200 protein-coding genes, 2 tRNA genes, 3 rRNA genes, 1 other RNA gene and 2 pseudogenes (2 of these 208 cut by a window edge) are annotated in these 227,892 nt (G+C 62.2%); 83 read left to right on the top strand and 125 right to left on the bottom strand.

All coding sequences use genetic code 11. The features are described 5' to 3' along the window. Window positions 1-179 carry the final stretch of a LysR family transcriptional regulator gene (locus tag AA098_RS05525; RefSeq protein ID WP_054888628.1) on the top strand. 730 nt of this gene lie to the left of the window's left edge, so the window shows 179 of its 909 coding nt (coding positions 731-909); the start codon falls outside the window, past its left edge; the stop codon is at window positions 177-179. Window positions 180-411: 232 nt separating this feature from the next. On the opposite strand, the gene AA098_RS05520 is transcribed toward AA098_RS05525, so the two are convergent. Next, window positions 412-1,281 carry an oxaloacetate decarboxylase gene (locus AA098_RS05520; protein WP_003251963.1) on the bottom strand — a complete coding sequence of 290 codons (870 nt, stop codon included), beginning with the start codon at window positions 1,279-1,281 and terminating at the stop codon, window positions 412-414. A gap of 382 nt (window positions 1,282-1,663) precedes the next feature. Here AA098_RS05520 and AA098_RS05515 point away from each other — a divergent pair, with 382 nt between their 5' ends. Beyond that, a complete protein-coding gene (locus tag AA098_RS05515) occupies window positions 1,664-3,115 on the top strand; it encodes an MDR family MFS transporter (RefSeq protein WP_003251960.1) in 1,452 nt (483 codons plus the stop codon). A 111-nt stretch (window positions 3,116-3,226) separates the two neighbouring features. Here AA098_RS05515 and ttgR read toward each other — a convergent pair whose 3' ends face one another. Next, window positions 3,227-3,859, bottom strand: coding sequence for an efflux transport transcriptional regulator TtgR (gene ttgR, locus AA098_RS05510; RefSeq protein WP_004575141.1), 633 nt, complete (start codon window positions 3,857-3,859; stop codon window positions 3,227-3,229). A gap of 257 nt (window positions 3,860-4,116) precedes the next feature. Between ttgR and ttgA the strand changes: the two are divergent. The 5 genes and pseudogenes from ttgA (at window position 4,117) to AA098_RS05485 (ending at window position 12,246) form a co-directional block, all read left to right on the top strand. Beyond that, window positions 4,117-5,212: pseudogene (gene ttgA, locus AA098_RS05505) on the top strand (toluene efflux RND transporter periplasmic adaptor subunit TtgA). Between the two features lie 3 nt (window positions 5,213-5,215). After that, window positions 5,216-8,368, top strand: a complete 3,153-nt coding sequence (ttgB, locus tag AA098_RS05500) for a multidrug efflux RND transporter permease subunit TtgB (RefSeq protein ID WP_014754360.1) — start codon at window positions 5,216-5,218, stop codon at window positions 8,366-8,368. Then, complete coding sequence (locus tag AA098_RS05495; protein WP_003251955.1) at window positions 8,365-9,819, top strand: AdeC/AdeK/OprM family multidrug efflux complex outer membrane factor; 1,455 nt, start codon at window positions 8,365-8,367, stop codon at window positions 9,817-9,819. Before ttgB ends, AA098_RS05495 begins: the two co-directional genes overlap by 4 nt. Before the next feature lie 402 nt (window positions 9,820-10,221). After that, window positions 10,222-11,478: an OprD family porin gene (locus AA098_RS05490; RefSeq protein WP_064613917.1), complete on the top strand. Its 1,257-nt coding sequence runs from the start codon at window positions 10,222-10,224 to the stop codon at window positions 11,476-11,478. A gap of 243 nt (window positions 11,479-11,721) precedes the next feature. Continuing rightward, window positions 11,722-12,246 (top strand): DUF962 domain-containing protein, encoded by a 525-nt coding sequence (locus AA098_RS05485; protein WP_003251951.1) that lies wholly within the window; start codon window positions 11,722-11,724, stop codon window positions 12,244-12,246. Between the two features lie 53 nt (window positions 12,247-12,299). Here AA098_RS05485 and pcaC read toward each other — a convergent pair whose 3' ends face one another. The 7 genes from pcaC to pcaR form a co-directional block, all read right to left on the bottom strand. Continuing rightward, the gene (gene pcaC, locus AA098_RS05480; RefSeq protein ID WP_003251949.1) at window positions 12,300-12,692 is read right to left on the bottom strand and encodes a 4-carboxymuconolactone decarboxylase; all 393 of its coding nucleotides are present in this window, start codon (window positions 12,690-12,692) and stop codon (window positions 12,300-12,302) included. 10 nt (window positions 12,693-12,702) lie between these two features. Next, on the bottom strand, window positions 12,703-13,494 hold the full coding sequence (gene pcaD / locus AA098_RS05475; RefSeq protein ID WP_014754363.1) for a 3-oxoadipate enol-lactonase: 792 nt from the start codon (window positions 13,492-13,494) through the stop codon (window positions 12,703-12,705). An 11-nt stretch (window positions 13,495-13,505) separates the two neighbouring features. Next, a complete protein-coding gene (locus AA098_RS05470) occupies window positions 13,506-14,858 on the bottom strand; it encodes a 3-carboxy-cis,cis-muconate cycloisomerase (RefSeq protein ID WP_003251947.1) in 1,353 nt (450 codons plus the stop codon). Between the two features lie 9 nt (window positions 14,859-14,867). Beyond that, window positions 14,868-16,157, bottom strand: coding sequence for an MFS family transporter (locus tag AA098_RS05465; RefSeq protein WP_003251946.1), 1,290 nt, complete (start codon window positions 16,155-16,157; stop codon window positions 14,868-14,870). 187 nt (window positions 16,158-16,344) lie between these two features. Then, complete coding sequence (gene pcaF, locus AA098_RS05460; protein ID WP_172830960.1) at window positions 16,345-17,550, bottom strand: 3-oxoadipyl-CoA thiolase; 1,206 nt, start codon at window positions 17,548-17,550, stop codon at window positions 16,345-16,347. 323 nt (window positions 17,551-17,873) lie between these two features. Further along, on the bottom strand, window positions 17,874-19,220 hold the full coding sequence (locus AA098_RS05455) for an MFS transporter (protein WP_003251942.1): 1,347 nt from the start codon (window positions 19,218-19,220) through the stop codon (window positions 17,874-17,876). Between the two features lie 320 nt (window positions 19,221-19,540). After that, the gene (pcaR, locus tag AA098_RS05450; RefSeq protein ID WP_003251938.1) at window positions 19,541-20,416 is read right to left on the bottom strand and encodes a pca regulon transcriptional regulator PcaR; all 876 of its coding nucleotides are present in this window, start codon (window positions 20,414-20,416) and stop codon (window positions 19,541-19,543) included. Between the two features lie 478 nt (window positions 20,417-20,894). Between pcaR and AA098_RS05445 the strand changes: the two genes are divergently transcribed. Continuing rightward, complete coding sequence (locus AA098_RS05445) at window positions 20,895-21,095, top strand: hypothetical protein (RefSeq protein ID WP_003251937.1); 201 nt, start codon at window positions 20,895-20,897, stop codon at window positions 21,093-21,095. A 315-nt stretch (window positions 21,096-21,410) separates the two neighbouring features. Continuing rightward, entirely contained in the window at window positions 21,411-22,883 is a 1,473-nt protein-coding gene (locus AA098_RS05440; RefSeq protein WP_003251935.1) for an inorganic phosphate transporter, read from the top strand. Window positions 22,884-22,988: 105 nt separating this feature from the next. Here the strand turns inward: AA098_RS05440 and AA098_RS05435 are convergent, their stop codons facing one another. Continuing rightward, window positions 22,989-24,464 (bottom strand): helicase HerA-like domain-containing protein, encoded by a 1,476-nt coding sequence (locus AA098_RS05435; RefSeq protein ID WP_060538706.1) that lies wholly within the window; start codon window positions 24,462-24,464, stop codon window positions 22,989-22,991. A 169-nt stretch (window positions 24,465-24,633) separates the two neighbouring features. On the opposite strand from AA098_RS05435, the pseudogene AA098_RS30115 reads away from it, so the two are divergent. The 5 genes and pseudogenes from AA098_RS30115 to AA098_RS05415 all read left to right on the top strand — a co-directional run. Then, a pseudogene (locus AA098_RS30115) lies at window positions 24,634-25,650 on the top strand (cache domain-containing protein); the annotation flags it as partial. A 93-nt stretch (window positions 25,651-25,743) separates the two neighbouring features. After that, window positions 25,744-26,508, top strand: a complete 765-nt coding sequence (locus AA098_RS30110; RefSeq protein ID WP_370588296.1) for a methyl-accepting chemotaxis protein — start codon at window positions 25,744-25,746, stop codon at window positions 26,506-26,508. A 165-nt stretch (window positions 26,509-26,673) separates the two neighbouring features. After that, the gene (locus tag AA098_RS05425) at window positions 26,674-27,795 is read left to right on the top strand and encodes a glycosyltransferase family 1 protein (RefSeq protein WP_003251928.1); all 1,122 of its coding nucleotides are present in this window, start codon (window positions 26,674-26,676) and stop codon (window positions 27,793-27,795) included. Next, window positions 27,788-28,552, top strand: coding sequence for a DUF2334 domain-containing protein (locus tag AA098_RS05420; RefSeq protein WP_004575135.1), 765 nt, complete (start codon window positions 27,788-27,790; stop codon window positions 28,550-28,552). Before AA098_RS05425 ends, AA098_RS05420 begins: the two co-directional genes overlap by 8 nt. Beyond that, the gene (locus AA098_RS05415) at window positions 28,549-29,541 is read left to right on the top strand and encodes a lysylphosphatidylglycerol synthase transmembrane domain-containing protein (protein ID WP_064613916.1); all 993 of its coding nucleotides are present in this window, start codon (window positions 28,549-28,551) and stop codon (window positions 29,539-29,541) included. Before AA098_RS05420 ends, AA098_RS05415 begins: the two co-directional genes overlap by 4 nt. 231 nt (window positions 29,542-29,772) lie before the next feature. Here AA098_RS05415 and purU read toward each other — a convergent pair whose 3' ends face one another. Continuing rightward, window positions 29,773-30,624: a formyltetrahydrofolate deformylase gene (gene purU / locus AA098_RS05410; RefSeq protein WP_003251921.1), complete on the bottom strand. Its 852-nt coding sequence runs from the start codon at window positions 30,622-30,624 to the stop codon at window positions 29,773-29,775. A 284-nt stretch (window positions 30,625-30,908) separates the two neighbouring features. Between purU and mvaT the strand changes: the two genes are divergently transcribed. Beyond that, window positions 30,909-31,286, top strand: a complete 378-nt coding sequence (gene mvaT / locus AA098_RS05405) for a histone-like nucleoid-structuring protein MvaT (RefSeq protein WP_003251920.1) — start codon at window positions 30,909-30,911, stop codon at window positions 31,284-31,286. 72 nt (window positions 31,287-31,358) lie between these two features. Here the strand turns inward: mvaT and sbcB are convergent, their stop codons facing one another. The 3 genes from sbcB to AA098_RS05390 form a co-directional block, all read right to left on the bottom strand. Next, window positions 31,359-32,792: an exodeoxyribonuclease I gene (gene sbcB, locus AA098_RS05400; protein WP_003251919.1), complete on the bottom strand. Its 1,434-nt coding sequence runs from the start codon at window positions 32,790-32,792 to the stop codon at window positions 31,359-31,361. Between the two features lie 57 nt (window positions 32,793-32,849). Continuing rightward, entirely contained in the window at window positions 32,850-33,209 is a 360-nt protein-coding gene (locus tag AA098_RS05395) for a PilZ domain-containing protein (RefSeq protein ID WP_003251916.1), read from the bottom strand. A 123-nt stretch (window positions 33,210-33,332) separates the two neighbouring features. After that, window positions 33,333-33,719 (bottom strand): hypothetical protein, encoded by a 387-nt coding sequence (locus AA098_RS05390; protein WP_003251914.1) that lies wholly within the window; start codon window positions 33,717-33,719, stop codon window positions 33,333-33,335. Between the two features lie 180 nt (window positions 33,720-33,899). Between AA098_RS05390 and pyk the strand changes: the two genes are divergently transcribed. Next, complete coding sequence (pyk, locus tag AA098_RS05385; RefSeq protein ID WP_003251912.1) at window positions 33,900-35,354, top strand: pyruvate kinase; 1,455 nt, start codon at window positions 33,900-33,902, stop codon at window positions 35,352-35,354. 126 nt (window positions 35,355-35,480) lie between these two features. Here the strand turns inward: pyk and groL are convergent, their stop codons facing one another. The 5 genes from groL to AA098_RS05360 all read right to left on the bottom strand — a co-directional run bounded on the left by groL (window position 35,481) and on the right by AA098_RS05360 (window position 40,060). After that, entirely contained in the window at window positions 35,481-37,121 is a 1,641-nt protein-coding gene (gene groL / locus AA098_RS05380) for a chaperonin GroEL (RefSeq protein ID WP_003251907.1), read from the bottom strand. A 50-nt stretch (window positions 37,122-37,171) separates the two neighbouring features. After that, window positions 37,172-37,465 carry a co-chaperone GroES gene (locus AA098_RS05375; protein ID WP_003251905.1) on the bottom strand — a complete coding sequence of 98 codons (294 nt, stop codon included), beginning with the start codon at window positions 37,463-37,465 and terminating at the stop codon, window positions 37,172-37,174. A gap of 243 nt (window positions 37,466-37,708) precedes the next feature. After that, entirely contained in the window at window positions 37,709-38,170 is a 462-nt protein-coding gene (locus AA098_RS05370) for an FxsA family protein (protein ID WP_003251903.1), read from the bottom strand. 65 nt (window positions 38,171-38,235) lie between these two features. Further along, complete coding sequence (locus AA098_RS05365; RefSeq protein WP_003251901.1) at window positions 38,236-38,967, bottom strand: HugZ family protein; 732 nt, start codon at window positions 38,965-38,967, stop codon at window positions 38,236-38,238. Between the two features lie 82 nt (window positions 38,968-39,049). Next, a complete protein-coding gene (locus AA098_RS05360) occupies window positions 39,050-40,060 on the bottom strand; it encodes a DUF481 domain-containing protein (protein ID WP_012053643.1) in 1,011 nt (336 codons plus the stop codon). A gap of 164 nt (window positions 40,061-40,224) precedes the next feature. Here AA098_RS05360 and AA098_RS05355 point away from each other — a divergent pair, with 164 nt between their 5' ends. Beyond that, window positions 40,225-40,578 carry an MGMT family protein gene (locus tag AA098_RS05355; protein ID WP_003251897.1) on the top strand — a complete coding sequence of 118 codons (354 nt, stop codon included), beginning with the start codon at window positions 40,225-40,227 and terminating at the stop codon, window positions 40,576-40,578. Between the two features lie 43 nt (window positions 40,579-40,621). After that, window positions 40,622-42,169, top strand: a complete 1,548-nt coding sequence (locus AA098_RS05350; RefSeq protein ID WP_003251896.1) for an AmpG family muropeptide MFS transporter — start codon at window positions 40,622-40,624, stop codon at window positions 42,167-42,169. Between the two features lie 116 nt (window positions 42,170-42,285). Here AA098_RS05350 and AA098_RS05345 read toward each other — a convergent pair whose 3' ends face one another. The 3 genes from AA098_RS05345 to AA098_RS05335 all read right to left on the bottom strand — a co-directional run bounded on the left by AA098_RS05345 (window position 42,286) and on the right by AA098_RS05335 (window position 45,182). Further along, on the bottom strand, window positions 42,286-43,527 hold the full coding sequence (locus AA098_RS05345; RefSeq protein WP_064613915.1) for an MFS transporter: 1,242 nt from the start codon (window positions 43,525-43,527) through the stop codon (window positions 42,286-42,288). Between the two features lie 210 nt (window positions 43,528-43,737). After that, window positions 43,738-44,580, bottom strand: coding sequence for a mechanosensitive ion channel family protein (locus tag AA098_RS05340; RefSeq protein WP_003251892.1), 843 nt, complete (start codon window positions 44,578-44,580; stop codon window positions 43,738-43,740). A gap of 116 nt (window positions 44,581-44,696) precedes the next feature. Then, the gene (locus tag AA098_RS05335) at window positions 44,697-45,182 is read right to left on the bottom strand and encodes a YajQ family cyclic di-GMP-binding protein (protein WP_003251890.1); all 486 of its coding nucleotides are present in this window, start codon (window positions 45,180-45,182) and stop codon (window positions 44,697-44,699) included. Window positions 45,183-45,282: 100 nt separating this feature from the next. On the opposite strand from AA098_RS05335, the gene AA098_RS05330 reads away from it, so the two are divergent. The 3 genes from AA098_RS05330 to AA098_RS05320 are packed head-to-tail and all read left to right on the top strand — an operon-like array spanning window position 45,283 to window position 48,836. Further along, window positions 45,283-46,200 carry a putative 2-dehydropantoate 2-reductase gene (locus AA098_RS05330; protein WP_064613914.1) on the top strand — a complete coding sequence of 306 codons (918 nt, stop codon included), beginning with the start codon at window positions 45,283-45,285 and terminating at the stop codon, window positions 46,198-46,200. A gap of 37 nt (window positions 46,201-46,237) precedes the next feature. Continuing rightward, window positions 46,238-48,268 carry an ATP-binding protein gene (locus tag AA098_RS05325; RefSeq protein ID WP_004575126.1) on the top strand — a complete coding sequence of 677 codons (2,031 nt, stop codon included), beginning with the start codon at window positions 46,238-46,240 and terminating at the stop codon, window positions 48,266-48,268. A 1-nt stretch (window position 48,269) separates the two neighbouring features. Further along, the gene (locus tag AA098_RS05320) at window positions 48,270-48,836 is read left to right on the top strand and encodes a cob(I)yrinic acid a,c-diamide adenosyltransferase (protein ID WP_004575125.1); all 567 of its coding nucleotides are present in this window, start codon (window positions 48,270-48,272) and stop codon (window positions 48,834-48,836) included. A gap of 75 nt (window positions 48,837-48,911) precedes the next feature. Here the strand turns inward: AA098_RS05320 and AA098_RS05315 are convergent, their stop codons facing one another. The 4 genes from AA098_RS05315 to secA all read right to left on the bottom strand — a co-directional run bounded on the left by AA098_RS05315 (window position 48,912) and on the right by secA (window position 54,765). After that, on the bottom strand, window positions 48,912-49,856 hold the full coding sequence (locus AA098_RS05315) for a Nudix family hydrolase (protein WP_054888619.1): 945 nt from the start codon (window positions 49,854-49,856) through the stop codon (window positions 48,912-48,914). Continuing rightward, window positions 49,853-50,485 carry a glutathione S-transferase family protein gene (locus AA098_RS05310; RefSeq protein ID WP_054888618.1) on the bottom strand — a complete coding sequence of 211 codons (633 nt, stop codon included), beginning with the start codon at window positions 50,483-50,485 and terminating at the stop codon, window positions 49,853-49,855. Before AA098_RS05310 ends, AA098_RS05315 begins: the two co-directional genes overlap by 4 nt. A gap of 144 nt (window positions 50,486-50,629) precedes the next feature. Further along, on the bottom strand, window positions 50,630-51,847 hold the full coding sequence (gene argJ, locus AA098_RS05305) for a bifunctional glutamate N-acetyltransferase/amino-acid acetyltransferase ArgJ (RefSeq protein WP_003251879.1): 1,218 nt from the start codon (window positions 51,845-51,847) through the stop codon (window positions 50,630-50,632). Between the two features lie 182 nt (window positions 51,848-52,029). Further along, entirely contained in the window at window positions 52,030-54,765 is a 2,736-nt protein-coding gene (secA, locus tag AA098_RS05300) for a preprotein translocase subunit SecA (RefSeq protein ID WP_064613913.1), read from the bottom strand. A 372-nt stretch (window positions 54,766-55,137) separates the two neighbouring features. Between secA and AA098_RS05295 the strand changes: the two genes are divergently transcribed. After that, window positions 55,138-55,593 carry a DUF721 domain-containing protein gene (locus tag AA098_RS05295; protein WP_003251875.1) on the top strand — a complete coding sequence of 152 codons (456 nt, stop codon included), beginning with the start codon at window positions 55,138-55,140 and terminating at the stop codon, window positions 55,591-55,593. 47 nt (window positions 55,594-55,640) lie between these two features. Here the strand turns inward: AA098_RS05295 and lpxC are convergent, their stop codons facing one another. The 18 genes from lpxC to rsmI form a co-directional block, all read right to left on the bottom strand. Next, window positions 55,641-56,552, bottom strand: coding sequence for a UDP-3-O-acyl-N-acetylglucosamine deacetylase (lpxC, locus tag AA098_RS05290; protein ID WP_003251873.1), 912 nt, complete (start codon window positions 56,550-56,552; stop codon window positions 55,641-55,643). Window positions 56,553-56,664: 112 nt separating this feature from the next. Beyond that, a complete protein-coding gene (ftsZ, locus tag AA098_RS05285; protein WP_003251871.1) occupies window positions 56,665-57,861 on the bottom strand; it encodes a cell division protein FtsZ in 1,197 nt (398 codons plus the stop codon). Window positions 57,862-57,916: 55 nt separating this feature from the next. After that, the gene (gene ftsA, locus AA098_RS05280; protein ID WP_003251867.1) at window positions 57,917-59,179 is read right to left on the bottom strand and encodes a cell division protein FtsA; all 1,263 of its coding nucleotides are present in this window, start codon (window positions 59,177-59,179) and stop codon (window positions 57,917-57,919) included. A 14-nt stretch (window positions 59,180-59,193) separates the two neighbouring features. Then, window positions 59,194-60,063: a cell division protein FtsQ/DivIB gene (locus tag AA098_RS05275; RefSeq protein WP_003251865.1), complete on the bottom strand. Its 870-nt coding sequence runs from the start codon at window positions 60,061-60,063 to the stop codon at window positions 59,194-59,196. Between the two features lie 5 nt (window positions 60,064-60,068). Further along, the gene (locus tag AA098_RS05270) at window positions 60,069-61,025 is read right to left on the bottom strand and encodes a D-alanine--D-alanine ligase (protein ID WP_003251863.1); all 957 of its coding nucleotides are present in this window, start codon (window positions 61,023-61,025) and stop codon (window positions 60,069-60,071) included. Further along, window positions 61,022-62,470, bottom strand: a complete 1,449-nt coding sequence (murC, locus tag AA098_RS05265; RefSeq protein ID WP_003251860.1) for a UDP-N-acetylmuramate--L-alanine ligase — start codon at window positions 62,468-62,470, stop codon at window positions 61,022-61,024. Before murC ends, AA098_RS05270 begins: the two co-directional genes overlap by 4 nt. Beyond that, entirely contained in the window at window positions 62,463-63,542 is a 1,080-nt protein-coding gene (gene murG, locus AA098_RS05260) for an undecaprenyldiphospho-muramoylpentapeptide beta-N-acetylglucosaminyltransferase (protein ID WP_003251858.1), read from the bottom strand. Before murG ends, murC begins: the two co-directional genes overlap by 8 nt. Then, window positions 63,532-64,746, bottom strand: coding sequence for a putative lipid II flippase FtsW (ftsW, locus tag AA098_RS05255; RefSeq protein WP_003251856.1), 1,215 nt, complete (start codon window positions 64,744-64,746; stop codon window positions 63,532-63,534). The genes murG and ftsW overlap by 11 nt, the downstream gene beginning before the upstream one ends. Continuing rightward, a complete protein-coding gene (murD, locus tag AA098_RS05250) occupies window positions 64,743-66,089 on the bottom strand; it encodes a UDP-N-acetylmuramoyl-L-alanine--D-glutamate ligase (RefSeq protein WP_003251854.1) in 1,347 nt (448 codons plus the stop codon). The genes ftsW and murD overlap by 4 nt, the downstream gene beginning before the upstream one ends. A 6-nt stretch (window positions 66,090-66,095) precedes the next feature. Further along, window positions 66,096-67,178 (bottom strand): phospho-N-acetylmuramoyl-pentapeptide-transferase, encoded by a 1,083-nt coding sequence (gene mraY, locus AA098_RS05245; RefSeq protein ID WP_003251852.1) that lies wholly within the window; start codon window positions 67,176-67,178, stop codon window positions 66,096-66,098. Beyond that, entirely contained in the window at window positions 67,178-68,545 is a 1,368-nt protein-coding gene (gene murF / locus AA098_RS05240; RefSeq protein ID WP_054888615.1) for a UDP-N-acetylmuramoyl-tripeptide--D-alanyl-D-alanine ligase, read from the bottom strand. The genes mraY and murF overlap by 1 nt, the downstream gene beginning before the upstream one ends. Beyond that, a complete protein-coding gene (locus tag AA098_RS05235) occupies window positions 68,538-70,025 on the bottom strand; it encodes a UDP-N-acetylmuramoyl-L-alanyl-D-glutamate--2,6-diaminopimelate ligase (protein ID WP_064615168.1) in 1,488 nt (495 codons plus the stop codon). Before AA098_RS05235 ends, murF begins: the two co-directional genes overlap by 8 nt. Further along, a complete protein-coding gene (locus AA098_RS05230; protein ID WP_167398619.1) occupies window positions 70,025-71,770 on the bottom strand; it encodes a penicillin-binding protein 2 in 1,746 nt (581 codons plus the stop codon). Before AA098_RS05230 ends, AA098_RS05235 begins: the two co-directional genes overlap by 1 nt. Continuing rightward, a complete protein-coding gene (gene ftsL / locus AA098_RS05225; RefSeq protein ID WP_003251845.1) occupies window positions 71,770-72,063 on the bottom strand; it encodes a cell division protein FtsL in 294 nt (97 codons plus the stop codon). Before ftsL ends, AA098_RS05230 begins: the two co-directional genes overlap by 1 nt. Beyond that, on the bottom strand, window positions 72,060-73,007 hold the full coding sequence (gene rsmH / locus AA098_RS05220) for a 16S rRNA (cytosine(1402)-N(4))-methyltransferase RsmH (RefSeq protein ID WP_003251843.1): 948 nt from the start codon (window positions 73,005-73,007) through the stop codon (window positions 72,060-72,062). The genes ftsL and rsmH overlap by 4 nt, the downstream gene beginning before the upstream one ends. Then, complete coding sequence (gene mraZ, locus AA098_RS05215; protein WP_064613912.1) at window positions 73,004-73,459, bottom strand: division/cell wall cluster transcriptional repressor MraZ; 456 nt, start codon at window positions 73,457-73,459, stop codon at window positions 73,004-73,006. The genes rsmH and mraZ overlap by 4 nt, the downstream gene beginning before the upstream one ends. A 307-nt stretch (window positions 73,460-73,766) precedes the next feature. Next, window positions 73,767-74,142: RNase P RNA component class A (rnpB, locus tag AA098_RS05210), an RNA gene on the bottom strand. Between the two features lie 67 nt (window positions 74,143-74,209). Then, window positions 74,210-75,085 carry a 16S rRNA (cytidine(1402)-2'-O)-methyltransferase gene (gene rsmI, locus AA098_RS05205; protein WP_003251840.1) on the bottom strand — a complete coding sequence of 292 codons (876 nt, stop codon included), beginning with the start codon at window positions 75,083-75,085 and terminating at the stop codon, window positions 74,210-74,212. Window positions 75,086-75,271: 186 nt separating this feature from the next. Here rsmI and AA098_RS05200 point away from each other — a divergent pair, with 186 nt between their 5' ends. From AA098_RS05200 to AA098_RS05185, 4 genes are all read left to right on the top strand, one after another. After that, complete coding sequence (locus AA098_RS05200; RefSeq protein WP_012053655.1) at window positions 75,272-77,089, top strand: penicillin-binding protein activator; 1,818 nt, start codon at window positions 75,272-75,274, stop codon at window positions 77,087-77,089. Beyond that, window positions 77,089-77,460, top strand: a complete 372-nt coding sequence (locus tag AA098_RS05195; protein ID WP_003251836.1) for a YraN family protein — start codon at window positions 77,089-77,091, stop codon at window positions 77,458-77,460. The genes AA098_RS05200 and AA098_RS05195 overlap by 1 nt, the downstream gene beginning before the upstream one ends. An 86-nt stretch (window positions 77,461-77,546) precedes the next feature. Then, on the top strand, window positions 77,547-78,140 hold the full coding sequence (locus AA098_RS05190) for a phosphoheptose isomerase (RefSeq protein ID WP_012053657.1): 594 nt from the start codon (window positions 77,547-77,549) through the stop codon (window positions 78,138-78,140). After that, window positions 78,137-78,715 (top strand): BON domain-containing protein, encoded by a 579-nt coding sequence (locus AA098_RS05185; RefSeq protein ID WP_003251832.1) that lies wholly within the window; start codon window positions 78,137-78,139, stop codon window positions 78,713-78,715. Before AA098_RS05190 ends, AA098_RS05185 begins: the two co-directional genes overlap by 4 nt. 61 nt (window positions 78,716-78,776) lie before the next feature. Here AA098_RS05185 and AA098_RS05180 read toward each other — a convergent pair whose 3' ends face one another. The 7 genes from AA098_RS05180 to rplM form a co-directional block, all read right to left on the bottom strand. After that, window positions 78,777-79,208, bottom strand: coding sequence for a ClpXP protease specificity-enhancing factor (locus tag AA098_RS05180; protein WP_003251830.1), 432 nt, complete (start codon window positions 79,206-79,208; stop codon window positions 78,777-78,779). Window positions 79,209-79,218: 10 nt separating this feature from the next. Next, window positions 79,219-79,842, bottom strand: a complete 624-nt coding sequence (locus AA098_RS05175) for a glutathione S-transferase N-terminal domain-containing protein (RefSeq protein ID WP_003251828.1) — start codon at window positions 79,840-79,842, stop codon at window positions 79,219-79,221. A 116-nt stretch (window positions 79,843-79,958) separates the two neighbouring features. After that, window positions 79,959-80,738: a cytochrome c1 gene (locus AA098_RS05170; RefSeq protein ID WP_003251826.1), complete on the bottom strand. Its 780-nt coding sequence runs from the start codon at window positions 80,736-80,738 to the stop codon at window positions 79,959-79,961. Beyond that, complete coding sequence (locus AA098_RS05165; RefSeq protein WP_003251825.1) at window positions 80,738-81,949, bottom strand: cytochrome bc complex cytochrome b subunit; 1,212 nt, start codon at window positions 81,947-81,949, stop codon at window positions 80,738-80,740. Before AA098_RS05165 ends, AA098_RS05170 begins: the two co-directional genes overlap by 1 nt. Continuing rightward, a complete protein-coding gene (petA, locus tag AA098_RS05160) occupies window positions 81,949-82,542 on the bottom strand; it encodes a ubiquinol-cytochrome c reductase iron-sulfur subunit (RefSeq protein ID WP_003251823.1) in 594 nt (197 codons plus the stop codon). Before petA ends, AA098_RS05165 begins: the two co-directional genes overlap by 1 nt. 262 nt (window positions 82,543-82,804) lie before the next feature. After that, complete coding sequence (gene rpsI, locus AA098_RS05155; RefSeq protein ID WP_003251821.1) at window positions 82,805-83,197, bottom strand: 30S ribosomal protein S9; 393 nt, start codon at window positions 83,195-83,197, stop codon at window positions 82,805-82,807. 14 nt (window positions 83,198-83,211) lie between these two features. After that, window positions 83,212-83,640: a 50S ribosomal protein L13 gene (gene rplM / locus AA098_RS05150; RefSeq protein WP_003251819.1), complete on the bottom strand. Its 429-nt coding sequence runs from the start codon at window positions 83,638-83,640 to the stop codon at window positions 83,212-83,214. A 258-nt stretch (window positions 83,641-83,898) separates the two neighbouring features. Between rplM and AA098_RS05145 the strand changes: the two genes are divergently transcribed. Together AA098_RS05145 and AA098_RS05140 are read left to right on the top strand one after the other, a co-directional pair. Continuing rightward, window positions 83,899-84,939 carry an NADP(H)-dependent aldo-keto reductase gene (locus AA098_RS05145; protein ID WP_003251817.1) on the top strand — a complete coding sequence of 347 codons (1,041 nt, stop codon included), beginning with the start codon at window positions 83,899-83,901 and terminating at the stop codon, window positions 84,937-84,939. Window positions 84,940-85,129: 190 nt separating this feature from the next. Continuing rightward, window positions 85,130-86,050, top strand: coding sequence for a GlxA family transcriptional regulator (locus AA098_RS05140; protein ID WP_173881439.1), 921 nt, complete (start codon window positions 85,130-85,132; stop codon window positions 86,048-86,050). A 106-nt stretch (window positions 86,051-86,156) separates the two neighbouring features. Here AA098_RS05140 and zapE read toward each other — a convergent pair whose 3' ends face one another. The 3 genes from zapE to AA098_RS05125 form a co-directional block, all read right to left on the bottom strand. Then, on the bottom strand, window positions 86,157-87,251 hold the full coding sequence (gene zapE, locus AA098_RS05135; RefSeq protein ID WP_003251813.1) for a cell division protein ZapE: 1,095 nt from the start codon (window positions 87,249-87,251) through the stop codon (window positions 86,157-86,159). Between the two features lie 149 nt (window positions 87,252-87,400). Next, on the bottom strand, window positions 87,401-88,744 hold the full coding sequence (locus AA098_RS05130; RefSeq protein WP_060545305.1) for a tryptophan--tRNA ligase: 1,344 nt from the start codon (window positions 88,742-88,744) through the stop codon (window positions 87,401-87,403). Between the two features lie 25 nt (window positions 88,745-88,769). Beyond that, a complete protein-coding gene (locus AA098_RS05125; RefSeq protein WP_003251809.1) occupies window positions 88,770-89,405 on the bottom strand; it encodes an alpha/beta hydrolase in 636 nt (211 codons plus the stop codon). 135 nt (window positions 89,406-89,540) lie between these two features. On the opposite strand from AA098_RS05125, the gene AA098_RS05120 reads away from it, so the two are divergent. Beyond that, window positions 89,541-89,978 (top strand): YhcB family protein, encoded by a 438-nt coding sequence (locus tag AA098_RS05120; protein WP_003251807.1) that lies wholly within the window; start codon window positions 89,541-89,543, stop codon window positions 89,976-89,978. 160 nt (window positions 89,979-90,138) lie between these two features. On the opposite strand, the gene AA098_RS05115 is transcribed toward AA098_RS05120, so the two are convergent. Beyond that, window positions 90,139-91,335: a methionine gamma-lyase gene (locus AA098_RS05115; RefSeq protein WP_060545303.1), complete on the bottom strand. Its 1,197-nt coding sequence runs from the start codon at window positions 91,333-91,335 to the stop codon at window positions 90,139-90,141. 127 nt (window positions 91,336-91,462) lie between these two features. On the opposite strand from AA098_RS05115, the gene AA098_RS05110 reads away from it, so the two are divergent. Then, window positions 91,463-91,942, top strand: coding sequence for an Lrp/AsnC family transcriptional regulator (locus tag AA098_RS05110; RefSeq protein ID WP_003251803.1), 480 nt, complete (start codon window positions 91,463-91,465; stop codon window positions 91,940-91,942). A gap of 85 nt (window positions 91,943-92,027) precedes the next feature. Here the strand turns inward: AA098_RS05110 and cysN are convergent, their stop codons facing one another. The 3 genes from cysN to AA098_RS05095 all read right to left on the bottom strand — a co-directional run bounded on the left by cysN (window position 92,028) and on the right by AA098_RS05095 (window position 95,845). Next, complete coding sequence (gene cysN, locus AA098_RS05105) at window positions 92,028-93,929, bottom strand: sulfate adenylyltransferase subunit CysN (RefSeq protein ID WP_003251801.1); 1,902 nt, start codon at window positions 93,927-93,929, stop codon at window positions 92,028-92,030. Window positions 93,930-93,945: 16 nt separating this feature from the next. Next, window positions 93,946-94,863, bottom strand: coding sequence for a sulfate adenylyltransferase subunit CysD (gene cysD, locus AA098_RS05100; protein ID WP_003251799.1), 918 nt, complete (start codon window positions 94,861-94,863; stop codon window positions 93,946-93,948). Window positions 94,864-95,086: 223 nt separating this feature from the next. Beyond that, window positions 95,087-95,845, bottom strand: a complete 759-nt coding sequence (locus AA098_RS05095) for a Nif3-like dinuclear metal center hexameric protein (protein WP_003251795.1) — start codon at window positions 95,843-95,845, stop codon at window positions 95,087-95,089. 168 nt (window positions 95,846-96,013) lie between these two features. On the opposite strand from AA098_RS05095, the gene algW reads away from it, so the two are divergent. Beyond that, entirely contained in the window at window positions 96,014-97,174 is a 1,161-nt protein-coding gene (gene algW, locus AA098_RS05090; RefSeq protein WP_003251794.1) for a Do family serine endopeptidase AlgW, read from the top strand. A gap of 171 nt (window positions 97,175-97,345) precedes the next feature. On the opposite strand, the gene AA098_RS05085 is transcribed toward algW, so the two are convergent. From AA098_RS05085 to AA098_RS05070, 4 genes are all read right to left on the bottom strand, one after another. Further along, window positions 97,346-98,110 (bottom strand): amino acid ABC transporter ATP-binding protein, encoded by a 765-nt coding sequence (locus AA098_RS05085; protein WP_003251792.1) that lies wholly within the window; start codon window positions 98,108-98,110, stop codon window positions 97,346-97,348. Window positions 98,111-98,120: 10 nt separating this feature from the next. Next, on the bottom strand, window positions 98,121-99,218 hold the full coding sequence (locus tag AA098_RS05080; RefSeq protein WP_003251789.1) for an amino acid ABC transporter permease: 1,098 nt from the start codon (window positions 99,216-99,218) through the stop codon (window positions 98,121-98,123). Between the two features lie 10 nt (window positions 99,219-99,228). After that, window positions 99,229-100,407: an amino acid ABC transporter permease gene (locus tag AA098_RS05075; RefSeq protein WP_003251788.1), complete on the bottom strand. Its 1,179-nt coding sequence runs from the start codon at window positions 100,405-100,407 to the stop codon at window positions 99,229-99,231. 67 nt (window positions 100,408-100,474) lie between these two features. Further along, window positions 100,475-101,503: an amino acid ABC transporter substrate-binding protein gene (locus AA098_RS05070; protein ID WP_003251785.1), complete on the bottom strand. Its 1,029-nt coding sequence runs from the start codon at window positions 101,501-101,503 to the stop codon at window positions 100,475-100,477. Between the two features lie 332 nt (window positions 101,504-101,835). Here AA098_RS05070 and AA098_RS05065 point away from each other — a divergent pair, with 332 nt between their 5' ends. Both AA098_RS05065 and rhlB read left to right on the top strand, forming a co-directional pair. Continuing rightward, entirely contained in the window at window positions 101,836-102,492 is a 657-nt protein-coding gene (locus tag AA098_RS05065) for an alpha/beta hydrolase (protein ID WP_003251782.1), read from the top strand. A 100-nt stretch (window positions 102,493-102,592) separates the two neighbouring features. Continuing rightward, complete coding sequence (gene rhlB, locus AA098_RS05060) at window positions 102,593-104,035, top strand: ATP-dependent RNA helicase RhlB (protein WP_003251780.1); 1,443 nt, start codon at window positions 102,593-102,595, stop codon at window positions 104,033-104,035. A 479-nt stretch (window positions 104,036-104,514) separates the two neighbouring features. On the opposite strand, the gene moaE is transcribed toward rhlB, so the two are convergent. From moaE to AA098_RS05035, 5 genes are all read right to left on the bottom strand, one after another. Next, window positions 104,515-104,961 (bottom strand): molybdopterin synthase catalytic subunit MoaE, encoded by a 447-nt coding sequence (gene moaE, locus AA098_RS05055; protein ID WP_014860718.1) that lies wholly within the window; start codon window positions 104,959-104,961, stop codon window positions 104,515-104,517. 2 nt (window positions 104,962-104,963) lie between these two features. Next, window positions 104,964-105,209: a molybdopterin converting factor subunit 1 gene (gene moaD, locus AA098_RS05050; protein WP_003251777.1), complete on the bottom strand. Its 246-nt coding sequence runs from the start codon at window positions 105,207-105,209 to the stop codon at window positions 104,964-104,966. Continuing rightward, a complete protein-coding gene (gene moaC / locus AA098_RS05045) occupies window positions 105,209-105,679 on the bottom strand; it encodes a cyclic pyranopterin monophosphate synthase MoaC (protein WP_003251775.1) in 471 nt (156 codons plus the stop codon). The genes moaD and moaC overlap by 1 nt, the downstream gene beginning before the upstream one ends. A gap of 195 nt (window positions 105,680-105,874) precedes the next feature. Next, window positions 105,875-107,269 (bottom strand): PhoH family protein, encoded by a 1,395-nt coding sequence (locus AA098_RS05040; protein ID WP_003251772.1) that lies wholly within the window; start codon window positions 107,267-107,269, stop codon window positions 105,875-105,877. A 281-nt stretch (window positions 107,270-107,550) separates the two neighbouring features. After that, a complete protein-coding gene (locus tag AA098_RS05035; protein ID WP_003251770.1) occupies window positions 107,551-108,678 on the bottom strand; it encodes a polysaccharide deacetylase family protein in 1,128 nt (375 codons plus the stop codon). Window positions 108,679-108,815: 137 nt separating this feature from the next. Between AA098_RS05035 and yaaA the strand changes: the two genes are divergently transcribed. The 13 genes from yaaA (at window position 108,816) to AA098_RS04970 (ending at window position 126,561) form a co-directional block, all read left to right on the top strand. Next, window positions 108,816-109,595, top strand: a complete 780-nt coding sequence (yaaA, locus tag AA098_RS05030) for a peroxide stress protein YaaA (RefSeq protein ID WP_014860716.1) — start codon at window positions 108,816-108,818, stop codon at window positions 109,593-109,595. 844 nt (window positions 109,596-110,439) lie between these two features. Continuing rightward, window positions 110,440-111,756, top strand: a complete 1,317-nt coding sequence (locus tag AA098_RS05025) for a nucleotide sugar dehydrogenase (RefSeq protein ID WP_003251764.1) — start codon at window positions 110,440-110,442, stop codon at window positions 111,754-111,756. 86 nt (window positions 111,757-111,842) lie between these two features. Then, window positions 111,843-113,324: a glycosyltransferase family 2 protein gene (locus tag AA098_RS05020; RefSeq protein WP_003251762.1), complete on the top strand. Its 1,482-nt coding sequence runs from the start codon at window positions 111,843-111,845 to the stop codon at window positions 113,322-113,324. A gap of 37 nt (window positions 113,325-113,361) precedes the next feature. After that, complete coding sequence (locus AA098_RS05015) at window positions 113,362-114,528, top strand: PilZ domain-containing protein (protein WP_047604392.1); 1,167 nt, start codon at window positions 113,362-113,364, stop codon at window positions 114,526-114,528. A 10-nt stretch (window positions 114,529-114,538) separates the two neighbouring features. Continuing rightward, complete coding sequence (gene algK, locus AA098_RS05010; RefSeq protein ID WP_003251758.1) at window positions 114,539-115,972, top strand: alginate biosynthesis TPR repeat lipoprotein AlgK; 1,434 nt, start codon at window positions 114,539-114,541, stop codon at window positions 115,970-115,972. After that, window positions 115,969-117,447, top strand: a complete 1,479-nt coding sequence (locus AA098_RS05005) for an alginate export family protein (RefSeq protein ID WP_003251756.1) — start codon at window positions 115,969-115,971, stop codon at window positions 117,445-117,447. The genes algK and AA098_RS05005 overlap by 4 nt, the downstream gene beginning before the upstream one ends. 22 nt (window positions 117,448-117,469) lie before the next feature. Next, window positions 117,470-119,029, top strand: a complete 1,560-nt coding sequence (gene algG / locus AA098_RS05000) for a mannuronan 5-epimerase AlgG (protein ID WP_003251754.1) — start codon at window positions 117,470-117,472, stop codon at window positions 119,027-119,029. A gap of 13 nt (window positions 119,030-119,042) precedes the next feature. Continuing rightward, the gene (locus AA098_RS04995; protein WP_014860709.1) at window positions 119,043-120,482 is read left to right on the top strand and encodes an alginate O-acetyltransferase; all 1,440 of its coding nucleotides are present in this window, start codon (window positions 119,043-119,045) and stop codon (window positions 120,480-120,482) included. An 8-nt stretch (window positions 120,483-120,490) separates the two neighbouring features. Next, window positions 120,491-121,594 carry a mannuronate-specific alginate lyase gene (locus tag AA098_RS04990; RefSeq protein ID WP_064613911.1) on the top strand — a complete coding sequence of 368 codons (1,104 nt, stop codon included), beginning with the start codon at window positions 120,491-120,493 and terminating at the stop codon, window positions 121,592-121,594. 182 nt (window positions 121,595-121,776) lie between these two features. Further along, complete coding sequence (locus tag AA098_RS04985; protein ID WP_014592311.1) at window positions 121,777-123,234, top strand: MBOAT family protein; 1,458 nt, start codon at window positions 121,777-121,779, stop codon at window positions 123,232-123,234. A gap of 11 nt (window positions 123,235-123,245) precedes the next feature. Beyond that, a complete protein-coding gene (locus AA098_RS04980) occupies window positions 123,246-124,403 on the top strand; it encodes an alginate O-acetyltransferase (protein ID WP_003251747.1) in 1,158 nt (385 codons plus the stop codon). Between the two features lie 20 nt (window positions 124,404-124,423). Next, window positions 124,424-125,071: an alginate O-acetyltransferase AlgF gene (locus AA098_RS04975; protein ID WP_003251744.1), complete on the top strand. Its 648-nt coding sequence runs from the start codon at window positions 124,424-124,426 to the stop codon at window positions 125,069-125,071. Window positions 125,072-125,106: 35 nt separating this feature from the next. Continuing rightward, window positions 125,107-126,561, top strand: coding sequence for a mannose-1-phosphate guanylyltransferase/mannose-6-phosphate isomerase (locus AA098_RS04970; RefSeq protein WP_003251742.1), 1,455 nt, complete (start codon window positions 125,107-125,109; stop codon window positions 126,559-126,561). A 38-nt stretch (window positions 126,562-126,599) separates the two neighbouring features. On the opposite strand, the gene AA098_RS04965 is transcribed toward AA098_RS04970, so the two are convergent. Then, complete coding sequence (locus AA098_RS04965) at window positions 126,600-127,052, bottom strand: hypothetical protein (protein WP_060538234.1); 453 nt, start codon at window positions 127,050-127,052, stop codon at window positions 126,600-126,602. Between the two features lie 169 nt (window positions 127,053-127,221). On the opposite strand from AA098_RS04965, the gene AA098_RS04960 reads away from it, so the two are divergent. Next, entirely contained in the window at window positions 127,222-127,686 is a 465-nt protein-coding gene (locus AA098_RS04960) for a hypothetical protein (RefSeq protein ID WP_003251738.1), read from the top strand. A gap of 121 nt (window positions 127,687-127,807) precedes the next feature. After that, entirely contained in the window at window positions 127,808-128,620 is an 813-nt protein-coding gene (locus AA098_RS04955; RefSeq protein WP_003251736.1) for an SDR family oxidoreductase, read from the top strand. A 398-nt stretch (window positions 128,621-129,018) separates the two neighbouring features. Here the strand turns inward: AA098_RS04955 and AA098_RS04950 are convergent, their stop codons facing one another. From AA098_RS04950 to AA098_RS04935, 4 genes are all read right to left on the bottom strand, one after another. Continuing rightward, a complete protein-coding gene (locus AA098_RS04950) occupies window positions 129,019-130,473 on the bottom strand; it encodes an efflux transporter outer membrane subunit (protein ID WP_060538235.1) in 1,455 nt (484 codons plus the stop codon). Next, the gene (locus tag AA098_RS04945; protein WP_003251732.1) at window positions 130,470-131,531 is read right to left on the bottom strand and encodes an HlyD family secretion protein; all 1,062 of its coding nucleotides are present in this window, start codon (window positions 131,529-131,531) and stop codon (window positions 130,470-130,472) included. Before AA098_RS04945 ends, AA098_RS04950 begins: the two co-directional genes overlap by 4 nt. Window positions 131,532-131,559: 28 nt before the next feature. Further along, a complete protein-coding gene (locus AA098_RS04940) occupies window positions 131,560-133,101 on the bottom strand; it encodes an MFS transporter (RefSeq protein WP_064613910.1) in 1,542 nt (513 codons plus the stop codon). A gap of 135 nt (window positions 133,102-133,236) precedes the next feature. Continuing rightward, on the bottom strand, window positions 133,237-134,142 hold the full coding sequence (locus AA098_RS04935) for a LysR family transcriptional regulator (RefSeq protein ID WP_003251728.1): 906 nt from the start codon (window positions 134,140-134,142) through the stop codon (window positions 133,237-133,239). A 217-nt stretch (window positions 134,143-134,359) separates the two neighbouring features. Between AA098_RS04935 and AA098_RS04930 the strand changes: the two genes are divergently transcribed. After that, on the top strand, window positions 134,360-134,812 hold the full coding sequence (locus AA098_RS04930) for a universal stress protein (RefSeq protein ID WP_054889256.1): 453 nt from the start codon (window positions 134,360-134,362) through the stop codon (window positions 134,810-134,812). 71 nt (window positions 134,813-134,883) lie between these two features. Here AA098_RS04930 and AA098_RS04925 read toward each other — a convergent pair whose 3' ends face one another. From AA098_RS04925 to AA098_RS04910, 4 genes are read right to left on the bottom strand one after another with little or no spacing between them, the layout of a single operon-like run. Next, window positions 134,884-135,744 carry an HlyD family secretion protein gene (locus AA098_RS04925; protein ID WP_012053682.1) on the bottom strand — a complete coding sequence of 287 codons (861 nt, stop codon included), beginning with the start codon at window positions 135,742-135,744 and terminating at the stop codon, window positions 134,884-134,886. A gap of 10 nt (window positions 135,745-135,754) precedes the next feature. Beyond that, a complete protein-coding gene (locus AA098_RS04920; protein WP_003251718.1) occupies window positions 135,755-135,955 on the bottom strand; it encodes a DUF1656 domain-containing protein in 201 nt (66 codons plus the stop codon). Then, window positions 135,945-138,122 carry an FUSC family protein gene (locus AA098_RS04915; protein ID WP_064613909.1) on the bottom strand — a complete coding sequence of 726 codons (2,178 nt, stop codon included), beginning with the start codon at window positions 138,120-138,122 and terminating at the stop codon, window positions 135,945-135,947. The genes AA098_RS04920 and AA098_RS04915 overlap by 11 nt, the downstream gene beginning before the upstream one ends. Further along, window positions 138,119-139,648 (bottom strand): efflux transporter outer membrane subunit, encoded by a 1,530-nt coding sequence (locus tag AA098_RS04910; protein ID WP_054889257.1) that lies wholly within the window; start codon window positions 139,646-139,648, stop codon window positions 138,119-138,121. Before AA098_RS04910 ends, AA098_RS04915 begins: the two co-directional genes overlap by 4 nt. 191 nt (window positions 139,649-139,839) lie before the next feature. Between AA098_RS04910 and AA098_RS04905 the strand changes: the two genes are divergently transcribed. Both AA098_RS04905 and AA098_RS04900 read left to right on the top strand, forming a co-directional pair. After that, window positions 139,840-140,787: a LysR family transcriptional regulator gene (locus AA098_RS04905; protein ID WP_003251712.1), complete on the top strand. Its 948-nt coding sequence runs from the start codon at window positions 139,840-139,842 to the stop codon at window positions 140,785-140,787. Between the two features lie 175 nt (window positions 140,788-140,962). Further along, window positions 140,963-141,937, top strand: a complete 975-nt coding sequence (locus AA098_RS04900) for a D-glycerate dehydrogenase (RefSeq protein WP_004575357.1) — start codon at window positions 140,963-140,965, stop codon at window positions 141,935-141,937. Window positions 141,938-142,294: 357 nt separating this feature from the next. Here the strand turns inward: AA098_RS04900 and AA098_RS04895 are convergent, their stop codons facing one another. Beyond that, complete coding sequence (locus tag AA098_RS04895; RefSeq protein WP_004575358.1) at window positions 142,295-143,197, bottom strand: DMT family transporter; 903 nt, start codon at window positions 143,195-143,197, stop codon at window positions 142,295-142,297. Between the two features lie 185 nt (window positions 143,198-143,382). Between AA098_RS04895 and AA098_RS04890 the strand changes: the two genes are divergently transcribed. After that, window positions 143,383-144,258 carry a helix-turn-helix domain-containing protein gene (locus AA098_RS04890; RefSeq protein ID WP_064613908.1) on the top strand — a complete coding sequence of 292 codons (876 nt, stop codon included), beginning with the start codon at window positions 143,383-143,385 and terminating at the stop codon, window positions 144,256-144,258. 29 nt (window positions 144,259-144,287) lie between these two features. Here the strand turns inward: AA098_RS04890 and AA098_RS04885 are convergent, their stop codons facing one another. From AA098_RS04885 to AA098_RS04860, 6 genes are all read right to left on the bottom strand, one after another. After that, entirely contained in the window at window positions 144,288-146,675 is a 2,388-nt protein-coding gene (locus AA098_RS04885; RefSeq protein WP_064613907.1) for a TonB-dependent siderophore receptor, read from the bottom strand. A 175-nt stretch (window positions 146,676-146,850) separates the two neighbouring features. Continuing rightward, the gene (locus AA098_RS04880) at window positions 146,851-147,831 is read right to left on the bottom strand and encodes a FecR domain-containing protein (RefSeq protein ID WP_064613906.1); all 981 of its coding nucleotides are present in this window, start codon (window positions 147,829-147,831) and stop codon (window positions 146,851-146,853) included. Further along, window positions 147,828-148,403, bottom strand: coding sequence for an RNA polymerase sigma factor (locus AA098_RS04875; protein WP_014859905.1), 576 nt, complete (start codon window positions 148,401-148,403; stop codon window positions 147,828-147,830). The genes AA098_RS04880 and AA098_RS04875 overlap by 4 nt, the downstream gene beginning before the upstream one ends. Before the next feature lie 5 nt (window positions 148,404-148,408). Continuing rightward, window positions 148,409-148,735, bottom strand: a complete 327-nt coding sequence (locus AA098_RS04870; protein WP_004575362.1) for a DUF3325 domain-containing protein — start codon at window positions 148,733-148,735, stop codon at window positions 148,409-148,411. Next, window positions 148,735-150,312 (bottom strand): PepSY domain-containing protein, encoded by a 1,578-nt coding sequence (locus AA098_RS04865; protein WP_064613905.1) that lies wholly within the window; start codon window positions 150,310-150,312, stop codon window positions 148,735-148,737. Before AA098_RS04865 ends, AA098_RS04870 begins: the two co-directional genes overlap by 1 nt. Beyond that, the gene (locus AA098_RS04860; RefSeq protein ID WP_003251691.1) at window positions 150,309-150,614 is read right to left on the bottom strand and encodes a DUF3649 domain-containing protein; all 306 of its coding nucleotides are present in this window, start codon (window positions 150,612-150,614) and stop codon (window positions 150,309-150,311) included. Before AA098_RS04860 ends, AA098_RS04865 begins: the two co-directional genes overlap by 4 nt. Before the next feature lie 256 nt (window positions 150,615-150,870). Between AA098_RS04860 and AA098_RS04855 the strand changes: the two genes are divergently transcribed. Together AA098_RS04855 and AA098_RS04850 are read left to right on the top strand one after the other, a co-directional pair. Further along, complete coding sequence (locus tag AA098_RS04855; protein WP_014592331.1) at window positions 150,871-151,218, top strand: HPF/RaiA family ribosome-associated protein; 348 nt, start codon at window positions 150,871-150,873, stop codon at window positions 151,216-151,218. A 120-nt stretch (window positions 151,219-151,338) separates the two neighbouring features. After that, a complete protein-coding gene (locus AA098_RS04850) occupies window positions 151,339-151,629 on the top strand; it encodes a DUF3509 domain-containing protein (protein ID WP_003251688.1) in 291 nt (96 codons plus the stop codon). A gap of 3 nt (window positions 151,630-151,632) precedes the next feature. Here the strand turns inward: AA098_RS04850 and AA098_RS04845 are convergent, their stop codons facing one another. Continuing rightward, complete coding sequence (locus tag AA098_RS04845) at window positions 151,633-152,103, bottom strand: phosphate-starvation-inducible protein PsiE (RefSeq protein ID WP_003251685.1); 471 nt, start codon at window positions 152,101-152,103, stop codon at window positions 151,633-151,635. Between the two features lie 459 nt (window positions 152,104-152,562). Between AA098_RS04845 and AA098_RS29705 the strand changes: the two genes are divergently transcribed. The 3 genes from AA098_RS29705 (at window position 152,563) to AA098_RS04830 (ending at window position 153,768) form a co-directional block, all read left to right on the top strand. After that, window positions 152,563-152,793, top strand: a complete 231-nt coding sequence (locus AA098_RS29705) for a hypothetical protein (RefSeq protein ID WP_064613904.1) — start codon at window positions 152,563-152,565, stop codon at window positions 152,791-152,793. Between the two features lie 92 nt (window positions 152,794-152,885). After that, complete coding sequence (locus AA098_RS04835) at window positions 152,886-153,149, top strand: DUF3077 domain-containing protein (protein WP_003251681.1); 264 nt, start codon at window positions 152,886-152,888, stop codon at window positions 153,147-153,149. Between the two features lie 355 nt (window positions 153,150-153,504). Continuing rightward, complete coding sequence (locus AA098_RS04830) at window positions 153,505-153,768, top strand: YebG family protein (protein ID WP_003251679.1); 264 nt, start codon at window positions 153,505-153,507, stop codon at window positions 153,766-153,768. A 58-nt stretch (window positions 153,769-153,826) separates the two neighbouring features. Here the strand turns inward: AA098_RS04830 and AA098_RS04825 are convergent, their stop codons facing one another. Next, complete coding sequence (locus tag AA098_RS04825) at window positions 153,827-154,846, bottom strand: Glu/Leu/Phe/Val dehydrogenase dimerization domain-containing protein (RefSeq protein WP_003251677.1); 1,020 nt, start codon at window positions 154,844-154,846, stop codon at window positions 153,827-153,829. A gap of 124 nt (window positions 154,847-154,970) precedes the next feature. On the opposite strand from AA098_RS04825, the gene AA098_RS04820 reads away from it, so the two are divergent. Next, window positions 154,971-155,777 (top strand): SirB1 family protein, encoded by an 807-nt coding sequence (locus tag AA098_RS04820; RefSeq protein WP_064613903.1) that lies wholly within the window; start codon window positions 154,971-154,973, stop codon window positions 155,775-155,777. On the opposite strand, the gene maiA is transcribed toward AA098_RS04820, so the two are convergent. Genes maiA through hmgA form a run of 3 tightly spaced genes read right to left on the bottom strand, consistent with a single transcriptional unit; the run spans window position 155,771 to window position 159,013 of the window. After that, window positions 155,771-156,403: a maleylacetoacetate isomerase gene (maiA, locus tag AA098_RS04815; protein ID WP_003251674.1), complete on the bottom strand. Its 633-nt coding sequence runs from the start codon at window positions 156,401-156,403 to the stop codon at window positions 155,771-155,773. The genes AA098_RS04820 and maiA overlap by 7 nt on opposite strands. 12 nt (window positions 156,404-156,415) lie before the next feature. Continuing rightward, complete coding sequence (fahA, locus tag AA098_RS04810; RefSeq protein WP_003251672.1) at window positions 156,416-157,708, bottom strand: fumarylacetoacetase; 1,293 nt, start codon at window positions 157,706-157,708, stop codon at window positions 156,416-156,418. A gap of 3 nt (window positions 157,709-157,711) precedes the next feature. Then, a complete protein-coding gene (hmgA, locus tag AA098_RS04805; protein ID WP_003251670.1) occupies window positions 157,712-159,013 on the bottom strand; it encodes a homogentisate 1,2-dioxygenase in 1,302 nt (433 codons plus the stop codon). A gap of 112 nt (window positions 159,014-159,125) precedes the next feature. Between hmgA and AA098_RS04800 the strand changes: the two genes are divergently transcribed. After that, complete coding sequence (locus AA098_RS04800; RefSeq protein WP_003251668.1) at window positions 159,126-159,959, top strand: IclR family transcriptional regulator; 834 nt, start codon at window positions 159,126-159,128, stop codon at window positions 159,957-159,959. Here the strand turns inward: AA098_RS04800 and AA098_RS04795 are convergent. The 4 genes from AA098_RS04795 to AA098_RS04780 all read right to left on the bottom strand — a co-directional run bounded on the left by AA098_RS04795 (window position 159,890) and on the right by AA098_RS04780 (window position 165,651). Then, complete coding sequence (locus tag AA098_RS04795) at window positions 159,890-163,114, bottom strand: DUF6543 domain-containing protein (RefSeq protein ID WP_064613902.1); 3,225 nt, start codon at window positions 163,112-163,114, stop codon at window positions 159,890-159,892. The genes AA098_RS04800 and AA098_RS04795 overlap by 70 nt on opposite strands. Before the next feature lie 392 nt (window positions 163,115-163,506). Further along, entirely contained in the window at window positions 163,507-164,412 is a 906-nt protein-coding gene (locus AA098_RS04790) for an alpha/beta fold hydrolase (RefSeq protein WP_003251664.1), read from the bottom strand. A gap of 176 nt (window positions 164,413-164,588) precedes the next feature. Next, window positions 164,589-165,275 (bottom strand): LrgB family protein, encoded by a 687-nt coding sequence (locus tag AA098_RS04785; RefSeq protein WP_003251661.1) that lies wholly within the window; start codon window positions 165,273-165,275, stop codon window positions 164,589-164,591. Further along, window positions 165,265-165,651: a CidA/LrgA family protein gene (locus AA098_RS04780; RefSeq protein ID WP_064613901.1), complete on the bottom strand. Its 387-nt coding sequence runs from the start codon at window positions 165,649-165,651 to the stop codon at window positions 165,265-165,267. Before AA098_RS04780 ends, AA098_RS04785 begins: the two co-directional genes overlap by 11 nt. Window positions 165,652-165,748: 97 nt before the next feature. Between AA098_RS04780 and AA098_RS04775 the strand changes: the two genes are divergently transcribed. Next, on the top strand, window positions 165,749-166,630 hold the full coding sequence (locus AA098_RS04775) for a LysR family transcriptional regulator (RefSeq protein ID WP_003251658.1): 882 nt from the start codon (window positions 165,749-165,751) through the stop codon (window positions 166,628-166,630). Between the two features lie 21 nt (window positions 166,631-166,651). Here AA098_RS04775 and AA098_RS04770 read toward each other — a convergent pair whose 3' ends face one another. After that, entirely contained in the window at window positions 166,652-167,107 is a 456-nt protein-coding gene (locus AA098_RS04770; protein WP_003251656.1) for a flavodoxin, read from the bottom strand. A 115-nt stretch (window positions 167,108-167,222) separates the two neighbouring features. On the opposite strand from AA098_RS04770, the gene AA098_RS04765 reads away from it, so the two are divergent. Together AA098_RS04765 and AA098_RS04760 are read left to right on the top strand one after the other, a co-directional pair. Next, the gene (locus AA098_RS04765; protein ID WP_003251655.1) at window positions 167,223-167,651 is read left to right on the top strand and encodes a PAS sensor domain-containing protein; all 429 of its coding nucleotides are present in this window, start codon (window positions 167,223-167,225) and stop codon (window positions 167,649-167,651) included. A gap of 59 nt (window positions 167,652-167,710) precedes the next feature. After that, window positions 167,711-168,328 (top strand): hypothetical protein, encoded by a 618-nt coding sequence (locus AA098_RS04760; RefSeq protein ID WP_019752533.1) that lies wholly within the window; start codon window positions 167,711-167,713, stop codon window positions 168,326-168,328. On the opposite strand, the gene AA098_RS04755 is transcribed toward AA098_RS04760, so the two are convergent. Continuing rightward, the gene (locus tag AA098_RS04755) at window positions 168,313-169,248 is read right to left on the bottom strand and encodes a MerR family transcriptional regulator (RefSeq protein WP_003251652.1); all 936 of its coding nucleotides are present in this window, start codon (window positions 169,246-169,248) and stop codon (window positions 168,313-168,315) included. The genes AA098_RS04760 and AA098_RS04755 overlap by 16 nt on opposite strands. A 220-nt stretch (window positions 169,249-169,468) precedes the next feature. Here AA098_RS04755 and AA098_RS04750 point away from each other — a divergent pair, with 220 nt between their 5' ends. From AA098_RS04750 to AA098_RS04735, 4 genes are read left to right on the top strand one after another with little or no spacing between them, the layout of a single operon-like run. Continuing rightward, the gene (locus tag AA098_RS04750; RefSeq protein WP_003251651.1) at window positions 169,469-170,029 is read left to right on the top strand and encodes a hypothetical protein; all 561 of its coding nucleotides are present in this window, start codon (window positions 169,469-169,471) and stop codon (window positions 170,027-170,029) included. A gap of 33 nt (window positions 170,030-170,062) precedes the next feature. Then, entirely contained in the window at window positions 170,063-170,800 is a 738-nt protein-coding gene (gene folM / locus AA098_RS04745) for a dihydromonapterin reductase (protein ID WP_003251650.1), read from the top strand. 9 nt (window positions 170,801-170,809) lie between these two features. Next, the gene (locus tag AA098_RS04740) at window positions 170,810-171,103 is read left to right on the top strand and encodes a DUF1244 domain-containing protein (RefSeq protein ID WP_003251648.1); all 294 of its coding nucleotides are present in this window, start codon (window positions 170,810-170,812) and stop codon (window positions 171,101-171,103) included. After that, window positions 171,100-171,441 (top strand): HopJ type III effector protein, encoded by a 342-nt coding sequence (locus AA098_RS04735; RefSeq protein ID WP_019752535.1) that lies wholly within the window; start codon window positions 171,100-171,102, stop codon window positions 171,439-171,441. The genes AA098_RS04740 and AA098_RS04735 overlap by 4 nt, the downstream gene beginning before the upstream one ends. A 44-nt stretch (window positions 171,442-171,485) precedes the next feature. Here the strand turns inward: AA098_RS04735 and AA098_RS04730 are convergent, their stop codons facing one another. Both AA098_RS04730 and fabV read right to left on the bottom strand, forming a co-directional pair. Next, window positions 171,486-172,394 carry an alpha/beta fold hydrolase gene (locus tag AA098_RS04730; protein WP_003251644.1) on the bottom strand — a complete coding sequence of 303 codons (909 nt, stop codon included), beginning with the start codon at window positions 172,392-172,394 and terminating at the stop codon, window positions 171,486-171,488. 143 nt (window positions 172,395-172,537) lie between these two features. Then, the gene (fabV, locus tag AA098_RS04725) at window positions 172,538-173,749 is read right to left on the bottom strand and encodes an enoyl-ACP reductase FabV (RefSeq protein WP_064613900.1); all 1,212 of its coding nucleotides are present in this window, start codon (window positions 173,747-173,749) and stop codon (window positions 172,538-172,540) included. A 301-nt stretch (window positions 173,750-174,050) separates the two neighbouring features. On the opposite strand from fabV, the gene AA098_RS04720 reads away from it, so the two are divergent. Further along, window positions 174,051-175,229: an acetyl-CoA C-acetyltransferase gene (locus AA098_RS04720; protein ID WP_003251640.1), complete on the top strand. Its 1,179-nt coding sequence runs from the start codon at window positions 174,051-174,053 to the stop codon at window positions 175,227-175,229. A 437-nt stretch (window positions 175,230-175,666) separates the two neighbouring features. Here AA098_RS04720 and AA098_RS04715 read toward each other — a convergent pair whose 3' ends face one another. Further along, window positions 175,667-176,491: a 5-methyltetrahydropteroyltriglutamate--homocysteine methyltransferase gene (locus AA098_RS04715; RefSeq protein ID WP_064615167.1), complete on the bottom strand. Its 825-nt coding sequence runs from the start codon at window positions 176,489-176,491 to the stop codon at window positions 175,667-175,669. 229 nt (window positions 176,492-176,720) lie between these two features. Between AA098_RS04715 and AA098_RS04710 the strand changes: the two genes are divergently transcribed. Continuing rightward, entirely contained in the window at window positions 176,721-178,208 is a 1,488-nt protein-coding gene (locus AA098_RS04710) for a methylenetetrahydrofolate reductase C-terminal domain-containing protein (protein ID WP_064613899.1), read from the top strand. Here AA098_RS04710 and yjiA read toward each other — a convergent pair. The 3 genes from yjiA to AA098_RS04695 form a co-directional block, all read right to left on the bottom strand. Then, window positions 178,168-179,145: a GTPase gene (yjiA, locus tag AA098_RS04705; protein ID WP_064613898.1), complete on the bottom strand. Its 978-nt coding sequence runs from the start codon at window positions 179,143-179,145 to the stop codon at window positions 178,168-178,170. The two genes, AA098_RS04710 and yjiA, sit on opposite strands and share 41 nt — an antisense overlap. 77 nt (window positions 179,146-179,222) lie before the next feature. Further along, on the bottom strand, window positions 179,223-179,420 hold the full coding sequence (locus AA098_RS04700; protein WP_003251633.1) for a YbdD/YjiX family protein: 198 nt from the start codon (window positions 179,418-179,420) through the stop codon (window positions 179,223-179,225). A 17-nt stretch (window positions 179,421-179,437) separates the two neighbouring features. Next, entirely contained in the window at window positions 179,438-181,504 is a 2,067-nt protein-coding gene (locus tag AA098_RS04695) for a carbon starvation CstA family protein (protein ID WP_004577217.1), read from the bottom strand. A 177-nt stretch (window positions 181,505-181,681) separates the two neighbouring features. On the opposite strand from AA098_RS04695, the gene AA098_RS04690 reads away from it, so the two are divergent. Further along, window positions 181,682-182,044 carry a PilZ domain-containing protein gene (locus AA098_RS04690; protein WP_003251630.1) on the top strand — a complete coding sequence of 121 codons (363 nt, stop codon included), beginning with the start codon at window positions 181,682-181,684 and terminating at the stop codon, window positions 182,042-182,044. Window positions 182,045-182,307: 263 nt separating this feature from the next. After that, window positions 182,308-183,825, top strand: coding sequence for a nucleobase:cation symporter-2 family protein (locus AA098_RS04685; protein WP_012053706.1), 1,518 nt, complete (start codon window positions 182,308-182,310; stop codon window positions 183,823-183,825). Window positions 183,826-183,860: 35 nt separating this feature from the next. On the opposite strand, the gene radA is transcribed toward AA098_RS04685, so the two are convergent. Then, window positions 183,861-185,231, bottom strand: a complete 1,371-nt coding sequence (radA, locus tag AA098_RS04680; protein WP_003251626.1) for a DNA repair protein RadA — start codon at window positions 185,229-185,231, stop codon at window positions 183,861-183,863. Between the two features lie 176 nt (window positions 185,232-185,407). Between radA and mscL the strand changes: the two genes are divergently transcribed. After that, window positions 185,408-185,827 carry a large-conductance mechanosensitive channel protein MscL gene (gene mscL, locus AA098_RS04675; RefSeq protein WP_003251622.1) on the top strand — a complete coding sequence of 140 codons (420 nt, stop codon included), beginning with the start codon at window positions 185,408-185,410 and terminating at the stop codon, window positions 185,825-185,827. 577 nt (window positions 185,828-186,404) lie between these two features. Here mscL and AA098_RS04670 read toward each other — a convergent pair. Beyond that, window positions 186,405-187,181, bottom strand: a complete 777-nt coding sequence (locus AA098_RS04670; protein WP_003251619.1) for a ferredoxin--NADP reductase — start codon at window positions 187,179-187,181, stop codon at window positions 186,405-186,407. Window positions 187,182-187,396: 215 nt separating this feature from the next. Here AA098_RS04670 and AA098_RS04665 point away from each other — a divergent pair, with 215 nt between their 5' ends. Next, on the top strand, window positions 187,397-188,104 hold the full coding sequence (locus AA098_RS04665) for an autoinducer binding domain-containing protein (protein WP_003251617.1): 708 nt from the start codon (window positions 187,397-187,399) through the stop codon (window positions 188,102-188,104). A gap of 96 nt (window positions 188,105-188,200) precedes the next feature. After that, window positions 188,201-189,325, top strand: coding sequence for a methyltransferase (locus AA098_RS04660; protein WP_064613897.1), 1,125 nt, complete (start codon window positions 188,201-188,203; stop codon window positions 189,323-189,325). 105 nt (window positions 189,326-189,430) lie between these two features. On the opposite strand, the gene AA098_RS04655 is transcribed toward AA098_RS04660, so the two are convergent. Genes AA098_RS04655 through AA098_RS04645 form a run of 3 tightly spaced genes read right to left on the bottom strand, consistent with a single transcriptional unit; the run spans window position 189,431 to window position 192,043 of the window. Further along, a complete protein-coding gene (locus tag AA098_RS04655) occupies window positions 189,431-189,586 on the bottom strand; it encodes a DUF2474 domain-containing protein (protein WP_003251614.1) in 156 nt (51 codons plus the stop codon). Window positions 189,587-189,595: 9 nt separating this feature from the next. Next, window positions 189,596-190,603, bottom strand: a complete 1,008-nt coding sequence (cydB, locus tag AA098_RS04650; RefSeq protein ID WP_003251612.1) for a cytochrome d ubiquinol oxidase subunit II — start codon at window positions 190,601-190,603, stop codon at window positions 189,596-189,598. A gap of 3 nt (window positions 190,604-190,606) precedes the next feature. Then, on the bottom strand, window positions 190,607-192,043 hold the full coding sequence (locus tag AA098_RS04645; RefSeq protein ID WP_003251610.1) for a cytochrome ubiquinol oxidase subunit I: 1,437 nt from the start codon (window positions 192,041-192,043) through the stop codon (window positions 190,607-190,609). Window positions 192,044-192,386: 343 nt separating this feature from the next. On the opposite strand from AA098_RS04645, the gene AA098_RS04640 reads away from it, so the two are divergent. The 3 genes from AA098_RS04640 (at window position 192,387) to trmA (ending at window position 196,214) form a co-directional block, all read left to right on the top strand. Then, on the top strand, window positions 192,387-193,607 hold the full coding sequence (locus tag AA098_RS04640; protein WP_010955310.1) for an MFS transporter: 1,221 nt from the start codon (window positions 192,387-192,389) through the stop codon (window positions 193,605-193,607). A 229-nt stretch (window positions 193,608-193,836) separates the two neighbouring features. Further along, a complete protein-coding gene (locus AA098_RS04635; RefSeq protein ID WP_003251606.1) occupies window positions 193,837-195,132 on the top strand; it encodes an NCS2 family permease in 1,296 nt (431 codons plus the stop codon). Beyond that, complete coding sequence (gene trmA, locus AA098_RS04630) at window positions 195,129-196,214, top strand: tRNA (uridine(54)-C5)-methyltransferase TrmA (RefSeq protein ID WP_054889683.1); 1,086 nt, start codon at window positions 195,129-195,131, stop codon at window positions 196,212-196,214. Before AA098_RS04635 ends, trmA begins: the two co-directional genes overlap by 4 nt. A 187-nt stretch (window positions 196,215-196,401) precedes the next feature. On the opposite strand, the gene pcaG is transcribed toward trmA, so the two are convergent. Both pcaG and pcaH read right to left on the bottom strand, forming a co-directional pair. Next, on the bottom strand, window positions 196,402-197,007 hold the full coding sequence (gene pcaG, locus AA098_RS04625) for a protocatechuate 3,4-dioxygenase subunit alpha (RefSeq protein ID WP_003251601.1): 606 nt from the start codon (window positions 197,005-197,007) through the stop codon (window positions 196,402-196,404). Between the two features lie 10 nt (window positions 197,008-197,017). Further along, window positions 197,018-197,737: a protocatechuate 3,4-dioxygenase subunit beta gene (pcaH, locus tag AA098_RS04620; RefSeq protein WP_003251597.1), complete on the bottom strand. Its 720-nt coding sequence runs from the start codon at window positions 197,735-197,737 to the stop codon at window positions 197,018-197,020. A gap of 199 nt (window positions 197,738-197,936) precedes the next feature. Between pcaH and AA098_RS04615 the strand changes: the two genes are divergently transcribed. Together AA098_RS04615 and AA098_RS04610 are read left to right on the top strand one after the other, a co-directional pair. Next, complete coding sequence (locus AA098_RS04615) at window positions 197,937-198,827, top strand: neutral zinc metallopeptidase (RefSeq protein WP_003251596.1); 891 nt, start codon at window positions 197,937-197,939, stop codon at window positions 198,825-198,827. 123 nt (window positions 198,828-198,950) lie between these two features. Then, on the top strand, window positions 198,951-200,918 hold the full coding sequence (locus AA098_RS04610; protein ID WP_371914703.1) for a methyl-accepting chemotaxis protein: 1,968 nt from the start codon (window positions 198,951-198,953) through the stop codon (window positions 200,916-200,918). Between the two features lie 121 nt (window positions 200,919-201,039). Here AA098_RS04610 and ggt read toward each other — a convergent pair whose 3' ends face one another. From ggt to AA098_RS04595, 3 genes are all read right to left on the bottom strand, one after another. Continuing rightward, a complete protein-coding gene (gene ggt / locus AA098_RS04605) occupies window positions 201,040-202,707 on the bottom strand; it encodes a gamma-glutamyltransferase (RefSeq protein ID WP_003251594.1) in 1,668 nt (555 codons plus the stop codon). 117 nt (window positions 202,708-202,824) lie between these two features. Then, the gene (locus tag AA098_RS04600; protein WP_064615166.1) at window positions 202,825-203,721 is read right to left on the bottom strand and encodes a LysR family transcriptional regulator; all 897 of its coding nucleotides are present in this window, start codon (window positions 203,719-203,721) and stop codon (window positions 202,825-202,827) included. A 30-nt stretch (window positions 203,722-203,751) separates the two neighbouring features. Next, window positions 203,752-204,342: an NAD(P)H-dependent oxidoreductase gene (locus tag AA098_RS04595; RefSeq protein WP_003251592.1), complete on the bottom strand. Its 591-nt coding sequence runs from the start codon at window positions 204,340-204,342 to the stop codon at window positions 203,752-203,754. 163 nt (window positions 204,343-204,505) lie between these two features. Between AA098_RS04595 and AA098_RS04590 the strand changes: the two genes are divergently transcribed. Next, the gene (locus AA098_RS04590; protein WP_003251589.1) at window positions 204,506-204,820 is read left to right on the top strand and encodes a putative quinol monooxygenase; all 315 of its coding nucleotides are present in this window, start codon (window positions 204,506-204,508) and stop codon (window positions 204,818-204,820) included. Here the strand turns inward: AA098_RS04590 and AA098_RS04585 are convergent. Further along, window positions 204,810-205,574, bottom strand: coding sequence for a sulfite exporter TauE/SafE family protein (locus AA098_RS04585; RefSeq protein ID WP_064613896.1), 765 nt, complete (start codon window positions 205,572-205,574; stop codon window positions 204,810-204,812). The genes AA098_RS04590 and AA098_RS04585 overlap by 11 nt on opposite strands. Window positions 205,575-205,651: 77 nt before the next feature. On the opposite strand from AA098_RS04585, the gene AA098_RS04580 reads away from it, so the two are divergent. Continuing rightward, the gene (locus AA098_RS04580) at window positions 205,652-206,533 is read left to right on the top strand and encodes a LysR substrate-binding domain-containing protein (protein WP_064613895.1); all 882 of its coding nucleotides are present in this window, start codon (window positions 205,652-205,654) and stop codon (window positions 206,531-206,533) included. A 106-nt stretch (window positions 206,534-206,639) separates the two neighbouring features. Here AA098_RS04580 and AA098_RS04575 read toward each other — a convergent pair whose 3' ends face one another. Then, complete coding sequence (locus AA098_RS04575; protein ID WP_003251584.1) at window positions 206,640-206,915, bottom strand: metal/formaldehyde-sensitive transcriptional repressor; 276 nt, start codon at window positions 206,913-206,915, stop codon at window positions 206,640-206,642. 70 nt (window positions 206,916-206,985) lie between these two features. On the opposite strand from AA098_RS04575, the gene dmeF reads away from it, so the two are divergent. After that, window positions 206,986-207,927, top strand: coding sequence for a CDF family Co(II)/Ni(II) efflux transporter DmeF (dmeF, locus tag AA098_RS04570; RefSeq protein ID WP_064613894.1), 942 nt, complete (start codon window positions 206,986-206,988; stop codon window positions 207,925-207,927). Between the two features lie 96 nt (window positions 207,928-208,023). Then, window positions 208,024-208,368 (top strand): cupin domain-containing protein, encoded by a 345-nt coding sequence (locus AA098_RS04565; protein ID WP_003251579.1) that lies wholly within the window; start codon window positions 208,024-208,026, stop codon window positions 208,366-208,368. A 191-nt stretch (window positions 208,369-208,559) separates the two neighbouring features. Here AA098_RS04565 and mmsB read toward each other — a convergent pair whose 3' ends face one another. Both mmsB and AA098_RS04555 read right to left on the bottom strand, forming a co-directional pair. Next, window positions 208,560-209,447, bottom strand: a complete 888-nt coding sequence (mmsB, locus tag AA098_RS04560; protein WP_003251576.1) for a 3-hydroxyisobutyrate dehydrogenase — start codon at window positions 209,445-209,447, stop codon at window positions 208,560-208,562. Between the two features lie 10 nt (window positions 209,448-209,457). Next, window positions 209,458-210,984, bottom strand: a complete 1,527-nt coding sequence (locus tag AA098_RS04555) for a CoA-acylating methylmalonate-semialdehyde dehydrogenase (RefSeq protein ID WP_003251574.1) — start codon at window positions 210,982-210,984, stop codon at window positions 209,458-209,460. Between the two features lie 132 nt (window positions 210,985-211,116). On the opposite strand from AA098_RS04555, the gene AA098_RS04550 reads away from it, so the two are divergent. After that, the gene (locus tag AA098_RS04550) at window positions 211,117-212,067 is read left to right on the top strand and encodes a LysR family transcriptional regulator (protein WP_064613893.1); all 951 of its coding nucleotides are present in this window, start codon (window positions 211,117-211,119) and stop codon (window positions 212,065-212,067) included. Window positions 212,068-212,216: 149 nt separating this feature from the next. On the opposite strand, the gene AA098_RS04545 is transcribed toward AA098_RS04550, so the two are convergent. The 11 genes from AA098_RS04545 to AA098_RS04495 form a co-directional block, all read right to left on the bottom strand. Then, window positions 212,217-212,708, bottom strand: coding sequence for an OmpA family protein (locus tag AA098_RS04545; protein ID WP_014754448.1), 492 nt, complete (start codon window positions 212,706-212,708; stop codon window positions 212,217-212,219). A 4-nt stretch (window positions 212,709-212,712) separates the two neighbouring features. After that, window positions 212,713-213,984 (bottom strand): diguanylate cyclase domain-containing protein, encoded by a 1,272-nt coding sequence (locus tag AA098_RS04540; protein WP_003251568.1) that lies wholly within the window; start codon window positions 213,982-213,984, stop codon window positions 212,713-212,715. Then, window positions 213,981-214,547 (bottom strand): YfiR family protein, encoded by a 567-nt coding sequence (locus tag AA098_RS04535; RefSeq protein WP_020191918.1) that lies wholly within the window; start codon window positions 214,545-214,547, stop codon window positions 213,981-213,983. The genes AA098_RS04540 and AA098_RS04535 overlap by 4 nt, the downstream gene beginning before the upstream one ends. A gap of 100 nt (window positions 214,548-214,647) precedes the next feature. After that, on the bottom strand, window positions 214,648-216,723 hold the full coding sequence (gene recD, locus AA098_RS04530; protein ID WP_003251565.1) for an exodeoxyribonuclease V subunit alpha: 2,076 nt from the start codon (window positions 216,721-216,723) through the stop codon (window positions 214,648-214,650). After that, on the bottom strand, window positions 216,720-220,394 hold the full coding sequence (recB, locus tag AA098_RS04525; RefSeq protein ID WP_004575982.1) for an exodeoxyribonuclease V subunit beta: 3,675 nt from the start codon (window positions 220,392-220,394) through the stop codon (window positions 216,720-216,722). The genes recD and recB overlap by 4 nt, the downstream gene beginning before the upstream one ends. Continuing rightward, window positions 220,391-223,873 carry an exodeoxyribonuclease V subunit gamma gene (recC, locus tag AA098_RS04520; RefSeq protein ID WP_060538260.1) on the bottom strand — a complete coding sequence of 1,161 codons (3,483 nt, stop codon included), beginning with the start codon at window positions 223,871-223,873 and terminating at the stop codon, window positions 220,391-220,393. Before recC ends, recB begins: the two co-directional genes overlap by 4 nt. A gap of 361 nt (window positions 223,874-224,234) precedes the next feature. Further along, a 5S ribosomal RNA gene (gene rrf, locus AA098_RS04515) occupies window positions 224,235-224,350 on the bottom strand. A gap of 130 nt (window positions 224,351-224,480) precedes the next feature. After that, a 23S ribosomal RNA gene (locus AA098_RS04510) occupies window positions 224,481-227,373 on the bottom strand. Between the two features lie 234 nt (window positions 227,374-227,607). Then, a tRNA-Ala gene (locus AA098_RS04505) sits at window positions 227,608-227,683 on the bottom strand. A 6-nt stretch (window positions 227,684-227,689) separates the two neighbouring features. Then, window positions 227,690-227,766 (bottom strand) — tRNA-Ile (locus AA098_RS04500). 77 nt (window positions 227,767-227,843) lie between these two features. Then, window positions 227,844-227,892: ribosomal RNA gene (locus AA098_RS04495) — 16S ribosomal RNA — on the bottom strand (it continues 1,488 nt past the right edge of the window). The 16S, 23S and 5S rRNA genes sit together here with 2 tRNA genes alongside, the layout of an rRNA operon.

The raw sequence follows: 227,892 nt of genomic DNA, 5'->3' as shown, positions 1-227,892 counted from the left end.
CAGACGCCATACGCCGGGGTGAACTGGTGCGTCTGCTGCCCGAGGCCAAACCGCGTGAACTGAACCTGAATGCGGTGTATACGTCGCGCAAACACATGCCGGCGACCTTGCGCAGCATGCTGGATTTCCTGGTGCAGCGTTTCAAGGACGAACCGGCGTGGGATCGGGATCTATACTAGTGGCGTACACCCCTATCGCTGTCACGGGAGGTGAGCACCATGGGCATCAAATCCAGAAGAGTCGCCCTTGTCATGGCCCTTACCGCTGCCGCAGGGCTGTATGGCTCAGCCTGCTGGCGCGCCGAACTGCTACGCAGCCAGCCCAGCGTCGCCAATAGTTGCGAGCAGGCACATTGCGTGCCTCACAGTGCAACCTTGAGCGCCGTCCGTTGAATGGACGGCGCCCTGCTGATCACTCTTCGACGCTCATGTATTCCTTGGCCCAGCGAATGTAGTCTTCAGGCTGGGTGTAGGTGTGCGAGAGTTCGGTGGCACTGAGGTTTTCCGACTTGTTCTGCCGACCACGCTGCAGCCGCAGGCAGTCGTAAGTGGCCTTGATCGCGGCAAAGTAAGCCGCATGGCCATCGACCACGATGCGCACGCCCAGACGCGCCAGGCGCTCGTCATCGCGCAGGTTCGGGTTGCCATAGGTAACTAGCATCAGCGGCACAGTCAGGTGCTCGGCAATCTGTTCGAGCTGCTCGAAGTCTTTGACCCCGACCATGCAGATGCCATCAGCGCCCGCCTTCTGGTAGCTCTGGGTACGCACGATGATTTCTTCGGTGCTGAGTACGCCCGCGTTGGTACGGGCAATGATCGACAGGGACGAATCGACTCGTGCCTCCAGCGCCGCGCGGATCTTGCCAACGCCCTCCTCGACCGGGATCAGGTCAGTGGACTTGCGCCCGAACTGGGCAGGCAGCAGGGTGTCCTCGATGGTCAGTGCGGCCACACCGGCGCGCTCCAGTTCGATCACCGTGCGCATCACGTTCAGTGCGTTGCCATAGCCATGGTCGGCGTCGGCCAGTACCGGCAGTTGCGCGACCCGACCAATGCGGGTGGCCTGCTCGACGAACTCGCTGAGGGTGATCAGAGCGAAGTCTGGAGCAGCCAGTACCTGCAACGAAGCGACCGAACCGCCGAGGATACCGACTTCGAAGCCCAGGTCTGCGGCAATGCGTGCCGACATCGGGTCGAACACCGAGGCAGTGTGGAAACACGAACCCGAAGCGAGCAGCTCGCGGAAGGCAAAACGCAGATCTTGGTGGGAAGCCTTGGGCATGATCACTCCGCAAAAAAGTTGAAATTTGAACGGTAACTACCGACCCCTGTAATCGGGTCTACCTGACCTGTTCCAACCGTCGCCATCTGGGCGGTCATGCTCGACATGCAGGCAGAGGAATAAAAGGTGTGGGAGACAGCGGACTGAAAAACCTGAGTCAATATGCTGCACCAACCTGGTGCAAGCCCCGGATTTCAGCCTCTGTGGCATACCAACGATATCACGCAGCCATGCAGCACTGGATGAATGCGCCAATGCCGATCTTGCATAGGGGATGCAGATAGTACATAGGAAGCTACCTAACTCAGGTTACAATCCGAGGGGCTTCTGTGAGAGCAGGCTTGCCCGCGAAGGGGCCGCCATAGACAAACAAGGTATTCCCGTGACCGCCGCCCTGCCCCCCACCGCCCTGCGCAACGTGCTCACCGCCCTGATGCTGGCCATCTTCCTCGGCGCACTGGACCAGACCATCGTCGCCGTCTCGCTGCCCGCCATCTCGGCGCAGTTCAGCGATGTCGGCCTGCTGGCCTGGGTCATCTCCGGTTATATGGTGGCCATGACCGTGGCCGTGCCGATCTACGGCAAACTGGGCGACCTTTACGGCCGGCGCCGGATGATCCTCACCGGCATCAGCCTGTTCACCCTGGCCTCCATTGCCTGCGCCATGGCCCAGGACATGCCGCAACTGGTGCTGGCCCGGGTACTGCAGGGTATCGGCGCAGGCGGGATGGTCTCGGTGAGCCAGGCAATCATTGGCGACTTCGTGCCCCCACGCGAACGCGGCCGCTACCAGGGCTACTTCAGCAGCATGTACGCTGCGGCCAGCGTGGCCGGGCCAGTGCTGGGCGGCTGGTTGACCGAGTACCTGTCGTGGCGCTGGGTGTTCTGGATCAACCTGCCGCTGGGGCTGGTCGCCTTGTGGGCCATTCGCCGTGCGCTCGCTGATATGCCGGTGCAGCGTCGCGAGGCACAGGTGGACTACCTTGGCGCCATGCTGTTGATTCTCGGCCTTGGCAGCCTGCTGCTGGGCATCACCTTGGTGGGCCAGGGCCACGCCTGGGCCGACCCGGCCGTGCTGGCGCTGTTCGGCTGCGCCCTACTGGGCCTGGCGCTTTTCATCGCACACGAACGCCGCTGCCCAGAGCCGCTGCTGCCGCTCAGCCTGTTTGGCAACCGTGTGGCAGTGCTGTGCTGGGCGGTGATCTTCTTCGCCAGCTTCCAGTCCATTTCCCTGACCATGCTCATGCCCTTGCGTTACCAGAGCATTACCGGCGCCGGTGCCGACAGCGCCGCCCTGCATCTGCTGCCGCTGGCCATGGGGCTGCCCATGGGCGCCTTCACAGGTGGTCGCATGACCAGCCGGACCGGGCGCTACAAGCCACAGATCCTGGCCGGTGCACTGCTGATGCCAGTGGCCATTTTCGCGATGGCACTGACTCCGCCGCAATCAGCGTTGCTCAGTGCGCTGTGCATGCTGCTGACCGGTATAGCCTGCGGGCTGCAATTCCCGACCTCACTGGTGGGCACACAAAGCGCGGTGGCCAGCAAGGACATCGGCGTGGCCACCAGCACCACCAACCTGTTCCGCTCGCTGGGCGGAGCCATGGGCGTAGCGTGCATGTCCAGCCTGTTGCTGGCACTGCTGCATCAAGGTGGTTACGAATTGACGGGTAACCCGTTGCTGGGGAGTTTGAAGGCCGCAGAGGTGGATCTGGTGACTCAAGGGCGGTTGCTGGAGACGTTCAGGCAACTGCTGATGGGGAGTGCGCTTGTCGCGGTGCTGGGACTGTTCGCGGCATTTGCTTTGCCTGACCGGCAATTGCGCGGCCGCTGAAGGTTGCACACGCGCTGCCGCCTTGTGGTGTGAACAGCTGCAAGGCGGCGGCGACCTTAATCTCCCCTTAACACAAAGGGGAAACACTCCCTCACAATCCTTAACAAAGTGTCATTTGCGCAGAGCCGGGCTCAAGCGCAGCATATCCAGCCCGGTGTCGACCCATTTTTCGACATCACCCAACAGATCGACACTGTCAGGCAGCAATAGCCAGCGCCCGATCAGGCCATCGACATAGGCAAACATGGCCACCGCCGCGCGCTCGGCATCCAGCTCGCCAGGCAACTGGCCCCGGCGTACGGCATTGGCCAGCGCCAGGGTGATGCCCTTGTGGCAATCCAGCACCGCACTCTGGCGCTGCTGGCGAATTTCACACATGTCATCGGTGAACTCGCACTTGTGATGCAGGATTTCATTGATACGACGGGTTCGGGCATCGAGCACCAGCTCGTTGAACACTTGCAACAGCAGCTTGCGCATGCAGCCAAGCGGGTCGACTTCATCCTCGCTTTCGCTCGCCCGCGCCAAATGGTCATGGGTCTCGTGCAGGCTGTCGAGCAACGCCTGCACCAGCTCGGCCTTGTTGTTGAAGTGCCAGTAGATCGCCCCCCGCGTCACACCCGCCAGTTCGGCGATGTCGGCCAGGGTGGTTCGCGCAACCCCGCGCTTGTAGAAGGCCCTTTCCGCCGCCTCGATGATCTGGGCACGGGTTTCCTGGGCTTCTTCTTTGGTTCGACGGACCATGGCAGTACAACCTCATCTGGCCCGAACGCGCAGCGCGTGCGGGGAACGCTCCGGGGGCACCTCTGCCGGGGCCTCTCGGATAAGCTAATCAAGCGCTGAGGCTGTACCTGAGTACCACCCAGCAGTATTTACAAACAACCATGAATGTAAGTATATTCCTTAGCAAGCTATTTATCCACCGGATAGCATTTTTTCCAGATCAAGATCTCTTCCATTACTCTTGAGCGTCTCCCTGCTCCAGCGACCCGAGGATCCTCATGCAATTCAAGCCAGCCGTTACCGCTCTGGTTTCCGCCGTCGCCCTGGCAACCCTGCTCAGTGGCTGTAAGAAAGAAGAAGCAGCGCCAGCGGCGCAGGCTCCTCAGGTCGGCGTCGTGACCATCCAGCCGCAAGCCTTCACCCTCACCTCGGAATTGCCGGGGCGAACCAGTGCCTACCGCGTCGCCGAAGTGCGCCCGCAGGTCAACGGCATCATCCTCAAGCGCCTATTCAAGGAAGGCAGTGAGGTCAAGGAAGGCCAACCTGCTGGCTACACGCTCACTGGCCGAACGTTACAAGCAACTGATTGACGAACAGGCCGTCTCCAAACAGGAATACGACGACGCCAATGCCAAACGATTGCAGGCTGAGGCTTCGCTCAAGAGCGCACAGATCGACCTGCGCTACACCAAGGTTCTGGCGCCAATCAGCGGCCGTATCGGTCGCTCTTCGTTCACCGAGGGTGCGCTGGTGAGCAATGGCCAGACCGACGCCATGGCCACCATCCAGCAGCTCGATCCTATTTATGTCGACGTTACCCAGTCCACCGCCGAGCTGCTCAAGCTGCGCCGTGACCTGGAAAGCGGCCAGCTGAAGAAGGCCGGCGACAACGCCGCCTCGGTTCAGCTGGTACTGGAAGACGGCAGCCTGTTCAAGCAGGAAGGCCGCCTGGAGTTCTCCGAAGTCGCGGTGGACGAGACCACCGGCTCGGTGACCCTGCGCGCGCTGTTCCCCAACCCCGATCACACCCTGCTGCCAGGCATGTTCGTGCATGCGCGGCTCAAGGCCGGGGTCAACGCCAACGCCATCCTGGCACCGCAACAAGGCGTGACCCGCGACCTCAAAGGCGCACCCACCGCCCTGGTGGTCAACCAGGAGAACAAAGTCGAACTGCGCCAGCTCAAGGCCAGCCGTACCTTGGGTAGCGACTGGCTGATCGAGGAAGGCCTCAACCCGGGTGACCGCCTGATCACCGAAGGGCTGCAGTACGTGCGCCCAGGCGTCGAGGTGAAGGTCAGCGATGCCACCAACGTCAAGAAGCCGGCCGGCCCTGATCAGGCCAACGCGGCGAAAGCAGACGCCAAAGCGGAGTAAACCATGTCGAAGTTCTTTATCGATCGCCCGATCTTCGCCTGGGTGATCGCCTTGGTGATCATGCTGGTCGGGGCCTTGTCTATCCTGAAGCTGCCGATCAACCAGTACCCCAGTATCGCGCCGCCGGCCATCGCCATCGCCGTGACCTACCCGGGCGCCTCGGCGCAAACCGTGCAGGACACCGTGGTGCAGGTGATCGAGCAGCAGCTCAACGGTATCGACAACCTGCGTTATGTGTCGTCGGAAAGTAACTCCGACGGCAGCATGACCATTACCGCCACCTTCGAACAGGGTACCAACCCCGACACCGCGCAGGTCCAGGTACAGAACAAGCTGAACCTGGCCACCCCGCTGCTGCCGCAGGAAGTGCAGCAGCAAGGTATCCGCGTCACCAAAGCAGTGAAGAACTTCCTGCTGGTGATTGGTCTGGTCTCCGAAGACGGCAGCATGACCAAGGACGACCTGGCCAACTACATCGTCTCGAACATGCAGGACCCGATCTCGCGTACCGCGGGTGTAGGTGACTTCCAGGTGTTCGGTGCGCAGTACGCCATGCGTATCTGGCTCGATCCGGCCAAACTGAACAAGTTCCAGCTGACCCCGGTCGACGTCAAGACCGCTGTGGCCGCACAGAACGTGCAGGTGTCTTCCGGCCAGCTCGGCGGCCTGCCAGCCCTGCCGGGCACCCAGCTGAACGCCACCATCATCGGCAAGACCCGCCTGCAAACCGCCGAGCAGTTCGAGAGCATTCTGCTCAAGGTCAACAAAGACGGTTCACAGGTGCGCCTGGGTGACGTCGCCCAAGTAGGCCTGGGGGGTGAAAACTACGCCGTCAGCGCCCAGTTCAACGGCAAGCCGGCGTCCGGCCTGGCGGTAAAACTGGCAACCGGCGCCAACGCCCTGGACACCGCCAAGGCACTGCGCGAGACCATCAAAGGCCTGGAACCGTTCTTCCCGCCGGGGGTCAAGGCGGTATTCCCGTATGACACCACCCCCGTGGTCACCGAATCGATCAGCGGCGTGATCCACACCCTGATCGAAGCCGTGGTGCTGGTGTTCCTGGTGATGTACCTGTTCCTGCAGAACTTCCGCGCCACCATCATCACCACCATGACCGTACCGGTCGTATTGCTGGGTACCTTCGGTATCCTTGCCGCCGCGGGCTTCAGCATCAACACCCTGACCATGTTCGCCATGGTCCTGGCCATCGGCTTGCTGGTGGACGACGCCATCGTCGTGGTGGAGAACGTCGAGCGGGTCATGTCCGAAGAAGGCTTGCCACCCAAGGAAGCGACCAAGCGCTCGATGGAACAGATCCAGGGCGCCCTGGTGGGTATCGCCCTGGTGCTCTCGGCCGTACTGCTGCCCATGGCGTTCTTTGGCGGCTCCACGGGTGTGATCTACCGGCAGTTCTCCATCACCATCGTCTCGGCCATGGGCCTGTCGGTGCTGGTTGCGCTTATCTTCACCCCGGCGCTCTGCGCAACCATGCTCAAACCGCTGAAGAAGGGCGAGCACCACACCGCCAAAGGCGGCTTCTTCGGCTGGTTCAACCGCAACTTCGACCGCAGCGTCAATGGCTACGAGCGTAGCGTAGGCACCATCCTGCGCAACAAGGTGCCATTCCTGCTGGCCTATGCGCTGATCGTGGTCGGCATGATCTGGCTGTTCGCCCGCATCCCTACCGCGTTCCTGCCAGAAGAAGACCAGGGCGTACTGTTCGCTCAGGTGCAGACCCCGGCCGGTTCCAGTGCCGAGCGCACGCAGGTCGTGGTCGACCAGATGCGTGAATACCTGCTCAAGGACGAAGCCGATACCGTATCGTCGGTGTTCACGGTCAACGGTTTCAACTTCGCAGGCCGCGGCCAGAGCTCAGGCATGGCCTTCATCATGCTCAAACCCTGGGATGAACGCTCGAAGGAGAACAGCGTGTTCGCCCTGGCCCAGCGCGCCCAGCAGCACTTCTTCACCTTCCGTGATGCGATGGTGTTCGCCTTCGCCCCGCCAGCGGTGCTTGAACTGGGTAACGCCACCGGCTTCGACGTGTTCCTTCAGGACCGCGGCGGTGTCGGCCACGCGAAGTTGATGGAGGCGCGCAACCAGTTCCTGGCCAAAGCTGCGCAGAGCAAGATCCTCAGCGCCGTGCGCCCGAACGGCCTGAACGATGAACCGCAGTACCAACTGACCATTGATGACGAACGTGCCAGCGCCTTGGGCGTGACCATTGCCGACATCAACAACACCCTGTCGATTGCCTTGGGTGCCAGCTACGTCAACGACTTCATCGACCGTGGCCGGGTCAAGAAGGTGTACATCCAAGGCGAACCAAGCGCGCGGATGAGCCCGGAAGACCTGCAAAAATGGTACGTGCGCAACGGCGCAGGCGAGATGGTGCCGTTCTCCTCCTTCGCCAAAGGCGAATGGACCTACGGTTCGCCGAAGCTGTCGCGTTACAACGGTGTCGAAGCGATGGAAATCCTCGGTGCACCGGCGCCTGGTTACAGTACCGGTGAAGCCATGGCCGAAGTCGAGCGCATTGCAGGCGAGCTGCCGAGCGGTATCGGCTTCTCCTGGACCGGCATGTCCTACGAGGAAAAACTCTCCGGCTCGCAGATGCCGGCACTGTTCGCCCTCTCGGTGCTGTTCGTGTTCCTGTGCCTGGCGGCCCTGTACGAAAGCTGGTCGATCCCGATCGCTGTGGTGCTGGTAGTACCGCTGGGTATCATCGGTGCGCTGATCGCCACCAGCCTGCGCGGCCTGTCCAACGACGTGTACTTCCTGGTTGGCCTGTTGACCACCATCGGTCTTGCGGCGAAAAACGCCATTCTGATCGTGGAATTCGCCAAGGAGCTGCACGAACAAGGCCGTAGCCTGTACGACGCAGCGATCGAAGCGTGCCGCATGCGTCTGCGCCCGATCATCATGACCTCGCTGGCGTTCATCCTGGGCGTGGTGCCGTTGACCATCGCCAGCGGCGCCGGCGCCGGCAGCCAGCACGCCATCGGTACTGGCGTGATCGGCGGTATGATCAGTGCGACCGTGCTGGCTATCTTCTGGGTACCACTGTTCTTCGTCGCAGTGTCGTCGCTGTTCGGCAGCAAAGAGCCGGAAAAAGACGTCACCCCTGAAAATCCACGTTATGAGGCTGGGCAATGACCAAGTCTTTGTTGTCCCTGGCGGTAACCGCTTTCATTCTTGGCGGTTGCTCGCTGATCCCTGACTACCAGACCCCAGAGGCGCCGGTGGCTGCGCAGTGGCCGCAAGGCCCTGCTTACTCGCCGACGCAATCGGCGGATGTTGCCGCTGCTGAACAGGGCTGGCGCCAGTTCTTCCACGACCCGGCGCTGCAACAGCTGATCCAGACCTCGCTGGTCAATAACCGCGACCTGCGCGTCGCGGCGTTGAACCTCGACGCCTACCGTGCGCAATACCGCATTCAGCGCGCCGACCTGTTCCCGGCGGTTTCGGCCACCGGCAGCGGCAGCCGCCAGCGTGTCCCGGCGAACATGTCGCAAACAGGCGAATCTGGCATCACCAGCCAGTACTCGGCCACCTTGGGCGTCAGCGCCTACGAGCTGGACCTGTTCGGCCGCGTGCGCAGCCTGACCGAGCAGGCCCTGGAAACCTACCTCTCCAGCGAGCAGGCGCGTCGTTCCACGCAAATTGCCCTGGTCGCCAGCGTGGCCAACGCCTACTACACCTGGCAGGCCGACCAGGCCCTGTTCAAGCTGACCGAAGAAACGCTGAAGACCTACGAGGAAAGCTACAACCTCACCCGTCGCAGCAACGAAGTCGGCGTGGCCTCGGCCCTGGACGTCAGCCAGGCGCGTACCGCCGTGGAAGGCGCCAGGGTCAAGTACTCGCAGTACCAGCGCCTGGTCGCCCAGGACGTCAACAGCCTGACCGTGCTGCTGGGCACCGGCATTCCTGCCGACCTGGCCAAGCCGCTGGAGCTTGATGCCGACCAACTGGCCGAAGTACCGGCCGGCCTGCCATCGGATATCCTTCAGCGTCGCCCGGACATTCAGGAAGCCGAGCACCTGCTCAAGGCTGCCAACGCCAACATTGGTGCAGCCCGCGCAGCGTTCTTCCCGAGCATCAGCCTGACCGCGAACGCCGGCAGCCTGAGCCCCGACATGGGCCACCTGTTCGCGGGCGGCCAGGGCACCTGGCTGTTCCAGCCGCAGATCAACCTGCCGATCTTCAACGCCGGTAGCCTGAAAGCCAGCCTGGACTACTCGAAAATCCAGAAGGACATCAACGTCGCCAAGTACGAAAAAACCATCCAGACGGCCTTCCAGGAAGTCTCCGATGGCCTGGCGGCACGCAAGACCTTCGAAGAGCAGTTGCAGGCCCAGCGCGACCTGGTGCAGGCGAACCAGGACTACTACCGCTTGGCCGAACGCCGTTACCGCATCGGGATTGACAGCAACCTGACCTTCCTCGATGCCCAACGCAACCTGTTCAGTGCCCAGCAAGCGCTGATCGGAGACCGCCTGTCGCAGCTGACCAGCGAGGTCAACCTGTACAAGGCGCTTGGCGGTGGCTGGTACGAGCAGACCGGGCAGGCCAACCAGCAGGCATCGGTGGAAACACCGAAAGGCTGATCGGCCTTGTTACAGCAAAGCCCACCCTTAGCGGTGGGCTTTGCTTTTTTACTGCCTGTGCCGACCTGTATCCCCTGGCGATTCAGCGTCGCAGCCACCACCGTATTCGCGGGTGAACCCGCTCCTACACGGATCGTGTGGCGGACACATACGGTGGTTGGGCGCAAGCCGTTGTAGGAGCGGGTTTACCCGCGAAGAGGCCGCCCCAGGAGAGTTATTAACCAACCGGAACATTCCGTTCGATTATCGCCCCGTTCCGTTTGCGGCGAATTGCCTCACCCCCGCACTACCCCGCACCATCCCCCCACGCAACGTTACTCAAGTTCATCAAAAACACCCGCACCTGCAGGCCCGATCCCGCAGTGCACTGGCTCGACCATAAAAACAAGAGATCCACGACAGATGAGCATTTCGCTACCCGCACGTCAGCTGCTGCCTGGCCTGTTGGCCATGTCCTGCGCCCTCCCCGCATTCGCCGCCAGCGAAGGTGGTTTCATCGAGGACGCCAAGGCCACCCTCAACCTGCGCAACTTCTACATCAACCGCAACTTCGTCGACCCGGCCCACCCACAGGGCAAGGCCGAGGAATGGACACAAAGCTTCATCCTCGATGCCCGTTCCGGTTTCACCCAGGGCACGGTCGGTTTCGGCGTGGACGTACTGGGCCTGTACTCGGTCAAACTCGACGGCGGCAAAGGCACCACCAACACTCACCTGCTGCCCGTGCATGGCGACGGCCGCCCGGCCGATGATTTTGGTCGGCTGGGTGTGGCGCTGAAGGCCAAGCTGTCCGAAACCGAGCTGAAAGTCGGTGAATGGATGCCGGTACTGCCAATCCTGCGTTCGGACGATGGCCGCTCACTGCCGCAAACCTTCCGCGGTGGCCAGCTGACCTCCAGGGAAATCGCCGGCCTGACCCTGTACGCTGGCCAGTTCCGCGGCAACAGCCCGCGCAACGATGCCAGCATGGAAGACATGTCGCTCAACGGCAAAGCCGCCTTCACCTCCGACCGTTTCAACTTCGGCGGCGGTGAGTACACCTTCAACGACAAGCGCACCATGATCGGGCTGTGGGATGCCCAGCTCAAGGACATCTACCGCCAGCAATACCTCAACCTGACGCACAGCCAGCCGCTGGGCGACTGGACGCTGGGCGCCAACCTGGGCTATTTCATCGGCAAGGAAGATGGCGCCGAACGGGCCGGCAAGCTGGACAACCGCACCGCCTCCGCCTTGCTTTCGGCGCGCTACCAAGGCCACACCTTTTACGTTGGCCTGCAGAAGGTCAGCGGCGACGATGCCTGGATGCGGGTCAATGGCACCAGTGGCGGTACCCTGGCCAACGACAGCTACAATTCAAGCTTCGACAATGCCAAGGAGCGTTCCTGGCAGGTTCGCCATGACTTCAACTTCGCCACCGTCGGCGTACCCGGCCTGACCCTGATGAACCGCTATATCAAGGGTGACAACGTCACCGTGGGCAGCGTGGACGATGGCAAGGAATGGGCACGGGAAACAGAGCTGGCCTATGTCGTGCAGTCGGGCAGCTTCAAGGACCTGTCGGTGAAATGGCGCAACTCGACTATGCGTCGCGACTTCAGCACCAACGCGTTCGATGAGAACCGCTTGATCGTGAGTTATCCGCTGAATCTTCTGTGAATCAAATGGCCTCTTCGCGGATAAACCCGCGAGGAGGCCAGACGCCTCCTCAAATGACCTGAAGCCATAAAAATCCATGCCCCTTTTTTGAAGGCATGATTTGCAACAGCTTGATGAAATCCCTGCCATGAATTTGCCAGTGCACGCTGCCGCCATTCGCTGAGCTGATAATGGTGGTGACTGCAGGCTATCCTGATCACTATCAGGTACAGGTGAAACAAAGCAGAACAGGGAGGCACAACAATGAAAACCCTCGTCGACCACCTGAGCCAATACGCCAACTACCACCGCGATCCGCGCAATATCGCCACCCACTTCGTCGGCATCCCCATGATCGTGCTGGCAGTCACCATCCTGCTTTCACGCCCAGGCTGGGAGATAGCTGGCATGTGGCTGTCCCCTGCCCTGGTGGCAGCGGCGGCGTCTGTGTGGTTCTACTTGCGCCTGGACCTGCGCTTCGGGCTGGTGATGGGGCTGTTGCTGGGCCTGTGCCTGTGGGTCGGTGAGGCGCTGGCAGTACAGTCGACAACGCTATGGCTCGGCGCCGGGCTGGGAGCGTTCGTGGTGGGCTGGATCATCCAGTTCATCGGCCATTACTACGAAGGCCGCAAACCGGCATTTGTTGACGACGTGAGTGGCCTGATCATCGGGCCGCTGTTCGTGGTGGCGGAAGCTGCGTTCATGCTGGGCCTGTGCCCGACCCTGAAGCGCGCCGTGGAAACCAATGCCGGCCCGATTGCCATGCGGCAAAAAAAGGCATCGGTGTAAAGGCCATTCGCGGGCAAGCGCCCTGTTACAGGGGGCTTGCCCGCGAACACGGTTTACTGGCGCGACTCTACGCCAAGTTCATCCCACACCGACTCAGCCATGTGGAACGTGGCATTGGCCGCCGGAATGCCGCAGTAGATCGCGCTCTGCATCAGCACTTCCTTGATCTCGTCACGGGTCACACCATTGTTGGCCGCCGCACGCAGGTGCAGCTTCAGCTCGTCGTTGCGGTTCATGCCAATCAGCATGGCGATGGTGATCAGGCTGCGGGTATGGCGCGGCAGCCCCGGGCGGGTCCAGATGTCACCCCAGGCGTGGCGGGTGATCATTTCCTGGAACTCGCCATTGAAGTCGTTGAGTTTCTCCAGGCTGCGGTCCACGTGGGCATCACCCAGCACTGCGCGGCGCACTTGCATGCCAGCGTCGTAACGTTGTTTCTCGTCCATGGTGTTGTCCTCAGTGAGCCAGCAGAAAATCGAGCACGCGGCGGCTGAAGGCCTCGCCAATCTCGACATTGGACAGGTGCGCCGCCGGGAAGTCGACGTACTCGGCACCTTGGATACCGGCCTGCATGAAGCGGCCATGCTCAGGGGTGGTAACCACGTCTTCCGTACCGGCAACGATCAGCGCGGGCACCTGGATGCGGCCCAGTTGCTCACGATAATCAGCGTCACGTACTGCTGCACAGTTGCCTGCGTAGCCTTGCGGGCTGGTTTGCGCCAGCATCTGGCAGATACGCTGGGCCTGCTCCGCCTGTGCCTGGGCAAAGCCCGGGGTGAACCAGCGGGCGATAGAGGCATCGCGCAGGTCGACCATGGCCTGCTGGCCGCCTTTGAGTACCGTGTCGATACGGGTGTTCCACACCTCGTCATTGGCGATCTTGGCGGCCGTGTTGCACAGGGTCAGGCTGTGCAGGCGCTCACCTGCATGGATACCCAGCCACTGGCCGATCAGGCCTCCCATCGACAGGCCGACGAAGTGAGCCTTTTGAATGTCCAGGCCATCGAGCAGGGCCAGCACGTCGCGGCCCAGCTGTTCGATGCTGTAAGGGCCCTCAGTGACCAGCGATGCGCCGTGACCACGGGTGTCATAGCGCAGCACCCGGAAGTGCTGGCTCCAGAGCGGAATCTGGGTGTCCCACATGCCCAGGTCGGTACCCAGCGAGTTGGACAGGACCAGCACCGGGGCGTCATCCGGGCCATCGATCTGGTAATTCAAAACGCCATCGGCCAGTTGCAAGTGCGCCACAGCGGTCTCCTTCAGGCAGTAAAACGTTGATGTTCGGACACGGCGCGCGCCACCCAGACGCGGGCCTGGCCCAGGTAATGGGCAGGGTCGAGCAGGCGATCGAGTTCTTCGCCAGACAGCTCGGCGCTGACCTGCGGCTCGTCACCCAGCACGGCACGCAGGTGCCGCTGTTCGGCCACCGCGCGCTGGCAGCATTGTTCCAGCAGGTGGTGGGCACGATCGCGACCCAGACGCTGGGCGAGGACGATGCTCACCGCTTCTGCCAGCACCAGGCCTTGTGTCAGGTCGAGGTTACGGCGCATGCGCGCGGCATCCACCTCCATGCCCTCGGCAATCACTTGAGCCTGGCGCAGGGCACCAGAGACCAGGCAGCAGATATCCGGCAGGGTTTCCCACTCGGCATGCCATAGGCCCAGGCTGCGTTCGTGCTCCTGAGGCATGGCTGCAAACAGCGTCGACAGCAAGCCCGGCACGCGGGTTGCGGCACCGATCAACACGGCGGCACCCACCGGGTTGCGCTTGTGTGGCATGGTCGAAGAACCACCCTTGCCCGGCGCAGACGGCTCAAATACCTCCCCCGCCTCGGTTTGCATCAGCAAGCTGATATCACGGCCGAACTTGCCCAGGCTGCCGGCAACCAGGCCCAGTACCGAGGCAAACTCCACCAAGCGGTCGCGCTGGGTGTGCCAGGGCTGCTCGGGCAGGGACAGCTTGAGCTGTTCGGCCAGTGCTTCGGCCACCGGCATCGCCTTGCTGCCCAGGGCCGCCAGGCTACCCGAGGCACCGCCGAACTGCAGGACCAGCAGACGCGGGCGCAGTTCCTGCAGGCGCTGACGGTGGCGGGTCAAAGCACCCAGTACACCGGCCAGTTTCATGCCCAGGGTCACCGGGGTGGCGTGTTGCAACCAGGTACGACCCACCAAGGGCGTATCGGCGTGCTTCAACGCCTGCTGCGACAGGGTATCGGCCAGCTTGCCGAGGTCGGCCTCGATCAAATCGAGGGCATCGCGCAGCTGCAGAACCAGACCCGTGTCCATCGCATCCTGGCTGGTGGCGCCAAGGTGCACATAGCGCTCAGCCTCAGGTACGCCAGTGGCGATCACCTTGCCCAACGCTTTCACCAGCGGAATGGCCGAGTTGCCGGCGGTGGCGATGGCATTGGCCAACGCACCAACGTCATAGCGCTCGGCCTGGCATGCCGCCTCGATGGCTGCTACCGCGCTGTGCGGGACCAAACCGGCAGAGGCTTCGGCACGGGCAAGCGCTGCTTCGAAATCCAGCATGCCCTGCAGGCGGCCACGGTCGGAGAAAATCTCGCGCATGGCCGGCGCGGTGAAATAGGCGTCGAACAGTTGGTTGCTCATGCAGCGTCCTTAGTCATCATGGTGCAGGTACGCCGCCTGCTTCGGCAGGCGCAGGCTGAACAGGAAGGCAATCGCCATCATCGCCGTGACGTACCAATAGAAAGTGTTTTCCATCCCCAGGGTCTTCAGGCCCAGGGCCACATACTCGGCCGAACCGCCGAATGCTGCGTTCGCCACCGCATAGGCCAGGCCAACACCCAGTGCACGCACCTGCGGCGGGAACATCTCAGCCTTCACCAGACCGCTGATCGAGGTGTAGAAACTGACGATACACAGGGCCAGGCTGATCAGCACGAAGGCCATGAACGGGCTGGTCACAGTTTTCAGTGCCATCAGCAGCGGCACGGTGCACAGGGTACCGAGGCCGCCGAACAGCAGCATCGAATTGCGCCGACCGATACGGTCGGACAGCATGCCGAAGAACGGCTGCAACACCATGAACAGGAACAACGCCCCGGTCATCACGTAGCTGGCGTTCTTGGCTGTCATGCCCGCGGTGTTGACCAGGTACTTCTGCATGTAGGTGGTGAAGGTATAGAAAATCAGCGAGCCACCCGCGGTGTAGCCCAGTACCGTGATGAACGCCGCTGCGTGATTGCGGAACAGGCCTGCGATAGAACCTGCATCCTTGTCATTGCGGGCTTCGGCGCTACTGGTCTCGTGCAGCGAACGGCGCAACATCAGCGAGATCAGGGCGGCGATGGCCCCCACCACGAAGGGAATGCGCCAGCCCCAGGCCCGCAGTTCATCTTCAGTCAGCAGCTGTTGCAGGATCACCACGACCAATACCGCCAGCAACTGGCCGCCGATCAGGGTGACGTACTGGAACGAAGCAAAGAAGCCGCGCTGCCCACGCAGTGCCACTTCACTCATGTAGGTGGCCGTGGTGCCGTATTCGCCCCCTACCGACAGCCCCTGGATCAGGCGGGCCAGCAACAGCAGCGCCGGGGCCCAGGTGCCGATGCTGGCATAGGTGGGCAGGCAGGCGATCATCAGGGAGCCGAAGCACATCATCAGCACCGAGATCATCAGGGAGTTCTTGCGACCGTGGCGGTCGGCGAGGCGGCCGAAGATCCAGCCACCAATGGGGCGCATCAGGAAGCCTGCGGCGAATACACCTGCCGTGTTCAGCAACTGCACGGTGGGGTCGTCGGAGGGGAAGAAGGCCGGGGCAAAGTAGATCGCGCAGAAGGCGTAGACGTAGAAGTCGAACCATTCCACCAGGTTGCCTGACGAGGCACCGACAATAGCGAAGATGCGCTTGCTGCGTTCTTCGCCGGTGTAATAGGTTGAGGTCATGAGGGTTTCACTCCTGGAGGGTCCTAGGTAAGTCTAGACATACCTAGTAACACACTCGTTCCGCTATCTGGCTGGCAATTGGCCTTGTGTCTCACAGGACAGACCTCTTCGCGGGCAAGCCCGCCCCCACAGGTGATTGCGTGGATCCCTGTAAGAGCGGGCTTGCCCGCGAAGCGGCCGGTACAGGTCAAACCCGCTCGATGGCCAGTGCCAGACCTTGGCCAACGCCCACACACATGGTCGCCAGGCCTTTACGCCCACCACTCTTCTCCAGTTGGTGCAGCGCAGTCAGCACCAGGCGTGCACCGCTCATGCCCAGCGGATGGCCCAGGGCAATGGCGCCACCATTAGGGTTTACCTGTGGTGCATCGTCAGCGACACCCAGCTCACGCAGCACCGCCAGGCCTTGACTGGCAAACGCTTCGTTAAGCTCGATCACGTCGAAATCGCTTACCGCAACCCCCAGACGCTCGGTCAGCTTGCGCACCGCCGGCACCGGGCCAATGCCCATGACACGTGGAGCAACGCCGCCGCTGGCCATGCCCAGAACGCGGGCACGCGGGGTCAGGCCGTGTTTCTTCACCGCTGCAGCCGAGGCCAGGATCATCGCTGCAGCACCGTCGTTCACGCCCGAGGCGTTGCCGGCGGTGACCGTCTTGTCCGGGCCGTTGACCGGTTTGAGCTTGGTCAGCGCCTCCAGCGTGGTTTCCGGGCGCAGGTGTTCGTCACGTTCGACGATGATTTCGCCCTTCTTGTGAGCGATACGCACCGGCACAATTTCTTCGGCAAAGAAGCCGGCAGCCTGTGCAGCGGCAGCCTTCTGCTGGCTGCGCAGGGCGAAAGCGTCCTGGTCGGCACGCGAAACCTGATAGTCGTCAGCCACGTTGTCGGCGGTTTCCGGCATGGAATCCACACCGTACTGGCTCTTCATCAGCGGGTTGATGAAACGCCAGCCAATGGTGGTGTCTTCCAGCTTCATGTTGCGCGAATAGGCGCTTTCAGCCTTGCCCATGACGAACGGGGCGCGCGACATCGACTCGACGCCACCGGCAATCACCAGTTCCATCTCGCCGCTGGCGATGGCGCGGAACGCGGTGCCGATGGCATCCATACCCGACGCGCACAGGCGGTTCAAGGTGACGCCCGGGATGCTTTCCGGCAGGCCGGCCAGCAGCAGTGCCATACGGGCCACGTTGCGGTTGTCTTCACCGGCCTGGTTGGCGCAGCCGAAGAACACTTCGTCTACCTGGTCCCACTGCACGCCAGGGTTGCGCTCGATCAGCGCCTTCAGCGGCACGGCTGCCAGGTCGTCGGCCCGCACGCTGGCCAGGGCGCCGCCAAAGCGGCCGATCGGGGTACGGATGGCGTCACAGATGAATACGTCGTGCATCAGGCTTCTCCTGCCAGCTGGCCATGGTCAGCGGCGGTACGGGCGTCGAGGTCACGCATGGCGGACGGCTCGATTGGGGTGGGTGTGGAAATGGTCTGCGCGTGGCATTTGGAGGCTCCTGGTCAGGGTGCTTCGATGAACCCAGATTAAGGAGACTGGTGGGCACCTTACAATCCGATAATCGACTATTTGTGCGATTAACGAACCATTTGTTGCGCAACTGCCCACGCCCACCACAGGGCAGCTGTGCGCCCTGATCGCAGCACAATGCCGCACCAGTCGGCGCGGCGTTGTGCTGCGAATGGGCCGTAACGCGGCCCTCGCCCTCAGGTTGCGTCGGCGTGGCTGACCAGCCCCTTGACGACCACACCCACAGTCGCCAGCGCTGCCGGCACCAGCAACGCCGTCAGCACCTGCTCGAAAGTCCAGCCCAGGCCCAGCAGCGTTGCACCACTCCAGGCCCCAAGAATCGCACCAAAGCGGCCAATACCCAGCATCCACGATACACCTGTGGCACGGCCCTGAGTGGGATAGAAGCGCGCCGCCAGCGATGGCATTGCCGACTGCGCACCGTTCACACACATACCGGCAACGAGCACCAGCGTAGCTAGCACGGTGATGTTGCCCAGGCTCTGCCCCACCGCGTAGGCGAACACCCCGGCCAGCAGATAGAAAATGCCAATCACCTTGTGCGGGTTGAAACGGTCCATGGCCCAACCCACGCCGACTGCACTTAGCACTCCGCCAAACTGGAACAGCGCGCCGATGAACGCCGCCTGCTCCATGCTCGCGCCGCTGTCACGCATCAGGGTTGGCAGCCAACTGGTCAGAAGGTAGACGATCACCAGGCCCATGAAATAGGTCAGCCACAGCAACACGGTGCCCAAGCCATAGGTGCCAGAGAAGATCACCGCGAACACGTTGCGCGCAGCCACCGCCTTTTGCTCAGGCACACTGAAACTGCCTGCCTCGGCCACCACTTGCGGGGCGATTGGCGACAAGGTCTTGCGCACCTTGTCGGTGCCGCGGTTGCGCACCACCAGGAACCGCGCCGACTCCGGCAGCCAGACCATCAGCACCAGCGCCAGCAGCAACGGCAGCACGCCACCGATGACCAGCAGGCTGTGCCAGCCGTAGGCCGGGATCATCTTGGCGGAAATGAAGCCACCACCCGCCATGCCCAGGTTGAAGCCACAGAACATGCTGGTCACCAGCAGCGACTTGAGGCGCTCCGGGGTGTATTCGGACAACAGCGTGGTAGCGTTGGGCATGCCTGCACCCAGGCCCAGGCCAGTCAGGAAGCGCAGTACCAGCAACTGGTCAACGTTGGTGGCATAGGCCGAGGCCAGGCTGAAACCACCAAATACCAGCACCGCCCCCACCAGCACGCCTTTGCGGCCGAAACGGTCAGCCAGCGGCCCGGAGCCCAGGGCGCCGAACACCATGCCGATCAACGCGGCACTCATGACCGGCCCAAGGCTGGCGCGGTCGATTCCCCACTCTTGCGACAGTGCCGGGGCGATGAAACCCATGGCAGCAGTGTCCAGGCCATCGAGGAAGACGATCAGAAAGCACAGCAGCACGACTCGCCACTGATAGCGGGACAGCGGCTGCTGATTGATGAACGACTGAACGTCGAGGCTTTTGCCGACGTTGGTTTGCGCTTGATTCATTATTGTTATCCAGAATGTGGGGCACAGTCAGGCCATTGCACGCGGGTAACCGGTACAAAGGCGATGATTGGGGTATATGGCCTGGGTCAGCCTGGATACAACGGTACTGCATGCGGGTGCGGCCGCAGCAGCGAGGTGACAGTATTCATGCGTAAGTGCCTCTTATGTTTTTCTTGTTCGGTCGGCTAGCCGACCGTTGCGAGAGACATTAATCAGCGGGCCGGGGTGAAGCAATTCACCCGGCACGACACTGTGCGTTTATCGCACAAGAAACGGTTTTGCCTGTTCTGATCCGGGGCCGCAACGTGCTCCCTGCGGTCTCAACCAAACAACTGATGGCAAAGGTCTCGACTGGCTGCCAGTAAAATCGGCAAGAACCGCTGCTCCAATTCACTGCGGGTCACCCGCCCAACATGGGTACTTACGTTCAAGGCAGCCAACACCTGCCCCGAAGCGTCATACACCGGCACTGCAATCGATCGCAGCCCCTGTTCCAGTTCCTGGTCCACCACGCACCAGCCCTGGGCGCGCACCTGCTGGATGCAGGCGAACAACGATTCGGGATCATTCAGGGTGCGGCTGGTGCGCGCTTTGAGATCAGCACGTTCCAGATACTCACGCAGGCTGGTGTCGTCCATGGCCGCCAGCAGAATACGCCCCATCGACGTGCAGTAGGCCGGCAGGCGTCCGCCCACCGAGAGATCGACCGAAATCAGCCGCTCGACCGTGGCCGAACGGGCTATATAAAGGATGTCGTCGCCTTCGAGGGTGGCCATGTTGGCCGCCTCATGCAACTGGTCGCTGATGCGATCCAGGTACGGCTGGGCAGAAATTGCCAGTGGCGTCGACGACAGGTAAGCATGCCCCAGGGTCAGCACTTTGGGCAGCAGCGAATAGGTACGCCCGTCGGTGGTGGCGTAACCCAGCTTGATCAACGTGTGCAGGCAACGGCGCACCGCTGCGCGAGGGATTTCAGTACGGTGGCTGATCTGGGCGATGGTCAGGTGGCGCTTGCGCTCCTGGAATGCCTGGATCACGGCCAGGCCACGTGCCAGCGAGGTCATGAAGTCCGGGTCACCGGTAAAGGCCTGGATGCGCTTGGCCGGGGAAGCCACGATCGGCGGCGCCATGGCAGCCGAAGCAGGTCGCGCCACCTCTGCATTGCCGGAATCGTTGCCCAGGGTTTCGTCACTCATCGCACACCTCAAAAAAAACACCGGTTCGTGCGATTATCGAACAAACGGCCGATAATCGCAATTGACCGCCGACACTTTTGCTTATACCTTTCTCATGCCACTTGTGGCTTCTTTGGAGAGACTGGTCAGGTACCCACCGTAGAAGTCCCCAGGCAACGGCCTCGCCTTTCGGCGAGGCCGTTTTTCATTACGGCCCGCCCTGACATTGCAACGAACTTCTATCCGTCATTCCTTTCTAACTTGTACGAAAGGTCCAAACTGTTCGCGGGCACATCCTGCTATTTACGCCAGATGATGTCAGGGCTGAGTAAATTAACGATGATCGGCGAATTATCGGTTGCTATAATCGATTGCGCAGGCCCTCCGCTTACCGTGGTCATGGAACCTTCCGCTTTATCAAGCCGTTGCGGCCAGCAAGGCAAAATGCATGTTGCACAATGCATAACAACAGTCATTACACTTATTTCAGGTACTGCACGTGACGAAAGATGAACTGCGCGCGGAACTCGAGCGCCAGGCTGAACGTTACAAGGATGTTTATGGTGGCGAAGTCACCACTTACGCCGCACAACCGGATCCGGAACGCAAACCCTGGCGCAAGCGTGCCAGCGTTCGTGACCAGGCCTTCAGCCAGGAACTGGAACGCATCGAAAAAGAATTGCGCAGCGACAACCCCTGAGCCTCGAGGGCGCCCTCTGCGTGTCGTCGCCCGGTGTACCCGGGCGAGGTCGATCTTTACGGTCTGGCCGATGATGAAATGGAATCACACAAATTTCATACGGCCGTTTGAATTCTAGAGAAATGGCCATTTCTCCACATTTCGGCCTTATTTCGCCATATTTTGTGATTTTTTACCGCCATTTACCGCCTTGATCGCCCCCCTCCGCACGACACGGCTGCACCATGAAGGCGGTCATCTGTCTGTTGCAGGTGCATCGATTGCCAAGGTTTTCTGGCATAATCCCGCCCCCCTATGACCCGCCAGACAACCTTCATGATCGATTTATTCAGCGGACTGGATGCCTGGGTGTTGGTGAGCCTGCTGCTCGCCTTGACCTTCGTACTCGCCTTCGAGTTCATCAATGGCTTTCATGACACCGCCAACGCGGTAGCTACCGTCATCTATACCAAAGCCATGCCGCCACACCTCGCCGTGTTCTTCTCCGGCGTGTTCAACTTCCTTGGCGTTCTGCTCGGCGGTGTAGGGGTGGCCTATGCCATCGTGCACCTGTTGCCGGTAGAGCTGCTGATCAATGTGAACACCGGACACGGCCTGGCCATGGTCTTCTCGTTGCTGGCCGCGGCCATCACCTGGAACCTGGGCACTTGGTACTTTGGCATCCCTGCCTCCAGTTCGCACACGCTGATCGGCTCCATTCTCGGTGTCGGCCTGGCCAACGCCCTGATCAACGACATTCCGCTAGGCGACGGCGTCAACTGGCAGAAAGCGATCGATATCGCCATGTCGCTGGTGGTCTCGCCAATGGCCGGTTTCGCCGTTGCTGCCCTGGTGCTGATCGGCCTGAAATGGTGGCGCCCGCTGTCGAAGATGCACAAAACCCCGGAACAGCGCCGCAAGCTCGATGACAAGAAGCACCCACCCTTCTGGAACCGTCTGGTCCTGGTTGTTTCCGCCATGGGCGTGAGCTTCGTGCACGGCTCCAACGACGGCCAGAAAGGCATCGGCCTGATCATGCTGGTGCTGATCGGTATTGTGCCGGCCAAGTTCGTACTCGACCTGAACAGCACCACCTACCAGATCGAACGTACTCGCGACGCTACCCTGCACATGAGCCAGTTCTACCAGCGTAACGCCGCCACCCTGGGCGAGTTCCTGGCACTGGGCAAGGCCAAGGCCAGCGATCTGCCGGAGCAGTTCAGTTGCAACCCGCAGCAGACCGAGCCGACCATTGCTGCGCTGCAGACCTCGCTGAAAGGCGTGACGGACTACCACAGCCTCGATGCCGAGAAGCGCGTTGAAGTGCGCCGTTATTTGTTGTGCCTGGATGACACGGCAAAGAAGGTTGGCAAGCTGCCAGGCCTGGACGCCCGTGAAAAGTCCGACCTTGAAAAACTGCGCAAAGACCTCACCGCCACCACCGAGTACGCCCCGTTCTGGGTGATCGTGGCCGTCGCCCTGGCCCTTGGCCTGGGCACCATGGTTGGCTGGAAGCGCGTGGTGTTGACGGTGGGCGAGAAGATCGGCAAACAAGGCATGACCTACGCCCAAGGCATGTCGGCACAGATCACCGCAGCCTGCGCCATCGGTATGGCCAACGTATTCGCCCTGCCGGTGTCGACCACCCACGTGCTGTCGTCCGGCGTGGCCGGCACCATGGTCGCCAACAAAAGTGGCCTGCAAGGCGGCACTGTGAAAACCATCCTGCTGGCATGGGTCCTGACCCTGCCTGCCTCGATGGGCCTGGCGGCCGGCCTGTTCTGGCTGGCGTCCAAAGCCATTGGCTGAGTGACACCGCAATGAATAAAGGCGCCCTCGGGCGCCTTTTTCATAGCCGTTATGTCTGCCGAAGCAGCCTTGTGCTACCAAGGGTATGGGCGCGGCGCCGGAAGACTACCTTTTCTTGCCCCCTAACAACGACCCCATCAACCCGCGCACCAACTGCCGCCCCAACTGGTTAGCGGCCTGGCGCACTGCCGACTTGATCGCCTGCCCCGCTGCACTCTGCAAGAACTCACCCGCCTTGTCGGCAAAACTCTCTTCATCCGCCTTCGCTTGCGGCGCCGGTTCCACCGGCTCGCCCTTACGCTGGCTCAGCATTTCATAGGCTGACTCACGGTCCACCGGTTTGTCATAGCGCCCCGCCAATGGCGACGCCGCAATCAGCGCACTGCGCTCAGCCGCACTCAGTGGCCCGATACGCGACTGCGGCGGTGCAACCAGCACCCTCTGCACGATGGCCGGTGTGCCCTTTTCTTCCAACGTACCCACAAGCGCTTCGCCAATACCCAGTTCGGTCAGCACCGCCAGGGTGTCGAACGTCGGGTTGGGACGGAAACCATCGGCTACCGCCCGCAGCGACTTCTGCTCCTTGGCCGTGAACGCCCGCAAGCCGTGCTGAATGCGCAAGCCCAACTGGGCCAGTACCGCGTCAGGCAAGTCACCCGGCGACTGGGTAACGAAATAGACGCCCACCCCCTTGGAGCGGATCAGCCGGACCACTTGCTCAAGACGGTCCTGCAGCGCCTTGGGCGTGCCGTTGAACAGCAAGTGTGCTTCATCGAAGAACAGCGCCAGCACCGGCTTGTCGGCATCACCGCGCTCGGGCAACTGCTCGAACAGTTCGGCCAGCAACCACAACAGGAACGTCGCGTACACCTTGGGTGCCTCGTGCACCAATCGGCTGGCATCGAGCAGGTGGATACGTCCACGGCCATCCGGATCAGGGCGCAGCAGGTCCTCCAGTTGCAATCCCGGCTCGCCGAACAGTGCCTCGGCGCCCTGCTGCTCCAAGGTAGCGAGCCGGCGCAACAAAGCCTGGGTGGAGGCCGTGGTCATCAGCGCGCTGTCTTCGCCAAGCAGATGCGGGTTGTCCTTCAGATGCGCCAGCAGGGCCTTGAGGTCTTTGAGGTCCAGCAGCAGCAGGCCTTCGCGGTCGGCCACCTTGAATGCTGCATACAGCGCCGCCTGCTGGCTGTCGGTCAGTTCCAGCAAGTTGCCCAGCAGCAGCGGCCCCATTTCACTGAGGGTGGTGCGCAGCGGGTGGCCCGACAGCCCGGCGATATCCCACAAGCTCACCGGGTAGGCCTTGGGCGTATGCCCCAGCCACGGCATGCCGGCGATGCGCTCAGCCACCTTGCCTTGTGGCGCACCAGCAGCCCCCAAGCCACAGAGGTCGCCTTTGACATCGGCGGCGAACACCGCTACCCCCGCGTCGCTGAACACCTCCGCCAGGTGCTGCAGGGTGACGGTCTTGCCAGTACCGGTTGCGCCAGCCACCAGACCGTGGCGGTTGGCCAGGCGCATTGCTTGCCCGACTGGCTGGCCATCCGGGCCCGCGCCTACAACGATGGTCGAAAATTCCGACATCTCTTTAATCCTCTGCTCAAGCTTTAGCTTAATTCGGCCGATACCTGTGGGTGTTATTCGCCTTAATTAGAGAGGAACAGCCGAAAAGGCACTTTTCGGGATGTTGCACAACCTACGGCTCCACTCGTGCGAACGCCTGATATAAAACCTTAGCGGAACCGATTACGCCATGAACAAAAGCCTTCGTTTCAGCCACAAGATTCTTTTGGCGGCATCACTGATCGTGATACTCGCCTTCAGCCTTTTCACCCTCTACAACGATTACCTCCAGCGTAATGCGATCCGCGAGGACCTGGAAAACTATCTGGCTGAAATGGGCACCTCCACGTCGACCAACATTCGCAACCTGTTCGAGGGCCGGATAAAGCTGGTGGAGAACCTGGCGCAGAACATTGCCCAAGACCCAGCCAACGCCGAAACCCTGATGGGTCAGAATGCGCTGATATCCAGCTTCCTCACGGTCTACCTGGGCAAAGTCGACGGCGGTTTCAGCGTACGCCCGGACGCGAAGATGCCCGACGGCTACGACCCGCGCACCCGCCCTTGGTACAAGGACGGCATGAACGCCAGCGGCGCGACGCTGACCGAACCCTACATCGATATGACCACCAACAAGATGGTCATTGGTATCCTCAGCAAGGTCTCCAGCAGCGTGGGCGTGGTCGGCGGCGACCTGGCCCTGGACGGCCTGGTGCAGATCATTAACTCGCTGAACTTCGGCGGCATGGGATACGCCTTCCTGGTCAACGACCAGGGCAAGATCCTGGTACACCCGGATAAGGATCTGGTCATGAAATCGCTGTCGGACCTGTTCCCGCAGCGCACGCCGAAGCTGACCGGTGAGCTGACCGAAGTGCAAAGCGAGGGCCAGACCCGCCTGCTGACCTTCAGCCCGATTACCGGCCTGCCGTCCGCAAACTGGTACATCGGCCTGTCGGTGGACAAGGACAAGGCCTTCTCGATGCTCAGCACCTTCCGCACCTCGGCGGTGATCGCCACGGTGGTGGCAGTGGTGATCATCATCGGCCTGCTCGGCTTGCTGATCCGCGTGTTGATGCAGCCGCTGCACACCATGACCCGTGCCATGGAAGACATTGCCGAAGGTGAAGGCGACCTGACCAAGCGCCTGCACATCCACAACCACGACGAATTCGGTGTCCTCGGCAACGCCTTCAACCGCTTCGTCGAGCGCATTCACAGCAGCATTCGCGAAGTGTCCTCGGCCACCGAGCAGGTCAACGAAGTAGCCCTGCGGGTGATCAGCGCTTCGAATTCGTCGATGACCAACTCCGACGAGCAGTCCAACCGCACCAACAGTGTCGCCGCCGCCATCAATGAATTGGGCGCTGCGGCTCAGGAAATCGCCGGCAACGCCGCCCAGGCTTCGCAGCACGCAAGCTCCGCGCGCCTGTTGGCCGAAGAAGGCCAGCAAGTGGTCGAGCGCAACATTGCCGCGATGAACCGCCTGTCCGACCTGATCGTCACCTCCAGCGCGCACATCGAGACACTGAACAGCAAGACCGTGAATATCGGCCAGATCCTGGAAGTGATCACCAGCATTTCCCAGCAGACCAACCTGCTGGCGCTGAACGCCGCCATCGAAGCGGCCCGCGCCGGTGAGGCCGGGCGTGGCTTTGCCGTGGTCGCCGATGAGGTGCGCAATCTGGCGCACCGCACCCAGGAGTCGGCGCAGCAAGTGCAGACCATGATCGAAGAACTGCAGGTCGGTGCCCGCGAGTCGGTCGACACCATGGACCAGAGCCAGCGCCACAGCCAGGACAGCATGCAGATCGCCAACCAGGCGGGTGAGCGACTGGACAGCGTTACCGTGCGCATTGGCGAGATCGACGGCATGAACCAGTCGGTGGCCACTGCCACCGAAGAGCAGACCGCCGTGGTCGAGGCGATCAACATGGACATCAACGAGATCAACATGCTCAACCAGGAAGGCGTGGAGAACCTGCAAGCGACCCTGCGCGCCTGCTCCGACCTCGAGCAGCAGGCTGGCCGCCTGAAGCACCTGGTGGGCAGCTTCCGTATCTGATAAAGGCTACACCTTCACCTGGAGCAGCCTTGTGCTGCTCCAGGCATTGCGCACTCCCCCTCTCAAACTGATCGAACAAACTATCCTTCTGATAGGTCCACCTTTAGGCGTTTCATCGCCGGCCATTCAACGCCGGATGACAGACCCGAAGACGATCCCGGAGGGATGCTGATCGTGCATATCGCCGACATCACCATGTTCTACGCCCCGGCCAGCGGTGGCGTACGTACCTATCTTGATGCCAAACATCACCGTCTCGACGCCATTCACGGCGTACGCCACAGCCTGTTGATTCCCGGTGCCAGCGCCCAACACGGCGATGGCATCTATCAGGTACCTGCGCCGCCCTTGCCGTTTGGCAAGGGCTACCGCTTTCCGGTACGCCTGGCCCCCTGGTGCAATACACTGCGCACGCTCAAACCCGACTTGATTGAAGTTGGCGACCCCTACCTGACCGCCTGGGCGGCGCTGGAAGCGCGGCGCCAGCTCGACGTGCCCGTGATCGGTTTCTACCATTCCGACCTGCCGTTACTGGTCAGCAACCGCATGGGCAACTGGTTCGCACCCAATGTCGAGGCCTACGTCAGCAAGCTATACGGCAATTTTGATCGGGTACTGGCCCCCAGCCAGGTGATGGCCGACAAATTACGCCGCTTGGGCGTGCGTGATGTCCATGTGCAGCCGCTGGGCGTTGACCTTGCCACATTCCACCCCTCCCGGCGCGACCCACATGTGCGTGCCGAACTGGGCATTCCCGACACCAGCCGCCTGTTGATCTTTGCCGGCCGCGGCTCGCGGGAAAAGAACCTGCCGGTGCTGCTTGACTGCATGCAGCAACTCGGCGCCCCCTACCACCTGTTACTGGTAGGCTCGAACATGCCGGCCAGCGTGCCGTCCAACGTCAGCGTCATCGATCACTTCTGCCCGTCTGCGGAGGTGGCCCGGCTGATCGCCAGCGCCGACTTGCTGGTGCATGCTGGCGACCAGGAAACATTCGGCCTGGTCATTCTCGAAGCGATGGCCAGCGCCACCCCCGTGGTAGCCGTGCGCGCCGGTGCGTTCCCTGAAATCATCAACGAACAGAGTGGCCGCCTGTGCACGCCCAACGACGGTCGGGCCATGGCGTGCGCCGTGCGCGAGGCGTTCGAGGCGGGTACCCGCGAGCTCGGCCTGCAGGCCCGCCACCATGTAGAGCAACATTATTCATGGGATAACGTGGTAGCTGGCCTGCTCCAGCACTACCAGGCCGTGCTCGGCCACCAGCCGCAGGTGCGCGCCCATGCTTGAGCCCTCCGCCAGCCAGCGCAGCCTCATGCTGGTGTTGCACGATATTGCCCCGGAAACCTGGCCGGACTATGAACCGTTCGTAAGGGCTGTGGACGCGCTGGGCCACGTGCCAATGACATGGCTGGTGGTCCCGGACTTCCATCGACGCAATCCGCTGCACCAGGCACCTTCGTTCTGCCGCCTCCTGGACGAACGCCTTGCCAAAGGCGACGAACTGGCGCTTCACGGCTATGCCCATGCTGATGAAGGCCCCGCACCGCGCAGCCCCATCGACTACTTCATGCGGCGCATTTATACCCATGAAGGCGAGTTCTACGGCCTTGATGAGAACGAAGCGCTTACCCGGCTACAGGAGGGCCTGGCGCTGTTCGAGAGCCAAGGTTGGCCTGTGGCAGGCTTTGTCGCACCGGCCTGGCTCATGAGCCAGGGCACGCGGCAAGCCCTGTGTCGCCTGCCACTCAAATACACCAGTACACCGCAGCATCTGTACCGGCTGCCAGACTTTACAGCCATTGATGCGCCAGGCCTGGTCTGGAGCGCACGGAGCGCATGGCGTCGCACATTGTCCCGCACGCTGTGCGACTGGCAATGCCGGCGCTGGCGAGGCGCGAGCACATTGCGCTTGGGGCTGCACCCTGTAGACATGCGTCATCGCTCATCCCGAGACTATTGGTTGCGAACGCTGGAAACACTGGTGAAGGATGGCCGCGAACCGCTGACCAAATCTGCCTGGCTGGAGCGCCAGGGGGTAGCATGAAGCGTTGGGCCTGGCTGGCGCTGGCATTGCTGGGGGCAGCGCTGGTGCCAGCGTTACTGGGTGGTAGCGAGCTGCTGCCGAGGCTGAGCCGGTTCGACCCGCACCTGCTGCTCATGCTGCTAGGCATGATTCTGTTGTGCTGGGTCATCAATGCGCTGCGCCTGCGCCTGTTGCTGGGTGAGCAGGCAAAACAGTTGAGCCATGCTCGCAGCCTCGGCGTGGTCATGGCCACCGAGTTTGCCATCTGCACCACCCCTGGCGGCAGTGGTGGGCCGCTGACCCTGATGGCCCTGCTGGCGCGAGACCGCATCCGCCCGGCGCGCAGCGGCGCCGTTTTTGCCATGGACCAGCTGAACGACCTGGTGTTCTTCTTCTGCGCAATGCTGGCGATTGCCGGCTACGCGCTGTTCCACAGCCTGGGCCGCAGCCAGGAAAGCATGTTGCTTGGCAGTGCGTTACTGCTGTGCATAGCGTTGGCCGGGGTGATCGGGCTGTTGCGCTACCGGCGCCCGATAATGCGCATGAACGGCAGGCTGTTGCAGCGCATGGGGATGGGCCAGCCGCGCAAACGTCGCTGGGCGCGCAAACTGCTGCACTTCGTTGCAGCACTGGCGCAGACCTGGCGCCTGCCCAAGCGCAGGCTGAGCCTGGTGTTCACCCTGACCTGCATCCACTGGGGGCTGCGCTACAGCGTGCTGTACCTGGTGTTGCGGGGCTTGGGGGTAGACCTGCAGTGGATTCCCAGCTTCCTGGTGCAGATGCTGTCGCTCAGCGCCGGCCAATTCAGTCTGCTGCCTGGCGGGGCCGGGGCCGCCGAGCTGACGTCTGCCAGCCTGTTGACACCCTTGGTGGGCAGCTCGACCGCAGCTGCGGCAATCCTGATATGGCGGGCAGTTACTTACTACTTTTATCTGCTGGCTGGGGGGCCGGTGTTTGTGTGCCTGCTGGGACGTCCGTTGCTGGAGCGCTGGCGGCGTCAGGCGGGTTGAGCTGTTGCCAGAGTTCGGCGGCGCCGGGGAAGTCGGTGCCATCCGTGTCATCCAGGGCTTCAGGGTCGTAGCGGGCCAGGCAGCCTTCGCCAAGGATCGGTGGAGGTGAGGCGACGGGGTTGTTGCGTTGCTTGGTCATTGCCGTTTCACCCAAGATTGCCGGGGCGCTCTGCGCCCCTGTCGCGACAGGGCTGCGCAGCAGCCCAGCACCTCACAGCAAGCCGGACGGTGTCAGTCGAACACCACAGTCTTGTTACCATGCACCAGCACACGGTCTTCCAGGTGATAACGCAGGCCACGGGCCAGCACCATCTTCTCCACATCACGGCCAAAGCGGACCATGTCCTCGATGCTGTCGGCATGGCTGACACGCACCACATCCTGCTCGATGATCGGGCCGGCATCCAACTCTTCAGTGACGTAGTGGCACGTCGCGCCAATCAGCTTCACCCCACGCAGGGCAGCCTGGTGGTAAGGCTTGGCGCCGACGAACGACGGCAGGAAGCTGTGATGGATGTTGATCACCTTCTCGGCATAGTCCCGGCACAGTTGTGGTGGCAGGATTTGCATGTAGCGGGCCAGCACCACGACGTCGGCGGCATGCTCCTGCACCAGACGCGACACTTCGGCAAAGGCCGGGGCCTTGTCTTTGGGGTCGACCGGAACATGGAAGAACGGAATACCGTGCCACTCGACCATGCTGCGCAGGTCGTTGTGGTTGGAAATGACGCAAGGGATCTCGCAGTCCAGCTCATCGGTGTGCCAGCGGTGCAGCAAGTCTGCCAGGCAGTGCGACTCACGGCTGGCCATCAATACCACGCGTTTTTTCTGAGCCGAGTCGGTAATGCGCCAGGTCATGGAGAACTCTTCGGCGATCGGCGCAAACGCCTCACGGAAGGCTTCGATACCGAACGGCAGCGATTCAGCGCGGATTTCATGACGCATGAAGAACCAACCGCTCTGCTCATCGGAGTGGTGGCTGGCTTCGTTGATCCAGCCATTGTACAAGGCCAGGAAATTACTGACTTTCGCCACGATGCCTACACGGTCGGGGCAGGCGATCACCAGACGATAGGTGCGCATGAATGAGACTCCAGAACTTCGCAAAGGCGCCTATTCTAGCGGCCCGCCAGAAAAAACGCAGTATTGATCGCTGCCGCGATTGCATATGCAGGCCCGAAAACGCCACACGGGCGCTGCCTGACAGACAAGAGGAAACGCACGGGGCATATGTAAAAATTTGTTCACGTAGAGAAATGCTGTCACAGCTTAATTAACAGTTAATTGCCCAATCTTATGTTTACTTGCGAGTAGGGGCTGTCTATTATTGCCCCACACATTTCTGAACACGCATTAAGGAACACTCCATGTCCCTGATCAACGAGTACCGCGCTACCGAAGAAGCCATCAAGGAACTTCAGGCCCGCCTGGCCAATCTGTCGCAGGATGACAAGCTGAAGAAAGAACTGGAGTTCGAAGGCAAACTGCGCACACTGATGGGCGAGTACTCCAAGTCGCTGCGCGACGTGATTGCCCTGCTCGATCCAGAATCGAAACTGAGCAAGGCACCTCGTGGTTCGGTCAAGACTACCGCCACCAAGCGCGCACGCAAGGTCAAGCAATACAAGAACCCGCACAACGGTGAAGTGATCGAAACCAAAGGCGGCAACCACAAGACCCTGAAAGAGTGGAAAGCCACTTGGGGCGGCGATGTGGTTGAAAGCTGGGCAACCCTGCTGGACTGATTATCCGCATACGCCTCTTGCTTCGCACAACAAAAACGCCGGCACACTGCCGGCGTTTTTGTTTACCGGCCATCAGCCGATTGAATAGTGCTCCTGCAATTGTCGAGCATGCAATTGCCAGGCCTCCAACACTCGCCTGCCCGCCTCGTCGGCGCCCTCCCAGGCTTGCTGGCGTGCCTGTTCGAAGTCGCCCAAGGTATTCGGCGCGCCCCACTGCGGGTCGCTCAGGCGTTGCTGGCAGAAGCCATACCAACGTTGCCGCTCTTCGGGGGTCAAGGTTTCAGGGAAGTTACGTGCCCGGTAGCGGAACAACAGCTCCGGCAAACGCGGATCATCGAACATCCAGTGGCCATGGCTCAACTGCGCCGGTTCCAGCGCACGAACTTGCTCGCATAAGCGCCGGTCGCGGTCACCTATAAAACCCTCATACAACTGCTGTTCCGGGTCCTCGCTCGGGGCGAACTCGTCCTTGCCATAGATGTGCTCCAGCTTTTCTTGCCATTGCGCCTGTTGATTGGCCAATTGTTCGCCGCGCGATTGTAACAACGTCAAGTCCAGGCCCAATCGTTGTTGATCGACCGGGCGCAATACCGACAGCGGCGCCACTACCGGGCAACGATTGATCTGCACCAATTTGAGCGGTACCGGTAATTCACCTTCGGCCAATTCATCATGCCGGGTGTACAAGCGCTGACGCAAAACTTCAGCACTTTCCCGCAGTAACGGTAGGGTTTCCTGATGCAGGTCGCAGACAATCAGTGCATTGCGATTACGCGGGTGCCAGGCCAGTGGCAATACGACCCCCAGGTAATTGCGCGCCGCCGAAAAACGCCCGGATATATGCACCAGTGGCTGCAACAGACGGATCTGCTCCATCACTTTATGCTTGCTGCGCAGTTGAAACAGCCAGTCATACAACTTGGGTTGTTTCTGCCGAATCAGGCGAGCCAAGGCAATGGTTGCCCGCACGTCGGAAAGCGCTTCGTGGGCATGACCGTGGTCAATGCCATTGGCCTTGCTCAGCAGCTCCAGACGCAGGCTGGTGCGCCCGTCCTGCTGCGGCCATTCAATGCCTTCCGGGCGCAGGGCATAGGCGGTGCGCACAATGTCGATCAGGTCCCAGCGGCTATTGCCTCCCTGCCATTCACGGGCATAGGGGTCGAAAAAGTTGCGGTAAAGGCTGTAGCGGGTCACTTCATCGTCAAAGCGCAGGGTGTTGTAGCCGGCACCACAGGTACCCGGTTGCGCCAGCTGGGCGTGCACGCGAGTCATGAACTCGGCTTCGCACAGGCCCTGCTCCGCCAACAGTTGTGGCGTGATGCCTGTCACCAGGCAGGCCGCCGGGTGCGGCAGGATGTCGTCCGACGGTCGGCAATAAAGGCTGATTGGCTCGTCGATTTCGTTGAGGTCGAAGTCAGTGCGCACGCCGGCCACCTGCAGCGGCCGATCGCAGCGCGGGTTGATGCCGGTGGTTTCATAGTCGTGCCAGAAAATGCTGGAGGTCACGGGGTCGTCCTGTATCGAGGTCGACCCGATTCTAGCGCGATTCTGAAAAATGAACGTTCAGACGGGCGCGTTCGCGGGGCGGAAGCTGAAATAGTCGCGCAACGAACGTACGAAATCATCGTACTCGCGTGGAGACTGCAGCAGCATGAAGCCCGAATCGTAGTGCCCAGGCGTCTCGTCCTCGCGGCACCACAGGCAACTGGCCGTGAGGTTGACGAACTGGTGCCCGCCGCCAGGCAGCGGCATACGCAGTTGCAGCTCGTAATCAGGCCCGACCAACACGGGCAGCTGGCTGATGACCATCAACCCATTTTCAGAGGCATTGCCTAGCTGACCGATCTCTTGATCGGTAAAGCGGTTGAACACCTTGAGGACACAAGGTAGCTGATGACGTTCGATGTGGCGCTTGTTAAACATGATCGCGAGTGTATTCCGTACCTGATGCCAGGAATACTAGGTACTGGCGGTTGTTGTAACAGCTGAGTTACAGATTAGCGCAGCACGCGCAGCAAATCCCGTGAAATAAACCACACCTTTGTGTTAGCGCCAAGGTACGGTCGTCACCGGGTTGGCCACGGCCGTTTCTGCGCCGCGCAAATGGCCAAGTTTTTCCAAGGTCTGCAGGCGCGCTCGGGCGCGATAGGCATATTCGTTGCCCGGGTACTGCTGGATCAGGTACTGATAGGTCTGCGCCGCGTCCACGTACAACGCCTGGCGCTCCAGGCACTGGCCGCGCAGCAGTGATACTTCGGGGTGGATGAACGGCCGGGCACGGCTGGTGCGATCAACCTGCGACAGTTCGAGCATGACCCGTGCGCAATCGCCGCGGTCGTAGGCGCGGTAGGCATTGTTCAGGTGGTGGTCCATGGACCAGCGGGTACAGCCGACGGCGCTGGCGGCCAAGGCTAAAACGATCAGGGCTCGCATGGGGATCTCCTTTGATGCCAGTGTATCGGCGTTTGCCTGCAAATCTTCACACCCTTTTGCAAGGATACCCTGCCCCGTTCAAATGCCACCCTGCCTTGGTCGCAGGTAGTGCAACGGAACAATGACTACAGCGAGATTCAGGAGTAGCCTTTCGCTGCGCTTCACTATAGGAGTCTGTGCATGAGCATCCGCCGCACCAAAATCGTCGCCACCCTTGGCCCCGCCAGCAACTCGCCGGAAGTGATCGAACAACTGATCCTCGCCGGCCTGGACGTGGCACGTCTGAACTTCTCCCACGGCACGCCGGACGAGCACAAGGCCCGCGCGCGCCTGATCCGTGACATCGCCGCCAAGAACGGCCGCCATGTTGCACTGCTGGGCGACCTGCAGGGTCCGAAGATCCGCATCGCCAAGTTCGCCAACAAGCGCATCGAACTGAAGATCGGTGACAAGTTCACCTTCTCCACCGCCCACCCGCTGACCGAAGGCAACCAGGACATCGTCGGTATCGACTACCCCGACCTGGTCAAGGACTGCGGCGTTGGTGACGAACTGCTGCTCGACGATGGCCGCGTGGTCATGCGTGTCGAAACCGCCACTGCAGACGCCCTGCACTGCGTGGTGATCATCGGTGGCCCGCTGTCGGACCACAAAGGCATCAACCGTAAAGGTGGTGGCCTGACCGCACCGGCCCTGACCGAAAAAGACAAGGCCGACATCAAACTGGCTGCGGAAATGGACCTGGACTACCTGGCCGTTTCCTTCCCGCGTGACGCCAGCGACATGGAATACGCGCGCAAGCTGCGTGACGAAGCCGGCGGCAGCGCCTGGCTGGTGGCCAAGATCGAACGCGCCGAAGCAGTTGCCGATGACGAGACCCTCGACAAGCTGATCGCCGCCTCCGACGCTGTGATGGTTGCCCGTGGTGACCTGGGCGTGGAAATCGGCGACGCCGAGCTGATCGCTATCCAGAAGAAGATCATCCAGCACGCCCGCCGCAACAACAAGGCCGTGATCGTGGCGACTCAGATGATGGAGTCGATGATCCAGAACCCGATGCCGACCCGCGCGGAAGTGTCCGACGTGGCCAACGCCGTGCTGGACAACACCGATGCGGTGATGCTGTCGGCCGAAAGCGCCGCCGGTTCCTACCCGATCGAAGCTGTCCAGGCCATGGCACGCATCTGCCTGGGTGCCGAAAAGCACCCGACCAGCCAGAAGTCCAGCCATCGCCTGCACACCACCTTCCAGCGCTGCGACGAAAGCATCGCCTTGGCGGCCATGTACACAGCCAACCACTTCCCGGGCGTAAAGGCGATCATCGCCCTGACCGAAAGCGGCTACACCCCGCTGATCATGTCGCGCCTGCGTTCGCATGTACCGATCTTCGCCCTGTCGCCGCACCGCGCCACCCAGGCACGCGCCTCGATGTTCCGTGGCGTGTACCCGATTGCCTTCGACCCGGCCGCGCTGCCGGCCGACAAGGTGAGCCAGGCAGCGGTCGACGAACTGCTCAAACGTGGCCTGGTGGAGCAAGGTGACTGGGTGATCCTGACCAAGGGTGACAGCTACCACACTATCGGTGGCACCAACGGCATGAAGATCCTGCACGTGGGTGATCCGCTGGTCGGTTGATCCACGCTTTTCACAGCACAAGGCTCAAGCGCAGCCTTGTGCTGTGAAGATGGCCCGACAGGAATAACAAAAAGCCCCGGTTCTCGCGAACCGGGGCTTTTTGTTGGTGCAGGAGGTAAGGCTGGCTTACATCATGCCGCCCATGCCACCCATGCCGCCCATATCAGGCATGCCAGCAGCTGGCTTGTCTTCCGGCAGGTCGGCAACCATGGCTTCGGTGGTGATCATCAGACCGCCGATCGAAGCAGCAGCTTGCAGCGCCGAGCGAGTAACCTTGGCTGGGTCCAGGATACCCATCTCGATCATGTCGCCGTATTCACCGGTAGCGGCGTTGTAGCCGAAGTTGCCCGAACCTTGCTTGACCTTGTCAGCAACCACGCTTGGCTCATCACCGGCGTTGGCAGTGATCTGGCGCAGCGGGGATTCAACAGCGCGACGCAGCAGCGCGATACCGACGTTCTGGTCTTCGTTGTCGCCTTTCAGGTCGACGATGGCCGCCAGGGCGCGAACCAGGGCAACACCACCGCCAGGCACCACGCCTTCTTCAACGGCTGCACGGGTAGCGTGCAGGGCGTCTTCAACGCGGGCTTTCTTCTCTTTCATTTCAACTTCAGTGCCGGCACCCACCTTGATCACGGCAACACCGCCAGCCAGCTTGGCCAGACGCTCTTGCAGCTTCTCACGGTCGTAGTCTGAGGAAGTTTCTTCGATCTGGGCACGGATCTGCTTGACGCGTGCTTCGATCTCGGTGTCAGCGCCAGCACCGTCGATGATGGTGGTGTTTTCCTTGGACAGGATGACGCGCTTGGCGTTACCCAGGTGCTCCAGGGTAGCGGTTTCCAGGGACAGGCCGATTTCTTCGGAGATGACCTGGCCGCCAGTCAGGACGGCGATGTCCTGCAGCATGGCCTTGCGGCGATCGCCGAAGCCTGGAGCCTTGACTGCAGCAACCTTGACGATGCCGCGCATGTTGTTGACTACCAGAGTAGCCAGCGCTTCACCTTCAACGTCTTCGGCAACGATCAGCAGTGGGCGGCCGGCCTTGGCAACGGCTTCCAGAACTGGCAGCAGCTCACGGATGTTGGAGATTTTCTTGTCGACCAGCAGCAGCAGCGGGCCTTCCAGCTCGGCAACCATGGTGTCTGGCTTGTTGACGAAGTACGGCGACAGGTAGCCGCGGTCGAACTGCATGCCTTCTACGACGGACAGTTCGTTTTCCAGGCCCGAGCCTTCTTCAACGGTGATCACGCCTTCTTTACCGACTTTTTCCATGGCTTCGGCGATGATTTCACCGATGGAGTTGTCGGAGTTGGCAGAGATGGTACCTACCTGGGCGATGGCCTTGGAGTCGGCGCATGGCTTGGACAGGTTCTTCAGCTCGGCAACAACGGCAGCAGTGGCCTTGTCGATACCGCGCTTCAGGTCCATCGGGTTCATGCCGGCAGCGACGGCTTTCAGGCCTTCGTTGACGATGGCCTGAGCCAGAACGGTAGCGGTGGTGGTGCCGTCACCGGCAGCGTCGTTGGCCTTGGAAGCAACTTCCTTGACCAGCTGGGCGCCCATGTTTTCGAAAGCGTCTTTCAGCTCGATTTCTTTGGCGACGGAAACGCCGTCCTTGGTGATGGTCGGCGCGCCGAAGCTCTTGGCCAGTACCACGTTACGGCCTTTCGGGCCCAGGGTCGCTTTTACCGCGTCAGCCAGAACGTTGACACCAACCAGCATTTTCTTACGGGCGGAATCACCAAATTTTACGTCTTTAGCAGCCATGATCGTTTAATCCTTGAAAAACTTTGGAGTAACGGGAAGTCGGGGGGAAATCAGCCTTCGACAACGGCGAGGATTTCGTTCTCGGCCATGACCAGCAGGTCTTCGCCATCGACTTTCACGGTGTTGCTGCCCGAGTACGGGCCGAAAACCACTTTGTCACCCACTTTCACGGCCAGCGCGCGAACTTCGCCGTTGTCCAGGACGCGACCGGTGCCGACGGCTACAACTTCGCCGCGGTTTGGTTTTTCAGCGGCCGAACCCGGCAGGACGATACCGCCAGCGGTTTTCGATTCTTCTTCGCTGCGACGGATGACTACGCGGTCATGCAGAGGACGAAGTTTCATTGTCGATCTCTCCCAAATTGTGGTTTTCATCGGCCGGTTCGACACCGGCGGTTTTGATGCTGTCCGGCGTTGCCGGGGGCGGCCCGCTGTGAGCGAACCACCTGTGTAATGTCTGGTGTTGCCACCAGAAACCTTGCGGTGACCACATACATGAGGCCGCCACATCCAATTACAAGGCTCGAGATAGAAAAATTTTCATCAGGCCAAAAAAAACCGGGGCCGCTTGTGCGGCCCCGGTCCTTTTTACTTGTCGCGGCGCTCGTACTCGCCTTCGATCACGTTCGGGCGGTGGCCGCCATCACGCGGCTGCGCCTGGAAGGGGTCATCCTGGAATGCACGCTGGCGCATGGCCTGGGCCTCGGCACGCTCGCGCATCTTGCGCGCCGCCAGGCGGCGGGTGAATGGCAGCAGGCACAGCACACCCAGCACGTCGCTGATGAAGCCGGGCAGCAACAACAGGCCACCACCCACGGCCAGCATCATGCCCTGGAACATGTCCTCGGCGGGCAATTCACCGCGCTGCAGGCTTTCACGGGCGCGCAATGCAGTCGCCAGGCCGGCCACCCGCATGACCAGTACGCCCAAGGCGGAGCCGGCGATGATCAGCAGCAACGCCGGAAAGAAACCGATTGCCGCGCTGACCTTCACGAAGACGAACAGCTCCAGCACAGGAAAAATCAGAAACAGCAGTAGAAAAGCACGCATCAAGGGTTCCTCGACGGAAGATAACCTTCCAATAAGACCTCACATGGATGCCTGCGCTCCGGATTTCAACCCTCGGCTTGCATCACAAGCGGCCAATGGTCGGCGCGAGCCAGCAAAACCAAGGCCTCGCGGACTTGTGTCGGCGTGTTGCAAGTAGTGGGGAAAGGCAACCAGTGCACGGCCTGGCCGATGCGCAGGTGCATGCCTTCACTGTCTACCCCAACCATCTGCGCCGGTACGTGCCGTGGCAACCCGGTCAACTCGACGTAGTGGGCAATGGCACTGGCGTGATCGCTGTTCATGTGTTCGATCATGCTCCCCTCGGCCTTGCCCGCGAACGGGTTGGCCAAGGTGACATGGTCAAGCCAGTGGATCGCACCGAAGCCGCCGATGTAACGGTGACGCACCGGTTGCAGCACCCAGAAATCGAAGTCGTGGGCCTTGTGGTAGTTGGCCGCATCCGGGAAATAGCGGTAATAGCGCTCGGCGGCGGCCTCGATGACGGCCTCGTCGACCAGCTTGTGCGCTTCGGCCATCACCGTCAGGCGCCCTACCGCCTGCACATCCTCGGCCTCGCGCTCACCCACCAACAGCGAACACTTGGGGTCCTTCTGCAGGTTATGGGTGTGCTGGGCAATGCGGCTGATCAGGATCAGCGGGTTGCCCTGGTCGTCCAGACAGTACGGCACGACCGAACCGAAGGGGTAGCCAGGCATCGACCTGGAATGTGTCGAAAGCACGCCGCGGTATTCCTTGAGCAGCAGTTCCCGGGCGGGGCGGATGGCGTTGGTACTCACTTGAGGGCGGCTCCTGGCGGACGGGTTGGGGACAAGATAAGCATTATCAGCTGCCTGTGCCACTGACCTGCATCCAGACGCCTTACCAGGTAACGCCGAAGCCCGCGGTATAGCGTGTCTTGTCCAGGTCACTTTCACGCGTGCCGGTGATGATGTCCTTCTCCGCCTTGAGGTTCAGCGAGGCCCACTCGGTGACCTTGTAGCGCAGGCCAACCTCGGCATCCAGCGAGTAGTCGGCCACGCCACCCAGCGGCTTGGCGAACTCGCCGTTGGTGAACAGCTGTACGTTCTTGCCGATCAGGTAGCGGGTGTAATCCCACTTCACGGCCGCAGAATAGAAATTATCCTTGCCACCATCCTGATACTCGAAGTCAGTACGGTTGATCAGTGAGCCCAGCGAGAACGCGCCCAGCTCATCGTCCCAGAACTGGTAACCCGGGCCGGTACCCACGGTGCGCTGGCGGGCCAGGTCTTCGATGCGATCACGTTTGTATTCCGCACGCCCCTGCCAGAACCACTTCTCGGTAATGAAGCGGTCCAGCGCGTACTCGGCGCTCCAGTTGTCGGTGGTGGTGACGTCGTCCTTGGTCTCGCGGTTGTACTCACCCTCGGCGTTGTGCCGCCAACGGCCATGACGGGCGGTGGTCTTGAAGCCCACGTCGTAATCGTCGGTGTCGTTCTCGGCGCGCTTGTAGTCCAGTGCCACGTCGACATTGCCTTTCCACACGAAATCCTCGACCAGCGGCTTGGGCTTCATGATCTGCTCGATACTGGCCAGCTCCACCGTCTTCGGTGCCTCGCCATTGGCCAAGGTCACCTTGCCTGGCTCTGCCGCCTTGAGCGACTTGGCTTTCTCTCCGCTGTAGGCGTCCTGCTTGACCAGCATCTCCTGGTCGCTTTCCAGCGTCTGGACCTGTTTCCAGTCCAGGGCGATGGACCCACCATAAGGGGTTTCCAGCAGCAGCTTGCCGCCATCGAATACCTTGATCTTGCCACTTAGCCGGTCACCGTTCTTCATCCACACAGTGTCGGCGAACACCGGAGAGGCACACAGGGAAACAGCAAGAAGGCACAACAAGGATCTAGAATTCATAAACGGGCTTTGTTTGCGGACTATGGGTTCGATTTGACGAAAAAGCCGGGCATTATCCAGATACCCAAGACCAGAGCAAGGACAGACCGGGAGTATGCCGTTGAGTTCAACTCTCATTTACCAGACCACCGGTCCGGTTTCATCTGCAGCCCAAGGCGGGCGAGATGTCTGATGGATATGAGCACGCCCTCGATTCGGCCGAGGGCCGACGAACGGCGCTGTATTCAGTACTGGGCCAAGTGCCACCCGGCAAGGTCGTGAGCTATGGCCAGCTGGCCGAACTGGCTGGGCTTGGCCGTGCGGCGCGCTGGGTTGGGCGCACCCTGGGGCAGTTGCCTGCAGACACACGCCTGCCTTGGCACCGGGTGCTCGCTGCGGGTGGCCGGCTGAGCCTGGCGCTGGGCACCCCGTCGGGCGATGAACAACGGGCGCGGTTACGCGCAGAAGGTGTGAATGTAAGCAACAATCGTGTGGATATGACGCGCCATGGCTGGCGCCCAATGGAGCACAGCGGTTAGAGTGCGCGCTTTGTTTTCGAAAACTTGAGGCAGATGTTGGCCCATGCCCCGTAAAACCTGGCGCGCTGCGCTTGCTGCCTATGCCAGCCCGTCAACATTGGTACTTTTGCTACTCGGTTTCGCCGCCGGCCTACCCTACATGCTGGTGTTCTCGACCCTGTCGGTATGGTTGCGCGAAGCCGGCGTTGCCCGTGAAACCATCGGTTATGCAAGCCTGATTGGCTTGGCCTACGCCTTCAAGTGGGTCTGGTCACCGCTGCTCGACCAATGGCGCTTGCCGCTGCTTGGCGGCCTCGGGCGCCGGCGCTCGTGGCTGCTGTTGTCGCAAGCGCTGGTGGTGATCGGGCTGGTCGGCATGAGCCTGTGCGACCCGCAACAGCATCTCTCCTGGCTGATTGCCATGGCCGTACTGGTGGCTTTCGCCTCGGCTACCCAGGACATTGCAGTCGACGCCTACCGCCTGGAAATCGCTGACGACCAGCGCCAGGCCGCGCTCGCTGCCAGCTACATGGCCGGCTACCGGGTGGCTGCCTTGCTCGCCACGGCCGGTGCCCTGTTCTTCGCCGAGTGGTTCGGCTCTACCGGCTTCAGCTACCTGCACAAGGCCTGGGCCGGCACTTACGTGATGTTCGGGGTGATGATGCTGCCCGCCCTGTTCACCACGTTGGTCATGCGCGAACCGCCAGTGCCCATGCGCACCCAACTGTCGGCAGCGCGCTACGGGCTGGTGCACCAGATGGCTTCGGTGTTCGTGCTGATCATCCTGCTGGTCTCGGTACCGGCCAGCTTCACCCAGATGTTCAATACCGGCTGGTCCAGCGTGGTCTCCGGTGATGCCACGCCGCTGGACCTGCTGCTGGAAGACCGCGCCTTCCTGCGCCTGATCCTCTACGTGCTGCTGACCTGGGCCTGCCTGTCGAGCCTCGGCCGCCGCGGCCTGGCTCCCGTGCTGACCCCGATCAACGACTTCATCACCCGCTACCGCTGGCAGGCTCTGCTGCTGCTCGGCCTGATCGCCACCTATCGCATGTCGGACACGGTGATGGGGGTGATGGCCAACGTGTTCTATATCGACATGGGCTTCACCAAGGACCAGATTGCCAGCGTCAGCAAGATCTTCGGCCTGATCATGACCCTGGTCGGCGCCGGGGTTGGCGGCCTGCTGATCGTACGCTTCGGCATCATGCCCATCCTGTTCATTGGCGGCGCGGCCTCTGCCGGCACCAACATCCTGTTCCTGATGTTGGCTGACATGGGGCCGAACCTGGAAATGCTGGTGGTGACCATCTCGCTGGACAACTTCAGCTCCGGCATGGCTACCTCGGCCTTTGTCGCCTACCTGTCCAGCCTGACCAACCTGAAGTTCTCGGCGACCCAGTACGCGCTGCTCAGTTCGATCATGTTGCTGTTGCCGCGGCTGATCGGCGGGTATTCGGGCGTTATTGTGGAGAAGTTCGGCTACCACGACTTCTTCCTGATCACGGCGCTGCTGGGGGTGCCTACGCTGATCCTGATCGCCCTGCAGTGGCATCAGGAAGCCGGGCGGGGAACGCCGGTGGCGGACGACCACTCGGTGGCTGAGCGGCCCTGAAACTTTGTATTGCCTGTGCTGGCCTCTTCGCGGGTAAACCCGCTCCTACAAGGCGGCGCGGCCCTGTGTAGGAGCGGGTTTACCCGCGAAGAGGCCGGCACAGGCAATACCACTTATCAAGCTACAGCCCCTTCCCCAGGCCGCCCCCCCACCACAAACCACAGCGGCCACAGCGCCAACGCCCCCGCCACCCCCGCCGCCAGGGCAAAATGCAGCAAGCTGGCACCGGCGCCAATCATCGCCAGCAGCGCACCGCCGAGCCCCAGCAAGGCAATGGTGATCATCCCCAGCATGGCCGAAACCAGCCCCTTGCTCTGCTCACTGGAGAACAGCGTCATGCGGTACAGCACCGCATTGGCCACGCCCAACCCCAGCGCATACAGCGACATGCCAGCCGCCACACTGGTCACACTCGGCCAGTACCAGGTCGCCAGCACCATCAGGCACAGGCCCGCCAGGTATGGCCAGAGCGCACCACGCACCAGGGCTGGCAGCGGGTAGCGATCGGCAATGCGGTTGATGATCAGGTTACCGAGGATCAGCCCGCCAAAGACCGGCAACTGCCACAAGGCATACTCCAGGGTACTCAATCCCTCATCGTGAATCAGCAGCACCGGCGACAGGCCAATCCAGCCAATCAGCGGCAAGCCGACCAACCCAAGGGCGGCGCTGCCTGCAACGAAGCGGCGGTTGCCCAGCAGTTGGCCATAGCCCGCCAACAGTGGCAGCAGGTGAATCGGCGTGAACGCCAGCCGCGAGCCGTCACGGCGCTCCACGCCCAGGGTTTCCGGCATCAGCCGGTACAACAGCAGCCAGGCCAGCACCGCGCCGATGGCGAACGCCACGAACAGCCAGCGCCAATCCAGCCATTGCAGCAGCAAGGTGCCCACCAGCGGCCCGAGCAGGGGCGACAGCAAGGCGATGTTGGCCAGCAGGGCCATCATGCGTACAGCATCAGCTTCGCTGAAAGCCTCGTTCAGGGCCGGGTAGCTGACCGTGACCACAAAGCCCAGGCCAATGCCCTGCAACAGGCGCAACAGGTTGAACAGGCCGATGTCCTGGACCCAGAAGGTGGCCAGGCAGGCCAGGCCAAAGAATGCGCAACCGACCAGCAGCAGCGGGCGCCGTCCATAACGGTCGGCCAACGGGCCGATCAGCCATTGCAGTACTACGCCGCCCAGCAGGTACAGGTTGAGGGCATGGGGTATGTATTCGGGGCTGGCATCGAGGTCACTGACCACGACCGGCATGGCCGGCATGACCGCGTCGCTGGCCAGGTAGGTCAGCAGTTCGAACAGGGCCAAGGTCAGGCCGAACAGCAAGGCACGCAGAGGGGTGACATACAGCAGTGGTTTCATGATGGCGTATCGGGTGTGGCAGGCGGGATCACGCTATATGCCAGAAATTGTTGGAAATTGCTGTGAGCAAGTGTAATCAGGGTAGGAAAAAGCTGGGGCCGCTTTGCGCCCCTTCGCGGGCAAGCCCGCCCCTACGAGGACATGCGTGTCCTGTGTAGGAGCGGGCTTGCCCGCGAAGGGGCGCAAAGCGGCCCCGGCTTCAACGCGGAATTACTGCGTTGCAGTCTCCTGCACCACGCGAATAACCCGCTGCGGAAACGGAATATCGATCCCTTCGGCCTTCAACCGGTCACGCGCATACTCGTTGAGCATGAACATCACGTCCCAGTAATCGGAGGTCTTGGTCCACAAGCGCAGCGATACGGTGATCGAGCTGTCGCCCAGCGTCGACACGACCGCCTGCGGTGCCGGGTCTTGCAGAACACGCGGGTCCTTTGCCAGCTCCAGCAACACATTGCGGGCCTTCTGCAGGTCGGCCTCGTAGTCAACGCCCACATCGAACACCACCTTGCGCGTCGGCTGGCGGTTGGTGTTGGTAATGATGCCGTTGGACAGGCTGCCATTGGGCATGATGACCGTCTTGTTGTCACCGGTGCGCAGCACGGTGTGGAAGATCTGGATACTGTCGACGGTGCCGGCAACGCCCTGCGCCTCGATCCAGTCACCGATACGGAACGGGCGGAACATCAGAATCAGCACACCACCGGCGAAGTTCGCCAGGCTGCCCTGCAAGGCAAGGCCGATGGCCAGGCCTGCGGCACCGATGGCGGCGACGAACGAGGTGGTCTCGATGCCGATCATCGAGGCTACGCTGACCAACAGCAGCACCTTCAGCACGATGTTCGCCAGGGTGCTGATGAAGCCCTGCAGCGCCAGGTCGGCGTTGCGCAGGCCAACCAGCTTGCCGAGGCGGGCGCTGACCTTGTTGATGATCCACCAGCCAACCGCCAAGGTCAGCAGTGCCAGCAGCACACGGCTGCCGTATTCCATGATCAAAGGGATCCACGTCTGGGATTGGCGGACGAGCTGGTCGACCTCAGCGTTCAAATCCATATTCATCTCCTGATGCCGAGCGGCAAGTACACGGTAGAACAGGCCGCGCGTGTTATTACGCAACCCCGGCCCCCATGGACATCATTTGGCCATCGGGGTTCCGGGCCACCCCCACATCAGTCGCGGAAGTTGTTGAACTGCAGCGGCATGTCGAATTCCTTGGTGCGCAGCAGGGCAATGGCTTCCTGCAGATCGTCACGTTTCTTGCCGGTTACCCGTACCTGCTCACCCTGGATGGCGGCCTGTACTTTCAGCTTGCCATCCTTGATGGTGGCAACGATCTTTTTTGCCAGGTCCTTGTCGATGCCTTCGCGGAACTTGGCTTCCTGTTTCTTTTCCTTGCCGGAGGCGTAGGGGTCCTTGGTTTCCAGGCACTTCACGTCGATCTTGCGCTTGACCAGTGCAAGGCGCAGGATCTCCAGCATCGCCTCGAGCTGGAACTCTTCCTCAGCAGTGAGCATCACGGTCTGCTCTTTGTCCTTGAACTCGAAGGTGCCTTTGCCCTTGAGGTCGTAGCGGCGGTCCAGTTCCTTGATGGCGTTGTCGACCGCGTTCTGCACTTCGTGCTTGTCCAGTTCCGATACCACGTCGAACGAAGGCATGGTTGTTCTCCCAAAATAAAAGCGCGCTCAGGCTGAAGATGGAGCGCGCTGGGTTTGAAGGTTAAAATGCGGGCTCATTATAACGGGTTGCGAAACGCATATGAGCAGCACCTGGCATATTCTCGGCGCCGGTAGCCTTGGCAGTCTGTGGGCCTGCCGGCTGGCACGCGCAGGCAAGGCTGTGCGCCTGATCCTGCGTGACGGGCAACGGCTGCAAGCCTATCAGCAGGCCGGTGGCCTGACCCTGGTCGAGCAGGACCAAACCCGGCGCTACGCCATACCGGCCGAAACGGCGCAAGCGCAAGGCCCGATCCACCGGCTGCTGGTGGCCTGCAAGGCCTATGACGCTGCCCCGGCGATTGTCGGTGTAGCGCCACGGCTGGCCGAGAGCGCCGAAGTGCTGCTGTTGCAGAATGGCCTGGGCAGCCAGGATGAAGTCGCCGACCTGGTGCCGCACGCTCGCTGCATCTTCGCCTCCAGCACCGAAGGCGCCTTCCGCGAGGGGGACTGGCAAGTGCGTTTTGCCGGCCATGGCTTCAACTGGCTAGGCGACCCACGAAGCCCCCTGCTCCCCGCCTGGTTCGATGACCTGCACGAGGCCGGTATCCCCGCTGAGTGGACAGTAGACATACTGACCCGCCTGTGGCGCAAGCTGGCGCTCAATTGCGCCATCAACCCGCTGACCGTGCTTCACGATTGCCAGAATGGCGGGCTGCTGGGGCACCTGGGTGAAGTGCAGGCCCTGTGCGTCGAGCTGGCCCGACTGCTGCGCCGTTGCGGCCAGCCGCAAGCAGCCGAGGGGCTGGACGAAGAAGTCCAGCGGGTAATCCTCGCCACCGCAGCCAACTACTCTTCCATGTACCAGGACGTGCATGCAGGACGGCGCACCGAGTTGCACTACCTGCTCGGCCATGCTTGCCGCGCTGCGGGCCGTCATGGCCTGCAACTGCCGCAGCTGGAACACCTGCTGCAGCGCTTGGTCGAAAACCTGCGCGCGCGTGGTTTGCCCTGCGACTGACGCGGCCCTTCAACCGGATACGGACATTGCCTTGCCCATGACCTTGCGCCAACGCCTGGAAAACCTCCCGGTCGGGCAGAAGCTGCTGGCGGCCCTGCTGGTTTTGCTGGTGACCATCTTGCTGATGGCCAACCTCACCTTCATCAGCGCCGCCTACTGGATCACCCAAGAAAGCATGGCGCCGCAGGCTATGCAGACCATCGGCCGGCTGGTGGCCAATCCACAGCTTGCAGCCCGCGCCGGCGACACACCGGACACGGCCCGTGCCCTGCTCAAGGAACTGGACAGTTACACTCCGCTTCGCGCCGCCGCCATCTACGGTGGCGATGGCCGAATGCTGGCGCAGTTGCAACATGGCGAGCCGCTGGCCCTGCCCAAGCGTTTTCGCAACATCGACGGCTGGCGCCTGATGGAGTTTCGCAGCACTCAGTTGATCCGCATCCCCCGCGATGCCAACCCACCGGCACATTTGCTGCTGGTAGCCAGCAGCGAACTGCCCACGGCCTTCTACACCGGCACACTCAGCGCCAGCCTGGGCATCCTGGTGTTCAGTGTCCTGCTATGGATCGTCATCGCCCGGCAGATCAAACGCCTGATCACCCAGCCGATCAACCAGCTTGAGGAGCTCAGCCGCCAGGTTACCCGCGAAGAGAGCTACGCCTTGCGTGCCCAGCGCGGCAATGACGATGAAATCGGCAGCCTGGCCGAGGCCTTCAACACCATGCTGTCGCGCATCGAGGCCCGCGAGCAGCAGCTCAAGAGCGCCCGCGACGAGTTCCAGAGTGCCTACGACCAGGCTCAGGGCCTTGCCGAAGAAACCCGCCACACCAACCGCAAGCTGGAACTGGAAGTACAGGTACGCAGCAAGATCGAGAAAAAGCTCACCGGTTTTCAGAACTACCTCAACAGCATCATCGACTCGATGCCCTCGGCACTGATCGCCCTCGACGAACAGCTCTACGTGACCCAATGGAACCACGAAGCCACGGTGCTTTCCGGCACGCCACTGGACGAGGCACTCAACCAGCCGGTGTTCATTGCGTTCGAGCCGCTGAAGCCGTTCCTCCCGCAACTGAAGGAAACCGTGGAAAAACATCGAGTGGCGAAGATCGAGCGGGTAACCTGGCCCAAGGGCGACGACCTGCGCCACTACGCCCTGACCTTCTACCCACTGACGGGCGGCGGCGGGCGCGGCGTGGTCATTCGTATCGACGACATCACCCAGCGTCTGTCATTGGAAGAGATGATGGTGCAGTCAGAAAAGATGCTCTCGGTCGGGGGGCTGGCTGCCGGCATGGCGCACGAAATCAACAACCCGCTGGGCGCTATCCTGCACAACGTGCAGAACATTCGCCGGCGCCTGTCGTCCGACCTGCCGCGCAACCAGGAACAGGCCGAAGAGCTGGGCATCGACCTGGCCACGATCAACCGCTACCTGGACAGCCGCGAGGTGCCGCAACTGCTCGACGGCATTCAGCAGGCCGGTGCCCGGGCGGCGAAGATCGTCACCCACATGCTCAGCTTCAGCCGCCGCAGCAACCGCCAGCTGGTGCCATGCGAGCTGCCGGCACTGATCGATCAGGCGCTTGAAATTGCCGGCAATGACTTCGATCTGGCCATTGGCTTCGACTTCAAGGGGCAAGCCATCGTGCGCCAGTTCGACCCCGACCTGGGGCCGGTGCCATGCACCGCCAACGAGCTGGAACAAGTACTGCTCAACTTGCTGAAGAACGCAGCCCAGGCCATCCACCAACGCCCGCAACCCAGCGAGCCCGGACGCATCACACTGCGCACCCGGCTAAACCCGCCATGGGCGGAAATCCAGGTCGAAGACAACGGCGTCGGCATGCCCGAGGCAGTGCGCAAGCGCACCTTCGAGCCGTTTTTCACCACCAAGGAAATCGGCCAGGGTACCGGGCTGGGCCTGTCGGTCTCGTACTTCATTATCACCAACAACCACAAGGGGCAGATGGAAGTGCAATCCACGCCAGGCCAAGGCACCTGCTTTACCCTACGCCTGCCCCTCACCCAGCCGGCAGCGGCGGTGCCGGCCAGAACGGAGCAATGACATGGGCTACCGCCTTTCGAAGATCTATACCCGCACCGGCGACAAAGGCGAAACCGGCCTGGGCGACGGCCGTCGGGTGCCCAAGGACCACCCGCGGATCGAAGCGATTGGCGAGGTGGACAGCCTGAACAGCCAGTTGGGGTTGCTGCTGGCGGGGCTCGCCGAGCACGGGCTGAATGAAGTGACCACGGTGCTGGCGCCGTGTCAGCACCGCTTGTTCGACCTGGGTGGCGAGCTGGCGATGCCCAGTTACCAGGCATTGACCCTGGCGGAAGTGGAACGCCTGGAGGCGGCCATCGATGTGTGGAACGAAGAGCTGGGGCCGCTGAAAAACTTCATTCTGCCCAGTGGTTCGGCGCTGGTGGCGCAGGCGCACGTGTGCCGCAGCCTGGCGCGCAGTGCAGAGCGCCGGTGCCAGCAGTTGAATGCCATGGAGCCGCTGGAAGGCGTTGGTTTGGCGTATATCAACCGGCTTTCCGATCTATTGTTCGTGGCGGCGCGGATCATCGGGCGGCGCCAGGGGGTGGCTGAGGTTTTGTGGCAGCCCGCCGAGAAACCCAAAGGCTGATACTTCGGCTGCTTTGCAGCCCATTCGCGGGCTTGCCCGCGAATGGGCCCCGCAGCGGCCCCTGTTACAAGGGACTCAAACCTCGGGCCAGAACGCCCGGATCCCGGCTACACCCTGTGCCCCGGCTTCCCAGGCCTGCTCGCGCTCACCCGGCCCTACCCCACCCAGCAGGTAAACCGGCTTGTTGAACCCGGCAATCAACCGCTGCGCCTCATCCCATCCCAACGGCACCGCCTCTGGGTGAGTCTGGGTCGCCTGCACTGGCGACAGGGTGACAAAGTCCACGCCCATCTGCTCAGCCAGCGCCAGCTCTTCGGCACTGTGGCAGGATGCCGCCAACCAGCGCTCCTTGGGGAACGGCCGGCCCCTGGCGGCATACTTGCGCAGCTGCGCGGCCGTCAGGTGCCAACCGGCCGCCGGGAAATCACCCAGCCACTCCAGTGGCCCTTTAAGCATCAGCTGCGCCTTGCCCGCACACAGCCCGACCGCATCCACCGCCACGTCGCGGTACTTGGGGTCGTACATGTCCGGGGCACGCAACTGGATCAGGCGAATACCATTGGCCACCGCCTTCTGGATGCCCTTGAGCATTTGCGGCACTTCCAGGCCGTCCGGGGTGATCAGGTACTGGTCCGGCAGGCGCGCAGCGGCGACGATCGGCTTGTTGGCCTCGGGGAATTCGTACTGCGGCAAATCGCGCGGGGCAACCCACTCCAGCGGCTGGCCTTCGGCACCATGGGGTTCGCCAGTGAACGCTTCGACCTCGCGCACGTCCAGCAGCACCTGCTTGTCCGGGTAGTCATGGCTGACCTTGATCAGCGCACGCGAATGGCTTACCTCGATGCCCAGCTCCTCGCGCAACTCGCGGGCAAGCGCCGCTTCGACGGTTTCGCCTTCTTCCACCTTGCCACCGGGGAACTCCCACAAGCCGCCCTGGTGCTGGGTATCGGCACGACGTGCGATCAGAATACGGCCATCAGCGCCGCGAATCACGGCAGCTACTACATGAATCCGTTTCACGCTTCACGCTCCTCCAGGCCTGCCTGTTGCCATGCCTGGAAGGCTGGCCATTGATAAATGGTCTCGATGTAGGCTGCCGCCTCGGCGGGGACTTCTACGCGGTAGGTGCGCAGGCGCACGGCCACCGGGGCAAAGAAGGCATCGGCCAGGCTTGCCTTGCCGAACAGGAACGGGCCGCTGTCCTTGGCCACCAGACGGCATTCGGACCACAGCGCAACGATACGGTCGATGTCGATTTGCACGTCCAGCGGCACGCTGTCCAGCGCCTGGTCGCGCGACAAGTCGAACGGCATGGCGCCGCGCAGGGCAAAGAAGCCGCTATGCATCTGCGCACAGGCCGAACGGGCCTGGGCACGCGCCGCCACATCGGCAGGCCACAGCTGGGCTTCGGGGTGGCGTTCGTTGAGGTATTCGGCAATGGCCAGCGAGTCAGCGATCACACCGTGCTCGCTCATGAGCAGCGGCACCTTGCCGGTGGAGGAGAAAGCGAGGATGCGCTGGCGGGTATCAGGCTGGTTCAGCTTGATCAGGGTTTCTTCGTAGGGCACGCCAGCCAGCTCGAGCGCCAGGGCGCCACGCAGCGACCAGGAGGAGTACAGCTTGTCGCCGATGATCAGGTGATAGCTCATGGTTCGGCTCCATGGGTGTGGATTTTTTGGGGTCGCCTTGCAGCCCTTTCGCGACACAAGGCCGCGCTCACAGGGATGCTGTACACAGGACCTTGTGGGCGCGGCCTTGTGTCGCGAAAGGGCCGCAACGCGGCCCCAATTACATCAGGTACGGTACTCGGCGTTGATCTTCACGTACTCGTGGGACAGGTCAGTCGTCCAGATGGTTTCGCTGCACTGGCCACGGCCCAGTTCGATTCGGATGGTGATCTCTTCCTGGGCCATCACTGCCGAACCCTGCGCTTCGGTATAACTCGGGCTGCGGCCGCCTTTGCTCGCAATGCAAACGCTGTCCAGGTAAACATCGATCAGGCTCACATCCAGCTCCGGTACACCGGCACGGCCTACGGCAGCGAGGATACGGCCCCAGTTCGGGTCGGAAGCGAACAGCGCGGTCTTGATCAGCGGCGAGTGGGCCACGGCGTAGCCGACGTCCAGACACTCCTGGTGGTTACCACCACCGTTGACTTGCACGGTCACGAACTTGGTCGCGCCTTCGCCGTCACGGACGATGGCCTGGGCCACTTCCATGCACACTTCGAACACGGCCTTTTTCAGCGCTTCGAAGAGCGCGCCGCTGGCTTCAGTCACTTCCGGCAGGTCGGCCTTGCCGGTAGCGATCAACATGCAGCAATCGTTGGTCGAAGTATCACCATCGATCGTGATGCGGTTGAACGACTTGTTGGCGCCGTCCAGCATCAGGTCCTTGAGGACGCTTGGCGCCACCTTGGCGTCGGTGGCGATGTAGCCCAGCATGGTCGCCATGTTCGGGCGGATCATGCCTGCACCCTTGCTGATACCGGTGACGGTAACGGTCACGCCATCGTGCTGGAACTGGCGGCTGGCCCCTTTGGGCAGGGTGTCGGTGGTCATGATGCCGGTAGCGGCCTCAGCCCAGTTGTTCTCCGACAGGTTGTCGAGGGCGGCCTGCAGCGCGCCTTCGATCTTTTCGACCGGCAGCGGCTCGCCAATCACGCCGGTGGAGAACGGCAGTACCGACTCGGCCGGTACGCCAGCCAGTTCGGCCAGCTTGGCGCAGGTGCGCTCGGCGGCGGCCAGGCCTGGCGCGCCGGTGCCAGCATTGGCGTTACCCGTGTTGGTCAGCAGGTAGCGTACGGTGCCCTGTACACGCTGCTTGGACAGGATCACCGGCGCTGCGCAGAAGGCGTTGAGGGTGAACACGCCAGCCACGCTGGAGCCTTCGGCACAGCGCATGACCACCACATCCTTGCGCCCCGGGCGCTTGATACCGGCAGAAGCGATACCGAGTTCAAAACCCGGAACCGGGTGCAGGGTGGGCAAAGGACCAAGACCAACAGCCATTAGAGCGCTCCTAGAAAAAACGATGATGTCGAAAAAGGGGCCGCTTCGCGCCCCATCGCGACACAAGGCCGCCCCCACAAGGATCGCGCCCGTTCATGGACGAGCGCGGTACCTGTGGGAGCGGCCTTGTGTCGCGAAAGGGCCGCAAAGCGGCCCCAGGCTTGTACAACGTAAGGTTCAGATCACTCGATCTGACCATGGCAATGCTTGAACTTCTTGCCCGAACCACACCAGCACGGCTCGTTGCGGCCCAGCTTCTGGTCATTGCGTACTGGCGCCGAGGCTACCGCTACTTCGGCACCCTCCTCGCTCAATTGCTCACTTTCCAGGCCCGGTGCAGCGGCGTGCTGGAATTGCATGCGACTCGCCAGCTCTTCGGCCTCGCGGCGCAGGCGGGCTTCTTCTTCGGCCGGGTCTTCGCGGCGAACCTGTACGTGCGACAGCACGCGGATGGTGTCGCGCTTGATCGACTCCAACAGCTCCTGGAACAGGCTGAACGACTCGCGCTTGTACTCTTGCTTCGGGTTCTTCTGCGCATAACCACGCAGGTGAATACCGTGACGCAGGTGGTCCATGGTCGACAGGTGGTCTTTCCACAGGTCGTCCAGTACGCGCAGCAGAATCTGCTTCTCGAAGGTTCGCAGGGCGTCGAGACCGGCCTGGTCCTCCTTCTCGGTGTAGGCAGTGGTGATCTCGTTCAGCAGCTTCTCGCGCAAGGTCTCTTCGTAGAGGTGATCGTCCTCGTCGAGCCATTGCTGAATCGGCAACTTGATGGCGAAATCGCTGGCCAGCGAAGCCTCCAGGCCGGCTACGTCCCACTGCTCTGGCAGCGACTGCGGCGGAATGTGCTGGCTGATGGTAGCGTCCAGTACTTCCTTGCGGAATTCGACGATGGTGTCGCCAATGTTCTCGGCGGCCAGCAGGCTGTTGCGCATGTGGTAGATCACCTTGCGCTGCTCGTTGGCGACGTCGTCATATTCGAGCAATTGCTTACGAATGTCGAAGTTGCGGCCTTCGACCTTGCGCTGGGCTTTCTCGATAGCGTTGGTGACCATGCGGTGCTCGATGGCCTCGCCCGACTGCATGCCCAGTGCCTTCATGAAGTTCTTCACCCGGTCAGAGGCGAAGATGCGCATCAGGCTGTCTTCCAGCGACAGGTAGAAGCGGCTGGAACCTGGGTCGCCCTGACGACCGGAGCGGCCACGCAGCTGGTTGTCGATACGGCGCGATTCGTGGCGCTCGGAAGCGATTACATGCAGGCCACCCGTCTCGATCACTTGCTGGTGACGCTTCTGCCAGTCGGCCTTGATCTGGGCGATCTGCTCGGCTGTCGGGTTTTCCAGGGCAGCCACTTCGGCTTCCCAGTTACCGCCCAGCAGGATGTCGGTACCACGGCCAGCCATGTTGGTGGCGATGGTCAGTGCACCTGGCGCGCCTGCTTGCGCGATGATCTCGGCTTCCTTCTCGTGATACTTGGCGTTGAGCACCTTGTGGTCGATCCCTTCCTTTTTCAGGAGGTTGGACATGTGCTCGGAAGTTTCAATGGTCGCGGTACCTACCAGCACCGGACGGCCCAGCTTCATGCTTTCCTTGATGTCGGCGATGATCGCGGCGTATTTCTCGTCAGCGGTCAGGTACACCAGGTCGTTGTAGTCCTTACGCGCCAGTGGCTTGTTCGGCGGAATGACCATCACGTTCAGGCCGTAGATCGACTGGAACTCGAATGCTTCGGTGTCGGCGGTACCGGTCATGCCGGACAGCTTGGTGTACAGGCGGAAGTAGTTCTGGAAGGTGGTCGAAGCCAGGGTCTGGCTCTCGGCCTGGATGTTCAGGTTCTCTTTGGCCTCGATGGCCTGGTGCAGGCCCTCGGACAGGCGACGGCCCGGCATGGTACGGCCGGTGTGTTCGTCGATCAGCAGAACCTGACCGTCCTGGACGATGTACTCGACGTTGCGGTGGAACAGCTTGTGTGCACGAAGACCGGCGTAGACGTGTGTCAGCAAGCCCAGGTTGTGCGCGGAGTACAGGCTCTCGCCCTCAGCCAGCAGGCCCGCCTGGGCCAACATCTCTTCGATGAACTGGTGACCGGCTTCGTTCAGCTCCACCTGGCGACTCTTCTCGTCGATGGTGAAGTGGCCTTCCTGGGTGACCTGGCCTTCGACCTCTTCGATGTGCTGGGTGAGGCGCGGGATCAGGCGGTTGATCTCGATGTACAGCTTGGAGCTGTCCTCGGCCTGACCGGAAATGATCAGCGGGGTACGCGCTTCGTCGATGAGGATGGAGTCGACTTCGTCGATCACGGCGAAGTTCAGTTCACGCTGGAACTTCTCGTCCTGGCTGAACGCCATGTTGTCGCGCAGGTAGTCGAACCCGAATTCGTTGTTGGTGCCGTAGGTGATGTCGGCTGCATAGGCGCCGCGCTTTTCTTCCGGCGGCTGGAAGGCCGAGACGATACCGACCGACAGACCGAGGAACTCGTACAGCGGGCGCATCCAGTTGGCGTCACGGCGCGCCAGGTAGTCGTTGACGGTGACCACATGCACGCCCTTGCCGGACAATGCGTTGAGGTAGACGGCCAGGGTACCGACCAAGGTCTTGCCTTCACCGGTGCGCATTTCTGCGATCATACCCTCGTGCAGGGTCATGCCGCCGATCAACTGCACATCGAAATGGCGCATGCCCATGACACGCTTGCCGGCCTCACGGGCCACGGCGAAGGCTTCGGGCAGCAATTGGTCCAGTGTCTCGCCTTTGGCCAGGCGTTCCTTGAACTCTGCAGTCTTGCCCCGCAGTTGCTCGTCGGAGAGGGCCACCATCTTCTCTTCGAAGGCATTGACGATACTCACCGTCTTGAGCATGCGTTTGACTTCACGCTCGTTCTTGCTTCCAAAAAGTTTTTTTAACAAAGGCGCAAACATATCGGCAGGATCTTCCACACGTAGGGATGGAGGGCGGCCCCATGAGTCGCCCGTGCAGCCCATAGGCCGCATGCGAACGAGCATTCTACCCGGAAACGATGGTGAGGAAAGTGGTGGATTTCCACGATGCTGATACAGCGTTTTGGCAGGGGCCTGTTTTAGATAGGGGCATTTTCACTGAGTTCAAGGCTTGGCAACATGAAAGCTATCGAGAACCAGTCTTGTCTTTGGCTGCCTGTGCCGGCCTCTTCGCGGGTGAACCCGCTCCTACGAGATACCGATAACCCTGGCAGGAGCGGGTTCACCCGCGAAGAGGCCGGCACAGGCAACGGAGATGTTAGACTGTGCCCACGTCACCTCACGCGTACCCCCATGGCCTACAAACCCTCCCCCGCCCAGCCACCTTCCGCCCTGCTGCGCCAGGTGCGCCCGCTGCGCCTGCTGCTGAACCAGGCCGAGCGCCTGGAGCACTTGCAGCGTCTGCTGGAAAGCCAGTTGCAACCGGCTGCCCGCGAGCACTGCCATGTGGCGTCCTGGCGCGATGGTACTTTGTTGCTGGTGGTTACCGACGGCCATTGGGCAACCCGCCTGCGCTACCAGCAGAAGCGCTTGTTGGCGGCCCTGCAGGCCATGGAAGCATTCGGCAACCTCAGGCGCATCCTGTACAAGGTACAGCCGCCGCTGGTACCGGCCAAGCGTGGCGGGCATGCGGCCGAGCTTTCGAACAGCGCGGCCGAGAGCCTGCGCGACACCGCCGAGGGCATTACCGACCCCAAACTGCGCGCCGCACTGGAACGGTTGGCTGCCCACGCTCAGGGCAAGCCATAAAAAAGGCCACCCGAAGGTGGCCTTAATGAACTAGAGAGTGTTCGAACTTACACGGCCGCAACAGGGCGCATGTACGAGATCGGTGCCGTGCTGGCATCTTCGAAAGTGACCACTTCCCAGGCATCGGTTTCAGCAATCAGCTTGCGCAACAGCTGGTTGTTCAGCGCGTGGCCGGACTTGAAGCCCTTGAACTCGCCGATCAGGCTGTTGCCCAGCAGGTACAGATCGCCGATGGCGTCGAGGATCTTGTGCTTGACGAATTCGTCTTCGTAACGAAGGCCGTCTTCGTTGAGCACGCCGTCCTCATCGACCACGATGGCGTTCTCGACACTGCCACCCAACGCAAGGTTGTGCTTGCGCAGGTACTCGATGTCACGCATGAAGCCAAAAGTACGCGCGCGGCTGACTTCCTTCACGAACGACGTGCTGGAAAAGTCGACGCTGGCGCTCTGGGTCCGGTTGCGAAGCACCGGGTGATCGAAATCGATCTCGAAGCTCACCTTGAAACCTTCGAAAGGCAGGAACGTGGCGCGCTTGTCGCCCTCTTCCACGGTTACCTCACGCAGGATGCGGATGAACTTCTTGGCTGCGTCCTGTTCTTCCAGGCCGGCAGACTGAATCAGGAATACAAAAGGACCGGCGCTGCCATCCATGATCGGCACTTCCGAGGCGGAGAGCTCGACGTAGGCGTTATCGATGCCCAGGCCCGCCATGGCGGAGAGCAGGTGCTCGACCGTATCGACCTTGACGTCACCGTTGACCAACGTCGTCGACATGGTTGTCTCGCCGACGTTGGCCGCACGCGCAGGGATCTCGACCACAGGGTCGAGGTCGGCGCGGCGGAAGACGATGCCGGTGTCAACAGGTGCAGGCTTGAGGGTCAGGTAAACCTTCTCCCCGGAGTGCAGACCGACACCTGTGGCACGGATGGTATTCTTCAGGGTGCGTTGTTTAATCATGGCATTGGCCGCTTCAGCGCAAATTGCGAACAGGTATCAACAAAGGCTGGGGATGATAACAGACCCAACCTTTGATGAATACCAATCACCTTTATACCCCTGATAAATTCCATTAATCAGCCTGACGACGCAGGAATGCCGGGATATCGAGGTAGTCCAGGTCATCCTGAGGGTTCAGTTTAGCGGCTGCGGCAGCACCTGCATGCGCCTGGTTGCGCATGACGGTCGGGCGCTCCAGGTCACGGTAGTTGACCGCTGGCTGCTCCTGGCGCACCGGCGCAGGATTGGACGCTTCGTACGCCTGCTGGGCAGTCTGCAGGGTATTGTCGACCACCTTCACAGGCTTCTCGATGCGTGCGCCCAGACCAGTGGCCACCACGGTCACGTGCAGTTCGTCACGCATGTCCGGGTCAATCACGGTGCCGACCTTGACCATCGCGTGGTCGGAGGCGAAGGCTTCGATGATGCTACCCACGTCGGAGTACTCACCCAGCGACAGGTCCGGGCCTGCGGTGATGTTCACCAGGATACCGCGGGCGCCCTGCAGGTTGACGTCTTCCAGCAGCGGGTTACGGATAGCTGCCTCGGTGGCTTCACGTGCACGGTTCGGGCCGCTGGCGCAGCCAGTACCCATCATGGCCATGCCCATTTCACCCATCACGGTGCGCACGTCGGCGAAGTCGACGTTGATCATGCCTGGGCGCTTGATGATGTCGGAGATACCGCGTACGGCACCGGCCAGTACATCGTCAGCCTTGGCGAAGGCAGACAGCAGGCTGGCATCCTTGCCCAGGATGGTCAGCAGCTTCTCGTTGGGGATGGTGATCAACGAGTCGACGCTTTCAGCCAGCATGCGGATGCCTTCATCGGCGATCTGCATGCGCTTGCGGCCTTCGAACGGGAACGGACGGGTCACCACTGCAACGGTGAGGATACCCATTTCCTTGGCCACTTCGGCAATGATTGGCGCTGCACCGGTACCGGTACCGCCACCCATGCCGGTGGTGATGAACACCATGTTGGTGCCCTGCAGCACTTCAGCGATGCGCTCACGGTCTTCCAGCGCGGCCTGACGGCCGACTTCCGGATTGGCACCGGCACCCAGGCCCTTGGTCACACCCGTGCCCAATTGCAGGATGGTGCGCGCGCCAATGTTTTTCAGCGCCTGGGCATCGGTGTTGGCGCAGATGAATTCCACGCCTTCGATGCTGCTCTTGACCATGTGATTGACGGCGTTGCCGCCACCACCACCAACGCCGATCACTTTGATGACCGGACTTTGCGGGACGTTGTCTACGAGCTCGAACATTTTCCCTCTCCTTACAGTTCTCTAGTTGTTGCGCCTACCACTACTGCTTTGAAACTTAGAAGTTGCCCTGGACCCACTTCTTGAAGCGTTCAAGCACTGGGGCCTTCGGTTCATCGCCATAGCTGTTGCTGCTGCTGTTGCTGTTACCGGTCAGGGCCAAATCCTCGGACTGCTTCAGCAGGCCGTAGGTGAGCAAGCCCACACCGGTGGAATAGATCGGGTTGCGCACCACGTCGCTCAGCCCCCGAACGCTGTGCGGCACGCCCAGGCGTACCGGCATGTGGAAGATTTCCTCGGCCAGTTCCACGGCGCCTTCCATCTTCGCGGTGCCGCCAGTGAGGACGATGCCGGCGGGCACCAGGTCTTCGTAGCCGCTGCGGCGCAGTTCGGCCTGGATCAGGGTAAAGAGCTCGTCGTAACGTGGCTCCACCACCTCGGCCAGGGCCTGGCGCGACAGCTCGCGCGGTGGGCGATCGCCCACGCTTGGCACCTTGATGGTCTCGCCAGCGCCAGCCAGTTTGGCCAAGGCACAGGCGTAGCGGATCTTGATTTCTTCGGCGTACTGGGTCGGGGTCCGCAGGGCCATGGCGATGTCGTTGGTCACCTGGTCGCCGGCAATCGGGATGACCGCCGTGTGGCGGATGGCGCCCTCGGTGAAGATGGCGATGTCGGTGGTGCCGCCACCGATGTCCACCAGGCACACACCCAGTTCTTTTTCATCATCGGTCAGCACCGAGTAGGCCGAAGCCAGCTGTTCGAGGATGATGTCGTCGATTTCCAGGCCGCAGCGGCGCACACACTTCTCGATGTTCTGGGCGGCGTTGACGGCGCAAGTGACCACGTGAACCTTGGCTTCCAGACGCACGCCAGACATGCCCAGCGGCTCGCGCACGCCTTCCTGGTTGTCGATCACATAGTCCTGCGGCAAGGTGTGCAGCACGCGCTGGTCGGCCGGAATCGCCACGGCCTGGGCGGCGTCGAGTACGCGCTCCAGGTCGGCCAGGCTGACCTCGCGGTCACGGATGGCAACGATGCCGTGGGAGTTCAGGCTGCGGATGTGATTACCGGCCACACCGACGAACGCCGAGTGGATACGGCAGCCGGCCATCAGCTGCGCCTCTTCCACGGCGCGCTGGATCGACTGCACGGTGGACTCGATGTTCACCACCACGCCTTTTTTCAGGCCACGGGACGGATGGGTGCCGATCCCGACGATTTCCAGGGTGCCGTCTTCGCCCACTTCGCCCACCAGCGCCACCACCTTGGAGGTGCCAATGTCCAGCCCGACGATCATTTTGCCGCTATGCGCGTTTGCCATGGTCCTGCCTCTCTCTAATTCTTCGCAACGGCGGGTTGGGCCGTCGTCGGTGCAATCGGTTCCCGCCAACCAACGGCAAGTCCGTTGGAATAACGCAGATCAATGCGGGCGATAGTGGTGATCTGGTCTTTGAGTGTCTTGTCGTAAATGGCAATGAAACGGCGCATCTTCTCCACCAGATGATCGCGCCCCAGCAGCAACTCGATGCCTGGCCCGGCACTGCTCGCACCAGTGGTCAGGAACCAGCTGCCTCGCTCGCGCAGCTCCAGGCGAGCGATGGAAAAGCCCAAGGGGCGCAGCATCTGGCTCAATACCTGATACTGCTGCATGACTTGTTGCTGAGCACGCTGCGGCCCGGCCAGCTGCGGCAGGTGCTCATAGTTGGCCAGCTCGCGCGGGGTGAAAGCCTGACCCTGGTTGTTGAGCAGGGCTGCGTCCCCCCAGCGTGCCACCGGCAGCTGCTCTTCAAGGCGGATCACCACCTCGTCGGGCCACACCCGGCGCACTTCGGCGTGGGCGATCCACGGCATCTGCTCGAGCTCGGCCCGCATCGCTGGCAGGTCGACGCTGAAGAAGCTCGCCGCCACGTAGGGCGCGATACGCTGCTGCACCGACTGCTGACTGATGTAGCTGAGGTCGCCCTGCACATCGATCTTGGTGATCGGGCGGTCTGCGTACGGCATCAGGCGAATGGCGCCCTCGTAGGCACCAAAGCCGGCCGCCACCAGCAACACCGGCCACAGCAAGCGCTTGAGGCCGCCCAGGCTTGGCCGGGGCAGGCGCGCCGATACGGGCTCGTCGGCCACCAGCCGGCTGGCACCACGCGGCACCGGCTTGCTACGGCCGGTAACGGGTTGCTGCTGACGTATCATCGCGCCTTGCATGGTTATTAACCTCGCGTCGCCACGCTTTCGGCCAGGATTGCCAGCACCAGTTGCTGGAAGTCCAGGCCAGCCGCGCGGGCCGCCATGGGCACCAGGCTATGATCTGTCATGCCTGGTGCGGTGTTGACTTCGAGCAGCCAGAACTGGCCCTGCTCGTCCTGCATCACGTCCAACCGCCCCCAGCCTTCGATGCCAATGGCATCGCAGGCGCGCGCGGTCAGGTCGATCAGTTCCTGTTCCTTGACGCTATCCAGCCCGCACGGGATGCGGTACTGGGTATCGTTGGCGATGTACTTGGCGTCGTAGTCGTAGAACACGTGCGGCGTACCCAGGGCGATCGGCGGCAGCACCTGGCCGCGCAGTACCGCGATGGTGAACTCCGGACCGTGGATCCACTGCTCCACCAGTACCTGGGAATCGTATTTGGCGGCGTCCTGCCAGGCGGCGACCAGTTCCTGGGCGCTGTTCACCTTGGCCATGCCGATGCTAGAGCCTTCATGGGCGGGTTTGACGATAAGCGGGAAGCCCAGTTCCGTACTGGCCTGCAAACAATCGCTTTCGCTCGCCAGCACCGCGTGGCGTGGCGTGGGAATGCCCAGGCTCTGCCACACCTGCTTGGTGCGCAGCTTGTCCATCGCCAGCGCAGAAGCCAGGATGCCGCTGCCGGTGTAGGGGATGCCCAGGCACTCCAGCAAACCTTGCATGCTCCCGTCTTCACCGCCACGGCCGTGGAGGATGATGAAGGCGCGGTCAATCTTCTCGCTCTGCAGGCGTGCGAGCAGGTCGTCACCGACGTCGATGCCAACCACGTCGACGCCGGCAGTGCTCAGCGCATCGATCACTGCGGCGCCAGATTTCAGCGACACCTCACGCTCGGCGCTCTTGCCACCGTACAGCACGGCGACGCGGCCGAACGCCTTGACGTCCAGGGTCGACTGCAGCTTGTCGTAGGCGCTGGTCATTTCGACTTCTCCTGCTTGGCGCCTGCGAACAGCGGGCTTTTCATCAACTGCGGGGCCAGGCCGCCGACATCACCGGCACCCTGACAGATCAAAATGTCGCCAGCGCGCAGCAGTGGCTTGACCAGCGGTGCCAGCTCGACGCCGCGCTCGATGTAGATCGGGTCCAGCTTGCCGCGCTGGCGGATGCTGTGGCACAGCTGACGGCTGTCGGCACCGGGGATCGGCTCTTCGCCGGCCGGGTAGACCTCCATCAGCAGCAGCACGTTGGCATCGCCCAGCACCTGGACGAAATCGTCGTACAGGTCGCGGGTGCGGCTGTAGCGGTGCGGCTGGTAGACGATCACCAGGCGGCGGCTTGGCCAGCCACCGCGCACAGCCTTGATCACCGCCGCCACTTCGGTGGGGTGATGACCGTAGTCGTCGACCAGCATCACACTGCCGCCTTCGACCGGCAGCTCGCCGTATACCTGGAAGCGACGACCGACACCCTGGAAGCCGGACAGGCCCTGGACGATGGCCTCGTCAGTAATGCCTTCGTCAGTGGCGATGGCGATGGTCGCCAGGGCGTTGAGCACGTTGTGGTTGCCGGGCATGTTCACCGAAACCTCCAACGGCTCGCGATCACGGCGCAGCACGGTGAAGTGGGTCTGCATGCCCTGCTGACGCACATTGATGGCGCGGATGTCGGCCTCTTCGCTGAAGCCGTAAGTCACGGTAGGACGCTTGACCTGCGGCAGGATCTCGCGAACCACCGGGTCGTCCAGGCACATCACCGCCAGCCCATAGAACGGCAGGTTGTGCAGGAACTCGACGAAGGTTTTCTTCAGCTTGTTGAAGTCACCTTCGTAGGTCGCCATGTGGTCGGCGTCGATGTTGGTGACAACCGCGACCATCGGCTGCAGGTGCAGGAAGCTGGCATCGCTTTCGTCTGCTTCAGCGATCAGGTAGCGGCTGGTGCCCAGCTGCGCATTGGTACCGGCAGCGGTAAGACGGCCACCGATAACGAAGGTTGGGTCCAGGCCACCGGCGGCGAACACTGAAGCCAGCAGGCTGGTCGTGGTGGTCTTGCCGTGAGTACCGGCAACGGCCACGCCATGGCGGTAACGCATCAGCTCGGCGAGCATCTCGGCACGCGGCACCACCGGAATGCGCCGCTCCAGTGCGGTGGCAACTTCCGGGTTGGCCGGGTTGATGGCGCTGGACACCACCAACACATCGGCGGTGGCAGCGTTCTCGGCGCGGTGGCCGACGAAGATCTCAGCGCCAAAGGACTCCAGGCGCTCGGTCACCGGCGAGGCTTTAAGGTCCGAACCGGACACTTCATAGCCCAGGTTCAGCAACACTTCGGCAATACCGCACATGCCCACGCCGCCGATGCCGACGAAGTGAATGCGGCGAATACGGCCCATCTTCGGCTGGGGCATGGCTTTCTGGCTCTCAACCATGGGCCACCTCCAGGCAGATATCGACCACGGTGCTGGTTGCAGCAGGTTTGGCCAGGCGCCGTGCGGTGCCAGCCATGACGTTGAGTTTCTCGGGTTGCATCAGCACCTCGTTCAGGCGTTCAGCGAGTTGCGCTGCGCCAGTTGTCGCTTGTGGCATCAGGAAGGCAGCGCCTTCGCGGGCCAGATATTGGGCGTTGTGGGTCTGGTGATCGTCGATCGCGTGGGGCAAAGGCACCAGCATCGAAGGCAGGCCTGCTGCCGCCAGTTCGCTGACAGTCAGGGCACCGGCCCGGCACACCACCAGGTCGGCCCAGCCATAAGCCTGGGCCATGTCGTTGATGAAGGGCTCTACCTGAGCCTCGACGCCCACCTCGTGATAACGCTCGGCGGTGATCGGTGCGTGCTGCTTGCCTGCCTGGTGGAACACCTCTGGCCGCAGCGCCGCGGGCACTTCAGACAGGGCCTTAGGCAACAATTTGTTCAATGGTTCCGCACCCAGGCTGCCACCGAGCACCAACAGGCGTGCGCGGCGCTCGCCCAAGGGCACGCGTTGCGCGTCCATGAAGAGTTCCGGGCGCACCGGGTTGCCGGTGGTGCGACGCTTGTCGCTGGCCTCGAAGGTGTTCGGGAAAGCTTCGCAGACCCGCGCCGAGAGTGGCACCAGCAACCGATTGGCGGTACCGGCCCTGGCGTTCTGCTCATGGATCACCAGTGGCACGCCGCACAGCCGCGCGGCCACGCCGCCCGGGCCGGTCACATAGCCGCCAAAGCCCAAGACACATACGGGCTTGAGCTGGCGAATGATGCGCCGTGCCTGCAGCACGGCCTTGACCAACGTGAAAGGCGCCTTGAGCAACGACAGCTTGCCCTTGCCGCGCAAGCCGCTGACCTGAATCAGGTGCAATGGCAAACCCGCCTGTGGCACCAACTCGTTCTCGATGCCACGCGGGGTGCCCAACCAGTGCACGCTGTAACCGCGCTTCTGGAACTCACGGGCGCAGGCCAGCGCCGGGAATACGTGCCCCCCGGTGCCGCCGGCCATGATCAATACATTTTTGCCTTCAGCGGCCATGACTGGTCTCCTCGGCAAAATCGCTTTCGCTGAATTCGTGCTCCTCACTGCCCAGATGCGTGCGGCTCTCCCACTCGATGCGCAGCAACAGGCCTACGCAGGCGCAGCAGATCACCAGCGAGCTCCCCCCGTAACTGAGAAACGGCAGGGTCAGGCCCTTGGTCGGCAGCAGGCCGACGTTCACACCGATGTTGATCAGGAACTGGCCAATCCACAGGAAAGCCAGGCCGAACGCCATGTAGGCGGCAAAGAACTGTTTGGCCTTCTCGGCCCACAGGCCGATGTACAGGGCGCGCACGGTGACGAACACGAACAGCGCGACGGTCAGCAGCGAGCCGACCACGCCCAGTTCTTCCGCCAGGACCGAGAACACGAAGTCGGTGTGCGCTTCAGGCAGGTAGAACTGCTTCTGCACGCTGTTGCCCAGGCCAACGCCCAGCCACTCGCCACGGCCGAAGGCGATCAGTGCCTGGGTCAGCTGGTAGCCGGAGCCGAACTGATCGGCCCAGGGGTCGGTGAACGTAATAAGGCGCGCCATCCGGTAGGGCTGCGCCTGGACCAGGACAAATACCGCCAGCACCGCCAGCACCACCATCAGGCTGAAGCGGAACAGCCCCACCCCTCCCAAAAACAACATGGCCGCCGCCGCGCCCATCATCACCACCGTGGCGCCGAAGTCCGGTTCCATCAGCAGCAAGGCGGCCATGGGCAGCAGTACGATGAACGGCTTGAAGAAGCCCATCCAGGTTTCGCGCACCTCGGTCTGTCGGCGTACCAGGTAGCCAGCCAGGTAGATGACCACGAACACCTTGGCGATTTCCGAAGGCTGCACGTTGAAGAAGCTGAAACCGATCCAGCGCATGGAGCCGTTAACCTCACGGCCGATACCCGGCACCAGGACCAGGACCAGCAGGCCGAAGGCGCCAAGCAGCATCATGAAGCCCATGCGCTGCCAGGTGGCGATCGGCACCAGCATGGTTGCACCGCAGGCCACCAGGCCGAGGAACACGTACACCAGGTGGCGGAACATGTGATACAGCGGGTTGCCGGACTGTACAGCAGCCACTTCCGAGGAGGCCGAAGTGATCATCACCAGGCCCAGGCCCAGCAAGGCCAGGCAACCGGCGAGCATCGGGAAGTCCAGGTCGACGCCACGGCCGCTGATCAGCGGCGACGGGTAGGGTTTGAAGATGCCGAAGATCATGCGAGACCTCCCGCTGCCTGGGCGAACAGACGCCCCCGTTCCTCGAAGTTCTTGAACATGTCGAGGCTGGCGCATGCTGGCGACAGCAGCACGGCATCGCCGGCCTGGGCCAGTTCGGCACACTGCTGTACGGCATCGTCAAGCGTCTTGACCCGAACCAGTGGCACGGCATCGCCCAAGGCCTCGGCCAGGCGCTCGGCATCACGGCCGAGCAATACCACGGCGCGGCAGAAACGCTTGACCGGCTCGCGCAGCGCAGTGAATTCAGCACCTTTGCCGTCACCACCGGCGATCAGCACCAACTTGCCTTCAATATCGGCGCCCAGGCCTTCGATGGCGGCCAGGGCAGCACCGACGTTGGTGGCCTTGGAATCGTCGTACCAGTTCACGCCATTACGCTCGCGTACCCACTGGCACCGGTGGGCCAGGCCACCGAACTCGCGCAGGGCCGCGAGCATGGGCTCGAACGGCAGGCCGGCAGCATGCCCCAGGGCCAGCGCCGCCAGGGCGTTGCTCTGGTTGTGAGCACCGCGAACCTTCAGTTCACGCGCCGGCATCAGCGTCTGGAACTCGAACGCCAGGTATTTTTCACCGTCCACTTCACGCAGGCCAAACGCTTTGAAGTCGGGCGAGTTGAGGCCGAAGGTCCAGCATGGTCGGCCTTCCACCGGCAGCGGCCGGCTCAGGGCGTCCTGGCGGTTGACCACCACCTGGCGGGCACCGCGGAAAATCCGGTGCTTGGCCAGGTGGTAGGCCGGAAGGCCGCTATAGCGGTCCATGTGGTCTTCGCTGATGTTCAGAACAGTCGCCACTTCGGCGTTGAGCTGGTCAGTGGTTTCCAGCTGGAAGCTGGAAAGCTCCAGCACGTACAGCTCGATGTCATCGGCCAGCAGGTCGAGCGCCGGGGTACCGAGGTTACCGCCCACGGCCACGCGTTTGCCGGCCTTGGCGGCCATTTCACCGACCAGCGTCGTGACGGTGCTCTTGGCGTTGGAACCGCTGATGGCAATGATCGGCGCCTTGGCATGGCGAGCAAACAGCTCTATGTCGCCAGACAGCTTCACGCCACGCGCGGCCGCCTGCTGCAAGGCCGGCGTGGCCAAGGCCAGACCGGGGCTCACGTACAACTCGTTGGCGCGGCACAGGAAGTCCACGTCCAGTTCACCACAGCGCACTTCCACCTGCGGGTAATCACGGCGCAGGGTTTCCAGTTCCGGCGGTTGCTCGCGGGTATCGGCGACCGCAAAGGCAATGCCCCGGCTCGCCAGGAAGCGAACCAGGGACATGCCGCTCTTGCCGAGGCCGACAACGATGCGGAATTGGTCGGAAGCGATCAAAGACACGCTCATCTACCTCAGTTTCAGGGTTGCAAGGCCAATCAGTACCAGGATCACGGTGATGATCCAGAATCGGACGATCACCCGGGGCTCTGGCCAGCCCTTGAGTTCAAAGTGGTGGTGGATCGGCGCCATGCGGAACACGCGCTTGCCGGTCAGCTTGAAGGAAGCGACCTGGATGACCACCGACAGGGTTTCCACCACGAAGATGCCGCCCATGATGAACAGCACGATTTCCTGGCGCACGATGACGGCGATGGTGCCCAGCGCGGCGCCCAGCGCCAGCGCGCCGACGTCACCCATGAACACTTGCGCCGGGTATGTGTTGAACCACAGGAAGCCCAGGCCGGCACCGATCAGCGCGCCGCAGAACACGATCAGCTCGCCCGAGCCCGGCACGTAGGGGATCAGCAGGTACTCGGCAAACTTCACGTTACCCGACAGGTAGCAGAAGATGCCCAGCGCGCCGCCGACCATCACCGTCGGCATGATTGCCAGGCCGTCAAGGCCATCGGTGAGGTTGACCGCGTTGCTCGAGCCGACAATGACGAAGTAGGTCAGTACGACGAAGCCGACGCCCAGTGGAATGGTGACATCCTTGATGAACGGCAGGATCAGCGTGGTCTCGACGCTGGTTGGCGCCGTCTTGTACAGGAACACTGCCGCCGCCAGGCCGAACACCGACTGCCAGAAGTACTTCCAGCGGCTTGGAAGGCCACGGGAGTTCTTTTCGATCACCTTGCGGTAGTCATCGACCCAGCCAATGGCACCGAACGCCAGGGTGACGATCAGCACAACCCAAACATAGCGGTTGCTCAGGTCGGCCCACAGCAAGGTGCTGACGGCGATGGCCGACAGGATCAGCGCACCACCCATGGTCGGGGTGCCAGACTTGGACAGGTGCGATTGCGGGCCGTCGTTACGCACGGCCTGGCCGATCTGGCGAATTTGCAGGGTACGGATCATCCAGGGGCCCAGCCACAGCGCCAGGGACAATGCGGTCAGTACGCCAAGAATCCCGCGCAGGGACAGGTACTGAAAGACCGCAAAGCCTTTGTGGAACTGTTGCAGATACTCGGCCAACAGCAGCAGCATTAATGTTTCTCCCCGCTGGCACCGCACAATGCCGCTACGACGTTTTCCATCGCAGCGCTGCGCGAGCCCTTGATCAAGATAGTGGTGTCACTGGCATTCTCGGCGCTAACCGCATCGATCAGCTCAGCTTGAGTAGCGAAATGGCGGCCATTGGCGCCGAACGCCTTGACCGCATGTGTCATGTTGGAACCCACTGCGTACAGGGCGTCGACCTTGCCACGCGCGTAGTCACCCACCTGACGGTGGCCTTCTTCCGCCCATTGCCCCAATTCGCCGATATCCCCAAGCACCAGAACGGTGCGTCCGGAAAAGCCGGCGAGTATATCAATGGCTGCGCACATAGAGGTGGGATTTGCGTTGTAACTGTCGTCGATTACCCGTACCCCGTTCGGCGCGATCTGCGCCACGGTACGCCCCTTGACCGGTTGCACCGCAGCCAGGCCGGCGGCGATGCCGCTCAGGCTCAGACCAACGGCATGTGCAGCGGCGGCGGCGGCCAAGGCATTGCTGACGTTGTGTTCACCCAGCACATTGAGTTGCACGGCTACCGTTTCACCGGCGCCATGCAGGGTGAAGGACGGGCAGCCACGGGCATCGCGACCAATGTCTGAAGCGTGGAAATCGGCCTTCGGGTTGCTGCGTGCGAAACTGACAACCTTGTGCGCACCGGCACGCACCTTCCAGATATCAAAGGCTTTGTCGTCCAGGTTGAGAATGGCAATACCGCCTTCGCCCAAGCCTTCGAGAATCTCGCCCTTGGCTTCGACGATCTTGTCCGGGCCGCCGAATTCGCCAACGTGGGCAGTACCGGCATTGTTGATGATGACCACCTGCGGTTGCGTCAGGCCCACGGTGTAGCGGATTTCGCCAATGCGCGAGGCGCCCAGTTCGATCACTGCTGCGCTGTGCTCCGATGCGATCTCCAGCAGTGTCAGCGGTGCACCGAGGTCATTGTTCAAGTTGCCGCGGGTAGCGTGCACCAGGCCACGGGTACGCAGGATGCTGGCGAGCATTTCCTTGACCGTGGTCTTGCCGCTGGAACCGGTAATGGCCACTACAGGCTTGTCGAAAGCCGCGCGGTTCAGGGCGCCGAGCTGACCCAGTGCTACCCGGCAATCCTTGACCAGCAACTGTGGCAGGTCGACACCGACCACTTCACGCTCGACCAGGGCAGCCACTGCGCCTTTGGCTTTCACATCCGCCAGGTAGTCATGGCCATCGAAACGCGGGCCGGCCAGGGCGACGAACAGTTGCCCGGCGCTTACACTGCGGCTATCGATGCTGACGCCGGTGAACGTGGCGTCGCCACCGATGTGTTGACCCTTCAGTGCTGTGGTCAGCTGGCTGAGTGACAACGGCTTAAGCATGTGGAGCCTCCCAGGCTGCAAGTGCCTTTTCGGCTTCGGTCAAATCGGAGAAATCATGGCGCTCGCCATTGATCTCCTGGTAATCCTCGTGCCCCTTGCCGGCCAGCACGATCACGTCGTTGGCAGCGGCGGTGGCAATCAGGTGCGCAATGGCTTCGCCACGCCCGGCGACGAACTCGACGTCGTCAGGCCTGGTGAAACCGGGGCGAATGTCATCGAAGATGCGCGACGGATCTTCAGTGCGCGGGTTGTCGTCGGTGACCAGTACGCGGTCGGCCAGGCGCTCGGCCACTTCGGCCATCAGCGGGCGCTTGCCGCGATCACGGTCACCGCCGCAGCCGAACAGGCACAACAGTTTGCCATGAGCGTGCGGGCGCAGGGCCTCGAGTACTTTTTCAAGTGCATCCGGCGTGTGCGCATAGTCGACCACCACCAGCGGCTTGTCGCCGCCACCCAGGCGCTGCATGCGGCCTACCGGCCCCTGCAGTTGCGGCGTGACCTTGAGGATCTCGTCCAGCGCATAGTCCAGCGCCAGCAGGGTCGCGACAGCGGCCAGCATGTTGCTCAGGTTGAAGCGACCCAGCAGTTGGCTGCGCAAGATACGCTCACCTTGGGCGGTGACGAGGGTAGCGCGCACGCCATCGTCACTGAATACGGCTTCGCGGCAGAACAGCGAGGCTTCAGGGTTTTCCAGGCTGTAGCTCAGCAGCCGGGTTTCGATATGGTCGACACTCGGGCGACGCGCGAAGTCGGCCGCCAGACGACGACCAAAGTCGTCATCCAGGTTGACCACCTGGCAACGCAAGCTCGGCCAGGCGAACAGCTTGGCCTTGGCGGCCTCATAGGCTTCCATGCTGCCGTGATAGTCGAGGTGGTCGCGGGACAGGTTGGTCATCACCGCGATGTCGAATTCCAGTGCGGCAACCCGGCCTTGCTCCAGGGCATGGGAAGACACTTCCATGGCCACGGCCTTGGCGCCGCCTTTCTTGAGGTCGTTGAGGGTCGATTGCACGGCAATCGGGTCGGGCGTGGTCAGGCGGCCGCTCTGCAACTCGCCGTAGAAACCGGTCCCCAGGGTGCCAATCAGACCGCAGCGCTGGCCAAGCAGGTCGAGCGCCTGGGCTACCAGTTGGGTAACGCTTGTCTTGCCGTTGGTGCCGGTCACGCCGACCAGATTCAACTGGCGACTCGGTTCACCGTAGAAGCGCCCGGCGATATCTGACAGCTGAGCGATCAGGCCTTTGACCGGAATCAGCGGCGCATCGGTCAGCGGCAGCACGTTGGCACCCTGCTCTTCGTAGGCCACGGCGGCAGCGCCACGGGCCAGGGCATCGGCGATATGCTCGCGGCCATCGACCTTGGCACCCGGCACCGCCAGGAACAAGTCACCCGGGCGCACATTACGGCTGTCCAGGGTCAGCTCACGAATCAATGGATCACGGCTGGCGTGGGCGAAAAGTTTGCTTAGTGGCATTGTCATCATCCACGCCCTCCCTTGGCGGCTGCTGCATTGACTTGCGATTGCACGGCGGGTGCAGGTGCAGGTGGCGGCAGGTTGTCTGGCGGCACGTTCATCAGGCGCAGGGTGCCGGACATGACCTTGCTGAATACAGGCGCCGATACCAGACCACCGAAGTAGCCGCCCTTGCCCGGCTCGTCGATGACCACAACGATGGCGTAGCGCGGGTCGCTCATTGGCCCGAAGCCGGCGAACAGCGAGCGGTAGGCGTTTTCGGTGTATCCCTTGGCACCCACGGTGGCCTTACGCGCGGTGCCGGACTTGCCGGCCACGTGATAGAACGGCACCTGGGCACGGAAGACGCCGCGCGGCGCTTCGATCACCTGCTGCAGCATGCCTTGAACGGTTTCGGCGACATCCTTCGGAATGGCCTGCACGGCTTCCGGCGCCTTGTCGACCTTGATGATCGACAGCGGCACCATCTTGCCGTCGTTGGCCAGCGCCGCGTAGGCATGCACCAGCTGCAGGGCAGTCACCGATACGCCGTAGCCATAGGACAGGGTTGCGGTCTCGGCCTTGCGCCACTCACGGTGGTTGGGCAGGTTGCCGACACGCTCACCCGGGAAGCCAAGGCCGGTGTACTGGCCCAGGCCGACCTGGGACATGACCCGGTAGATGGCCTCGCCGCCGATGTCGAAGGCGATCTTGCTCATGCCAACGTTACTGGAGTTGATCAGGATGCCGGTCAAATCAAGAATCGGGCCCTCGCTGCGCGACACGTCCTTGATGGTGTAGCGACCGATCTGCAGGCTGCCAGGGTACACCTCGACCTTGTCGGTAGTCTTCCAGCGGCCGCTCTGCAACGCCGCACTCATGGAGATCGGCTTGACCGTGGAGCCCGGCTCGAACACGTCGATGATCGCCCGGTTGCGCATGGCCGCCGGGAACATGCTACGGCGGTTGTTGGGGTTGTAGGTCGGCTGGTTGACCATGGCCAGGACCTCACCGGTCTTGACGTCCATGATCACCAGGCTGCCGGCCTTGGCGTCCTGTTCGGCAATGGCATTGCGCAGCTCGCGGGTAGCCAGGTACTGCAGGCGCAGGTCTATCGACAACGCCAAGGTCTTCCCGGCCTTGGCGTTCTTGGTTACCTGAATGTCCTTGATCAGCCGGCCGCGCCGGTCCTTGATCACCTGGCGCTTGCCGGGCACACCGGCCAGCCACTCGTCATAGGCCAGCTCCACCCCTTCACGACCGTGGTCGTCGAGGTCGGTAAAGCCGACCATGTGTGCAGTCACATCACCGGCCGGATAGAAGCGGCGGAATTCTTCCAGGCCGTACACACCAGGCACTTTGAGGTCGAGCACGTGCTGGCCCTGCTCGGGGGTCAGCCCCCGGACCAGGTAGATGAACTCTTTGTTGGCCTGCTGGGTCAGGCGCTCGATCAACTGCTGCGGGTTTTGCCCCAGCGCAGCGGCCAATTGCGGCCAGCGCTCCCTGGAGGCCTGCATCTCTTTGGGGTTGGCCCACAACGTGGTGACCGGGGTACTCACGGCCAACGGCTCACCGTTGCGGTCGGTAATCAAGCCGCGGTGCGCCGGGATGGGGATGTGACGCAGGCTGCGTGCATCGCCCTGGCCCTTGAGGAAGTCACGGTCAACCACCTGGAGGTCGATGATGCGCCAGCAAATGGCGCCGACCATGATCGCCAGCAAGCCGATCACTACGCGGAAGCGCCACGGGTAGAGTGCGCCTTCGAGCTTCATCATGGCGCCACCATCCGGACTTCGTCAGCTGATGGCACGCGCATCTTCAACTGCTCGGAGGCCAGGCTCTCGATGCGGCTGGCAGCAGTCCAGGTACTCTGCTCAAGAATCAGCCGGCCCCACTCGGCCTGAGCCTTGTCGCGCTCGTTCAATTCACCGTACAGGGTGTTGAGCAGTTGACGGTTCCAGTGCGCACTGTAGGACACGGCAATGGCCGAAACCAGCACGCCGACAAACAGCAGAAGCATCAGGAAGCTTCCGCCTGGCAAGGGTTTGGCAAGTAGCCTGCTCACCGCAGCTTCTCCGCCACGCGCATCACGGCGCTACGCGACCGCGGGTTGGCCTTGAGCTCGGCCTCGGAGGCGAACTGAGCCTTGCCGATGAGCTTGATTTTCGGCTCGAAGACCTTGTGCTGAACCGGCAGGTTGCGCGGCAGGTTGTCGGCCTCACCCTTCACCAGCTTGCGCATGAACAGTTTGACGATACGGTCTTCCAGCGAGTGGAAACTGATGACCGCCAGGCGACCACCGACTTCGAGCGCATCGAGCGCAGCCTCAAGGCCAGCCTCCAGGTCGCCCAGCTCGTTGTTGACGTGAATGCGAAGACCCTGGAAGGCACGGGTAGCCGGGTTCTTGCCCTTTTCCCATGCCGGGTTGGCCACTTTGAGCACCTCCGCCAGGTCGGCGGTACGGGTGAAGGGCTGTTTTTCACGGCGCTCGACCACGGCACGCGCCATGCGCCCGGCAAAACGTTCTTCGCCGTACTCCTTGAAGACGCGGGCGATTTCTTCCACGGGCGCAGTGGCGATGAACTCGGCGGCACTGATGCCCTGGTCCGGGTTCATGCGCATGTCCAGCGGGCCATCATTGAGGAAGCTGAAGCCACGCTCTGGGTCATCCAGCTGCGGCGAGGACACGCCCAGGTCCAGCAACACACCACTGACCTTGCCGTGCAGGCCGCGCGCTGCGACTTCCGCACCCAGCTCGGCAAAACTGCGCTGCACAATGACAAAGCGGCCGTCTTCGGCCGCCAGCGCTTGCCCCGTGGCAATCGCCTGTGGATCTTTGTCGAAGCCCAAGAGCCGCCCTTGCGGCCCGAGCTTGCTGAGAATCAGACGGCTGTGTCCGCCACGGCCGAAAGTGCCGTCCAGATAGCAACCGTCGGCGCGCAGGGCCAATGCCTCGACAGCTTCGTCGAGCAGGACGGTAATGTGGTTGAAGCCGCTATCTATGGTCACAGGATCAGGTCACGCAATTCGTCGGGCATGGCGCCCGGTTGTTGAATAGCTGCAAGGTCAGCTGCCGAAACCGCGTTCCAGGCATCTTCATCCCACAGCTGGAATTTGTTCAGTTGCCCCACCAGCATCGCCTTCTTGTCGAGCTTGGCGTACTCACGCAGGCGGGGCGGCACCAGGAAACGCCCGCTGCCATCGAGCTCCAGGTCAACCGCATTACCGATCAGCAAACGCTGCAGGCGGCGGTGTTCCTCACGCAACGATGGCAAGGCACGCAACTTGGCTTCTATCTGTTCCCACTCATCGAGGGGATAAACACACAAGCAGGGGTCTACGGCGTCAATGGTCACGATCAGTTGGCCATTGCAACGTGAGTCGAGCTCGTCACGGTACCGGCTCGGCATGGCGAGACGGCCCTTTGCATCGAGGCTGACGGCGTTGGCTCCGCGGAACACGGCTGTGATTCCCCACAATGTTAGCTTTTTTGTGTCAGAAAACCCACTTCATCCCACTTTCTGCCACTTGCGCACACTATAGGAATCCGCCCGCAGCACCGTCAAGGCACGTTCATAAGGAAAAGCCTTACAGGACCGAGATTTAGCGCAACAACGGAATGTGGAAGGACTGCCAGAGAGAGAAAAACACGAGAAAAATCAAACCCACGCAAACGAATGGAGTTCGAAGTTAAAGTAATTTATTAAGAGTAAGATTTTTTCGGTATTACCAGAGAGGATCTGCTATCGATTCAAGCAGGGAAAGAAGGTGGAGAGTCGATCTGTAAGCCGGGTTTTGTCGAGGACAGTCATTCCTCTACGACGGCCATCACTGGACGCCTCTAGCAACCTACCCGGTTCCGACGCGGGCCACGCCTGATGGAACCCTATTTGGTCTTGCTCCGAGTGGGGTTTACCTAGCCACGAACTGTTGCCAGCCGTGCGGTGCGCTCTTACCGCACCTTTTCACCCTTACCGGCACCGAAGTGCTTAGGCGGTTATTTTCTGTGGCACTTTCCGTAGGCTCACGCCTCCCAGGCGTTACCTGGCACTCTGCCCTATGGAGCCCGGACTTTCCTCCCCCTGCTGCTCACACAACAAAAAGTTGCGGAACAAAAACAGGCAGCGACTGTCCGATCGACTCTCCGCCGCCAAGGTTACCGGCACGCGCGCGCAAGAACAAGCGCCACCGACATTTATATCAAAATGCCACTACTCGGCTTTCTGCTTTTCCAGGGCAAGTTGATACAAGAGGTTCTTGCGCACCCCGGTAATTTCCGCTGCAAGCGCCGCCGCCCGCTTCAGTGGCAACTCAGCCAACAGCAGGTCGAGCACGCGCTGTGCTTCGGCACTGATGGCCTGCTCGCCCTCCGGCGCACTCCATCCGCCGACCAGCACCACGCACTCACCGCGCTGCTGATTGCTGTCGCCGGCTACGAACGCACGCAACTCAGCCAGCGGCAAACCCTTGAGGGTCTCGAAGGTCTTGGTCAGTTCGCGCGCCAGCAACGCCGGACGATCGCCACCAAATACCGCCTCCATGTCTTCAAGACACTCCAGGATGCGATGCGGGGCTTCATAGAAGATCAACGTGCGCGGCTCTTCCCTCACCTGCTCCAGGCGCGCCCGGCGCCCTGCCTGCTTGGCCGGCAGGAAGCCTTCGAAGATGAAGCGGTCCGATGGCAGGCCTGCCGCCGATAGCGCGGCGATCAAGGCACAGGCGCCCGGCACCGGCACCACGCTCACCCCCGCGGCCCGCGCCTGACGCACCAAGTGGTAGCCCGGGTCGGAAATCAGAGGCGTGCCGGCATCAGAGACGAGCGCCACATTTTCACCCGCCAGCAGCTTGGAGAGAAAACGCCCGCCCTCGTCACGCTCGTTGTGCTCATGACAAGCGGCCAACGGCGTATCAATGCCAAAGTGTTGCAGCAGGCGGATCGAATGACGGGTGTCTTCGGCGGCGATCAGCGCCACATCCGCCAGCACCTTCAGCGCCCGGGCGCTCATGTCGTCGAGGTTGCCGATGGGGGTTGCCACCACATACAGCGTCCCCACCGCGGATTTCGAAGCCCCTGCCACATCAGTCACTGCGCACACCTGTCATTCGGATCAAAGGCGCCATTGTAGCCCGAGCGCCTGCAACAGGGCGCAAAGAAACTCGCCGGCGATCAGGAACACGCCGCCTATAGTGAAGGATCGACACAGCAACATCGCGCCCCGGCCAGTGCTTGGGTACAATTGCCGGCCAACTTGATCGAGTAACAGGACCTTTACATGATCGCTTGCCTGCGGCTGCTCACAGCCCTCTGCCTCGCCGCCCTGCTGGCAGCCTGCGCCAGCTCGCCCTCATCCAGCCTGGGCGAACTGCCACGCACCCCGGATGCCAGCATCGAGCAACTGCTCGAAAAGGCCGCTTCCAGCAAGTCTGCAGAAGACGCCGCCCTGCTGCGCCTGAGCGCGGCCGACCTGGCCTACAAGCAGAAGGACTTCCCACGCGCCGCACGCATTCTCGAGCAGGTCCCGCTGGACACGCTCAAGCCGGCCCAGCAAGTGTTCGCCAGCACCCTCGCGGCGGAACTGGCCATGAGCCGCAACCAGCCCAAAGCAGCGCTGACCGCCCTGGCCCACCCGAGCCTGCAGCGCCTTGCCGAGCTGCCGACAGAACAGCAAGTGCGCACCTACAGCGTGCACGCCGCTGCGCTCGAAGCCGATGGCCAGGCCCTGGCTGCCGCACAGCAGCGCACTCTCCTGGCCCCGCTGCTTGGTGGCCAGGCCGCCAGCACCAACAATGACGCTATCTGGGCCTTGGTCGCCTCGCTGCCTGCAGAGCAACTGCAGCAGCCAACCAACGATCAGACCCTGGCTGGCTGGACCAGCCTGGCCTTCGCCGTGAAAAGCGCCGGCACCCTGGAGCAGCAGCAAGCGGCCATCGAAGCCTGGGTCAAACAGCACCCGGACCACCCTGCCGCCCAGCAACTGCCGCTGGCCCTGACCAAACTCAAGGAACTGGCCAGCCAGCCGCTGACCAAGATCGCCCTGCTGCTGCCTCAGGAAGGCCCACTGGCCGGTGTAGCCCGCGCCCTGCGCGATGGCTTCATGGCCGCCCACTTCCAGGCCCAGCAAAGCGGCCAGCCAGCGCCTGCGGTGCAGGTGTTCGACAGCTCGCGTATCGGCTCGCTGGACGACTTCTATCGCCAGGCGCAAGCCGCCGGCGTGCAACTGGTCATCGGCCCGCTTGAAAAACCATTGGTCAAACAACTGGCCGCCAAACCACAGCTGCCGATCACCACGCTGGCCCTGAACTACGCCGACGCTGGCCAGAAGGCGCCGCCACAACTGTTCCAGTTCGGCCTGGCGGCCGAAGACGAAGCCCGTGAAGTGGCACGCCGCGCCCGCGCCGATGGCATGGTCCGCGCCGTAGCCCTGGTGCCGAGCGGCGAATGGGGTGACCGTGTCCTGGCTGCCTTCCGCCAGGACTGGGAAGGCAATGGCGGAACCCTACTCGCCGCCCAGCGCATCGCCCAACCGGTCGCCCTGGCCCAGCAGATTGCCGACCTGTTCCAGCTGCGCCAGAGCGAAGGCCGCGCCAAGAGCCTGCAAAGCACGGTGGGCGGCAGCATCGCTGCACAACCGTCGCGCCGCCAGGACATTGACTTCATCTTCCTCGCCTCGACCCCACAACAGGCGCAGCAGATCAAGCCGACCCTGAACTTCCAGTACGCCGGTGATGTGCCGGTCTATGCCACCTCGAACCTGTACAGCGCCAGCGGTGACATCAACCAGTACAATGACATGAACGGCATCCGCTTCTGCGAAACACCGTGGCTGCTCGACACCAGCAACAGCCTGCGTCAACAGGTTGTACAGCAGTGGCCGCAAGCCGCTGGCAGCCTCGGTCGCCTGTATGCCATGGGCGTCGACGCCTACAGCCTGGCGCCGCGCCTGGGCCAACTGAAAGCGCTACCAGACAACCGCATCCTGGGCCTTTCGGGCAGCCTGAGCATCAATGCCAACCAGCGCGTCGAGCGCCAGCTGCCATGGGCCGAGTTCACCGGCGGCCAGGTCAAGCGCCTGCCTGACACCGCGCGCTGATGGCCGCAGCATCGCCTACCCGTGCCGGGCAAGCGGCAGAAACCCAAGCCCTTGAGTACCTTCAGGGGCAAGGGCTGCAGTTGCTGGCGCGCAACTGGCGATGCAAAGGCGGCGAGCTTGATCTGGTCATGCTCGACGCCGATACAGTAGTATTCGTCGAAGTCCGCTACCGGTTGCACGCGGGCTTCGGAGGCGCCCTCGACAGTATCGACGGGCGCAAGCAGAAACGGTTGGTGCTTGCCGCCAGCCTGTTCCTGCAGAAGGAGGCCCACTGGGGCAACTACCCCTGCCGCTTCGACGTAGTCGCCCTGCAGGGTAGCCACCATGCAGGCAGACCGCTTCAATGGCTGAAAAACGCCTTCGAATGCTGAACCCACTTCGTTTTTTTTGCTCTATGTATCGCGGGCTGGTCGTTGTTGCGCCTAGCAAAGGCCACCGCCCCATTTAAGGTCACCAGATGGACATGCAATCCCGAATTCGCCGGCTGTTCGAGGCCAGCATCGAAACCAAGCAACAGGCAATGGACATCCTGGCACCGCACATCGAGCAGGCCAGCCTGGTCATGGTCAATGCGTTGCTCAACGAGGGCAAGATGCTCGCCTGCGGCAACGGCGGCTCGGCCGGCGATGCCCAGCACTTTTCATCGGAGCTGCTCAACCGCTTCGAGCGCGAGCGTCCCAGCCTGCCAGCCATCGCGCTGACCACCGACAGCTCGACCCTGACCTCGATCGCCAACGACTACAGCTACAACGAAGTCTTTTCCAAGCAGATCCGCGCCCTGGGCCAGCCCGGTGACGTTCTGCTGGCGATCTCCACCAGCGGCAATTCGGCCAACGTAATCCAGGCAATCCAGGCCGCACATGACCGTGAAATGATTGTCGTAGCATTGACGGGTCGCGATGGCGGCGGCATGGCTTCGCTGCTGCTGCCCGAAGACGTGGAAATCCGCGTGCCTTCGACAGTTACCGCGCGTATCCAGGAAGTCCACCTGCTGGCGATCCACTGCCTGTGCGATCTGATCGACAGCCAACTGTTCGGGAGTGAAGAATGACCCCTATGCGCCTGGGCCTGATGGCCCTGACCCTGTGCCTGAGCGTCACTGGTTGCAGCTCGGTACTCACCTCTACCCGCAATTCGCCGATCGAGGACGATCGCGGCACGCGCACCATCGGTAGCAAGATCGACGACTCGCTGATCGAGACCAAGGCTGCCGTGAACATTTCCAAAGCCAACCCAGACCTGGACAAGGGCTCGCACATCGTTGTCAGCAGCTACAACGGCATCGTCCTGCTGGCCGGGCAGACCCCACGCGCCGACCTCAAGAGCCTCGCGGAGCAAACCGCCAGCCAGGTCCAACGGGTCAAGAAAGTACACAACGAGCTGCAAGTGATGCAGCCCTCCTCCATTCTGGCGCGCAACAACGACGCCTGGCTGACCACCAAGATCAAGACCCAGATGCTGACCGACAACGCCGTGCCCAGCTCGCGCATCAAGGTGATTACCGAAAACGGCATCGTCTACCTGCTGGGTCTGGTCACCCGTCAAGAAGCCAACTCGGCCACTGCCGTGGTGCAGGGCGTGTCGGGCGTGCAGAAGATCGTCAAGCTGTTCGAGTACATCGATTGACTCAGTGATTGCCTGGACAGGCCAAACAAAAAAAGGCGATCCATCTGGATCGCCTTTTTTGTTACTTGACCACTTTCAGGCTTGGCCGGCCAGTCGGACGCGGCGGCTGCCCTCCATCGTCTGGCGGGCCATCGTCATCCGGCTGCACATCATCGTCTTCCAGCTCGTCGCCATCCATCGAAGACGGCTCCAGCTCGAAGACCATACCCTGGCCATTTTCGCGGGCGTAGATACCCAGGATTGCACCAACCGGCACGAACAGCGAGTGAGCCACACCACTGAAGCGGCCCTCGAAGCTGACTGCGTCATTGTCCATGTGCAGGCTACGCACGGCACTTGGCGAGATATTCAAGACGATCTGGCCATCACTGGCGAAACCATCCGGCACCTGAACTTTCGGGAATTCGGCATTGACCAGCATATGGGGCGTGCAATCGTTGTCGACGATCCACTCGTACAGTGCTCGAACCAGATAGGGGCGACTGGAGTTCATCAACGGCTCCTTAAAGCTTGCGCATTTCACGTTCTACGGAGGACAGGCTCGCCTGAAAAGGCTCGCGGGCGAACTGGCGCTCCATGTAATCCAGCAGCGGCTTGGCTTGCCGCGGCAATTCGATACCCAACACCGGCAAACGCCAGAGTATGGGCAATAGACAGCAATCGACCAGGCTTTGCTCATCACTCATGAAGCAGGCGAACTCGCCAAACAACGGCGAGACCCCGGTCAGGCTTTCGCGCAAGGCCTTGCGCGCTTCGGTTCGGGCAGCTTCACTGCTACGCGGGTCAAGCACGGTATCGGCCAAGGCACACCAGTCGCGCTGGATGCGGTGCATCAGCAGACGGCTGTTGCCACGCGCAACCGGGTATACCGGCATCAGCGGCGGGTGCGGGTAACGCTCCTCGAGGTATTCCATCACCACGGTCGATTCATACAACGCCAGGTCACGGTCGACCAAGGTCGGCACGCTGCCATAAGGGTTGACCTCGGCCAGCTTCGGCGGCAGGCGGGCGGGATCGACATCGATCAACTGCACGCTGACGCCCTTCTCGGCCAGAACCAGGCGCACCCGATGAGAATAGTGATCAGCGGGATCGGAATAGCAGGCTAACCTGTTGGTTGCGCCCATGTAGCGGCTCCTCGCACGGATGCTTGTGCAACTTTAAATGAAAACGCGCCCGGGGTGGCCTGGCAATACTGCTAGGCCACCCCGGGCGCGTTCAACAACCAGAAACTACTGCGTGATCAGTGCACGTCCTTCCAGTATTCACGCTTGAGCAAGTAGGCGAATACGAAGAAGAAAGCCAGGTACAGCAACACATAGGTGCCGATGCGCTGGCTTTCCAGTTTGACTGGGTTGGCCGAATAGGCCAGGAAGGTCACAAGGTTCTTGACCTTCTCGTCGAACTGCTCGGTCGTCAGGGTACCGGAATTCGGCGTAATGGTCAGCTGATCGCAAGCTTCATGGGTCAACGGGCTGCCGGTCAACGGGTCGAATTGCTTCTTGCCCTCGACCACCGTCTGCACCTGCTTGCAACCCACCACCTGGTTACCTTGCAGACCCACCAGCACGTTAGGCATGCCGACGTTCGGGAACACCTTGTTGTTCACCCCGTAAGGGCGCGATGGGTCCTCATAGAAGCTGCGCAGGTAGGTGTAAAGCCAATCGGTACCGCGCACGCGGGCGACCAAGGTCAGGTCGGGCGGCGCGGCACCAAACCAGGTCTTGGCGTCGCTGGGCTTCATGCCGATCTGCATGTGGTCACCAATCTTGGCGCCCGTGAACACCAGCTTCTCGAGCATCAATTCATGCGGGATACCCAGGTCATCAGCCACCCGCTCGTAACGCTGGAACTTGGCACTGTGACACCCCATGCAATAGTTGGCGAAGGTACGCGCACCGTCCTGCATGGCGGCCTTGTCAGTCAGATCGATATCGACCTTGTCCAGCTCCAGGCCAGTTTCGGCAGCGAAGGAAAAGGCAGGCATCACTGCCAGCAAAAATACTGCAATCAACTTTTTCATCAGCCAGTCACCCTTTCCGGAACCGGTTTGGTCTTCTCAAGCCTTGTGTAGAACGGCATCAGCAGGAAGTAGGCGAAGTACAGCACCGTGCATACCTGCGACAACAAGGTACGCCCAGGTGTCGGTGCCAGTACGCCCAGCACGCCGAGGATGACGAAGGCCACGCAGAACACCAGCAGGAAGACCTTGCTGATCCAGCCCTTGTAACGCATGGAACGCACTGGGCTGCGGTCGAGCCAGGGCAGTACGAACAGCACGGCGATGGCCGCCCCCATGGCAATGACGCCCATCAGTTTGTCAGGCACCGCACGCAGGATTGCGTAGAACGGTGTGAAGTACCACACCGGCGCGATGTGCTCTGGGGTCTTGAAGGCGTTGGCCTGCTCGAAGTTAGGTTTCTCCAGGAAGTAACCGCCCATTTCAGGGAAGAAGAACACCACAGCGCAGAACACGAACAGGAACACCACCACGCCGACAATGTCTTTGACGGTGTAGTACGGGTGGAACGGAATACCATCCAGCGGAATACCGTTTTCGTCCTTTTTCTTCTTGATGTCGACGCCATCAGGGTTGTTCGAACCCACTTCGTGCAGGGCGAGGATGTGCAATACCACCAGGCCAAGAATCACGATTGGCAGGGCAACCACATGCAGGGCGAAGAAGCGGTTCAGGGTGATGCCCGAGATCAGGTAGTCACCACGGATCCACTGGGTAAGGTCATCACCGATCACCGGGATGGCACCGAACAGCGAGATGATCACCTGGGCGCCCCAGTACGACATCTGCCCCCATGGCAGCAGGTAGCCCATGAACGCTTCAGCCATCAGCGCCAGATAGATCAGCATGCCGAACAGCCAGACCAGCTCGCGTGGCTTCTGATAGGAGCCATAGAGCAGGCCGCGGAACATGTGCAGGTAGACCACGATGAAGAACGCTGACGCCCCCGTGGAGTGCAGGTAGCGAAGAATCCAGCCGTATTCCACGTCGCGCATGATGTACTCGACCGAGGCGAACGCCTCTTCCGCCGAGGGCGTGAAGCTCATGGTCAGCCACACGCCGGTCACGATCTGGTTGACCAGCACCAGCAATGCCAGGGAGCCGAAGAAGTACAGGAAGTTGAAGTTCTTGGGTGCGTAATACTTGCTGAGGTGGTCTTCCCACATCTTGGTGGCGGGGAAGCGAGCATCAATCCAGTCCATGAACTTGCTCATCATGCGTTCTCCTGGTCGACGCCAATGACGATGATCTCGTCCGACTCATAAGAGTGCGGTGGCACGGGCAGGTTGAGAGGCGCTGGCTGGGACTTGTAGACACGGCCAGCCAGGTCATAGTGAGAACCGTGGCATGGGCAGAAGTAACCACCTACCCACTTCGGCCCAAGGTCGGCGGGCGCCACCTCTGGTCGGAAGGTGGGCGAGCAGCCCAGGTGCGTGCACAGGCCGACGAGAATAAGAATTTCCGGCTTGATCGAGCGAACCTCAGGGTCGACGTACGCTGGCTGTACCGAGGCCTTGGACTCGGGGTCGGACAGGTCACCCGTGATTTTTTTCAGATTGCCAAGGATTTCCTCCGTTCGCCGCACGATGAATACGGGCTGGCCACGCCACTCGGCCACCATCTGCTGCCCCGCCTCGACCTTGGCGATGTTGACCTTCACCGGTGCACCCGCGGCTTTCGCCTTGGCACTGGGAAACCATGACCCCACGAACGGTACCGCAGCCCCCACTGCCCCCGCCGCCCCGACCACGGATGTCGCGGCTACGAGGAAGCGGCGCCGGCCTGCGTTGACGCCGTCATTGCTCATTCAGTCCTCTCCCATCAGCTTGCTTGGCCAGTTGGACCTGGCCTGTACTTAGGTTGTGTCAATGGCACTAAAAATTGGCCGTCATGGTAAGAAACAAATCCACACACTGACAAGGTGATTACCCCGGCAAGGGCGACAACCCACGCTTTGCTTGATCTACGTCTATGCGACAAGCGGCCACTGACTGCTGACAGGTTAGTTCAAGGCTAAAAAAAAAGCCCGGTTCCAAGGAACCGGGCTTTTTTCGACTGCCGAAGCGGTATTAACGCTTGGAGTACTGAGGACGCTTACGCGCTTTACGCAGACCCACTTTCTTACGCTCAACTTCACGAGCGTCGCGGGTGACGTAGCCAGCACGACGCAGAGCGCCACGCAGGGTTTCGTCGTATTCCATCAGAGCGCGGGTGATACCGTGACGGATCGCACCGGCCTGACCGCTGACACCACCACCGGAAACGGTGACGTAGATGTCGAATTTCTCAACGGATTCAGTCAGCTCGAGCGGCTGGCGAACAACCATGCGAGCGGTTTCGCGACCGAAGAACACGTCCAGAGAACGGTTGTTGATGGAAATGTTACCAGTACCCGGACGCAGGAATACGCGAGCGGTTGCGGTCTTGCGACGGCCAGTGCCGTAATTTTGAGTCGCCGACATAATGAACTATCCCGTTAGATCTTCAGTTCTTGAGGCTGCTGAGCAGTGTGTGGGTGAGCAGCACCCGCGTACACTTTCAGCTTGCGGTACATGTCGCGACCCAGCGGGTTCTTAGGCAGCATGCCTTTGACCGCAGTTTCGATAACACGCTCAGGGGCCTTGGCGATCAACTTCTCGAAGTTGATTTCCTTGATACCGCCTGGGAAACCGGAGTGGGAGTAGTACATTTTGTCGGAAGACTTGGCACCAGTCACACGAACCTGCTCGGCGTTGATAACGACGATGTAGTCGCCGGTGTCAACGTGAGGGGTGTATTCTGGTTTGTGTTTGCCACGCAGACGGGTAGCGATTTCGGTAGCCAGACGACCCAGGGTCTGGCCAGCGGCGTCGACTACGAACCACTCGCGCTTTACTGTTTCCGGTTTAGCAGTAAAAGTTTTCATTCTCTAAAGCCTCAGAGGCCGCCCAGCGAAAAATAGACGGCGAATCTTACTGGATAGTGCACAGCTTGCCAAGGGCAAGCGCGCAGCCGAACACAGACGCTTTTGGGGGCTCGGGTCGGGCACGCCAATGTTCGACGGGGTTCTTCCTGCGTGATGGTGCATCACTTCCGCCACGCGGAGAGGGGCTGAATTATCCAGATTGCGCGAAAAATTTCAACCTGCTTTGATTGGCTTCTATCGCCAAGGAGTGAATAACCGATGGAATACCGCCAGCTCGGCCGTACCGACCTCAACGTCAGCGCCCTGTGCCTGGGCACCATGACCTGGGGCGAGCAGAACATCCAGGCCGAGGCCTACGAACAGATTGCCCGGGCCAAGGCCGCCGGGGTCAACTTCATCGACACCGCCGAGATGTACCCGGTCCCTCCCCGCCCGGAGACCTACGCGGCCACCGAGCGCATCATCGGCAACTGGTTCCGTGACCATGGCGACCGCGACGCGTGGATCCTGGCCAGCAAGGTTGCAGGCCCGGGCAACGGCATCAGCCATATCCGCGACGGGCAGCTCAAGCACAACCGTCAGCACATCGTCGCGGCACTGGACGAAAGCCTCAAGCGCCTGCAGACCGACCGCATCGACCTGTACCAGTTGCACTGGCCAGAGCGCAGCACCAACTTCTTCGGCAAGCTGGGCTACCAGCACCTGCCGCAGGATCACTTCACCCCACTGGAAGAAACCCTCGAAGTGCTCGACGAGCAGGTGCGTGCGGGCAAGATCCGCCACATCGGCCTGTCCAACGAAACGCCGTGGGGCACCATGAAGTTCCTGCAGCTGGCCGAGAGCCGGGGCTGGCCACGGGCGGTATCGATTCAGAACCCGTACAACCTGCTCAACCGCAGCTTCGAGGTGGGCCTGGCAGAAGTGGCCATACGCGAGCAGTGTGGCCTGCTGGCCTATTCGCCGCTTGCCTTCGGCATGCTCTCGGGCAAGTACGAGAACGGCGCACGGCCGGACAATGCACGCCTGACCCTGTTCAGCCGCTTTGCCCGTTACTCCAACCCACAGACCGTGGCGGCCTGCAGCCGCTACGTGCAGCTGGCCCGCGAGCACGGCCTGGACCCGGCGCAAATGGCCCTGGCGTTCGTCACCCGACAGCCGTTCGTGACCAGCAACATCATAGGTGCCACCAGCCTGCAGCAGCTGGACAGCAACCTGGCCAGCCTTGAACTGAACCTGAGCGCCGATCTGCTGACAGCGATCGAAGCCATTCATCAGGAGCAGCCCAACCCGGCGCCTTGAGCCAAACACTGCGCCCCGCTTCGCGCCGCTGTTACATGGGGTAGACACAATCGCCAAAAAATAAGACGATCCAGCCGGTGATTGACCACTCTACCCTATAAGAACAATGACAATGATGTTTACCCAACCCTCAGCGTCGCTGCGGCGCGTCAGCATCCTGGCCATTGACAAGGTGTTCGCTTCGACCTTGATGCAGGCCAAGGACTTCTTCCACCTCGCCAGCCTGCGCTATAGCAAGCAGCTGGGCCTGGGCTTGCAGCCCATGTTCGACATCCGCCTGGTGAGCCCCGACAGCCAGCCCGTGGACAGCTTCAGCAATGTGCAGTTACCGGTTGACGGCGGCCTGGACGATGCCGATGTGATCATCCTCCCGGCCTACTGGGATGATTTCGACAACTTGCTGCAGCGTTACCCACAGGTGCTGCCGTGGCTGCGTGAACAGCACGCGCGTGGCGCGGTGCTGTGCGCCGAGGCCAGTGGTGTGTTCTGGCTGGCCGAATCCGGCCTGCTCGATGGCAAGGAAGCGACCACCTACTGGCGCTTCTTCAACAGCTTTGCCGAACGCTTCCCGAAGATTCGCCTGAACCAGGACAAGCACCTGACCGATGCCGACAATATCTATTGCGCCGGCGGTGCAACCTCGGCCTGCGACCTGTACATCTACCTGATCGAACGCTTCTGCGGTGCCAACGTGGCCCGTGCAGTGTCCCGCGATATCCTCTACGAAGTGCAACGCAACTACACCCCGGGGCGCATGGGCTTTGGCGGGCAGAAACTGCACCAGGACCTGATCATCCTGCAGATCCAGCACTGGCTGGAGGAACACTTCGCCGACAAGTTCCGCTTCGAGGATGTGGCCCGCAACCACGGCATGAGCATCCGCAACTTCATGCGTCGCTTCCAGGGCGCAACGGGTGACAAGCCGCTGCATTACCTGCAACGGTTACGCATCGAGACAGCCAAGGGGTTGTTGTCGAGTACGCGCAAGAGCATCAAGACCATCAGTTACGAGGTGGGGTATGACGATGCCAGTTTCTTTGCGCGGCTGTTCCGCCAACACACCGAGTTGTCGCCGAACCAGTATCGGCAGCAGTTCATGCAGGAAGCCTGAAAGGCTTCCAGAGCGGCAGGTTTCGAGCTTGAAGCGACAAGGAAAAACCAGAGCGGATCGCGCATTGCCCTGAACTTTCCTTGTCGCCTGACGCTTGCCGCTGCCGTCAGGGCTTGTGTGCGCGCGCCAGGAATTCGTGCGATTGCATCTCCAGCAACCGGCTCAGGGTACGCTGGAACTCGAAGCTCAGACGCCCACCGGTATACAGGTCCTTCAACTCCACCTCGGCCGAGATGATCAGCTTGACGTTGCGATCGTAGAACTCGTCCACCATGTTGATGAAACGACGGGCGATGTCGTCGGTGGTGACGCCCATCTGCTCCACGTTGCTCAGCAATACGGCGTGGAAGATCTTGCCCAGCTCAATGTAGTCGTTCTGGCTACGCGGCCCGTCGCACAGGGCGCGGAAGTCAAACCAGGCGACGTCGTCGCAAGTACGCAGGGCATTGATCGGGCGGTTCTCGATCATCAGCACGTCGTTTTCGATCGCCTGGGTGCACTCAGGGGTGAGCGCCTTGAAGCTGGCGCGCATGCTCTGGTGCGCCGCGTCATCGAGTGGGAAGTGGAACAGTTCAGCCTGCTCCAGGTGACGCAGACGGTAGTCGACCCCGCTATCGACGTTCACCACGTCGGTGTACTGCTTGATCATGGCGATAGCCGGCAGGAAGCGTGCACGCTGCAGGCCGTCCTTGTAGAGGCCGTCCGGCACGATGTTGGAGGTGGCCACCAGCGACACGCCATTCTTGAACAGCTCTTCCATCAAGGTGCCGAGGATCATGGCGTCGGTAATGTCCGACACGAAGAATTCGTCGAAGCAGATCACCTTGGCTTCTTCGCTGAAGCGCTTGGCAATGAGGGTCAGCGGGTTCTTCTCGCCCTTGAGGGTTTTCATCTCCTCGTGCACACGCTTCATGAAGCGGTGGAAGTGCGTACGCATCTTCTGCTTGAACGGCAGCGCTTCGTAGAAGGTATCAACCAGGTAGGTCTTGCCTCGCCCCACCCCACCCCAGAAGTACAGGCCCTTGACCGGGGTCTGCTCCTTCTTGCCGAACAGCTTGCCGAACACGCCCGGCTTGTTGTTCTGCGCGTGCACCAGGTCGTCGTACAGGCGCTGGAGGTGACGCACCGCAGTTTCCTGCGCCGCGTCATGGAAGAAGTCGGGACGTTTCAGATCTGCTTGATAGCGTTCTAAGGGAGTCATGATTCGTTAGCGAGGCAACAAAAAACGGGCCGTCACTGTAGCGACAGGCCCGCTTAATGGCAATCAGACTTGCGTCAATATGCCTCATCCAGCATAGCTTATGCGCTGGATGGCACCGGCCTTGCCGGTGTTCGCGAGTAAACTCGCTCCTACAATGGCTGAAGCGCTACACGCAGACCATCGATGGCGGCATCACGGGCTTCAGCGTTGTCGAACTGCGGCCCGTCGGCAACCTGCTCGCCATTGAGCCATAGGCCGAAGCTCAGGCCTTCGACGCGGACATCGGCCTCGCCACCCTGCTGCAACTGCTTGCTCACGGCACCCGCACTCTTGCCGTCGGCGAAGCTGCGCGACAGCAGCAGTTGCTCACCGTCGGCGGCCAGCAGGCGGAAACGGAAGCTGCCGTCTTCGTCACGGAAGCTGACGAAGCGTGCGCTCTTGGCAGCCTTCTTCTTCACCTCGGTGCTGGCCTGCACGCTGCTGCGGAACGAACGCAGGCCAACGGCCTCGCGCAGCTGCTCGAGGAACGGCGTGGCGATCTTGCGGGCCTTGGCAGCGCCGGCCAGTAGGATGTCTTCCAGGTCCGCCGGCCGGGCGATCAGCTGGTGATAGTACTCGCGCTTCTCGGCCAGTTGGCCGTCCAGCAGCTGGAACAGGCGCTGTTTGGCATCGCCCCAGCCCAGGCCCTGCAGCAGCTCTTCGCGGAAACCGGCGCACTGCTCAGGCGTCGAGAAGGCCTGATACAGGGTGAACAGGTGCGCGTTGTCCGGGTCTTTCGCCTCACCGGGCGCGCGCGAATCGGTGACGATGCGCGAGATGGCGTCTTTCATGTCCTTGGCGCTGGTGAACAACGGGATGGTGTTGTCATAGCTCTTGGACATCTTGCGCCCGTCCAGGCCCGGCAGGGTCGCCACGCTTTCTTCGATCACAGCCTCCGGCAAGGCGAAGAAGTCCTTGCCTTGACCGAACAGATGGTTGAAGCGCTGACCGATATCGCGGGCCATTTCCACGTGCTGGATCTGGTCACGACCGACCGGCACCTTGTTGGCGTTGAACATCAGGATATCGGCGGCCATCAGCACCGGGTAGCTGAACAGGCCCATGGTCACGCCGGCGTCCGGGTCTTCGCCGTTCTCGACGTTCTTGTCCACCGAGGCCTTGTAGGCATGCGCACGGTTCAGCAGGCCTTTGGCAGCAACGCAGGTCAGCAGCCAGGTCAGTTCGGGGATTTCCGGGATGTCGGACTGGCGATAGAAGGTCACCTTGTCCGGGTCCAGGCCACCGGCCAGCCAGGTGGCGGCGATTTCAAGGCGCGAGCGCTGGATGCGCAGCGGGTCGTCGCACTTGATCAGGGCGTGGTAGTCGGCCAGGAAGTAGAACGAGTCGACACCGGGCTGCTGGCTGGCACGGATCGCCGGGCGGATGGCGCCGGCGTAGTTGCCCAGGTGCGGAGTGCCGGTGGTGGTGATACCGGTAAGAATGCGCGTGGTCATGGGTGTTCGCTTATTCAGGCTTGGCTCAGTTCGAAAGGCGCGGCAGCAGCAGATCCTTCAGATCGGTCAGCTTGCCATGGAAGAAGTGTCCGCATTCTGCCACTTTCAGCAGCTCATGGGGACGCGACAGGCTGTCGGACCATTCGTAAACCAGCTGCGGCGCGACGACTTCATCGGCGTCCGGCTGCACCACGGTGAGCGGGCAGCGCTGCGGCAGCGGGAATTCGGCGGTCAGGCGCATGACCGCCGGGGCGATCATGAACAGGTGATGCAACTCGACGCCTGCCGTTTCAAGGCGCCCGGCCAGGCTGGTGGCAACGAAACCACCGAACGAAAAGCCCATCAGCACCAGCGGTAGCCCGGGGTGCCTGGCACGCAGCCATGCTGCAGCGGCCTCGGCATCGGCCACTTCGCCAGCGCCCATGTCGTGGCTGCCGGCGCTCTGGCCGACGCCACGGTAGTTGAAACGCAGGGTCACATAACCGGCATCACGTGCAGTGCGCTGCAGGGTCGAGACCACCTTGTTGAGCATGGTGCCGCCCTGGACCGGGTTAGGGTGGCAGATCAGCACCGCGCCACGGGCTTGCGCCACGTCCAGGTACAACGCTTCCAGCTGGCCGCTGGGGCCATCGATGAACAAGGGGGTTTCGCGGACAAGCAAGGCACTACTCCGTGACCTCGAGAAGGGTCGATTCGTCTAGGTGTGAAATTCTGTTCTGATTTGCGATCGCTCGCGGTATACAGCGCAGGTCTGAGCCGTTAACGTAAAGCAAAGCCGTTTATAGAGGAAGGACTCGTGGAACTCTCGCTCCTTGTTTGGTTGTTGCCAACCCTGGCCCTGGTCATCGGTGTGGCAGTCGGTTTCATTGTTGCCCGCCTGCTGCCCAATGCGGCCCCGAGCAACACCCAGCGTCAACTGGATGACATCCAGAAGCGCTTCGACAGCTACCAGAACGAAGTGGTCACCCACTTCAACAGCACCGCCATGCTGGTCAAGAAACTGACCCAGAGCTATCAGGACGTACAGGATCACCTGGCTGAAGGCGCCAACAGCCTGGCCCTCGATGACGTCACCCGCCAACGCCTGCTGGCTGCGCTGCACTCCGATGCACCGCAAGGCCCGCGTGACCGCCTGACCCCACCTAAAGACACCGCCGAAGTGCCGCGCGACTATGCGCCGAAAGTGCCTAACTCGCCGGGCATGCTGGATGAGAGCTACGGGCTCAAGCGTTGATCTGCTGAACATGCAAAAGGCCTCGCAAGAGGCCTTTTTTGTGGATGCTGCCTATGCCGGCCTCTTCGCGGGTGAACCCGCGCCTACAGGGGCCGCGCGGGCTTCAGAGCGTGCGCTGAACCTGTGCGGGCGTGCCCGCGAAGGGGCCAGTGCAGGCAACCTAACAGCAGGCCTGCAATGCCTGTTCGACATCTGCCAGCAGGTCCTCCACATCCTCCAGCCCCACCGACAGACGCACCAACCCCTCCGATATCCCGTGATGCGCCCGCTCCTGCGGCGTATAGCTGGAATGCGTCATGCTCGCCGGATGCTGCGCCAGCGACTCGGCATCCCCCAGGCTCACCGCCCGGGCAAAGAGCTGCAGCGCATTCATGAAGCGCCGCCCCGCCTCAATGCCACCCTTGAGCTCAAACGCAATCATCCCGCCAGGCAAACGCATCTGTCGCTTGGCCAACGCGTACTGGGCAAAAGACGGTAGCCCCGGGTAATGAATCAATTCCACCTGCGGCTGCCGAGCGAGAAACTCGGCCACCTGCTGGGCATTGGCGCAATGCCGGTCCATGCGCAGGGCCAGGGTCTTGATACCGCGCATCAGCAACGCCGCGTCATGCGGTGACAGCACCGCGCCGGTCATATCCTTCAGCCCTTCCAGGCGGATACGGTCTACCAACGCCTTGCACCCCACCACCAACCCGGCAGTGATATCGCCATGCCCACTGAGGTACTTGGTTGCCGAGTGCACCACCAGGTCCGCCCCCAGCTCCAGTGGCTGCTGCAGGTACGGCGTACAGTAGGTGTTATCGACCACCACATGCACATCATGCCCCCGCACTGCCTCCACAACCGCCGCAATATCCACAAGCTGCATGTTGGGGTTGGCCGGTGTTTCGAAGTAGATCATCCGTGTTTTGCTGCTGATCGCCGCTTTCAGGGCCTTGGCATCGTTGAGATCGACATGGCGAACTTTCACCCCGAACTCACCAATACCGTGGTGCAGAAAAGCGAAGGTACAGCCATACAAGGTGCGTCCGACAATCAGCTCATCCCCAGGCCTTAGCAGGGTCCAGAGGGTTGAGGTAATGGCGCCCATCCCCGAGGCCAACGCCAACCCCGCTTCACCGCCCTCCAGCGAAGCCATGCGCTGCTCCAGCAAGGCCAGCGTGGGGTTGGAAATGCGGCTGTAGAAATGCCCAGGCTCCTCCCCGGCGAAGCAGGCAGCACCGTACTCGACAGTGGGAAAGGCATAGGTAGCCGTCTGGTACACCGGTGGCACCAGGGCGCCACCATGGGAAAGCGGGTCATAGCCATGATGAATGGCCCGCGTGGAAAAACCGGTGTTGTGGTGGGAGTCGCGCATGGCAACAGCCTCTTGTGGTTTGCTATAAGCTTATGCCACCGAGCTGCCTGATTTTTTCCAAAATAGCCTACGTATACACGTGCTTGCTGGAACAAAAACAATAATCAACGGACCAGGAGGGCAAAAAATGCCTTCAAGCCTCGACCGCACCGACCGCGCCCTGCTCGCCGCCTTGCAGGACAATGCCCGTCTCACCGTTGCCGAACTCGCCGACCAGGTGGCACTGACCACCTCGCCCTGCTGGCGACGGGTCAAGTTACTGGAGGAAAACGGCTACATCACCGGCTACCAGGCCATCCTCTCGCCCAAGTCGCTGGGGTTTGGCGTGACCGCGTTCGTCAGCATCATGATGGACTCGCACACCAAGGACATGGCGCTGGCGTTCGAACAGCGCCTGATGGAAATCCCCGAGATCGTCGCCTGCCACAACATCTCCGGCCGCTATGACTTTCTGCTGGAGATCCTGGCACGGGACCTGGAGTCGTTTGGCGAATTTACCCGGGAAGTGCTGCAGCGGTTGCCGGGGGTGAAGGAGATCTATTCGAGCTTTTCGTACAAAGCGGTGAAGGAAAGACGGGTGATACCGGTGTCGGAGAAACATATCTGAGACAGATCTTTCCGAGTATTGAGAAGGATCCTGAACGCGAGACAAAAAACCCCGCCGAAGCGGGGTTTTCCTTGCAGGCTAGCGCTTAGATCGCGCCACGCTGACGCAGCACGTCCAGCACCTGTTTCACGCCCTCGTCCACGCTGGTGGCCTGGGTGTCGATCACAAGATCAGCATCCAATGGCACATCGAACGGGAAGCTCTCACCCGGGATGTTGTCGCCACCGGCAGCGTACAGGCCTTGCGGGTCACGCTCGCGGCAAACCAGCGGCGAGGCCTGGACGTAAACGGTCACCAGGCGTTCCTTGCCGATCAGCGCCTTGGCCTGTTCGCGGCCTTCGGCATCCGGGGCCACGAACGCAGCCAGGGTGAGCATGCCGGCTTCGTTGAACTGGCGCGCCACATGGGCGGCGCGGCGCCAGTTCTCGGTGCGGCCAGCGCGGTCCTGTGGCAGGCCCTTGTTCAGGTCGTGACGCAGGTTCTGGCCATCGAGCACGTACACCGCACGGCCCATGTCGAACAGCTTGCGCTCCACGGCATAAGCCAAGGTGCTCTTGCCAGCACCCGACAGGCCGCTGAACAGCACGGTGGCTGGCTGCTGGCCGAAGCGCAGGGCGCGCTCTTCGGTGGACACGTGGGCCTGCTTGCCATGATGGCCGGTGCTGCCGTGTGGCAACACGGGCGGGGCGATGATCATGCCGGCGCCAACGGTGCCGTTGGTCAGGCGGTCGATGACGATGAACGCACCGGTGGTGCGGTTGCTGTCGTAACCGTCGAGGGCGATCGAGGTGTCCAGGGCTACCTTGACGCGGCCGATCTCGTTCAGTTGCAGCGCGCTGGCAGCGCCCTGCTCCAGGGTGTTCACATCGACCTTGTGGGTGATGCTGGCAATCGAACCTGGCACGTAGCTGGTGGCACGCTTGATGTCGTATTTCTTGCCCGGGAGCATCGGCTCCTCGGCCATCCACACCAGCATGGCGTCGAACTGGTCGGTGACCGGCGGGACGTTGTCGGCATGTACCAGCAGGTCGCCACGGGAGATGTCGATCTCGTCTTCCATGGTCAGGGTCACGGCCTGGCCTGGGCCAGCGTTTTCCAGTTCACCTTCGTAGGTGACGATGGACTTGACCCGGCTGCTCTTGCCCGACGGCAGCACGACAATCTCGTCACCTTTGTGCACCACGCCACTGGCGATGGTGCCCGCGAAGCCGCGGAAGTTCAGGTTGGGACGGTTGACGTACTGCACCGGGAAACGCAGGTCGGTGAAGTTGCGGTCGGCCGAAACCTCGACGGTTTCGAGGATTTCCATCAGCGTCGGGCCGGCGTACCACGGCGATTGCTCGCTGTGGTTGACCACGTTGTCACCCTTGAGCGCCGACATCGGCACGAAGTGCAGGCTGCTCGGGGTCAGGTTGATGGCTTCGGCGAACTTCAGGTAGTCGGCCTTGATCGACTCGAAGACGCCTTCATCGAAGCCCTTCAGGTCCATCTTGTTGACCGCGACCACGATGTGCTTGATACCCAGCAACGACGCGATGTAGCTGTGGCGGCGGGTCTGGGTCTGCACGCCGTAGCGGGCATCGACCAGGATGATCGCCAGGTCGCAGGTGGACGCACCGGTGGCCATGTTGCGGGTGTACTGCTCATGGCCCGGGGTGTCGGCGATGATGAACTTGCGCTTGGCGGTGGAGAAGTAGCGGTAGGCGACATCGATGGTGATGCCCTGCTCGCGCTCGGCCTGCAGGCCATCTACCAGCAGCGCCAGGTCGACTTCTTCGCCGGTGGTGCCGACTTTCTTCGAATCACGGGTGATGGCCTCGAGGTGGTCCTCGTAGATCATCTTGGAGTCGTGCAGCAGGCGCCCGATCAGGGTGCTCTTGCCGTCATCCACGTTGCCGCAGGTGAGGAAACGCAGCAGTTCTTTACGCTCGTGCTGAGCCAGATAAGCGAGGATATCTTCGCTGATCAAATCGGATTGGTGCGACATGGAGTAACCCTGAAAATTAGAAGTAGCCCTGACGTTTTTTGTCTTCCATGGAACCGGCGCCATCGTGGTCGATGACCCGGCCCTGGCGCTCGGAAGTGCGCGTCAGGAGCATTTCCTGAATGATGTCGGTGAGCGTCTCGGCTTCCGACTCGACAGCGCCCGTCAGCGGGTAGCAGCCGAGGGTACGGAAACGCACCTTCTTCTTGACGATGCGGGCTTTCTCTTCCTCGGAGAGGTGCTCGAGGATGCGCTCGTCGTCGATCATGATCAGGGTGCCGTTCTTCTCGATGACTTCACGCTCGGCGGCGAAGTACAGCGGCACGATCGGGATGCCTTCAAGGTAGATGTACTGCCAGATGTCCAGTTCGGTCCAGTTCGACAGCGGGAAGACGCGGATCGACTCGCCCTTGTTGACCTTGCCGTTGTACACGTTCCACAGCTCGGGGCGCTGGTTCTTCGGGTCCCAGCGGTGCTTGCTGTCACGGAACGAGTACACACGTTCCTTGGCCCGCGACTTCTCTTCGTCGCGGCGCGCACCACCGAAGGCAGCGTCGAAACCATGCTTGTCCAGCGCCTGCTTCAGGCCCTGGGTCTTCATGATGTCGGTGTGCTTGGAACTGCCATGGGTGAACGGGTTGATGCCTTGCGCCACACCCTCAGGGTTGACGTGGGTGATCAGCTCCAGGCCCATTTCCTCGACCATCTTGTCGCGGAAGCTGTACATCTCCTGGAATTTCCACTGGGTGTCGACGTGCATCACCGGGAACGGCAGCTTGCCCGGGAAGAAGGCCTTGCGCGCCAGGTGCAGCATCACGGCGGAGTCCTTGCCGATCGAGTACAGCATCACCGGGTTGTCGAACTCGGCGGCCACCTCGCGGATGATGTGGATGCTCTCCGCCTCCAGCTGTTTCAAGTGCGTCAGTTTGTCGACCATGGCTACTCACGAAAAACGATCTTATGGACGGCCTGCGGGCCGTGTTCGAGCGAGCCACTTTATCACAGCGGCTGCTTCTATTTAGGAGGCTGGCTAGATCGAAAAAGTCTAACGATATGACTGGGGGTTTGGGCTGGCAGGACCGGCCTCTTCGCAGGTGATTCCGCTCCTACGAGGCCCGCGCGTAGGAGCGGGTTCACCCGCGAAGAGGCCGACACCGCCTTCAGATGGGATTCGGGCAATCGATGAACAAGTGCTCCACGGCAAACCGTCGTGCCAGGTAATCGCCCAGCGCCTGCACCCCGTAGCGTTCAGTGGCATGGTGCCCGGCCGCAATGAAGCTGACGCCATTCTCGCGCGCACTGTGGTAGGTCTGCTCGGACGCCTCGCCAGTCAGGTACAGGTCGACCCCCGCAGCAATCGCCGTGTCGATATAGCCCTGCCCGCCGCCGGTGCACCAGCCCACCCGGCGGATCATTTCATTGCCTTCGACCAGCAACGGCTCACGCCCCAGCACCTCTTGCACCCGCCGGGCAAAATCGCGCGCGGTCATGGGTTCGGCGAGCGAACCAATCAGCCCGACCACTTTGGGGTTTTCCGGGTCAAGTGGCCCTTCGACAGTGATCTCCAGTTGCCGCGCCAGCTGCACATTGTTGCCCACGTCCGGGTGCACGTCCAAGGGCAGGTGGAACGCCAACAGGCTTATATCGTTATTCAGCAAGGTCTTCAGGCGACGCTGGCGAATGCCGGTGATGCACGGGTTCTCGCCCTTCCAGAAATAACCATGGTGCACCAGCACCAGATCGGCCTCGGCCTCGACGGCGGCATCCAGCAATGCCTGGCTGGCGGTAACACCACTGACAATACGGCTGACCTGCGGCCGGCCTTCGACCTGCAGGCCATTTGGGCAATAATCCTGGATCTTCGCGCTGCCCAGGTAACGCTCGGCTTCCTCGACCAGGGTGTTTAGAGCGACGGCCATGAAAATCTCCTCGAAAACTGCGCTTTTCTCGGGCACAACGCCTGACGAACGCCCGTATAATGCCGGCCATTATGGGCCGTCGCTGTCACTGGGGGAACCGGTGTATGATCGCGCGCGCTCATGCCCCACTGCCAGGCCGCTGGCCCCTGCTCTTTTCAGGATTCGTTCATGTTCAAGGCTTTGCGTTACTTCGGCTGGCCCCTGCTTACCGGCATACTGATCGCCATGCTGATCATCCAGCGTTTTCCGCAATGGGTCGGGCTGCCCAGCCAGGACGTCAACCTGCAGCAAGCGCCACAGACCACGCGGATCATGCAAGGCCCGGTGTCGTACGCCGACGCCGTGACCCTGGCCGCCCCGGCGGTGGCCAACCTGTACACCACCAAGGTGGTGAACAAAAGCGCCCACCCGCTGTTCGAAGACCCGCAGTTCCGCCGCTTCTTCGGCGATAACCTGCCCAAACAGCGCCGCTGGGAATCAAGCCTGGGCTCGGCGGTAATCATGAGCCCAGAGGGCTACCTGCTGACCAACAACCACGTTACCAGCGGCGCCGACCAGATCGTCGTAGCGCTGAAGGATGGCCGCGAAACCCTGGCCCGCGTGATCGGCAGCGACCCGGAAACCGACCTGGCGGTGCTGAAGATCGACTTGAAGAACCTGCCGGCGATCACCATCGGCCGTTCCGACACCATTCACATCGGCGACGTGTCGCTGGCCATCGGCAACCCGTTCGGCGTCGGCCAGACGGTGACCATGGGCATCATCAGCGCCACTGGCCGCAACCAGCTGGGGCTGAACAACTACGAAGACTTCATCCAGACCGACGCGGCGATCAACCCGGGCAACTCCGGTGGCGCGCTGGTGGATGCCAATGGCAACCTGATCGGCATCAATACCGCGATCTTTTCCAAGTCCGGTGGCTCGCAGGGCATCGGCTTCGCCATCCCGGTAAAACTGGCACTGGAGGTGATGAAGTCGATCGTCGAACACGGCCAGGTGATCCGTGGATGGCTGGGTATCGAAGTACAGCCACTGAGCCAGGAGCTGGCAGAGTCGTTCGGCATGAAGGACCGCCCAGGCATCGTGGTGGCGGGTATCTTCCGCGAAGGGCCAGCGGCCAAGGCCGGGCTGCAACTGGGTGACGTGATCCTGAGCATCAATGGCGAGCCGGCCGGCGACGGGCGCAAGTCGATGAACCAGGTTGCGCGGATCAAACCCAACGAGAAGATCACCATCGAGGTGATGCGTAACGGTCAGCAATTGAAGCTGATCGCCGAGGTGGGGCTGCGGCCGCCGCCGGCGCCGGCTGTAACGCAAGAAGAAAAGTAAGGTGAGGCCTTAAGCCGTTCCGCAACCCTGTGGGAGCGGCCTTGCGTCGCGATGGGCCGCCTAGCGGCCCCAAAATTTCAGCTTCGCAGGGCATATGCCCGGGGCCGCTTTGCGGCCCGTCGCGACACAAGGCCGCTCCCACAGTTGGCCGAGTCTGCTGCCGCTACTGCATCAATGCAGGATCTGGCTGAGGAACAACTTGGTCCGGTCACTGCGCGGCCGGTCGAAGAAGTCATCCGGCGCGGCCTGCTCCACAATCTCGCCCTTGTCCATGAAGATAACCCGGTTCGCCACGGTACGGGCAAAGCCCATTTCGTGGGTCACGCAGAGCATGGTCATGCCATCCTCGGCCAGGCCCACCATGGTATCGAGCACTTCCTTGACCATTTCCGGGTCCAGTGCCGAGGTCGGTTCGTCGAACAGCATGATCTTGGGCTTCATGCACAACGCGCGGGCAATGGCCACACGCTGCTGCTGGCCGCCAGACAACTGGCCAGGGTACTTGTGTGCCTGCTCCGGAATCCGCACACGCTCCAGGTAGTGCATGGCAATTTCCTCGGCCTTGCGCCGTGGCATCTTGCGCACCCACATCGGCGCCAGGGTGCAGTTCTCCAGGATGCTCAGGTGCGGGAACAGGTTGAAGTGCTGGAACACCATGCCCACCTCGCGGCGGATGGCCTCGATCTGCTTGAGGTCGTTGGTCAGCTCCACGCCATCGACCACGATGCGCCCTTGCTGATGCTCTTCCAGGCGGTTAAGGCAGCGGATGGTGGTGGACTTGCCCGAGCCGGACGGCCCGCACAGCACGATACGCTCGCCCTGGCGCACGTTCAGGTTGATGTCCTTGAGCACATGGAACTGGCCGTACCACTTGTTCACACCCTGCATCTGGATGATGCCTTCGGGGCCAGCAGGCTGCTTGATCGCTTCACTCATTTCGAAACTCCTAACGCTTGTGGCCAGTGTCCAGCTTGCGCTCCAGATGCATGGAGTAGCGGGACATACCGAAACAGAAAATCCAGAACACCAGGGCGGCGAACACGTAGCCCTCGGTGGCCATGCCCAACCAGGCGGGGTCTGCGGCTGCTTGCTTGACGCTGTTGAGCAGGTCGAACAGGCCGATGATGATCACCAGGCTGGTGTCCTTGAACAGGGCAATGAAGGTGTTGACGATGCCGGGGATCACAAGCTTCAGCGCCTGCGGCAAGATCACCAGCCCCATCGAGCGCCAGTAGCCAAGGCCCATGGCCGCGGCGGCTTCGTACTGGCCCTTGGGGATGGCCTGCAGGCCGCCGCGCACCACCTCGGCGATGTACGCCGACTGGAACAGGATCACACCAATCATCGCCCGCAGCAGCTTGTCGAAGCTCATGCCTTCTGGCAGGAACAATGGCAGCATCACCGACGACATGAACAGCACGGTGATCAGCGGTACGCCCCGCCAGAACTCGATGAAGGTCACGCATACCACTTTCACGGCCGGCATCCTCGAACGCCGGCCCAGTGCCAGCAGGATGCCCAGCGGCAAGGCGCCGACGATGCCCACGGTGGCGATCACCAGGGTCAGCATCAACCCGCCCCACTGGCTGGTCGGTACGCTTTCCAGGCCCAGGTACCCACCGTGCAGCAGGGTATAGGCCAGTACCGGGTACAGCACCAGGAAGCCCAGGCCATAGAAGGCTTTGCGCGGGAAACGCTTGATGAACAACGGCGCGGCGCCGAGCACGGCAAGCCACACGGTCAGGTCCACACGCCAGCGCAGCTCAGTCGGGTAATAGCCGTACATGAACTGGCCAAAGCGCTGCTGCACGAACACCCAGCAGGCGCCGTCCTTGGTGCAATCGGCGCGCGTGGTGCCGACCCAGTTGGCATCGATCAACGCCCACTGCAGCAACGGCGGCACGATCAGCCACACCAGGTAGAGGGCGAACAGGGTCAACAGCGTGTTGAGCCAGCTGGAGAACAGATTGGCACGCATCCATGCGAGCACGCCGACGGTTTTCACCGGTGGCGGCATATCGGGTTTGAAAACATGGGCATTCACGGGCGTATCCTCACCGCTCGATCAGCGCAATGCGCTTGTTGTACCAGTTCATCAGCAGCGAAATGCTGATGCTGATGGCGAGATAGACACTCATGGTGATGGCGATCACCTCGATGGCCTGGCCGGTCTGATTGAGCACGGTGCCCGCGAACAGCGAGACCATCTCCGGGTAGCCGATACCGGCCGCCAGCGAAGAGTTCTTCGCCAGGTTCAGGTATTGGCTGGTCAGCGGCGGAATGATCACCCGCAGTGCCTGGGGAATGATCACCTTGCGCAGGGTCGGGCCCTCGCGCAGGCCCAGCGAGCGCGCGGCTTCGGTCTGGCCATGGCTGACCGAACGGATGCCGGAACGCACGATCTCGGCGATGAAGGCTGCCGTATAGATAGTCAGCGCCAGGGTCAGCGCCAGCAACTCGGGGATCAGCACCCAGCCACCGACAAAGTTGAAGCCTTTGAGCTGCGGCACCTCCCAGCTGACCGGGCTGCCGAACAGCAACACGCTCAGCCCTGGGATGGCGATGAACAGCGCAAGGCCCACCCAGAACTTGTGGAATGGCACGCCGGTCTCGTCGAAGCGCTTGTTGGCAAAGCGCACCATCAGCACGATCGCGACAATCGCTACTGCCAGGGCCACCACGAATGGCCAGAAACCGTCGGCCATCGACGCACCCGGCATGTTCAGGCCGCGGTTGCTGATGAAGAACATGTCGTCGATGTTGATGCTGCCCCGCGGTCCCGGCAGGGTCAGGAACACGGCGAAGTACCAGAACAGAATCTGCAGCAACGGCGGAATGTTGCGGAAGGTTTCCACATACACGGTTGCCAGTTTGCTGATCATCCAGTTCGGTGACAGGCGCGCTACACCGATGATGAAGCCCAGTATCGTCGCCAGAATGACGCCGATGAAGGTCACCAACAGCGTATTGAGCAGGCCGATGACGAACACCCGCGCATAACTGTCGGATTCCACATAGGGGATCAGGTGCTGGGCGATGCCGAAGCCGGCACTGCGGTCGAGGAAGTCGAAGCCCGAGGTAATGCCCCGGTGTTGCAGGTTGGTTTGCGTGTTGTGAAACAGGTACCAGCCCAGGCCGACCACGAAGACGATCGTGAGGATCTGGAACAACCACGCGCGCACACGCGGATCGTTAAGGGACAAGCCCTTGGGTGCGCCGATTTGATTTTGCATGAAGTGCCCCGGACAGTAGGGATTCGAACAGCCTGCGGCGGCGGAATGCCGCCGCAGGATGCAGCCATCAGCGCACTGGAGGCGCGTACTGGATGCCGCCGTTGTTCCACAGGGCGTTCATGCCACGGTCGATCTTCAAGTCAGTGCTCTGGCCCAGGTTCTTCTCGAACACTTCGCCATAGTTACCCACTTGCTTGACGATCTGCACTACCCAGTCTTTGGGCAGCTTGAGGTCCTTGCCATACTCGCCATCCGCACCCAGCAGTCGGGCGACATCCGGGTTCTTGGTGGCCTTGGCCTCGGCCTCGACGTTCTTGGAAGTGATGCCCGCTTCTTCGGCATTGAGCATGGCGAACAGGGTCCACTTGACGATGCTGAACCACTCCTCGTCGCCTTTACGCACTACCGGGCCCAGTGGCTCCTTGGAGATGGTTTCCGGCAACACCACGTAGTCGGTCGGCGCAGCCAGCTTGGAGCGCTGGGCGAACAGCTGCGATTTGTCCGAAGTCAGCACGTCGCAACGGCCAGACTCCAGCGATTTGGCGCTCTCGTCAGAGGTGTCGAAGGTAATCGGGGTGTACTTCAGGCCATTGGCACGGAAGAAGTCCGACACGTTCAGCTCGGTGGTGGTGCCGGCCTGGATGCAGATGGTCGCGCCATCGAGCTCTTTGGCGCTGGAAACGCCAAGCTTCTTGTTGACCAGGAAGCCGACGCCGTCATAGTAGGTGACACCCGCGAACACCAGGCCCATGCCGGCATCGCGCGAGCTGGTCCAGGTGGTGTTACGCGACAGCACGTCGACCTCGCCCGACTGCAGGGCAGTGAAGCGTTCCTTGGCGTTGAGCTGGCTGAACTTGACCTTGGTGGCATCACCGAACACGGCGGCGGCCACGGCACGGCAGACATCGGCATCGATGCCGACGATCTTGCCCTGCGCATCAGGTACCGAGAAGCCTGGAAGACCGTCGCTCACGCCACACTGGACGAAGCCCTTCTTCTTTACCGCATCGAGGGTGGCGCCGGCCTGGGCAGTGCTCACGGCGCCCAGCGCGGCGGCAGCGGTCAGGACTGCCAGGGTGGTTTTCAACATCTTCATTCACAACCTCCAAATCGCTCTTGTTGTATCGAGCCGGAATTGCACCGCACCCTTTTGAGGCGTATCCGACCCGTATTGGCTTGTTATTGGGTCAATTGGCGCAATGGACTGTTCTGTGACAGCCTTCGCGTGCAGAGGGTGTTACCGTCACGGCCTGCCCTTTGCATCACAGGTTGAGTTGCAAACCGCGTACCAAATTTTCTGGCTGTAGCGTTTAAGCGCTCGTCAAGTAGGAAAAGTTGTATCGTTGCGACATTCTTTTTCCGACAATCATTTCCGGTGCTTTCTTTTCACGCACGCCATAACAAGACCCGCACACTTTCGGAGCAGTCATGACCAACCCGCTGATTCTCGAACCACAGAAAACCGCTGACGCCTGTGTGATCTGGTTGCACGGTCTGGGGGCCGACCGTTACGACTTCCTACCTGTGGCCGAATTCATGCAGGAGCGCTTGCTCAGCACTCGCTTCATCATGCCCCAGGCACCGACCCGCCCCGTGACCATCAACGGCGGCTATGCCATGCCCAGCTGGTATGACATCAAGGCCATGACCCCGGCCCGTGCCATCGACGAAGCGCAGCTGGAAGCGTCTGCCGAGCAGGTGGTTGCGCTGATCAAGGCCGAGCAGGCCAAAGGCATCAACCTGTCGCGGATCTTCCTGGCCGGCTTCTCCCAGGGCGGCGCGGTGGTGCTGCACACTGCCTATATAAAGTGGCAGGAAGCACTGGGTGGGGTGATCGCCCTGTCCACCTATGCCCCCACCTTCAATGACCAGCATCAGTTGAGTGCCTGCCAGCAGCGCACACCGGCCCTGTGCCTGCATGGCGTGCATGACCCGGTGGTCATCCCGTCCATGGGCCGTACCGCCTTCGAGTACCTGAACACCTGGGGCGTCGCTGCCCGCTGGTACGAATACCCGATGGAACACGAAGTGGTGGTCGAAGAACTGAACGATATCCACGACTGGCTGAGCAAGCAGCTGCAATAGGCAACCTCGCTTGTAGTTGTGGGCGTATTCCGCTACGCCGCGCCCGGATCTTGCATTACACTGCCCGGCGTACATTCCTTAATCAGTTGATGAGACGACCGTGCTCAAAGCACTCAGAAAAATATTCGGCAAGGGAGAGGCCGCGCCACAAGCCGCCGCTCCTGCTGCCAGCGTGACGCCGGAAGCCCGGCCCGCGGCAAAACCGGCCGCACCCCATGCCAACCCCGCCCCCAAGGCTGAGCAACCTGCCGCCGCGACGCCACCTGCCGAACAACCGGCCAAGGACAAACCGCGCCGCGAACGCAAGCCCAAGCCACAGGCCAGCCTGTGGAAGCCCGAGGACTTCGTGGTCGAGCCACAGGAAGGCAAAACCCGCTTCCACGACTTCAAGCTGTCCAACGAGCTGATGCACGCCATCCACGACCTGGGCTTCCCGTACTGCACGCCAATCCAGGCGCAGGTCCTGGGTTACACCCTGCGTGGCCAGGACGCTATCGGCCGGGCCCAGACGGGCACCGGCAAGACGGCCGCCTTCCTGATCTCGATCATTTCCCAGTTACAGCAGACGCCACCGCCTAAAGAGCGCTACATGGGCGAGCCGCGCGCGCTGATCATCGCCCCCACCCGCGAGCTGGTGGTGCAGATCGCCAAGGACGCCGCTGCCCTGACCAAGTACACCGGCCTGAACGTGATGAGCTTCGTCGGTGGCATGGACTTCGACAAGCAGCTCAAAGCCCTGGAAGCGCGCCACTGCGATATCCTGGTGGCCACCCCGGGCCGCCTGCTGGACTTCAACCAGCGTGGCGAAGTGCACCTGGACATGGTCGAGGTGATGGTGCTTGACGAAGCCGACCGCATGCTCGACATGGGCTTCATCCCCCAGGTCCGCCAAATCATTCGTCAGACACCGCCGAAAAGCGAGCGCCAGACCCTGCTGTTCTCCGCCACCTTCACCGACGATGTGATGAACCTGGCCAAGCAGTGGACCACCAACCCGGCCATTGTCGAGATCGAGCCGGAGAACGTGGCCAGCGAAACGGTGGAGCAGCACGTGTATGCGGTGGCCGGCAGCGACAAGTACAAGCTGCTGTACAACCTGGTAACCCAGAACAAGTGGGAACGGGTGATGGTGTTCGCCAACCGCAAGGACGAAGTGCGGCGCATCGAGGAAAAGCTGGTACGCGACGGTATCAATGCCGCCCAGCTGTCGGGCGACGTGCCGCAGCACAAGCGCATCCGAACCCTGGAGAGCTTCCGCGAAGGGCGCATCACCGTGCTGGTGGCCACCGACGTGGCCGGGCGCGGGATCCATATCGATGGCATCAGCCACGTGATCAACTTCACCCTGCCGGAAGACCCTGACGACTACGTGCACCGCATTGGCCGTACCGGCCGTGCCGGCACCAGTGGTGTGTCGATCAGCTTTGCCGGTGAGGATGACTCGTATCAGCTGCCGGCGATCGAAGCGCTGCTGGGGCGCAAGATCAAGTGCGAGATGCCGCCGGATGAACTGCTAAAGCCGGTGCCGCGCAAGCATCACTGACTTCAGCAGGCTACATGCGCCCTGTGGCAGCGGCCTTGTGTCGCGATTGGGCCGCGCAGCGGCCCCGGGATTTCGGCTTTGATGCGCAGATTATCGGGGGCCGCTCCGCGGCCCTTTCGCGACACAAGGCCGCTCCCACACGGCGCCAGCTTTCAGGAATTGAGCAAGACAGTTGCTCCCACAAAGGATCAGCGGCGCCTTGATTACCAGCGGCCCGCCGCATCCTGGTCACTCTGCTTCCCCTCCACCCATCCAGTGGTGTGTCAATCAGCTTTGCTGGTGAAGATGACTCGTATCATCACTGACCTTCAGCGGGCTACACGCGATCAATCTGTGGGAGCGGCCTTGTGTCGCGATTGGGCCGCGCAGCGGCCCCGGGATGTCGGCTTTGATGCGCAGATTGTCGGGGGGAGATTGGCCAGCAGGGCCGGCCCTTTCGCGGGTAAACCCGCTCCTACAGGCGACCGGCGGCGCCTTGATTACCAGCGCCCCGCCGCATCCTGGTCACTTTCCTTCCCCTCCACCCACCTTGGCCCTTCCTGGGTATTCTCCTTCTTCCAGAACGGCGCCCGGGTCTTCAGGTAGTCCATGATGAAGTTGCAGGCATCGAACGCCGCCTGCCGATGGGCACTGGCCACCCCCACGAACACAATCGGTTCGCCCGGTTCCAGCGCACCGATGCGGTGCAGCACCTCCACTTTCAAGAGCGGCCAACGCTGCTCGGCCTCGACCACGATCTTGGCCAGGGCCTTTTCGGTCATGCCCGGATAGTGTTCGAGGAACATCCCCGCCACTTCGCGGCCATCGTTGAAATCCCGCACATAGCCGACAAAACCGACCACCGCGCCCACGCCCACATTGGCTGCATGCATGGCATTGGTCTCAGCCCCCGGGTCGAACGCGCCTTCCTGCACTCGTACAGCCATGTTCAGCCTCCGGTCACCGGTGGGAAGAACGCCACTTCATCGCCCTCTTCCAGCGGTTCATCGAGCTTGCACAGCTCTTCGTTGCGCGCGCACATCAGGTTCTGCTCGGCCAGCACTTCATACTGCCCGCCCTTGGCAACCAAGGCCTGGCGCACATCATCGAGCACCTTGAACGCACCCTCCACCCGCTCGGCATCCACGCCCAACAGTTCGCGGTAACGGGCGAAGTACATCACCTTGACCTTCATCACGCCTCCACCTTGTAATGGCCACTCTTGCCACCGAGTTTTTCCAGCAGGCGCACCTGCTCGATGACCATACCTTTATCCACAGCCTTGCACATGTCATAGATCGTCAGCGCGGCCACGCTGGCGGCGGTCAGCGCCTCCATCTCCACACCGGTCTGCCCGGCCAGCTTGCAGCGGGCGACGATGCGCACGGCGTCCTGCCCCTCGGCGCTGAGCTCGACCTTGACGCTGGTGAGCATCAGCGGGTGGCACAGCGGAATCAGGTCGCTGGTTTTTTTCGCCGCCTGTATCCCGGCAATGCGCGCCACGGCGAACACATCACCCTTGGGGTGTTCACCGTCGACGATCATCTGCAAGGTCTGCGGCAACATGCGCACCCGCGCCTCGGCGGTAGCCTCGCGCTCGGTCACGGCCTTTTCAGTGACGTCGACCATGTTGGCCCGCCCCTGGGAATCAAGATGTGTCAGCACTGCTCTGCTCCTGTGAAGGGATTTCGCAGTGTAAACCTGTGGGTCAGGTTTGAGCAGAGGTATGTGTCGGCAGGTTTGGCCTCTTCGCGGGCACGCCCGCTCCCACAGGAGCTCCATGGCCTCGAATCAAGTGGAGATCCTGTGAACGGGCGTGTCCACGAAGAGGCCGGGCAGTAATCTGCCCGGCTACAGGGTTTACAAATGAGACTCGGCGTACTCGGCCAGCACCGAGCGAGGCACGCCCTGCAGGGTGATGTGCACGCCGTGGGGGAAGTCCTTGAAGCGCTCGGTCAGGTAGGTCAGGCCCGAGCTGGTCGCGGACAGGTAGGGGGTGTCGATCTGCGCCAGGTTGCCCAGGCAGACCACCTTGGACCCGGAGCCGGCACGGGTGATGATGGTTTTCATCTGGTGCGGCGTCAGGTTCTGGCACTCGTCAATCAGGATCAGGCTCTGCTGGAAGCTGCGGCCACGGATGTAGTTCAGCGACTTGAACTGCAGCGGCACGCGCTCAAGGATGTATTCGACGCTGCCATGGGTGCTTTCGTCATCCATGTGCAAAGCTTCGAGGTTGTCAGTGATGGCGCCCAGCCACGGCTCCATCTTCTCTGCTTCGGTACCCGGCAGGAAGCCAATCTCCTGGTCCAGCCCCTGCACGCTGCGGGTGGCGATGATGCGCCGGTAGCGCTTGCTGACCATGGTTTGCTCGATGGCCGCAGCCAGCGCCAGGATGGTTTTACCGGAGCCGGCGGCGCCGGTCAGGTTCACCAGGTGGATATCCGGGTCCAGCAGGGCAAACAGCGCCAGGCTTTGGTGAATGTCGCGTGGTTTCAGGCCCCAGGCTTCTTGGTGCAGCAACGGCTCCTGGTGCAGGTCGAGCAGCAGCAGTTCGTCGTCACGAATGCCCTTGATCCACCCGACGAAGCCCTGCTCATCGATGATGAACTCATTGACGTGCACAGCTGGCAGGTTGTCGATCATCTGCACCCGATGCCAGGTGCGGCCGCGCTCCTGGCGGGTATCGACCTTGCTCACGCGGTCCCAGAACGAGCCGGTGACCGAATGGTAGCCCTTGGACAGCAAAGACACGTCATCGACCAGTTGGTCGGTGCTGTAGTCCTCAGCCGCTATACCGCAAGCGCGCGCCTTCAGGCGCATGTTGATGTCTTTAGTGACCAGCACGACGTCCAGGTCGGTGCGCCGGGCCCGGACTTCGAGCAACTGGTTGATGATGATGTTGTCGTTGAGGTTTTCCGGCAGCAGCTTGTTCGGCTCGTTGCGCGGGGTCATCAGGATGGACAGGAACCCCTTGGGGCCGCTCTTGTTGCGCTGGATCGGTACGCCCTGCTCGACATCGCTGGGCGAAGCGTCACCGAGGGTCTGGTCTATCAGGCGGATGGCTTGGCGGCATTCGGCGGCGATGCTTTGTTTGCCGGTCTTGAGCTTGTCGAGTTCCTCCAGCACCGTCATCGGGATGGCGACATGGTGCTCCTCGAAGTTCAGTAACGCGTTAGGGTCGTGAATCAGGACGTTGGTATCGAGCACATACAGGATTGGCTTGCTGGAGGAAGGGTTGCGTCCTTGGTCATCCATACTCGGTCACCTTATGTCGAAGCCACACGGCGTGGTCTGTTACGCCGCAGAGTGACTGCCGCTGTTCCCGTATCCGCGTTGTTACGGGCGGGAAGCGAACCTGGCTAGGTGGGCCTGGATGACGCCACCTGTGCTGCAGGAATCGGCTGTCTGGTTTCTTCATACCGCAAAAACCATGACCGAAAAAAGCATTTTTACGCATTTTTGAAGTTTATTTTTCCGATTGACGAAGAGGCCTTGGCGCCAGCGTCAGAGGGGACTACGCTCAAAAGTCATACCCTCTATTCGCGGTATCCATATTCCCGGCAATCCTCCCAGCCGATGCCGCTTTGCGCGGTATTGCGCAGCAACCATTCCACCGCCGGCTGCGCCTTGGGAAGGCTGTCATGAAACTGGATCACGCCCTTGCGCCACAACAGCATCAGGGTCAATACGCGCTGTGCGGACGCCTCTGCGCTCAATGCACCGTCATCCTGGGCATCGATGTCCCACAACGATACCCGCAACTGCTGGCGGGCCATGAACGCTTCGCCGTCAGCCCGGCGCTGGCCATAAGGAGGGCGGAACAGCGGCACATACTGCTCGGGCAGATCAGCCTGCACGCGCGCCTGGCTGCGCCGCAGCGAATCCTGCCAGTCGGTCCACTGCGCATGGGAGCGGTATTCCCACCCCTGGATACCCACGCACTGCCCGCTATAGAGCTGGCGCAAGGCATTTGCCGCCGCGCCATCACGGCGTTGCTGCAAGCGGTTACCGAGCGTGAAGAACGTGCCTTCGAGCTTTTGCCGGCGCAGGTAATCGGTGAGTAGATCCGTACTGCCCCCCTCGGGCCCAGGCCCGCCGACAAAGGTCAGCAGGAACATGCGGTCGTTCAGTTCGTCACCCTTGCGCTCACGCGAAGACAACCGCTCGATTTCGCTGCTGGTCTGCGGCAGCAACGCCGCCTTGCGCAGTTGCTCGTCCAGGTAGCGGACATGGAACTGGTGGCTCGGTTCGATCCAGCCGGTATAGAACGCACCGACATCGGCAGCGAACGTCGCCGCTTGTGTACGCAACTCCGCCATGGACGTAACCGGGTAGCAGAATGATGCATCCTGCTCACAACTGCGCTGCGCCTGTTGATAACCCTCCCACAACCGCTGCCACATGCGCGCCCGAACCTGGCGCACCTTCTGCAGGTTGATCTGCCGCAGCCCCAGCCGGGCCGCCAGGCTTGCATCATCCAGCAACTCGCTTTCGTGCAGCACTTGGGCGAACGACAGGATTTCTGCCCGAGAGGCCACATCGAACAGCGCCGGGCTGTCCAGCTGTTCGGGCCACAGGCTGCGGTCCAGGCTGACCTGAGGTGAAGGGGCGGCTTGCACGGCCAGGCTCAGCAGGCCGGCCAGCAAGGCAGAAGCAATGCGCACAGTGGAAGGCTCCGCAACGGCAAAACGCGAACTATAGCGCCTGCACCGACCATGGGCTGTGACTATCGTCGCCATAGTTTGGACTTGTACCGCCCACCCCGTAGAATCCTCGGCCAACGATGCCAGGAGCCGACCCGATGCTGACGGTGATTTCCCCCGCCAAGACCCTCGACTACGACACCCCGCCAGTGACCGAGCGTTTCACCCTGCCCCAGTACCTGGATGAATCCCAGGCCCTGATCCAGCAACTGCGCGAACTGTCGCCGGCGCAGATCAGCGAGCTGATGCACCTGTCCGACAAGCTCGCCGGCCTGAATGCGGCGCGCTTTGGCAGCTGGACCCCAGACTTCACCCCGGCCAATGCCAAGCAGGCGTTGCTGGCGTTCAAGGGTGACGTGTACACCGGCCTCGATGCCGAGAGCCTGAGTGACGACGACTTCAGCTACGCTCAGGACCACCTGCGCATGCTCTCGGGCCTATATGGCCTGCTGCGCCCGCTCGACCTGATGCAGCCCTACCGCCTGGAGATGGGCACCAAGCTGGCCAACGCCCGCGGCAAGGACCTGTACGCCTTCTGGGGCACGCGCATCAGCGAATGGCTGAACCAGGCCCTGGCCGACCAAGGCGATGACGTGCTGTTGAACCTGGCCAGTAACGAGTATTTCAGTGCAGTGAAACGCAGTGCGCTGAAGGCCCGGGTGATCAACGTCGACTTCAAGGACCAGAAAAACGGCCAGTACAAGATCATCAGCTTCTACGCCAAGAAGGCCCGCGGCATGATGAGCCGCTTCGTCATCCAGCAGCGCATCAGCACCCCGGAACAGCTCAAGCAGTTCGATGCTCAGGGGTACTACTACAGTGCCGAGCAGTCCAAGCCGGACCATTTGGTGTTCCTGCGCGATCACCCCTCGGAGTGACCCTGTAACGCCCCTTCACGGCCAAACCCGCTCTTACAGGTAATGCGCTACCCGTAGGAGCGGGTTCACCCGCGAAGAGGCCAGCAGCTCTGCCCCCCCCTCTCAGCCCTGCAACAGGGCACGCTGCAAACCGCCATAACGCCATTAATCCGACGCCAAAAATCCAGCACGCCCACCTTTATCGCCAAACGACATAAGACCGTTCATACCTTTTTTGACGAATTCTGAAAAAATTTTTCAGATGCTGGCATAAAAATATCTCGCAACAGTTACGTCCTTGATACACGGGGGTGAAACACCCGCGTGCTATCAATTTGAAACTGTCCGCAACTGAATAAATATTTAGAAATCTTTCATTCGAGCGAAACTGGCTCAGGAACTTCTGCCAAAGCCAATCGCTCATAGTGCCGTAACGATTTTCCTGCCTACGGGCTGTGAGAGATGACTTACAGATGACAGCAGCGGGTATCCACTGCCCGCCATGAGAAAATCGACAGGTATCACGGAAACCCCCGAAGACCTTGTCCATGCAGGAGAGACGCGTCCCTTACAAATCGTCCTAGTGGTTGATTTCAAAGGATTTATTCACTTGAAAAAACAAGCACAGCAACGCGCCAAGTAGCGCATTGCAATAAAGACGGCTGCATTTCAGGGCACGTTTTTTAATGAATGGCTATTGAGTGCCAACTTTGAGCGCATAACTTTTTGCGTTCCGGATTTATTTTGCCTGCGCTCGGCGAAGTGTGCATTCGCCATGGATCCGTGCGCCCGAAAACTGTTGTTAATCAACCCAGCCCGGCTCTCTGCGGAGGCGTCGGCGTGATAAACACATGAGGTGATAGCGATGCGTATCAGCATCTTTGGTTTGGGTTATGTGGGTGCAGTCTGTGCAGGCTGCCTGACGGCGCGTGGCCATGAAGTGATCGGTGTGGACGTGTCCAGCACCAAGATCGACCTGATCAACCAGGGCAAGTCGCCCATCGTCGAACCTGGCCTGGAAGCACTGCTGCAACAGGGCATCGCCAATGGCCGCCTGCGCGGCACTACCGACTTCGCCGAAGCCATCCGTGCCAGCGATGTGTCGATGATCTGCGTGGGCACCCCCAGCAAGAAAAACGGCGACCTGGGCCTGGAGTACATCGAGTCCGTGTGCCGCGAAATCGGCTACGTGCTGCGTGACACCACCCGCCGTCACACCATCGTGGTGCGCAGCACCGTGCTGCCTGGCACCGTCAAGAACGTGGTCATCCCGATCCTGGAAGATTGCTCGGGCAAGAAGGCCGGCGTCGACTTCGGCGTGGCGGTCAACCCGGAATTCCTGCGTGAAAGCACCGCCATCAAGGACTACGACCAGCCACCGATGACGGTCATCGGCGAACTGGACAGCGCCAGCGGTGACATCCTCCAGGCCCTGTACGAAGAACTCGACGCCCCGGTCATCCGCAAGCCGATCGAAGTGGCCGAGATGATCAAGTACACCTGCAACGTATGGCACGCCACCAAGGTCACCTTCGCCAACGAAATCGGCAACATCGCCAAGGCGGTGGGCGTCGATGGCCGCGAGGTGATGGACGTGGTCTGCCAGGACAAGGTCCTCAACCTGTCCCAGTACTACATGCGCCCTGGCTTCGCCTTCGGCGGCTCTTGCCTGCCCAAGGACGTACGCGCCCTCACCTACCGCGCCGCCAGCCTCGATGTCCGTGCACCGCTGCTCGACTCGCTGATGCGCAGCAACGAATCGCAGGTGCAGAACGCCTTCGAGCTGATTGAAGCCCACGACAAGCGCAAGGTCGCCCTGCTGGGCTTGAGCTTCAAGGCCGGCACCGACGACCTGCGCGAAAGCCCGCTGGTGGAACTGGCCGAGCGCCTGATCGGCAAGGGCTACCAGCTGGACATCTACGACGAGAACGTCCAGTACGCCCGTGTTCACGGTGCCAACAAGGACTACATCGAGTCGAAGATCCCGCACGTGTCGTCGCTGCTCAACGCCAACTTGCAGCAGGTGATCGACAACGCCGACATCATCGTCCTCGGCAACCGTGACGAGCAGTTCCGTGCGCTGGCCCTGCAAGCGCCAGCCGGCAAGCAGGTGATCGACCTGGTCGGCTTCATGAACAAACCGACCAGCACCACCCACCGTACCGAAGGCATCTGCTGGTAAGTGCCCGGCCGGGCAGCGATGAGGCACTCGACAAGAGCCGCCTCCTCGCTGCCCACCCTTTCCCGAATTCTCGACGGATGCTGAACATGCAAAGGCTCCAGACAGTGCTGTTGCAGTGCGCCGGGTGGCTGCTCTACATGAGCCTGCTCATGCTGATCGCCCTGGCCCTGCCAGCTGATATCTTCGACTCGCAGTCGAAGCACTTCATCTTCCTGGTCGGCGCAGTCGGCATCTGGCGCTACTCCATGGGCGCCACCCATTTCATCCGCGGCATGATCTTCCTCTACGGCGTGTACCCGTACCTGCGCCGCAAGGTGCAGAAAATGGGTAACGCCACCGACCCGTCGCATGTCTACCTGATGGTCACCAGCTTCCGTATCGAAGCGCTGACCACCGCCCAGGTGTACAGCTCGGTGATCCGCGAGGCGATCAACTGCGGCTTCCCCACCACCGTGGTCTGCTCGCTGGTGGAAATGTCCGATGAACTGCTGGTCAAGAGCCTGTGGGCCAAGTACAACCCACCGGCCCACGTGAAGCTGGACATCGTGCGTATCGCCGGTACCGGCAAGCGTGATGGCCTGGCCTACGGCTTCCGCGCCATCTCGCGCATGCTGCCGGACGAGAACGCCGTGGTGGCGGTGATCGACGGTGACACCGTGCTGGCCGACGGCGTGGTGCGCAAGACCGTGCCGTGGTTCAAGCTGTTCCCCAATGTGGGCGGCCTGACCACCAATGAATTCTGCGAAGTGCGTGGCGGCTACATCATGAGCGAGTGGCATAAGCTGCGCTTCGCCCAGCGCCACATCAACATGTGCTCGATGGCCCTGTCCAAGCGCGTACTGACCATGACCGGGCGCATGTCGATGTTCCGCGCCAGCGTGGTGACCAACCCCGAGTTCATTGCCGACGTCGAAAGCGACTCGCTGATGCACTGGCGCCTGGGCCGCTTCAAGTTCCTTACCGGGGACGACAAGTCCAGCTGGTTCAGCCTGATGCGGCTGGGCTACGACACCTTCTACGTGCCGGACGCCGCCATCAACACGGTCGAGCATCCGCCGGAAAAAAGCTTCCTCAAGGCCAGCCGCAAGCTGATGTACCGCTGGTACGGCAACAACCTGCGGCAAAACTCACGGGCACTGGGCCTTGGCCTGCGCCGCCTGGGGCTGTTCACCAGCATCGTGTTGTTCGACCAGCGCGTGTCGATGTGGACCAGCCTGCTGGGCCTGACCGTGGCGGTGATCGCCAGCCTCAAGTTCGGCATGGCCTTCTTGCTGGTGTACCTGCTGTGGATCGGCATCACGCGCCTGATCCTCACCATCATGCTGCTGTGCTCAGGCCACAACGTAGGCCCAGCCTACCCGCTGATTCTCTATTACAACCAGATCATCGGCGCGCTGATGAAGATCTACGTGTTCTTCCGCCTCGACAAGCAGTCGTGGACGCGTCAGCCCACTGCCCTCAAGCGTGACCTCGCCAGCTTTCAACAATGGTTCAACACCTGGTCCTCGCGGACCATGACCTTCTCGGCTGCCAGCATCTTCGTTGCTGTGCTGTTCATGGTCGTGTGAGCCCAACCCGGATCGGATCTAACAGGAACAAACCACCATGAATACCGCCGTGAACGTCAATGTCGTGCATGAGTCCGAAGCCCAGCGCCAACACGCCCGGGTACGCATTCCCGCCAAGCTGCGGTTCCTGGACGCCCAGCGCCAGGTCCACGAAGTCAAGGTCGAAGACCTTTCTGCCGGCGGCCTGAGCTTCCACGCCAAGCAACCGCAGTCGGTGGGCGATGTGCTGCGCGGGCGCCTGCAGTTCGTGGTCGACAACCTGGGCCTGTCGATCGACATCGAGTTCCAGGTGCGCTCGTACAACCCGGACAATGGCCGTATCGGTGCGCAGTTCCAGAACCTTGAACCTCGCGACATCGCCACGTTGCGGCACATCATCACCAGCCACCTGTCGGGTGAGCTGATCAGCATCGGCGACGTCCTCAGCACCCTGCAGCGTGACAACTTCACCAAGGCGCGCAAGCAGAAGGACGGTGGGTCGGGCCTGAGCGCCTTCGGCCGCTTCAAGGCAGTCACCGTCACACTGGGCGTGTTCGTGGTCGGCGTTGCGGCCTTCGGCTTCGTCGCCAAATCGTTGTATGGCATGTATTTCGTCAGCCACGCCGAAGCCGGTGTGGTCGCAGTGCCAACCACCAACGTCACCATGCCGCGCGACGGTACCGTGAGCAGCCTGGTCGAAAGCGGTGGGCAGATCGCCAAGGGCGCGCCACTGGCCAGCTTCACCACCAGCATGCTGGACATGCTCAAGGGCAACCTTGAAGACGCACAGCTGGAGCCGGCGAAAATCGAGGAGCTGTTCGGCAAGCAACTGTCCGGCACCCTCACCAGCCCCTGCGATTGCGTGGTCGCGCGCCAGTTGGTGGACGACGGCCAGTACGCCGCCAAGGGCCAGCCGATCTTCCAGCTGATCCCACGCACCACCAACCCGATGGTCGAGGCGCGCTTCAGCTACCGCCAGTTCGACGAGGTCAAGCCAGGTACCCGGGTCAATTTCCAGGTGGCCGGCGAAGACGAAGTGCGCACCGGCCAGATCGTCAGCAGCGCCAGCCTCAACAGCGAAGACCTGTCCTCCGACATCCGCGTGCAGATCAAGCCAGACAGCGGCCTGCCCGCCGAACTGGCCGGCCGCCCGGCCTCGGTCAACAGCGACCGTGGCCCCTCGCTGAACTGGCTGATCGACAAAGCCGTGGCCCGTGGCCTGTGAGGGACGGACAATGATCTCTGATACCTACAAGGTCCGCGTGAACCTGGGATTGTGTGCACTGGCTGCCGCCATCACCCTGGCCGGCTGTGCCGGCCTGCCCGACCAGCGCCTGGCCAACGAGGCCATGAAGCGCGGTGACACGGCATTGGCCGAGCGCAACTACAAGGCGCTGGCCGACCTGGGCTACAGCGAAGCGCAAGTCGGCCTTGCGGACATCAAGGTGGCCACCCGCGACCCCTCGCAAATCAAGGAAGCCGAAGCCACCTATCGCGCTGCAGCCGCCACGTCGCCACGCGCCCAGGCGCGCCTTGGCCGCCTGCTGGTGGCCAAGCCGGACAGCACCCAGGCCGAGCGCGAAGAAGCAGAGACCCTGCTCAAGCAAGCGGCCAGTCAAGGCGAAAGCAACACCCTGATCCCACTGGCGATGCTCTACCTCAGCTACCCGCAGAGCTTCCCCAAGGTCAACGCGCAGCAGCAGATCGACCAGTGGCGCGCCGCCGGCAACCCGGAAGCGGGCCTGGCCCAGGTGCTGCTGTACCGCACCCAGGGCACCTATGACCAGCACCTGGGCGAAGTGGAAAAGATCTGCAAGGCGGCGCTCAACAGCACCGACATCTGCTACGTCGAACTGGCCACCGTGTATCAGAAACGCGGCCAGGCCGACCAGCAAGCCGCCCTGCTCGGCCAGCTGAAGGCCGCCTACGCCCGTGGCGCAGTGCCGGCCACCCGTGTTGACAGCGTGGCCCGCGTGCTGGCCGACCGTAGCCTTGGCCAGACCGACGAAAAAACCGCCAAGGACCTGCTCGAGCAAGTAGCCCCGGCCAACCCGGCGTCCTGGGTCAGCCTGGCACAGCTGGTATACGACTTCCCCGAACTGGGCGACACCGACCAGTTGATGGCCTACATCGACAAAGGCCGCGAAGCTGAACAGCCACGCGCCGAACTGCTGCTGGGCCGCCTGTACTACGAAGGCAAAACCCTGCCAGCCGACGCTCAAAAAGCCGAGCAGCACCTGCAAGCCGCTGCCGAAGCCGGTGAGATCAGCGCCCATTACTACCTGGGCCAGCTTTACCGCCGCGGCTACCTGGGCAATGTCGAGCCGCAGAAGGCCGTCGACCACCTGCTGGCCGCCGCCCGTGGCGGGCAGAACAGCGCCGACTATGCCTTGGCCCAGCTGTTCAGCGAGGGCCACGGCATCCGCCCGCAACCGGGCAACGCCTGGGTGTTCGCCCAGCTGTCGCAGGCCAACCCGACGCCGCAATCAGCCGAACTGCTGCAGCAGCTCGACCAGCAACTGACACCTGACCAGCGCAACCAGGCCCAGCAACTGCTGGACCAGGAAAAGCGTGCACGCGGCAGCCTGGCGCAGGGCGCGAATAGCACCCTGGCCCTCGAAGCCCTGCAAGACGACGAAAAAGAAGTAGACGGTGAGGACTCGCTATGACGCTCAATCCCTTCGTGAAAGCCGGCATCGGCCTGAGCTTCGCCCTGCTGTGGTCCTGCCCGACCCTGGCGGAAATGACCGCTGAAAAAAACTTCGGCCTGGACGTGAAAATCACCGGCCAGTCGGAAGACGACCGTGACCTGGGCACCCGCTCTGGCGGCGATGTCAACGGCCTGGGCCTGGATCTGCGCCCGTGGGTGTACGGCGAGCGCGGCAACTGGAGTGCCTACGCCATGGGCCAGGCGGTCGCTGCGACCGACACCATCGAAACCGACACCTTGCGCCAGAACGACGACGGCACCAGCACCGACACCGGCGACGACAGCCGTCAACCAGACAAAAGCTACCTGGCCATGCGCGAGTTCTGGGTCGGCTACAGCGGCCTTACCGCCTACCCAGGCGAGCAACTGCGCTTCGGTCGCCAGCGCCTGCGCAGCGACGATGGCATGTGGCGCGATACCAACATCGAAGCGCTGAACTGGACCTTCGATACCACCTTGCTCAAGGCCGACCTGGGCGTCGCCCAGCGCTTCAGCGAATACCGCACCGACCTCACCGAACTGGCGCCGGAAGACAAGGACCGCACCCACATCTACGGCAACGTCGCCACGCAGTGGACCCCTGGCCACTGGGTTGGCCTGCGCGCTCACCACACACATGACAGCGGCAGCCTGAAGAACCCCGGCGAAACGGTCGACGCGCTGGACAAGACCCGCACTGGCGACCTTACCTGGCTGGGCCTGGAGGCCAACAGCGACGCCTACAACTGGCGCAACGACCACACCGTGAATTACTGGGGCAGCGTCACCTGGCTGACCGGTGACCGCGACAAGCTGAGCACCCAGCAGGTGGGTGACGACCAGGTCGCCACCGGCAAGCAGAGCGGTGACGTCAACGCCTGGGCAACCGACCTCGGTATCCGCCTGCGTCTGGACCCGCAATGGCAGGTCGGCGCTGCGTACGCCCGCGGTAGCGGCGGCGGCGGCGATGACGGTTCGAACAACTTCGAGCAGACCGGCCTGGAGAGCAACCGCTCCAACTTCACCGGCACCCGCTCGCGTGTGCACCGCTTCGGCGAAGCGTTCCGCGGCGAACTGGGCAACCTGCAGGCCGCCACCCTGTTCGCTTCGTGGCAGCTGCGTGACGACTATGACGCGAGCCTGATCTACCACAAATTCTGGCGGGTCGATGGCAACCAGAACATCGGTTCCAGTGGCATCAACGCGGTGGTCAACGACAACGGCGTGAATCGCCCGCTGGTCGATGGCGAAAAAGACCTAGGCCAGGAAATGGACGTGGTCGTGACCAAGTACTTCAAGCAAGGCCTGCTGCCGGCTTCGATGAGCCAAGCCATCGACGAGCCGTCAGCCCTGGTGCGCCTGCGTGCCGGTGTATTCAAGCCGGGCGACGCCTACGGCAAGGAAGCGGACTCGTACATGCACCGCGCCTTCGTCGACGTCATCTGGCGCTTCTGAGGCCGGTAGGGGACTGACCGTGATGAACCTTCACCCGCACTTACGTCACAGCCTGTTGGCCAGTGCCTTGCTGCTGGCAAGCGGCCTGGCCACTGCCGCAGAGCCCCAGGTGATCGCCAAGGAGCTGCAGCAGGCCAAGACCTATACGGTGGCCAGCGCACCGATCGAGCCGCTGCAGATGGACCCGCCAAAGCTGCCCGACCTCACCGGTTTCACGGCCGAGGCGGTGCAGAAGAAAATCGACCGCCGCCACAAGGGCAAGGTCAGCCTGCGCCGTATGTTCCAGGAGGACACCCTCAAGGAGTTCGTCGGCGGCGACAACAAGGCCGCCGAGTGGGTGCAGCGCCAGCACGGCATCCCGCAGGCGATTTTCGTCGATGACGGCCATGTCGACCTGACCGAGTTGAGCAAGAAGGTACCCAAACAGTACTTCAGCGAAGTCGAGCCTGGGGTTTACCTGGCACGCCTGCCGATCGTGGTCGGGCAAAAGGGCATCCTCGAGATCGACGGCAAGGTCAAACAGCTGCGCCTGTCCCAGGAGGGCGGCGCTTTTCTGGTCAATGACGGCAAGCTGTTCGTAACCGACACCCAGGTGACCGGCTGGCGGGAAAAGGACAACGGCCCGGCGACCTTCCGCTCGCCCAAGGAATTCCGCCCGTTTCTGCTGTCTTGGGGCGGTACCGAGACCTATATCGTCAATACGAAGATGGCCAGCTTCGGCTACGCCAAGTCCAAGTCGTATGGCGTGAGCATCTCGCAGTACACGCCGAACATGGCCAAGCGCATGGGCCGCCCGGAGCCCACCGGCTGGATCATCGGTTCGGAGTTCAGCGACATGTGGTACGGCTTCTACTGCTACGAAACCCAGGACTTCGTGATCAAGGACAGCACCTACCGCGACAACATCGTCTACGGCATCGACCCGCACGACCGTTCGCATCGCCTGATCATCGCCGGCAACACGGTGTACGGCACCAAGAAGAAGCACGGCATCATCGTTTCGCGTGAGGTCAACGACAGCTGGATCATCAACAACAAGAGCTACGACAACAAGCTCTCGGGGGTGGTGATCGACCGTAACAGCGTCAACAACCTGGTGGCCTACAACGAGATCTACCGCAACCACACCGACGGCATCACCCTGTACGAAAGCGGCGACAACCTGATCTGGGGCAACAAGCTGGTCAACAACCGCCGCCACGGCATCCGCGTGCGTAACAGCGTGAACATCCGCCTGTACGAAAACGTCGCCATGGCCAACGGCCTGGTCGGCGTATACGGCCACATCAAGGACCTGTCCGACACCGACCGCGACATCGCCCTCGACCCGTTCGACACCAAGGTGTCGCTGATCGTGGTGGGTGGCGAGCTGTCGGCCAACGGCTCCGGCCCGCTGTCGATCGACTCGCCGCTGTCGGTCGAGCTGTACAAGGTGTCCATGCTCGCCCCGCGCAAGGCCAGCGGCATCAGCCTCAATGGTGTGCTGGGTGAGCGCCAGGACGAAATCCTCGACCTGCTGGTACGCCAGCAGAAGGCTGTGCTAATCGACCCGGTCGAACGCCAGACCGAAATGATCGATTAAGGAAGCCCAGACCATGACTCCACACCTGATGAAACTGCTGGGCCTGTCCGCCGCCCTTCTGGCAATCAGCCAGGGCGTGCGCGCCGAAGACGTCAAGGCCCCGACCTTCAACGCCGAGCCCTGCTGCCAGTTGTGCCCTGAAGCGCACGATGCCAGCCGCTACACCACCCGCTATCAGCAAAACTTCACCACGCTGGTGCAGGCCCAGGGCGACTGGCTGTTCCGCACCCGCGAAGACCTGCGCACCGAGTTCAACACCACCCCAGCCGGCTACAAACGCCTGCAGCAAGTGCACGACGCGTTCAAGAAACGTGGCGTGGAACTGGTGGTGGTGTACCAGCCGACCCGCGGCCTGGTGAACCGCAACATGCTCAACCCGGCCGAAAAAGCCGCGTTCGACTACCAGAAGGCCCTGGGCAACTACCAGGCCATGCTCAAGCGCTTCGCCAGCATGGGTTACAACGTGCCCGACCTGTCACCGCTGACCAACGAGCAACTGGCCGCCGCTGACCAGGGCAAGGACTTCTACTTCCGTGGCGACCAGCACTGGACGCCGTACGGTGCCGAGCGCGCGGCGAAGATCGTGGCCGACACCGTGCACAAGATGCCGGCCTTCGAAGGCATCCCGCGCAAGGCATTCGAGACGAAGAAATCCGGGCGCATGGGCAAGACCGGCACCCTGCACAACGTTGCCGGCCAACTGTGCGGCACCAGCTACGCCGTCCAGTACATGGACCAGTTCGCCACCGAGCCGAAAGGCTCGAGCGGTGGCGACGACCTGTTCGGTGACAGCGGCAATGCGCAGATCACCCTGGTCGGTACCAGCCACAGCGGCAAAAACTACAACTTCTCGGGCTTCCTCGAGCAATACATCGGCGCCGACGTGCTCAACGTCGCCTTCCCAGGCGGCGGCCTGGAAGGGTCGATGATCCAGTACCTGGGCAGCGAGGAATTCCAGAAGAACCCGCCGAAGATCCTGATCTGGGAATTCTCCCCGCTGTACCGCCTGGACCAGGAAACCATCTGGCGGCAAATCCTTGGCCTGCTCGACGACGGCTGCGACGACCGCCCGGCCCTGATGAGCGCCAGCACCACCCTCAAGCCTGGCAAGAACGAGCTGATGGTCAACGGCAAGGGCGGCGTGATCAAAGACCTGATCAACCGCAACCTGCAGATGGACGTCAAGTTCGAAGACCCCTCGGTGAAGGTGTTGCAGGCCACCCTCTGGTACCTCAACGGCCGCCATGAGGACATCAAGCTGGAAAAACCGGAAACCTCCGACACCGACGGCCGCTTCGTCTTCCAGATGCGCGAAGACGAGGACTGGGCCAGCCAGAGCCTGCTGGCGTTCGAGGTACAAGGGCCGGAAAGCGGCACCCAGAAGGTCGAAGCCAAGCTCTGCAAACGCAACAACTTCGCCGTGCCTGCGCAGACCGCGCAGGCTGGCCAGTGAGGCGACCCATGACCATTTTCAAGCGAATTTCCAGCCCCGCCCTGCTCGCGTTGGCCTTGTTTGGCGGTGCCGCGCACGCCGCGCTGGTACCGCCGCAGGGTTACTACCAGGGGATCGAAAAGCTCAAGACCGGTGAGGGTAACTTCCGCTGCGAAGCGGCGCCCAAGCCATACACCGGCCCGCTGCAGTTTCGCAGCAAGTACGAAGGCTCGGACAAGGCACGGGCAACGCTCAACGCTGCCTCGGAAAAGGCCTTCCGTAAGTCGACCGAAGACATCACCACGCTTGAAAAAGGCGTGAGCAAGATGGTCGGCCAGTACATGCGCGACGGCCGCCCGGCGCAACTCGACTGCACCCTGACGTGGCTGGGCACCTGGGCACGCGCCGGTGCATTACTGTCCACCGACTACAACCATACCGGCAAGTCGATGCGCAAATGGGCGCTGGGCAGCATGAGCGGTTCATGGTTGCGGCTGAAATTCTCCAACTCGCAGCCGCTGGCCGCACACCAGGCCGAGGCCGACCTGATCGAAAAATGGCTCAACCGCCTGGCCGAGCAGACTGTGCGTGACTGGAGCGACCTGCCGCTGGAAAAGATCAACAACCACAGCTACTGGGCGGCCTGGTCGGTCATGGCTACCGCCGTCGCCACCGACCGTCGCGACCTGTTCGACTGGGCCGTGAAGGAATACAAGGTGGGCGCCAACCAGGTGGATGACCAAGGCTTCCTGCCCAACGAAATCAAGCGCAAGCAGCGCGCGCTGGCCTATCACAACTACGCCTTGCCGCCGCTGGCGATGATTGCCAGCTTCGCCCAGGCCAATGGCGTCGACCTGCGCGCCGAGAACAACTTCGCCTTGCAGCGCCTGGGTGAAGGCGTGCTGGCCGGCGCCCGCGATCCCAGCCACTTCAAGGCGCGCGCGGGCAAGAAACAGGACATGACCGACCTCAAGGTCGACAGCAAGTACTCCTGGCTCGAGCCCTGGTGTGCGCTGTACCACTGCGTCGGCGACACGCTTGAGCGCATGCACGACATGCAGCCGTTCAACAGCTTCCGGCTGGGGGGCGATGTGACCCGGGTCTATGACCCGAGTGCAGAGCGTAAAAAGTAACACCATCCCTGTAGGCGCGGGTTTACCCGCGAAGAGGCCGGGCCTGCCATCTGCGGTGCCTTGTGCCGGCCTCATTCGCGGGTAAACCCGCTCCTACGGGGGACTAGGTATCTCCCACCATTTCGTGGGGGGTTTGGGGGGCGCTTTGCCCTGGATGCTGTGAACAAATTAGGAGAACCGGGATGGTCTTCTCGTCCAACGTGTTCCTGTTCCTGTTCTTGCCGATCTTCCTCGGCCTGTACTACTTGAGCGGGCAACGTTATCGCAACCTGCTGCTGCTGGTCGCCAGCTACATCTTCTACGCCTGGTGGCGGGTGGACTTCCTGGCACTGTTCGCCGGCGTCACCCTTTGGAACTACTGGATCGGCCTGAAAGTCGGTGCCGCCGGTGTGCGCACCAAGCCGGCGCAGCGCTGGCTGCTGCTCGGCGTGGGTGTCGACCTGGCGATCCTCGGCTACTTCAAGTACGCCAACTTCGGCGTCGACAGCCTGAACGCGATCATGACGTCGTTTGGCCTGGAGCCATTCATTCTGACCCACGTGCTGCTGCCGATCGGTATCTCGTTCTACATCTTCGAGTCGATCAGCTACATCATTGACGTGTACCGCGGTGACACCCCGGCTACCCGCAACCTGATCGACTTCGCAGCGTTCGTGGCGATTTTCCCGCACCTGATCGCAGGCCCCGTGCTGCGCTTCAAGGACCTGGTCGACCAGTTCAACAACCGCACCCACACCCTGGACAAGTTCTCCGAAGGCTGCACCCGCTTCATGCAGGGCTTCATCAAGAAAGTGTTCATCGCCGACACCCTGGCCGTGGTCGCCGACCACTGCTTCGCCCTGCAAAACCCCACCACGGGCGATGCCTGGCTCGGCGCCCTGGCCTACACCGCACAGCTGTACTTCGACTTCAGCGGCTACAGCGACATGGCTATCGGCCTGGGCCTGATGATGGGCTTCCGCTTCATGGAAAACTTCAAGCAGCCCTATATCAGCCAATCGATCACCGAGTTCTGGCGGCGCTGGCATATCAGCCTGTCGACCTGGCTGCGCGACTATCTGTACATCACCTTGGGCGGTAACCGCAAAGGCACCTTCAATACCTACCGCAACCTGTTCCTGACCATGCTGCTGGGCGGCCTGTGGCACGGTGCAAACTTCACCTACATCATCTGGGGCGCCTGGCACGGCATGTGGCTGGCCATCGAGCGCGCGCTGGGCCTCGACACCAACCCGCAGCGCTTCAACCCGGTGAAGTGGGCCTTCACCTTCCTGCTGGTGGTGGTCGGCTGGGTGATCTTCCGCGCCGAAAACCTGCAGGTGGCCGCCCGTATGTACGGCGCCATGTTCAGCTTCGGCGACTGGCAGTTGTCGGAGCTCAACCGCGCCCAGCTCACCGGTCTGCAGGTGGCCACCCTGGTCATCGCCTACCTCACCCTGGCGTTCTTCGGCTTGCGCGACTTCTACCGCAATGCCAGGCCGACGCCCAAGGCGACCCCGGTGCAGGTCAACGCTGACGGCTCGATCGGCCTGGACTGGACCCGGGTGATGACCCGCGCACTGATCCTGCTGCTGTTCGTCGCCTCGATCCTCAAGCTTTCGGCGCAAAGCTACTCGCCGTTCCTTTACTTCCAGTTCTGAGGTTGATGACCATGACCCGGACATTACGCATCACCTATTCCCTGTCGTTCCTCGGCCTGCTGGTCGGCATGGGCGCCTGGTCCACCGGTGGCCTGCAGAGTTTCCAGCGCACCGAGCAGATGACCCTGCTCAACGGCAAGCTGGCCAAGGCCGCCGAGACCCACTACGACGCCGAGTTCCCGATCAAGCGCCTGGGCACCAACTTGTGGGCGGCCATGGACTTCAAGCTGTTCAACGAAGGCCGCCCGGGTGTGGTACTGGGCCGCGACCAGTGGTTGTTCAGCGACGAAGAGTTCAAGCCCACCGCCGGTGCCGAGCAATTGATGCAGGAAAACCTGGCACTGATCCGTGGCGTACGCGACACCCTGCAGCAACACGGTAGCCAGCTGGTGCTGGCGATCGTGCCGGCCAAGGCACGGGTCTACGCCGAGTACCTGGGCAAAGAGCGGCCTGCCAGCCTGCATGACGACCTGTACAACCAGTTCCATGCCCAGGCACGCCAGGCCAACGTGTTCGCACCGGACCTGATGGCACCGATGGAGCAGGCCAAGGCCCGCGGCCAGGTGTTTCTGCGTACTGACACCCACTGGACGCCTATGGGTGCCGAAGTGGCGGCGCAGGCGCTGGCCGAAGCGGTCAGCCGCCAGAGCCTGCTCAATGGCGACCCACAAGCCTTCATCACCGAAGCGGGCAACACCGCCCCCTACAAGGGCGACCTGACCAACTTCCTGCCACTGGACCCCTTGTTCAGCAACCTGCTGCCGGCCCCGGACAACCTGCAGAAACGCACCACCCGGCCGGTCGATGCCGAGGGTGACGCCGGTGACGCGTTGTTCGCCGACAAGCAGATCCCGGTTGCACTGGTAGGCACCAGCTACAGCGCCAACCCGCACTGGAACTTCCTCGGCGCGCTGCAGCAGGCCCTGCGCAGTGACGTCGCCAACTACGCCGAAGACGGCCATGGCCCGCTGCTGCCGATGCTCAAGTACCTGCAAAGCGATGCCTTTAAAAACGCCGCACCACAAGTGGTGGTGTGGGAATTCCCCGAACGTTATCTGCCAATGAAAAACGACCTCAGCAGCTTCGATCCGCAGTGGATCGCGCAGCTGAAAAACTCCCGTAAATCCGAAGAAAACCTGGCCTTGTCGTCCACCCGGACAGACCACTGACTGATAGAGAGGAAACGCACATGACTACCAAGACTTCCATTGCCAAAGCCCTCACCCTCGCGGCCGGCCTTTCCCTTGCTTCGATGCAGGCCTTCGCCGGTGCCGACGCCGCACTGTATGGCCCAAGTGCGCCGAAAGGCTCGACCTTCGTACGCCTGTACAACGCGACCAGCGCACCCGCCGCCGCGTCGGTCGGCAACACCCAGATCAAACAGGTTGGCGCACAGGCCAGCAGCGATTTCAGCTTCCTGCCAGGCGGCGACTACACCGCCCAGGTCGGCGGCAAGAGCGTGCCGGTCAAGCTGGCCTCGGACAAGTACTACACCCTGGTCAACAGCAACAGCGGCAGCCCGAAGCTGATCGAAGAACCACCGTTCAAGAACAAGCAGAAAGCCCTGGTGCGCGTGCAGAACCTGAGCGACCAGCAACTGACCCTGAAAACCGCCGACGGCAAGACCGAAGTGGTCAAGCCGGTGGCCGCCAACGGCCGTGGCGAACGCGAAATCAACCCGGTCAAGGTCAACCTGGCGCTGTACCAAGGAGACAAGAAAGTGGGTGACGTGAAACCCGTCGCCCTGGAGCGCGGCGAAGCCGCAGTGCTGTACGTAACGGGTTCCGGCAACGCCTTGTCGCCGGTGTGGGTAACTCGCCCCGTGGCTAGCAACTGATTCCCCTGCCTCTCAACGACTATTGGAGAAACATGATGATCCCGGTAATTCTTTCTGGTGGTAGCGGTTCCCGTCTGTGGCCTCTGTCGCGCAAGCAGTTCCCCAAACAGTTCCTGGCCCTGACCGGTGAGCACACGCTGTTCCAGCAAACCATCGAGCGCCTTGTATTCGAGGGCATGGACACCCCGATCGTGGTCTGTAACAAGGACCACAAGTTCATCGTCCAGGAGCAACTGGCCGCACTGAAGCTGGAAACCCAAGGCATCCTCATGGAACCGTTCGGCCGCAACACCGCGCCGGCCGTGGCCATGGCTGCCATGAAGCTGGTCAACGAAGGCCGCGACGAGCTGATGCTGGTGCTGCCTGCCGATCATGTGATCGATGACCAGAAAGCCCTGCAACGTGCCTTGGCCTTGGCCACCGTGGCCGCCGAGCGTGGCGAGATGGTGCTGTTCGGCGTGCCGGCGACCAAGCCGGAAACCGGCTACGGCTACATCCGTTCCAGCCAGGATGCGCTGCTGCCCGAAGGCGTGGCGCGGGTTGCGCAGTTCGTCGAGAAGCCCGACGAAAAACGCGCGGCCGAGTTCGTCCAGGCCGGTGGTTACTTCTGGAACAGCGGTATGTTCCTGTTCCGCGCCAGCCGCTTCCTCGAAGAGCTGAAAAAGCACGACGGCGACATCTACGATACCTGCGTACTGGCGCTGGAGCGCAGCCAGGAAGACGGCGATGTGCTGAGCATCGACGAAGCCACCTTCGCCTGCTGCCCGGACAACTCCATTGACTATGCGGTGATGGAGAAAACCCAGCGTGCCTGCGTGGTGCCGATGTCGGCGGGCTGGAGCGATGTAGGCTGCTGGTCGTCGCTGTGGGAAGTGCACGAGAAAGACGACAACGGCAACGTCACCAAGGGCGACGTGGTGGTTCAAGACAGCCGCAACTGCATGATCCACGGCAACGGCAAACTGGTGTCGGTGATCGGCCTGGAGAACATCGTGGTGGTCGAGACCAAGGATGCCATGATGATTGCCCACAAGGACAAGGTCCAGGGCGTCAAGCAGATGGTCAAGACCCTCGACGAACAGGGCCGCACGGAAACCCAGAACCACCTGGAAGTGTATCGCCCGTGGGGCTCGTACGACTCGGTGGACATGGGCGGCCGCTTCCAGGTCAAGCACATCACCGTCAAGCCGGGCGCCAGCCTCTCGCTGCAGATGCACCATCACCGCGCCGAGCACTGGATCGTGGTATCCGGTACCGCCGAGGTGACCTGCGACGAGAACGTGTTCTTGCTGACCGAAAACCAGTCGACCTATATCCCCATCGCTTCGGTGCACCGTTTGCGCAACCCGGGCAAGATCCCGCTGGAGATCATCGAAGTGCAGTCCGGCAGCTACCTGGGCGAGGATGACATCGAGCGCTTCGAGGATGTGTATGGGCGCACGTCCACACCCATCGAGCGCGGCGTTTCGGTGAAGACCATCGCGCAGTAAATGCTGGCTCGTCCCTGGGCTGACCAGGGGCGAGCTGCTCATTCAAGGGTCGGGGCTATGACGGAGATGTCGAATGGGCCACCCACCACCCTGAAAGGTCGCTGCAAATCATCCTCCCCTTCAAATTCGAAGGATTCAGCCCTGATGCTTGTGGCGGTCATCTCGAGTTTCCGGATACGTCCGGATTTCGCATAGCCGCCATAGGTTGTGCCGCGCTTGTGAAAAAGCGCCCGGTTCGCCTCACCCCCGATAACGACATCCCGCACGCCCGCCTGTAACTGCAGGTCGAAGTCAATGTAGACGTCCGCATCATCGGCCTGCCCCTTGTACGCATACAACCACGCGTTTTGTTCAGTGGTCCCGAAATCCACGCCCTGCGAAACGAAATCCTCTCTTTGACCCGCAAGGCTGAAGACAGCCGTAACAGTGCCCTTGGCAGGCGCTTTTTTCATTTCTTGCACAGGTTTTTGCTCAACCGATGTGTCACTCATGGCCATGCTCCTTTTGATTAGGCATGGCGGAATCTAGAATGGATGTACCCTTTCCACTACTCGCAGTATTGCCAGGTCTGGCTTCTGGCATAGTTGCTCACCGGTTACCTGACCGCTGGGTTTTAGATAGGCTGTAGCCATCCCTGCGCGCGAATGAGGCGATTACGCGATGCTGATCGGTGCCCTGCTGATCCTCACCTGGCTGGTGTTGTTGTTGCGTTACCCAGCCAAGGCTCTTCCCATCTCCCTGGCGGCCGTGTTTGGCCTGGGTCTGGTGGCCTTGTTCGTGGTCTGGCAAGACAGCCGCGAAAGCAGTCGACTGGCACGCCTGGACCTGCGCCTGACCTACGCCCCCGAACACTGTCCCGCCGACCGTGCCCTGCAGGTACGCATGAAGAACGGTAACGACGTGCCGCTGACCGAACTGCGCTGGCGCGTGGCAGCGTACGCACCGGGCGATACCGTGAACCTGGCCGAGAACACCTACAATGCACCGCGATACCGAGGGCCAGGTGAATTGCAGCCGGGGGCCGAGTGGCAAGACTGCCTGCCATTGCCGCCGCTGCGTTCCGGCTATCGGCCGCAGACCCTGGAATTCCGGGTAGAGCACCTGCAAGGTACATTTGCCAATTGATGTGTTGCCTATGCCGGCCTCTTTGCGGGTCAACCCGCTCCTGCAGGGTGTAGGGGCAGGTTGACCCGCGAAGAGGCCGGCACAGGCAACAACCAATCCTCCATGACAACAGGCCCCTACCATGCCCACCGTCCTGATCACCGGTTGTTCCAGCGGCATCGGCCGCGCCTTGGCCGACGCCTTCCGCGATGCGGGCCACCATGTCTGGGCCACCGCCCGCAAGCCTGAGGATGTCGAGCAACTGAGTGCCGCCGGCTACACGGCCCGGCAGCTGGATGTAAACGACGGCGAGGCACTGGCCCGCCTGGCAGAGGAACTGCAAACCCTCGATATCCTGATCAACAACGCGGGTTACGGTGCCATGGGCCCACTGCTCGATGGTGGCGTCGACGCCCTGCGCCAGCAGTTCGAAACCAACGTCTTCGCCGTGGTCGGCGTTACCCGGGCGCTGTTCCCGCTGCTACGCCGCTCACGCGGTCTGGTGGTGAATATCGGCAGTGTATCGGGCGTGCTGGTCACGCCATTCGCCGGCGCGTACTGCGCCTCGAAGGCGGCTGTGCATGCCCTGAGCGATGCCTTGCGCCTGGAGTTGGCGCCGTTCGGTGTGCAGGTGATGGAAGTACAGCCGGGTGCAATTGCCTCGCAGTTCGCCAGCAATGCCCAGCGCCAGGCTGAGCAGGTGCTGGCGGTCGACTCGGCGTGGTGGCCTTTGCGTGAGCATGTGCAGGCGCGGGCGCGGGCATCGCAGGACAAGCCAACGTCGGCGGCGGTATTTGCCCAAGGCGTGCTGGCAGCAGTCGGCAAGTCGCCGGCGCCCGCAGTGGTACGTTTGGGGAATGGCAGTACAGCCTTGCCGCTGATGGCACGGTTGCTGCCGCGGCGGTTGCTGGACTGGGCGCTGCGCAAGCGCTTTGGCCTGCTGCGCCCGCTCTGAGTGATCGCCTGCCTGTACCCGCGAAAGGGCCGGGCCTGCAGGCCAATTTTCACCCGCCGTTCACCGTTGACGCTGCTACCGTATTCGCGGGTAAACCCGCTCCTACACAGATTGGTGGTGGACACACATCGGGGGTTGGACACAGACCGCCGTGTAGGAGCGGGTTCACCCGCGAAGAGGCCGGCCCTGCTGGCCAATCTCCACCCGCCGTTCACCGTTGCTGCCGCCACCGTATTCGCGGGTAAACCCGCTCCTACACAGATCGGTGGTGGACACACATCGGTGGTTGGACACAGACCGCCGTGTAGGAGCGGGTTCACCCGCGAAGAGGCCGGTGCAGCCTGCAAAGAATAAAGCCATGGACCGCAATCCACCCCTTCAAACTCTGTGCTTCCTCCCTAGCTGTGAGCATTCGGCAGCTGCTCGTCAAACGCCTGCCAGCCACCGCCCAGTGCCTTGTAAAGCCCCACCAGCGCCTGCGACACCGCCGCCGAGCTGTCGATCCATTGCTCCTCGCTGGCCAGCAGCGCGCCTTGTACCGTCAGCACATTGAGAAAGTCCACCGCCCCTTCCACATACTGGCGCTGGGCGGTTTCCAGGGCGATACGGTTTTGCCGCACGGCCTCGGCAAGGTGATCACGGCGCAACTGACTGGCGTTGTACAGGCGTAGCACATCGTCAATTTCATGCCAGGCCCCCAGCACCACCTTGCGATAGTTCAGCGCGGCTTCCTGCTGTTGCGCCTCGCGCAGTTCCAAGGTGCCCTTGAGCCGGCCGCCCTCGAAAATTGGCAGCGACATCTGTGGACCGAAGGCGAACCGGCGCGAATCCCAGCCACCAAAATCCGACAGCTGCATCGCCTGGAAGCCGACACTGCCCGACAGGCGGATACTCGGGTAGAAATCCGCCTTGGCCACGCCAATGCTGGCAGTGGCGGCATGCAGGCGGGCCTCGGCCTGGCGGATGTCCGGGCGGCGCTCGGCCAGTTCGGACGGCAAGCCGATGGCAAACTTCTGCTGCGGCGCAGGCAGCTCGCCGCCTGGCAGCAATTCGGCCTGGAGGCTGCGCGGCGGCTCGGCAGCGAGCAGGCTGAGGGCATTGATCAGGTCATCACGCCGCGCTTCCAGGCTTGGCAGGCGCGCTTCGATAGAAGCGACCTGGGCGCTGGCCTGGGCCACATCCAGGCGTGTGGCAACGCCTTCGGCCTGGCGGTCCTGGGACAGCTTCAGGCTGTGCCGGGCGACCCTGAGGTTATCCTGCGTCACATCGAGGGTGTGCTGCACGGCACGCAGCTGGATGTAATTGCCGGCGGTTTCCGAAAGCAGTGCCAACAGCACACCGCGGCGGTCATTCTCGGCCACTTCGACCGTGGCATCGGCAGCCTCGACCTGACGCCGCACACGGCCCCACAGGTCCAGTTCCCAACCAGCCACCAGGTCGCCCTGCCAAAGGTTGAAGGCTTCCTTCCCGGCTTTGCCGGACGGATCGCTCAAGCCATCGGCGCTGTTACGAGCGCGGCTGTAACCGGCGTTCACGTCCACCGACGGTACTTCGTCGGCAGCCAAGGTACTGCGCAGGGCACGGCTTTGCAGCAGCCGCGCGCTGGCCATCTGCAGGTCGAGGTTGCGTTCGGCAACGCGCTGGATCAAAGCGCTCAGGCGGGCATCGTGGAACGTTTCCCACCAGCGCAGTTCAAGCGGTTCGGCCTGCGGCTGGCTGGCCGCCGCCTCGCCTTGCAGCGACGCCCACTGCTGCGGGGCCTGGCTATCTGGGCGCAGGAAATCCGGGCCCAGGGTGCAACCGGTCAGCAGCACAGCCAGCAGCAAAGGGCTCAAGCGTAATCCCGGTTTCATCGCGCGCTTACCTCTTTGCCGTCCAGCTTGTCGCCACGCGTGTCGATGGTGGCTTCGACCGACATGCCCACACGCAGGCGGGTGAGCAGTGGCTGGCCATCATCGAGAACGATCTTGACCGGAATGCGCTGCACCACCTTGGTGAAGTTGCCGGTGGCGTTGTCTGGCTTGACCGCGGCAAAGGTTACGCCGGTAGCCGGGGCAATGCTTTGCACATGGCCTTGCAGGGTTTCGCCGGAGAAGGTGTCGACGCTGATGCGCACCGGCTGGCCCGGCTGCACGTGGGTCAGCTGGGTTTCCTGGAAGTTGCCGACCACATAGGCCTGCTGCAACGGCACCACCGACAGCAGGCGAGCGCCCGGGTTGACGTAGGCCCCCACGCGCAGGGCGCGTTCGCCGACCATACCGTCCACCGGCGCTGTGATGCGGGTGTAGGACAGATCGAGCTGGGCCTTTTCCAGGCCTGCTTCGGCACGCTTGAGCTGGCCATCGGCGCTGGCCACTTGAGCCGTGAGGATGTCCACCTGCTTGCGCGCCGCCACCCGCGCAGCTTGAGCGTTGGCTAGGCGAGCACGGGCTTGATCGACAGCGCTGCGCGCCTGCTGGGCGTTCTGCACGGTACCCGCGCCCTGCTCGGCAAGGCGGCTGTAGCGGTTGACTTCATGGTCGGCGAACGCCGCTTCAGCCTGGGCCGCCTTCACTGCCGCTTCGGCCTGGGCAATCAGCGCGTCCTGGCGTTCAAGCGTGGCGCGGGCATCGGCGCTTTGTGCCTGGGCTACCAGCAACTGCGCCTGCGCAGCATCCAGCGCGGCCTGGTAGTCACGCGCGTCGATGGTCGCCAGCAACTGGCCAGCCGTGACCTGCTGATTGTCTTCCACCAGCACTTGCTTGATGAAACCGGCGACTTTGGGCGCGACCACGGTGTAGTCGGCGGTCACATAGGCGTCATTGGTGCTCTGGCGGTGATCGCTGCCAAACATCCAGGGGCCGACGATGCCGGCCAGGACGGCCACGGCCAGCACCGAGCCGATGAAAAGGGTTTTGCGGTTGTTGGTCATTTCAATGGTTCTCGAAATCATCCAGGGCTCAAGCCACCGCACGCGGTGGATAGACCCGGGTAGGCACGAAAGGAATCAGGCAGATCAGGGCCACGGCGATACAGGCCAGCACCAGATAGAGGTCAGCCGAGGTCAATACCTGCGCCTGGTCGTGAATGCGCTTGGCCAGGCCAGCGGCGTTGCCGTCGACCAGCGGGGCGTTGCCCAGGCTGTCCACCAGGTGATTGGAATGGAAATGCCGGCGCAGGGTGCCAAGAACATCCAGCAGGCCACCGGCGATGACGGCGGCCAGGCCCTTGACGGTGTTGAACCAGCTGGAGGCGAACGGGCCCTCCTGCGGGGTCATGCCATTGGTGGACAGCATCAGCAATGGCAGCACTGCCATCGGCTGGCCGAACACCTGCAGCAGGTAGAACGGGTAGAAGTCGCCTCGGATCCACTCGCTGGTCAGCAGGCTGCTGCCAACACAGGACACCGCCAGCATCGCCAGGCCAATGCCCAGCACCCAGCGGCAGTCCACTGCGCGGATGTTGCACAGTGCCGCCGTCAGCGGCAGGGCGATCAGTTGCGGCATGGCCACCAGCATCATCAACGGGCTGGTCTGCGCCGGGCGGTAGCCCTGGATCTGCGCAAGGTAGGCCGACGGGATGCTGCCCACACCCGAAAGCACGACCAGCACACCGGCCAGGGTCACCAAGGCGAAACTCAAGTTGCGCCGCTGCAACAAGCGCAACTGGAAAAACGGCAACGGCTCGGACCACTCGTTGTACATGAACAACACCAGCAACAGCAGGCCACCGCCCAGCAGCCAGCAGATCAGCGGCGAGTCGAACCAACCCCAGCGGTCGCCCAGCGACAGGCCCAGCACAGTGCAACTGATGGCGGGCAGGCCCAGCAGTACGCCCCGCCAGTCGAACTGTTTGAAACGCTCCAGGCGCAGCGGGTCCTGCGGCAGCCCCCAGCCTACGCAGACCATGGCCAGCAGCGAGGGCAGGATGATCTGCCAGAATGCCCATTGCCAACCGACGTATTCGGTCCACAGCCCCGCCAGTGGCGTGCCGAGGTTGGGGCCAAAGGTGGCGGTCAGGGCGTAGCAGGCCAAGCCATAGACCTTGATACCTGGCGGCAAAAAGCGCAGGGCCACGCTCATCAACATCGGCGGCAACGCGCCAGCGGCAAAGCCCTGCAGTACACGCAGCAACATCAGGCTGTGCAGGTTGGGGGCGAACGGTTGCAGCAGGCCAAGCACGGCGAACAGACCAATAGCGCTCATGGTGAAGCGGCGCAGCGAGAAGGTCGTCGCCAGCCACGGCGCAAAGGCCATGGCCGAGACCGAAGCGGCGCTGTACACCGCCAGCAACCAGGCACCTTCGTCGGCACCGATGCCCAGGGCGCCGCGGATATCGGCCAGGGAAATCTTGGTTACCGACTCGTTGAGGCCGGCGCACAACACAGCCAGCAATACACCGAACAACCCGACCACTACCTGCAGGCCGAACGTCGCCTGCACGGGCGCAGCCGGCGCGGGGGCGGCGGCCATGGCGGCAGACGGGGCGGACAGGGAACTCATGGGCAGACATCTCCGGCAACAAATTTGCGACTGGAGCAAGTCTAAAAAGGTCGAATGCTTACGAAAACTGACTTGTTGGCAGTTTTATATTGCGTCAAACGCAATCGGGCAACGGATGCGCACGTGCCGCCCGCCTCAAGGGTCCATCCTGCCGCACGCCTTCAACGTCTGCCGCAGCCAGCGATGGGCCGGGTCGTTATCGAACCGAGGGTGCCATGCCTGCATGACATTGACCTTTTCCAGTGGCACGGGGATCTCGAAGGACCTCAATGGCAGTTTCAGCCTGTTCACACTGTTCAGGATATTGGCGGGTATCGGCAAGATCAGGTCCGAGTCCGGCAGCGAAAACATCGCGGAGTGAAAACTCGTCGTGATCAGCGCTACCCGGCGCTCCACCTTGTAATTGGCCAGTGCCACGTCGATAGGCCCATTGGCACGGCCACGGCGTGACACGCTGATGTGCGGGTAGGCGGCGAAGCGCTCAGGGGTGATCTCGTCATCGAAAACCGGGTGCCCTTCACGCGCCAAGCCCACGAAGTAGGTGTTGAACAGGCTCTGAACCTTGATTTCGGGGCCCAGTTCAATGGCTGAACTGATGATCAAGTCGATTTGCCCATTGCGCAACACCGCATCATCGTCGCCGCTGCCCTCCGGCACAAAACGCAGCACCGTATGCGGTGCCTGGGCCAGCATCATGCGCAACAGCTGAGCGCCATACAGGGCGATGAACAGGTCATTGGTGCGGATGTTGAAGGCACGGTCCAGGTTCACCAGGTCGACATCGTCGCGACTGCGAAATACCTGCCCGGCCTGCTCCACCAGGCCATGCACCTGCTCGCGCAAGGCCAGCGCACGCGGCGTCGGCACCAGGCCACGGCCGGCCCGCACCAGGATCGGGTCACCCAGCGCTTCGCGGATACGCCCCAGGGTCCGGCTCATGGCGGCCGGGCTCAGGTTCATGCGTTGCGCCGCGCCAACCACGCTGCCCTCGTCGAGCAAGGCATCGAGGGCGACAAGCAGGTTCATGTCCGGAAGTTGCATGGCCGTTTTCCGTTACAGCTGTGGGAAATGTGATGGTATCAGGTTGATGGATTGCACCGGACGCAATGCGCTTGTGCGTGGTGGGCCATTTATTCAGGGAAAGGATTGGGTCAAGAATGATGCATGGCAGGTTCGGCCCTTTCGCGGGTAAACCCGCGCCTGCGTTGGTCTACGCGAAGAGGCCGCCCCAGCCCCCCAAATACATCAAGGATCCCGCATGCCCAGCCCCGTCCTGATCGCCATCGACGCCTCCCCCGCATCTGCCGCCCTGCTTGCCCTCGCCCGCCGCTACTGCCGCCCGGGCGAGCACGAACTGCACGTGCTGCTGGCCATCGATTCGACCTTCGCGGTGCACGAGCAACCCGCGCCCTACACCGCCGAGGAACGGGAAGAATACCCCGCCGCCTGCGAGGAACAGCAGCATGCCGACCACGCCGTAGCCGAGGCCGTGCGCGAACTGCAGCAAGCCGGCTTCGCCAGCCAGGGCTGCATGGTGGCCGGGCTGCCAGTTGAAGCGATTGTCGCCAAGGCGCAAGAGCTGCGTTGCGAGCTGATCATCATGGGCCACCGTCACCTGACGCGGCTGGGGCGGTTGCTCGACCCGTCGATCAGCGCGAAGGTGATTGATCGGGTCGAAGTGCCAGTGTTGGTGGGGGCGGCGAGTGCCTGAGTTGCGCGAGGTGTCGCCAAGCGGATCGGGTAGCGCGCGGGGTGCGCTCGATCGGCCTGGCAACGTATATCTCAAGGCGAACTCGGCTTCACCACCACCGTACAGGTCGTCCCCGCCGCCAGCAAAAACCCTTCCGGCACTTCATCGATGTGAATGCGCACCGGCACCCGCTGTGCCAGCCGCACCCAGTTGAAGGTCGGATTCACGTCGGCGATCAGCTCGCGGCTCTGTGGGTTGTCACGGTCGTAGATGCCGCGGGCGATGCTCTCCACATGCCCCTTGAGGCGCTCGCCGCTCATCATCTGTAATTCGGCCTGGTCACCCACCTTCACATGCGGCAGCTTGGTCTCCTCGAAGAATCCGTAAACCCAGAACGAATTCTCGTCGACCACCGCCATCACTGCTTCGCCGGTACGCGCATAGTCGCCCTTGTGGATATTCAGGTTGGTCACGTAGCCGTCCACCGTGGCCACGATGTGGGTGCGCTTGAGGTTCAGTTCGGCAGCAGCCAGTTCGGCCAGGGCCTGCTGGTAGTCAGCCTGGGCGGAATTGGCGATGTTGCTGGCGTCGTCGCGGTTTTCCTTGGAGATCACCAGGTTGTCCATGTCGGCACGGCGCTTGGCATTGACCTTGCGCATTTCCCAGGTGGCCTTGCGCGAGGCGACCAGTGCCTTGGCCTGGTCGACGGCCAACTGGTAGTGCTCAGGGTCGATCTGGATCAGCAGGTCGCCCTTCTTCACCCGCTGGTTGTCCTTGACCGGTACATCCACCACGTAGCCGGGTACGTCGGCAGCGACGTTGATGATGTCGGCACGCACACGGCCATCACGGGTCCATGGCGTGGTCATGTAGTGCAGCCACAACTGGCGACCGATGGCCACGGCAGCGACCAGCACCAGCAGGGTGGCGATCAGGCTGAAGAACTTTTTCATCGAAGGATTCTCACCAGTAGACAGACAGCGCCATGGCGCCGAACAAGCAGACGAACAGGCTCAGGCGCAGCAGCGCCGGGTGCCAGAAGAAGCGGTAGCCATCATGGCTGGCAATGAACCGGTCCAGCCCCCAGGCCAGGCCCAGGGCAAACAGGAACATCAAGGTCATGGTGGGCATGTACACGCCATGGAAGGCGATCTCACGGGGCATGGTGCAGTCCTTTCGCCGGTGCCAGTGGCGACTGTGGGTCCAGCAGGGAAGTACGGATGAAGTGCAGGTAGCTTTGCACGCGGCGCAGCACCGAGGTGTCGAAGTGCCGGGCGAATGGCTCGTCGGTGGCCTGCACGCGGGCGATGGCGTGGTCCACTGCCACCAGTGCGCGCTCGTGGTTGCTGGCGCTGGGCTGCAGGAACAGCCGGGTCAGCGCACGGCCCATGACACGGATTGCCTGGCGCCAGGGCTGCGACTCGGCATAGGCCGGGTGCACCGGGGCGCGGGCTTGCTCCTTGCGCAGCTCGATGACGGCGTGGCCGATCTCCAGCACGGTGAACATCCAGCCCATCAGCTGGCTTTGCACCTGCGGCTTACCGGCCGCCAGGCCATAGGCCTGGTGCAGCAGGTCGCGGGTGCGGCTTTCGAAGGCCGAGCCCAGGCCGCGCAGGCGGCCGCTGATGGCGAACAGCACCTGCTCGCGCAACGCCTGCTCCAGGCGGCTCCACAACCAGCGGCTGTTGGGCGGCAGGATGATCGCCCCGGCGGCGGCACAGACGAACATGCCGATCACCATGCCGATGTAGTCGTTGATGAAGGTGTACGGGTCATAAACGGTGAGGTTGTTCGGCACCGAACCAATCGCGAAGAACACCAGCAGGCCGATGCCATAACCGGCGTAGGCAGGGCGCGACGAAAGAAACGCGCCCAGCACGAACACAGGCGCCAGCACCATGCACAGCAGCGGAAAACCGTCGATCCAGGGGAACACGAAGAAGGTTTCGAAGAAGCCGACAAAAGCGCCGATGGCCGTGCCGCAAGCCATCTGGAACGACATGCGCTTGGGGTTGGGTGACGCTGCCGAAAGGCATACGGTGACCGTGGCGATCAGGGTCATCATGGCGCCACTGGGCCAATCGCTGAGCAGCCAGTAACTGCCCAGCAGCAACAGCACTGCCGAGGCGCGCACACCGGCCGCCAGCGATACCAACCAGCTGGTCTGCGCCACGTAGGGCTCGTCCCACTGCTCGCGCTCGTGCTTGTGCGCGGCCAGCGAGGCATGGGTTTCGGCGTAGCTCAACATCTCGTCGACGAAGCGGTACAGCAGCTCGAACGCGGTGTGGAAATCGAGCAGGTCGGATTCGCTGGGGTCCGTTGCCAGGTACTCAGCCCGCAGCCCCCGCACCTGGGCCTGCAGGCCTTCCTTGTAGGCGGCCAGCTCCAGGGTCAGGCGCAGCGCATCGGCGTCAGTCAACGCCCGGCCCACATAGGGCTGCAGCAACGCCACCAGGGTGTTCAGGCCCGGTTCGATGGCACTTACGATCTGCAGCGGGCCACGGGCACGCAGGCGCTCCAGCAAGCGGTGCAAGGCATTGAAGCGGGTGGTGATGGCCATGAACTCGCTGTTCATGCGCACCAGCCGGCCACTGCGACGGCGCATGTGCGGGTCTTCGAAAGCGGTGACGTTGCGCAGACTCTCAAGGCCCACGGCCTCTGCCACGAAGCGCACGTTGCTGCTCTCGAAGCGGTCCTTTTGACTGTCGCCACGCAGGGCCTCGACCACCACCCCGGCAAACACGCCAAAGCGCTGGTACAGGGCGTTGCGCATTGCGGCACTGGCCGACTGCGGCAGGATCGCGGCACTGACGAAGGTCGACACCAGAATACCCAGGGCGATTTCCAGCGCCCGCCATACCGCTGCCATGAACGCCTGGTCGGGGTGTTGCAGCACCGGCAGGCCGATCATCGCTGCGGTGTAGCCGGCCAGCACGAAACCATAGGCGCGGAAGGTGCGGTAGCGCATGGCACCGGCTGAGCACAGGCCCACCCACAGGGCCAGGCTGGGCAGAAACAGCTCGGTGTTCTGCGGGAAGATGGCGATCAGCGCCACCATCATCGCCGAGCCGGCCAGGGTGCCCAGCACCCGGTAGAAGCTCTTGGCGAACACATGCCCGCTTTGCGGCTGCATGACGATGAACACGGTGATCATGGCCGTGCGCGGTTGCGGCAGCTCCAGGCGCATGGCCAACCACAAGGTAATGAACGCGGCGGCCAGCACCTTGAAGATGTACACCCAGGTCACGCCGTCGGTGCGCGCCCAGGCAAAGAAGCCCCGGCGCCATTCCAGGCTTTGCAGCCAGCGCACGGGCAAACTGGAAGTGCTCATTCGGCGTTATCCGGCTTCTTGTCGAAAATGGCCAGGGTGGCCGGGGTCTTCGGCGCTGCCTGGCGTTCCTCTTTCGGCGCATCCTGACCGGCCTGCAGGCCACCACCCAGGGCGGTGACCAGCTCGGCATGGGCAATCAGGCGGGCGGCCTGCACCTGCTGCTGCACCTGCTGCTGGCGGAACAGCAAGGTCTGCGCGTTGAGTACGTTCAGGTAGTCGGTAAGGCCGCGCTGGAACGCGACCATGGCGATGTCGTATGTTTTCTGCGCGGCAGCAACCGACTCGGCGGCGAAGTGCGACTGTTCTTTCATCGACTCGCGGCGGATCAACTGGTCGGAGATGTTCTTCAGTGCACCAACCACGGTCTGGTTGTAGCGGGCCACCGCCACGTCATACCCCGCCGAGGCCACGCCCAGTTCTGAGCGCAGGCGCCCACCGTCAAAGATCGGCAAGCTGATGGCCGGGCCGACGTTGTAGTTGAACTTGCGCCCGGTCAGGAATTCCAGCGGGCCACCGCCGGTGGCCATGAAGCCCAGGCTGCCGACCAGGTCGACGTTGGGGAAGAAGCCGGCGTGAGCGACGTCGATGCCACGCGCCTGGGCAGCCACCTGCCAGCGGCTGGCAACCACATCAGGCCGCTGGCCAACCAGTTCGGCGGGCAGGTTCGAAGGCAGTTTCAGCGGCGCGGCCAAGGCCAGGGCCGGGCGCTGCAACTGCGCGCCTTCCCCCGGGCCCTTGCCGGCCAGTGCGGCCAGCTGGTTGCGGGTCAGGGCAATTTCTTCGTCGAGGCTGTCGAGCTGACGGTGGGTTTCCGGCAGCGGCGCTTCGGCCTGGCTGACTTCGAAATGGGTGCCGATACCGGCATCCAGGCGACGCTTGGCCAGGGCCAGGATCTGCTCCTGCTGTTCCAGTTCGGCCTTGACGATATCGCGCTGGGCAAAATGCAGGCTCAGCTGGATGTAGGCACGCACCACATTGTTCTGCAGTTCCAGCTGCGCCTGACGGGCTTCGGCCACGCTCATGTGCGCCTGGTCCACGGCCTGCTCGCTGGCATTGCGCTCGCGCCCCCAGAGGTCAAGGGCGTAGCTGAAACCGATGGCGGCGTTGTTGTCCCAGGTGTTGGCACCCGACAACGCGCCGGGGCCATAAAACTGGTCTTCAGGCCAGTTGTGGCGCTTGAGCGTTGCCTGGCCGTTGGCCTGGAGCTTTTCCGCCGACTCGACCACACCGGCCATGGCCTTGGCTTCGCGAACCCGCGCCGCAGCCATGGCCAGGCTCGGGCTACCGGCCACGGCCAGGGCAATCCAGCGGTCCAGCTGCGGGTCGCCATAGGCGTGCCACCACTGCTGGTCGGGCCAGTGAGCGTCGGTCGCGGCTTCGCGAATGGCCGCATCGGTGGTCAAGGTATTGGCTTGCAGCGTCTTGCTTTGCGGGGCAATGCCCCAGGTTCCGATACAGCCGCTCAAGGTGAGGGCAAGGGCACAGGCACTGAACGCCTTGAGCGTTCTGATGATGCGACGCGGCACAGCTGCGATTTCCCGAGGAAGAGGTGAAGGGGCCGGGCAATTCTAGGGGGCAGCAGCACTGGCGATAAGCACAGATTCCTGCGAATCTTTGTTACCAAAACAGCGATAATCCGCCTTTGGTCGAAGGCAACTTTTTCTCTTTTCTAAGTTACTTCGTGACACAATTTTGTCCTCTACCTCGAGAGTGACCCATGGACACCCTGCAAAACATGCGTGCTTTCAGTTGCGTAGCCCAACTCGGCAGCTTCACTGCCGCTGCGGCGCAACTGGATACGACCACCGCGAACGTGTCGCGGGCGGTCTCCAATCTGGAAGCCCATCTGCAAACAAGGCTGCTCAACCGTACCACCCGCCGCATTGCGCTGACCGAAGCCGGCAAGCGCTACCTGATGCGTTGCGAACAGATTCTTACCTACGTCGAAGAAGCCGAGGCCGAAGCCAGCGACGCCCATGCGCGCCCGGCCGGGCAGTTGAAGGTGCATTCGATGACTGGGGTCGGCCAGCACTTCGTGGTCGATGCCATCGCCCGCTACCGCGAAACGCACCCGGACGTGACCTTCGATTTGACCATGGCCAACCGCGTGCCCGACCTGCTCGACGAGGGTTATGACGTCTCCATCGTGCTGGCCACCGAACTGCCCGACTCGGGGTTCGTTTCGCAGCGCCTGGGCATCACCTACAGCATTGTCTGTGCCTCGCCCGCTTACATCGCCCAGCATGGCGTGGCGCACAAGCCTGCCGACCTGCTCAAGCACGCCTGCCTGCGCATGGTCAGCCCGGTCATACCGCTGGAGAAATGGCTGTTCGATGGCCCGGAAGGCCAAGAGATGGTCAACATCACCAGTTCGCCGTTCATGGTGAACACCGCCGATGCCATGAAGACTGCGATCCGCAGTGGCATGGGCGTAGGCGTGCTGCCGATCTATTCGGCTATCGAGGGCCTGCGGGACGGTAGCCTGGTTCGCGTGCTGCCCGAGTATCGCCTGCAGGAGCTGAACCTGTATGCCATCTATCCATCGCGGCAGTATCTGGATGCCAAGATCAAGACCTGGGTCGAGTACCTGCGCAACTCGCTGCCAGAGATTCTTGCCGCGCATGAGGCAGACCTGAAAACCCATCAGGTGCTGATCGCCAACTAAAAAGCTGCTGCATTGCGGGGGCGGACAATGGTAGGTTGCTAACCATTGATTTCGCCTGTTCCGGCCCCTTCGCGGGCAAGCCCGCTCCTACAAGGCACCGCGCCCCCCGTAGGAGCGGGCTTGCCCGCGAAAAAGCCAGCACAGCCCCCACCCCGCCTAGCAGAGAAGTTGCCCGATGAAAAAGACCGTCCTGGCCTTCAGCCGTATCACCCCGGCCATGGCCGAGCGCCTGCAGCAAGACTTCAACGTGATTCTGCCCAACCCCAAGCTCGGCGACATCAACGCCCAGTTCAACGAAGCCCTGCCTGAAGCCCATGGTCTGATCGGCGTTGGCCGCAAGCTCGGCCGGGCGCAGCTTGAAGGCGCGGCCAGGCTGGAGGTGGTGTCCAGCGTGTCGGTCGGCTATGACAACTACGACCTCGACTACTTCAACGAGCGCGGCATCGCCCTGACCAACACCCCCGACGTGCTGACCGAAAGCACCGCCGACCTGGGCTTTTCACTGATCATGGGCTGCGCCCGGCGCACCGCCGAGCTGGATGCCTGGACCAAGGCCGGCAACTGGCAGGCTACCGTGGGCCCGGCCCACTTCGGCAGCGATGTACATGGCAAGACCCTGGGTATTGTCGGCATGGGCAACATTGGTGCAGCAGTGGCACGCCGTGGCCGCTTCGGCTTCAACATGCCGATCCTGTACAGCGGCAACAGCCGCAAGACTGCGCTGGAGCAGGAGCTGGGCGCACAGTTCCGCAGCCTGGATCAGTTGCTTGCCGAAGCCGACTTCGTGGTGATCGTGGTGCCGCTGTCTGATGCCACCCGCAAACTGATCAGCAGCCGCGAGCTGAAGCTGATGAAGCCGAGTGCGTTCCTGATCAACATTGCCCGTGGGCCGGTGGTGGATGAGGCGGCGCTGATCGAGGCGCTGCAGAACGGCACCCTTCGCGGCGCGGGCCTGGATGTGTACGAGAAAGAGCCGCTGAGCGACTCGCCGCTGTTCAAGCTACCCAATGCGCTGACCCTGCCGCACATTGGTTCGGCTACTGCCGAAACCCGTGAGGCCATGGCCAACCGGGCGATCGACAACCTGCGTGCGGCGCTGCTGGGCGAGCGGCCGCGGGACCTGGTGAACCCGCAGGTGTGGAAGGGCTGACCGTTTTGGAGTGCCTGTGCTGGCCCCTTCGCGGGTAAACCCGCTCCTACGATTTGGAGTGCCTGTGCTGGCCTCTTCGCGGGTAAACCCGCTCCTACAAATTGGAATGCCTGTGCTGGCCTCTTCGCGGGTAAACCCGCGCCTACAATTTGGAATGCCTGTGCTGGCCTCTTCGCGGGTAAACCCGCTCCTACAATTTGGAATGCCTGGGCCGGCCTCTTCGCGGGTAAACCCGCTCCTACGATTTGGAGTGCCTGTGCTGGCCTCTTCGCGGGTAAACCCGCGCCTACAAAGGGTGTGCACTGCCCTGTAGGAGCGGGTTTACCCGCGAAAGGGCCGGCCCAGGCAACCCATCACCTATTTGGCTACCACAACACCCCCAGCCACCCTGGGCCGGGGCTTGCGAAACACCAGCACATTCCCCGCCATCACCGCCACCAAGCCGAGCAAGGCCGGCGCCGTCCATTGGTAACCCTCAGCCACCGCCGACACATTCAACGCCACCAACGGGAACAGCACCGTGCAGTAAGCAGCCCGCTCCGGGCCCAGGCGCCCGACCAACGTCAGGTAGGCAGTGAAGGCAATCACCGACCCCGGCACCACCAGGTACAGCAGCGAACCGATATAGCGCGCATTCCACTCCATGCTGAACGGCACGCCGCTGACCACACAGAACACCGCCAGCATCACCGCCCCATAGACCATGCCCCAGGCATTGGTGGTCATCGGCTTGAGGCCGGCCTTCTGCTGCATGCTCGACAGCAGGTTGCCGGCCGAGAAGCACAGCGTGCCGAACAGGGCTAAACCAAGGCCGTACAGGGTTTCGCGGCTGGCTGCGTGATGCGACAGCTCCGGCCAGAACAGCAGGCCCAGGCCAAGCAAGCCCAAGGCACCACCGCCAAGCACATTGCTGGCGATTTTCTGGCCGAAGAAAATACGAGCGTTAAGCGCGTTCCACAGTGTCGCGGTGGAGAACACCACCGCGATCAGGCCGCTGGCGATCCACTGGCTGGCGCTGAGGAAGCAGATGAAGTTGACGCAGAACAGGCACAGGCCCTGGGCCAGGCAGATCTGGTGGCCACGGCGGTTCATGGGTTGCAGCCGGCGGGTAAGCAACAGGAAAGCAAACAGGATCAGCCCGGCCAGGGCGAAGCGGTAGACGATCGACACCGGGATCGCGACCACGCCTAACTGGAGTTTCAGGGCGATCCAGGTGGTGCCCCAGATCAGGACGGTGAGCAGGTAGAGTGACAGGTTCATGGTGGCGGTTCCTTGGGCCTTTGGAAATCGGTGCCCGGCGCTTCGCGGGTAAACCCGCTCCTACAGGGATCACCAGTGTTCTTTCGATCAGCCTCTGTCTGCTTGCACGAACTTGCGCTTTTCTTGCGCCGGTAGCTGTCACTCGATCCAGGGCGCAGTAGGATGGCAGGCAAGAGGAACCGCCAATGACGCCACTCACCCAGTTGCAAGTGTTCAACGCCATGCATGCCTCGCCCAACGCCAGGCTGGAGCTGAGCGCGCACCTGGGCGACGGACTGGCGGCGGCGTTGTGGAGCAACCGTGACGATGCGCGCGACTACCAGGCGCCTAGCCATCACACCCTGTCGTGCTACATCGCCGACGGCACCGGCACCTTCCGCCGCCAGCGCCCGGCCGACAAAGGTGCGCCCGACAAGCTGTGCGTGATGCCGGCCGGGCAGGAATCGAACTGGGTCGTCAATGGCGCGATCCGCCTGGCACACCTGTATATCAGCGAGGCGCAGTTCGCCCTGGGCTGTGTACGCCTGCTCGACCGGGAACCGCGCGAGCTGCAACTGCAGGAAGCGACCTTTCTGGACGACCCGCAGCAGTCTGCCCGCTTCCGTCAATTGATCCAGCTGGACTGGGACGAGCCCGGCGAGCGCCTGCTGGCCAGCAGCCTGGCGCACGAGATCGTGGACCATGCGCTGCTCAGCCAGGTCGGGTTGCGCCAAGGCCTGCGCCTGAAAGGCGGGCTGGCGCCAAACCTGCGCCGGCAGCTGGTCGACTACCTCGAGGCACACCTGGACCAGCCCATCACCCTGGAAGAGCTGGCGCTGCGCTGCAATTTGTCCGAATACCACTTTGCGCGCATGTTCCGCGCCAGTTTCGGGCTCCCGCCGCACCAATATCTGCTGGCCCGGCGGCTGCACCGGGCGTGCCAGTTGTTGCGGCTGGGAGTAATGCCGCTGGGGGAGATTGCCTTGTTGTGCGGGTTTGCCAGTGCCAGCCATTTCAGCAACCGGTTTCGCCAAGCCCTGGGGGCCACACCTGGCGAATACCGCAAGGCCTTTTTCATCTGAAACCGGGGCCGCTCTGCGGCCCCATTTGCCTAGAACTCGAAGGTGCTCGACAAACTGACCTGCCGCGCATCGCCAATCGCCACAAAGTACTGGTTCACCGCCGAGCTGTAATACACCTTGTCGAACAGGTTCTTCACGTTCAGTTGCAGGCGCACGTTGTGTTCGTCGAGTTTGGTTTCATAAGTGGCAAACGCATCGGCAACGGTATAGCTCGGCAGGTCGAAGGTATTGGTCGCGTTACCCGAACGCTCGCCCACATAACGGGCGCCGGCACCGAAGCGCAGCCGGTCACCCCCGAACAGGCTGCCAAAGTCATACACCGCCGACAGCGAGCCGCTGTGCCGGGCCACGTTCTGCAGGCGATTGCCCTCAAGATCAGGGTCCTTGGTGACCTTGGCATCGGTCAGTGCATAGCTGCCGATCAGGCTCCAGCGCTCGCTGAGCTGGCCGGTCACGTCGAGTTCCACACCGCGTGAACTGACCTCACCCGCATTGCTGTAGACCGTCTCGCTTGTGACGGCGTCAAAGTTCGAGACCAGTACATTGCGCTTGGTGATATCGAACAATGCCAGGGTGCCTGTGATGCGGCCTGGCATGTCGAGCTTGGCGCCCAGCTCCCACGCCTTGCCCTCCTCAGGTGCTACCGAGGAATCGAGCACGACATTGCCGGTCAGCGGCGCGATGGTCGAGTTGGGCTTGAACGACTCGCTGTAGCTGCCATAGAACGAGAGCTGGTCGTCGACTTTGTAAACGATACCGGCGTGGGGTACCCAAGCCTGGCCACTGATGTCGGTATTGGCCTTGAACGGGCGACCGCGGCCAGCGTACTGGTCGTACTGCTGGAAACGCGCACCTGCTACAAGGATCCAGTGCTCATCGAGGTGCAGCGCGTCCTGCACGAACAGCGCATCGGTGCGCAGCTTGTCGGTCTGGTCGCTGTCGCTGGCTCGCACGTTGGTGCCCTCCACTTCCTGTCCGTAGACCGGGTCCAGATAACTGAACGTGGACTGTGGCGTCTGGCGAATCAGGTCACCGCGAAAGATCTTGCGGTCTTCATGGTCGATGCCGAACAGCAGGTCATGCTGCATCCCCGCCAGCTCGACATTGCCATTGAGGCTCAGGGTCACGAACTGGTCACGGCTCATGGCGTTGTGGGTGCCGTCGATGCTGCGTGTCAGCGTGCCTTGGGTTTCGTTGACGCCGGTCACGCGAACCTGGCTGGCATCGTAGGTCTCACGATTGAAGCTGTAGCCAAAGTGCAGCTTCCAGTCATCGGCCAGCTGATGGTCGACTTCCAGGCGATACAGGTCGGAGCGCCCTTCCATGTCGTTGAACGGCTCGTCCAGGCGGCGCGTGGCAGGGATGTTCAGCGGGTGGCCGTTGTTGCCGAACGCGGTGCCACGGTCAAAGGGATAGAGAAACTCACGGTGCTCGTAGGCCAGCACCACCTGGGTGTCTTCGCCCAGCCAGGCCAGCGACGGCGCCACCAGCGATTCGCGGTGCACGCCGTAGTTGCGCCAGTAGTCCTCGTCTTCGTGGTCGACGACCAGGCGGTAGGCGAAGTTGCTGTCACCCAGTGCGCCCGTGCTGTCGAGCCCGCCACCGCTGCCGTTCTTGCCGCCATAGGTCGAGCCGCGCACGGTCAGGGCGTTGTACTGCTGCAACTGCGGACGCTTGCTGACCACGTTGATGACCCCACCCGGGTCCTGGATACCGTACAGCAGCGAGGCAGGGCCCTTGAGCACTTCGACCCGCTCGGTGCTGGCGTTGAGGTTGCGACCCTGCACCACGGGCATGCCATCGCGCATGATCGAGCCGTCGCGGTTGTCGCCAAAGCCACGTTTCATCACCGTGTCGGATGTGCCGCCGAAGTTGTTGCCCTGGGTAATGCCGCTGACGTTGGCCAGGGCGTCATCGAGGTTGCGCGGGGCCTGGTCGCGGATGACCTGGGCCGGTACCACGTTGATTGCCTGGGGGATGTCCTGGTTTGGGCCCTGCCCGCGCATGATCGAAGCGCTGGCCGGGGGCTGGTAGCTGTAGTCGTCCAGTTGCGAGGTCACGGTGGTGGCCTGCAGGCTGAGGGCACCGGAGGTGTCTGCAGGTTCGAGGGTCAGGGTACGTGCGTCGACGCGGCGCCAGGCCAGCCCAGCGTTGCCCAGCAGTTGTTGCAGCGCCTGCTCGGCGCTGAACCGACCCTTCAGCGCTGGCGCTTGCACGCCCGGCAGCTCGAGGGTGTAGACCACGCTCTGGCCAGTGGTGCGGCTGAAGGCGTTCAGGGCCTGGGCCAAGGGTTGGGCCGGCTGGGCGAAGGCATAGGCCTGCAGCTGCTCGGCCGCGGTTGCCAGGGGGGCGACAGCGAAGGCCGGGAGCGCAGCAAGGCCGAACCAGAGAGGGACGCAACGCGGGGAGAACTTCATGGACGCTGACCTGTGAGGGGGTGATTATTGCGAATCAATCGCACTTTCACTCATTACACGGATGCCACGTGCTGTTACCTCACCTGTGCCTGGAAATATTTTTGTTGTGGCGACCTCTTCGCGGGTAAACCCGCTCCTACGGGGGGGTTACCCGTGAAGAGGCTGGCACAGGCAACTACCGAATCAGGGTCAAACGCCCCAACACGGTCTGCCGTGAAAAACCCATCACCTTGCCCAGCGAATCCAGCGCCAGCAGCGGCTCGGCCACCGGGAAGCTGCCGCTGACCTTGCGCTGCCCCAGGTCACCATCGAGCAACAGGATACGCCCCGGGTAATATCGCCCAAGGTCTTCGATCACCTGCGCCAGCGGCACCTGGTAATAGTTCAGCCACCCCTGGCGCCAGGCCAGGCGGTTGTCACTGTCCACCGCCAGGGTGTCGCCTACCCTGCCTGCGCGGTAGGTTAGCTGCTGGTTGGCAGTCAGTTCTCGCGCCACAGTGCCCTGCGCGGGGCTGACGCCCACACGCCCGCTGCGCACCGTCACCTGGGCGCCCTCGCTTTGCTCACGCACCTCGAACTGGGTGCCAAGCACCCGCACTTCGCCGCCGGCAGCTTCCACCAGGAACGGCTCACCGGTATGGGTAACCTCGAAGAACGCCGCGCCATGCAGCAACCGCACACGGCGCTCACCCTGGGCGAAGTCGACCGCAATGGCGCTACCGGCATCAAGCGTCACCTGTGACTGGTCGGCCAAGGTCACCTGGCGAACCTGCCCGGCACTGCTGTAGTCCGCCTGCAGGTCCCGCAACCAGTACCCCGGGTGCCAGCCCCCGGCGACGCCCACGGCCAGCACCAGGCAGGCTGCCAACGCCAGCCCTGCCACCCGCCGCCACCCGCCACCCGCCGGCGGTCTGGCCATGGCATCGAGGTAGCGCTGCAGGGCGTCCTGTTCTTCGTCCGCCAGCCGCGCCGCCGGGGCGGCGCTTTTCTGCCAAAGCACCTGGGCCTGGTCGTAGGCTGCGCGGTGTGCGGGGTCGGCCAGCAACCAGCGCTTGAATGCCGCCCCTTCGGCTTGCCCGGGTTGCTCGTTGATCCGGTTGAACCATTGCAGGGCAGCCTGAAACTGCGCTTCGGTGATCGGCGGTAAACGGCTCATCGACGGGCGCTCCCTGGCCGGCGTGGGGTGGACGCGGGCTCGGCAACACTCGCCTTGCACGCTTCGAGGGCGCGCATCATATGCTTTTCCACGGCGCTCTGTGACAGCTGCATGGCTTTGGCGATCTCGCTGTACTTGCAGCCGTGAATGCGGTTGAGCAGGAAGATCTGCCGGGTGCGCTCGGGCAAGGCACGCAAGGTGGCCTCGATACGCTGCAAGTCGTGGTCGACCTCCACGGCCTGCTCAGGGGCCTGGGCCAGGCTCGCCTCGCTTACCGGCACAGCCGCTTCGGCCACGCGTTCGCGGCTACTCTCGCTGCGCAGGTGGTCTATGGCCAGGTTGCCCGCGCAACGCAGCAGGTAAGTGTCCAGCGCCTCGACCTTGACCTCGGGGCGACGCCAGAAACGCAGGAACAGCTCTTGGACCAAGTCCGAAGCGGTGGCGCGGCAGCCGACCCGACGGCTTACCAACGCCTCCATACGCGCACGCTGGGCCTGGAACACCTGGACGAAACGTGCACGCGCGCCTGCGCTGTCAGCGTCAGGTTCGATGATATCCCTCGGCTCGCTCACAGGGATCACGCAGCAGATACGGCCAGCATGGGGCCCAGCACCACGCTGACGGCAGCCAGGCCCAGCAGCAGACGAGGCTGGTACGGCAGGCCGAACACCCACAGTGTTACCCCGGCCATCATCACTGCGGTCCACTCCACCAGGCCGAGGGCCCAGCCACGCAGGTACACGCTGAGCACCAGCGACAGCATCAGCAGCAGCCAACCTGCAACACGTAACAGGAGCAAGTGCCTGGGGCTCGGCTTACGCCCGAGCAAGTCGCTGAAGTGCTTTTCCATCGCCAGGCACAGGGCAACGAAGCCCGCAAAGGCAATCAGTGCGTTACCCAGCATCAGCTCACCTCCACCGTTTCAATGCTCGACTTTTTTGTCGCACGCGCCGCGCGCTTGGCTACGGGGGTTGGGCTGGCCAGCATCTTGTGGGCCAGCCAGGCCAGAAACAGGCCAGTCCCCAAGGCTGTCAGATCGAAGCCGGCCATGGCCCAGTCACCCTCCAGTACCGAATGGTTCAAGCCCCGGTCAGTCGTCAGGCCATTGAGCAACGGCAGCAGCGCGAAGGCCAGCGCGCCCAGCGCCAGTTGCTCGCCCCAGGCCTTGCGCCCGCTACGCAGCACGGCGTGCACCAGCGACAGGCCCCAGGCGATGAAGAAAGCATTGACCTCCCAGTCGGCCCGGCCTTCGACAGCCATGGGCACCAGGCGGTTGGCCCAGAAGAAGCTCGCCACCGCCAGCAACAAGCCACTCATGCTGGTCATATTGAGCACTTCGACCAGGCGCAGCTCCCCTGGCACAGCTCCGCTCTTGGCGTGCTTGAGCTGGCGCTTGCCCAACCACATCACCAACCCGGTACCAATCACCGCCGTACCGGCCACACCAAAGAAGAAATACAGCCAGCGCAGCCAAGGCCCGGCAAAGTTACCCATGTGCAGGCCGGCGAAACTGAAGGCGGTCATCATTAAACCGCTCTCCGGCTTGCCCTGGCTCAACAGCGCACCACTGGCCCCATCGAATGTCCAGTTGGCGCTACGCCGATAAGCCACGTGGTCGGCTGCCGATTGGGTGAAGGTGACGCGGGCATTGCTGTCGCCCGGGTTTTGCACCTGGATGCTGCCAACACGCGCCCCCGGCTGCAGCGCCTGCACCTTGGCGTACAGGCTCGGCAACGCTACCAGCGGCGTGGCCACTTGGGCCGCCTTGGGCGCATCGTTGCGGCCAAACAGGTCGTTGAAGTACTTGTCGGTGTCATTGCCGTAGCTGGCCATGATGCCCGCCGGCATCACCATGTACATGAACAGCACCAGGCTGCTGTAGCTGATCATCAAGTGGAACGGCAGCACCAGCACGCCGATGGCATTGTGCCCGTCCAGCCAGGAACGCTGCCCCTTGCCAGGGCGGAAGGTGAAAAACTCCTTGAAGATCTTCTTGTGGGTAATGATGCCGGTGACCAACCCCAGCAGCATGATGAAAGCGCAGAACGTCGAGAGCCAACGGCCAACCGGGTAAGGCATCTGAAGCTGGAAGTGGAAGCGGTAGAAGAACTCACCACCGCGGCTGTCACGTGCGTCCACCGGCTGGCCGGTCTGGGTATCGAGGGTTTTCCTGACAAAGCCACGCGGGCCGCCACTGGGGTCGCGGTAGCCCACACTCAAGGCGGCCTCCCGTTCGTTCGGCATGCGAATGAACCAGGTACTCGAATGCCCTGCATTGTCCTGCAGGTAACGTTGAGCGACTGCCAGGCTATTGATCGGGTCCAGGGCATGGCTGCGCACTTCAGGCTGCGACCAATGAGTGATTTCTTCCTTGAAGTACGACAGCGTGCCGGTAAGGAAGATGGCGAACAACAGCCAGCCGAAGATCAGGCCGGTCCAGGTGTGCAGCCAGGCCATGGCCTGGCGGAAGCCTTCTTTCATGCGTTTTTCATCCAGTAGGCAACGCCGCTGATCACGCCCAGCAGCAGGCTTGGCGCCAATACGCCCAACCAGGCACGCCAGGCGCTGCGGCAGGCGAAACACCAGATGAACGCCAGCAGGTAGAAGACGAACGACAGCAGCAGGCCGGTGAGCGTGGCATCGACCTTGGGCAGTGGCGCCAGCAAGGCAATACAGACGCTCGCGAGGGACGCCAGCAGATAGCCGCCCAGCAGCGCGGCCAGGCTACGGGATGTCACGGCCAGGCGATAGCTGAGCGGGAGGCCGGCGGTTTTGCGCGTCATGGCGAGGTCCGGGCGTTCTTGGGGCTGCAATAATAATGATTTCAATTCTCATAAGCAAAGCCCAGCCCCCGCTACCCATTTGGCCGTACGAGCCACGCGTCACGGTAAGCCCATTTGCAACAAGAAATTTATTTTCAAAAAGGGCTTGAATTCATTCCGCAGTTGCCTGACCTTAGAGTCAAGAGGCGCAGAAATTCCAAGGGTCTCAAGGGCCTAGGCGCGTCTCCATGCGAGCAAGCTGAATAAGGATTGAATCATGCAAATCCAGGTCAACAGCAGCAACGATTTCGACGGTAACGCCCGGCTCGACCAGTGGGTCCGCAGCACACTGCAGAACTCGCTGGAACGTTACGAAGAAGACCTCACCCGCATCGAGGTTCACCTGCGCGACGAGAACGGCGTCAAGCCCGGACCGCATGACAAACGCTGCCAGATGGAGGCTCGCCCGAAAGGCCACCAACCGATTTCCGTGACCCACACCGCCAGTTCGCTGGACCAGGCAGTCGACGGTGCCGCCACCAAGCTCAATCACGCGCTGGAGCACTTCTACGGCAAGCTGCGCAGCAAGCGCGGCGCCTTGGAACTGAGTGACCCGGACGCCTGATCGGCAATGCAAAACGCCCGGCCTTGAGCCGGGCGTTTTCGTTTGTGCCGATCAATGGCGCTGAACCAACGTGCGAACGTCCCGGTCAACCTCTGCATCACTCACCGCAGAAGCAAGACCATGAACAACCCATTCGAACGAATCAGTGCTGCATTCGCCCCCGAATACCGGGTGAACCTGAGCATTGCAAACCTCGACGGCAGCATCATGCTGACCCTGTCCGACGACGCCGGCGTGGTCGCCAAGCGCCTCATCACCCCGGCCCAACGCAACGACCCGGTGCGCCTGCAACGGGTGATCGACAGCATCCGCCTGGGCCTTGCGATCGAACTCAGCCAGAACCCCCTGCAAGTGCTGGCCGCGCTGACCCGTGACGCCCGCCACGAGCCGCGCCATTTCATTGCCAACTGAGGGCTACTTGCCCTCCTCCACTGCCTTGCCGTTGGCGTCCAGCACCTTGGTCGAGGGGTAGCGGTACGAAGCGTAGCGCACCACCAGGATCGAGAACGCCAGCAGCAGGATGCCGCCGCACAGGTACAGCAGCCCTTCATCCGGTGCCTTGTGATGCGAAACATCGCCGATCAGCAGGCGAGTGAGCGCGGTGATTGCCACGTACAGCAGGAAGCGGATCGGCATGTGGTTGGTCTTGAAGTAGATCCCCACCATCGCCCCCAGCTCCAGGTAGATGAACAACAGCAGGATGTCATCGACACTGATCCCGCCCTTGCCCAGCATGTCCAGGAACGTCACCACCGCCGCGTAGGCGGTGATCGCGCCAATGCCGAACAGCGCCAGGTAATGGAACGCCTCGACGCACAGGTTGCCCAGCGAGTCGGCCGAGCCGTGCAGGCCCTTGCGCAGTTTTTCTGCCCATTTGATGTTCACGATGTTCCATTCCCCGATACGTCTTTAAGGATGATGCGTCGCTGATGTGACGCTTGTGCCATGCAGTTAAAGGGCCAAGCCCCTGTCTTGGAAGGCGACCGATTGCCGCAAGGCACCTTGAGGCGTGGCGCATTGCAAAAAAGCACGCCGTGCTTGGGGAAAAATCAGATTTAACCCCTTCCTTGTAGGGCATTTCCCAAAGATACTCCCTGCCATTGTGGCGTTCGGGCATGCGCACTAGTCTGGGGTCGTCGCTGCCAATCAGCGACCGGCTTTGACAGGCCGCCCTGAACTAACCACATGGCTTTGCCTTTATGGCAGCTGTCATGGGGCACCTCGTGTGCGCCGGCTTTTGGTTCTGTTCACCGGTCTGTCAACCCATGTACAGCTGCCGCCTCATTGTTTGACAGCAGGAGGTGGTGGCCCCAACTTTGAACAGGCCTTCACCATGCTGAAAGTATTTCCGATCCACCCCATAACCCCCATTCCCTCGAAGACACCCTGATCCAGGCCACCGACTACGCGTTGTGCGCAGCCACCGTGGTGCATCAGGCGTTGCTGCTTCAGCCCAAGTCACCGGTTTCGATCCTGATGATGACCTCGATGCATGAGCTGGAGGCGCTGCGGGCTCTGCTTGAGTCGGCACTGGTTCAGGTGCAGATGCACGCTGAGCCCAGGACTTCGCACTAAGGCTGGTTAATGTGCCGGGAGGGCCGGCCTCTTCGCGGGCTCGCCCGTGAAACGGGCGGCCAGGCACTCGAGAAACTTCAGGGGATTGAACAATGACAACAGAAGACACCCAATTCACCGTCGGCAAGACCACTTTCTATCAAGGCGAAAACAGCACCCATCCACTGTTCCGCATCGAGCCCGGCATCCCCTGCAGGGACGCCCGCGAGCAGTCGTCGGAATTGATGGGCTATGTGCGTGAATTGACCATCACTGGCCTGATGGAGGAGAAGCCCATGATGATATGGGCCGCCCATTATCTGAGTGCCATGGCCAAGGCGCTGATGGATGATGCCGAGTTGGGCATGAAGCAATGAGGATTTCGCTTCAGGTTGGATGAAGGCCTCTATGTGTTTGCCGCAGCAGTTTCAGCGCCTGTGAGATCGAGCCCCGCCCGCGCGGCGCACCATTGTAGGAGCGGGTTTACCCGCGAATAGGCCGGACCTGCCGGCCAATATCTCCCGGTCATTCACCGTCGCAGCCGCCACCGCATTCGCGGGCAAGCCCGCTCCTACATCTGTTTCGAACCAATTGTTCCTGGCAAAGGTGCGCGCGTAGCGCTCGGTCTGTGCCACGCTACAATTTCTGCTTGCGAACCAACCAGCATTGCCATTACTGTATATAGATACAGTAAACCGCAACACAACCAGCAAAAAGGCATAGAGGTGATGAATGGCCGTCGAAGTGGTGTACCGCAGCAGCCGCGACCCGGAGCGCTTGTTCATGGATAAGGCCGAAGCAGACCGTCACGACAAAATGCTCGAACTGGCCGAGCGCCTGGCCGAAGTGCTGCACAAGGCGGTGCCGTCGCTGACCGAGCAGCAGGTCGAGGAAGCCGGTATCTACATGGCGAAGAACCGCGATGTGTTCGCCCGGGCGTTCAAAAGCCAGCCGGATGCGTTGGCCGAATTGCTTGAGGGTACTGCTGCCGAGTGATATCGCCCGAGGTGTGCGGGTTTACCGGCGAAGTGGGCAACAACGCCATCAGCAACCTTCAGCCATACAACAACCGCTCCGCCAACATCTGCGCCACCCTTGCCGGCGAACGCTTCTCCGCCTGCGCATGGCCAAACACTTCGGTCAGCCGTGAAGGAATCCGCGCCAGGTGCGCAGTAATGGTGCCTTGGTCTTCGCCACGGTGGGTGAGTGCCACATAGATCAGCCCACCGGCATTGATCACGTAGTCAGGTGCATACAATATGCCGCGCGACTCCAGCTGGTCTGCCACCTGCAAGGTCGTCAGCTGGTTGTTGGCCGCCCCCGCCACTGCCGCACAACGCAGTTGCATCACGCTCTGCCCGTTCAGTACCGGGCCCACGCCGCAGGGTGCAAAGATATCGCAAGGGGTACTGATCAACGCATCGTTGGTCACCGGTTTGGCATCGAACTGCTCCATCGCCAGCCGCACCCGCCCCGGGTCCAGGTCGCTGACCAGCAGCTCCGCGCCCACCGCATGCAATTGCTCCGCCAGTGCATAACCGACATTGCCCAACCCCTGCACCGCTACCCGCAAGCCTCTCAGGTCATCGCTGCCCAGCCGGAACGAGGTTGTGGCACGTATGCCCGCGAACACCCCCATCGCCGCATGTGGCGATGGGTCGCCCGATGCAGTGGTGCTGGTCACGTAGGGCGTGCTGTGGGCAATGCAGTCCATGTCCAAGGTCGAGGTGCCACTGTCCACGGCGATGATGAAGCGCCCATGCAAGGTATCGATGAAGCGGCCAAAGGCCTCGAACAGCGCGGCGCGGTTTTCCACATGCGGGTTGCGCATGATCACCGCTTTGCCACCCCCCATCGGTAAGCCGGCCAGTGCTGCCTTGTAGCTCATGCCCTGGGCCAGGCGAATCGCGTCGGTCATGGCGCTTTCGTCATCGGCGTAAGGCAGGTAGCGGCACCCCCCCATGGCCGGGCCCAAATGCTCACTGTGGATTGCCACAACGGCTTTCAGGCCCGTAGGCGGGTCATTGAACAGGTGCAGTGACTGGGTACGGGTGCTTTGCATCAGCGCGAACATCGACTGGCTCCCCTACGAGGTGCTCCTTCCAGTATAGGCACGGCCTCAGCCTTGACGCCGCCGCCGGACCACTGGACGAAACCACGCGCCACGGCTAATACTCAAACGTGTGTGGAGATGCCCCATGAAGCCACGTCAAGCCTGCCTGGCCTGCCTGGAACGCGAGCCTGTCGACCTGCTGGAAGCCGCATTGTGGATTGCTGCCGAGCACGACCCGGGTGTCGAGCCCGCGGCCAGCCTTGCTGCGCTGCACGACCTGCAGCGCGAGATAAGCGCCAACCTGCCGATGCTTCCACTATGCGAACTGGCCCAGCCACTGCTGCGCCAGCTCAATGCGCTGGGCTTTCAGCAGGATGAATATTACCCCTTGCGCCCCCATGCGGCGATGATGGACAAGGTACTGCAGCGCCGCCGCGGCCAACCACTGACCCTGGCCATCCTCGCGTTGGAACTGGCCAGGCGCCTGTCCATACCGCTGGAGGGTGTGGGCTTCCCTGGCCATTTCCTGCTGCGCGTGCCGGGTGCCGACCACCTGCTCGATCCCTGCGGCGGCCGGCGCCTGTACCCCAGCGACTGCCGCGAATTGCTGGCGCGCCAGTTCGGCCCGCACCTGGCGCTGACCGCCGAGCACCTGCGCAGCGCCAGCCCGCTGCAGATGCTGCAACGCCTGTCACGCAATCTGCGCCAACTGCACATCAGTAACGACAACCACCTGGCGGCGTTGATCGACGCAGAGCGCATCATGCAGTTGGGCCCGGTGCAGGTGAGCGACTACATGACCCGCGCCTCGCTCTACCATCATCTGGATTGCCCACAGGCCGAGCGCTTCGACCTGGAGCATGCGTTACTGCTGACGGAAGACCCGGTCCAGCGCCTGAAGCTGTCCGAGCGAATCGGCAAGCTTCCGGCGACGAACCGTTCACTTCACTGAGCCGGGCTGTCCGGCTGCTGGGCGGGGTGGGCCTTGGCGAACGCCGGGTGCGCGGCCGCCAGTGCGGCAACCCGCAGGATGCGCGGGAAGCTGTCGAGGTCGATGTTGAAGCGTTCGGCCGCGTACAACTGCGGGATCAGGTACACATCCGCCAGCCCTGGCGTGTCGCCAAAGCAGAAACCGTGATCGCCAATGAGTTGCTCCACTGCCGCGAGCCCTTGGCTGATCCAGTGGCCGATCCACTGGTTGACCTGCCCCTCATCCTGACCGGCCTGGCGCAGCCGGTTGAGCACACTGACGTTGTGCAGCGGATGAATGTCGCAACCAATGATGGCCGCCACCCCACGTACCTTGGCCCGTGCCTCGGCGGTGGCCGGCAGCAACGCAGGCTGTGGATAAACCTCTTCCAGGTACTCGATGATCGCCGGCGACTGCACCAGCACCTCACCACCGTCGGTGCGCAAGGCCGGTACGCGGCCCTGCGGGTTGACGGCTACATAGCCCTCGCCGCGCTGCTCACCCTGCAGCAGGTTGACCGGCAGGGACTGGTAAGCCAGCCCCTTCAGTGCCAGGGCAATGCGCACCCGGTAGGACGAGGTGGAACGGTAATAGGTGTACAGCTCCATACCCCTGCCTCCTCAGTTGGCTGCGATGACCGTGCCGCGGCATTCACCGAAACCGATGCTGGCTACGCCGTCACGTGTGCAGCGGGCACGCAGGATGATTTCGTCGCCGTCTTCGAGGAATTTGCGCACCTCGCCGCTGGCCAGCTCGACCGGCAGTTTGCCGCCTTCGGTGATCTCCAGCAGGCTACCGAACGATCCCGGCGTGGCGCCCGACAGCGTGCCCGAACCGAACAGGTCACCCGGCTGCAGCTGGCAGCCGTTGACGCTGTGATGCGCCACCAGCTGCGCCACGGTCCAGTACATGCTGCGGGTGTTGCTCAGGGTCAGGCGGTGCGGGGCAATGCCCTGCTCACGCATGCGCTCGGTCAGCAGCAGCACTTCGAGTTCGATATCAAATGCACCACTGGCCTGGTCGCGCTTGTCCAGCAGGTACGACAGCGGCTGCGGGTCACCTTCGGGGCGTGCCGGCTGAGCACAGCGGAACGGCTCCAACGCTTCGGCGGTGACCACCCAAGGCGAAATGGTGGTGATGAAGCTCTTGGACAGGAACGGCCCCAGTGGCTGGTATTCCCAAGCCTGGATATCGCGCGCCGACCAATCGTTGAGCAGGCACAGGCCGGCTACGTGCTCGGCGGCATCGCCTACTGGAATTGCCTGGCCCATGTCATTGCCCTGGCCAATCCAGATACCCAGTTCCAGTTCGTAGTCCAGACGAGCGCAAGGGCCGAAGCTCGGCTCGGTATGCCCGGCCGGCAGGGTTTGGCCCTTGGGCCGGCGCACGTCGGTGCCGGACGGCCGGATGGTGGAGGCGCGGCCGTGATAACCGATCGGCACGTACTTGTAGTTGGGCAGCAGTGGGTTGTCGGGGCGGAACAGTTTGCCCACATTCTTCGCATGCTCGATGCCTACGTAGAAATCGGTGTAGTCACCGATCTGCGCCGGCACGTGCAGCTGGCAGTCACTGGCCGGGAACAACGCCGGCTTCAAGGCCGCCTGGTGTTCGCTGTGCTCATCGAGCAGCACCTGCAAACGCTCGCGCAGGGCTACGCGGGCATTGCGGCCCAAAGCGAAGAAGGCGTTCAAAGCCCCGCCGCGGGTGGCTTCAACGGCGGCCTTGGCCGCCCCGTCGAACAGGCCGGCGGCCAGCACCGCCTCCAGGTCGAGGATCGCGTCGCCGATCGCCACGCCACAGCGCCTGGCTTCACCCGGCCGGCTGAAGATGCCCAAGGGCAGGTTCTGCAGCGGGAAGTCGCTGTGCCCGTTGGCGTGCTCGACCCAACTACGGGCATTGGCAGTGTGGTTCATGGGTTATCTCCGGTTCGGGTTGAAGGTGCTCGGCAAGGTCGCCCAGCAACTATCGTAGTCGGCCTGCAATTGCGGGCATTCAAGGGCTTGCAGGCTCGGGCGCAACACCTGGCTGGTCTCGAACATGAAGGCCATGGTGTTGTCGATCTTGTGCGGTGCGAGGTCAGCGGCAATGGCCTTTTCACAGGTTTCAGCGTCGGGGCCATGGGCACTCATCACCCCGTGCAACGAGGCCCCCCCCGGCAGGAAGCCCTCGGCCTTGGCGTCGTAGGCGCCATTGATCAGGCCCATGAACTCGTTCATCAGGTTGCGGTGGAACCATGGCGGACGGAAGGTGTTCTCGGCCACCATCCAGCGTGGCGGGAAAATCACGAAGTCCATGTTGGCCATGCCATGCACGCTGGTTGGCGAGGTGAGCACGGTGAAAATCGAGGGGTCCGGGTGGTCGAAGCTGACCGTGCCGATGGTGTTGAAGCGGCGCAGGTCATACTTGTACGGCACGTTGCTGCCATGCCAGGCCACAACGTCCAATGGTGAGTGCTGCAGCTCGCAGGCCCAGTGTTCACCCAGGAACTTCTGTACCAGTTGCACCGGGCCTTCGGCTTCTTCGTAGTGGGCCACGGGCGTGAGGAAGTCACGGGGGTTGGCCAGGCCGTTGCTGCCGATCGGGCCCAGGTCCGGCAGGCGCAGCGGCGCACCGTGGTTTTCCGCGATATAGCCACGGGCCTGGCCGTCGAGCAGTTCGACGCGGAACTTCATGCCACGTGGGATCACCGCAATTTCCAGCGGTTCGACCTCCATCACGCCCAGTTCGGTGGCGATGCGCAGGCGGCCCTGTTCCGGCACCAGCAGTAGCTCACCGTCCGCGTTGAAGAACACCCGTTCCATGGAACGGTTGGCGCAGTAGATGTAGATGCTCACGCCAGCCGGTTTTTCCGCTGCGGCGTTGGCAGCCATGGGCAGCCAACCTTCGATGAAATCGGTCGGTTCAGCAGGAATCGGCTGCGGGCTCCAGCGCAGGCGGTTGGGGTTGATGCCACCCAGTGGCCCGCCGAGCGGCTGGCGCGCCAGGCGCTCGAAGCGTGGGTGCAAGGCAGAGGGACGAATGCGGTACAGCCAGGTACGGCGCAACTCGCTACGGGCCATGGTGAACGCCGTGCCCGACAGCAGCTCGGCATACAGGCCATACGGGGCCTTCTGCGGGGAGTTCTGCCCGACAGGCAGCGCCCCGGGCAATGCTTCGCTGGCGAATTCGTTGCCGAAGCCGCTCAGGTAGTGAAGGTCGGGCGACGTGTCGCGGTTCATCGATGCCTCCGGATTTTGTTTTTATCGTAATCAGATTACGAATAACGTAATTTGCTCCGCTCAAGGCGTCAAGCTATAAAGGCGACACGATAAACCCGGAACCTCCCCTCCCATGGCCAAAGCCAGCTCCCCCACCGACACCGGCAAGCAGAAGGTCCGCTCGGCGGAAGTCGGCACCGACATCCTCAAGGCCCTCGCCGAACTCTCACCCTCGACTTCACTATCACGCCTGGCCGAGCACGTGCAGATGCCTGCAAGCAAAGTGCATCGCTACCTGCAGGCACTGATTGCGAGTGGTTTTGCCGAACAGGATGCGGCCACCAACCATTACGGGCTGGGGCGCGAGGCATTGCGGGTGGGGCTGGCGGCGCTGGGCAGCATCGATGTGCTGAAGGTGGCGGCAATGCCGTTGTCGCAGTTGCGAGATGAGCTCAACGAAAGCTGCTTCATCGCTGTGTGGGGCAACCAGGGGGCCACGGTGGTAAGCATCGAACCTGCCGTGCGCGCAGTCACCGTGGTGACCCAGATCGGTTCGGTGCTGCCGTTGCTCAGCTCGTCCACCGGGCTGGTATTCGCCGCCTACCTGCCCGAGCGAGAAACCCAGGAGCTGCGCGACAGGGAACTGGCCGCTTTGCAACAAACCGCCAGTGACTACGACACACTGCTGGCCGGCATCCGCGAACAGGGCCTGCACCATGTGCATGGCCTGCTGATGCCGGGGGTGGATGCGCTGTCGGCGCCAGTATTCAACGCCCTGGGGCAGATTGCGGCGGTGATGACTGTGGTCGGGCCGACGTCGATCTTCCATGCCGATGAACATGGGCCGGCGGCGCAGCGCCTGCTCACGGCCGCACGAACCGTGAGCTGGCGCATGGGTTACGCGGGCAACCCACACTGCGCTTCGACGTCTTGTGTTTCCTCCTCGACGAGCCAGAGCAGTTCCTGAGAGAAGCCGTCATAAAGGGCGGGTGCCACCTCGCTCACCAAATCGCCGTAGTCATCGCATAGCCGCCCGATCACACGCGAGAAGGCCGTGGGCTGCGACACCTCTGCACGAGAAAGTACGGTGATGTATTTCTGCGCGGCACCGAACAGCCGCGCCAAAACCCCCGTGGAGGCCACCGTTCCTGCAACCCCCGCCGCGAACGACAGCAAGGCGGCGGAACGGTCGCCATCGCTCCACGCGATGGCCCCGGTGACAAAGGACCTGGCCGCACAGAACAGCCCGACGGCCATAGCCGCCGGCGGAAACGGCACGGTGAGGATGCCGGCCAGTACGATCCCCCACTCCACCACCACGGCCGAAATACGCTCGGCAGCGTCGGCGCTGTCTTCAGCGGCTTCGTTGATCATCCGCCTGATACGTTTCTCCAGGTCCTGGACAGGATCCCCGATACGCCCGGTCTCCCCTATCGGCGGCCGCACGCCCCTGCCTCGGGCAACGGCGTCCAGCACCAGCTCAATGCCATCCCCGGCGCGCAGTTGCTCTTCGATCCATGCGTTCAAGCGCGACTGGTTCGATAACGGCACGCGGTCTTGGCAATAACCTGCCAAGTCGTGCTCACGCCAAGTCCTTGCCAGCTCGCTGAGGGTCCGCAGCGTGGGGCCTTGCTCGATTTCTGGCAGATAGACCAAGGGCTCAAGCTCGCGGTCACGAGCATGCTTCAGCAGGTAGGCACCTTGAACAGGGCAATCGTCCATCCACAACGGATAAAGGTTGCACGTCGCGTCGATCGAGGTCCCCGAAAAAGTGTCGATCACCGATTCCAGCCACTGCGCATGGCGGCCCGACAAGCTTCCCTGAAGTTTCTCGCTGAGCACGGCACGCCTGATCTTCAAAGCAAAGAGCGTGCGATAACACTGCCTGAGCCTTTCATATTCCGGCCTGGAGCGGTCGAGTAACTGCGCTTTCACTTCTTCGATGTACTTGGTGCCCAGGTCGGCAGCACGAATGTAGCTCCCCAGCAGCGCCGGGCTCAGGTGCGAGATATCCTGACCGGTAGCCGAGGTGATGCGGGCAAAGTCGGAGAAATTGTAATACGTGGGATAACCTTTGATGACAGTCTGTGTCAGTGTGCGAATGGCATCCTCTTCCAGCGTTATCAATACCTGATCCGGGTTGATTGGGCCGCCGCGATTGCCCGGGTATGAGTTGATCTTTTCCGTCACCTGTCGATGGGCGAAGGTGCGAAAGCTCGGCATCTTCATCAGCGACTGATACCTGGCCTGCGCCAGCTTGAGCAGTTGATCGATATCAACCAGTGCCTGCTGCTCGGCACGACTGGCGTTGATGAACCAGCTTGGCGTGGTGGCCTGTTGATCCTCGATCAGGGCAATGATCTTGCGCCTGGCCAGAGCTTTGAGCACAGCCGGCCACTGCTGCGACTTGATCGGCGCGAGCGTCACGCTGTGCATGGTCCAGTCGGTGGGTAGCATCTCGACCTTGCGCAAATGGCGCTTGAGCGAATCATGCTGGGCCCGCGAGCATTGCCCCAGCAGGTACTCACTGCCTACCGGCCACAAGGTCCAGCTACCGATTTCGAGCGCCATTTCCTGGAGTGAATCGAAAAGATGAAAATCGCCTCCGGGTGCTCCAGGGGCGTAGAGCAAGTACTGATCGCCCTGCACCAGACACAGCAGATCCTTCAAGGGCGTTTGCGCACCATTGAGGCAAACCAGGCCGGCGCTGATGGCATTGGCCTGCATGTTCCCCTGGCGTGCGTGGTGCAGCAGATCGAACCCAGCCGGGTGAAACCCTTGATGACGAGCGGCCTGATTGGCCAGCGCCAGCCGCGCATCAAGCACCTCGCACAGTGCGGCCATGGTCAAAGCGTCGTCATAGAGCGTACGGATCTGTTTGACGTAGTTCACGCGCAAATCCAGTTTTTCGATCACGCTCTGGATAGAGGTACTCCCCAACAATGAACGGTGCCGCTCCCCCAGGACTTCGACCTTGAGCTGGCCCCCGCTGTAGCCACCACTCAACGCCCAATCGAGCAGGGTGTGTTTCATCACCTGCTCAGGGTCATCGACGTGACTGACACACACGCGTACCTGCTCGGGGTCGATATCCAGGCCAAGGGCTTGCTTGACCTGTTTCTTGGCGAAGCTGCGCAGGTCGCGCCATTGCGCCAGACGCTCGGTGCAACGCTGCTCCTTCACCTGCAGGTCATCTTCCAGTTGTCGATAGGCTTGCAGTTCCTCGCCCTGCATGAATCGCCGCCATTCGGGCAGCAGGCTGGTGCGGTACGCTCGCACATGCCGCGTCGCACGTTTCTGCAGCGCAGCCACCAGAGGCTCAAGCCGAGCCGCACTGTCGAGCTGGGCCAGACGCCGCGCGTCATCGACCTTGATCCGCAGGCTGCGCTGGGTGGCCTTAAGCTGGATAGCCCGCAGATCACGGATGAAATACCTGTGAAGTGGTACTTGCAGCGGCACGAAATCGAGTGTCAAACCCTCTGTAGACAACGCCGCCCGCTCTTGCGAAGACAACAGCCAACGCAACGGGCTGCCTTCAGCAAAGGCTGGGGCGAGTGCGCTGGCTGCGCGCGCGCGTTCAGTGTCGAACCAGCAACCGCTGGCCAAGCTGTAAATCAGAAAATCCGCAGGTGCGTCCGGGTTCTGTTCGAGGTCATGACGGCTGGCGACGACGCCCGGCAAACGAAAACGCAAATCTCCGGCAACCAGGTACACCTCATGCTTGTTTACGTCCCCGTCCTGCTCAAGGGCCTCGATACCGGCTTCCCAGGCCTTGAACCTAAGGGCCTTGAGACGCGTTTCAGCAAACATCAGCTGGATCAAATGGGACGCCAGGGTAAGTGGTTTCAAACTTAATATGGACTGTTGCTCCCACCACTGGTCAAGAACCGCCTGCCTTTGCGGCACAAGCGACTCGACAACCGCCAACGGCAAACGCTTCTGCTCGGTGAACTGTTGTCGATGCGCCTCCGGTATCAGGCTGCCCAATTGCGCAACCGCAGCCATCAGCTGTTGCAGCTCCTGGGCGTGGGCCATCATGGCCTTCACCTGTTCTTTCACAGAGCGTGCACCTGGGCACCCTTCACCGAAATCGGGGCTGCCGAGATTGAAATCGAAAGACATGAACTGCGCTCCAAAATACAAGGAGGCAGCAGAGTGAACGGATGATAAAGGCAGTAGCGCAGGGAAGCTTACCCCGCACTTGGCACTGTTGCCTGAAACGTAAAGGTGAATGTCGACAGACGCTATTTTTCCTAACGGATCAAGCGCTTATTCTTGACTCACTGGCCGGCTTGAAGGGCTCTCCCCCCCGCCTTTCAAGCCTGCGAGGTTCACCGACGTAGATTTTGAAGCTCCTTGATCTGACGTCTCGATTGGCCGCTGCGGCTTGCAGCGGCCTTTTTTTTGAAATCTGAAAATGCATCCTGGCGGTCAGGTGACCGTCAAGACTTTCAGCGCCGTTGAGATCGGGCGCCGCCCGGATGGCGCCCGACCTCATCGGCGCTGAAACCTCGTCATGACCACGCCACTTTCGGCGGGTAGAAGCTCAGCGGCTGCTCACGAAAGGCCAGGTAGTGGCGCAGCACCTGCACTGGCGCTTCGGTATGCGGGTAATGGCCAATGCCCAGTAACTGCACAGTGTCCGGCTCCGGCACCAGTTGCCGGTAGCGCTCAAGCATGTGCGCGCCGGAAAGCGGGTCGACCACGCCATTGATCAAGCGCAGCGGCACGCCTTTACGTTGCATCGCCCCGACCCAGCGTTCGCGGTGCAACCTGCGCTCCGGCATGTAGCCCACCAGCTTGTGCAGGATGCGCGTGCCCCGGTTGGCAGCGATCAGGCTCCAGAAATCATCCAGCGCGCTTTCACTGGGATGGGTGCAGGGGCCGTAGACCTGAATCACGTTACGCACCAGGTCGTCACGCCCGAACGAGCGCCCGACCAGCCAGCCAAACCGGCTGAGCAGCAGCTTCTGGATCAGTAGCATGCGGCAGCTTTCGGGGAACAGCCCGCTGTTGAGGAACACGCAACTGGCAATGTCGGCACGCTGCTCATGGTGTCGCGCCAGCAGTTCCTGAGCCACGCTGCCGCCGTAGTCGTGGGCCAACAGGTGCACGGGCTGCGCGACCTGCAGATGGGCAAGCAATGCCTGCTGCAGGTCTGCTTGCTCCATCAGGCTGTAAGTGTGATCGACGGGCTTGTCCGAATCACCAAAGCCAAGCATGTCGCAAGCGATCACCCGGAAACGTTGGCTCAGAGGGCCCCACAGGTAGTGCCAGTCCCAACTGGCGGTGGGGAAACCGTGTAACAGAAGCAGAGGCTCTCCTTGCCCTGCGGTCCAGTAGCGGATGCTCTGGCCCCGGAACATGAAACGCTGTGACCGGGTACGCCAGACGCACAATGGAATCTCGGCCATAGGCATCAGATGGGTCCCGGTGTAGTGGTGTTGGCGGAATAGGGCAAGGCTGCGTTCATTGCATGTCACCTCGGCACTTACATGTGCTCTCTATGTCGAGGCAAAGTCTAGCCAGCAGCCCATTGGCTGGAACTTGCGTTGCCAGCCAGCTTGATGACTGAGCGAGTCAGTGGCACGAACGGTCAGAGCAGCAAGGCCAACAACGGCGCCGCGAACAGGTTGAGCAGCCCGGTCAGGACCATCACCAGGCCGGCCACCGAGCCTTCCTCACGGCCCACTTCCTGCGCCCGGCTGACCCCGGCACCATGCGCGCCAACACCGAACAGGGCCCCCCGTGCCAACGGCGTGCGCAGCGGCAACCAACGCAACAGCACACCGCCGAACATGGCACCGAGCACGCCGGTGAACATCACGAACACCGCTGTCAGTTCTGGCACCCCACCCAAGTCATGGGCCAGCGGCATGGCAAAGGGCGTGGTGATCGAGCGCGGCACCAGCGACAGGCTGGTTGCGCTGTCCAGCGCCAACAGGTGCGCCAGCCCCCAGGAGCTGGCGATCGAGGCACTGCTGCCGGCTACCATGCCCACCATCAGGGCCGGCCAATGGCGCGCCAGCATGGCCCGCTGCTGCCAGATCGGCACTGCGAAGGCTACGGTCACCGGGCCGAGCACGCCCATCAACCAGTGGGTGTTGCGCGCATACTCGGCATAGGCCGTATGCAGCGGCACGGCCACAGCCAGCAGCAACACCGGTACCAGGATCAACGGCGACAGCAGGTAGCGCTTGCTACGCCGGTACAACCAACGGCTACCCAGGTAAGCCAGCAAGGTCAAGGCCAACCAGAACAGCGGCATGGGTTCAAGGCTCACGGCGCAGCCTCCAGCGGCACACCAGCTCCACGGTCATGGCGGTCACTACCATCACCATCAGCGTGCTCACGGCAATCACCAGCAAGATGCGCCAGCCCTCTTCACGGATCAATGCGCCATAGTCGAGCAGGCTCATCAGCGCCGGGATGAAGAACAACAGCATCTCAGCCATCAGCCAGCCGGCCCCCAATTGCAGCGTGGCCGGTTTGAGCACACTCGAAGCGAACAGTATCAACAGCAGTGCCAGGCCCATCACACCGCCGGGGATCGGCCAGCCCAGCCAACTGGCAATCTGGCCACCGAGCAGGAACAGGGTACAGAGAACCGCCAGCTCGACGAGCAGGCGCAGGGCTTTTTTCAATGATGCAGGTTTCATGGCGGGGTTCCTCGACAGGCCCTCATTTTAAGATTTGGCTGCCTAGGCCAGAAGCGAATTGTTAGACTGCCTGCCATTCCAGAATGGAATCGAAGCAATGGAATTCAAACAACTGCGCAGCTTTATCGAAGTGGTCCACCGCGGCGGTTTTACCCAGGCGGCACAGACCCTGCACATCAGCCAGTCGGCCGTGAGCAAGCAGGTGGCCCAGCTTGAGCAAGATGTGGGCCAGCCGCTGCTGGAGCGCCAGGCGTCGCACCTGCACCTGACCGCTGCCGGGCGCATCGTGCTGGAGCGTGGCGAAGCCCTGCTGCGCCAGCGCCAGGCGCTGCTCAACGAGCTGGACGATCTCAGCCAGATGGAGCGTGGCGAACTACGCCTGGGCTTGCCGATGCTTGGCAGCGACACGTTGTTCGCCGGCTTGTTCGCCGAGTACCGGCGGCGCCATCCGAACATCGCCATCCAGCTGCTTGAAGGCGGCAGCCGCAACGTCGAACAGGCCGTCAGAAGTGGCGAACTGGAATTGGGCGGCTGCTTGACGCCCACCGACGAGGCATTCGACTACCAGCCCTTCTGCAACGAACCGCTGGATGCCTTGCTGCCGGCGGGCCATGCCCTGGCGGGCCTGGACGCCGTGGGCCTGAGGCAACTGGCCGATACACCGTTCCTGCTCTACCAGCGCAGTTTCGTGCTCAACGACCGGCTGCTGAAGGCGTGCCAGCAGCAGGGCTTCACCCCCAAGGAAGGCGGGCGCAGCGGCCAAGCGGATTTTTTGGCGGCGCTGGTGGCAGCGGGCCAGGGCGTGGTGATGCTGCCCCGGGTGGTGGCAAAAGCGCTGGAGCGCCCCGGGGTGGTGCGTGTGCCGTTGAATGCGCAGGAGGATTTGCGTTGGGATATCGCGTTTATCTGGCGACGCGGCGCCTACCTGTCACGGGCGGCGCAGGCGTGGTTGGCCTTGTTGCGCGAGCCCCATGGCTAACACGCCTGCGCAGATGCCGGGTCAGGCGTTCAGTGCGCTCGCCAACTCAGCCAGCCAAGGCTCGGCATCCGCCTCCGGGGTCACGGTCTCGCTCGCATCCAGGCGCAGCATTGGCTGCACCTCGCGCACGCCCAGCTCGGCGAACAGCTCACGCATCTGCTCGCCACCCCCGCAATAGGTATCGCCATAACTGGAGTCGCCCAGCGCGATCACCGCACCAGGCAGACCGCGCCAGGCCGCGGGCAGTGTGTCACGAAGTGTGCTGTACAGCGGCATGAGGTTGTCCGGCAACTCACCCATACCGGTGGTCGAGGTCACGGCCAACAAGGCGTCGGGGGCAAAACCCTGAAGATCCTGAAGGGTGGCACGCGCAGCATGCCAGGCCTCGAAACCCGCCGCCTTGAGTAGCGATTCAGCGTGACGGGCGACTTCTTCGGCGGTGCCATAGACCGAGCCGGAAATAATGGCGACTTTCATCGGGTAGAGGATTCCGAAACTGAGTGAAAACGTAGGATACTAGCATTCAACGCTGGCAAAAGGCCGCCGTTACCAAAGTCGCCATCTTCCGTTTTCCTTCACCTATGGCCCGGACATGATCAACGCGCAATTGCTGCAATCGATGGTCGATGCGTCCAATGACGGCATCGTGGTTGCCGAAAAGGAAGGCGACGACACTATCCTGATCTACGTGAACGCCGCTTTCGAATGCCTCACTGGCTACAGCCGTGACGAGATTCTCTATCAGGATTGCCGGTTCCTGCAGGCTGACGACCGTGACCAGCTCGGCCGCGCACGCATCCGCAAGGCCATGGCCGAAGGCCGCCCCTGCCGCGAAGTGCTGCGCAACTATCGCAAGGATGGCAGCGCCTTCTGGAACGAGCTGTCGATCACGCCGGTGAAGAGCGACTTCGACCAGCGCACCTACTTCATCGGCATCCAGAAGGACGTCAGCCGCCAGGTCGAACTGGAACGGGAGCTGGCGGAACTGCGCGCTCGTCCGAAACCCGACGAACGCGCCTGAACCAAGTCCGCCACGCACGGTCAATTCCGTTGAAGAAATCGCCACCACCGAGTTCGATCATGCAAGCAGACGCGCTCCTGACCCAGGACGAGCTGGATTTCATACAGAACATGCAGCATTCGCCACAACTGAACCTGGCTGACACCATGTCGAGCCTGCTGGTCAATGGCGACCGCCGCATTCAAAGCTTGCTTACGCGGTTGGTGGCTAACGAGCAGGTGACCTTGCAGGCCCAGTTCAACAACCAGCAGATCAGTTTCCCGCTGCAGCTGGTAGAAGACGAGTTCCACGCCCTGCACCTGCAGCTGGGTTCACCGGAAATCTACGAAGACGGCCCCATGCTGCGCCCATGGCGCTTGTCGCTGGACCAGCCGAGCGTTCTGCTCGACGCCCATGACAAGGCAAGCGGCCTGTGGGTACGCGAGATTTCCTTCAAAGGCGTGCTGCTGGAAGTCCGTGATTTGCCAACAGCACCCGCCCGCTTCGAGCTGCGCTTCGCCCCGGGCGGCATCACCCCGATCGAACTGCATGGTGTGTTGGGCCGGCGCATCGGCACGGACCTGGCTGCCTACGACCTCGGCCAAAGCCCAGCCGAAGAAATCGAACGCCTGCGCGACTACATCCTCCAGGCCCACCGCCACGCCCACCCCGAGCTGCACACTCAAGTATCGAGCTGACGGGCCAGAAACTGCCGCAAGCGCTGGCGCATCACACTGCCCTGCGCGCCCAGGCAGGCTACAGGGCTGCCAGCCAGGCTGTCCTGTACCGCTTCCGCCGCCTCACCGGCCAGTAACAACGGGCATTCCAGCATCGACGCCAGGCGCTTGAGGTGCCGGGTGAGTTCTACTGTGGGCGACGGATGGGAAAACAGCACCAAGGCGTCCGGCTTCAGCCGTTCGCAGACCAGCGCAAGCTCTTGCAGCGGCTGCCCGTTCGCCAGCGGGATCACGCGTATTTCATCGCTACCCAGGATCAGACTGGTTACCAGTAACTCAAGCTCATGGCACTGCCCCGGCAATGGCGCCACCAGCACGGTGCGGCTACTCGGCACACGGGCCAGCTGCAAGCGGGCGAAAACCCGACCGCGCAGGAACTGATCATAGAACAGCCATTCGCTGGCCTGCCCATAACCGCCTTGCCGGACTACCATGTCATGCCACACCGGCATGAACACATTGGCGAAAACCTGGTCCAGGGTGCTGGCCGCGAACACCTCGTCATAAAGGCGATCCAGGCCCGCCACGTCGAAGTGCTGTACCGCCAGGCGAATCTGGTTTTGCCAGCGCAAGCAGGGGTCCACCGCGCCGCCAGCCTGCCCGGAGAGGGCATGGCCGCGAGCGAGAATGCTGCCCACCTTGCTGACCGCCACGCCACGCTCCAGCCACCCGAGGATACGGCGGATTTCATCGATATCAGCCTGGGAATACAGGCGGTGACCACTGTCGGTACGGATGGGCTGGATCAGCCCATAACGGCGTTCCCAGGCACGAAGGGTCACGGCGTTGACACCGGTCAAGCGTGACACTTCACGAATCGGAAACAGCTCCTGCTGCTCGAAACTCGCATCGATCACCGGTTTACGTCCCTGTTCGTTCATGTGCACGAAGTACCCTGAGTGCGAAGAAACTGAGCACATAGCTTACTACGACTGTGTCGGTCTGTTGGTGCCACCGTTTGCCAGCTGAAAGTTGCCGAAGATCGCAACTGCGCGATAATGCGTGCCCGATTCTTGCATGCACGACTGCGTCGCCCACCACCCCGGGCCACACAGCCAAAGGGGCCAGCTACCCGCCAGCCCCGTTGCCAGGAGATACACAATGTCTACCCCACCCGTCACCCTCATGGTGTCGCGCCGCGCCGCCCATGGCCGCTACCAGGACCTGCTGGCCTGGCTGCACGAAGGCGAACAACTGGCCACCGACTTCCCTGGCTACCTCGGCTCGGGCATCCTCGCCCCGCCCCGGGATGGCGACGAATTTCAGATCATCTTCCGCTTCAGCGACGAGCCGACCCTGCATGCCTGGGAGCACTCCGCCTCGCGTCGCGCATGGTTACAACGCGGCAACGGTCTGTTCGAGCGCCCCAAAGAGGCGCGCGTTAGCGGTATCGACGACTGGTTCGGCACCAACAGGGTGCAAAAACCGCCACGCTGGAAGCAGGCCGTGGCCATCTGGCTGGCGTTTTTCCCTGTCTCGCTGGCCTTCAACCTGGTGTTCGGCCACTGGTTGACGGCACTCGACCTTGTGCCCCGGGTACTGCTCAGCACCCTGGCCCTGACGCCGGTGATGGTGTACCTGTTCATCCCGCTGTCCACCCGCCTGCTGGCCAGTTGGCTACAGGCCTCCCCGCCCGCTGCTGGCGCCTTGCGCAGCCGCTGAGGCCAGGCCATACAACAGGTAAACAGTTCGGGTATGCTGGGTGGCAATCAAAGGACAGACAAGTTGACCACCCCGAACATGAACAGCCCCATTCTCGTTACCGGAGCCAGCCAGCGTGTCGGGCTGGCCCTGGCCCTCGAACTGGCACAGGCCGGCCATACGGTGGTCAGTGCCAGCCGCAGCATTCAGCCGCAGGCAGCCCACCCCAACATCGTGCAGTTTCAGGCCGACCTGTGCCAGGCGGGCGACCGCCAGGCGCTGATCGATCACCTGCACGATCGTTACGACGGACTGCGCGCCATCATCCACAATGCTTCGCTATGGCTCGACGACGGCCTCGACAACCTCGAGACCATGTTCCGCCTGCACGTCGAAGCGCCCTACCACCTCAACCTGGCCCTGGGCGACCTGCTGGCCAAGGTGGAAAAGGCCGACATCATTCACATCTGCGACGAAACCTCCTCGCGCGGCAGTAAAAGCCACATCGGCTACGCCGCCACCAAGGCCGCACTGCAGAACATGGTGCTGTCATTCGCCGAAAAATATGCGCCCAAGGTGCGTGTGAACGGTATCCTGCCCGGGCTGCTGATCCTCAAGGAAGGGGGTGACGAAGCCTACCGCCAGCAAACCCTGAAAAAGGCCCTGCTGGAATTCGAACCCGGCGCCGGCCCGCTGATCGAGACCGTCAAGTACCTGCTCGCCAGCCAGTACAGCACCGGCAGCCAGGTGGTCATCAACGGTGGCCGCCACCTGAAGAACCGCATGACTTGAGAGAAGACCATGACCCCACAACAACAGCTCGAGCTCGAGGCCGCCGCGTTCCGGCGCCTGGTCGAACACCTGCAAAAGCGCACCGACGTACAGAACATCGACCTGATGAACCTGTCCGGTTTCTGCCGCAACTGCCTGTCCAAGTGGTACAAGGCCGCCGCTGACGAGCGTCAGCTGGACCTGAGCCTGGATGATGCCCGCGAAGCGGTGTACGGCATGCCCTACGCCGAGTGGAAAGCCCAATACCAGAAAGAAGCCAGCGCCGAACAACAAGCGGCGTTCGAAAAAGGAAAAACCTCGTGACTGACCTGAATACCCTGCGCGCAAGCCTGGCCAGCGGCCAACATGTATTTGCCGATACCTTGGCGTTCATTGCCGACAACTACAGCTACCAGCCGCAGGCCTTCGACAACGGCGGCGTGGAGAATGCGGCAGGGCAGAACGAAGGTTCGTGCAAAACCCTGGGCCTGGCCTTGCTTGAAGGGCTGAGCGACCAGGAAGCGCTGCTGGCCTTCGGCGAGCACTACCGTGATGTGGTGGCCACGCCTGAGGGTAGCGACCATGGCAACATCCGTGCGCTGATCAAACACGGTCTGGCGGGTGTGAAGTTTGCTGCGCAGCCGCTTGCGCGCAAGGCTTGATATTGCCGGGGCCGCTTTGCGGCCCCACGATCCTGCGCCCACCATCAATCGATAATGGTGCCAGGCCCCCCACCTTCCAGCCTCCCCTGCCGCAACCACTGCAAGGCCACCGGCCACAGGTTTTCGCGAAACCGGTCATGGAAGAACGCGAAATGGCCAATTTCCTCGACCGAGATATCCACAGGCGCAATGCGCAGGTGCTGGCGCTCGGCACTTTGCAGATAACCCAACAAACGCTCGGTTGCCGCTACGGTCCCGAAGGGGTCGTCCGTCAGACTGATGGCCAGCGTCTTCGCACGCACCTGGGCGAACGGTAGCGCCGCCAACGCCCGCCCGCTGGGGCGGTGCTCATAACGTGGGGTACGCGTGGTCCAGTCGTGCACCACGCCGGATGGCGTGTCTTCCAGCCAACCCAGGCGCTTGCCGGGAAAGTAGCCGAATACCCGGGTCAACAGCGGCATGACCACATGCCACTTGCCGAACAGCTGCCAGCGCTGGTTGGCCGCGTAGTCGCGCCAGTAGGCGAACTGCGCGCCAACCATGACGACCCGACGGATCTGGCCAGCCGACGGTGCCAGGCCTACTGCACAACCGCCGAAACTGTGCCCCACCACGTCCACCGGCTGATCTGGGAAATGCGCTGCCGCATGCGCCAGCATGGCTTCAAAATCCAGCCGGCCCCAGTCGCTCCAGGAGGCCTGGAAACCACGCAGCGACGCCGGCCGGGATTCGCCGATGCCACGGTAGTCGTAGGTCAGCACATCGCAGCCGTGGGCGAACAGGTAGTCGGCAAAGCGGGCGTAATAGCGGCAGCGTACCGACGTGGCAGCGTTGATGATCACCAGCGGGCGCTGGGGGTCAGGTTGGGCGTGGCGCCAGCAGAAGCCGCCGAGGCTGTATCCGTCGGCCGCGGGGTGGCGAAATGGGGTAGCGGGTTGGATGAGGCTACTCATGGCGCATTTCCTGTTGTTGTGCGCCAAAACTAGCAAAGATTTTGTAGCCTGTACTGGCCTCTTCGCGGGTGAACCCGCTCCTACAGGGTGAGAACCTGTGGGAGCGGGCTTGCCCGCGAAGAGGCCGGTACAGGCTTACCCGATTACAGCTCGACGCAGTCGAACTTCACATCGGTGGCCACGTCTTCGTCGTAGTTGACGTCAGCGCGCTCGAAGCCGAACAGGTTGAGGAACTGCTTCTTGTAACCGGCGTAGTCAGTCAGCTCGAACAGGTTCTTGGTGGTCACCTGTGGCCACAGGGCCTTGCAGGCGTTTTGCACGTCGTCACGCAGTTCCCAGTCGTCCAGGCGCAGGCGCCCCTTCTCGTCGACCTCTGCCGGCGCACCGTCGGTACGGTACATACGGTCGCGGTACATGCGGTCGAGCTGGTCCTGGGTGCCTTCGTGAACACCTTTCTCCTGCATGATCTTGAAGACCATCGACAGGTACAGTGGCATCACCGGGATGGCCGAGCTGGCCTGGGTAACCACCGACTTGAGCACCGCCACATTGGCGCCGCCTTTCACTTCACCGGCCAGCTTCTGGTTCAGACGCAGGGCAGTTTCGTCCAGGTCCTGCTTGGCCTGGCCCAGTGCACCGTGCCAGTAGATCGGCCAGGTGATATCGCTGCCGATATAGCTGAAGGCCACGGTGCGAGCGCCTTCGGCAAGTACATTGGCGCCAGCCAGCGCATCGATCCACAGCTGCCAGTCCTGGCCACCCATGACGGTGACGGTATCGGCAATTTCCTGCTCGGTGGCCGGCTCGATGCTGGCCTCGATGATGGTGTCCTTGTTGGTGTCGATGGCGGTCGACTTGTATGGCTGGCCGATCGGCTTGAGTGCCGAGCGAATGACTTCACCGGTCTGCGGCAGCTTGCGCACGGGCGAAGCCAGCGAGTAGATGACCAGGTCGACCTTGCCACCCATTTCGTTCTTGATCAGCTCGATGACCTTGGCGCGGGCTTCGTCAGAGAAGGCGTCACCGTTGATCGACTTGCTGTACAGGCCCTCGGCCTTGGCGAACTTGTCGAAGGCGGCAGCGTTGTACCAGCCAGCAGTGCCGGCCTTGGTCTCGGTGCCTGGTTTTTCGAAGAATACGCCCAGGGTGTCGGCCTTGAAGCCGAAGGCCGCCGTGATGCGGGCAGCCAGGCCGTAGCCGCTGGAAGCACCGATGACCAGGACCTTCTTCGGGCCATCCTCGCGTACGCCCAGCTTGCGGGTGGCTTCGATCTGGTCACGGACGTTGAGCTCGCAGCCCTTCGGGTGAGTCGTGGTGCAGATGAAACCGCGAACCTTAGGATGAATGATGGCCAATGTCTGTACCTCGTCAGGTTTATGCCAGGAAAGCGCCGCTTGGGGCGATTCCGATTGATCAGAGGGTGAGACTACCCCCGCAGGTTATCCGACACATATTACGGGGTGATCAGAGGGATGCAAAACCAGAGTTCTTCTGTGCAGGAGGGTCATGGCTGCTTGAAATCCAGATTGGCGGGTTAGAACGCCTGGCACCCATTGATTTGCTTTTCACATCAATCCGAAAGAAAAACAAACTTAACAAATAAGCCAAACCCACCGATGCTGGCGGCACTACGCCCATTGCACGGAGAACAACAACATGAACGACGTGGTGATCGTCGCCGCAACCCGCACCGCCATCGGCAGCTTCCAGGGCGCCTTGGCCACTGTGCCTGCGGTCGACCTCGGCGCCGCCGTGATCAAGCAACTGCTGAAACAAACCGAGCTGGACCCGGCGCAGGTCGACGAAGTCATCCTCGGCCAAGTGCTCACTGCCGGTGCCGGTCAGAACCCGGCACGCCAGGCAGCGATCAAGGCTGGCCTGCCCTTCAGCGTACCGGCCCTGACCCTGAACAAGGTCTGCGGCTCGGGCCTCAAGGCCCTGCACCTGGCCGCCCAGGCGATCCGCTGTGGCGATGCCGAGGTGGTGATTGCCGGTGGCCAGGAGAACATGAGCCTTGCCCCCTACGTGATGCCCTCGGCCCGCACCGGCCAACGCATGGGCCATGGCCAACTGATCGACAGCATGATCACGGACGGCCTGTGGGATGCCTTCAATGACTACCACATGGGCATCACTGCCGAAAACCTGGTGGACAAGTACGGCCTCAGCCGTGAGCAGCAGGATGCCTTTGCTGCCGAATCGCAGCGCAAGGCAGTGGCAGCGATCGAGGCCGGCCGTTTCGACGCTGAAATCACCCCCATCGTGCTGCCGCAGAAAAAGGGCGAGCCCAAGGTTTTTGCCCGTGACGAGCAACCACGCCCGGACACCACCGCCGAGTCCCTGGCCAAACTGCGCCCGGCCTTCAAGAAGGACGGCAGCGTCACCGCAGGCAATGCCTCCAGCCTGAACGACGGCGCCGCCGCCGTGCTTTTGATGAGCGCAGCGAAGGCCAAGGCGTTGGGCCTGCCGGTGCTGGCGAAGATCGCCGCCTACGCCAGTGCCGGGGTAGACCCCGCGATCATGGGTATTGGTCCGGTTTCGGCGACCCAGCGTTGCCTGGACAAGGCCGGTTGGCAACTGGCCGAACTGGACCTGATCGAAGCCAACGAAGCCTTTGCCGCCCAGGCGCTGGCCGTGGGCAATGCGCTGGCATGGGATGCCGCGCGGGTTAACGTCAATGGAGGGGCGATTGCCCTGGGCCACCCGATTGGTGCTTCCGGGTGCAGGGTGCTGGTGACCCTGCTGCACGAGATGATCAAACGGGATGCCAAAAAAGGCCTGGCGACCTTGTGCATTGGTGGTGGGCAAGGGGTGGCGCTGGCCATCGAACGCTGATTGATTCAAGCAGGCCCGGCCTCTTCGCGGGTAAACCCGCGCCTACACTGATCGGTGACGGACACACATCGGTGATCGGGCGCAGGCCGTTGTAGGAGCGGGTTTACCCGCGAAAGGGCCGGACCTGCTGGCCAATTTCCACCCGCTGTTCAATGTCGCAGCCGCGATCGTATTCGCGGGTAAACCCGCTCCTACACTGATCGATGACGAACACACATCGGTGATCGGGCGCAGGCCGTCGTAGGAGCGGGTTTACCCGCGAAAGGGCCGGGCCTGCTGGCCAATTTCCACCAGCCGTTCACCGTTGCAGCTGCCACCGTGTTCGCGGGTAAACCCGCTCCTACCACTGATCGGTGGTGGACACTCATCGGTGATCGGGCGCAGGCCGTCGTAGGAGCGGGTTTACCCGCGAAGAGGCCCGTACAGGCAGCAAATGATCAAGCCGCGACTCGGTCCTGCTCCAGCGAAGCGGCCAGCACCGCCACTTCCTGGCACTTCTGCACGGCCAGGTCCACTGGACTCTCCAGCAACGAACAGGCAGGCGCCAACCACAGCCGCTCACCCAGGCGTTCATGGGCCTCGTGCAGCAACCCCAGGGTCTTGCCCAGATCGCAAGGCGAGGCGTTGCGACCGTCGACCAGGCCCAGCGACAGTACCTTGTAGGCCGGCAGGCGGTCGAGAATGGTCTGGTACTGCTCGGGCGCCTGAACCAGATCGACGTGCAGGCCATCAACCGGCAGGTTGGCGGCCAGGCCGAGGTTGCCTTCCAGGCCACCGAAGTACGTGGCGATCAGCTTCTTCAACGGTGCGCGCTGAAGGATGTTGTAGACACGTTCATAGGCATTTTTCCAATCCTGGGGCAGGTCCTGGGCGAGGATGGGTTCATCGATCTGCACCCATTCAACGCCGTGGTCGGCCAGGCGGTTGAGGAGTTGGTCATACACGGGCAGCAGGCGGTCAAGCAGCTCCAGCTTGTCGAAGTCACCGCCCAGGGTCTGGCCCTGCCACAGATAGGTCAAGGGGCCGATCACCACCGGCTTGACTGCAAGGCCCAGGGCCTTGGCGTGCTCCACTTCTTCGAACAGTGGTTCCCAGTTCAGAACCAACGGCTGATCGCCTGCGCTAAGCACGTGGCTGTCCCAGGCGAAGTCGCCGACCGGCACCAGCTCGATGCCGGCGTCTTTCTGCACCTGCCAGTGGCGGGCACGCAGCTCGCGGTCACGGCCGATGTGTGGAAAGCCCAGGTTATGTGCCAGTGCCATGTCTTGTCCCTTCAGCATGCTTGAATGAATAAGGGGGATTCTCCGGCTGACGGGGTATTGAGACAAACTCATTAAATTTGAGATGAACCCAAGAAATCTTCATGATCATGCTGTCATGATCTTCGCGCCCCCATGTCTCATTCAGATCACCATCCTGCGCATCCGGACATGACCCGGCTCGCCTTCTGCCGCACAATGCCACCCTGACCACACCAGGTGCCCGGCCAACATGAGCCTGCTGAAAACCGCCCTGCGCGAACAGAACTTCGTCTGTGTCATGGAGTTCGTCCCCAAGCCTTCCGCAGAACGCTTTGCCGCCATGGAAGCGATCATGGCCCGTGCGCACCTGTGCGGCTGGCCGATGACCGTGGCCATCGGTGATCGTGTCGGCAGCCCGCTGGACATGTCACCGCTGGACGCCCTCGCCTCGTTCAGCAACCCGGTGCCTGCCCTGCCGCATTTTTCAGGCAAGGATCGCGAACGCCACCACCTGCTCGCCCAACTGCAGCGCATGGACGCCGCCGGCCTCGACCAGCTGTTACTGCTGACTGGCGACCGCCTGCCCGGCCATGAACCTGGCCAGCGCCCGGTGCGTTATCTGGAATCGGTCGCCGCCCTGCAGATTGCTCGCCAGGCCTGCCCGCACTGGCTGCTGGGCGCGGCGCTGAACCCGTTCAAGTACCACGAGGAAGAAGGCGGCGCCCAGTATTTCAAGGCCGAGAAAAAGCTGGCAGCGGGGGCTGACTTTCTCACCTTGCAACTGGGCTTCGATGCCGCCAAGCATCAGGAAGCCATACACTGGATGCGCCGCCAGGCCTCACCCAAGCCCATGCTGGCCTGCCTCATGAGCCTCACCCACGGGCGCGCGGCGATGCTCGACCACGTGGCCGGCGTGACTGTCACGCCCTCCATGCGCGACATGCTGGAAGCGGAAACGGCGCAGTCCAAGGCCTTTGCCCAGGCGCGCAGTGTTGACCGCCTGGCCTTGCAGATCATCGGTACAAAGCTGATGGGGTACGCCGGTGTGCACCTGTCAGGGGTTCACACACTCGAACAGTTGCTGGCCCTTGAGACCCGTATCGAGCACTGGCAATCCCAGGTTCAGTCCCTGGAGCAATGGGCACCGGCCTGGCACGCCAGCTGGCAGATGCCTGGCCTGCCGGCGGTGACCTTCCATCCGCCACAGGCTGGCTGGCGCCTGGACGAGTCACGGGTCGATGCCTCATTCAAGGAAAAAGCCCGCTATCACCTGATGCATGGCATGCATTCACTGCTGTTCAGCCGGCGCAACGGCCTGAGCAAGGCCTTCGGCTGGGCAGTGCGCCAGCCTCTGTGGGCAACACGCGCTGGCGCACACGTGCTGCACACGCTGGAGCGCAATGTGAAGCGCCCCCTGGTGGGTTGCGACACCTGCGGCCGTTGCCGCCTGGAAGACACCTTGTATATCTGCCCGGAAACTTGCCCTAAAGGCCTGGCCAATGGCCCTTGCGGCGGAACCGCCCTGAACCGCTGCGAGTTCGGCGACCGCGAGTGCATCCACAGCGTCAAGTACCGCACCGCCAAAGCCGTGCGGCAAACTGCTGTGCTGACCGAACGCCTGATCCCGTGCATCGAGGTCGAAACCCGCCACCGCAGCTCATGGCCGCAGTGGTTCGCGGGGCAGGCGCCGCAGCGGCTCAGCCCTCAGCCATTGCCTCGAAGCCAGCCCGAATCGTAGCCTCGGGCAGTTCGTCGGCAATGAACACCATCACACTCTCGCGCGCTTCGCCTGCGGCCCACTCGGCGTCCCAGTCGAAGCCATACAGCTTGAGCACGCCCTGAAACACCAGCTTGCGTGCCTCGCCGGCAATGTTCAGCACGCCCTTGTAGCGCAGCAGCTGTTTACCGTGGGTTTCCAGCAGCTCGTTCATGAAGCTGCTGAGGCGGTCGATATCCAGCGGGGTTTCGGTACGCAGCACCATCGTGGAGATACGGTCCGGGGTGGCAGGCTTGAGCACGGGTTGCAACATCGGTTTCAAGTTCACCCCAAGGTCGGGGTTGAGGTTGAAACCGCGCACATCCAGTAGTTCAGCCAGGTCGATGCAGCCGTGTTCGACCACACGGATCGCCGCCCTGCTATTGATGCGGGCCAGGCGTTCGCGCAGGGCTTCAACCGCAGTTGGCTCGACCAGGTCGGTCTTGCTCAGCAGTAGACGATCGGCAAAGCCGACCTGGGCCTGAGCGATGGTCTGGGTCAGGTGCAGTTCGGCATGCGCGGCATCGACAAGGGTGATGATGCCGTCGAGGATGTAGCGCTCACGCAGCTCCTCGTCGATGAAGAACGTTTGCGCTACCGGCGCCGGGTCGGCCAGGCCGGTGCATTCGATCACCAGGCGATCGAAGGCGATTTCCCCTGCATCCAGGCGTTCAAGCAGCAAGTAAAGCGCGCGAGTCAGGTCGCCATGGATGCTGCAGCATACACAACCGTTGGCCAAGGTCATGACCTGCACCGGCTGGTCACCCAGCAGTTGGCTGTCGATGCCGGCCTCGCTGAATTCATTTTCGATCACGGCGAGCTTCAGGCCATGCTCGGCCTTGAGCATGTGCCTGAGCAAGGTGGTCTTGCCGGCACCGAGGAAGCCCGTGAGGACGGTTACGGGAATGGGCGTCTGCACGCAAAATACTCCTGAATCTGAAAATGACTGTGGGAGCCGGTTACCCAGGCTCCCACAGGTTTACACGTACCGCAGGCTCAACAGCACTTGGGCCCGGACTTGCCACCGTAGCGTGCTTCCTGGCGTTCGCGGAAGAACGCCTCGTAGCTCATCACCGGCTTGTCCGGATGCGTTTTCTGCATGTGTTCGACATAGTTGTCGTAGTCGGGCATGCCGACCATCAGGCGGGCTGCCTGCCCCAGGTATTTGCCCAGTCGACCCAAGTCGTTGAACATGATTGCAGTCCTCTCGATTACGCGTCAGGCAACGCCTGGAACGGGGTTTCCTTGTCGCTGCGTTCTTTGCGGCCCAAGGCGGCGTAGCCGACCTTGATGGCGAAGAACAGAATGCTGAAGACCACCAGCAGGAACAAGATCGTCAGGCCCGCGTTGGTGTAGGCGTTGAAGATCACGTGCTGCATTTGCCCGATGTCCTTGGCCGGGGCCAGTACCTGGCCGGCGTCCAGCGCAGTGCTGTACTTCTTGGCCAGGGCCAGGAAGCCGACAGCCGGGTTGGGGTCGAACAGCTTGATCAGGCCTGCAGCCGTGGTGCAGATCAGCAGCCATACGGCCGGCAGCAGGGTGACCCAGATGTAGCGCTGACGCTTCATCTTGATCAGCACCACAGTACCGAGCATCAAGGCGATACCGGCCAGCATCTGGTTGGAGATACCAAACAGCGGCCACAGGGTGTTGATGCCACCCAGCGGGTCGATGACGCCCTGGTACAGCAGATAGCCCCAGAGTGCCACGCAGCCAGCAGTGGCAAGCAGGTTGGCCCCCCACGATTCAGTGCGTTTGAGTGCAGGCACGAAGCTGCCCAGCAGGTCCTGCAACATGAAGCGCCCGGCACGGGTACCAGCGTCTACCGCCGTGAGGATGAACAGCGCCTCGAACAAGATTGCGAAGTGGTACCAGAAGGCCATGGTGTTTTCACCTGGCAACACCTGGTGCAGGATCTGCGCAATACCGACCGCCAGGGTGGGCGCACCGCCGGCACGGGCCAGAATGGTGTGCTCGCCGATGTCACGGGCAACGGCTTCGAGCTGCTCGGGTGTAATCAGGAAGCCCCAACTGCTGACGGTCTGCGCCACCGACGCGACATCGGTACCGACCACTGCAGCCGGGCTGTTCATGGCGAAGTACACGCCCGGTTCGATCACCGAGGCCGCAACCATGGCCATGATGGCGACGAACGATTCCATCAGCATGCCGCCGTAGCCGATATAGCGGGCGTTGGTTTCGTTATCCAGCAGCTTGGGGGTGGTCCCCGAGGAAATCAGCGCGTGGAAGCCGGACACCGCACCACAGGCAATGGTGATGAACAGGAACGGGAACAGGGTACCCTTCCACACCGGGCCCGTACCGTCGGTGAACTGGGTCAGCGCCGGCATTTTCAGCTCGGGAGCGATGATCAGGATACCGATGGCCAGGCCAAGGATCGTGCCGATCTTGAGGAAGGTCGACAGGTAGTCACGCGGCGCCAGCACCAGCCACACCGGCAGCACGGCGGCGACAAAACCGTAGCCCACCAGCATCCAGGTGATCTGCACGCCGGTGAACGTGAACGCCGGGCCCCACACCGGGTCCGCAGCGATCACGCCCCCCAGCCAGATCGAGGCCAGCAGCAGTACCACGCCAACCACCGAGATTTCGCCAATACGGCCCGGACGGATGTAGCGCATGTAGATGCCCATGAACATCGCGATCGGGATGGTCGCCATCACCGTGAACATGCCCCAAGGGCTTTCGGCCAGGGCCTTGACCACGATCAGTGCCAGCACCGCGAGGATGATGATCATGATCAGGAAGCAGCCAAACAGGGCGATGGTGCCCGGGATTCTGCCCATTTCCTCGCGCACCATGTCGCCCAGCGAGCGCCCATTGCGGCGGGTAGACAGGAACAGGACCATGAAGTCCTGCACCGCACCGGCCAGCACCACGCCGGCAATCAGCCACAGCGTGCCGGGCAGGTAGCCCATTTGCGCGGCGAGCACCGGACCCACCAGTGGGCCAGCGCCGGCGATGGCGGCGAAGTGGTGACCGAAAAGAATGTGTTTGTTGGTCGGGACGTAGTCCAGGCCATCATTGTTGAGCACCGCCGGGGTGGCACGGCGCGGGTCGAGTTGCATCACCTTGGTGGCGATGAACAGGCTGTAGTAACGATAGGCGACCAGGTAGATGGCCACTGCCGCGACCACGATCCACAAGGCGTTGATCGCCTCGCCGCGACGCAGGGCAACCACACCCAGTGCGCAGGCACCTATGACTGCCAGCGCCAGCCACGGAATATGGCGTAGCAGGCTATTATTGTTGTTCATGGTTAGCTTCCAGCTGGTGGATTGGAAAGACCGCCCACCGAGTCTAGGGCCAGTCAAGCGGCATTGCCACACTTGCTTTGTTCTAGAGCCTCTGCGGCCTGATTGCAGTACCTGATGCACATGCAACTCTAACTATAGTCAGGATGACACCTGATGACCTATTCGAGGATCCAAGCCATGAGCGATCATGACGAACGCCGCCGCTTTCAACGCATCGACTTCGATGCCCCCATCGAGCTGCGCCAGGGGCTGAAACGCTGGCCTGCAAAACTGCTGGACCTTTCACTCAAAGGCTTGCTGATCGAACGCCCCGCAGGCTGGGATGCCGACCTGACCCAGGACTTCGACGCCATCATCGAGCTGAACGAGGATGCCCGTGTGCAGATGCAGGTCGAACTGCGCCACGAAGAACCGGACCGCCTGGGCTTCATCTGCCTGTACATCGACCTCGACTCGATGAGCCATTTGCACCGTCTTGTGGAATTGAACGTGGCTGACAGCACCGAAATGATGCGTGAGCTGCGTGAACTCATCGAATAATAAAATCTCTTAGCTAGCTAATAGCCTTCCCGCCTGGTGTTTCTTGTCTACCCAGACAGCTTTAAGCCTGGGTAGCGTTGCTTTGTACACACCCTTCTAATACAGCTTCTGCCAAGTTGGTACGCCTTCTGCATTGGGTTTTAACACACCCTGCGGCCGGATCTGTTCGCGCTCCGATCAAAATATTGTATACAATTCTTGTGGCAATCATTTGTAGGAAGTGTCTACAGTAGCGGCACAACAATAAACAGAGAGCCTGCTCCATGACTACGTCCCCTAGCACGTCTCCCGCCAAGCGACCCGAGGATGAAAACCTCGGCCTTGGTGCCAACCTGGCCTATGGTCTGCAGCATGTGCTGACCATGTATGGTGGGATCGTCGCAGTACCCCTGATCCTGGGGCAGGCCGCGGGCCTGAATGGTGCCGAAATCGGCATGCTGATCGCCGCCTCGCTGTTCGCCGGTGGCCTTGCCACCCTGCTGCAGACCCTTGGCCTGCCGTTCTTCGGTTGCCAGTTGCCACTCGTGCAAGGCGTGTCGTTCGCCGGTGTGGCGACCATGGGTGCGATCCTGAGCAGCGAGGGGGGCGGTGGCCTGCCTGGGGTGCTCGGCGCGGTCATGGCTGCGTCGCTGATCGGCTTTCTGATCACACCGGTGTTCTCGCGCATCACCAAGTTCTTCCCGCCGCTGGTGACCGGTATCGTGATCACCACCATCGGCCTGACCCTGATGCCGGTTGCCGCACGCTGGGTAATGGGTGGCAACAGCGCCTCGCCGGAGTTCGGCAGCGTGGCCAACATCGGCCTGGCCGGGCTGACCTTCGCCATCGTGCTGCTGCTGAGCAAGCTTGGCAGCGCCACCATCTCACGCCTGTCGATCCTGCTGGCCATGGTGGTCGGCACGCTGATCGCCTGGGCATTGGGCATGACCGATTTCAGCAAGGTCAGCGAAGGCCCGATGTTCGCCTTCCCCACGCCTTTCCACTTTGGCATGCCGGAGTTCCACATCGCCGCGATCCTGTCGATGTGTATCGTGATCATGGTCACCCTGGTGGAAACGTCGGCCGATATCCTCGCCGTGGGTGAGATCATCGACACCAAGGTGGACTCCAAGCGCCTGGGCAACGGCCTGCGCGCCGACATGGCATCGAGCATCCTGGCGCCGATTTTCGGTTCGTTCACCCAGAGCGCGTTCGCCCAGAACGTTGGCCTGGTGGCCGTGACCGGGGTCAAGAGCCGCTACGTGGTGGCTACCGGCGGCGTGATTCTGGTGGTACTCGGCCTGCTGCCAGTCATGGGCCGGGTGATTGCCGCCGTGCCTACCCCGGTACTGGGCGGCGCCGGTATCGTGCTGTTCGGCACCGTGGCGGCCAGCGGTATCCGCACCCTGTCCAAGGTCAGCTACAAGAACAACGTCAACCTGATCATCGTCGCGGCCTCGCTGGGCTTCGGCATGATCCCGATTGCCGCGCCGACCTTCTACCACCACTTCCCGAACTGGTTCGAGACCATCTTCCACTCCGGCATCAGCTCGGCGGCGATCATGGCCATCCTGCTGAACCTGATCTTCAACCACTTCACCACCGGCAACTCGGAAAACCAGTCAGTGTTCGCTGCAGCCTACGAGCGGACCATCCAGTATTCGGACATTTCCGCGCTGCGTGATGGGGACTACTTCAAAGATGGCAAGCTGTTCGATGCCGAGGGTAACGAAGTGCCGATGCTGGAACTGGACGAGCACGGCAATGAAACGGTCAGGCGCACGGCCGTTGCCGAGCACTGACTGATTGCAGGAGCGAGCTTGCTCGCTCCTGCACACTATTCGAACAATGCATCCAGCGCCTGTTCCAGGCGGGTAACGGCAATCACCTGCAAACCCGCAGGCGCTTCTTTCGGCGCATTGCCCTTGGGTACGATGGCACGCTTGAAGCCGTGCTTGGCCGCTTCCTTCAAGCGCTCCTGACCACTGGGCACCGGCCGTACCTCGCCCGACAAGCCAATCTCGCCAAACACCAGCAAACCGTGGGCCAGTGGCCGGTTACGCAAGCTGGACATCACCGCCGCCAGCAGCGCCAGGTCCGAAGCCGTTTCCAGCACCTTCACCCCGCCGACCACGTTGAGAAACACATCCTGGTCATGGGTCGGGATACCGCCATGGCGGTGGAGCACCGCCAACAACATGGCCAGGCGGTTCTGGTCCAGGCCCAAGGTTACCCGCCGCGGGTTGGCCAGATGGCTATCGTCGACCAGCGCCTGCACCTCGACCAGCATTGGCCGGGTACCCTCCCAGGTTGCCATCACCACGCTACCCGGCACCTCTTCCTGAGTACGGTTGAGGAAGATCGCCGACGGGTTGGATACCTCCTTGAGGCCACGATCGGTCATGCCGAACACGCCCAGCTCGTTGACCGCGCCAAAGCGGTTCTTGACCGCCCGCAGCAAGCGCAGCCGGCCATCGGACTCACCTTCGAAATACAGCACCGTGTCGACCATGTGCTCCAGCACCCTTGGGCCAGCCAGCGAGCCTTCCTTGGTCACGTGGCCGACCAGAAAGATTGCTGTACCGCTTTGCTTGGCATAGCGCACCAGCAACGCTGTGCTTTCGCGCACCTGGGCCACGCCGCCCGGGGCCGATTGCAACTGCTCAGTGAAAATGGTCTGGATCGAGTCGATCACCATTACCCGCGGCTTCTCGACCCGCGCTGTGGCAATGATCGTCTCGATGCAGGTTTCGGTCATCACCTTGAGCTGGTCCTGGGGTAGGCCCAGCCGCCGCGAGCGCATGGCCACCTGCTGCTGCGACTCCTCCCCCGTGACATACAGTGCCGGCATGCCCACGGCGATGTTGCACAAGGTCTGTAGCAAAATGGTCGACTTGCCGATGCCGGGGTCACCGCCAATCAGCACCACCGAGCCATCCACCAAGCCGCCACCCAGCACGCGGTCCAGTTCGGTGCTGCTGGTCGTGAAACGCGGGATTTCCTCGACACTGACTTCGGCCAGGGTCTTGATTTGCGCCTGCTGTCCTGTCCAGCCTGCGCGGCCGCTACTGGGTGCAGCAGCGCCGCCGCTTTCGATCATGGTTTCGACCAGGGTGTTCCAGGCCCCGCATTCGCCGCACTGGCCGGCCCATTTGGGGAAGGTCGCGCCGCATTCGGTGCAGCCATACAAGCGCTTGGCCTTGGCCATGGGTGGGGTCTCCTGGAAAAATTCGCCATGATAACTGAGCAGGACGTGTCTCGAACGCCTCGAGATGCGACAAAACTATTCGTTCTAACTGCAGTCAGTAGCCCTGAACACAACGCATGAAGCGTTTAAGTGGCTTACACTGCGTTAACCTCACCTTTTGTTACAAGGAACCAAACATGGGCGTGCTCAACGAGTTCAAGGCTTTCGCAGTCAAAGGCAACGTCGTCGACATGGCGGTCGGTATCATCATCGGCGCGGCCTTCGGCAAGATCGTCTCGTCCTTCGTCGGCGACGTGATCATGCCGCCACTGGGCCTGCTGATCGGCGGCGTCGACTTCAGCGACCTGGCCATTACCCTGAAGGCTGCCGAAGGTGACGTGCCAGCGGTGGTGCTGGCGTATGGCAAGTTCATCCAGACCGTGATCGACTTCGTGATCGTGGCCTTTGCCATTTTCATGGGCGTGAAGGCGATCAACAAGCTCAAACGTGAAGAAGCCGTGGCGCCGACTACGCCGCCTGTGCCTTCGGCTGAAGAGACGCTGCTGACCGAAATCCGCGATTTGCTCAAGACGCAGAACCAGAACCGCTTGCCCTGAAATTGCCGGGGGCGCTGTAGGAGCGGGCATGCTGGCGAAGAATCCAGTGCGGTGGATGGCACCGGCTTCGCCGGTGTTCGCGGGTAAACCCGCGCCTACACGGCGGCCTGTGTTAAACCTCCGATGTGTGTCCACCACCAATCTGCGTAGGAGCGGGTTTACCCGCGAATACGGTGGCGGCGGCAACGGTGAACGGCGGGTGGAAATTGGCCAGCAGGGCCGGCCTCTTCGCGGGTAAACCCGCGCCTACACGGCGGCCTGTGTCCAACCTCCGATGTGTGTCCACCACCAATCTGCGTAGGAGCGGGTTTACCCGCGAATACGGTGGCGGCGGCAACGGTGAACGGCGGGTGGAAATTGGCCAGCAGGGCCGGCCTCTTCGCGGGTAAACCCGCTCCTACACGGCGGCCTGTGTCCAACCTCCGATGTGTGTCCACCACCAATCCGGTGTAGGAGCGGGTTTACCCGCGAATACGGTAGCGGCGGCAACGGTGAACGGCGGGTGGAGATTGGCCACCAGGCCCGGCCCTTTCGCGGGTAAACCCGCGCCTATAGGCCCGCAACGGCCGCAATGGACTTACCAGTAGTTCTCGACTGCCACCTGCCCCGGCCGCTTGCTCAGGCTCAATTGCAGGTCGCGCGCCTTGAGGACCTTGCGGGTTTCGTCGATCATTTCCGGGTTGCCGCACAGCATCACACGAGAATGCTCCGGCGACAGTTCAAGCCCTGCCGCCCTCTCCAGCTCGCCATTCTCGATCAACGTCGTAATCCGCTGATTCAACGCCCCAGGGTGTTGTTCACGGGTCACCACGGGAATGAACTGCAACTTGCCCGCGTACTCGGCCAGATAATCGCGCTGTTCCAGCCCGGCAATTTCATCCACATAGGCCAGCTCCTTCGCTTCGCGCACTGAATACACCAGCTTGATGCTGTCGAAGCGCTCCCAGGCCTCGAAGTCCTGGAGGATCGACATGAATGGCGCAATGCCGGTACCGGTAGCCAGCAGCCACAGGTCACGACCACCGACGAAGCGGTCGAGGGTGAGGAAACCGAACGCCTGTCGGTCGATCAGCAACGTATCGCCTGCACCCAAACGGCTCAGCTCACTGGTGAACTCACCACCTGGCACCACGATGGAAAAGAAATCCAGGTGCTCGTCATGGGGGGCGCTGACCATGGAATAGGCGCGCCACACCACACTACCATCGGCCTTGGTCACACCTAGCCGGGCGAATTGGCCGGAACGGAAGCGGAACCCCGCATCGCGCGTAACCCGCAGGCTGAAGAGGTTCGGCGTCAGTGGCTGAACATCAAGCAGTGTCTGGCGAGTGAACTTTTCGGCGCTAGCGGTCATATCGGGCTCCAAGGTTGGCGTGTGCACAGTGTCGCCTAAAGTGGCCAGGATAAAAACCACCGCTTTGTAGGGCCTCATCAAGGGTGATCGTGCCGAACTCGCAGAAAATCCTGTTCGCTATAACAAAAAAATCCCAACAAGATGGTAGGTCTTTTCCTACAATCATCCGGGTACTCAAACGGATTGGATCCTGCGCGCCCCAAGGAGTGTTTCAAATGCTTCACTGGAAACCCGAGTATCTTCATGCGTTCGTCAGCGAACGCAGCCCGCAGAAGCTATTCGACATCGCAGTCCATCTGGCTCAGGACCTGGACATGGATTACCTTGGGCTGAACATCCGCATTCAGATCGCTACGCAAACGCCAAGGCTGTACCTCTACAGCAACTACCCAATTGAGTGGATCGAGCGTTACCAGCGCGACGACTTCTACAAGCTGGACCCGGCAGCGAACCTGAGCCACAGCTCGACGACGCCGGTGCTGTGGACCGATGACCTGTACAAGGAAGCACCGCAATTTCGCGAAACGGCCTGCCAGCATGGCTTGCGCCACGGCTGGACACAGTCGCTTCACGATCAGCAGCACAACGAGAGCCAGATCAGTGTCGCTCGGCCAAACGGCCACATCGATATGCTCGAACTGTACGACAAAGCCGGCAGTGTGCAGTGGCTGTGCCACACCCTTCACGCGGTACTGGGCGAGCACCACCTGAACGCGCTATGCCCACCCCAGCCGAAAATGAGCGAGCGTGAACTGGAAGTGCTGAAATGGTCTGCCGCCGGCAAGACCGCTGCCGATGTTGCCTCCATCCTCTCGCTGTCGCAAAGCACGGTCAATTTCCATATCCGCAGCGTGATCACCAAGACCAACGCAGCCAACAAGGCCGGAGCCATTGCCATTGCCGCCTTGCGTGGCTGGATCTGATCTTCGAACCTGCGACCTCGGGCAAAGCCCTGTAGAATCGCCCGGCAAAGCCCGGAGCGAACCGCAACGGGCAGTTTCATACCCGAGCCAGACGCCATGCCCCTGTTGACCACCCCCTACGCCGAACTCGACCTGATCCGCCAGCCGGAGCAGGCCAACGACCCGTTGCAGGCCTTCGATGCCGCCGACGAGTACCTGCTTGCGCAGCTACACGATCAGGCACCCGACGCCAATTGCCGGGTCCTGGTGCTCAATGACAGCTTCGGTGCCTTGGCCGCAAGCCTTGCGGGCCAGCTGCAGGTGGTCAGCAGCGGTGACTCGCACCTGGGGCACCTGGCCCTGGATAAGAACCTGGCGCGCAATGGCCTGCCGTTCGACAGTGTGCCGTTCGTACCGGCCAGCGAACACTGGCAAGGCCCGTTCGACCGGGTGCTGGTGCGTGTGCCCAAGACCTTGGCCCTGCTCGAAGAACAACTGATCCGCCTGCAAGGCCAGCTGGCACCCGGTGCGCAGGTGATTGCTGGGGCAATGATCAAGCACCTGCCACGGGCGGCCGGCGACCTGATGGAGAAGTACATCGGCCCCGTACAGGCTTCGCTGGCACTGAAAAAGGCCCGTTTGCTGACAGCAACGGTTGCCGAGCGGCCGCTCGCCAAGTCCCCCTATCCCAGCTGCTACCGGCTCGACGCGCCGGCACTTGACTTGGTCAACCACGCCAACGTGTTCTGCCGTGAAGGCCTGGATATCGGGACGCGGGCGTTCCTCCCGCATCTACCACGCGACCTTGGCCGTGCGCGGGTGGCAGACCTGGGCTGCGGCAACGGCGTACTCGCGATCGCCAGCGCCCTGGCCAACCCGGATGCCGAGTACACCCTGGTCGACGAGTCGTACATGGCAGTGCAATCGGCGCAGGAGAACTGGCTGGCAGCGTTGGGCGAGCGCCCGGCGACCTTCTTCGCGGCCGATGGCCTGGCCGGGCTGGAGAAGCAGTCGCTGGACGTGGTGCTGTGCAACCCGCCGTTCCATCAACAGCAGGTAGTGGGCGATTTCCTCGCCTGGCGCATGTTCCAGCAGGCGCGTGAAGCGCTGGTGGTAGGTGGGGCGCTGTACATCGTGGGTAACCGGCACCTGGGCTATCACAGCAAGCTGGCGCGGTTGTTCCGGGGGGTGGAGCAGGTGGCGGCAACGCCCAAGTTCGTCATTCTGAAAGCCCGCAAGTAGGCGCGCCACCGCCCCCGTAGGAGCGGGCTTGCCCGCGAACACTGGCAACGCCGGTGCCATCTAGCGCGTTGCCTGCTTCGCGGGCAAGCCCGCTGCCGCTCTTTATCAATGTGTGGTCAGGCCCGCCGCCCCCATGAACAGCCGCATCACCCAGGCCGCCACACCCAGCGCTGCGACGCTCATTGCCCAGATCAGCAACAGCCAGCCCAGTCGCTGCCACAGCGGTTTCTTGTCTTCCAAACCATGTTTGCCAGCCATCATGCGGCCCTCCTAGTGGTAGCCGTCTTCGTGGGTGACCTTGCCGCGGAACACATAGTAGCTCCAGAAGGTATACATCAGGATAAACGGCAGGATGAACAGGGTACCCACCAGCATGAAGCCCTGGCTTTGCGGTGGCGCTGCGGCATCCCAGATCGAAATCGACGGCGGGATGATGTTAGGCCACAGGCTGATTCCCAAGCCGCTGTAGCCAAGGAAGATCAGTACCAGCGTGAGCAGGAACGGCGTGTAGTGCGCGTTGCGTGCCACCGCTTTGAGCAACCCGTAGAAGGTCACCAGCACCAGTAGCGGTACCGGCATGAACCAGATCAGGTTGGGCATGCTGAACCAGCGGTCGGCAATCTGCGGGTAGGCGATGGGCGTCCACAGGCTGACGATACCGATCACCACCAGCAGCACCAGCGCCAGCGGCCGGGCCATATCGTGCATCTTCTGCTGCAGCGGCCCTTCGGTCTTCATGATCAGCCAGGTGCAACCCAGCAAGGTGTAGGCCACGATCAACCCCAGCCCGCAGAACAGGCTGAATGGGGTCAGCCAGTCCAGGGTGCCACCGGCAAAATGCCGGTCGACCACCTTGAACCCCTCCAGGAACGCGCCCAGCGCCACACCCTGGAAGAAGGTGGCGATCAGCGAACCCCAGATAAAAGCCTTGTCCCAGATGTGCCGTTTGTCGGCCTTGGCCTTGAAGCGGAACTCGAAGGCCACGCCTCGGAAAATCAGGCCGATCAGCATCAGGATCAGGGGCAGGTACAGGGCCTCGAGAACCACGGCATACGCCATCGGGAAGGCACCGAACAGTCCGGCACCGCCCAGGATCAACCAGGTTTCGTTGCCGTCCCATACCGGCGCGACAGTGTTCATCATGACATCACGGTCCTGCTCGCCCTTGACGAAGGGGAAGAGCATGCCGATCCCCAGGTCGAATCCGTCCATCACCACGTACATCATGACGCCGAAGATGATGATCACGGCCCAGATCAGTGGAAGGTCGATACCCATGGTTCAGTTCCCCTCGTTCAGGCTGGCAGAGGTGGCCTCGCGGCCATCATCGGCGGCGGACAAAGGCCGTGCCGGCGTGCGTTTCTGGCCTGGGCCTCCCGGTGTGTGCTCGTCACCCTCGCCGGTCTGCGGCCCTTTGCGTACCAGGCGCATCATGTAGCCAAGGCCGGTGCCAAACAGGGCGAAGTACACCACCACGAACGCCACAAGGGTGAAGCCGAGCTGGGCGTAGCTGTGGTTGGAAACACCGTCCGCCGTGCGCATCAGGCCGTACACCACCCAGGGCTGGCGGCCAATTTCGGTGGTGAACCAGCCGGCCAGCAGCGCGACCAGCCCGGATGGACCCATCCACAGGGCCACATGCAGGAACGGGCGTGAACTGTACAGCGTGCCGCGTTTGCGCAACCACAGGCTCCACAGGCCAACGAAGATCATCAGGAAACCAAGCCCGACCATGATCCGGAACGACCAGAACACAATGGTCGAATTAGGCCGGTCCTCAGGCGGGAACTCCTTCATCGCCGGCACCTGCTGGTCCAGGCTGTGAGTCAGGATCAGGCTGCCGAGCGCCGGGATCTCGATCTTGAACCGGGTAGTCTCGGCCTCCATGTCGGGAATGCCGAACAGGATCAGCGGCGTCGGCTCACCGGGCACGTTCTCCCAATGGCCTTCGATCGCGGCAATTTTCACCGGCTGGTGCTTGAGGGTATTGAGGCCGTGGAAATCGCCGATCACTGCCTGAATCGGGGCGACGATCAGTGCCATCCACATGGCCATCGACAGCATCTTGCGCACGGCCGGGTTGTCACGCCCGCGCAGCAGGTGCCAGGCCGCCGAGGCACCGACGAAGAACGCGGTGGACACGAACGCGGCAGTGGCCATGTGCATCAGGCGGTAGGGGAAGGAGGGGTTGAACACCACCGCAAACCAGTCCACCGGCACCACCCGACCATCGATGATCTCGTGACCTTGCGGGGTTTGCATCCAGCTGTTCGAGGCGAGAATCCAGAAGGTCGAGACCAGCGTACCGAGCGCTACCATCACCGTGGAGAAGAAGTGCAGACCACGGCCGACGCGGTTCCAGCCAAACAGCATGACGCCCAGGAAGCCGGCTTCGAGGAAGAACGCAGTCAGTACTTCGTAGGTGAGCAGCGGGCCGGTGACGGCGCCGGCAAAGTCGGAGAAGCGGCTCCAGTTGGTGCCGAACTGGTAGGCCATGACCAGGCCGGAGACGACGCCCATGCCGAAGTTGACGGCGAAGATCTTCGACCAGAAGTGATAGAGGTCACGGTAGACCTGGTTGTGGGTCCGCAGCCATAGGCCTTCGAGGACTGCCAGGTAGCTGGCCAGGCCAATGGTGATGGCCGGGAACAGGATGTGGAACGACACGGTAAAGGCAAACTGCATTCGGGCGAGCTCTAAGGCTTCTATTCCGAACATGGTGCTTCCTCTTCAGATAATCCGGCGGCCGGGCTTGTGGCCCCGTCGCCCACTGCCCCCACTGGGTCGAGTACGGCGTGTTTGAATTGTTCTGTTCGATCGCAGGGATTCCGGCCAGGCGGCCATTTCATTGATCTGGAACGATTGACCCAGATCAATTAATGCTAGGAAGCATAGTCCCGAATGGCCCGGTGGGCCGTGTGGTGGATTGCCGCGTGACCTGTTGCCTCACCCTCTTTAATTAACAGTGGAAAAGTGCCGACCCGAGCAAACAGTAACCGTTTGTTACAAACAGGTGATACGCTGCGCACCCCCTCTACTGCGCCGAGGCCCCTGGTTTCCGATGTCCGATTCCGCACCGCAGTTGTTGCGTCACCATCGTCCTTTTTTGGCCTTCTGGCTGGCCCGCGTGTTCACCGCCAGCGGCTTCCAGATGCTCACCGTGGCCATCGGCTGGCACCTCTACCAATTGACCGGCAACGTCCTGGACCTGGGCCTGGTCGGCCTGGTCGAGTTCGCCCCACGGGTGCTGTTCATGCTGCACACCGGCCATGTCGCCGACCGCTATGACAGGCGCAAGGTCGCCGCCCTGTGCCAAAGCCTTCAGGGGCTGATTGCCCTGGCGCTGGCGGTGGGCAGTGCCACCGACAACGTCACCCGCGAACTGATCTTTGCCCTGGCCTTCCTGCTCGGCGCCAGCCGCTCATTCGAAATGCCGGCAACCCAGGCGTTGTTGCCCAATGTGGTACCGGCCGGGCTGTTCCCGCGGGCAGTGGCGGCGTCGGCCTCGGCCACCCAGTCGGCAACCATCGTGGCGCCGGCGGTGGGCGGTTTCCTGTATGCCTTTGGCAGCATGTGGGTGTACGGCCCGACGGTGGCCTTGTACGCCATTGCCTGCGTGCTGACCCTGAGCCTGCAGGCGCGCGGCCAGGTCGCACAGCGCGGGCGCGCCAGCATCGAATCGCTGCTGGCTGGCATCCGCTTCATTCGCAGCCGGCCCGACATCCTCGGCGCCATCTCGCTGGACCTGTTCGCCGTATTGTTGGGCGGGGCCACCGCGTTGCTGCCGGTATTTGCCAAAGACATCCTGCTGACCGGTCCGATGGGGCTTGGCCTGTTGCGCTCGGCGCCAGCGGTGGGGGCGTTGCTGATGTCGCTCTGGCTGGCGCGCTTCCCGTTCCAGCGCAACGTCGGGCGGACGATGTTCACTGCGGTCGGCGTGTTCGGCGTGGCAACCATCGCCTTCGGCCTGTCGACCTCGTTCTGGTTCTCGCTGGCGGTACTGGTGGTACTGGGTGCGGCAGACATGATCAGCATGGTCATTCGCAGTTCGTTCGTGCAGCTGGAGACACCGGATGAAATGCGTGGGCGGGTGAGCGCAGTGAACGGCTTGTTCATCGGTGCCTCGAACCAGCTCGGTGAGTTCGAATCGGGGGTGACCGCGCACTGGTTTGGTACAGTGCCGGCGGTAGTGCTGGGCGGGGTGGGCACCTTGGTGGTGACCGGGGTGTGGATAAAACTGTTCCCTACCCTGGCCAAGCGGGATCGGTTGCATAACGGGTGATGCGTCACCCGTGCCGGCCTGTTCGCGGGCAAGCCCGCGCCTGCAGGGGACGTTACCCGCGCAGGGCCAGAAAAACCCATTCCCCAACGGCCATAGGCCCCCGCCATGCATGCTGGTATCATGCGCGGCTTTTTTCCTCCCCACACAAAACCACAGCATCCGGTACGGTCTGTGCTTTGCTGATGGGGTCGATACATTCATGGCGCCGGGGGCGCCTTGGGGAGCGGGCATGCTGGAAAGGCTGTTTCAACTAAGAGCACACAACACCAACGTGCGCACCGAGATTCTCGCGGGCGTCACCACCTTCCTGGCCATGGCCTACATCCTGTTCGTCAACCCGAGCATCCTCGGCGAGACCGGCATGGACAAAGGCGCGATCTTCGTTGCCACCTGCCTGGCAGCGGCCATCGGCTCCGCCACCATGGGCCTGATTGCCAACTACCCGATCGCCCTGGCACCGGGCATGGGCCTGAACGCGTTCTTCACCTACACCGTGGTGCTGCACATGGGCCACACCTGGCAGGTGGCACTGGGTGCCGTGTTCCTGTCGGCGGTGATGTTCTTCCTGCTGTCGATCTTCCGCATCCGCGAGTGGATCGTGAACAGCATCCCGCTGCCGCTGCGTTCGGCGATTGCCGCCGGTATCGGCCTGTTCCTGGCACTGATCGCCCTGCATAACGCCGGTATCGTCGTCGATAACCCAGCCACTTTGGTGGGCATGGGCGACCTCAAGCAGCCGTCGGTGATTCTCGCCACACTGGGCTTCTTCCTGATCGTCGGCCTTGAGTCGCTGAAAGTGCGCGGCGCGGTGCTGATCGGCATCCTGGCCGTCACCGTCGCGTCGATCGCCATGGGCGTCACGCCGTTCGGCGGGATCGTGTCGATGCCACCTTCGCTGGCACCCACCTTCCTGCAGCTGGACATCGCCGGTGCCCTCGATGTGGGCCTGATCAGCGTGATCTTCGCGTTCCTGTTCGTCGACCTGTTCGACAACTCCGGCACCCTGATCGCCGTGGCCAAGCGCGCAGGCCTGATGGGCAAGGACGGCCACATGCCGAAGATGGGCCGCGCCCTGATCGCCGACAGCACCGCCGCCATGGCCGGCTCCCTGCTGGGCACCTCGACCACCACCAGCTATATCGAGTCCGCTGCGGGTGTGAGCGCCGGTGGCCGCACCGGCCTGACGGCCATCGTGGTTGCCGTGCTGTTCCTGCTGGCGCTGTTCTTCGCCCCCCTGGCCGGCAGCGTGCCGGCGTTCGCCACCGCTCCGGCGCTGCTGTTCGTCGCGGTGCTGATGGCCTCGGGCCTGGCGGAAATAAACTGGGACGACGTCACCGAAGCCGCACCGGTGGTGGTAACTGCCTTGGCCATGCCGCTGACGTACTCGATCGCCAATGGTATCGCCTTCGGCTTTATCGCCTGGACCGCCGTCAAACTGATTTCCGGCCGCCGTCGCGACCTGAACCCGGCCCTGGTGATCCTTTCCATCCTGTTCGTCATCAAGCTAGGCTGGTTCAACGCATGAGTGCTGCTTTCGACCCCTCCTCCTACGCCACCCAACTGGACGCCAAGGTGGCCCGGCTGCGCGAGCTGCTGGCGCCATTCGGCGCGCCGGAACCGGCTGTTTTCGACTCACCGCGCGAGCATTACCGCCTGCGCGCCGAGTTCCGTCTGTGGCGCGAGGATGGCCAGCGCCACTACGCCATGTTCGCCCCAGGCGAGAAGCACAAAGCAATCCTGATCGACGATTTCCCCATTGCCAGCGAACGCATCAACGCGTTGATGCCACGCCTGAAGGCAGCCTGGCAGGCCAGCGAAGAACTGGGCAACCGCCTGTTCCAGGTGGAGTTCCTCACCACCCTGGCTGGCGATGCGATGATCACGATGTGCTATCACCGCCCGCTGGACGAGGCCTGGGAAGTGGAAGCACGGCAACTGGCTGAAGCGCTGGGGGTGAGCGTCATCGGCCGTTCCAAGGGCAAGCGCCTGGTTATCGGCCGCGACTACGCGGTGGAAAAACTCGATGTGGCTGGCCGCGTGTTCAGTTACCGCCAGCCGGAGGGTGCGTTCACTCAGCCCAACGGCGCAGTGAACCAGAAGATGCTCAGCTGGGCCTTCGAGGCCATGGGCGATCGTGAGGATGACTTGCTGGAACTGTATTGCGGCAACGGCAACTTCACCCTGCCGCTGGCCACGCGTGTACGCCAGGTGCTGGCCACCGAAATCAGCAAGACGTCGGTCAATGCCGCACTGAGCAACCTTGACGAAAACGCTGTGGATAACGTGCGGCTGGTACGCTTGTCGGCAGAGGAGCTGACCCAGGCACTGAATGAGGTGCGGCCGTTCCGTCGCCTGGAAGGCATCGACCTGAAGCGCTATGAGTTCGGCACAGTGTTCGTCGACCCACCGCGGGCAGGGATGGACCCGGATACCTGCGAGCTGACCCGGCGTTTCGAACGCATCCTGTACATCTCGTGCAACCCGGAAACGCTGGCAGCGAACATCGCCCAGTTGCAGGACACCCACCGCATCGAGCGCTGTGCATTGTTTGACCAGTTCCCGTATACCCACCATATGGAGAGTGGGGTTCTGCTGGTTCGGCGCTGATCGTTGTATTGCCGGGGCTGCTTTGCAGCCCATTCGCGGGCAAGCCCGCTCCTACATTGATCGGCGTACAGCCCATTGCTCAGCGTACAGCCGATTGCTCGGTGCACAGCCATTGCTCGGCGTACGCAGATCGTTGTAGGAGCGGGCTTGCCCGCGAATGGGCCGCAGAGCGGCCCCAAGCGTCACCTCAGAAGTCGAAGAAAACGGTCTCCCCTTCCCCCTGAATACGGATATCAAAGCGGTACGCCGTCTTCCCATCCACTTCGCAACGCTTGGCAATCAAGGTTTCACGCCGCTGCGGCTGCTCGATCAGGTTGAGCACCGGGCACTTGGCATTGGCCTGGGCCTCATCATCGAAATACAGGCGCGTGTGCAGGTGGATGTTGATGCCACGGGCAAACAGGCTGATGTTGATGTGCGGCGCCATCGGCACGCCCGCAGCGTTGTTCACCACACCCGGCTTGACCGTGTGCAGCGTCCACTCACCGGCATCGAAGGTCGTGGCGGTGCGGCCGAAGCTGTTGAAGGCGTTTTCCAGGTTGTAGGCATCCTGGTACTCGCCGTTAGCGTCGGCCTGCCACACTTCCAGGAACGAGTCGCGCACCAGGTGGCCATTACCGTCATACACCTGGCCGAGCAGCAGAATGTGCTCGCCTGGCGCGTCTGGCTTGGCCAGGCGGTTCCAGATTTCCTGATCGCGGGTCGGGTTGCCGGCCGCTTCCAGGGCCAGGCCGATGTGCACGTAGGGGCCGGCAGTCTGCGAAGGGGTTTCCGGCAGCAGTTCGATTGGCATGGCGGGGTCCTCAGCAGTTTTCGAAGTGGGTCTTGCGCTGGCCGCGCAGCACGATGTCGAAGCGGTAGGCCAGGCAGTCCATCGGGTTGGCGTTGCTCATGTCGAGCTTGGCGATCAACTGCTGCACGGCTTGCGGGTTGGCGATCGACTTGACGATCGGGCACATCGGGATCAGCGGGTCACCTTCGAAGTACAGCTGGGTGATCAGCTTGGTGGCGATCGATGGGCCGCTGATGGCGAAGTGGATATGCGCCGGGCGCCAGTCGTTCGGGCCGTTGCGCCATGGGTACGGGCCCGGCTTGATGGTGCGGAAGCTGTAGTAGCCGTCACGGTCGGTCAGGCACCGGCCAACACCACCGAAGTTCGGGTCCAGCGGCGCCAGGTAGCGATCGTTCTTGTGGCGATAGCGGCCGCCGGCGTTGGCTTGCCACATCTCCACCAGAGTGTTCGGCACAGGCTTGCCGTACTGGTCGACGACACGGCCGGCGACGATGATGCGCTCGCCAATGGGCAGCCCACCATTATTGAAGTTCAGCAGCAGGTCATGGTCGTGGGCGCCGAAGCCCAGGTGGGAAAAGTCCGGACCAGTGGTTTCGCTGATCGACTGCGGAATGCTGACCAGTGCCTGGCGCGGCGAGCGGGCAATGGACGTCTTGTAGTCAGGCGTAAGGGCTTTGGGGTGCCAATTGCGATCACGGATCACGAAGCGGCTGTTGTCCTGGGCGGGCATGCCGGTTTCCTCTCTTGGAATTATGAGAACGCCTGAGTGTGGCAGGCGGACTTACAGTTTCCGGCAGGTCGCGGGCGATGAACATTGAAATCGACCCCTTGATACATAACCAAATGGTTATGGATAAACACCTCGGCCTGACAGGTTCCACCTTCGTGAACTAATCTTTGTCTTCTTGTTTCACGCTCGGAGAGCATTCATGGAATGGCGAAAAGGCCGACGCAGCGACAACGTGGTCGATGCCCGAGGCGAAGGTGGCGGCGGCGGCATGCGTTTCGGCGGCGGCAAGGGGCTGGGGCTTGGGGCAATCCTGCTGATCGTCGGCATCGGCTGGCTCACCGGGCAGGACCCGTTGCAGATTCTTGGCCAGCTTGCCGGGCAGATGGAGCAGCAACAACAGCAGACGGCGCCCAGTGGTGCGGGCGGCAAGGCGCCACCGGCCAACGACCAGCAAGCCGAGTTCGTCGCCTCGGTTCTGGGTGACACCGAAGACACCTGGAAAGCCCTGTTCGCCGAGGCCGGCAAACAATACCGTGACCCCAAACTGGTCCTGTTCAGCGGCCAGGTCAATTCGGCCTGCGGATTTGCCTCGGCAGCGGTTGGGCCGTTCTATTGCCCGGCGGACCAGCGGGTGTACCTGGACATGTCGTTCTTCCGTGAAATGGAAACCCGCTTCGCTGCAGCTGGCGACTTCGCCCAGGCCTACGTGATCGCCCATGAAATCGGTCACCATGTGCAGACACTGCTGGGCGTTTCGGCCAAGGTCGACGCCGCACGACGCGCCGGCCAGCGCATGGAGGGCGACAACGGCCTGTTGGTGCGCCAGGAGTTGCAGGCCGACTGTCTGGCCGGGGTATGGGCATACCAGGCGCAGAAACGCCTGAACTGGCTGGAGCCAGGCGATGTCGAGGAAGCGCTGAATGCGGCCAATGCCATTGGCGACGACCGCCTGCAGCAGCAAAGCCGCGGGCGCGTAGTGCCAGACTCGTTCACCCACGGTACCTCGGCGCAGCGGGTGCGCTGGTTCAAGGCCGGGTTTGCCGAAGGTGAAGTGAACCGCTGCGACACCTTCAGTGCACGCACCCTCTGATACCCGGTGCAACAGGGACCGAGTGAGACCGCTTGCTGACATTTTGCTGAAAAAGCGTTTCAGCTTCCCCAATCATGGCCGATAACCCCTGCACGAATCAGCGGGCATCCAGAACAAAAACGCCTGGCGATCGAAGATCAAGAGAGCGAAATCAACTTCTGGAGAGCGTGCATGAACAGCTGGTTCGCCAACATCAGCGTCAACCTTAAACTCGGCCTGGGCTTCGGCCTGGTGCTGGTCCTCACTGGCCTGCTGGCCCTCACCGGCTGGACCAGCCTGGGCAGCCTGATCGACCGTAGCAACTGGATGGGCGATATTGGCCAGTTGAACAAGGACCTCACCGATCTGCGCATTGCGCGCCTGCAGTACATGATCGCCAACGGCGACGATACCGCCGCCGCCAACACCCTGGCCAAGCTGGACGCATTCAGCAAGCAGCAGGCCTACCTGGCCACCACCTTCAAAAGCCCGGAGAACGTCAAGCTGCTGGGTGAGCTGGGCGATACCATCAGCGCCTACAAGCTGTCGCTGAACAAGATGCGCCAGGGCTACGACGCCACCCGCGCAGCGCGCGTTTCCATGAACAGCTCGGCCATCCGCGCCGACCAGGCCATGGATGCGCTCAGCCAGGAGGTGATGGCTCGCCCCGAGGCTGACAGTACGCGCCTGGCCCAGTACCAGCTGATCAGCAAGGCCCGCCAGCAATTGCTGCAGGTACGCATCGATGTGCGTGGCTACATCGCCGAGAACAGCAGCGCCAACGAGCAGGCCGCCCTGCGCCAGCTGGATGCGGCACTGGCCGATATCGACAACCTCAAGCGCCAGCTGCCCAGCGAAGACGCGCGCCTGCAACAGTTCGAAAACGCAGTACTGGCCTATCGTGACGCCGTACGCCAGTTCCGCGACGCGGTTGCCAACATCACCACCTCGCGCGCCGAAATGACCGTGCAGGGTGCCGACATCGTCAAGCGCAGCGACGCGTTGTACCAGATCCAGCTAGAGCGCCGTGACATCGAGAGTACCCAGGCCCGCAGCCTGCAGGCCATCGCCACACTGCTGGCGCTGCTGGTCGGCGTGCTGGCGGCGGTGCTGATCACCCGCCAGATCACGCGCCCGTTGCAAGACACCCTGGTGGCCGTGGAAAAAATCGCCAGTGGCGACCTTACCCAGCACATGCGCGTCACCCGCCGTGACGAACTGGGCGTGCTGCAGCAAGGCATCGCGCGCATGGGCACCACCCTGCGCGAGCTGATCAGCGGCATCCGCGATGGCGTCACCCAGATTGCCAGCGCCGCCGAAGAGCTGTCGGCAGTCACCGAACAGACCAGCGCGGGCGCCAACAGCCAGAAAGTCGAGACCGACCAGGTGGCCACCGCCATGCACGAAATGGCCGCTACCGTTCAGGAAGTGGCGCGCAATGCCGAGCAGGCCTCACATGCAGCTACAGGTGCCGATGACGAAGCCCGTGCCGGCGACCGCGTGGTGGGCGAAGCGATTGGCCAGATCGAACGCCTGGCCGAAGACATGCACCGTTCCACCGAGGCCATGAACCTGCTGCAGCAGGAAAGCCAGAAAATTGGTAGCGTGATGGACGTGATCAAGTCGGTGGCCGAACAGACCAACCTGCTGGCGCTCAACGCAGCGATCGAGGCAGCGCGTGCCGGCGAGGCAGGCCGTGGCTTTGCCGTGGTTGCCGACGAAGTGCGCGGCCTGGCCCAGCGCACGCAGAAGTCTACCGAAGAGATCGAAGAACTGATTGCCAGCCTGCAGCACGGTACCCAGCAAGTGGCGAATGCCATGCAGGGCAGCCGTACCCTGACCGACAGCAGCGTCGAACTGGCGCGAAAGGCCGGGTCATCGCTGGAGAGCATTACCAGTACGGTATCGAGCATCCAGTCGATGAACCAGCAGATTGCTGCGGCGGCAGAGCAGCAGAGTGCGGTGGCTGAAGAGATCAGCCGAAGCATCCTGAATGTGCGTGATGTGTCAGAGCAAACCGCAGCAGCCAGTGACGAGACGGCAGCGTCGAGTGTGGAGCTGGCGCGGTTGGGTGGGCAGTTGCAGACACTGGTCAGCCAGTTCCGCGTCTGACCTTTGGAACCTGGGGCCGCTTTGCGGCCCTTTCGCGACACAAGGCCCCAACGCAGGTCCTCGTGGGAGCGGCCTTGTGTCGCGATAGGAGGGCAAAGCCCTCCCGGCGTTCTGACAGGTACTACTTGACGATCATCCCTACCCCACGCCCACGTGGGTCGGAAGCGGTCTCAAGCTTCGCCCCATCGACGCGGATCGCCTGGATGTCGCCCATCTCCCAGCCCTGGTCCTCCAGCACATAGCCCATCTTCTTCAGCTCATCAGCTACCGGCCCGGTCAGTGGCGCATAGCTGTCGAAGTAGATGGTGTCCTTGGGCAGCAACTGATGGTGCACGCGCTGCGCCGCCACCGCCTTGTCCAGCGGCATGCCGTAGTCGTACAGGTTGTTCATCACCTGGAAGATCGAGGTAAAGATCCGTGAACCACCCGGGGTACCGATTACCAGCTCGACCTTGCCATCGCGGGTCATCAGGCTGGGGCTCATCGACGACAGCATGCGCTTGCCTGGTTCGATCGCGTTGGCATCACCGCCGACCACGCCAAAGGCGTTCGCCGCCCCCGGTTTGGCGCTGAAATCATCCATCTCGTCGTTGAGCAGGAAACCAGCGCCCTTCACCACCACACCACTGCCATAGTCGAGGTTGAGGGTGTAGGTATTGCTGACCGCGTTGCCCTGCTTGTCGACGATCGAGAAATGCGTGGTCTGGTGCGGCTCAAGGCCCGGCTTGACCTTGTCGGTGTCGGAAATGGCCTTCGGGTTGACTTGGGCTGCGCGCTTGGCCAGGTAATCCTTGGCCACCAACTGGTCCACCGGCACCTTGGTGAAGGCCGGGTCGCCCAGGTAATCGGCGCGGTCGGCGAACACCCGCTTCTCGATCTCGGCCAGCAGGTGGATGTACTGCGCCGAGTTATGCGCCACACCTTTAAAGTCGGCCGCGCGGTCTTCCTTGATGCCCAGCAACTGGGCAAGCGCCACACCGCCTGAGCTCGGCGGTGGCGCGGTATACACCACATTGCCACGCCAGCTCACGGCCATCGGTTCACGCCATACCGCTTTGTAATCCTTGAGGTCATCTTTGGTAATCAGGCCTTTGTCAGCCTGCATCTGCGCCACCAGCAAATCGGCGGTCTTGCCTTGATAGAACTCGCTCACGCCCTTGGCGGCTATACGCTCCAGGGTCTGGGCCATTTCCGGCTGCTTGAACAGCTCGCCGACCTTCATGTTGCCGAAGTAATCGTTGAAGTTGGTCGCCGTCTTGAACATGCCTTGGGCATCGTTGCGGTACTGGTACTGCTTTTCCGCCACCTTGAAGCCATTTTTCGCATAGCCGATGGCCGGGGTCAGCAACTCGCTCCAGGGCAGCTTGCCGAACTTCTGGTGCGCCTCCCACAGGCCCATTACCGTACCGGGTACGCCTGCGGCGCGTGCCCCGACCAGGCTGAGGTTCTCGATGACCTCGCCCTTGTCGTCCAGATACATGTTGCGCGTGGCGGCCTTGGGCGCGACTTCGCGGTAGTCGAGGAAGTAAGGCTTGCCATCGACAAACAGGGTCATGAAGCCGCCACCGCCGATATTACCGGCCTCTGGGTAAGTCACCGCCAGGGTGAAGGCGGTCGCTACTGCCGCGTCCACCGCGTTGCCGCCCTTTTTCAGAATATCGGCGGCCACCTGTGCACCATATTGATCGGGGGCGGCCACCGCGCCGCCCTCCAGGGTGGCGCCGTAAACTGAGGAACAGCTCAGGATCGCGGCTGCGAGAGCCAGATACTGGAAAGGGACAATACGCATGACACTTCCTTGGTGTTGTTTTTGTTGAGCAGTCAGTAAGGCCGAAGCGCTTCGACTGTGCAATCAACCGTCGGAAGTTTCGCCGCCTGTGGACAGGATTTGTCGCGATCAGGCAACTCAGCAGGCGTACATCGCCAGCTGGCGCTGGATGAAATCCAGGAAGCACTGGATGCGCAGTGCCAACTGGGTGTTGCGGTAATACACCGCGTGGATCGGCTGACGGTAGCCATTGTTGGCCTCGCTCAGCAGCACCTGCAGGCGCCCTGTGCGGATATCTTCGTGGGTCATGAAGTGCGACAGGCTGACGATGCCCTCCCCGGCCAACGCCAGCTGGCGCAGGGTTTCGCCGCTGGAAGCAACCAACGCCGGGCGGATGCTCCAGCGATCGCCCTGAGCGTGACGTAGCGGCCAATGATTGAGCGACTCCGGTTGGCTGAAGCCGAGCAGACAGTGGTTGGCCAGCTCCTCGACCTGCCGTGGCGTGCCGTGCTGCTCCAGGTAGGCCGGACTGGCCAGCACCTGCACCGGACTACAACCCAGGCTGCGCGCGTGCAGGCTGGAGTCGGCCAGCTCTCCGATGCGGATCGCCACATCAGTGCTCTGCTCCAGCAGGTCGATGATCAGGTCGTCGGTGTTGAGCTCCAGTTCGATGCCCGGGTACTGGCGGCGGAACTCGCCGATCCACGGCAGGATGGCATGCAGCATGAACGGCGCAGCGGCATTGATGCGCAATCGCCCGGTCGGGGTCTGGCGGTTCATCGACAGACGCTCTTCCATCTCGTCCATCTGCTGCAGGATCAGCCGCGAGCGCTCAAGAAAGTAGCGCCCCTCTTCGGTAAGGTCCATGCGCCGGGTGGTGCGGTTGACCAGCGTGGTGCCCAGCTTGCCCTCCAGGCGCGACAGGGTGCGGCTGACGGCAGACGGGGTCTGGCCCATCTGCTCGGCAGCAGCGGAAATCGAGCCGCAGTCGATGACGGCGACGAATACCTGGAGTTCTTCGGATCGGGTTTTCACATTCAGGCCTGCGGCTGATATCAATCCGGATTAGATCGCCTTGCCGAACACCTTGTCCAGATGCGCCTCGTAGGCCGCCAGTGCCGCCGGCACATCCGGGCGCTTCATCACATCCACAGCCAGGAAGGTCGGCAGGCCGGTCATACCCAGGAACTGGTTGGCCTTGTGGAACGGGAAGTACACGGCATCCACCCCTTTGCCTTCAAAGAAATCGCTGGGGTCATCGAACGCCTGCTGCGGCGCGTTCCAGGTCAGCGACAACATGTATTGCTTGCCGTGCACCAAACCACCGCTGCCGTATTTCTGCGAGTGGTCCGAACGGGTACGGCCATCATTGGCATACAGGCTGCCGTGGCCGGCAGTGAACACGTCGTCGATGTACTTCTTGACGGTCCACGGCGCGCCCATCCACCAGCCGGGCATCTGATAGATCACCACATCGGCCCAGAGGAATTTCTCCACCTCTTCCTGGGCATCGTAGCCGCCATCGATGAACGTCTGGCGCACATCGAAGCCGGCGCGGTCCAGGTGAGCGATGGCCGCTTCGTGCAAGGTCGCGTTGAGACGGCCTTCGGAGTGAGCGAACTGTTTACCACCATTGAGCAGAAGGATCTTTTTCATGCTGGCCTCCACGGCCGAGTCAAAAATTGATGCCGGCAGGTTAGAGGCTCGCGGGGGCGGGATACAGCGGTGACGGGGCAAAATACAATTGACCAGAAGTCACGAATGAGCAATACATTATTGCCGTAGAATAGCGTCACCCCCCATCACCGAGTAGCGCCCCATGAGTGAGCCGTTCGCCTTTATCCTCAAAGCCAAGACCCGCCCGGAAATGGCTGATGCGTTCGAAAACCTGTTCCGTCCCTACGTCGAGCCAAGCCGCCAGGAACCCGGCTGCATCGAATACCACATGCTGCGCGACCAGCAGGACCCGAGCCTGTTTGTGTTCTTCGAAGTGTGGGCCGACAAAGCTGCGCTGGACGTGCACTCGGCCCTCCCGCACATGGCTGCCTTCTTCGAAAAACGCATGGATTACCTGGAGCGCGATTTCGATATCCAGAGGGTCGACATGCTCAGCGCTTCGTCCGCTAGCCGTTGATCAGCAGATGGACGCCGAGTGCGGCCAGCCCGATGAAAAAGCAACGCTTGAACAGCAGCGCGCTGATCCGCTGACGCAGCCACTGGCCCGCCAGCATGCCGAGCAAAGCCGGCGCCAGCATCAGCAGCGACGCCCCCAACGCCTGGCCCCCCAAGGCGTCCTGCCCGGCCAGGCCTAGGGCCAAGGCCAGGGTCGACACCGTAAACGACAGGCCCAGGGCCTGGATCAACTGCTCGCGGCTCAAGCCCAGGCTCTGCAGGTAAGGTACCGCTGGCATCACGAACACTCCGGTCGACGCCGTGACCACACCCGTGACCAGCCCGCAAAGCGGTCCCAGCCAGCGCTCGTGTCCCGGGCCCACCTGCAGGCCCGGGCCGACCACCCCATACAACGCGTAGACCAGCAAGGCGGCCCCCAACGCGTGCCCCGCCCAGGGGCCACTGCTGATTCCCAGCCAGGCGCTACCCAGCAAGGTGCCGACAACGATCAATGCCAGCATTGGCCCCAGGCGGACCAACAACCCTCGCAGGTGCCCGCCGCTGGCCAGCTGCCACAGGTTGGTGAGTGTCGAGGGCACGATCAACAACGCGGCAGCCTGCGCAGGTGGCATAGCCAGGCCCAACAGGCCCATGGCAATGGTGGGCAGGCCCAGGCCGATGACCCCCTTCACTGCGCCCGCCATCAGAAAGGTCAGTACAACCAGCAACGACAGTGCCGGGCCAATGTTCTGGTAAAACGCGAGCAAGGTAGTCATGGGCCGATGATGCCGTGCCCCGGGCGACGTGAGAATCTGCCATATACTCAGCCAGCCTCTTGCCAGGACAGAGCCACATGCATTTCGACCTGATCGACCTCAAGCTGTTCCAGCACACCCTGGAGTGCGGCAACATCACCGCCGGCGCCAGCCGCAGCCATCTGTCACTGCCAGCAGCCAGTGCGCGCATCCGCGCCATGGAAGCATCGCTGGGCATTCCCTTGCTGGAACGTAACCGCCGTGGCGTCCAACCAACGCCGGCTGGCCAGGCACTCTTGCAGCATGCACGGCTGATAACACAGCAAGTCGAACGCCTGCAGTTCGACCTGGGCCTGTACGCGCAAGGGCAGCAAGGCCAAGTGCGCCTGCTGTGCAACACCGCAGCGCTGACCGAATACTTGCCCGAACTGCTGGCCAGCTATCTGGCTGAAAACCCTGGAGTCAGCGTGGATGTGCAAGAGCTGCCAAGTTTGCGCATCGTGCAGGCAATTACCCAAGGCATGGCCGACCTGGGCATCGTGTCCACAGCCGCCCCCAACGAGCACCTGCAGACCCGGCCGTTTCGAGACGACCCGCTGGTGCTAGTGACGCCACAGGGCCACCCCCTGGCCAGTGCGCTGGCGCCAAGTTTCGTCGACAGCCTGGCCCATGGCTATGTCGGCCTGGGGGCCGGCAGTGCACTGGGGTTGTACCTGGAAGAGCAAGCGCTGCACGAGGGGCAGCGCATGCAGGTTCGGGTACGAGCAGAGGGGTTTGATGGGGTGATCCGCATGGTCGCGGGCGGGGCCGGAATCGGGGTGGTGCCGCTGGCAGCAGTGCAGCGCTGGCAAGGGATGCTGCCGTTGCACTGGGTGGCGCTGCAGGAGCCATGGGCCAACCGCCGGCTGCTGGTGTGCGCGCGGGATTTCGCGGCATTACCAGGCTATGCCGCCGGACTGGTATCCACCCTTACCCACTGACAGCCTTCGCTGGCACGCCTGCTTCCACAAACGCGTTCGCGTACCGCTCGGACCGTGAAGGTATTGATACCCCCCTGGGGTATTCGTGAAAGGGTACGGCGACCTCCTACTTCAGATAAGAACGTAGCAACGCCGCCACCTTGTCTGCCTCGTCCTGCCGTTCCTCGGCACTCAGGCCGTCCGCCACGAGGTGATCGCGGATGTGCCCTTCCATCACCTCGGCCATCAGCCCGTTCACCGCGCCGCGCACGGCAGCGATCTGCTGCAGGATCGCCAGGCAGTCCTTGTCCTGCTCCAGCGCCGTCTCCAGGGCGGCGGCTTGGCCTTTGATCTTGCGCACCCGGGTCAACAGCTGCTTCTTGCTCTTCAGGGTATGTGCCATTGGGTTTCACGCCATGCTAGGTATACTGGGGTATAGTATTTTTCTCGATCTTCCGGGAGCATGATAAACCATGGCGACACAAACCTCAGACCGCTGGCAGCACAGCCACCAGTTCCACACCAGCAACCTGGGCGCTGAGCGCAAAACCCGCCTGGCGGTTTGGCTGACCGCAGTGATGATGGTGGCGGAGGTTGCCGGAGGCTGGTACTTCAACTCCATGGCGCTGCTGGCCGACGGCTGGCACATGAGCTCCCACGCCCTGGCACTTGGCCTGTCCTTGCTGGCCTACGCTGCCGCTCGGCGCTATGCAGGTGACCGGCGCTTTGCCTTCGGCACCTGGAAGATCGAAATTCTCGGCGGCTACTCCAGCGCATTGCTATTGCTGGGCGTGGCCGGACTGATGGCGTTCCAGTCGGTGGAACGGCTGTTGGTGCCGGGACAGATCCACTATGACGAGGCGATCTTGATTGCCGTGGCGGGCCTCGCCGTCAACCTCATCTGCGCCTGGCTGCTACGCGATGACCATCATCATGACCATCACCCTCAAAGCCACGATCATCACCATCACCATCACCACCACCACCACCACGACCTGAACCTGCGCTCGGCCTACCTGCATGTGATGGCCGATGCCGCCACTTCGGTGCTGGCCATTGCTGCCTTGCTGGCCGGCAAGTTCTGGGGCGCCAGTTGGCTCGACCCAGCGATGGGCCTCGTCGGTGCGCTGCTGGTCGCGCTGTGGGCCCGTGGCCTGCTGCGCGATACCGGGCGAGTGTTACTGGACGCCGAGATGGACGCCCCGGTTGTGGCGGAAATCCGCGAAGTGGTCGCGCAATTGCCGGCGCCGGCCAGTATCACCGACCTGCATGTCTGGCGGGTGGGCAGGGACCAGTACGCCTGCATTCTTGGCCTGGCCACCCAGGCCACACTGAATGCCGACGGCGTGCGCCAGGCCCTGGCCGTGCACGAAGAGTTGGCGCACATCACTGTCGAGGTAAACCGCCTGCCATAGCGCGACCAGACACCTGGACGTCGAGCCCAGGCAACTGCTGCGCGGCCGTTGGGCCTATGGTGACCCGTCATTCAGCCAGTCACCAGGAGTTGTGCCATGTCCGATTTCATCACCGTCCTGCGCGAAACCTGCCCGACGCCGGTCGTGGACGCCACCAAGTGGAAGCGCATCGGCGGCGATCCGCACACCGTCAACCTCAATGCCTACCTGTCGGCCGACGGCAGCAAGATCATGGGCACCTGGATCTGCACCCCGGGCAAGTTCGAGGTCAACTACGATAAATGGGAGTTCTGCCACTTCCTCGATGGCTATTGCATCATTACCCCGGAAGGCGAAGAGCCCAAGCACCTGAAGGCGGGTGATGTGTTCGTGATCGAACCGGGCATGAAAGGTACGTGGGAAGTGGTCGAGACTGTACGTAAGTATTTCGTCTTCGCCTGACCTGCAGGCGCGGGTTTAGCTGCGAATGCGGCGGTGAGGCTTCTGCAGCATTCGCGGGTGAACCCGCGCCTACAACGGCAGCGCAATACCTGTAAGCGTGGACAAAAAAATCGCGGAGCAGACGCCCTTCCCTCTGGTGCGCAGTTACAGAGGGAAGGCCACCTGGCCCGCGATGAAGTCCACCTCTTGCATCAATCCTTCTTGCGATAACCCTCGACGATGGCCGAGAAGTCCTTGCCACCCTCGCCTCGCAGGCTCATGGCCTGGTACAACTGCTGGGCCACGGCACCGAGAATCACCGGTTGGTGTGCCTGGCGTGCCGCTTCGGTAGCCAGACCGAGGTCCTTGAGCATGAGTTCGGCGCCAAAGCCACCGGTGTAGCCACGCGATGCCGGTGCGGTTTCGATGACGCCCGGCCACGGGTTGTAGGTGTCCGAACTCCAGCAACGCCCGGTCGAACTGTTGATGATGCCGGCCAGCACCTTGGTATCGATACCCAACGCGTTACCCAGGGCCATGGCCTCGGACACGCCGATCATCGAAATGCCGAGCAGCAGGTTATTGCAGATCTTGGCGATCTGGCCGGTACCGACTTCCCCGCAGTGCACGATGTTGCGGCCCATCTGCTCCAGTACCGGCTTGAGGCTGGCGAACAACTCGGTACTGGCGCCGACCATGAACGTCAGGGTGCCGGCCGCCGCACCGCCAGTACCACCGGAAACCGGTGCATCCCCCATGTCCACACCCTTTGCCGCTGCGGCCTTGGACACATCACGTGCGGTCTGCGGGTCGATGGTGCTGCAGTCAACGGTCGGCGTGCCAGGGCGAATGCCGGCCAGTACGCCGTCCTCGCTCAAGTACACGCTGCGCACATGGGCTGCGGCCGGCAGCATGGTGATCACCAGCTCGCTGTTGGCCGCCGCGTCCTTGGGCGAGGGGCTGATCTGCCCGCCCAGTTCTGCCAGCTCGGCCAGCACGGCCTTGTTCAGGTCGAACAGGTTCAGCTGATGTCCGGCCTTGATCAGGTTGCGGGCCATGGGCGCGCCCATGTTGCCCAGGCCGATGAATGCGATACGCATGACGTACTCCTTAGCGCAGGCTAATGGTGGTGTTCACACCGTCGTTGACGCTGTCGTCATCGAACCAGCGAGCCGTGACGGTCTTGGTCTGAGTGTAGAACTGCACCACTTGCTTGCCGTAAGGCCCGAGGTCACCGAGTTTGGAACCCCGCGAGCCGGTGAAGCTGAAGAACGGTACGGGTACCGGGATCGGGATGTTGATGCCGACCTGGCCAATATCGATTTCGCTCTGGAACTTGCGGGCCGCAGCGCCGCTCTGGGTGAACAGGCCGGTGCCGTTGCCGAACGGGTTGGCGTTGACCAGGGCGATGGCCTCGTCGAGCGTATCGACTTCCAGGGTCACCAGCACCGGGCCGAAGATTTCCTGGGTATACACCTGCATGTCGGTCTTCACGCCCGAGAACAGGGTTGGGCCGACGAAGTTGCCTTGCTCGTAGCCCGGCACCTTGACGTCACGGCCGTCAAGTTCCAGCTTGGCGCCTTCCTTGATACCGCTTTCGATCAAGCCCAGCACACGTTCCTTGGCACGCTTGGATACCACCGGGCCAACGTCGGTGCCCGGCTCACAGCCAGCATTGACCTTGAGCTTGCTGGCAGCCTCCTTGATATCCGGCAACCATTCGCGGGCCTTGCCCACCAACACCGCCACCGAGGTCGCCATGCAGCGCTGGCCCGCCGCGCCGAAGGCAGCACCCACCAGCGCATTGATGGTTTGTGTGCGGTTGGCATCAGGCAACACCACCGCGTGGTTCTTGGCGCCCATCATTGACTGCACACGCTTGCCATGCTGGCTGCCAAGGTTGTAAACGTGCGTGCCGACTTCAGTCGAGCCCACGAAGGAAATCGCCTTGATGTCCTGGTGGGTGCAAATGGCATCCACCACCTGCTTACCGCCGTGCACCACGTTCAGCACACCGGCCGGTACGCCGGCTTCCAGCGCCAGCTCGACCAGTAGCATGGTCGACAGCGGGTCCTGCTCGGACGGTTTGAGCACGAACGTGTTGCCGCAGACAATGGCCATAGGGAACATCCACAGCGGGATCATTGCCGGGAAGTTGAACGGGGTGATGCCAGCGCATACGCCGATCGGCTGGCGCAGGGTGTAGGTATCGACACCGCCGGCGACGTTCTCGGCAAATTCGCCCATTTGCAGGGTGCCAATGGACGCCGCGTGCTCGACCACTTCCAGGCCGCGGAAGATATCGCCTTCAGCGTCGGCCAGGGTTTTGCCCTGCTCGGCGCTGAGCACCTGGGCAATGCGTTTGGTGTGTTCGCGGATCAGCGCCTGCAGCTTGAGCATGATGCGCATGCGCGCGCCGATCGGGGTGTTACGCCACGTCTGGAAAGCGCGATGAGCAGCGGCCACGGCTGCATCGACTTCCTCGACGGTGGCGAACGGTACGCGCGCCAGCACCTCTTGGGTGGCCGGGTTGACGATGTCACGCCATTCGGTGGTTTTGGACTCGACCCACTGGCCGTCGATCAGCAGCTTGACCTGCTCGACCTTGGTGCTGTTAGGGGATTGCGGTGCGTTCATCTGCGTTCTCCTTGGAATTGTTGTCGGGACGAGATCGCCAGCGCCGGGCAAACGCGGGGTGGCGTCCTGAGGCTTGTTTCGAGTATAGATGTGCAAACATCCAACAAGAACGCACAAAAAAACCGGATCATCATGCAAAAAGACCTCACATCCCTGAGCGCGCTCAACTGGGACGATTTGAAGTTCTTCCTCGAAGTGGCTCGCACCCGCAAGGCCAGCAGTGCCGCCAAACGGCTGAGCGTGGACTACACCACCGTGTCGCGACGCATCAGCTCGCTGGAGGGTGCGCTGGGCACCTTGCTGTTCGAAAAGTCGCGCACCAACGGCTTTGTGCTGACCGCCGAGGGCCAGCGCCTGCTGGGCTATGCCGAATCGATCGAGAGCACGCTGCACATGGCGTGCGAGCAGGTGTCCGGGTCGGGGGTGGCGTTGTCAGGCCATGTGCGCATGGGCTGCACGGAGGGCTTTGGCAGCTTTTTCATCACGCCGCAGCTAAGCCACTTCGTCGACGCCTACCCGGCAATTTCGGTGGACATCCTGCCGCTGCCGCACTTCATCAGCCTGTCCAAGCGTGAAGCGGACATCGTCATCGCGCTGGAGCGGCCCGAGCACGGGCCTTATGTGTGCTGCAAGCTGTGCGACTACCGCCTGCGGCTGTATGCCACCCAGGGCTACCTGGACAGCCACGCGCCGATCCGCCAGGTGACGGACCTGGCCAAACACCCCTTCATCAGTTACGTGGATGACCTGGCGTTCAGCTCCGAGCTGCTGTACCTGGCCAACCTGATCCCAAACGCCAGCGCACATTTGCGCAGTACCAGCGTGATCGCGCAGTACACGGCAGCGCTGCAGGGGCGTGGGCTGGCGATATTGCCGTGCTTCCTCGCCGCGCAGGACCCGCGATTGGTCACGGTGTTGCCGGAGGAGATCGAGGTGACGCGGCAGTTCTGGATGTATTGCCGGGAGGATTTGCGCAAGTTGAAGCGCATTACCCTGCTGTGGGATTACATCCGTGGGGTGACCGAGGCGAATGCACCGTTGTTGATGGGCGAAACCCGCGAGATGCGCTTTGCCCAGGACTGATGGGCCTGCGCATTTCCGAAGGCAACACAGCCCCTGTAGGAGCGGGCTTGCCCGCGAACACCGGCAAAGCCGGTGCCAGACAGCGCGTTGCCTGCTTCGCGGGCACGCCCGCGCCTACAGGGGATATGTGATAGCCCGAGCGGCGACGATCAGTAGGACGCGACCACGATGGACACTCGACGGTTCTCGGTACGCCCGGCGCTGGTGCGGTTGTCCGCCACCGGCTGGCTGCTGCCCAGGCCACGGCTCTGAATGTTCTGCGCCTGCATGCCAATCCCCACCAGCGCCTTGGTCACGCTTTGCGCGCGGCGCTCGGACAGCTGCTGGTTATACGCCGCCTTGCCCGACGAGTCGGCATGCCCGTCCACCCGCACGCCCTGGATACCAACGCCGAGCAGCGCCTTGCCGATGCGCTCGACAATCGCCTGGCTCTGGCCGTTGAGGCTGTCCAGATCGCTGCCGAACAGCACTTTGCCAGACAAGTCGTAGGCCCAACCTTCATCGGTCGGGGTGAAACCTTCGCGCTTGAGCACGGCAATCTGTTCTGGGGTAAGGCCTTTCGGGGGCGCGCTCTGGCAACCCGTCAGCGCCAGCATGGCGAGCAACAAGGCCCAAAGCGGAAAACGTAAAGCTTGCATCACGGGTTCAACTCCTGTTCCTGATTTCGTTGGCGGACCGTTCCGTCTGCGCCAGTTGCCAATGGCCACGGCGTTCGCGCTTGGCCTGGTACATTGCCGCATCGGCGGCATTGAGAAGACTGGCGGGGTCAGCGCCGTCATCCGGGTAATAGGCAATACCGACACTCAGCGAGGTGGAGATACTGCGGCCACTGTCCAGTTGCACCGGCAGCTTCATACTGGCAACGATCTTCTCGGCAATGTGTTCGGCGTCCTTGCGCGTATGCAACGGCGTCAACAGCACGGCAAACTCGTCGCCCCCCAGGCGCGCCACCAGATCGTGCTCGCGCAGTTGGGCGCGCACACGTTCGGCCACGCTGATCAACACCTCGTCACCCACGGCGTGGCCGAGGGTGTCGTTGATCTGCTTGAAGTGGTCGCTGTCGAGGAACAGCAGTGCCAGGTGGTCCTGCTGACGCGCCGCATTCCGCACGCTGCGGCTCAGGCGTCCTTCAAAGAAGGCGCGGTTGGGCAAGCCGGTCAGGCTGTCGTGGCTGGCCTGATGGGCAAGGGTCTGGTTTTCGCTCTGCAGGTGGCTATGCCACACCTCCAGTTCATCCAGCAGGGCATTGAAGTCGTTACCCAGCTCGTTCAGCTCGGCAATCGGCGCTTCTGGTACGCGCCGGTCGAAGCTGCGCTCGCGGCGGGCGGCATGGGCGACACTGGCCAGGCCACGCAGCGGGCGGGTGATATCGCTGAGCAGGCGCCGCGACAGATACTGGGCAGCCAGGGCGCTGAGGACCGTGCAGAACAGGATACCGGCCAAGCCACTGAGCAGGAACAGCAACAGGCTCCTGCCCTGGCCTGCCAGCTCGATGTGCCCGACCTGCTGTTGCTGGTGCACGATCGGCAGAATGACCGGCTCATCCAGCAAGGCGCTGGCAACCTGCACCTCCAGCTGCGCGAGCATGCCGGTATTGTCGCGTTGCCAGTGCGCCAGTTGCTCGCCCTCGTTGTTGAAGACCTTGGCCTCGGCCACTTCTTCGGTACTGGCAATCAACGCCAGCGACTCATTGGCAGCGGCGCTGTCATCGAACACCACCGCCGCCTCTACCGTGTAATTGATCGAGCGGGCGATCAACTGCAGGTTATGGTTGGCATAGACACGCAGGGCGAGCACGCCCAGCAGGGTGAGGGAGATACCCGCCAGGCCAACGGCAAGCAGGGCGACACTGAGGTGGCCACGGCCCAGCACCGAGCGCAGGGTCGGGCGCACGGTACGCTTGCGGGTCGGCTTCATGGCTGCTCCGCCCGGCGCCGCGACAATTGCAGCACGCTAGGGTGAATACGCACGCCAGAGCGTGCCACCGAGTCGAGATTGACTTCAAAGGCCACCTGCTGGTCGCTGACCCGCAGGCAGAACAGGCTGCCGACCGTGCAGGGGTCATCCGCCTCGCTGATGCTCAGCACCGGGTGGCCGCCGATACGCTGGAACAGCCGATCCCGCTGGCCCTGGTCAAGCTTGCCAATGTAGAGGGCATCGCAGGCCTGGGCGACCTGGGTGTCTTCTGCCAGCAAGCGCCGCACCTGCAGCGGCCGGCCGGACTCCTGGACATGGCCCTTGATGAGATCGTCGGCGTACTCGGTCGGGCCGACCAGGCACAGGCGCAAAGGAGAGGGTTCGACGGGCCAGCGGGCGTAACTGAAGATACCCAGTACTACCTGGGTGACTGCCTTGGCGCGTTGCTGTGCCTGGGCGGCGGTTGTGCCGGGGTCTGCCCGGGCAGCGCCTGCAGAAAGGAACAGGACGGCCAGCAATAGCGAAAGCGCACAGCTTGTCACTCGCCTTGCGGCCACGTTCATGTGGGAAATCCCTTTAAGCCCCTTCCGATATCGGCGCAACGATAGCACATGGCCGCTTTATTGTATGAGCCTGCAGCCACGTGTAATGGGTGTCATGGCCCTAGACCTGCTCGAGCATCAACCCGGAAATACGCCGTACTTTGCGCGCCACCGCTTCTTCGAAAATGCCTTGGCGTGGCTCGACCAGGCTGAAGCAGTGCTTGGCCCGAGTGATGCCGGTGTACACCAGTTCTTTGGTCAGCACCGGGTTGAGCGCATCCGGCAGCACCAGGGCAGTGTGGCTGAACTCCGAGCCCTGGGACTTGTGCACGGTCATGGCGAATACCGTTTCCACTTCGTTGAGCCGGCTCGGCAGAACGAACCGCACACCACCACTGCCGTCGTTGCGCGGGAAGGCCACACGCAGCAGCGGCTGGCCCTGCTCATCCGGCAGGCGCAGGGCTATACCGATGTCACCGTTCATCAGGCCCAGGCCGTAGTCGTTGCGGGTCACCAGCACCGGGCGTCCTTCGTACCAAGGCTGCTGGCTGTCGATCAGACCGGCATTGTGCAGCACCCGCGCCACCCGTTCATTCAGGCCTTCGACCCCCCAGGCGCCCCGGCGCACCGCGCACAGCAACTGGAAATCCTCGAAACTGCGCAACACCTTGCCCGCCCATTGCTCCCAGGCGGGGTCGTCAAAGGCGGTATCAAGTGCTGGCCGGTAACGCCCAAGGGTGCGCAGGTAGCTGCGGTAGCCTTGCGGTCCATCGGTACCGCGGTTCAGACCGTCCAGTAACAGGCGGTCGAAAGCACGATCCTGCTCGTGCTTGAGCGACAGGCTGTGCACGTCAGCAGGCGGCGCGGCCAGCAGGTTGCGCGCCGCGTGAGCATCCTGACGATTGACCAGTCTGGCCAACTGGCCAATACCGCTGCCTTCACCGAAACGCCGTGAAAACCGCAGCATCACCACTTGCTGAGCCAACGGGTGGCGCTGCTCATCGCCGGCCTTGAGGCCACTGCCGGCCAGCGACTCGCCACTGACCTGCTGAAGCCACGCTGCAGTCGCCGGCGAGTAAAAGCCCTCCTCAGCATCCCGGCACAGGTCACCCAGTACCGCGCCGGCCTCGACCGAGGCCAACTGGTCCTTGTCGCCCAGCAGCACCAGACGCGCCCGCGGCGGCAAGGCATCGAGCAGGTTGGCCATCATTTCCAGGTCGATCATCGACGCCTCGTCGACCACCAGCACATCCAACGGCAACGGGTTGCCAGCATGATGGCGGAAGTGCCGCGAGCCCGGGCGACTGCCGAGCAGGCGATGCACGGTGCTGACTTCAGTGGGGATTTGCCCGCGTACTTCGGCGCTGACTTGCAGGCGCTCGACTTGCTGGCCAATGGATTCGGTCAGGCGCGCAGCGGCCTTGCCGGTCGGTGCAGCCAGGCGGATGCGCAGTGGCCTGCCCTGCTCCACTGCCGGCGCCTGCAGCAACGCCAGCAGGCGCACCACGGTGGTCGTCTTGCCAGTACCGGGGCCGCCAGTGATGATGCTGAAACCAGCACGGGTGGCCAAGGCACAGGCGAGCTTCTGCCAGTCCAACTGGCCAGCTGGCGCGCCGCCCTCGAACAGTTGCGCCAGGCGCTCTGGCAGATCCGCAGGCGGTGCTTCGGCCTGACTCAGGCGCTGGCGCAGGGCATGGTCGATGCGCCGTTCGTAACGCCAGTAACGGCGCAGGTAAAGGCGCTCGCCACTGCGTACCAGCGGCCGCGCTTGCTGGCCAGGCGTATCACCTGCGGCCACCAGCGGACTGGCGACGATGCGCTGAAGCCAGGCATTCAAGTCAAGGTTGGCCAGCAGTTGCGATGGCAGTAGCAAAGGGCCGATAAGGGCGTCACCTTCCGGCGGCAACGACAGGGCGAAATCCGGCTCGGCCAAGGTTTGTTGCAGGTCGAGGCAGACATGTCCGTGCCCCAGTTGGTGGCTGGCCAGCGCTGCCGCCAGCAATAGCAAGGGATCACTGCCGGGGGCGCGCTCTTCCAGGAACGACACGAATGCGCGGTCCAGGGCACGTAGCCAGCCCCGCTCAACCCAACGGTCGAGTAATTGCAGCAGGTCAGCGCTGTTGTGCTGCGGTGCCAGCGCCAGCAGGTGCTCTGCGTGCAACGGGGTGGGCAACAGGTCGACAAGGCTTCGGCTCATGGCGCAACTCCGGCAAACAGGTCCTGCTGTACCGGCGCGTGCTCGCCACGGAACAGTGCATCGAGGCTTTCGATCAGCTCACGCGGTGGCTTGGCGTGGTACACGCCGTGGCCGCTGCTGCTGGCACCGCGCAGGAAGATGAACAGGGCGCCGCCAACATGGCGGTCATAATCGTAGTCCGCCAGCCGCGCGCGCAACTGGCGGTGCAGGGCCAGCAGGTACAGCACATACTGCAGGTCGTAGCGGTGCTCAAGAATCGCCTTTTCCATGGCCATGGCATCGTAGGCCTGGATGTCCGCACCCAGCCAGTTGGACTTGTAGTCGGTCACGTAGTAACGCCCGTCCAGCTCGAACGCCAGGTCGATGAACCCTTTGAACATGCCGTTTAGCACGGTCGGCTGCGCAGCTGGGCGCGCCAGACCGGGGTGGGTGTGGCGTGCCACCAGGCGATCGAGTTGTTCTGCGTCGACCCGGTGGCTGGCGAACCAGAATTCCATTTCGATCTGGTAATGACGCAGTTGGCCCAGCGTTACGCTCTGGTCGCTGCCCGGCAGCGGCAACGCCTCGCTCAGCAAACGTTGCATCCAGTGGCTCAGGGTGGGGATCCAGCCGGCCCAGTCACGGCGGTTGCAGCGCTGGCCAACGGTACGCTCTATCAGTTGAGGGTTACCGCTGACCTCGCTGAAGCCCTCACGGCCTGCCCACTCCAGCAAACCATGGAGGAAGGTGCCGGGGTTAGGCCCCCGTGGGAAGCGATGGATATCGCCGCTGTCGGCCGGGACCTCGCGCAACACCTGGGCATCGGGCACCTCGTCATCCAGCAGTTGCTGGGCCTGCGAGCTGTCGGCGCCGAGGGTCTGATCGCCGACACGAAGGGCACTGTACGAAGCGATCCACCAGTGCTCGGCAGCCGCATGGCGTGGCCTGCGTGCTGGCAGCAGCTCACGTTCGGCGTGTGGCATGCGATACATCTGCTCATCCGCCTGCGGCAGGCCCGGGCAAGTGATGTGCGGGCAACTTGCCGCCAAAGCCTGCAACCAGTCCGTCAGCTGCGCCGAGCCAGCCAGGGCCAGGCCGCCCCCCAGCAGGTAGCCAAACGCCGAGCGGTGCAGCTGCGAGCTCTTCTGATTACCGCGCTTGAGGTCGGCGACACCCAGCCAGCAAGCATGCTGGGCGCGGGTCAGGGCCACGTAGAGCAGGCGCAGGTCTTCGGCCAGGCGCTCGTCGTCAGCGCGCTCGATCTGCTCCTGGTCAGGTGTGAGGGTGAGGTGGGCGTTACCTTCGCTGTCATGCCAGGCCAGCGGCAGACGGCTACCATCCACCGGTTTGCTGGTGCAGATGAATGGCAGGTAGACCAAGGGATATTCCAGGCCCTTGGACTTGTGGATGGTCACCACCTTGACCAACTGTTCGTCGCTCTCCAGGCGCAGGATCTGCTCTTCACCGGCCTGACCGGAACTGGCCAGGTGCTCGGCCAGGTGGCGGATAAGCGCCTGTTCGCCGTCCAGCTCGCCAGCGGCCTGCTGCAGCAGCTCGGCCAGGTGCAGCAGGTTGGTCAGCACCCGCTCGCCATCACTGCGGCGGATCAGCGTACGCGGTAGCTGGAAGTCATGCAGCAGGTGGCGCAACATCGGCAACACCCCTTGGCGCTGCCAGGTGTCGCGGTAAAGGCGAAAGCGCATCACCCAGCTCTCCCAGACCCGCTCGTCCTGGTTAAGCCGGTCCAGCGCAGCCAGCGACAGGCCCAGTGTAAGGCTGGCCAAAGCAGCCTTGAGCAGGCGCTCTGAGTCAGGCTCGGCGCAGGCCTTCAGCCAGGCCAGCAGGTCGTGGGCTTCCTGGGCGGCAAACACCGAGTCCTTGTCGGACAGGTAGACACTGCGCACCTCGCGTGCGGCCAGTTCGGCGCGGACCATCTGCGCCTCATGGCCATCGCGCACCAGGATGGCAATGTCCGAGGGCAAGCAGGCGCGCAATTCGCCTTCGGCATTCTGGAAACCCGCCGTGCCCTGCTGGCCACCATTGAGCAAGGCCACAATATGGCTGGCGCAACTGGCGGCCAGTTGCTGGCGGTAAACGCTGCTGGAGACTGGCTCTTCACTTTCCAGCTGCCAGCATTGCAGGGCTGCACTGACTTCACCGTCAATCAGCAGCTGTTCGCCACGCCCCTTGGCGCGCACCTCGATGAATGGCAGCGGGTTGTCATCGGCCTCGCGGAACAGGAATGCACCCCGCCCCGCTTCACGCGCCTCGGCCTGCAGGAACACCTGGTTGACGGCCGCCACCATGGCTTTGCTGGAGCGGTAGTTGGTGTCCAGGCTGTGCAGACGGCCGCTGGTGGCGCGCCGCGCCGCAAGGTAGGTGTAGATGTCGGCACCGCGGAAGGCGTAGATCGCCTGTTTGGGGTCCCCGATCATGAACAGACCGGTTTCGGCGCGGTTTTCACTGATCTGGTAGATGCGCTCGAAAATGCCGTACTGAACCGGGTCGGTGTCCTGGAATTCGTCGATCAGCGCAACCGGGAACTGTTCACGGATCAGGCTGGCCAGGCGCTCGCCGGCCTCGCTGGCGAGTGCGTGCTGCAAGCGCACGAGCATGTCGTCGAAGCCCATTTCTGCACGCCGGCGCTTCTCCACTTCGAAACGTGCCGATACCCAACTGGCCGCGTGCTCGAGCAGAGGGGCATCCGGGCTGTCCAGGGCCTGCAGTTGTTGCTGCAAGTGCTGCATGGCGTTGAGGGCTGGGTGCTCGGGAGGCTCTCCCTTCCAGGCCTCGGCCATGCCCGCCGGGGTCAGCCGGGTAAAACCGGTGCCCAAGTCGAGCTCTACCAGTTGCTCATCGCTGGCCCAAGCGCAGAGCTTGTCGAACCAGGGCTCGAAGTAACGGGCTTGCATCTTGCGGCCGTCGACCTGCTTGGCGGCCAGCGCCTCGCGGCAGATTTGCCGCAGTTCCTCGGCCCACTGTGCCCATGGTGCCTTGATCCGGGCCAACTGTGCGCCACGTTGCTGTAGCGATGCCTGGATCAATGCAGCGGGCTCTGGCCCATTCTGCTGGGCGCGCACACGGCCGAACAGTGGGCGAATGCGTGGCAGCAAAGCGTCGGGGCTCCCCCAGTTGCCGCGCACCCAGGCCAGTGCGTCACCTTGCATCCCATAGCAGAAGCGCCGCCAGTAATCGCGCATGACCTGGCCCAACAACTCGCTGTGGTCGGTTTCCAGGGTCTGGGTGAACAGGCTGCCGCTGTCGAAGGCATGCTCGCGCAGCATGCGCTGGCACCAGCCATGGATGGTCGATACCGCAGCCTCGTCCATCCACTGCACGGCGATTTCCAACCGGCCGGCGCAACGCGGCCAGTTCTCTTGTGGGTAATCGTCACGCAGTTGGTGCAACAGCGGATCGGCCCCTTCCAGTTCGCCACGGAAGAACCGTGCGGCTTCAGCCAGGCGGGCGCGGATACGCTCGCGCAGCTCTTTGGTGGCGGCGTCGGTGAAGGTCACCACGAGGATCTGCGGTGGCAGCAGCTCGCGCTCGAAGCCCTGTTCGCCACCGTGACCGAGGATCAGGCGCAGGTACAGCGCCGAAATGGTAAAGGTCTTGCCCGTGCCGGCGCTGGCTTCGATCAGCTGGCTACCGTGCAGGGGGAAACTCAGTGCCAGAGGACGGTCCTGGGTCATGCGCCTTTCTCCGGGTTGCCCAAGGTCTGCCAAGGGGCGGTGAACAACGGGCGGTACAAGGTCTCACACCAGCCTTCAAACGTTTCGTCAGCGGTGAGTGCTGCAAAATCTCGGAACTGGCGAGCCAGCGCAATGCTTTCACTTCGCTCGCCAAAACTGGTGCGTTCGTCGCCTTCGTAGGCGCGAGCTGCTGCGGCCATGGCTTTATCGGCATCGTCCTGGGCCAACCAGGCGAACGCGGTCTTGGCCGCGACTGGCAACGGCGCATTCATTGCCGCCTGACGGGCCACCAACAGGTCGCCCAGCAGTTGCGCGGCCAGCGCTTGCGGCAGCGGTGCAAGCAACAGGGTCAGGTCACTGGCTACCAATGCACTGTTATAGGGGTAGCCCGCTGCACAGGCCGCCAGGTGCGTAACCCAGGGCGCGATAAGGCGGTGCCACTTCAGGTTGTTGCGCCCGGCACTGATGGTGTTGGGTACTGTGGTGATGCTGAGAAGGCTCTGATCTTCCGCCTGGAACACCCGGCCCAGCCAGCCCTCCAGACGGTGCTGACCGTGCTCGAAATGCACCGGTAAAGCGCCCTCGACCAGCTGTGGCCAGCGTTGCAGCAATTGTTGGTGACGTTGCAGCAGGTCCGGCAGCGGTTCGACCAATTCGTTTTGCAGCAGTTCGCCGAAACCGGCTAGCGGCAGCAAACCGCAGGCCTGCAGGCGTCGGGCCTGGGCGCGCAAGGCCTGTTCAGCGTTGTCCGGTTCGGCCAAGGCGGCGCCAAGCAGGCTTTCACTGGCGCCGTAACGTTGCAGGGTATCGAGGACGAAGGGCTCTTCGTCCGGGGTCGGCGCTTCCAGCGCCTCAAAGTACACCCTCAAGCGCTGGCTGAAGAAGTGCCGTACCGGGTGGCGCAAGAAGTCATTCAACTGGTGCAGACTCAGGGCTTCAGCGTCCAGATAAGGCGGCAGGCCCGGCTCGCTCTGATCGTCTGCCTCACCTTGCTGGTGCAGCACCTGCCATTCATGGGCATAGCTGAACAATGGGCTGCCCTTCTGGAAGTACCGAGGGCTGAACGGCTGCAGCGGGTGCTCCTGGGTCAGTGCGTGCAACAGTTGCTCGCCCGGTTTCGCGAGCTGGCCCTGCTGCGCGTCGGCCAAATGCCAGCCCGCAGCGATGTGATCGCGCAACTGGCCGATCAGCACCGAGGCCGGGCGTTCGCTATTGTCGCGGATACTGCGCCCGACCCAGCTGACATACAGTTGGTCACGTGCTGACAGTAGCGCTTCAAGCAACAGGTAACGGTCGTCTTCGCGGCGTGAGCGGTCGCCCGGGCGATAGTCGCTGGCCATCAGGTCGAAGTCCAGCGGTGGCTGCGCACGCGGGTAATCGCCATCATTCATGCCCAGCAGGCAAACCACCCTGAACGGGATCGCGCGCATGGGCATGAGTGTGCAGAAGTTGACCGAGCCGGCGAGGAAACGTTGTGACAGCTTGCCCTGATCGAGGCCCGACAGCCAGGCTTCACGCACCACGGTAAGCGGTAGCGGGTCGTGCAGGCCGACGGTCTCGCACACCTCAAGCCAGCTATCACGCAGATCCTGCAACTGCATCAACAGGAATTCATCACCCTCGTCCTCGGCGAGGAAGAACACGTGCAGCAAGGCATGCAGTCGCTCGCCCCACTGGCTGACGGTGGCAGGCTCGGAAAAGGCCTGGCAGGCGACTTCGAGCGCATCGAGCAACGCGACCAGCGGGCCGATCAGTGCCGCGTCCAGGCCACCGATTTCATCGTAGGGCTCAATACCATCACAGGCCTCACCCACCCCCACGGCATAACCCAACAGCATGCGGCGCAAGCCGAAACGCCAACTGTTCTGTTCGAGCCCGGCGGGCAAGCCCAGGCTCGCCCGCTGCGCGGCGTCAAGGCCCCAACGAATGCCAGCGCCCTCGATCCAGCGGTGCAGCGTGGGCAGATCGTTTTCGCGGATGCCGAAGCGGGCGCGGACTGCCGGCACGTCCAGCAGGTCGAGCACTTCGCTGACCGCGAAGCGGCTGTCAGGCAGTTTGAGCAGGTGCTCAAGCGCGATCAGCAAAGGCTCGCGACCACGCTGGCCCTGGTCTGTCAGGGTGAACGGGATGTAGCGCGGGTCGTTGCGCTGCAACTGGCCGAAGACGGCGCGGATATGCGGCGCATACGTGTCGATGTCCGGCAGCATGACGATTACGTCGCGCGGGCGCAAAGTCGGGTCGGCGCTGAAGCGGGCCAACAGCTGGTCGTGGAGGATTTCCACTTCACGTTGCGGGCTGTGCGCAACATGGAAGCGGATCGAGCGGTCTTTTGTGGTGTCGACTGGTGGCCACCGTTCGCGGCTCTCGGCGAGCGGGCGCAATTCCAGGATGTCGTCCTGCAGTTCGTTGAGCAGCGTGGTGGGCGAACCGTCGCTGAACAGGTCGATGCGGCCGTCGCTGAACACGCCCTGGTAGCTGCCCGGGTCATCATAGCTGTCGAGCAGGTTGATGTAGTCGCGGCCTTGTTTACCCCAGGCAGCCAGCAACGGGTGGGCATGCTGGTGCAGCGTCTGGTCGTCCAGTTGCAGGGGCATGCCTTGCTTGCGTTGCTGGCGTTTGTACTGGTGGCGCAACAGGTCCTTGTCGGCGACGATATCGGCCCAGTGGTGGCGGCATGGGTTGTGTACGCACAGCAATACCTGACTGAAACGCGACAGGCCTGCCAGCGCTTCCAGGGCCTGGGCCGGCAGCGAAGAGATACCGAACACGATCACCCTCGGTGGCAGCCCTGCAGGCGCCTGCTCCAGGCTGTTGATGCGCTCGATGAAACGTTGGTGTACTCCGGCGCGGCTCTGCGCCATGCCTTGCTCGCCAACATCCTCGAGCAATGCTCGCCACAACTCGGCTTGCCAGCGGTTGCCTGGCGGCAGTACTTTGCGCTCGCCGCGGGCCGTGTTGATGACGTGCTCGCCACTGGCCCAGTCCTTGAGCCAATCGGCACGGTAGACCTGGTACTGGTCGAACAGGTCGGCCAGGCGCTCGGCTAGCTGGTAGCGCTTGCGCAAGTCACTGTCGTCGGTGAGGAAGCGCCGCAGTGGCTCGAAATGCGGACGCTCGATGAGCGCTGGCAACAGACGCATCAGCCGCCAGGTCAGTGGTGCCTTGTCGAGCAGAGACACTTCGGGAATTTCGCTACGGCCAAGCACGCTGCGGTAGAGCTGCCACATAAAGCTACCGGGCAGTTGCACATCGATGGCAGCGGCGATGCCGCAGCCGCCTTGGTCATCTTCCAGCGGATCTTCAGCCAGGGCCAGCTTGAGCCATTGGGCGATGCCATTGCTTTGCACCAGGGCAATTTCGTTTTCCAGAGGCGCCAGCGGGTAGCGACGCATCCAGCTCACTACCAGGCTACGCAGGTCGTCGAGGCGGTTGCCGTGGACGATCATGAAGCCTGGGTGGAGATGGGCGGTGTTGGGCATCGGAAGGTCTCTGGAGGCGCTGATGGCTGAGAGGGGAACGATATCACGCGCACATGAAACGGCCGAATGCCATCAGGCTGTGGGAGCGGGCACTTCAACGCGGTGCCATCCGCAGCGTGGCACTCCCGATCCATAGGGGAGGTGACGTTGGTGGCCTGGAGAGTGTGCGCCCCTGCCTGGCGTTGGCCCCCTTCCCCGTAGGAGCGGGTTTACCCGCGAACCCTGTAGGAGCGGGTTTACCCGCGAACCCTGTAGGAGCGGGTTTACCCGCGAACACCGGCGAAGCCGGTGCCATCTCCTTTTTTGCCCACAAAGACAAAACCCCTACCTGCATGCGCAGATAGGGGTTTTGCGAAATGAATCTTGACGATGACCTACTCTCACATGGGGAAACCCCACACTACCATCGGCGATGCATCGTTTCACTACTGAGTTCGGGATGGGATCAGGTGGTTCCAATGCTCTATGGTCGTCAAGAAATTCTGTTGCCAGAATGTCCAGATGGACAGCCCAGCGAATTCGGATATGCGATATTTGTGGTCTTACGAATTTTCGGGTCTTTCGTCTTCACCACCACAATCTGCGTAGCAGATTGCTTGGGTGTTATATGGTCAAGCCTCACGGGCAATTAGTATTGGTTAGCTCAACGCCTCACAGCGCTTACACACCCAACCTATCAACGTCGTAGTCTTCGACGGCCCTTTAGGGGATTCAAGATCCCAGTGAGATCTCATCTTGAGGCAAGTTTCCCGCTTAGATGCTTTCAGCGGTTATCTCTTCCGAACATAGCTACCCGGCAATGCCACTGGCGTGACAACCGGAACACCAGAGGTTCGTCCACTCCGGTCCTCTCGTACTAGGAGCAGCCCCTCTCAAATCTCAAACGTCCACGGCAGATAGGGACCGAACTGTCTCACGACGTTCTAAACCCAGCTCGCGTACCACTTTAAATGGCGAACAGCCATACCCTTGGGACCGGCTTCAGCCCCAGGATGTGATGAGCCGACATCGAGGTGCCAAACACCGCCGTCGATATGAACTCTTGGGCGGTATCAGCCTGTTATCCCCGGAGTACCTTTTATCCGTTGAGCGATGGCCCTTCCATACAGAACCACCGGATCACTAAGACCTACTTTCGTACCTGCTCGACGTGTTTGTCTCGCAGTCAAGCGCGCTTTTGCCTTTATACTCTACGACCGATTTCCGACCGGTCTGAGCGCACCTTCGTACTCCTCCGTTACTCTTTGGGAGGAGACCGCCCCAGTCAAACTACCCACCATACACTGTCCTCGATCCGGATAACGGACCTGAGTTAGAACCTCAAAGTTGCCAGGGTGGTATTTCAAGGATGGCTCCATGAGAACTGGCGTCCCCACTTCAAAGCCTCCCACCTATCCTACACAAGCAAATTCAAAGTCCAGTGCAAAGCTATAGTAAAGGTTCACGGGGTCTTTCCGTCTAGCCGCGGATACACTGCATCTTCACAGCGATTTCAATTTCACTGAGTCTCGGGTGGAGACAGCGCCGCCATCGTTACGCCATTCGTGCAGGTCGGAACTTACCCGACAAGGAATTTCGCTACCTTAGGACCGTTATAGTTACGGCCGCCGTTTACCGGGGCTTCGATCAAGAGCTTCGCTTGCGCTAACCCCATCAATTAACCTTCCGGCACCGGGCAGGCGTCACACCCTATACGTCCACTTTCGTGTTTGCAGAGTGCTGTGTTTTTAATAAACAGTCGCAGCGGCCTGGTATCTTCGACCGGCATGGGCTTACGGAGCAAGTCCTTCACCCTCGCCGGCGCACCTTCTCCCGAAGTTACGGTGCCATTTTGCCTAGTTCCTTCACCCGAGTTCTCTCAAGCGCCTTGGTATTCTCTACCTAACCACCTGTGTCGGTTTGGGGTACGGTTCCCAGTTATCTGAAGCTTAGGAGCTTTTCTTGGAAGCATGGTATCAACCACTTCGTCGCCTAAAGGCAACTCGTCATCAGCTCTCGGCCTTGAAATCCCGGATTTGCCTAAGATTTCAGCCTACCACCTTAAACCTGGACAACCAACGCCAGGCTGGCCTAACCTTCTCCGTCCCTCCATCGCAATAACTGGAAGTACAGGAATATTAACCTGTTTTCCATCGACTACGCTTTTCAGCCTCGCCTTAGGGACCGACTAACCCTGCGTCGATTAACGTTGCGCAGGAAACCTTGGTCTTTCGGCGTGCGAGTTTTTCACTCGCATTGTCGTTACTCATGTCAGCATTCGCACTTCTGATACCTCCAGCAAGCTTCTCAACTCACCTTCACAGGCTTACAGAACGCTCCTCTACCGCATCATCATACGATGATACCCGTAGCTTCGGTGCATGGTTTGAGCCCCGTTACATCTTCCGCGCAGGCCGACTCGACTAGTGAGCTATTACGCTTTCTTTAAAGGGTGGCTGCTTCTAAGCCAACCTCCTAGCTGTCTAAGCCTTCCCACATCGTTTCCCACTTAACCATGACTTTGGGACCTTAGCTGACGGTCTGGGTTGTTTCCCTTTTCACGACGGACGTTAGCACCCGCCGTGTGTCTCCCATGCTCGGCACTTGTAGGTATTCGGAGTTTGCATCGGTTTGGTAAGTCGGGATGACCCCCTAGCCGAAACAGTGCTCTACCCCCTACAGTGATACATGAGGCGCTACCTAAATAGCTTTCGAGGAGAACCAGCTATCTCCGAGCTTGATTAGCCTTTCACTCCGATCCACAGGTCATCCGCTAACTTTTCAACGGTAGTCGGTTCGGTCCTCCAGTCAGTGTTACCTAACCTTCAACCTGCCCATGGATAGATCGCCCGGTTTCGGGTCTATACCCAGCGACTAAACGCCCTATTAAGACTCGCTTTCGCTACGCCTCCCCTATTCGGTTAAGCTCGCCACTGAATATAAGTCGCTGACCCATTATACAAAAGGTACGCAGTCACCTAACAAAGTAGGCTCCCACTGCTTGTACGCATACGGTTTCAGGTTCTATTTCACTCCCCTCTCCGGGGTTCTTTTCGCCTTTCCCTCACGGTACTGGTTCACTATCGGTCAGTCAGTAGTATTTAGCCTTGGAGGATGGTCCCCCCATGTTCAGACAAAGTTTCTCGTGCTCCGTCCTACTCGATTTCATTGATAAGAGATTTTCGTGTACGGGGCTATCACCCACTATGGCCGCACTTTCCAGAGCGTTCCACTAATCTCAAATCAACTTAAGGGCTGGTCCCCGTTCGCTCGCCACTACTAAGGGAATCTCGGTTGATTTCTTTTCCTCAGGGTACTTAGATGTTTCAGTTCCCCTGGTTCGCCTCTTGCACCTATGTATTCAGTACAAGATAACCAGCTTATGCTGGCTGGGTTCCCCCATTCAGAGATCTCTGGATCACAGTCTGTTTGCCGACTCCCCAAAGCTTATCGCAGGCTACCACGTCTTTCATCGCCTCTGACTGCCAAGGCATCCACCGTATGCGCTTCTTCACTTGACCATATAACCCCAAGCAATCTGGTTATACTGTGAAGACGAAATTCGCCGAAAATTCGTACGTTGCTCTTTCGAGCAGAACTCACAAATTTTACCTTAGCCTGATCCACCAGCAGTGAAACTGGTGTTCAGTCTATATCTATCACATATCCGAATTTTTAAAGAACGATCTGACAAAAGCCAGAAATCAACATTCGACGCGAATGCTCATTTCTGAGTTTGATCAAGGTACAGCAAGTGGTGGAGCCAAGCGGGATCGAACCGCTGACCTCCTGCGTGCAAGGCAGGCGCTCTCCCAGCTGAGCTATGGCCCCGCATATTGGTAGGTCTGGGCAGATTTGAACTGCCGACCTCACCCTTATCAGGGGTGCGCTCTAACCAACTGAGCTACAGACCTATATAGGGTCTTGATCGTCTTCGACAATGAATCAAGCAATTCGTGTGGGAGCTCATCAGCAGGCTGATGTCGTCGATTAAGGAGGTGATCCAGCCGCAGGTTCCCCTACGGCTACCTTGTTACGAC

The sequence above is a fragment of the Pseudomonas sp. JY-Q genome, from assembly GCF_001655295.1.
GTDB lineage: Bacteria > Pseudomonadota > Gammaproteobacteria > Pseudomonadales > Pseudomonadaceae > Aquipseudomonas > Aquipseudomonas alloputida.
The sequence above is the reverse complement of the archived record's forward strand: the minus strand, read 5'-3'. Positions and strand labels throughout refer to the sequence as shown.

What these genes read in the sequence shown, in the direction of transcription:
- maiA (WP_003251674.1), bottom strand. Translation starts at nt 156,403, where the DNA reads ATGGAGCTGTACACCTATTACCGTTCCACCTCGTCCTACCGGGTGCGC.
- AA098_RS05175 (WP_003251828.1), bottom strand. Translation starts at nt 79,842, where the DNA reads ATGGGCGCAACCAACAGGTTAGCCTGCTATTCCGATCCCGCTGATCAC.
- AA098_RS05075 (WP_003251788.1), bottom strand. Translation starts at nt 100,407, where the DNA reads ATGCAAAATCAAATCGGCGCACCCAAGGGCTTGTCCCTTAACGATCCG.
- AA098_RS05485 (WP_003251951.1), top strand. Translation starts at nt 11,722, where the DNA reads ATGAAAACCCTCGTCGACCACCTGAGCCAATACGCCAACTACCACCGC.
- AA098_RS05040 (WP_003251772.1), bottom strand. Translation starts at nt 107,269, where the DNA reads ATGGATGACCAAGGACGCAACCCTTCCTCCAGCAAGCCAATCCTGTAT.
- cydB (WP_003251612.1), bottom strand. Translation starts at nt 190,603, where the DNA reads ATGGGTATCGACCTTCCACTGATCTGGGCCGTGATCATCATCTTCGGC.
- AA098_RS04750 (WP_003251651.1), top strand. Translation starts at nt 169,469, where the DNA reads ATGTCTACCCCACCCGTCACCCTCATGGTGTCGCGCCGCGCCGCCCAT.
- pcaR (WP_003251938.1), bottom strand. Translation starts at nt 20,416, where the DNA reads ATGAGTGACGAAACCCTGGGCAACGATTCCGGCAATGCAGAGGTGGCG.
- AA098_RS04935 (WP_003251728.1), bottom strand. Translation starts at nt 134,142, where the DNA reads ATGCAACTTCCGGACATGAACCTGCTTGTCGCCCTCGATGCCTTGCTC.
- AA098_RS04985 (WP_014592311.1), top strand. Translation starts at nt 121,777, where the DNA reads ATGGTCTTCTCGTCCAACGTGTTCCTGTTCCTGTTCTTGCCGATCTTC.
- AA098_RS05185 (WP_003251832.1), top strand. Translation starts at nt 78,137, where the DNA reads ATGACCCCTATGCGCCTGGGCCTGATGGCCCTGACCCTGTGCCTGAGC.
- mscL (WP_003251622.1), top strand. Translation starts at nt 185,408, where the DNA reads ATGGGCGTGCTCAACGAGTTCAAGGCTTTCGCAGTCAAAGGCAACGTC.
- AA098_RS05025 (WP_003251764.1), top strand. Translation starts at nt 110,440, where the DNA reads ATGCGTATCAGCATCTTTGGTTTGGGTTATGTGGGTGCAGTCTGTGCA.
- AA098_RS05325 (WP_004575126.1), top strand. Translation starts at nt 46,238, where the DNA reads ATGACCTTGCGCCAACGCCTGGAAAACCTCCCGGTCGGGCAGAAGCTG.
- AA098_RS04945 (WP_003251732.1), bottom strand. Translation starts at nt 131,531, where the DNA reads ATGACCAACAACCGCAAAACCCTTTTCATCGGCTCGGTGCTGGCCGTG.
- AA098_RS04900 (WP_004575357.1), top strand. Translation starts at nt 140,963, where the DNA reads ATGAAAAAGACCGTCCTGGCCTTCAGCCGTATCACCCCGGCCATGGCC.
- groL (WP_003251907.1), bottom strand. Translation starts at nt 37,121, where the DNA reads ATGGCTGCTAAAGACGTAAAATTTGGTGATTCCGCCCGTAAGAAAATG.
- AA098_RS05420 (WP_004575135.1), top strand. Translation starts at nt 27,788, where the DNA reads ATGCTTGAGCCCTCCGCCAGCCAGCGCAGCCTCATGCTGGTGTTGCAC.
- AA098_RS04740 (WP_003251648.1), top strand. Translation starts at nt 170,810, where the DNA reads ATGACCCCACAACAACAGCTCGAGCTCGAGGCCGCCGCGTTCCGGCGC.
- AA098_RS05520 (WP_003251963.1), bottom strand. Translation starts at nt 1,281, where the DNA reads ATGCCCAAGGCTTCCCACCAAGATCTGCGTTTTGCCTTCCGCGAGCTG.
- murC (WP_003251860.1), bottom strand. Translation starts at nt 62,470, where the DNA reads ATGGTTGAGAGCCAGAAAGCCATGCCCCAGCCGAAGATGGGCCGTATT.
- ttgR (WP_004575141.1), bottom strand. Translation starts at nt 3,859, where the DNA reads ATGGTCCGTCGAACCAAAGAAGAAGCCCAGGAAACCCGTGCCCAGATC.
- AA098_RS05360 (WP_012053643.1), bottom strand. Translation starts at nt 40,060, where the DNA reads ATGAATTCTAGATCCTTGTTGTGCCTTCTTGCTGTTTCCCTGTGTGCC.
- AA098_RS05270 (WP_003251863.1), bottom strand. Translation starts at nt 61,025, where the DNA reads ATGACCAGCGCCTACGACAAGCTGCAGTCGACCCTGGACGTCAAGGCG.
- AA098_RS04990 (WP_064613911.1), top strand. Translation starts at nt 120,491, where the DNA reads ATGACCATTTTCAAGCGAATTTCCAGCCCCGCCCTGCTCGCGTTGGCC.
- AA098_RS04765 (WP_003251655.1), top strand. Translation starts at nt 167,223, where the DNA reads ATGATCAACGCGCAATTGCTGCAATCGATGGTCGATGCGTCCAATGAC.
- murG (WP_003251858.1), bottom strand. Translation starts at nt 63,542, where the DNA reads ATGGCCGCTGAAGGCAAAAATGTATTGATCATGGCCGGCGGCACCGGG.
- AA098_RS04830 (WP_003251679.1), top strand. Translation starts at nt 153,505, where the DNA reads ATGGCCGTCGAAGTGGTGTACCGCAGCAGCCGCGACCCGGAGCGCTTG.
- trmA (WP_054889683.1), top strand. Translation starts at nt 195,129, where the DNA reads ATGAGTGCTGCTTTCGACCCCTCCTCCTACGCCACCCAACTGGACGCC.
- AA098_RS04555 (WP_003251574.1), bottom strand. Translation starts at nt 210,984, where the DNA reads ATGAACGCACCGCAATCCCCTAACAGCACCAAGGTCGAGCAGGTCAAG.
- rpsI (WP_003251821.1), bottom strand. Translation starts at nt 83,197, where the DNA reads ATGTCGGCGACTCAAAATTACGGCACTGGCCGTCGCAAGACCGCAACC.
- moaD (WP_003251777.1), bottom strand. Translation starts at nt 105,209, where the DNA reads ATGAAGGTCAAGGTGATGTACTTCGCCCGTTACCGCGAACTGTTGGGC.
- AA098_RS04825 (WP_003251677.1), bottom strand. Translation starts at nt 154,846, where the DNA reads ATGTTCGCGCTGATGCAAAGCACCCGTACCCAGTCACTGCACCTGTTC.
- AA098_RS04720 (WP_003251640.1), top strand. Translation starts at nt 174,051, where the DNA reads ATGAACGACGTGGTGATCGTCGCCGCAACCCGCACCGCCATCGGCAGC.
- AA098_RS05345 (WP_064613915.1), bottom strand. Translation starts at nt 43,527, where the DNA reads ATGAAACCACTGCTGTATGTCACCCCTCTGCGTGCCTTGCTGTTCGGC.
- radA (WP_003251626.1), bottom strand. Translation starts at nt 185,231, where the DNA reads ATGGCCAAGGCCAAGCGCTTGTATGGCTGCACCGAATGCGGCGCGACC.
- AA098_RS04695 (WP_004577217.1), bottom strand. Translation starts at nt 181,504, where the DNA reads ATGAACAACAATAATAGCCTGCTACGCCATATTCCGTGGCTGGCGCTG.
- AA098_RS05310 (WP_054888618.1), bottom strand. Translation starts at nt 50,485, where the DNA reads ATGAGCTATCACCTGATCATCGGCGACAAGCTGTACTCCTCCTGGTCG.
- AA098_RS04655 (WP_003251614.1), bottom strand. Translation starts at nt 189,586, where the DNA reads ATGATGGCTGGCAAACATGGTTTGGAAGACAAGAAACCGCTGTGGCAG.
- dmeF (WP_064613894.1), top strand. Translation starts at nt 206,986, where the DNA reads ATGGCGACACAAACCTCAGACCGCTGGCAGCACAGCCACCAGTTCCAC.
- AA098_RS04710 (WP_064613899.1), top strand. Translation starts at nt 176,721, where the DNA reads ATGAGCCTGCTGAAAACCGCCCTGCGCGAACAGAACTTCGTCTGTGTC.
- AA098_RS05395 (WP_003251916.1), bottom strand. Translation starts at nt 33,209, where the DNA reads ATGTTTAACAAGCGCCACATCGAACGTCATCAGCTACCTTGTGTCCTC.
- AA098_RS04855 (WP_014592331.1), top strand. Translation starts at nt 150,871, where the DNA reads ATGCAAATCCAGGTCAACAGCAGCAACGATTTCGACGGTAACGCCCGG.
- AA098_RS04580 (WP_064613895.1), top strand. Translation starts at nt 205,652, where the DNA reads ATGCATTTCGACCTGATCGACCTCAAGCTGTTCCAGCACACCCTGGAG.
- murF (WP_054888615.1), bottom strand. Translation starts at nt 68,545, where the DNA reads ATGCTTAAGCCGTTGTCACTCAGCCAGCTGACCACAGCACTGAAGGGT.
- recC (WP_060538260.1), bottom strand. Translation starts at nt 223,873, where the DNA reads ATGCCCAACACCGCCCATCTCCACCCAGGCTTCATGATCGTCCACGGC.
- AA098_RS04965 (WP_060538234.1), bottom strand. Translation starts at nt 127,052, where the DNA reads ATGAGTGACACATCGGTTGAGCAAAAACCTGTGCAAGAAATGAAAAAA.
- pcaH (WP_003251597.1), bottom strand. Translation starts at nt 197,737, where the DNA reads ATGCCCGCCCAGGACAACAGCCGCTTCGTGATCCGTGATCGCAATTGG.
- mvaT (WP_003251920.1), top strand. Translation starts at nt 30,909, where the DNA reads ATGTCCCTGATCAACGAGTACCGCGCTACCGAAGAAGCCATCAAGGAA.
- AA098_RS04890 (WP_064613908.1), top strand. Translation starts at nt 143,383, where the DNA reads ATGACGCCACTCACCCAGTTGCAAGTGTTCAACGCCATGCATGCCTCG.
- AA098_RS05195 (WP_003251836.1), top strand. Translation starts at nt 77,089, where the DNA reads ATGGCCGCAGCATCGCCTACCCGTGCCGGGCAAGCGGCAGAAACCCAA.
- AA098_RS05230 (WP_167398619.1), bottom strand. Translation starts at nt 71,770, where the DNA reads ATGAAGCTCGAAGGCGCACTCTACCCGTGGCGCTTCCGCGTAGTGATC.
- AA098_RS05375 (WP_003251905.1), bottom strand. Translation starts at nt 37,465, where the DNA reads ATGAAACTTCGTCCTCTGCATGACCGCGTAGTCATCCGTCGCAGCGAA.
- AA098_RS05425 (WP_003251928.1), top strand. Translation starts at nt 26,674, where the DNA reads ATGCTGATCGTGCATATCGCCGACATCACCATGTTCTACGCCCCGGCC.
- mmsB (WP_003251576.1), bottom strand. Translation starts at nt 209,447, where the DNA reads ATGCGTATCGCATTCATCGGCCTGGGCAACATGGGCGCGCCCATGGCC.
- AA098_RS04870 (WP_004575362.1), bottom strand. Translation starts at nt 148,735, where the DNA reads ATGCTGGGTAACGCACTGATTGCCTTTGCGGGCTTCGTTGCCCTGTGC.
- AA098_RS30110 (WP_370588296.1), top strand. Translation starts at nt 25,744, where the DNA reads ATGACCAACTCCGACGAGCAGTCCAACCGCACCAACAGTGTCGCCGCC.
- AA098_RS04715 (WP_064615167.1), bottom strand. Translation starts at nt 176,491, where the DNA reads ATGGCACTGGCACATAACCTGGGCTTTCCACACATCGGCCGTGACCGC.
- AA098_RS04685 (WP_012053706.1), top strand. Translation starts at nt 182,308, where the DNA reads ATGACTACGTCCCCTAGCACGTCTCCCGCCAAGCGACCCGAGGATGAA.
- AA098_RS05295 (WP_003251875.1), top strand. Translation starts at nt 55,138, where the DNA reads ATGGCCTACAAACCCTCCCCCGCCCAGCCACCTTCCGCCCTGCTGCGC.
- lpxC (WP_003251873.1), bottom strand. Translation starts at nt 56,552, where the DNA reads ATGATTAAACAACGCACCCTGAAGAATACCATCCGTGCCACAGGTGTC.
- AA098_RS04755 (WP_003251652.1), bottom strand. Translation starts at nt 169,248, where the DNA reads ATGAACGAACAGGGACGTAAACCGGTGATCGATGCGAGTTTCGAGCAG.
- AA098_RS04795 (WP_064613902.1), bottom strand. Translation starts at nt 163,114, where the DNA reads ATGTCTTTCGATTTCAATCTCGGCAGCCCCGATTTCGGTGAAGGGTGC.
- AA098_RS04800 (WP_003251668.1), top strand. Translation starts at nt 159,126, where the DNA reads ATGGCCAAAGCCAGCTCCCCCACCGACACCGGCAAGCAGAAGGTCCGC.
- AA098_RS04590 (WP_003251589.1), top strand. Translation starts at nt 204,506, where the DNA reads ATGAGTGAGCCGTTCGCCTTTATCCTCAAAGCCAAGACCCGCCCGGAA.
- AA098_RS04915 (WP_064613909.1), bottom strand. Translation starts at nt 138,122, where the DNA reads ATGAGCACTTCCAGTTTGCCCGTGCGCTGGCTGCAAAGCCTGGAATGG.
- AA098_RS04880 (WP_064613906.1), bottom strand. Translation starts at nt 147,831, where the DNA reads ATGAGCCGTTTACCGCCGATCACCGAAGCGCAGTTTCAGGCTGCCCTG.
- AA098_RS05340 (WP_003251892.1), bottom strand. Translation starts at nt 44,580, where the DNA reads ATGGATTTGAACGCTGAGGTCGACCAGCTCGTCCGCCAATCCCAGACG.
- ftsA (WP_003251867.1), bottom strand. Translation starts at nt 59,179, where the DNA reads ATGGCAAACGCGCATAGCGGCAAAATGATCGTCGGGCTGGACATTGGC.
- ftsW (WP_003251856.1), bottom strand. Translation starts at nt 64,746, where the DNA reads ATGATCTTCGGCATCTTCAAACCCTACCCGTCGCCGCTGATCAGCGGC.
- ftsZ (WP_003251871.1), bottom strand. Translation starts at nt 57,861, where the DNA reads ATGTTCGAGCTCGTAGACAACGTCCCGCAAAGTCCGGTCATCAAAGTG.
- recB (WP_004575982.1), bottom strand. Translation starts at nt 220,394, where the DNA reads ATGACCCAGGACCGTCCTCTGGCACTGAGTTTCCCCCTGCACGGTAGC.
- AA098_RS04885 (WP_064613907.1), bottom strand. Translation starts at nt 146,675, where the DNA reads ATGAAGTTCTCCCCGCGTTGCGTCCCTCTCTGGTTCGGCCTTGCTGCG.
- AA098_RS04920 (WP_003251718.1), bottom strand. Translation starts at nt 135,955, where the DNA reads ATGCCCCGTGAGATCGCCTTCCATGGCGTGTACATGCCCACCATGACC.
- algG (WP_003251754.1), top strand. Translation starts at nt 117,470, where the DNA reads ATGAACCTTCACCCGCACTTACGTCACAGCCTGTTGGCCAGTGCCTTG.
- algW (WP_003251794.1), top strand. Translation starts at nt 96,014, where the DNA reads ATGTTCAAGGCTTTGCGTTACTTCGGCTGGCCCCTGCTTACCGGCATA.
- cysD (WP_003251799.1), bottom strand. Translation starts at nt 94,863, where the DNA reads ATGGTCGACAAACTGACGCACTTGAAACAGCTGGAGGCGGAGAGCATC.
- petA (WP_003251823.1), bottom strand. Translation starts at nt 82,542, where the DNA reads ATGAGCAATGACGGCGTCAACGCAGGCCGGCGCCGCTTCCTCGTAGCC.
- ggt (WP_003251594.1), bottom strand. Translation starts at nt 202,707, where the DNA reads ATGCGTATTGTCCCTTTCCAGTATCTGGCTCTCGCAGCCGCGATCCTG.
- folM (WP_003251650.1), top strand. Translation starts at nt 170,063, where the DNA reads ATGCTGGGTGGCAATCAAAGGACAGACAAGTTGACCACCCCGAACATG.
- AA098_RS04615 (WP_003251596.1), top strand. Translation starts at nt 197,937, where the DNA reads ATGGAATGGCGAAAAGGCCGACGCAGCGACAACGTGGTCGATGCCCGA.
- AA098_RS04950 (WP_060538235.1), bottom strand. Translation starts at nt 130,473, where the DNA reads ATGAAACCGGGATTACGCTTGAGCCCTTTGCTGCTGGCTGTGCTGCTG.
- recD (WP_003251565.1), bottom strand. Translation starts at nt 216,723, where the DNA reads ATGAGCCGAAGCCTTGTCGACCTGTTGCCCACCCCGTTGCACGCAGAG.
- AA098_RS05200 (WP_012053655.1), top strand. Translation starts at nt 75,272, where the DNA reads ATGATCGCTTGCCTGCGGCTGCTCACAGCCCTCTGCCTCGCCGCCCTG.
- AA098_RS05330 (WP_064613914.1), top strand. Translation starts at nt 45,283, where the DNA reads ATGAGCAGCACCTGGCATATTCTCGGCGCCGGTAGCCTTGGCAGTCTG.
- pcaG (WP_003251601.1), bottom strand. Translation starts at nt 197,007, where the DNA reads ATGCCAATCGAACTGCTGCCGGAAACCCCTTCGCAGACTGCCGGCCCC.
- AA098_RS05470 (WP_003251947.1), bottom strand. Translation starts at nt 14,858, where the DNA reads ATGAGCAACCAACTGTTCGACGCCTATTTCACCGCGCCGGCCATGCGC.
- AA098_RS05320 (WP_004575125.1), top strand. Translation starts at nt 48,270, where the DNA reads ATGGGCTACCGCCTTTCGAAGATCTATACCCGCACCGGCGACAAAGGC.
- AA098_RS05370 (WP_003251903.1), bottom strand. Translation starts at nt 38,170, where the DNA reads ATGCGTGCTTTTCTACTGCTGTTTCTGATTTTTCCTGTGCTGGAGCTG.
- AA098_RS05490 (WP_064613917.1), top strand. Translation starts at nt 10,222, where the DNA reads ATGAGCATTTCGCTACCCGCACGTCAGCTGCTGCCTGGCCTGTTGGCC.
- AA098_RS04940 (WP_064613910.1), bottom strand. Translation starts at nt 133,101, where the DNA reads ATGAGTTCCCTGTCCGCCCCGTCTGCCGCCATGGCCGCCGCCCCCGCG.
- AA098_RS04925 (WP_012053682.1), bottom strand. Translation starts at nt 135,744, where the DNA reads ATGAAAAAGTTCTTCAGCCTGATCGCCACCCTGCTGGTGCTGGTCGCT.
- AA098_RS04820 (WP_064613903.1), top strand. Translation starts at nt 154,971, where the DNA reads ATGAAGCCACGTCAAGCCTGCCTGGCCTGCCTGGAACGCGAGCCTGTC.
- AA098_RS04730 (WP_003251644.1), bottom strand. Translation starts at nt 172,394, where the DNA reads ATGAGTAGCCTCATCCAACCCGCTACCCCATTTCGCCACCCCGCGGCC.
- AA098_RS04995 (WP_014860709.1), top strand. Translation starts at nt 119,043, where the DNA reads ATGACTCCACACCTGATGAAACTGCTGGGCCTGTCCGCCGCCCTTCTG.
- AA098_RS04690 (WP_003251630.1), top strand. Translation starts at nt 181,682, where the DNA reads ATGAGCGATCATGACGAACGCCGCCGCTTTCAACGCATCGACTTCGAT.
- AA098_RS04670 (WP_003251619.1), bottom strand. Translation starts at nt 187,181, where the DNA reads ATGACCGCTAGCGCCGAAAAGTTCACTCGCCAGACACTGCTTGATGTT.
- AA098_RS05350 (WP_003251896.1), top strand. Translation starts at nt 40,622, where the DNA reads ATGCCCCGTAAAACCTGGCGCGCTGCGCTTGCTGCCTATGCCAGCCCG.
- AA098_RS05170 (WP_003251826.1), bottom strand. Translation starts at nt 80,738, where the DNA reads ATGAAAAAGTTGATTGCAGTATTTTTGCTGGCAGTGATGCCTGCCTTT.
- yaaA (WP_014860716.1), top strand. Translation starts at nt 108,816, where the DNA reads ATGCTGACGGTGATTTCCCCCGCCAAGACCCTCGACTACGACACCCCG.
- mraY (WP_003251852.1), bottom strand. Translation starts at nt 67,178, where the DNA reads ATGCTGCTGCTGTTGGCCGAGTATCTGCAACAGTTCCACAAAGGCTTT.
- AA098_RS05140 (WP_173881439.1), top strand. Translation starts at nt 85,130, where the DNA reads ATGCAGGCCAAGGACTTCTTCCACCTCGCCAGCCTGCGCTATAGCAAG.
- AA098_RS05390 (WP_003251914.1), bottom strand. Translation starts at nt 33,719, where the DNA reads ATGCGAGCCCTGATCGTTTTAGCCTTGGCCGCCAGCGCCGTCGGCTGT.
- AA098_RS04780 (WP_064613901.1), bottom strand. Translation starts at nt 165,651, where the DNA reads ATGAAACCTGCATCATTGAAAAAAGCCCTGCGCCTGCTCGTCGAGCTG.
- rplM (WP_003251819.1), bottom strand. Translation starts at nt 83,640, where the DNA reads ATGAAAACTTTTACTGCTAAACCGGAAACAGTAAAGCGCGAGTGGTTC.
- zapE (WP_003251813.1), bottom strand. Translation starts at nt 87,251, where the DNA reads ATGACTCCCTTAGAACGCTATCAAGCAGATCTGAAACGTCCCGACTTC.
- AA098_RS05440 (WP_003251935.1), top strand. Translation starts at nt 21,411, where the DNA reads ATGATCGATTTATTCAGCGGACTGGATGCCTGGGTGTTGGTGAGCCTG.
- AA098_RS04975 (WP_003251744.1), top strand. Translation starts at nt 124,424, where the DNA reads ATGACTACCAAGACTTCCATTGCCAAAGCCCTCACCCTCGCGGCCGGC.
- AA098_RS04540 (WP_003251568.1), bottom strand. Translation starts at nt 213,984, where the DNA reads ATGAAGCCGACCCGCAAGCGTACCGTGCGCCCGACCCTGCGCTCGGTG.
- AA098_RS04595 (WP_003251592.1), bottom strand. Translation starts at nt 204,342, where the DNA reads ATGAAAAAGATCCTTCTGCTCAATGGTGGTAAACAGTTCGCTCACTCC.
- AA098_RS05070 (WP_003251785.1), bottom strand. Translation starts at nt 101,503, where the DNA reads ATGAAGATGTTGAAAACCACCCTGGCAGTCCTGACCGCTGCCGCCGCG.
- AA098_RS05335 (WP_003251890.1), bottom strand. Translation starts at nt 45,182, where the DNA reads ATGCCTTCGTTCGACGTGGTATCGGAACTGGACAAGCACGAAGTGCAG.
- AA098_RS05465 (WP_003251946.1), bottom strand. Translation starts at nt 16,157, where the DNA reads ATGACCTCAACCTATTACACCGGCGAAGAACGCAGCAAGCGCATCTTC.
- argJ (WP_003251879.1), bottom strand. Translation starts at nt 51,847, where the DNA reads ATGGCTGTTGGTCTTGGTCCTTTGCCCACCCTGCACCCGGTTCCGGGT.
- AA098_RS04905 (WP_003251712.1), top strand. Translation starts at nt 139,840, where the DNA reads ATGGACACCCTGCAAAACATGCGTGCTTTCAGTTGCGTAGCCCAACTC.
- purU (WP_003251921.1), bottom strand. Translation starts at nt 30,624, where the DNA reads ATGCGCACCTATCGTCTGGTGATCGCCTGCCCCGACCGTGTAGGCATC.
- AA098_RS05180 (WP_003251830.1), bottom strand. Translation starts at nt 79,208, where the DNA reads ATGAACTCCAGTCGCCCCTATCTGGTTCGAGCACTGTACGAGTGGATC.
- AA098_RS05065 (WP_003251782.1), top strand. Translation starts at nt 101,836, where the DNA reads ATGACCAACCCGCTGATTCTCGAACCACAGAAAACCGCTGACGCCTGT.
- AA098_RS05235 (WP_064615168.1), bottom strand. Translation starts at nt 70,025, where the DNA reads ATGACAATGCCACTAAGCAAACTTTTCGCCCACGCCAGCCGTGATCCA.
- AA098_RS04895 (WP_004575358.1), bottom strand. Translation starts at nt 143,197, where the DNA reads ATGAACCTGTCACTCTACCTGCTCACCGTCCTGATCTGGGGCACCACC.
- pcaC (WP_003251949.1), bottom strand. Translation starts at nt 12,692, where the DNA reads ATGGACGAGAAACAACGTTACGACGCTGGCATGCAAGTGCGCCGCGCA.
- AA098_RS05190 (WP_012053657.1), top strand. Translation starts at nt 77,547, where the DNA reads ATGGACATGCAATCCCGAATTCGCCGGCTGTTCGAGGCCAGCATCGAA.
- AA098_RS05495 (WP_003251955.1), top strand. Translation starts at nt 8,365, where the DNA reads ATGACCAAGTCTTTGTTGTCCCTGGCGGTAACCGCTTTCATTCTTGGC.
- moaE (WP_014860718.1), bottom strand. Translation starts at nt 104,961, where the DNA reads ATGGCTGTACGAGTGCAGGAAGGCGCGTTCGACCCGGGGGCTGAGACC.
- hmgA (WP_003251670.1), bottom strand. Translation starts at nt 159,013, where the DNA reads ATGAACCGCGACACGTCGCCCGACCTTCACTACCTGAGCGGCTTCGGC.
- AA098_RS04850 (WP_003251688.1), top strand. Translation starts at nt 151,339, where the DNA reads ATGAACAACCCATTCGAACGAATCAGTGCTGCATTCGCCCCCGAATAC.
- pyk (WP_003251912.1), top strand. Translation starts at nt 33,900, where the DNA reads ATGAGCATCCGCCGCACCAAAATCGTCGCCACCCTTGGCCCCGCCAGC.
- AA098_RS04775 (WP_003251658.1), top strand. Translation starts at nt 165,749, where the DNA reads ATGGAATTCAAACAACTGCGCAGCTTTATCGAAGTGGTCCACCGCGGC.
- AA098_RS05435 (WP_060538706.1), bottom strand. Translation starts at nt 24,464, where the DNA reads ATGTCGGAATTTTCGACCATCGTTGTAGGCGCGGGCCCGGATGGCCAG.
- AA098_RS04665 (WP_003251617.1), top strand. Translation starts at nt 187,397, where the DNA reads ATGCTTCACTGGAAACCCGAGTATCTTCATGCGTTCGTCAGCGAACGC.
- AA098_RS04700 (WP_003251633.1), bottom strand. Translation starts at nt 179,420, where the DNA reads ATGTTCAACGACTTGGGTCGACTGGGCAAATACCTGGGGCAGGCAGCC.
- AA098_RS04865 (WP_064613905.1), bottom strand. Translation starts at nt 150,312, where the DNA reads ATGAAAGAAGGCTTCCGCCAGGCCATGGCCTGGCTGCACACCTGGACC.
- AA098_RS04585 (WP_064613896.1), bottom strand. Translation starts at nt 205,574, where the DNA reads ATGACTACCTTGCTCGCGTTTTACCAGAACATTGGCCCGGCACTGTCG.
- AA098_RS05005 (WP_003251756.1), top strand. Translation starts at nt 115,969, where the DNA reads ATGACGCTCAATCCCTTCGTGAAAGCCGGCATCGGCCTGAGCTTCGCC.
- AA098_RS04760 (WP_019752533.1), top strand. Translation starts at nt 167,711, where the DNA reads ATGCAAGCAGACGCGCTCCTGACCCAGGACGAGCTGGATTTCATACAG.
- ttgB (WP_014754360.1), top strand. Translation starts at nt 5,216, where the DNA reads ATGTCGAAGTTCTTTATCGATCGCCCGATCTTCGCCTGGGTGATCGCC.
- AA098_RS04970 (WP_003251742.1), top strand. Translation starts at nt 125,107, where the DNA reads ATGATCCCGGTAATTCTTTCTGGTGGTAGCGGTTCCCGTCTGTGGCCT.
- AA098_RS05115 (WP_060545303.1), bottom strand. Translation starts at nt 91,335, where the DNA reads ATGCGCGACTCCCACCACAACACCGGTTTTTCCACGCGGGCCATTCAT.
- AA098_RS04565 (WP_003251579.1), top strand. Translation starts at nt 208,024, where the DNA reads ATGTCCGATTTCATCACCGTCCTGCGCGAAACCTGCCCGACGCCGGTC.
- AA098_RS04955 (WP_003251736.1), top strand. Translation starts at nt 127,808, where the DNA reads ATGCCCACCGTCCTGATCACCGGTTGTTCCAGCGGCATCGGCCGCGCC.
- AA098_RS05015 (WP_047604392.1), top strand. Translation starts at nt 113,362, where the DNA reads ATGAATACCGCCGTGAACGTCAATGTCGTGCATGAGTCCGAAGCCCAG.
- AA098_RS04635 (WP_003251606.1), top strand. Translation starts at nt 193,837, where the DNA reads ATGCTGGAAAGGCTGTTTCAACTAAGAGCACACAACACCAACGTGCGC.
- AA098_RS04980 (WP_003251747.1), top strand. Translation starts at nt 123,246, where the DNA reads ATGACCCGGACATTACGCATCACCTATTCCCTGTCGTTCCTCGGCCTG.
- AA098_RS04550 (WP_064613893.1), top strand. Translation starts at nt 211,117, where the DNA reads ATGCAAAAAGACCTCACATCCCTGAGCGCGCTCAACTGGGACGATTTG.
- AA098_RS04640 (WP_010955310.1), top strand. Translation starts at nt 192,387, where the DNA reads ATGTCCGATTCCGCACCGCAGTTGTTGCGTCACCATCGTCCTTTTTTG.
- AA098_RS05355 (WP_003251897.1), top strand. Translation starts at nt 40,225, where the DNA reads ATGTCTGATGGATATGAGCACGCCCTCGATTCGGCCGAGGGCCGACGA.
- secA (WP_064613913.1), bottom strand. Translation starts at nt 54,765, where the DNA reads ATGTTTGCGCCTTTGTTAAAAAAACTTTTTGGAAGCAAGAACGAGCGT.
- AA098_RS04960 (WP_003251738.1), top strand. Translation starts at nt 127,222, where the DNA reads ATGCTGATCGGTGCCCTGCTGATCCTCACCTGGCTGGTGTTGTTGTTG.
- AA098_RS05145 (WP_003251817.1), top strand. Translation starts at nt 83,899, where the DNA reads ATGGAATACCGCCAGCTCGGCCGTACCGACCTCAACGTCAGCGCCCTG.
- AA098_RS05110 (WP_003251803.1), top strand. Translation starts at nt 91,463, where the DNA reads ATGCCTTCAAGCCTCGACCGCACCGACCGCGCCCTGCTCGCCGCCTTG.
- AA098_RS04770 (WP_003251656.1), bottom strand. Translation starts at nt 167,107, where the DNA reads ATGAAAGTCGCCATTATTTCCGGCTCGGTCTATGGCACCGCCGAAGAA.
- AA098_RS05085 (WP_003251792.1), bottom strand. Translation starts at nt 98,110, where the DNA reads ATGAGTGAAGCGATCAAGCAGCCTGCTGGCCCCGAAGGCATCATCCAG.
- AA098_RS05415 (WP_064613916.1), top strand. Translation starts at nt 28,549, where the DNA reads ATGAAGCGTTGGGCCTGGCTGGCGCTGGCATTGCTGGGGGCAGCGCTG.
- AA098_RS04835 (WP_003251681.1), top strand. Translation starts at nt 152,886, where the DNA reads ATGACAACAGAAGACACCCAATTCACCGTCGGCAAGACCACTTTCTAT.
- AA098_RS04645 (WP_003251610.1), bottom strand. Translation starts at nt 192,043, where the DNA reads ATGTTCGGAATAGAAGCCTTAGAGCTCGCCCGAATGCAGTTTGCCTTT.
- AA098_RS05130 (WP_060545305.1), bottom strand. Translation starts at nt 88,744, where the DNA reads ATGACCACGCGCATTCTTACCGGTATCACCACCACCGGCACTCCGCAC.
- AA098_RS05020 (WP_003251762.1), top strand. Translation starts at nt 111,843, where the DNA reads ATGCAAAGGCTCCAGACAGTGCTGTTGCAGTGCGCCGGGTGGCTGCTC.
- AA098_RS05275 (WP_003251865.1), bottom strand. Translation starts at nt 60,063, where the DNA reads ATGCAAGGCGCGATGATACGTCAGCAGCAACCCGTTACCGGCCGTAGC.
- AA098_RS04660 (WP_064613897.1), top strand. Translation starts at nt 188,201, where the DNA reads ATGCCCCTGTTGACCACCCCCTACGCCGAACTCGACCTGATCCGCCAG.
- AA098_RS04860 (WP_003251691.1), bottom strand. Translation starts at nt 150,614, where the DNA reads ATGACGCGCAAAACCGCCGGCCTCCCGCTCAGCTATCGCCTGGCCGTG.
- AA098_RS05095 (WP_003251795.1), bottom strand. Translation starts at nt 95,845, where the DNA reads ATGGCCGTCGCTCTAAACACCCTGGTCGAGGAAGCCGAGCGTTACCTG.
- AA098_RS04575 (WP_003251584.1), bottom strand. Translation starts at nt 206,915, where the DNA reads ATGGCACATACCCTGAAGAGCAAGAAGCAGCTGTTGACCCGGGTGCGC.
- AA098_RS04535 (WP_020191918.1), bottom strand. Translation starts at nt 214,547, where the DNA reads ATGAACGTGGCCGCAAGGCGAGTGACAAGCTGTGCGCTTTCGCTATTG.
- cysN (WP_003251801.1), bottom strand. Translation starts at nt 93,929, where the DNA reads ATGTCGCACCAATCCGATTTGATCAGCGAAGATATCCTCGCTTATCTG.
- AA098_RS05165 (WP_003251825.1), bottom strand. Translation starts at nt 81,949, where the DNA reads ATGAGCAAGTTCATGGACTGGATTGATGCTCGCTTCCCCGCCACCAAG.
- AA098_RS04930 (WP_054889256.1), top strand. Translation starts at nt 134,360, where the DNA reads ATGCCCAGCCCCGTCCTGATCGCCATCGACGCCTCCCCCGCATCTGCC.
- fahA (WP_003251672.1), bottom strand. Translation starts at nt 157,708, where the DNA reads ATGAACCACACTGCCAATGCCCGTAGTTGGGTCGAGCACGCCAACGGG.
- AA098_RS05455 (WP_003251942.1), bottom strand. Translation starts at nt 19,220, where the DNA reads ATGAATCAAGCGCAAACCAACGTCGGCAAAAGCCTCGACGTTCAGTCG.
- algK (WP_003251758.1), top strand. Translation starts at nt 114,539, where the DNA reads ATGATCTCTGATACCTACAAGGTCCGCGTGAACCTGGGATTGTGTGCA.
- AA098_RS04790 (WP_003251664.1), bottom strand. Translation starts at nt 164,412, where the DNA reads ATGCCTATGGCCGAGATTCCATTGTGCGTCTGGCGTACCCGGTCACAG.